General features: G+C 70.9%; 217 protein-coding genes, 4 tRNA genes and 1 pseudogene (1 of these 222 only partly in view). 96 read left to right on the top strand and 126 right to left on the bottom strand.

What is annotated here, in order from left to right:
• The 3 genes in view from HNO83_RS03895 to tkt are tightly spaced (at most 27 nt apart) and all read right to left on the bottom strand, a layout consistent with a single transcriptional unit that may run on beyond the window.
• Positions 1–502: the beginning of a phosphoglucose isomerase-related protein gene (locus HNO83_RS03895; protein ID WP_175336199.1), read on the bottom strand. It extends 1,109 nt beyond the left edge of the window; only the first 502 of its 1,611 coding nucleotides appear in the window; its start codon is at positions 500–502; the stop codon falls past the left edge of the window.
• A complete protein-coding gene (gene tal, locus HNO83_RS03890) occupies positions 499–1,629 on the bottom strand; it encodes a transaldolase (protein WP_175336198.1) in 1,131 nt (376 codons plus the stop codon). The genes HNO83_RS03895 and tal overlap by 4 nt, the downstream gene beginning before the upstream one ends.
• A gap of 27 nt (positions 1,630–1,656) precedes the next feature.
• Positions 1,657–3,747 carry a transketolase gene (gene tkt, locus HNO83_RS03885; protein ID WP_175336197.1) on the bottom strand — a complete coding sequence of 697 codons (2,091 nt, stop codon included), beginning with the start codon at positions 3,745–3,747 and terminating at the stop codon, positions 1,657–1,659.
• Between the two features lie 307 nt (positions 3,748–4,054).
• On the opposite strand from tkt, the gene HNO83_RS03880 reads away from it, so the two are divergent.
• Positions 4,055–4,987, top strand: a complete 933-nt coding sequence (locus HNO83_RS03880; protein WP_175336196.1) for a heme o synthase — start codon at positions 4,055–4,057, stop codon at positions 4,985–4,987.
• A 190-nt stretch (positions 4,988–5,177) separates the two neighbouring features.
• Complete coding sequence (locus HNO83_RS03875) at positions 5,178–5,738, top strand: GNAT family N-acetyltransferase (protein WP_175336195.1); 561 nt, start codon at positions 5,178–5,180, stop codon at positions 5,736–5,738.
• Here the strand turns inward: HNO83_RS03875 and HNO83_RS03870 are convergent.
• Positions 5,712–6,695, bottom strand: coding sequence for a COX15/CtaA family protein (locus tag HNO83_RS03870; protein ID WP_249776479.1), 984 nt, complete (start codon positions 6,693–6,695; stop codon positions 5,712–5,714). The two genes, HNO83_RS03875 and HNO83_RS03870, sit on opposite strands and share 27 nt — an antisense overlap.
• 290 nt (positions 6,696–6,985) lie before the next feature.
• Between HNO83_RS03870 and sufB the strand changes: the two genes are divergently transcribed.
• The 6 genes from sufB (at position 6,986) to abc-f (ending at position 12,798) form a co-directional block, all read left to right on the top strand.
• Positions 6,986–8,404 (top strand): Fe-S cluster assembly protein SufB, encoded by a 1,419-nt coding sequence (gene sufB / locus HNO83_RS03865; protein WP_175336194.1) that lies wholly within the window; start codon positions 6,986–6,988, stop codon positions 8,402–8,404.
• Positions 8,401–9,618, top strand: coding sequence for a Fe-S cluster assembly protein SufD (sufD, locus tag HNO83_RS03860; protein WP_175336193.1), 1,218 nt, complete (start codon positions 8,401–8,403; stop codon positions 9,616–9,618). The genes sufB and sufD overlap by 4 nt, the downstream gene beginning before the upstream one ends.
• Positions 9,618–9,947 carry a non-heme iron oxygenase ferredoxin subunit gene (locus HNO83_RS03855; RefSeq protein WP_175336192.1) on the top strand — a complete coding sequence of 110 codons (330 nt, stop codon included), beginning with the start codon at positions 9,618–9,620 and terminating at the stop codon, positions 9,945–9,947. The genes sufD and HNO83_RS03855 overlap by 1 nt, the downstream gene beginning before the upstream one ends.
• 2 nt (positions 9,948–9,949) lie before the next feature.
• On the top strand, positions 9,950–10,744 hold the full coding sequence (gene sufC / locus HNO83_RS03850; RefSeq protein WP_175336191.1) for a Fe-S cluster assembly ATPase SufC: 795 nt from the start codon (positions 9,950–9,952) through the stop codon (positions 10,742–10,744).
• Between the two features lie 23 nt (positions 10,745–10,767).
• Positions 10,768–11,097, top strand: a complete 330-nt coding sequence (locus HNO83_RS03845) for a metal-sulfur cluster assembly factor (protein WP_055893974.1) — start codon at positions 10,768–10,770, stop codon at positions 11,095–11,097.
• 102 nt (positions 11,098–11,199) lie between these two features.
• Positions 11,200–12,798, top strand: a complete 1,599-nt coding sequence (abc-f, locus tag HNO83_RS03840) for a ribosomal protection-like ABC-F family protein (protein ID WP_349627067.1) — start codon at positions 11,200–11,202, stop codon at positions 12,796–12,798.
• A gap of 78 nt (positions 12,799–12,876) precedes the next feature.
• Here the strand turns inward: abc-f and HNO83_RS03835 are convergent, their stop codons facing one another.
• From HNO83_RS03835 to HNO83_RS03820, 4 genes are all read right to left on the bottom strand, one after another.
• On the bottom strand, positions 12,877–13,752 hold the full coding sequence (locus HNO83_RS03835; protein ID WP_175336190.1) for a patatin-like phospholipase family protein: 876 nt from the start codon (positions 13,750–13,752) through the stop codon (positions 12,877–12,879).
• 152 nt (positions 13,753–13,904) lie between these two features.
• Positions 13,905–14,768, bottom strand: a complete 864-nt coding sequence (locus HNO83_RS03830) for an SURF1 family cytochrome oxidase biogenesis protein (protein ID WP_175336189.1) — start codon at positions 14,766–14,768, stop codon at positions 13,905–13,907.
• Positions 14,765–15,007: a hypothetical protein gene (locus HNO83_RS03825; protein WP_175336188.1), complete on the bottom strand. Its 243-nt coding sequence runs from the start codon at positions 15,005–15,007 to the stop codon at positions 14,765–14,767. Before HNO83_RS03825 ends, HNO83_RS03830 begins: the two co-directional genes overlap by 4 nt.
• Before the next feature lie 5 nt (positions 15,008–15,012).
• Entirely contained in the window at positions 15,013–15,324 is a 312-nt protein-coding gene (locus HNO83_RS03820; protein WP_175336187.1) for a DUF3099 domain-containing protein, read from the bottom strand.
• An 86-nt stretch (positions 15,325–15,410) separates the two neighbouring features.
• Here HNO83_RS03820 and fabG point away from each other — a divergent pair, with 86 nt between their 5' ends.
• Positions 15,411–16,121: a 3-oxoacyl-ACP reductase FabG gene (gene fabG / locus HNO83_RS03815; protein ID WP_175336186.1), complete on the top strand. Its 711-nt coding sequence runs from the start codon at positions 15,411–15,413 to the stop codon at positions 16,119–16,121.
• A gap of 96 nt (positions 16,122–16,217) precedes the next feature.
• Here fabG and serB read toward each other — a convergent pair whose 3' ends face one another.
• A complete protein-coding gene (serB, locus tag HNO83_RS03810; RefSeq protein ID WP_175336185.1) occupies positions 16,218–16,880 on the bottom strand; it encodes a phosphoserine phosphatase SerB in 663 nt (220 codons plus the stop codon).
• On the bottom strand, positions 16,877–18,121 hold the full coding sequence (locus tag HNO83_RS03805) for a glucose-1-phosphate adenylyltransferase (protein WP_175336184.1): 1,245 nt from the start codon (positions 18,119–18,121) through the stop codon (positions 16,877–16,879). Before HNO83_RS03805 ends, serB begins: the two co-directional genes overlap by 4 nt.
• A 47-nt stretch (positions 18,122–18,168) precedes the next feature.
• Between HNO83_RS03805 and glgA the strand changes: the two genes are divergently transcribed.
• The 3 genes from glgA to HNO83_RS03790 all read left to right on the top strand — a co-directional run bounded on the left by glgA (position 18,169) and on the right by HNO83_RS03790 (position 20,597).
• Positions 18,169–19,359, top strand: coding sequence for a glycogen synthase (glgA, locus tag HNO83_RS03800; RefSeq protein ID WP_175336183.1), 1,191 nt, complete (start codon positions 18,169–18,171; stop codon positions 19,357–19,359).
• Between the two features lie 30 nt (positions 19,360–19,389).
• Complete coding sequence (locus HNO83_RS03795; protein WP_175336182.1) at positions 19,390–20,190, top strand: ABC transporter ATP-binding protein; 801 nt, start codon at positions 19,390–19,392, stop codon at positions 20,188–20,190.
• Between the two features lie 155 nt (positions 20,191–20,345).
• Entirely contained in the window at positions 20,346–20,597 is a 252-nt protein-coding gene (locus tag HNO83_RS03790; protein ID WP_115696813.1) for a type B 50S ribosomal protein L31, read from the top strand.
• 175 nt (positions 20,598–20,772) lie between these two features.
• Here HNO83_RS03790 and HNO83_RS03785 read toward each other — a convergent pair whose 3' ends face one another.
• The 3 genes from HNO83_RS03785 to treS form a co-directional block, all read right to left on the bottom strand.
• Positions 20,773–21,090, bottom strand: coding sequence for a DUF4190 domain-containing protein (locus HNO83_RS03785; protein WP_175336181.1), 318 nt, complete (start codon positions 21,088–21,090; stop codon positions 20,773–20,775).
• A 66-nt stretch (positions 21,091–21,156) separates the two neighbouring features.
• Positions 21,157–21,843: a 3'-5' exonuclease gene (locus HNO83_RS03780; RefSeq protein WP_175336180.1), complete on the bottom strand. Its 687-nt coding sequence runs from the start codon at positions 21,841–21,843 to the stop codon at positions 21,157–21,159.
• Between the two features lie 108 nt (positions 21,844–21,951).
• A complete protein-coding gene (treS, locus tag HNO83_RS03775) occupies positions 21,952–23,661 on the bottom strand; it encodes a maltose alpha-D-glucosyltransferase (protein WP_175336179.1) in 1,710 nt (569 codons plus the stop codon).
• Positions 23,662–23,761: 100 nt separating this feature from the next.
• On the opposite strand from treS, the gene HNO83_RS03770 reads away from it, so the two are divergent.
• The gene (locus HNO83_RS03770; RefSeq protein ID WP_175336178.1) at positions 23,762–24,667 is read left to right on the top strand and encodes an alpha/beta fold hydrolase; all 906 of its coding nucleotides are present in this window, start codon (positions 23,762–23,764) and stop codon (positions 24,665–24,667) included.
• Positions 24,664–25,743, top strand: coding sequence for a glycosyltransferase family 4 protein (locus tag HNO83_RS03765; RefSeq protein WP_175336177.1), 1,080 nt, complete (start codon positions 24,664–24,666; stop codon positions 25,741–25,743). Before HNO83_RS03770 ends, HNO83_RS03765 begins: the two co-directional genes overlap by 4 nt.
• A gap of 22 nt (positions 25,744–25,765) precedes the next feature.
• On the opposite strand, the gene HNO83_RS03760 is transcribed toward HNO83_RS03765, so the two are convergent.
• Together HNO83_RS03760 and HNO83_RS03755 are read right to left on the bottom strand one after the other, a co-directional pair.
• Positions 25,766–27,022, bottom strand: coding sequence for a D-alanyl-D-alanine carboxypeptidase family protein (locus HNO83_RS03760; protein ID WP_175336176.1), 1,257 nt, complete (start codon positions 27,020–27,022; stop codon positions 25,766–25,768).
• 20 nt (positions 27,023–27,042) lie between these two features.
• Positions 27,043–27,867: a TrmH family RNA methyltransferase gene (locus HNO83_RS03755; RefSeq protein WP_175336175.1), complete on the bottom strand. Its 825-nt coding sequence runs from the start codon at positions 27,865–27,867 to the stop codon at positions 27,043–27,045.
• 76 nt (positions 27,868–27,943) lie between these two features.
• Between HNO83_RS03755 and HNO83_RS03750 the strand changes: the two genes are divergently transcribed.
• Both HNO83_RS03750 and HNO83_RS03745 read left to right on the top strand, forming a co-directional pair.
• Positions 27,944–28,789, top strand: coding sequence for a Sir2 family NAD-dependent protein deacetylase (locus HNO83_RS03750; RefSeq protein WP_175336353.1), 846 nt, complete (start codon positions 27,944–27,946; stop codon positions 28,787–28,789).
• Positions 28,790–28,829: 40 nt separating this feature from the next.
• On the top strand, positions 28,830–29,429 hold the full coding sequence (locus HNO83_RS03745) for a histidine phosphatase family protein (protein ID WP_175336174.1): 600 nt from the start codon (positions 28,830–28,832) through the stop codon (positions 29,427–29,429).
• A gap of 6 nt (positions 29,430–29,435) precedes the next feature.
• Here the strand turns inward: HNO83_RS03745 and HNO83_RS03740 are convergent, their stop codons facing one another.
• A complete protein-coding gene (locus HNO83_RS03740; protein WP_175336173.1) occupies positions 29,436–30,224 on the bottom strand; it encodes an SGNH/GDSL hydrolase family protein in 789 nt (262 codons plus the stop codon).
• 127 nt (positions 30,225–30,351) lie between these two features.
• Here HNO83_RS03740 and HNO83_RS03735 point away from each other — a divergent pair, with 127 nt between their 5' ends.
• The 3 genes from HNO83_RS03735 to HNO83_RS03725 all read left to right on the top strand — a co-directional run bounded on the left by HNO83_RS03735 (position 30,352) and on the right by HNO83_RS03725 (position 33,843).
• Entirely contained in the window at positions 30,352–32,127 is a 1,776-nt protein-coding gene (locus HNO83_RS03735; protein WP_175336352.1) for a DEAD/DEAH box helicase, read from the top strand.
• A gap of 72 nt (positions 32,128–32,199) precedes the next feature.
• The gene (locus tag HNO83_RS03730; protein WP_175336172.1) at positions 32,200–32,946 is read left to right on the top strand and encodes a VIT1/CCC1 transporter family protein; all 747 of its coding nucleotides are present in this window, start codon (positions 32,200–32,202) and stop codon (positions 32,944–32,946) included.
• Positions 32,947–32,964: 18 nt separating this feature from the next.
• Entirely contained in the window at positions 32,965–33,843 is an 879-nt protein-coding gene (locus HNO83_RS03725; RefSeq protein ID WP_249776478.1) for an AMP nucleosidase, read from the top strand.
• 14 nt (positions 33,844–33,857) lie between these two features.
• On the opposite strand, the gene HNO83_RS03720 is transcribed toward HNO83_RS03725, so the two are convergent.
• The 6 genes from HNO83_RS03720 to HNO83_RS03695 form a co-directional block, all read right to left on the bottom strand.
• Complete coding sequence (locus tag HNO83_RS03720; protein ID WP_175336171.1) at positions 33,858–37,262, bottom strand: error-prone DNA polymerase; 3,405 nt, start codon at positions 37,260–37,262, stop codon at positions 33,858–33,860.
• Positions 37,262–38,827 carry a DNA polymerase Y family protein gene (locus tag HNO83_RS03715; RefSeq protein WP_175336170.1) on the bottom strand — a complete coding sequence of 522 codons (1,566 nt, stop codon included), beginning with the start codon at positions 38,825–38,827 and terminating at the stop codon, positions 37,262–37,264. Before HNO83_RS03715 ends, HNO83_RS03720 begins: the two co-directional genes overlap by 1 nt.
• A complete protein-coding gene (gene imuA' / locus HNO83_RS03710; RefSeq protein WP_175336169.1) occupies positions 38,828–39,535 on the bottom strand; it encodes a DnaE2-dependent mutagenesis accessory factor ImuA' in 708 nt (235 codons plus the stop codon).
• A 235-nt stretch (positions 39,536–39,770) separates the two neighbouring features.
• Positions 39,771–40,613 (bottom strand): DUF3097 domain-containing protein, encoded by an 843-nt coding sequence (locus HNO83_RS03705; protein ID WP_175336350.1) that lies wholly within the window; start codon positions 40,611–40,613, stop codon positions 39,771–39,773.
• A 54-nt stretch (positions 40,614–40,667) separates the two neighbouring features.
• On the bottom strand, positions 40,668–40,958 hold the full coding sequence (locus HNO83_RS03700) for a DUF6504 family protein (RefSeq protein ID WP_175336168.1): 291 nt from the start codon (positions 40,956–40,958) through the stop codon (positions 40,668–40,670).
• 78 nt (positions 40,959–41,036) lie between these two features.
• Positions 41,037–44,048, bottom strand: a complete 3,012-nt coding sequence (locus HNO83_RS03695; protein WP_175336167.1) for a DUF7927 domain-containing protein — start codon at positions 44,046–44,048, stop codon at positions 41,037–41,039.
• Positions 44,049–44,210: 162 nt separating this feature from the next.
• Between HNO83_RS03695 and HNO83_RS03690 the strand changes: the two genes are divergently transcribed.
• Entirely contained in the window at positions 44,211–44,705 is a 495-nt protein-coding gene (locus HNO83_RS03690; RefSeq protein WP_175336166.1) for a DUF1707 SHOCT-like domain-containing protein, read from the top strand.
• Here HNO83_RS03690 and HNO83_RS03685 read toward each other — a convergent pair.
• The 4 genes from HNO83_RS03685 to HNO83_RS03670 form a co-directional block, all read right to left on the bottom strand.
• On the bottom strand, positions 44,702–45,790 hold the full coding sequence (locus HNO83_RS03685) for a VIT1/CCC1 transporter family protein (RefSeq protein WP_175336165.1): 1,089 nt from the start codon (positions 45,788–45,790) through the stop codon (positions 44,702–44,704). The two genes, HNO83_RS03690 and HNO83_RS03685, sit on opposite strands and share 4 nt — an antisense overlap.
• Entirely contained in the window at positions 45,787–46,800 is a 1,014-nt protein-coding gene (locus HNO83_RS03680; protein WP_175336164.1) for a helix-turn-helix transcriptional regulator, read from the bottom strand. Before HNO83_RS03680 ends, HNO83_RS03685 begins: the two co-directional genes overlap by 4 nt.
• 38 nt (positions 46,801–46,838) lie before the next feature.
• The gene (locus HNO83_RS03675) at positions 46,839–47,825 is read right to left on the bottom strand and encodes a cation diffusion facilitator family transporter (RefSeq protein ID WP_349627066.1); all 987 of its coding nucleotides are present in this window, start codon (positions 47,823–47,825) and stop codon (positions 46,839–46,841) included.
• A gap of 67 nt (positions 47,826–47,892) precedes the next feature.
• A tRNA-Leu gene (locus HNO83_RS03670) sits at positions 47,893–47,977 on the bottom strand.
• Between the two features lie 132 nt (positions 47,978–48,109).
• Here HNO83_RS03670 and HNO83_RS03665 point away from each other — a divergent pair.
• Both HNO83_RS03665 and HNO83_RS03660 read left to right on the top strand, forming a co-directional pair.
• Positions 48,110–49,429, top strand: a complete 1,320-nt coding sequence (locus HNO83_RS03665) for a M20/M25/M40 family metallo-hydrolase (protein WP_175336163.1) — start codon at positions 48,110–48,112, stop codon at positions 49,427–49,429.
• A 43-nt stretch (positions 49,430–49,472) separates the two neighbouring features.
• Complete coding sequence (locus HNO83_RS03660) at positions 49,473–50,336, top strand: undecaprenyl-diphosphate phosphatase (RefSeq protein ID WP_175336162.1); 864 nt, start codon at positions 49,473–49,475, stop codon at positions 50,334–50,336.
• A 155-nt stretch (positions 50,337–50,491) separates the two neighbouring features.
• On the opposite strand, the gene HNO83_RS03655 is transcribed toward HNO83_RS03660, so the two are convergent.
• Positions 50,492–51,427 (bottom strand): proteasome assembly chaperone family protein, encoded by a 936-nt coding sequence (locus HNO83_RS03655; RefSeq protein WP_175336161.1) that lies wholly within the window; start codon positions 51,425–51,427, stop codon positions 50,492–50,494.
• 88 nt (positions 51,428–51,515) lie between these two features.
• Between HNO83_RS03655 and HNO83_RS03650 the strand changes: the two genes are divergently transcribed.
• From HNO83_RS03650 to lnt, 10 genes are all read left to right on the top strand, one after another.
• On the top strand, positions 51,516–52,229 hold the full coding sequence (locus tag HNO83_RS03650) for an HAD family hydrolase (protein ID WP_175336160.1): 714 nt from the start codon (positions 51,516–51,518) through the stop codon (positions 52,227–52,229).
• On the top strand, positions 52,226–53,236 hold the full coding sequence (locus HNO83_RS03645; RefSeq protein ID WP_175336159.1) for a tRNA (adenine-N1)-methyltransferase: 1,011 nt from the start codon (positions 52,226–52,228) through the stop codon (positions 53,234–53,236). The genes HNO83_RS03650 and HNO83_RS03645 overlap by 4 nt, the downstream gene beginning before the upstream one ends.
• A gap of 73 nt (positions 53,237–53,309) precedes the next feature.
• Entirely contained in the window at positions 53,310–54,245 is a 936-nt protein-coding gene (locus tag HNO83_RS03640; protein ID WP_349627065.1) for an FKBP-type peptidyl-prolyl cis-trans isomerase, read from the top strand.
• A 19-nt stretch (positions 54,246–54,264) separates the two neighbouring features.
• Positions 54,265–55,335, top strand: a complete 1,071-nt coding sequence (locus tag HNO83_RS03635) for a helix-turn-helix transcriptional regulator (RefSeq protein WP_175336158.1) — start codon at positions 54,265–54,267, stop codon at positions 55,333–55,335.
• Positions 55,328–56,302 carry a helix-turn-helix transcriptional regulator gene (locus tag HNO83_RS03630; RefSeq protein WP_175336157.1) on the top strand — a complete coding sequence of 325 codons (975 nt, stop codon included), beginning with the start codon at positions 55,328–55,330 and terminating at the stop codon, positions 56,300–56,302. Before HNO83_RS03635 ends, HNO83_RS03630 begins: the two co-directional genes overlap by 8 nt.
• Positions 56,303–56,359: 57 nt before the next feature.
• Positions 56,360–56,719 (top strand): hypothetical protein, encoded by a 360-nt coding sequence (locus tag HNO83_RS03625; protein ID WP_175336156.1) that lies wholly within the window; start codon positions 56,360–56,362, stop codon positions 56,717–56,719.
• A gap of 4 nt (positions 56,720–56,723) precedes the next feature.
• Positions 56,724–56,990, top strand: a complete 267-nt coding sequence (tatA, locus tag HNO83_RS03620; RefSeq protein WP_175336155.1) for a Sec-independent protein translocase subunit TatA — start codon at positions 56,724–56,726, stop codon at positions 56,988–56,990.
• A gap of 43 nt (positions 56,991–57,033) precedes the next feature.
• Entirely contained in the window at positions 57,034–57,786 is a 753-nt protein-coding gene (gene tatC, locus HNO83_RS03615; RefSeq protein ID WP_175336347.1) for a twin-arginine translocase subunit TatC, read from the top strand.
• A 23-nt stretch (positions 57,787–57,809) separates the two neighbouring features.
• Positions 57,810–60,242, top strand: a complete 2,433-nt coding sequence (locus HNO83_RS03610; RefSeq protein WP_175336154.1) for a DEAD/DEAH box helicase — start codon at positions 57,810–57,812, stop codon at positions 60,240–60,242.
• A gap of 133 nt (positions 60,243–60,375) precedes the next feature.
• Positions 60,376–61,944, top strand: a complete 1,569-nt coding sequence (gene lnt, locus HNO83_RS03605; protein WP_175336153.1) for an apolipoprotein N-acyltransferase — start codon at positions 60,376–60,378, stop codon at positions 61,942–61,944.
• A 21-nt stretch (positions 61,945–61,965) separates the two neighbouring features.
• Here the strand turns inward: lnt and HNO83_RS03600 are convergent, their stop codons facing one another.
• From HNO83_RS03600 to HNO83_RS03585, 4 genes are all read right to left on the bottom strand, one after another.
• Complete coding sequence (locus tag HNO83_RS03600) at positions 61,966–62,337, bottom strand: RNA polymerase-binding protein RbpA (protein ID WP_175336152.1); 372 nt, start codon at positions 62,335–62,337, stop codon at positions 61,966–61,968.
• Between the two features lie 112 nt (positions 62,338–62,449).
• Positions 62,450–63,199 carry a glycerophosphodiester phosphodiesterase family protein gene (locus HNO83_RS03595; RefSeq protein ID WP_175336151.1) on the bottom strand — a complete coding sequence of 250 codons (750 nt, stop codon included), beginning with the start codon at positions 63,197–63,199 and terminating at the stop codon, positions 62,450–62,452.
• Positions 63,196–64,188, bottom strand: coding sequence for an SPFH domain-containing protein (locus HNO83_RS03590; protein ID WP_175336150.1), 993 nt, complete (start codon positions 64,186–64,188; stop codon positions 63,196–63,198). The genes HNO83_RS03595 and HNO83_RS03590 overlap by 4 nt, the downstream gene beginning before the upstream one ends.
• On the bottom strand, positions 64,185–64,685 hold the full coding sequence (locus HNO83_RS03585; RefSeq protein ID WP_175336149.1) for an NfeD family protein: 501 nt from the start codon (positions 64,683–64,685) through the stop codon (positions 64,185–64,187). Before HNO83_RS03585 ends, HNO83_RS03590 begins: the two co-directional genes overlap by 4 nt.
• A 107-nt stretch (positions 64,686–64,792) precedes the next feature.
• On the opposite strand from HNO83_RS03585, the gene HNO83_RS03580 reads away from it, so the two are divergent.
• The gene (locus HNO83_RS03580) at positions 64,793–65,578 is read left to right on the top strand and encodes an SDR family oxidoreductase (RefSeq protein WP_175336148.1); all 786 of its coding nucleotides are present in this window, start codon (positions 64,793–64,795) and stop codon (positions 65,576–65,578) included.
• Positions 65,575–67,569 (top strand): S9 family peptidase, encoded by a 1,995-nt coding sequence (locus tag HNO83_RS03575; RefSeq protein ID WP_175336147.1) that lies wholly within the window; start codon positions 65,575–65,577, stop codon positions 67,567–67,569. The genes HNO83_RS03580 and HNO83_RS03575 overlap by 4 nt, the downstream gene beginning before the upstream one ends.
• A gap of 75 nt (positions 67,570–67,644) precedes the next feature.
• On the opposite strand, the gene HNO83_RS03570 is transcribed toward HNO83_RS03575, so the two are convergent.
• Entirely contained in the window at positions 67,645–68,286 is a 642-nt protein-coding gene (locus HNO83_RS03570; RefSeq protein ID WP_175336146.1) for an HdeD family acid-resistance protein, read from the bottom strand.
• A 189-nt stretch (positions 68,287–68,475) separates the two neighbouring features.
• On the opposite strand from HNO83_RS03570, the gene HNO83_RS03565 reads away from it, so the two are divergent.
• The 3 genes from HNO83_RS03565 to HNO83_RS03555 are packed head-to-tail and all read left to right on the top strand — an operon-like array spanning position 68,476 to position 71,932.
• Entirely contained in the window at positions 68,476–70,161 is a 1,686-nt protein-coding gene (locus HNO83_RS03565) for a circularly permuted type 2 ATP-grasp protein (protein WP_175336145.1), read from the top strand.
• Positions 70,155–71,078, top strand: a complete 924-nt coding sequence (locus HNO83_RS03560; protein ID WP_175336144.1) for an alpha-E domain-containing protein — start codon at positions 70,155–70,157, stop codon at positions 71,076–71,078. The genes HNO83_RS03565 and HNO83_RS03560 overlap by 7 nt, the downstream gene beginning before the upstream one ends.
• Positions 71,075–71,932, top strand: a complete 858-nt coding sequence (locus HNO83_RS03555) for a transglutaminase family protein (protein WP_175336143.1) — start codon at positions 71,075–71,077, stop codon at positions 71,930–71,932. Before HNO83_RS03560 ends, HNO83_RS03555 begins: the two co-directional genes overlap by 4 nt.
• Before the next feature lie 4 nt (positions 71,933–71,936).
• Here HNO83_RS03555 and HNO83_RS03550 read toward each other — a convergent pair whose 3' ends face one another.
• Positions 71,937–72,374, bottom strand: coding sequence for a RidA family protein (locus HNO83_RS03550; protein WP_175336142.1), 438 nt, complete (start codon positions 72,372–72,374; stop codon positions 71,937–71,939).
• A 150-nt stretch (positions 72,375–72,524) separates the two neighbouring features.
• Here HNO83_RS03550 and HNO83_RS03545 point away from each other — a divergent pair, with 150 nt between their 5' ends.
• Positions 72,525–73,106, top strand: coding sequence for a DUF2202 domain-containing protein (locus HNO83_RS03545; RefSeq protein ID WP_175336141.1), 582 nt, complete (start codon positions 72,525–72,527; stop codon positions 73,104–73,106).
• A 17-nt stretch (positions 73,107–73,123) separates the two neighbouring features.
• On the opposite strand, the gene HNO83_RS03540 is transcribed toward HNO83_RS03545, so the two are convergent.
• Positions 73,124–75,805, bottom strand: coding sequence for a cation-translocating P-type ATPase (locus HNO83_RS03540; RefSeq protein ID WP_249776476.1), 2,682 nt, complete (start codon positions 75,803–75,805; stop codon positions 73,124–73,126).
• Positions 75,798–75,911 (bottom strand): universal stress protein, encoded by a 114-nt coding sequence (locus HNO83_RS20095; protein ID WP_349627073.1) that lies wholly within the window; start codon positions 75,909–75,911, stop codon positions 75,798–75,800. Before HNO83_RS20095 ends, HNO83_RS03540 begins: the two co-directional genes overlap by 8 nt.
• Positions 75,912–76,055: 144 nt before the next feature.
• Between HNO83_RS20095 and HNO83_RS03530 the strand changes: the two genes are divergently transcribed.
• Complete coding sequence (locus HNO83_RS03530; RefSeq protein WP_175336140.1) at positions 76,056–77,027, top strand: universal stress protein; 972 nt, start codon at positions 76,056–76,058, stop codon at positions 77,025–77,027.
• 362 nt (positions 77,028–77,389) lie between these two features.
• Here the strand turns inward: HNO83_RS03530 and HNO83_RS03525 are convergent, their stop codons facing one another.
• Positions 77,390–77,980 (bottom strand): TetR/AcrR family transcriptional regulator, encoded by a 591-nt coding sequence (locus HNO83_RS03525; protein ID WP_175336139.1) that lies wholly within the window; start codon positions 77,978–77,980, stop codon positions 77,390–77,392.
• Positions 77,981–78,075: 95 nt separating this feature from the next.
• Between HNO83_RS03525 and HNO83_RS03520 the strand changes: the two genes are divergently transcribed.
• The 5 genes from HNO83_RS03520 (at position 78,076) to HNO83_RS03500 (ending at position 80,750) form a co-directional block, all read left to right on the top strand.
• Positions 78,076–78,465, top strand: coding sequence for a carboxymuconolactone decarboxylase family protein (locus HNO83_RS03520; protein WP_175336138.1), 390 nt, complete (start codon positions 78,076–78,078; stop codon positions 78,463–78,465).
• A 198-nt stretch (positions 78,466–78,663) separates the two neighbouring features.
• A complete protein-coding gene (locus HNO83_RS03515; RefSeq protein WP_175336137.1) occupies positions 78,664–79,158 on the top strand; it encodes a hypothetical protein in 495 nt (164 codons plus the stop codon).
• 10 nt (positions 79,159–79,168) lie between these two features.
• Positions 79,169–79,408, top strand: coding sequence for a hypothetical protein (locus HNO83_RS03510; protein WP_175336136.1), 240 nt, complete (start codon positions 79,169–79,171; stop codon positions 79,406–79,408).
• A gap of 59 nt (positions 79,409–79,467) precedes the next feature.
• Positions 79,468–80,346 (top strand): G1 family glutamic endopeptidase, encoded by an 879-nt coding sequence (locus HNO83_RS03505; RefSeq protein WP_175336135.1) that lies wholly within the window; start codon positions 79,468–79,470, stop codon positions 80,344–80,346.
• The gene (locus tag HNO83_RS03500; RefSeq protein WP_175336134.1) at positions 80,343–80,750 is read left to right on the top strand and encodes a DUF6855 family protein; all 408 of its coding nucleotides are present in this window, start codon (positions 80,343–80,345) and stop codon (positions 80,748–80,750) included. Before HNO83_RS03505 ends, HNO83_RS03500 begins: the two co-directional genes overlap by 4 nt.
• A 22-nt stretch (positions 80,751–80,772) precedes the next feature.
• On the opposite strand, the gene manD is transcribed toward HNO83_RS03500, so the two are convergent.
• From manD to HNO83_RS03475, 5 genes are read right to left on the bottom strand one after another with little or no spacing between them, the layout of a single operon-like run.
• Positions 80,773–82,020 (bottom strand): D-mannonate dehydratase ManD, encoded by a 1,248-nt coding sequence (gene manD / locus HNO83_RS03495; protein WP_175336133.1) that lies wholly within the window; start codon positions 82,018–82,020, stop codon positions 80,773–80,775.
• The gene (locus tag HNO83_RS03490; protein WP_175336132.1) at positions 82,017–83,306 is read right to left on the bottom strand and encodes a mannitol dehydrogenase family protein; all 1,290 of its coding nucleotides are present in this window, start codon (positions 83,304–83,306) and stop codon (positions 82,017–82,019) included. The genes manD and HNO83_RS03490 overlap by 4 nt, the downstream gene beginning before the upstream one ends.
• Positions 83,303–84,166 (bottom strand): sugar phosphate isomerase/epimerase family protein, encoded by an 864-nt coding sequence (locus HNO83_RS03485; RefSeq protein ID WP_175336131.1) that lies wholly within the window; start codon positions 84,164–84,166, stop codon positions 83,303–83,305. The genes HNO83_RS03490 and HNO83_RS03485 overlap by 4 nt, the downstream gene beginning before the upstream one ends.
• The gene (locus HNO83_RS03480; protein ID WP_175336130.1) at positions 84,163–85,347 is read right to left on the bottom strand and encodes a Gfo/Idh/MocA family protein; all 1,185 of its coding nucleotides are present in this window, start codon (positions 85,345–85,347) and stop codon (positions 84,163–84,165) included. The genes HNO83_RS03485 and HNO83_RS03480 overlap by 4 nt, the downstream gene beginning before the upstream one ends.
• Entirely contained in the window at positions 85,344–86,186 is an 843-nt protein-coding gene (locus HNO83_RS03475) for a sugar phosphate isomerase/epimerase family protein (RefSeq protein ID WP_175336129.1), read from the bottom strand. Before HNO83_RS03475 ends, HNO83_RS03480 begins: the two co-directional genes overlap by 4 nt.
• 115 nt (positions 86,187–86,301) lie before the next feature.
• On the opposite strand from HNO83_RS03475, the gene HNO83_RS03470 reads away from it, so the two are divergent.
• Positions 86,302–87,342, top strand: a complete 1,041-nt coding sequence (locus HNO83_RS03470; RefSeq protein ID WP_175336128.1) for a LacI family DNA-binding transcriptional regulator — start codon at positions 86,302–86,304, stop codon at positions 87,340–87,342.
• Positions 87,339–88,754 carry a glucuronate isomerase gene (uxaC, locus tag HNO83_RS03465; RefSeq protein ID WP_175336127.1) on the top strand — a complete coding sequence of 472 codons (1,416 nt, stop codon included), beginning with the start codon at positions 87,339–87,341 and terminating at the stop codon, positions 88,752–88,754. The genes HNO83_RS03470 and uxaC overlap by 4 nt, the downstream gene beginning before the upstream one ends.
• A 22-nt stretch (positions 88,755–88,776) precedes the next feature.
• On the opposite strand, the gene HNO83_RS03460 is transcribed toward uxaC, so the two are convergent.
• The gene (locus HNO83_RS03460; protein ID WP_175336126.1) at positions 88,777–89,700 is read right to left on the bottom strand and encodes an AEC family transporter; all 924 of its coding nucleotides are present in this window, start codon (positions 89,698–89,700) and stop codon (positions 88,777–88,779) included.
• Positions 89,701–89,758: 58 nt separating this feature from the next.
• Between HNO83_RS03460 and HNO83_RS03455 the strand changes: the two genes are divergently transcribed.
• The 5 genes from HNO83_RS03455 (at position 89,759) to HNO83_RS03435 (ending at position 92,171) form a co-directional block, all read left to right on the top strand.
• On the top strand, positions 89,759–90,121 hold the full coding sequence (locus HNO83_RS03455) for a VOC family protein (RefSeq protein ID WP_175336125.1): 363 nt from the start codon (positions 89,759–89,761) through the stop codon (positions 90,119–90,121).
• Positions 90,122–90,287: 166 nt separating this feature from the next.
• Positions 90,288–90,410 carry a type B 50S ribosomal protein L36 gene (gene ykgO, locus HNO83_RS03450; protein ID WP_089907341.1) on the top strand — a complete coding sequence of 41 codons (123 nt, stop codon included), beginning with the start codon at positions 90,288–90,290 and terminating at the stop codon, positions 90,408–90,410.
• Positions 90,411–90,521: 111 nt separating this feature from the next.
• Complete coding sequence (locus HNO83_RS03445; protein ID WP_175336124.1) at positions 90,522–90,980, top strand: GyrI-like domain-containing protein; 459 nt, start codon at positions 90,522–90,524, stop codon at positions 90,978–90,980.
• Positions 90,981–91,048: 68 nt separating this feature from the next.
• Positions 91,049–91,852 (top strand): isocitrate lyase/PEP mutase family protein, encoded by an 804-nt coding sequence (locus tag HNO83_RS03440; RefSeq protein ID WP_349627064.1) that lies wholly within the window; start codon positions 91,049–91,051, stop codon positions 91,850–91,852.
• A 67-nt stretch (positions 91,853–91,919) separates the two neighbouring features.
• On the top strand, positions 91,920–92,171 hold the full coding sequence (locus tag HNO83_RS03435) for a hypothetical protein (protein WP_249776475.1): 252 nt from the start codon (positions 91,920–91,922) through the stop codon (positions 92,169–92,171).
• 21 nt (positions 92,172–92,192) lie between these two features.
• On the opposite strand, the gene HNO83_RS03430 is transcribed toward HNO83_RS03435, so the two are convergent.
• Positions 92,193–93,074: an alpha/beta fold hydrolase gene (locus tag HNO83_RS03430; RefSeq protein WP_175336123.1), complete on the bottom strand. Its 882-nt coding sequence runs from the start codon at positions 93,072–93,074 to the stop codon at positions 92,193–92,195.
• 171 nt (positions 93,075–93,245) lie between these two features.
• Between HNO83_RS03430 and HNO83_RS03425 the strand changes: the two genes are divergently transcribed.
• The 5 genes from HNO83_RS03425 to HNO83_RS03405 all read left to right on the top strand — a co-directional run bounded on the left by HNO83_RS03425 (position 93,246) and on the right by HNO83_RS03405 (position 95,836).
• Positions 93,246–93,578: a PadR family transcriptional regulator gene (locus tag HNO83_RS03425; protein WP_175336343.1), complete on the top strand. Its 333-nt coding sequence runs from the start codon at positions 93,246–93,248 to the stop codon at positions 93,576–93,578.
• Between the two features lie 2 nt (positions 93,579–93,580).
• Complete coding sequence (locus HNO83_RS03420) at positions 93,581–93,952, top strand: DUF1048 domain-containing protein (protein WP_175336122.1); 372 nt, start codon at positions 93,581–93,583, stop codon at positions 93,950–93,952.
• Positions 93,949–94,770: an ABC transporter ATP-binding protein gene (locus HNO83_RS03415; protein ID WP_175336121.1), complete on the top strand. Its 822-nt coding sequence runs from the start codon at positions 93,949–93,951 to the stop codon at positions 94,768–94,770. The genes HNO83_RS03420 and HNO83_RS03415 overlap by 4 nt, the downstream gene beginning before the upstream one ends.
• Positions 94,767–95,531 carry an ABC transporter permease gene (locus tag HNO83_RS03410; RefSeq protein WP_175336120.1) on the top strand — a complete coding sequence of 255 codons (765 nt, stop codon included), beginning with the start codon at positions 94,767–94,769 and terminating at the stop codon, positions 95,529–95,531. The genes HNO83_RS03415 and HNO83_RS03410 overlap by 4 nt, the downstream gene beginning before the upstream one ends.
• A 62-nt stretch (positions 95,532–95,593) precedes the next feature.
• Entirely contained in the window at positions 95,594–95,836 is a 243-nt protein-coding gene (locus HNO83_RS03405; protein ID WP_175336119.1) for a hypothetical protein, read from the top strand.
• 14 nt (positions 95,837–95,850) lie between these two features.
• Here the strand turns inward: HNO83_RS03405 and HNO83_RS03400 are convergent, their stop codons facing one another.
• The 4 genes from HNO83_RS03400 to HNO83_RS03385 form a co-directional block, all read right to left on the bottom strand.
• A complete protein-coding gene (locus tag HNO83_RS03400; RefSeq protein WP_175336118.1) occupies positions 95,851–96,405 on the bottom strand; it encodes a dihydrofolate reductase family protein in 555 nt (184 codons plus the stop codon).
• Between the two features lie 67 nt (positions 96,406–96,472).
• On the bottom strand, positions 96,473–97,411 hold the full coding sequence (locus tag HNO83_RS03395; RefSeq protein WP_175336117.1) for an RNA polymerase subunit sigma-70: 939 nt from the start codon (positions 97,409–97,411) through the stop codon (positions 96,473–96,475).
• A gap of 188 nt (positions 97,412–97,599) precedes the next feature.
• Positions 97,600–97,962, bottom strand: coding sequence for a YciI family protein (locus tag HNO83_RS03390; protein WP_175336116.1), 363 nt, complete (start codon positions 97,960–97,962; stop codon positions 97,600–97,602).
• Positions 97,963–98,121: 159 nt separating this feature from the next.
• Complete coding sequence (locus HNO83_RS03385; RefSeq protein ID WP_175336115.1) at positions 98,122–100,026, bottom strand: sensor domain-containing diguanylate cyclase; 1,905 nt, start codon at positions 100,024–100,026, stop codon at positions 98,122–98,124.
• 323 nt (positions 100,027–100,349) lie between these two features.
• Between HNO83_RS03385 and HNO83_RS03380 the strand changes: the two genes are divergently transcribed.
• Positions 100,350–100,838 carry an FBP domain-containing protein gene (locus HNO83_RS03380; RefSeq protein WP_175336114.1) on the top strand — a complete coding sequence of 163 codons (489 nt, stop codon included), beginning with the start codon at positions 100,350–100,352 and terminating at the stop codon, positions 100,836–100,838.
• Positions 100,839–100,924: 86 nt separating this feature from the next.
• Here the strand turns inward: HNO83_RS03380 and HNO83_RS03375 are convergent, their stop codons facing one another.
• Positions 100,925–101,785: a class II glutamine amidotransferase gene (locus tag HNO83_RS03375; RefSeq protein WP_175336113.1), complete on the bottom strand. Its 861-nt coding sequence runs from the start codon at positions 101,783–101,785 to the stop codon at positions 100,925–100,927.
• Positions 101,786–101,925: 140 nt separating this feature from the next.
• On the opposite strand from HNO83_RS03375, the gene HNO83_RS03370 reads away from it, so the two are divergent.
• Positions 101,926–102,150 carry a hypothetical protein gene (locus HNO83_RS03370; protein ID WP_249776474.1) on the top strand — a complete coding sequence of 75 codons (225 nt, stop codon included), beginning with the start codon at positions 101,926–101,928 and terminating at the stop codon, positions 102,148–102,150.
• Between the two features lie 16 nt (positions 102,151–102,166).
• Here the strand turns inward: HNO83_RS03370 and HNO83_RS03365 are convergent, their stop codons facing one another.
• From HNO83_RS03365 to HNO83_RS03340, 6 genes are all read right to left on the bottom strand, one after another.
• Positions 102,167–102,673 (bottom strand): universal stress protein, encoded by a 507-nt coding sequence (locus HNO83_RS03365; protein WP_175336112.1) that lies wholly within the window; start codon positions 102,671–102,673, stop codon positions 102,167–102,169.
• Between the two features lie 12 nt (positions 102,674–102,685).
• Positions 102,686–103,114, bottom strand: a complete 429-nt coding sequence (locus HNO83_RS03360; RefSeq protein WP_175336111.1) for a VOC family protein — start codon at positions 103,112–103,114, stop codon at positions 102,686–102,688.
• 103 nt (positions 103,115–103,217) lie between these two features.
• Positions 103,218–104,285: a zinc-ribbon domain-containing protein gene (locus HNO83_RS03355; RefSeq protein ID WP_175336110.1), complete on the bottom strand. Its 1,068-nt coding sequence runs from the start codon at positions 104,283–104,285 to the stop codon at positions 103,218–103,220.
• A gap of 129 nt (positions 104,286–104,414) precedes the next feature.
• Positions 104,415–105,167, bottom strand: a complete 753-nt coding sequence (locus tag HNO83_RS03350) for a phosphatidylethanolamine N-methyltransferase family domain-containing protein (protein WP_175336109.1) — start codon at positions 105,165–105,167, stop codon at positions 104,415–104,417.
• Positions 105,168–105,266: 99 nt separating this feature from the next.
• Positions 105,267–107,543, bottom strand: a complete 2,277-nt coding sequence (locus tag HNO83_RS03345; protein ID WP_175336108.1) for a glycoside hydrolase family 3 C-terminal domain-containing protein — start codon at positions 107,541–107,543, stop codon at positions 105,267–105,269.
• Between the two features lie 34 nt (positions 107,544–107,577).
• A complete protein-coding gene (locus HNO83_RS03340; protein WP_175336107.1) occupies positions 107,578–108,897 on the bottom strand; it encodes an MFS transporter in 1,320 nt (439 codons plus the stop codon).
• A gap of 128 nt (positions 108,898–109,025) precedes the next feature.
• Between HNO83_RS03340 and HNO83_RS03335 the strand changes: the two genes are divergently transcribed.
• Entirely contained in the window at positions 109,026–109,616 is a 591-nt protein-coding gene (locus HNO83_RS03335; protein WP_349627063.1) for a TetR/AcrR family transcriptional regulator, read from the top strand.
• A 99-nt stretch (positions 109,617–109,715) separates the two neighbouring features.
• On the opposite strand, the gene HNO83_RS03330 is transcribed toward HNO83_RS03335, so the two are convergent.
• Together HNO83_RS03330 and HNO83_RS03325 are read right to left on the bottom strand one after the other, a co-directional pair.
• Positions 109,716–109,788: transfer RNA gene (locus HNO83_RS03330), tRNA-Val, on the bottom strand.
• A 28-nt stretch (positions 109,789–109,816) separates the two neighbouring features.
• Complete coding sequence (locus HNO83_RS03325) at positions 109,817–110,287, bottom strand: peroxiredoxin (RefSeq protein ID WP_175336105.1); 471 nt, start codon at positions 110,285–110,287, stop codon at positions 109,817–109,819.
• A 156-nt stretch (positions 110,288–110,443) separates the two neighbouring features.
• On the opposite strand from HNO83_RS03325, the gene aceE reads away from it, so the two are divergent.
• The 6 genes from aceE to HNO83_RS03295 all read left to right on the top strand — a co-directional run bounded on the left by aceE (position 110,444) and on the right by HNO83_RS03295 (position 118,063).
• A complete protein-coding gene (gene aceE, locus HNO83_RS03320) occupies positions 110,444–113,170 on the top strand; it encodes a pyruvate dehydrogenase (acetyl-transferring), homodimeric type (RefSeq protein ID WP_175336104.1) in 2,727 nt (908 codons plus the stop codon).
• Between the two features lie 23 nt (positions 113,171–113,193).
• Positions 113,194–114,393, top strand: a complete 1,200-nt coding sequence (locus HNO83_RS03315) for a PucR family transcriptional regulator (RefSeq protein WP_175336103.1) — start codon at positions 113,194–113,196, stop codon at positions 114,391–114,393.
• Positions 114,394–114,478: 85 nt separating this feature from the next.
• Positions 114,479–115,399, top strand: a complete 921-nt coding sequence (locus HNO83_RS03310; RefSeq protein ID WP_175336102.1) for an ACP S-malonyltransferase — start codon at positions 114,479–114,481, stop codon at positions 115,397–115,399.
• Positions 115,400–115,420: 21 nt separating this feature from the next.
• Positions 115,421–116,425: a beta-ketoacyl-ACP synthase III gene (locus HNO83_RS03305; protein WP_175336101.1), complete on the top strand. Its 1,005-nt coding sequence runs from the start codon at positions 115,421–115,423 to the stop codon at positions 116,423–116,425.
• Between the two features lie 45 nt (positions 116,426–116,470).
• Positions 116,471–116,722, top strand: a complete 252-nt coding sequence (locus tag HNO83_RS03300; protein WP_021765217.1) for an acyl carrier protein — start codon at positions 116,471–116,473, stop codon at positions 116,720–116,722.
• 105 nt (positions 116,723–116,827) lie between these two features.
• The gene (locus HNO83_RS03295) at positions 116,828–118,063 is read left to right on the top strand and encodes a beta-ketoacyl-[acyl-carrier-protein] synthase family protein (protein ID WP_175336100.1); all 1,236 of its coding nucleotides are present in this window, start codon (positions 116,828–116,830) and stop codon (positions 118,061–118,063) included.
• Between the two features lie 142 nt (positions 118,064–118,205).
• Here HNO83_RS03295 and HNO83_RS03290 read toward each other — a convergent pair whose 3' ends face one another.
• Positions 118,206–118,709 (bottom strand): DUF3145 domain-containing protein, encoded by a 504-nt coding sequence (locus tag HNO83_RS03290; protein WP_175336099.1) that lies wholly within the window; start codon positions 118,707–118,709, stop codon positions 118,206–118,208.
• Between the two features lie 186 nt (positions 118,710–118,895).
• On the opposite strand from HNO83_RS03290, the gene HNO83_RS03285 reads away from it, so the two are divergent.
• Positions 118,896–119,477 (top strand): PadR family transcriptional regulator, encoded by a 582-nt coding sequence (locus tag HNO83_RS03285; RefSeq protein ID WP_175336098.1) that lies wholly within the window; start codon positions 118,896–118,898, stop codon positions 119,475–119,477.
• Between the two features lie 13 nt (positions 119,478–119,490).
• On the opposite strand, the gene HNO83_RS03280 is transcribed toward HNO83_RS03285, so the two are convergent.
• Both HNO83_RS03280 and HNO83_RS03275 read right to left on the bottom strand, forming a co-directional pair.
• Positions 119,491–120,330 (bottom strand): DUF1684 domain-containing protein, encoded by an 840-nt coding sequence (locus HNO83_RS03280; protein ID WP_175336097.1) that lies wholly within the window; start codon positions 120,328–120,330, stop codon positions 119,491–119,493.
• Between the two features lie 67 nt (positions 120,331–120,397).
• Positions 120,398–122,104: a bifunctional 3'-5' exonuclease/DNA polymerase gene (locus HNO83_RS03275; RefSeq protein ID WP_175336096.1), complete on the bottom strand. Its 1,707-nt coding sequence runs from the start codon at positions 122,102–122,104 to the stop codon at positions 120,398–120,400.
• 110 nt (positions 122,105–122,214) lie between these two features.
• Here HNO83_RS03275 and HNO83_RS03270 point away from each other — a divergent pair, with 110 nt between their 5' ends.
• Positions 122,215–122,553: a hypothetical protein gene (locus HNO83_RS03270; RefSeq protein WP_175336095.1), complete on the top strand. Its 339-nt coding sequence runs from the start codon at positions 122,215–122,217 to the stop codon at positions 122,551–122,553.
• A 36-nt stretch (positions 122,554–122,589) separates the two neighbouring features.
• Here the strand turns inward: HNO83_RS03270 and HNO83_RS03265 are convergent, their stop codons facing one another.
• Positions 122,590–123,048 (bottom strand): NUDIX domain-containing protein, encoded by a 459-nt coding sequence (locus HNO83_RS03265; RefSeq protein WP_175336094.1) that lies wholly within the window; start codon positions 123,046–123,048, stop codon positions 122,590–122,592.
• 75 nt (positions 123,049–123,123) lie between these two features.
• Here HNO83_RS03265 and HNO83_RS03260 point away from each other — a divergent pair, with 75 nt between their 5' ends.
• The 4 genes from HNO83_RS03260 to HNO83_RS03245 all read left to right on the top strand — a co-directional run bounded on the left by HNO83_RS03260 (position 123,124) and on the right by HNO83_RS03245 (position 129,335).
• Entirely contained in the window at positions 123,124–123,603 is a 480-nt protein-coding gene (locus tag HNO83_RS03260; RefSeq protein WP_175336093.1) for an NUDIX hydrolase, read from the top strand.
• A 63-nt stretch (positions 123,604–123,666) separates the two neighbouring features.
• Positions 123,667–124,029: a hypothetical protein gene (locus tag HNO83_RS03255; protein WP_175336092.1), complete on the top strand. Its 363-nt coding sequence runs from the start codon at positions 123,667–123,669 to the stop codon at positions 124,027–124,029.
• A gap of 60 nt (positions 124,030–124,089) precedes the next feature.
• A complete protein-coding gene (locus tag HNO83_RS03250; protein WP_349627062.1) occupies positions 124,090–128,034 on the top strand; it encodes a Pls/PosA family non-ribosomal peptide synthetase in 3,945 nt (1,314 codons plus the stop codon).
• Entirely contained in the window at positions 128,031–129,335 is a 1,305-nt protein-coding gene (locus HNO83_RS03245) for a M1 family metallopeptidase (protein WP_175336091.1), read from the top strand. Before HNO83_RS03250 ends, HNO83_RS03245 begins: the two co-directional genes overlap by 4 nt.
• Here the strand turns inward: HNO83_RS03245 and HNO83_RS03240 are convergent.
• Positions 129,325–129,918, bottom strand: a complete 594-nt coding sequence (locus HNO83_RS03240) for a 4'-phosphopantetheinyl transferase family protein (protein ID WP_175336090.1) — start codon at positions 129,916–129,918, stop codon at positions 129,325–129,327. The genes HNO83_RS03245 and HNO83_RS03240 overlap by 11 nt on opposite strands.
• Before the next feature lie 318 nt (positions 129,919–130,236).
• Between HNO83_RS03240 and HNO83_RS03235 the strand changes: the two genes are divergently transcribed.
• The gene (locus tag HNO83_RS03235) at positions 130,237–131,193 is read left to right on the top strand and encodes an IS481 family transposase (protein ID WP_175336089.1); all 957 of its coding nucleotides are present in this window, start codon (positions 130,237–130,239) and stop codon (positions 131,191–131,193) included.
• Here HNO83_RS03235 and HNO83_RS03230 read toward each other — a convergent pair.
• Positions 131,190–131,717 (bottom strand): hypothetical protein, encoded by a 528-nt coding sequence (locus HNO83_RS03230; RefSeq protein ID WP_175336088.1) that lies wholly within the window; start codon positions 131,715–131,717, stop codon positions 131,190–131,192. The two genes, HNO83_RS03235 and HNO83_RS03230, sit on opposite strands and share 4 nt — an antisense overlap.
• 407 nt (positions 131,718–132,124) lie before the next feature.
• On the opposite strand from HNO83_RS03230, the gene HNO83_RS03225 reads away from it, so the two are divergent.
• Positions 132,125–132,697 (top strand): hypothetical protein, encoded by a 573-nt coding sequence (locus HNO83_RS03225; protein WP_175336087.1) that lies wholly within the window; start codon positions 132,125–132,127, stop codon positions 132,695–132,697.
• Between the two features lie 29 nt (positions 132,698–132,726).
• Here HNO83_RS03225 and HNO83_RS03220 read toward each other — a convergent pair.
• The 3 genes from HNO83_RS03220 to HNO83_RS03210 form a co-directional block, all read right to left on the bottom strand.
• Positions 132,727–132,800: transfer RNA gene (locus tag HNO83_RS03220), tRNA-Ile, on the bottom strand.
• A gap of 19 nt (positions 132,801–132,819) precedes the next feature.
• The gene (locus tag HNO83_RS03215) at positions 132,820–134,073 is read right to left on the bottom strand and encodes a glycosyltransferase (RefSeq protein WP_349627061.1); all 1,254 of its coding nucleotides are present in this window, start codon (positions 134,071–134,073) and stop codon (positions 132,820–132,822) included.
• 95 nt (positions 134,074–134,168) lie between these two features.
• Positions 134,169–135,134 (bottom strand): DMT family transporter, encoded by a 966-nt coding sequence (locus HNO83_RS03210; protein ID WP_175336086.1) that lies wholly within the window; start codon positions 135,132–135,134, stop codon positions 134,169–134,171.
• A gap of 40 nt (positions 135,135–135,174) precedes the next feature.
• Between HNO83_RS03210 and def the strand changes: the two genes are divergently transcribed.
• Positions 135,175–135,741, top strand: a complete 567-nt coding sequence (gene def, locus HNO83_RS03205; RefSeq protein ID WP_175336085.1) for a peptide deformylase — start codon at positions 135,175–135,177, stop codon at positions 135,739–135,741.
• Between the two features lie 18 nt (positions 135,742–135,759).
• Here def and HNO83_RS03200 read toward each other — a convergent pair whose 3' ends face one another.
• Together HNO83_RS03200 and HNO83_RS03195 are read right to left on the bottom strand one after the other, a co-directional pair.
• Positions 135,760–136,638, bottom strand: a complete 879-nt coding sequence (locus HNO83_RS03200; protein WP_175336084.1) for a sensor histidine kinase — start codon at positions 136,636–136,638, stop codon at positions 135,760–135,762.
• A 145-nt stretch (positions 136,639–136,783) separates the two neighbouring features.
• Complete coding sequence (locus tag HNO83_RS03195; RefSeq protein WP_175336083.1) at positions 136,784–137,101, bottom strand: SHOCT domain-containing protein; 318 nt, start codon at positions 137,099–137,101, stop codon at positions 136,784–136,786.
• A gap of 170 nt (positions 137,102–137,271) precedes the next feature.
• On the opposite strand from HNO83_RS03195, the gene HNO83_RS03190 reads away from it, so the two are divergent.
• The 3 genes from HNO83_RS03190 to HNO83_RS03180 all read left to right on the top strand — a co-directional run bounded on the left by HNO83_RS03190 (position 137,272) and on the right by HNO83_RS03180 (position 139,454).
• A complete protein-coding gene (locus tag HNO83_RS03190) occupies positions 137,272–137,484 on the top strand; it encodes a hypothetical protein (protein ID WP_175336082.1) in 213 nt (70 codons plus the stop codon).
• Between the two features lie 105 nt (positions 137,485–137,589).
• A complete protein-coding gene (locus HNO83_RS03185; RefSeq protein WP_175336081.1) occupies positions 137,590–138,795 on the top strand; it encodes a sensor histidine kinase in 1,206 nt (401 codons plus the stop codon).
• Positions 138,792–139,454 carry a response regulator gene (locus HNO83_RS03180; RefSeq protein ID WP_175336080.1) on the top strand — a complete coding sequence of 221 codons (663 nt, stop codon included), beginning with the start codon at positions 138,792–138,794 and terminating at the stop codon, positions 139,452–139,454. The genes HNO83_RS03185 and HNO83_RS03180 overlap by 4 nt, the downstream gene beginning before the upstream one ends.
• A 136-nt stretch (positions 139,455–139,590) precedes the next feature.
• Here the strand turns inward: HNO83_RS03180 and HNO83_RS03175 are convergent.
• The 11 genes from HNO83_RS03175 to dusB all read right to left on the bottom strand — a co-directional run bounded on the left by HNO83_RS03175 (position 139,591) and on the right by dusB (position 153,167).
• Positions 139,591–139,663, bottom strand: a tRNA-Asn gene (locus HNO83_RS03175).
• Between the two features lie 79 nt (positions 139,664–139,742).
• Positions 139,743–140,711: a D-isomer specific 2-hydroxyacid dehydrogenase family protein gene (locus HNO83_RS03170; RefSeq protein ID WP_175336339.1), complete on the bottom strand. Its 969-nt coding sequence runs from the start codon at positions 140,709–140,711 to the stop codon at positions 139,743–139,745.
• 50 nt (positions 140,712–140,761) lie between these two features.
• Positions 140,762–141,643, bottom strand: coding sequence for an ATP-binding cassette domain-containing protein (locus HNO83_RS03165; RefSeq protein WP_175336079.1), 882 nt, complete (start codon positions 141,641–141,643; stop codon positions 140,762–140,764).
• Positions 141,644–141,653: 10 nt separating this feature from the next.
• Positions 141,654–143,342 (bottom strand): ABC transporter ATP-binding protein, encoded by a 1,689-nt coding sequence (locus HNO83_RS03160; protein ID WP_175336078.1) that lies wholly within the window; start codon positions 143,340–143,342, stop codon positions 141,654–141,656.
• Positions 143,339–144,409, bottom strand: a complete 1,071-nt coding sequence (locus tag HNO83_RS03155; RefSeq protein WP_175336077.1) for an ABC transporter permease — start codon at positions 144,407–144,409, stop codon at positions 143,339–143,341. Before HNO83_RS03155 ends, HNO83_RS03160 begins: the two co-directional genes overlap by 4 nt.
• A gap of 1 nt (position 144,410) precedes the next feature.
• Positions 144,411–145,508: an ABC transporter permease gene (locus tag HNO83_RS03150; protein ID WP_175336076.1), complete on the bottom strand. Its 1,098-nt coding sequence runs from the start codon at positions 145,506–145,508 to the stop codon at positions 144,411–144,413.
• Between the two features lie 94 nt (positions 145,509–145,602).
• Positions 145,603–147,231 (bottom strand): ABC transporter substrate-binding protein, encoded by a 1,629-nt coding sequence (locus HNO83_RS03145; RefSeq protein WP_175336075.1) that lies wholly within the window; start codon positions 147,229–147,231, stop codon positions 145,603–145,605.
• 199 nt (positions 147,232–147,430) lie between these two features.
• The gene (gene dnaG / locus HNO83_RS03140) at positions 147,431–149,320 is read right to left on the bottom strand and encodes a DNA primase (protein ID WP_175336074.1); all 1,890 of its coding nucleotides are present in this window, start codon (positions 149,318–149,320) and stop codon (positions 147,431–147,433) included.
• Positions 149,321–149,376: 56 nt separating this feature from the next.
• Complete coding sequence (locus HNO83_RS03135; RefSeq protein ID WP_175336073.1) at positions 149,377–150,591, bottom strand: DUF4282 domain-containing protein; 1,215 nt, start codon at positions 150,589–150,591, stop codon at positions 149,377–149,379.
• A gap of 73 nt (positions 150,592–150,664) precedes the next feature.
• Complete coding sequence (locus HNO83_RS03130) at positions 150,665–151,987, bottom strand: deoxyguanosinetriphosphate triphosphohydrolase (RefSeq protein ID WP_175336072.1); 1,323 nt, start codon at positions 151,985–151,987, stop codon at positions 150,665–150,667.
• A complete protein-coding gene (gene dusB, locus HNO83_RS03125; RefSeq protein WP_175336071.1) occupies positions 151,977–153,167 on the bottom strand; it encodes a tRNA dihydrouridine synthase DusB in 1,191 nt (396 codons plus the stop codon). The genes HNO83_RS03130 and dusB overlap by 11 nt, the downstream gene beginning before the upstream one ends.
• Positions 153,168–153,200: 33 nt before the next feature.
• On the opposite strand from dusB, the gene HNO83_RS03120 reads away from it, so the two are divergent.
• A complete protein-coding gene (locus HNO83_RS03120; RefSeq protein WP_175336070.1) occupies positions 153,201–153,719 on the top strand; it encodes an aminoacyl-tRNA deacylase in 519 nt (172 codons plus the stop codon).
• 120 nt (positions 153,720–153,839) lie between these two features.
• Positions 153,840–154,751, top strand: a complete 912-nt coding sequence (locus HNO83_RS03115; protein WP_175336069.1) for an endonuclease domain-containing protein — start codon at positions 153,840–153,842, stop codon at positions 154,749–154,751.
• A 32-nt stretch (positions 154,752–154,783) separates the two neighbouring features.
• Here the strand turns inward: HNO83_RS03115 and HNO83_RS20535 are convergent, their stop codons facing one another.
• The 4 genes from HNO83_RS20535 to recO are packed head-to-tail and all read right to left on the bottom strand — an operon-like array spanning position 154,784 to position 157,174.
• Positions 154,784–154,918, bottom strand: coding sequence for a hypothetical protein (locus HNO83_RS20535; RefSeq protein WP_283810055.1), 135 nt, complete (start codon positions 154,916–154,918; stop codon positions 154,784–154,786).
• Complete coding sequence (locus tag HNO83_RS03110) at positions 154,915–155,586, bottom strand: DsbA family oxidoreductase (protein WP_175336068.1); 672 nt, start codon at positions 155,584–155,586, stop codon at positions 154,915–154,917. Before HNO83_RS03110 ends, HNO83_RS20535 begins: the two co-directional genes overlap by 4 nt.
• Positions 155,587–155,615: 29 nt before the next feature.
• Positions 155,616–156,428, bottom strand: coding sequence for an isoprenyl transferase (locus HNO83_RS03105; RefSeq protein ID WP_175336067.1), 813 nt, complete (start codon positions 156,426–156,428; stop codon positions 155,616–155,618).
• Positions 156,425–157,174, bottom strand: coding sequence for a DNA repair protein RecO (recO, locus tag HNO83_RS03100; RefSeq protein WP_175336066.1), 750 nt, complete (start codon positions 157,172–157,174; stop codon positions 156,425–156,427). The genes HNO83_RS03105 and recO overlap by 4 nt, the downstream gene beginning before the upstream one ends.
• 70 nt (positions 157,175–157,244) lie before the next feature.
• On the opposite strand from recO, the gene HNO83_RS03095 reads away from it, so the two are divergent.
• Positions 157,245–157,994, top strand: coding sequence for a trimeric intracellular cation channel family protein (locus HNO83_RS03095; RefSeq protein ID WP_175336065.1), 750 nt, complete (start codon positions 157,245–157,247; stop codon positions 157,992–157,994).
• 73 nt (positions 157,995–158,067) lie between these two features.
• Here HNO83_RS03095 and leuA read toward each other — a convergent pair whose 3' ends face one another.
• The 20 genes from leuA to hrcA form a co-directional block, all read right to left on the bottom strand.
• Positions 158,068–159,840, bottom strand: a complete 1,773-nt coding sequence (leuA, locus tag HNO83_RS03090; protein ID WP_175336064.1) for a 2-isopropylmalate synthase — start codon at positions 159,838–159,840, stop codon at positions 158,068–158,070.
• A 141-nt stretch (positions 159,841–159,981) separates the two neighbouring features.
• Positions 159,982–161,052, bottom strand: coding sequence for a hypothetical protein (locus HNO83_RS03085; RefSeq protein ID WP_175336063.1), 1,071 nt, complete (start codon positions 161,050–161,052; stop codon positions 159,982–159,984).
• Positions 161,053–161,063: 11 nt separating this feature from the next.
• Positions 161,064–161,681 carry an ATP-binding cassette domain-containing protein gene (locus HNO83_RS03080; RefSeq protein ID WP_175336062.1) on the bottom strand — a complete coding sequence of 206 codons (618 nt, stop codon included), beginning with the start codon at positions 161,679–161,681 and terminating at the stop codon, positions 161,064–161,066.
• Complete coding sequence (locus HNO83_RS03075) at positions 161,672–162,718, bottom strand: peptidoglycan-binding domain-containing protein (protein WP_175336061.1); 1,047 nt, start codon at positions 162,716–162,718, stop codon at positions 161,672–161,674. The genes HNO83_RS03080 and HNO83_RS03075 overlap by 10 nt, the downstream gene beginning before the upstream one ends.
• A gap of 24 nt (positions 162,719–162,742) precedes the next feature.
• Positions 162,743–163,354 (bottom strand): hypothetical protein, encoded by a 612-nt coding sequence (locus HNO83_RS03070; RefSeq protein ID WP_175336060.1) that lies wholly within the window; start codon positions 163,352–163,354, stop codon positions 162,743–162,745.
• Between the two features lie 73 nt (positions 163,355–163,427).
• On the bottom strand, positions 163,428–163,718 hold the full coding sequence (locus HNO83_RS03065; RefSeq protein ID WP_175336059.1) for a hypothetical protein: 291 nt from the start codon (positions 163,716–163,718) through the stop codon (positions 163,428–163,430).
• A gap of 119 nt (positions 163,719–163,837) precedes the next feature.
• A complete protein-coding gene (locus tag HNO83_RS03060) occupies positions 163,838–166,324 on the bottom strand; it encodes a bifunctional lysylphosphatidylglycerol flippase/synthetase MprF (RefSeq protein WP_175336058.1) in 2,487 nt (828 codons plus the stop codon).
• On the bottom strand, positions 166,321–167,604 hold the full coding sequence (locus HNO83_RS03055) for an alpha/beta hydrolase (RefSeq protein WP_175336057.1): 1,284 nt from the start codon (positions 167,602–167,604) through the stop codon (positions 166,321–166,323). Before HNO83_RS03055 ends, HNO83_RS03060 begins: the two co-directional genes overlap by 4 nt.
• A 112-nt stretch (positions 167,605–167,716) precedes the next feature.
• Complete coding sequence (locus HNO83_RS03050) at positions 167,717–169,162, bottom strand: FtsX-like permease family protein (protein WP_175336056.1); 1,446 nt, start codon at positions 169,160–169,162, stop codon at positions 167,717–167,719.
• Positions 169,159–169,914 carry an ABC transporter ATP-binding protein gene (locus tag HNO83_RS03045; RefSeq protein ID WP_175336055.1) on the bottom strand — a complete coding sequence of 252 codons (756 nt, stop codon included), beginning with the start codon at positions 169,912–169,914 and terminating at the stop codon, positions 169,159–169,161. The genes HNO83_RS03050 and HNO83_RS03045 overlap by 4 nt, the downstream gene beginning before the upstream one ends.
• A gap of 93 nt (positions 169,915–170,007) precedes the next feature.
• A complete protein-coding gene (locus HNO83_RS03040) occupies positions 170,008–170,700 on the bottom strand; it encodes a response regulator (protein ID WP_175336054.1) in 693 nt (230 codons plus the stop codon).
• Positions 170,697–172,562, bottom strand: a complete 1,866-nt coding sequence (locus HNO83_RS03035) for a sensor histidine kinase (RefSeq protein ID WP_175336053.1) — start codon at positions 172,560–172,562, stop codon at positions 170,697–170,699. The genes HNO83_RS03040 and HNO83_RS03035 overlap by 4 nt, the downstream gene beginning before the upstream one ends.
• A gap of 96 nt (positions 172,563–172,658) precedes the next feature.
• Positions 172,659–173,552, bottom strand: a complete 894-nt coding sequence (gene era / locus HNO83_RS03030; protein ID WP_175336052.1) for a GTPase Era — start codon at positions 173,550–173,552, stop codon at positions 172,659–172,661.
• Positions 173,549–174,937, bottom strand: a complete 1,389-nt coding sequence (locus HNO83_RS03025; RefSeq protein ID WP_175336051.1) for a hemolysin family protein — start codon at positions 174,935–174,937, stop codon at positions 173,549–173,551. Before HNO83_RS03025 ends, era begins: the two co-directional genes overlap by 4 nt.
• A gap of 8 nt (positions 174,938–174,945) precedes the next feature.
• Positions 174,946–175,407 (bottom strand): rRNA maturation RNase YbeY, encoded by a 462-nt coding sequence (ybeY, locus tag HNO83_RS03020; protein ID WP_175336050.1) that lies wholly within the window; start codon positions 175,405–175,407, stop codon positions 174,946–174,948.
• 8 nt (positions 175,408–175,415) lie between these two features.
• Complete coding sequence (locus HNO83_RS03015; protein WP_175336049.1) at positions 175,416–176,507, bottom strand: PhoH family protein; 1,092 nt, start codon at positions 176,505–176,507, stop codon at positions 175,416–175,418.
• A complete protein-coding gene (locus tag HNO83_RS03010) occupies positions 176,494–176,865 on the bottom strand; it encodes a histidine triad nucleotide-binding protein (protein ID WP_175336048.1) in 372 nt (123 codons plus the stop codon). The genes HNO83_RS03015 and HNO83_RS03010 overlap by 14 nt, the downstream gene beginning before the upstream one ends.
• 72 nt (positions 176,866–176,937) lie before the next feature.
• Complete coding sequence (locus tag HNO83_RS03005) at positions 176,938–177,666, bottom strand: 16S rRNA (uracil(1498)-N(3))-methyltransferase (RefSeq protein WP_175336047.1); 729 nt, start codon at positions 177,664–177,666, stop codon at positions 176,938–176,940.
• Between the two features lie 6 nt (positions 177,667–177,672).
• Positions 177,673–178,785 carry a molecular chaperone DnaJ gene (gene dnaJ / locus HNO83_RS03000; RefSeq protein ID WP_175336046.1) on the bottom strand — a complete coding sequence of 371 codons (1,113 nt, stop codon included), beginning with the start codon at positions 178,783–178,785 and terminating at the stop codon, positions 177,673–177,675.
• Between the two features lie 49 nt (positions 178,786–178,834).
• A complete protein-coding gene (gene hrcA / locus HNO83_RS02995) occupies positions 178,835–179,857 on the bottom strand; it encodes a heat-inducible transcriptional repressor HrcA (protein ID WP_175336045.1) in 1,023 nt (340 codons plus the stop codon).
• Positions 179,858–180,015: 158 nt separating this feature from the next.
• On the opposite strand from hrcA, the gene HNO83_RS02990 reads away from it, so the two are divergent.
• Both HNO83_RS02990 and HNO83_RS02985 read left to right on the top strand, forming a co-directional pair.
• A complete protein-coding gene (locus tag HNO83_RS02990; protein WP_175336044.1) occupies positions 180,016–180,507 on the top strand; it encodes a magnetosome magnetite crystal formation protein family in 492 nt (163 codons plus the stop codon).
• Between the two features lie 95 nt (positions 180,508–180,602).
• Positions 180,603–180,986, top strand: a complete 384-nt coding sequence (locus HNO83_RS02985; protein ID WP_115696963.1) for a DUF4870 domain-containing protein — start codon at positions 180,603–180,605, stop codon at positions 180,984–180,986.
• A gap of 59 nt (positions 180,987–181,045) precedes the next feature.
• Here the strand turns inward: HNO83_RS02985 and hemW are convergent, their stop codons facing one another.
• The 4 genes from hemW to HNO83_RS02965 all read right to left on the bottom strand — a co-directional run bounded on the left by hemW (position 181,046) and on the right by HNO83_RS02965 (position 186,204).
• Positions 181,046–182,323, bottom strand: a complete 1,278-nt coding sequence (hemW, locus tag HNO83_RS02980) for a radical SAM family heme chaperone HemW (protein ID WP_175336043.1) — start codon at positions 182,321–182,323, stop codon at positions 181,046–181,048.
• On the bottom strand, positions 182,323–182,970 hold the full coding sequence (locus HNO83_RS02975) for a DUF1990 domain-containing protein (protein ID WP_175336042.1): 648 nt from the start codon (positions 182,968–182,970) through the stop codon (positions 182,323–182,325). Before HNO83_RS02975 ends, hemW begins: the two co-directional genes overlap by 1 nt.
• A 63-nt stretch (positions 182,971–183,033) precedes the next feature.
• The gene (lepA, locus tag HNO83_RS02970; protein WP_175336041.1) at positions 183,034–184,884 is read right to left on the bottom strand and encodes a translation elongation factor 4; all 1,851 of its coding nucleotides are present in this window, start codon (positions 184,882–184,884) and stop codon (positions 183,034–183,036) included.
• A 99-nt stretch (positions 184,885–184,983) separates the two neighbouring features.
• On the bottom strand, positions 184,984–186,204 hold the full coding sequence (locus HNO83_RS02965; RefSeq protein WP_175336040.1) for an amidohydrolase: 1,221 nt from the start codon (positions 186,202–186,204) through the stop codon (positions 184,984–184,986).
• 88 nt (positions 186,205–186,292) lie between these two features.
• On the opposite strand from HNO83_RS02965, the gene HNO83_RS02960 reads away from it, so the two are divergent.
• Both HNO83_RS02960 and rpsT read left to right on the top strand, forming a co-directional pair.
• Positions 186,293–187,174: an NAD-dependent epimerase/dehydratase family protein gene (locus tag HNO83_RS02960; protein WP_175336039.1), complete on the top strand. Its 882-nt coding sequence runs from the start codon at positions 186,293–186,295 to the stop codon at positions 187,172–187,174.
• A 166-nt stretch (positions 187,175–187,340) separates the two neighbouring features.
• Positions 187,341–187,601: a 30S ribosomal protein S20 gene (gene rpsT / locus HNO83_RS02955; protein ID WP_064109082.1), complete on the top strand. Its 261-nt coding sequence runs from the start codon at positions 187,341–187,343 to the stop codon at positions 187,599–187,601.
• Between the two features lie 286 nt (positions 187,602–187,887).
• Here the strand turns inward: rpsT and holA are convergent, their stop codons facing one another.
• From holA to pabB, 5 genes and pseudogenes are all read right to left on the bottom strand, one after another.
• Positions 187,888–188,928: a DNA polymerase III subunit delta gene (gene holA / locus HNO83_RS02950; RefSeq protein ID WP_349627059.1), complete on the bottom strand. Its 1,041-nt coding sequence runs from the start codon at positions 188,926–188,928 to the stop codon at positions 187,888–187,890.
• Positions 188,929–189,365: 437 nt separating this feature from the next.
• Positions 189,366–190,754, bottom strand: a pseudogene (locus HNO83_RS20230) (ComEC/Rec2 family competence protein); the annotation flags it as partial.
• A 533-nt stretch (positions 190,755–191,287) separates the two neighbouring features.
• A complete protein-coding gene (locus tag HNO83_RS02940) occupies positions 191,288–191,971 on the bottom strand; it encodes a ComEA family DNA-binding protein (RefSeq protein WP_175336037.1) in 684 nt (227 codons plus the stop codon).
• Between the two features lie 125 nt (positions 191,972–192,096).
• Positions 192,097–194,712, bottom strand: a complete 2,616-nt coding sequence (gene leuS, locus HNO83_RS02935) for a leucine--tRNA ligase (protein WP_175336036.1) — start codon at positions 194,710–194,712, stop codon at positions 192,097–192,099.
• A gap of 86 nt (positions 194,713–194,798) precedes the next feature.
• Positions 194,799–196,229, bottom strand: a complete 1,431-nt coding sequence (gene pabB / locus HNO83_RS02930; protein WP_175336035.1) for an aminodeoxychorismate synthase component I — start codon at positions 196,227–196,229, stop codon at positions 194,799–194,801.
• A 17-nt stretch (positions 196,230–196,246) separates the two neighbouring features.
• Between pabB and HNO83_RS02925 the strand changes: the two genes are divergently transcribed.
• Positions 196,247–197,056: an aminotransferase class IV gene (locus HNO83_RS02925; RefSeq protein WP_175336034.1), complete on the top strand. Its 810-nt coding sequence runs from the start codon at positions 196,247–196,249 to the stop codon at positions 197,054–197,056.
• A gap of 58 nt (positions 197,057–197,114) precedes the next feature.
• On the opposite strand, the gene cydC is transcribed toward HNO83_RS02925, so the two are convergent.
• From cydC to HNO83_RS02905, 4 genes are read right to left on the bottom strand one after another with little or no spacing between them, the layout of a single operon-like run.
• Entirely contained in the window at positions 197,115–198,809 is a 1,695-nt protein-coding gene (gene cydC / locus HNO83_RS02920; protein WP_175336033.1) for a thiol reductant ABC exporter subunit CydC, read from the bottom strand.
• Positions 198,799–200,433: a thiol reductant ABC exporter subunit CydD gene (cydD, locus tag HNO83_RS02915; RefSeq protein ID WP_175336032.1), complete on the bottom strand. Its 1,635-nt coding sequence runs from the start codon at positions 200,431–200,433 to the stop codon at positions 198,799–198,801. The genes cydC and cydD overlap by 11 nt, the downstream gene beginning before the upstream one ends.
• A gap of 1 nt (position 200,434) precedes the next feature.
• Entirely contained in the window at positions 200,435–201,475 is a 1,041-nt protein-coding gene (gene cydB / locus HNO83_RS02910) for a cytochrome d ubiquinol oxidase subunit II (protein WP_175336031.1), read from the bottom strand.
• 13 nt (positions 201,476–201,488) lie between these two features.
• On the bottom strand, positions 201,489–202,901 hold the full coding sequence (locus HNO83_RS02905) for a cytochrome ubiquinol oxidase subunit I (protein ID WP_175336030.1): 1,413 nt from the start codon (positions 202,899–202,901) through the stop codon (positions 201,489–201,491).
• Positions 202,902–202,992: 91 nt separating this feature from the next.
• On the opposite strand from HNO83_RS02905, the gene HNO83_RS02900 reads away from it, so the two are divergent.
• The 3 genes from HNO83_RS02900 to HNO83_RS02890 all read left to right on the top strand — a co-directional run bounded on the left by HNO83_RS02900 (position 202,993) and on the right by HNO83_RS02890 (position 205,135).
• Positions 202,993–203,361, top strand: a complete 369-nt coding sequence (locus tag HNO83_RS02900) for a BlaI/MecI/CopY family transcriptional regulator (RefSeq protein ID WP_175336029.1) — start codon at positions 202,993–202,995, stop codon at positions 203,359–203,361.
• On the top strand, positions 203,358–204,314 hold the full coding sequence (locus HNO83_RS02895) for a M56 family metallopeptidase (protein WP_175336028.1): 957 nt from the start codon (positions 203,358–203,360) through the stop codon (positions 204,312–204,314). The genes HNO83_RS02900 and HNO83_RS02895 overlap by 4 nt, the downstream gene beginning before the upstream one ends.
• 143 nt (positions 204,315–204,457) lie before the next feature.
• Complete coding sequence (locus tag HNO83_RS02890) at positions 204,458–205,135, top strand: DedA family protein (protein WP_175336027.1); 678 nt, start codon at positions 204,458–204,460, stop codon at positions 205,133–205,135.
• A gap of 4 nt (positions 205,136–205,139) precedes the next feature.
• Here the strand turns inward: HNO83_RS02890 and HNO83_RS02885 are convergent, their stop codons facing one another.
• From HNO83_RS02885 to HNO83_RS02865, 5 genes are all read right to left on the bottom strand, one after another.
• A complete protein-coding gene (locus HNO83_RS02885; protein WP_175336026.1) occupies positions 205,140–206,066 on the bottom strand; it encodes an ABC transporter substrate-binding protein in 927 nt (308 codons plus the stop codon).
• Between the two features lie 52 nt (positions 206,067–206,118).
• Entirely contained in the window at positions 206,119–206,859 is a 741-nt protein-coding gene (locus tag HNO83_RS02880; protein ID WP_175336025.1) for an ABC transporter permease, read from the bottom strand.
• Positions 206,856–207,545, bottom strand: coding sequence for an ABC transporter permease (locus tag HNO83_RS02875; RefSeq protein ID WP_175336024.1), 690 nt, complete (start codon positions 207,543–207,545; stop codon positions 206,856–206,858). The genes HNO83_RS02880 and HNO83_RS02875 overlap by 4 nt, the downstream gene beginning before the upstream one ends.
• On the bottom strand, positions 207,542–208,441 hold the full coding sequence (locus HNO83_RS02870) for an ABC transporter ATP-binding protein (protein WP_175336023.1): 900 nt from the start codon (positions 208,439–208,441) through the stop codon (positions 207,542–207,544). Before HNO83_RS02870 ends, HNO83_RS02875 begins: the two co-directional genes overlap by 4 nt.
• A gap of 292 nt (positions 208,442–208,733) precedes the next feature.
• Positions 208,734–209,390, bottom strand: a complete 657-nt coding sequence (locus HNO83_RS02865; protein WP_175336022.1) for a TetR/AcrR family transcriptional regulator — start codon at positions 209,388–209,390, stop codon at positions 208,734–208,736.
• A 201-nt stretch (positions 209,391–209,591) separates the two neighbouring features.
• On the opposite strand from HNO83_RS02865, the gene HNO83_RS02860 reads away from it, so the two are divergent.
• From HNO83_RS02860 to HNO83_RS02850, 3 genes are read left to right on the top strand one after another with little or no spacing between them, the layout of a single operon-like run.
• Positions 209,592–210,692: an App1 family protein phosphatidate phosphatase gene (locus HNO83_RS02860; protein ID WP_175336021.1), complete on the top strand. Its 1,101-nt coding sequence runs from the start codon at positions 209,592–209,594 to the stop codon at positions 210,690–210,692.
• 47 nt (positions 210,693–210,739) lie between these two features.
• On the top strand, positions 210,740–211,831 hold the full coding sequence (locus tag HNO83_RS02855) for a winged helix DNA-binding domain-containing protein (RefSeq protein WP_175336020.1): 1,092 nt from the start codon (positions 210,740–210,742) through the stop codon (positions 211,829–211,831).
• A 47-nt stretch (positions 211,832–211,878) separates the two neighbouring features.
• Entirely contained in the window at positions 211,879–212,973 is a 1,095-nt protein-coding gene (locus tag HNO83_RS02850) for an FUSC family protein (RefSeq protein ID WP_175336019.1), read from the top strand.
• A 46-nt stretch (positions 212,974–213,019) separates the two neighbouring features.
• On the opposite strand, the gene HNO83_RS02845 is transcribed toward HNO83_RS02850, so the two are convergent.
• The gene (locus HNO83_RS02845; protein WP_175336018.1) at positions 213,020–214,786 is read right to left on the bottom strand and encodes a proline--tRNA ligase; all 1,767 of its coding nucleotides are present in this window, start codon (positions 214,784–214,786) and stop codon (positions 213,020–213,022) included.
• A 120-nt stretch (positions 214,787–214,906) separates the two neighbouring features.
• Between HNO83_RS02845 and HNO83_RS02840 the strand changes: the two genes are divergently transcribed.
• Positions 214,907–216,340: an RNB domain-containing ribonuclease gene (locus tag HNO83_RS02840; RefSeq protein WP_175336017.1), complete on the top strand. Its 1,434-nt coding sequence runs from the start codon at positions 214,907–214,909 to the stop codon at positions 216,338–216,340.
• A gap of 75 nt (positions 216,341–216,415) precedes the next feature.
• Here HNO83_RS02840 and ispG read toward each other — a convergent pair whose 3' ends face one another.
• The 4 genes from ispG to HNO83_RS02820 all read right to left on the bottom strand — a co-directional run bounded on the left by ispG (position 216,416) and on the right by HNO83_RS02820 (position 221,123).
• Positions 216,416–217,549, bottom strand: coding sequence for a flavodoxin-dependent (E)-4-hydroxy-3-methylbut-2-enyl-diphosphate synthase (ispG, locus tag HNO83_RS02835; RefSeq protein WP_175336337.1), 1,134 nt, complete (start codon positions 217,547–217,549; stop codon positions 216,416–216,418).
• A gap of 61 nt (positions 217,550–217,610) precedes the next feature.
• On the bottom strand, positions 217,611–218,942 hold the full coding sequence (locus HNO83_RS02830; RefSeq protein ID WP_349627058.1) for a M50 family metallopeptidase: 1,332 nt from the start codon (positions 218,940–218,942) through the stop codon (positions 217,611–217,613).
• An 83-nt stretch (positions 218,943–219,025) separates the two neighbouring features.
• Entirely contained in the window at positions 219,026–220,108 is a 1,083-nt protein-coding gene (locus HNO83_RS02825) for a 1-deoxy-D-xylulose-5-phosphate reductoisomerase (RefSeq protein WP_175336016.1), read from the bottom strand.
• A 31-nt stretch (positions 220,109–220,139) separates the two neighbouring features.
• A complete protein-coding gene (locus HNO83_RS02820; RefSeq protein ID WP_175336015.1) occupies positions 220,140–221,123 on the bottom strand; it encodes an FKBP-type peptidyl-prolyl cis-trans isomerase in 984 nt (327 codons plus the stop codon).
• Positions 221,124–221,198: 75 nt separating this feature from the next.
• Here HNO83_RS02820 and HNO83_RS02815 point away from each other — a divergent pair, with 75 nt between their 5' ends.
• The 3 genes from HNO83_RS02815 (at position 221,199) to HNO83_RS02805 (ending at position 224,307) form a co-directional block, all read left to right on the top strand.
• The gene (locus HNO83_RS02815; protein WP_175336014.1) at positions 221,199–222,545 is read left to right on the top strand and encodes an aminotransferase class III-fold pyridoxal phosphate-dependent enzyme; all 1,347 of its coding nucleotides are present in this window, start codon (positions 221,199–221,201) and stop codon (positions 222,543–222,545) included.
• Between the two features lie 99 nt (positions 222,546–222,644).
• Positions 222,645–223,499 carry a LasA N-terminal domain-containing protein gene (locus HNO83_RS02810; RefSeq protein WP_175336013.1) on the top strand — a complete coding sequence of 285 codons (855 nt, stop codon included), beginning with the start codon at positions 222,645–222,647 and terminating at the stop codon, positions 223,497–223,499.
• A gap of 49 nt (positions 223,500–223,548) precedes the next feature.
• Complete coding sequence (locus HNO83_RS02805; protein ID WP_175336012.1) at positions 223,549–224,307, top strand: lysophospholipid acyltransferase family protein; 759 nt, start codon at positions 223,549–223,551, stop codon at positions 224,305–224,307.
• Between the two features lie 84 nt (positions 224,308–224,391).
• Here HNO83_RS02805 and HNO83_RS02800 read toward each other — a convergent pair whose 3' ends face one another.
• Positions 224,392–224,868, bottom strand: a complete 477-nt coding sequence (locus HNO83_RS02800; RefSeq protein ID WP_175336011.1) for a CGNR zinc finger domain-containing protein — start codon at positions 224,866–224,868, stop codon at positions 224,392–224,394.
• Between the two features lie 67 nt (positions 224,869–224,935).
• On the opposite strand from HNO83_RS02800, the gene HNO83_RS02795 reads away from it, so the two are divergent.
• A partial coding sequence (locus HNO83_RS02795; protein WP_175336010.1) for a hypothetical protein occupies positions 224,936–225,132 on the top strand: 197 nt, incomplete at its 3' end.

Raw genomic sequence — 225,132 nt, 5'->3', positions numbered from 1 at the left:
CGGTGACGATGACGATCCGCTCGAGCGGGTCGATCCCGGCGTCCTGGAACCACTTCTCGTAGACGCGCTTCTGGCTGTCGGTCTCGAGCGTCGAGCCGGACTTCGAGGAGATGACCACCGCGGTGGCCTCGAGCCGGTCGCGCAGCGCCGCGAGCACCTGTCCCGGGTCGGTCGAGTCGAGCACGGTGAGCTCGGCCTCGGCCGTCCGGGTGATGACCTCGGGCGCGAGCGACGAGCCGCCCATGCCGCCGAGGACGATGTGGTGCACGCCCTTGGCGCGGAGCTCGTCGCGCAGGGCGACGATCTCCGGCACGAGCGGCCGCGAGATGGCGACGGCCTCGGTCCAGCCGAGACGCTTGCTCGCCTCCGGCTCGGCCGCGGGACCCCAGAGGGCCGGATCCTGGGCGGTGATCCCGGACGCGACCTTGTCGGCGACGAGCTGCGGGACGACGGTCTTGACGGCCTCGGCGGCCGGCCCGGTGACGTGGATGCGGAACGTCACTTGGCAGCTCCCTCGAGCGCGTTCTTCACGGTGTCGACGAGCTCGCCCCAGGAGACGACGAACTTCTCGACGCCCTCGCGCTCGAGCAGCTCGGTGACCTCGTCGTACGAGATGCCGAGGTCGGCGAGCTTGTTGAGCACGTCGTTCGACTCGGCGTAGCTGCCGGTGACGGTGTCGCCGGTGATGCGGGCGTGGTCGAAGGTCGCGTCGAGTGTCTTCTCCGGCATGGTGTTGACGGTGTTCGGGGCGACGAGCTCCTCGACGTACAGCGTGTCGGGCAGGCTCGGGTCCTTGACGCCGGTGGAGGCCCACAGCGGGCGCTGCTCGTTGGCGCCGGCCGCGACGAGCTGCTTGGCGCGCTCGGTGGCGAACTCCTGCTCGTAGACCTCGTAGGCGAGGCGGGCGTTGGCGATGCCGGCCTTGCTCTTGAGGGCGAGGGCCTCGTCGGTGCCGATGGCGCTCAGGCGCTTGTCCACCTCGGTGTCGACGCGCGACACGAAGAAGGAGGCGACCGAGTGGATGCCGGACAGGTCGATGCCCGCCTCCTTGGCCTTCTCGAGGCCGGTGAGGTACGCGTCGATGACCTGGCGGTAGCGCTCGAGGCTGAAGATCAGGGTCACGTTGACGCTGATGCCGGCGGCGATGGTCTCGGTGATGGCCTCGAGACCCTCGACCGTCGCCGGGATCTTGATCATCACGTTCTGCTTCTGGATCTTGTCCGAGAGCTTCTTGGCGGCGAAGATCGTCGCCTGCGTGTCGTGGGCGAGGCCGGGGGCGACCTCGATGGACACGCGGCCGTCGACGCCGTTGGAGCGCTCGTAGACCTCGTGGAAGATGTCGCTCGCGTTGGCGACGTCGTCGGTCGTGATCTCGAAGATCGCGTCGTCGACGGAGATGCCGGTGGCGGCGAGCTCGCGGACCTGCTCGTCGTACGCCTCGCCCTTGGAGAGCGCGGCGGCGAAGATCGTCGGGTTCGTGGTCACGCCGACCACGTTCTTCTCGGCGATCAGCTTCTGCAGGCCGCCGGAGTTGATGCGCTCACGGGACAGGTCGTCCAGCCAGATGCTGACGCCCGCTGCCGACAGGGCGGCGGTGGGGGTCTCGGTGGTGGAGGTGGTGTCGGTCATTGTCTTCTATCTCCTCAGTGCCCGCGCTCAGAGCGACGCGAGCGATTCCTTCGCGGCGGACACGGCGTGCTCGGTGGTCATGCCGAACTCGCGGAAAAGGGTCTTGTAGTCGGCCGAGGCACCGAAGTGCTCGATCGACACGCTGCGGCCGTGGTCGCCGACGATCTTGTCCCAGGCGAGCGCGAGGCCGGCCTCGATCGAGACGCGGGCCTTGACGGCCGCCGGGAGCACCTTCTCGCGGTACTCGGCGGGCTGCTCGTCGAACCACTCCAGGCTCGGGGCCGACACGACACGGGCGTTGATGCCCTCGCCCTTCAGCACCTCGCGAGCCTCGAGCGCGATCTGGACCTCGGAGCCGGTCGCGATGAAGATCACGTCCGGCGTGCCGCCCGGCGCCTCGGCCAGGATGTACGCGCCCTTCGCGACGTTCTTCGCCGACGCGAGGGTGTCGCCCTCGGCGTCGCCCTCTCCTCGCTCGAACACGGGGATGTTCTGGCGGGTCAGCGCGATGCCGGCCGGTCCCTGGCGGCGCTCGAGCATGGTCTTCCACGCCCACGCGACCTCGTTCGCGTCGCCCGGGCGGACGACCGTGAAGTTCGGGATGGCGCGCAGGGTCGACAGCTGCTCGATCGGCTGGTGCGTCGGGCCGTCCTCGCCGAGGGCGACCGAGTCGTGCGTCCAGACGAAGATCGACGGGATGTCCATCAGGGCCGACAGGCGCAGCGACGGCCGCTGGTAGTCGCTGAAGATCAGGAACGTGCCGCCGAAGGGCCGGGTCGGGCCGTGCAGCACGATGCCGTTGATGATCGCGGCCATCGCGTGCTCGCGGATGCCGAAGTGCAGCACGCGGCCGTACGGGTTGCCGGTCCACTCGTGGGTCGAGCGCTCGCTCGGCACGAACGACGGCGCGCCCTCGATGGTGGTGTTGTTGGACTCGGCCAGGTCGGCCGAGCCGCCCCACAGCTCCGGCATTGCCGGTGCGATGGCGTTGATGACCTTGCCGGAGGCGGCGCGGGTCGAGACGTCTTTGCCGGGCTCGAAGACCGGGATCACGCTCTCCAGGTCCGGCGCCTCGCCGCGGAGCAGGCGGTCGAGCAGCTGCTTGCGCTCGGGGTTCGCCTCGGCCCAGGTGTCGAAGCCCTTCTGCCACTCGGCGCGCTGTTCGGCGCCGCGCTCGACCGCCTTGCGGGCGTGCTCGATGACCTCGTCGGCGACCTCGAAGGTCTGCTCCGGGTCGAAGCCGAGCACCTCCTTGACCGCGCGCAGCTCGTCGGCGCCCAGGGCGGAGCCGTGGATCTTGCCGGTGTTCTGCTTCTTCGGCGACGGCCAGCCGATGATCGTCTTCAGGATGATGAGCGACGGCTTGTCGGTGACGGCCTTCGCGTTCTCGATCGCCTGGAAGAGCTCCTCGACGTCCTCCTTGTAGACGCCGGTCTTCTTCCAGTCGACGACCTGCACATCCCAGTGGTACGCCTCGTACCGCTTCTGCACGTCCTCCGTGAAGGCGATGTCGGTGTCGTCCTCGATCGAGATCTGGTTGCTGTCGTAGATCGCGATCAGGTTGCCGAGCTCCTGGTGGCCGGCGAGCGACGACGCCTCGGAGCTGACGCCCTCCTCCAGGTCGCCGTCGGAGGCGATCACGTAGACGTGGTGGTCGAACGGGCTGGTGCCGGGGGCGGCGTCCGGATCGAACAGGCCGCGCTCGTACCGCTCCGCATAAGCGAAACCGACGGCGGAGGAGATGCCCTGGCCCAGGGGGCCGGTGGTGATCTCCACGCCGTCGGTGTGTCCGTACTCGGGGTGGCCGGGGGTGAGGGAGCCCCAGGTGCGGAGCGCCTTCAGGTCGTCGAGCTCGAGACCGTAGCCGCCGAGGTAGAGCTGGATGTACTGCGTCAGCGACGAGTGACCGGCGGAGAGGATGAAGCGGTCGCGGCCGAGCCAGTGCTGGTCGTGCGGGTCGCGGCGCATCACCTTCTGGAAGAGCAGGTAGGCGGCGGGGGCGAGGCTCATGGCGGTGCCGGGATGCCCGTTGCCCACCTTCTCCACCGCGTCGGCCGCGAGGATGCGAGCCGTGTCTACCGCCTTGTTGTCAATGGGATCCCACTGCAGTGCTGCCACGTTGAAAACTGACCCTTCGTAGAGATGGTGAGGGTCGTCGTGGAACCCGCACCGGTTGAGGTAGTGCGCGCCGTGGACGTCATCGGCGCCGGAGTCTCATCCGTCACGGTCCTACAAAAGAGGCGGGCGGTACAGGGGTTCCGGCTGGCGAGCATCTCCAAGTATAGGTAACACGCACGAAACGTGGGGTGTTCCCCCAGCCGGTTATGCCACAGGCGGACACACGGCGACCGCCCTGCGCCACCTCTACGTGACGTAGACTTGGCCGGGGCCCTTCCGCCCATCCGCCGACACCACACGAGGAGCAATGGACGTCGCTGTAGAGAGCCGTGTCGAATCCGACCGCATCGGCGTTGCCCGCAAGGTGAAGGCGTATTTCGCCCTCACGAAGCCCCGGGTCGTCGAACTGCTCCTGGTCACGACGGTTCCGACGATGATCCTCGCGGCCGGCGGCATCCCGAACCTGTGGCTGGTCGTCGCGACCGTGATCGGCGGCTATATGAGCGCCGGATCGGCCGGCGCGTTCAACTGCTACATCGACCGCGACATCGACCGCGTGATGCGGCGCACGAAGAACCGCCCGCTGGTGACGGGGGAGCTCTCCGACCGCGAGGCGCTCGTGTTCGCCTGGGCCCTCGGCATCGCGTCGGTGCTCGTGCTGGGCTTCTTCACCAACTGGCTCGCGGCGGGCCTCTCGGTCGCGGCCATCCTGCTCTACGTCGTCTTCTACACGCTCATCCTCAAGCGCCGCACCCCGCAGAACATCGTCTGGGGCGGCGTCGCGGGCTGCATGCCGGTGCTGATCGGCTGGGCGGCCGTGACCGGCTCGCTCGACTGGGCGCCGTTCATCCTGTTCGGCATCATCTTCCTCTGGACGCCGCCGCACTACTGGCCGCTCTCGATGAAGTACCGCGCCGACTACCAGGAGGCGGGCGTCCCGATGCTCGCCGTCGTCCGCGGCCGCGCGGTGGTCGGCCTCCAGGTCATCCTCTACGCCTGGGCGATGGTGGCGTGCTCGCTGCTGCTCATCCCGGTCGCGCACATGGGGCTGCTGTACACGGCCGTGTCGCTGGTGGCGGGCGGCTGGTTCATCTACGAGTCGCACCGGCTGTACAACCTGGCGATCCGGCACGAGACGGTGTCGCCCATGCGCGTCTTCCACGGCTCGATCGCCTACCTGACGCTGATCTTCCTCGCCGTGGCGATCGACCCGCTGCTCCCGTTCCTCCACTTCGCGTAACCGCGCGCGTCCCGGCCTGCGCGACGGCTGCTTGCGTCGGAGATTCGGTCGACATCTGTCCGGATCTCCTGCAGAGGGCGGCTCAGCAGGAGATCCGAGCGCGTTCGATCCGACGGAAGTCGGCGAGCGACATGTGAGCGGCGCTCGACTTTTCCTGCCGCGGGGTGCGTTCCGCGTCTAGCATGTGCGCATGACAGCACAGTTGCTGACGGCTCGCCTGGTGACCGAGCGCCTCGTGCTCGACGCCCCGGGCGAGACGGACGTCCTGGACGTGCTGGAGGCCTGCCTCGACGCAGAGACGCAGGCGTGGGTGCCGCTGCCGCAGCCGTACACCCGCGAGAGCGCGGAGTTCTTCGTCCGCTCGTACTGCCCGCACGGGCTGGCGAGCCACCGGTACACGGTGTGGGCGATCCACCCGCGCAACGGCGGTCGCCTGATCGGCGCGCTGGAGGTGCGCAGCGACGACCGGCCCGGCAGCGCCTCCCTCGGCTGCTGGTCGGCGCCCTGGGCGCGCGGGCAGGGCTACCTGCGCGAGGCGCTCCGTGCGGTCGCAGCCTTCGCGCTCGACCCGGAGCGCGGCGGCTTCGAGCAGCTCAACTGGGAGTACGTGCCCGAGAACGCGGCGAGCAGACGGCTCGCAGAGGCGGTCGGGTTCGACTTCGCCGGGAGCATTCGGACCATCGTGGAGCTGCACGGCCGGATGCGCGAGGCGCGCGTCGGGACGCTACGCCGCGACGACGTCCTGCGCTGAGTCCTGGGGGTCGCGCGGCGCGGTCACGGGTGAGTACAGGGAGAGCACGACCGCCGTCATGACGGCGGTGAGCAGTGCGGCGAGGGTCATGTGGACGCCGACGAGGACGCCGGGCAGGCCGGTGTTCGCCTGGATGAGCCCCACGACGATCTGCAGGAGTTCGACGGCGAGCAGGTACTGGGTGAAGCGACGGACGCCCGGGCCGGCGACACGGAAGGCTGCGACGACGAGCACCAGCGTGAGGGCGAAGGTCACATACGCGGGGATCGCGTGAACGTGCTGGAGGACCTCCGGGTTCAGCCCGTTGCGCGGGGTCTTCTGGTCGCCTGCGTGCGGTCCCGCTCCCGTCGTCAGGATGCCGACGAGGACGGTGATCAGGACGACCGCAGCGGTGACGTACGCGAGAGCCGCATACCAGCCGGGCACGGCGCGGTAGCGCGGCCCCGGGGTCGCATACACGCGCACCAGATACGACGTCGTGAGAGCGACCAGGACGATCGAGATGATGAGGTGGATGCCGACGACCCACCAGGTGAGCTGGGTGCGCACGCTGAGACCGCCGATGATCGCCTGCAGCGGCACGCCGAGACCGGCGATGAGGGTGAGCAGGAAGAGGTCGCGCCTGGTGCGATACAGCTTCACCACCTGGAGGAAAGCGATGATCGCCAGGAGCGCGAGGACGCCGCCGAGGGCCCTGTTGCCGAACTCGATCACACCATGGATGCCCATCTCCGGCGTGTTGACGAAGGAGTCCGCCGTGCAGGTCGGCCAGGTGGGGCAGCCCAGGCCGCTGCCCGTGAGACGAACGGCCCCTCCCGTGGCGACGAGCATCACCTGGGCGGCGAGGTAGATCCACGCGACGACGCGGGTCCGTCCGTCCACGCGGTCGGGCAGCCAGGCGATCATGCGCTTCATGGTGATGTCGGACTCCTGGGTCGGATGCGGATACTCGGGCAATGTGCAGGCGCGCCTCTACTAATACCGCGCCGCACCTGTAGAATTGGTGGGTTCGAGGAACGCGCCTCGGTGCGCGTGCGCGCAGACGGTTTCCTCCGTCCGCGCCGGGGCATCGAGGCCTGCCTCCACGGACAGTTTAGGTACGCGAAGTACTGATCGCACAGCTGTGCAAATACGCATCAAAGGCCACCCGCGCAATCAGGACGCTCGCACGACCGGCGTGAGCCGCGCGTCGCGAGGGGAATGAGCCGGACTGATATCCGGTTACGAGTGGAGGAAACGAGGTAGATATGTCAGACATCCTGATCGATCGGCCTGAGCTCGCCTCTCTGGGGCAGTACGAGTTCGGCTGGGCGGATTCCGACGCAGCGGGTGCCTCCGCACGTCGCGGGCTCTCTCCCGAGGTGGTGAAAGACATCTCCGGGCTCAAGAAGGAGCCCGAGTGGATGCTGCAGCGACGCCTGAAAGCCCTCCAGCTGTTCGAGCGCAAGCCGATGCCGACCTGGGGTGCCGACCTGTCGGACATCGACTTCGACAACATCAAGTACTTCGTCCGCTCCACGGAGAAGCAGGCGCAGAGCTGGGAAGACCTGCCGGAGGACATCCGGAACACGTACGAGAAGCTGGGCATCCCGGAGGCCGAGCGTCAGCGCCTCGTCGCCGGTGTCGCGGCGCAGTACGAGTCCGAGGTCGTCTACCACCAGATCCGCGAAGACCTCGAGGAGCAGGGCGTCATCTTCCTCGACACCGACACGGCGCTGCGCGAGCACCCGGAGATCTTCGAGGAGTACTTCGGCACGGTGATCCCGGCCGGCGACAACAAGTTCGCGGCGCTCAACACCGCCGTCTGGTCGGGCGGCTCGTTCGTCTACGTCCCGAAGGGCGTGCACGTCGAGATCCCGCTGCAGGCCTACTTCCGCATCAACACCGAGAACATGGGCCAGTTCGAGCGGACGCTGATCATCGCCGACGAGGGCTCGTACGTTCACTACATCGAGGGCTGCACGGCGCCGATCTACAAGTCCGACTCGCTGCACTCCGCGGTCGTCGAGATCATCGTGAAGAAGAACGCCCGTGTGCGCTACACGACCATCCAGAACTGGTCGAACAACGTCTACAACCTGGTCACCAAGCGGGCCACCGCGGCCGAGGGCGCGACCATGGAGTGGATCGACGGCAACATCGGCTCCAAGGTCACGATGAAGTACCCGTCGATCTACCTGATGGGGGAGCACGCCAAGGGCGAGACCCTGTCCGTCGCCTTCGCCGGCCCCGGCCAGCACCAGGACGCCGGCGCCAAGATGATCCACATGGCGCCGTACACGCAGTCGTCGATCGTCTCCAAGTCGATCGCGCGCGGCGGCGGCCGGGCAGGCTACCGCGGCGAGGTGCGGGTGGACGCGAGCGCGCACCACTCCGCCAACACGGTGCGCTGCGACGCGCTGCTGGTCGACACGATCTCCCGGTCGGACACCTACCCGGCGATCGACATCCGGGTCGACGACGTGCAGCTCGGCCACGAGGCGACGGTGTCGCGCGTGAGCGAGGAGCAGCTGTTCTACCTGATGTCGCGCGGGCTCCCGGAGGACGAGGCCATGGCCATGATCGTCCGCGGCTTCATCGAGCCGATCGCCCGCGAGCTCCCCATGGAGTACGCCCTGGAACTCAACAAGCTCATCGAGATGGGCATGGAAGGCTCTGTCGGATGACGCAGATCGAGACGACGACGACCCCGCAGGCCGCGCCGGCCCCGACGCACATGCGCGCTCCCGTCCCGGTGCAGACCCGCTCGGAGCGGTTCACCTCGACCGAGGTCTCCGACTTCCCGGCGGTCACCGGTCGCGAGCCGATGTGGAAGTACACCCCGGTCGCGCGCATCCAGGAGCTGACCACAGGAGAGCTCGACGGCTCACCGTACGTCTATGACGTCACGGCGGCGAAGGGCGTCTCGACGCTGTGGGTGGGCCGCGAGGACTCCCGCATCGGCCGCGCCGGGCAGCCGGAGGACCGCGCGTCCGCCAACGCCTGGACGGCGTTCGAGCAAGCGCTGCTGGTGAGCATCTCCGCCGATCTCAGCGGTGACCGCCGCGAGGTCACGCTGACCCGTTCGGCCCTGGGCTCCGCTCCGCGCGCCGCGCACACGGTGGTCGAGGTGGCCGAGGGCGCGACCGCGACCCTCATCCTCCAGAACACCGGCGCCGCGCACCTGACCGAGAACGTCGAGTTCCTGCTCGGGAAGGACGCCGACCTCACCGTCGTCTCCCTCCAGGAGTGGGACGACGACGCGCTGCACGTGGCCGCCCACTTCGCCGAGCTGGCGGAGGGCGCCCGGATCAAGCACGTCGCCATCACCCTCGGCGGCGGCGTCGTGCGGCTGAACCCCTCCGCGCACCTCGCCGGCGCCCGGTCGGACGCCGAGCTGCTCGGCGCCTACTTCGCCGACGCGACGCAGCACCTCGAGCAGCAGGTGTACGTCTACCACGACGGTCCGGAGACCCGCAGCCGCGTCACCTACAAGGGTGCGCTGCAGGGCGAGGGCGCACGCACGGTGTGGATCGGCGACGTCCTTATCGGGCCGAAGGCCGTCGGCACCGACACCTACGAGCAGAACCGCAACCTCGTGCTGACCGACGGCGCGCGCGCCGACTCCGTGCCGAACCTCGAGATCGAGACCGGCGACATCGTCGGAGCCGGCCACGCCAGCGCGACCGGTCGCTTCGACGACGAGCAGCTGTTCTACCTGCAGTCCCGCGGTATCCCGGAGGAGGAGGCGCGCCGCCTCGTCGTCCGTGGCTTCCTCGCCGAGATCGTGCAGCAGATCGGTTCGCCCGCGCTGCAGGAGCGCCTGCAGGCCAAGATCGAGGCGGAGCTCGAAACGACGTCGGTCACCGCGTCCGCCCCGTCCGCCGGGGCGGAGCACTGATGGCGGCCGAGCGCGTCGCCGCCGTCGCGGAGCTGGTCGAGAACCAGGCCACCCGCGTCGTGGTGAACGGCGTGCCGATCGCCCTCGTCAAGGACTCGGCCGGCGACATCCACGCCATCGGCGACACCTGCACGCACGGCGAGATCTCGCTGTCCGAGGGCTTCGTCGAGGACGAGACCCTGGAGTGCTGGGCGCACGGCTCGCAGTTCTCGCTCGTCACCGGCAAGCCCCTCAACCTCCCGGCCTACGAGCCGGTCCCCGTCTTCGCCGTCGAGATCATCGACGGAGACGTCTACATCGACTCAAGCGTCACGAAAGAGATCAACTGACCATGTCCACGCTGGAAATCCGCGACCTCCACGTCACCGTCGAGACGGACCAGGGCACCAAGCCCATCCTGAACGGCGTCGACCTGACCATCAACGAGGGTGAGATCCACGCGATCATGGGCCCGAACGGCTCGGGCAAGTCCACCCTCGCCTACACGATCGCCGGTCACCCCAAGTACACCGTCACCAGCGGCACGATCACGCTCGACGGCGAGGACGTCCTCGCGATGACCGTCGACGAGCGCGCCCGCGCCGGCCTGTTCCTCGCCATGCAGTACCCGGTCGAGATCCCCGGCGTCACCAACACCAACTTCCTGCGCACCGCCAAGACCGCGATCGAGGGCCAGGCGCCGTCCATCCGCACCTGGGTGAAGGACGTGCGGGAGTCGATGAACGCGCTGCGGATGGACTCGTCCTTCGCCGAGCGCAACGTCAACGAGGGCTTCTCGGGCGGCGAGAAGAAGCGCAACGAGATCCTCCAGCTGGAGCTGCTCAAGCCGAAGTTCGCCGTGCTCGACGAGACCGACTCGGGCCTCGACGTCGACGCGCTGAAGATCGTGTCGGAGGGCGTCAACCGCGCCAAGGCCAACACCGGGCTCGGCATCCTGCTGATCACCCACTACACGCGCATCCTCCGCTACATCAAGCCGGACTTCGTGCACGTCTTCGTGGCCGGCAAGGTGGCGGAGCAGGGCGGCCCCGAGCTCGCCGAGCGGCTGGAGGAGGAGGGCTACGACCGCTACGTCGACGCCCCCGAGCCCGCCGCGGTCGACGAGGCCGAGCTGGCCGGCGCCTGAGGCTCGAGAGGTAGAATCCGGGTATGCCCGCCACTTTGAGCCCCGCGCTCTTCGACCAGGTCGAGGAGGCGCTGAAGAACGTCATGGATCCCGAGCTCGGGATCAACGTCGTCGACCTCGGGCTGATCTACGACCTGGCCTGGGATGACGAGAACAACGCCCTCATCATCTCGATGACGCTCACGAGCGCCGGCTGCCCGCTGACCGACGTGCTGGAGGAGCAGACCGCCGAGTCGCTCGACGGCATCGTCGAGGCGTTCCGCATCAACTGGGTGTGGATGCCGCCGTGGGGCCCGGAGCGGATCACCGACGACGGGCGCGACATGATGCGCGCCCTCGGCTTCGCCATCTAGCTGTACCCAATCCATCAGTTCCGGACTTCTTCGACCGCGCTGCGGCGTGTCGGGTCGAAGAAGTCCGGAACTGTTTGCTGAGAACCGAAAGTAGGAACGACTGTGCTTGCCGTGCAGGGGCTTGAACTGCGCATGGGTGCGCGCCTCCTGATGGAGGACGTGAGCTTCCGTGTCGCCGACGGCGACAAGATCGGACTCGTCGGGCGCAACGGCGCCGGAAAGACGACGCTCACGAAGGTGCTCGCGGGCGACCTCCTGCCGACGGCGGGCAAAGTCGACCGGTCCGGCGACCTCGGCTACCTGCCGCAGGACCCGCGGTCGGGAAACCTCGACGACCTGGCGCGCACGCGCATCCTGGACGCCCGCGGGCTCGGCTCCATCGTGCTCGGGATGCAGAAGGCGACGGTCGACATGGCCAGCTCCGACACCGCGGTGTCGGAGGCGGCGATGAAGACGTACGGGCGGCTGGAGGAGCGCTTCCACCTGCTCGGCGGGTACGCGGCCGAGGCGGAGGCGGCGTCCATCGCGTCCAACCTCAACCTGCCCGACCGCATCCTGGAGCAGCCGCTCAAGACCCTCTCGGGTGGTCAGCGGCGCCGCATCGAGCTGGCGCGCATCCTGTTCTCCGATGCCCGCACGATGATCCTCGACGAGCCGACCAACCACCTGGACGCCGACTCGATCCTGTGGCTGCGCGAGTTCCTGAAGAATTACACCGGCGGCTTCATCGTCATCTCGCACGATGTGGACCTCGTCGGCGAGACGGTCAACCGCGTCTTCTACCTGGATGCGAACCGCCAGGTGATCGACATCTACAACATGGGCTGGAAGAACTACCAGCGCCAGCGTGCCGCCGACGAGGAGCGCCGCAAGAAGGAGCGCGCCAACGCCGAGAAGAAGGCCGGAGCGTTGCAGTTGCAGGCGGCGAAGTTCGGCGCGAAGGCGACGAAGGCCGCGGCCGCGCACCAGATGGTGGCGCGCGCCGAGAAGCTGCTCGCCGGGCTCGAGGACGTGCGCCAGGTCGACCGCGTGGCGAAGCTGCGCTTCCCGACCCCGGCGCCCTGCGGCCGGACGCCGCTGCAGGCGAGCGACCTGTCCAAGAGCTACGGGTCGCTGGAGATCTTCACCGCGGTGGACCTCGCGATCGACCGAGGATCGAAGGTCGTCGTGCTCGGCCTGAATGGTGCGGGCAAGACGACCCTGCTCCGGATGCTGGCCGGCGTGGACGCGCCGGACACCGGGCAGGTGGAGCCGGGACACGGCTTGCGCATCGGGTACTACGCGCAGGAGCACGAGACGATCGACGTCGAGCGCAGCGTCCTGCAGAACATGGTGTCGTCGTCGCCGAACCTCACCGAGACCGAGGCGCGCAAAGTGCTGGGCTCGTTCCTGTTCACCGGCGACGACGCGCACAAGCCCGCCGGGGTGCTGTCGGGCGGCGAGAAGACGCGGCTCGCGCTGGCGATGATCGTCGTCTCGGGCGCGAACGTGCTGCTGCTCGACGAGCCGACGAACAACCTCGACCCGGCGAGCCGCGAGGAGATCCTGGATGCGCTCGCCCACTACGAGGGCGCCGTCGTGCTGGTGAGCCACGACGAGGGCGCCGTCGAGGCGCTGAACCCGGAACGCGTCCTCATCATGCCCGACGGCACCGAGGACCACTGGAACCGCGACTACCTCGACCTCATCTCCCTCGCCTGACCCCACCATCGAGTCCGCACAGACTGCACGTTTTCCGCTCGAAAGCGTCGATTCTTCGCGGACTCGATGGGGGTGGGGTCAGCGCCAGAGAGCGGCGACGACGGGCGCGAGGGCGACGCCGCGGGCGTGGCCGGCGCGTGCGGCGGCGGGGCGGAGGGATGCATCCATCGCGTTGGCGCCGTGAAGGGCCTCCGACTCGGGGCCGATCACCTCGACGCGGCTGCCGGCGGCGCGCAGGGCGTCCACCTGCGCTGCCAGGTGCGTGCCCCATGAGGCCGGTGCGAGCGAGCGGCCGTTGAACGGCGACAGCACCAGCACGCGGTCGTAGCCGGCGGCGAGGTCGGCGTTCTCCGCGTTCACGCGGTACCCGCCGTCGAGGTAGCGCTCGTCGCCGATCCGGAGCGGCTGCGCGCTCGACGTGCTCGCGGCCACCGCCTCCGCGAGCCCGACCCCGCTGTCCCGGTCGAACACGACCGGCTCGGCGGTGCGGGCGTCCACGGCGGTGATCAGGATGCGGCGCTCCGGCCACTCCTGCACCGGCAGCCGCGCGGCGACGATCGACCGCCAGCGCTCCGACCAGGCGCCGTCGGAGGCGGCGTCGAGCTCGAGGGCCGCGGCGCTCATCCGTCGCCGCATGTCGTCCATGCCGGTGGAGGCGTCGATCACGGCCTGCACGCGCTGCACGCCGGTGGGGCGGCCGTCGGTCGCGGGAGGCGCGGGCGGCCGCGCCGGGACGGGCGTGAGCGCCTGCGCGTACAGTTCGGCCGGTGCCGCGCCGGCCACCTGTGCCGCCGCAGTCGCGCCGGCGGATGTGCCGACGAGGAGGTCGGCGCCGGTGACGTCGACACCGGCCTCGAACAGCCCGGCGATGACGCCGATCAGCCAGGCGTTGCCGGTGGAACCGCCGCCGCCGAGGACGAGCGCGCGGTCGTGAGAAGAGAAGGAAGTGTTCATGGGAGTCGCCTTTCGCGAAATGCTGGGCGGCGCTCCCGGCGGCGGCTACCTCAGCCGCGCGATCGTGGACTGCAGGAGCGCCCACTGGATGCTGCGTACATGGGTCTCACCTCCTGCCGTCGGAACACGATCGCCTCGACGATAGCAGAGACTCAGTGCGCGGCGTCCAGCAACTCGTCCTCGACGTCGGCGTCGGAGCGCTTCGCCCGGCGGCGGCGCTCCCGCTCGGCGGCGCGCGCCTTCTCGGCCGGATCCTCGGAGTTGCGCTTGCGGTACTCGGTGATCAGCGCGTAGCCGAGACCGAAGAAGCCGATCAGCGCGAAGATGATCCACTGGATCATGTACGACCAGTGGAGTCCCTCATCCTGTGTCGGGGGAGAGGTCACGGTCGGGGTGGGCGCCGTCGCGGGCGCCGGGTCCTCGCTGTCGAGCAGGCCGTAGGCGCCGGTGTAGACGTCGGCGCCGCCGAGCTTCTGCTTCACGACGGACAGCTGGATGGTGCCCACCTGGTCGCCCGCCGCCGTGCGTCCGGCGATGGCCGGCTCGCTCGCCTTCAGCCGCGCCACCACGGTGACGGTGCCGGCGGGTGCGGCGGGCACGTGGTCGGGCGAGTCCGTGTGGTTGCCGGTCGGCACCCAGCCGCGGTCGACGATGAACAGCGAGCCGTCCGCCGTGCGCAACGGGGTCAGCACCTCGAAGCCCGGGCTGCCGTTGAAGGGCCGGTTGCGCACCAGCAGCTGCTTGTCCCGCTCGTAGGTGCCGGTGACCGTGACGCGCGTCCACTCCTGCTTCGCGGAGTAGGAGCCGAGCGAGGGCAGCTCCTGCGTCAGCGGCCGCGGAGCCGAGTCGTAGTTGGCCGTGACCAGCGCGTTCGCGGCCGCGGCCTCCTTGCTGCGGGCGAGCTGCCAGTTGGAGAGGAAGCCGCACGCGATGGCGAACGCGATCGCGAACGCCAGGTAGCCGAACCAGCGGCGCGAGAAGGCGAACCGCCAGCCGCCCCCGGAGGTGCCGCTCACGCCGTCGACCTCTCGGCGTCCGAGCCGGCGTCGTCGTCGGCGTCGGCGACCGGGACGACCCGGAGCGGGAACTCGCGGGCCGCCAGGAACTCGCGGAGGAAGTCGACGTGGTCCGCGCACGCCAGCCAGACCTTCACGCGGTCCTCGGCATGGATGCGCGGGTTGCGCCACTCGATGCGCCACGACGCGGTCTCGCGGCAGCCGGCGCGCGAGCACGTCAGCGGCTCAGGCGCGTCCATCCCGATCACTGCGCGTCCTCCCGGCCGTCCTCGCGCCTCCTCTGCTGCGGAGGCGTCACTGGAACGATAGCGCCCGGACGCTGAACATCCACCCGGCCCTGCTCCACCGAGACGTTCGCGATGACCACGGCGATGTAGGGCAGGAAGATCGCGCCGATCAGCGGGACGGCAGCCCACCAGCCCGGGACGATCACGGCGACGATCAGGCAGACCACACGGATGCTCATGGCGACCGAATACTTGATCATCCGGTGCCGTCGCTCCTCATCGGGAGAGAGGGGGAGAGTCGTGATCGACGGAGCTGAGGGCTTCTTCATGTGCGTTGCCTCCAGCGTACGTCCATAAACTTGTCTTCGGCCCTTCCGGGGTCGAATCCGCAGCAAGCAGTCCTGAAGGGAAGCGCATGACCACGCCACGCACCGTCCTCGTCACCGGGGGCAACCGGGGGATCGGCTACGCCATCGCCGAGGAGTTCATCGCGCAGGGGCACCGCGTCGCGGTCACCGCGCGGTCCGGCGAGGGGCCGGAGGGCGCGCTCACCGTGCGGGCGGACGTGACCGACAGCGCCTCCGTCGACGCCGCGTTCACCGAGGTGGAGGAGAAGCTCGGCCCGGTGGAGGTCGTGGTCGCGAACGCGGGCATCACCAAGGACACGCTGCTCATGCGCATGACCGACGAGGAGTTCGACTCGGTCGTCGAGACGAACCTCGGCGGTGCGTTCCGGGTCGTCAAGCGCGCGAACAAGGGCATGCTGAAGGCGCGTTTCGGGCGCATCGTGCTCATCTCGAGCGTGGTCGGGCTGTTCGGCGGCGCCGGCCAGGTCAACTACGCCTCGTCGAAGGCCGCGCTGGTCGGCATGGCCCGGTCGATCACGCGCGAGCTCGGCGCGCGCGGCATCACCGCCAACGTCGTCGCGCCCGGCTTCATCGAGACCGACATGACGGCCGAGCTGCCCGAGGCGCAGCAGGCCGAGTACAAGAAGAGCATCCCGGCGGGCCGGTTCGCGGCTCCGTCCGAGGTCGCCAAGGCCGTCGCGTGGCTCGCCTCCGACGACGCCGCCTACATCTCGGGCGCCGTCATCCCCGTCGACGGCGGCCTCGGCATGGGCCACTGACACAGCCCCTGCCCCCAACCAAGAGCTCCTGAGTTCTTCGACCCGACACGCCGGTGGGGACTCGAAGAACTCAGGAGCTCTTGGCTTGGGCGGGGGTCAGCCGCGGAGGCCTAGGAGGGGGAGCACCTGGGCGAGGTCCGGGCGGTCGATGACGACGTCGGCCTCGGCGCGCACGCGGGGCTTGGCGTTGAAGGCAACGGCGAGGCCGGCCTCCGCCATCATCCTCAGGTCGTTGGCGCCGTCGCCGATCGCGACGGTCTGACGCAGGTGCACACCGGCGTCCGCGGCCCAGAACAGCAGGGCCTGCGCCTTCGCGGCCGCATCCACCACCGGTCCGTCGACCTCGCCGGTGAGCACGCCGTTCTGGACCACGAGCCGGTTGGCGCGCCAGTGGTCGAGTCCCAGCCGCTCGCCGATCGGGTCGAGCAGCTCGTGGAAGCCGCCGGACACGACGCCGACGACCCCGCCGGCCGCGTGCACGCCCGCGATCAGCTCCGGCACGCCGTCGGTCACCCGGATGCGCTCACCGACGTGCTGGAACACCTCCGCCGGCAGCCCTGCGAGGGTCCGCACGCGCTCCCGCAGACTCGCCTCGAAGTCGAGCTCGCCGCGCATGGCCCGCTCGGTGATGTCGGCGACCTCGGTGCGCGAGCCCGCCTCCTCGGCGAGCAGCTCGATCACCTCGTCCTGGAGCAGTGTGGAGTCCGCGTCGAGGACGACGAGCACGGATGCGCCTCTCTGGTGTTCCCCGCCGGTCATGGAACGACGTGCACACCCTTGCCGACCACGGTGATCCCGGAGTCGGTCACGGTGAAGCCGCGCGCCTTGTCCCGCGCCGGGTCGACGCCGATCTGGGCGCCCTCGGCGACCACCACGTCCTTGTCGAGGATGGCACGGCCGACGAACGCGTTCGGCTCGATCACCGCGCGCTCGAACACCACCGAGTCGACGACCTTCGCGCCCGAGTCCACCTTCGCCCACGGCCCGAGCACGCTGCGCTCCAGGTGCGCGCCCGAGATGACCGAGCCGAGCGACACGATGGAGTCGATGGTCGTGCCCAGCGCTCCGCGCCCGTCGCGCACGATCTTCGCCGGAGGGGAGTTCAGCACCTGGCTGAAGATCGGCCAGCTGTTGTTGTACAGGTTGAAGATCGGCAGTGCCGAGATGAGGTCCTGGTGGGCCTCGAAGAACGAGTCGATCGTCCCCACGTCGCGCCAGTAGTAGCGGTCGCGGTCGGTCGATCCGGGGACGTCGTTGTTGTTGAAGTCGTACACCGCCGCCTCGCCGCGCGCGACGAAGTCGGGGATGATGTCGCCGCCCATGTCGTGGTTGGAGTCCGGACGGTCGCCGTCGCGCACCACGGCGTCGATGAGGGCGTCGGCGTCGAAGACGTAGTTGCCCATCGACGCGAGCACCTCCTCCGGCGAGTCGGGGAGCCCGATCGGGTCGCGCGGCTTCTCGCGGAAGGCGCCGATGCGGTCGGGGCGCTCCGGCTCCACCTCGATCACGCCGAACTGGTCGGCGAGGGCGATGGGCTGCCGGATGGCCGCCACGGTGGCGGGGGCGCCCGAGGCGATGTGCGCCTCGATCATCTGGCCGAAGTCCATCCGGTAGACGTGGTCGGCGCCCACGACGACGACGATGTCGGGCTTCTCGTCGCGGAGCAGGTTGAGGCTCTGCAGGATGGCGTCCGCCGACCCGCTGAACCAGCGCTTCCCGAGGCGCTGCTGGGCCGGGACGGACGCGATGTAGGAGTTCGTGATGCCGTCGAGCCGCCAGGTCTGCGACACGTGACGGTCGAGGCTGTGCGACTTGTACTGGGTCAGCACGACGATCTGGCGCAGCTGCGAGTTGATCAGATTCGACAGGGCGAAGTCGATGAGGCGGTACTGCCCGCCGAACGGGACGGCGGGCTTCGCCCGGTCCGCCGTCAACGGCATCAGCCGCTTTCCCTCTCCGCCCGCGAGGACGATGCCGAAGATCTTCTTGCCTGGTGCCATGTCCATAACAGTAGAGGCGAAGTGTTGGCTGTACTAGCGTTTTGGTCATGCGCGTCGATCTTCTGACCCGGGAGTACCCGCCGGACATCTATGGCGGAGCCGGGGTTCACGTGACCGAGCTGGTCCGGGCCCTCCGGGCGGACACGGAGGTCGTCGTGCGCGCCTTCGGCGAGCCGCGCGAGGAGCCGGGAACCGCGTCGTACCGCGTCCCCGCCGAGCTGCGGGAGGCCAACGGCGCGATCGCCACGCTCGGAGTCGACCTGCAGATGGCGCAGGACTGCGGGGGAGCCGACATCGTCCACTCGCACACCTGGTATGCGAACGGCGCGGGCCACCTGGCGAAGCTGCTGCACGGTGTCCCGCACGTCCTCACCGCGCACAGCCTCGAGCCCCTCCGGCCGTGGAAGGCCGAGCAGCTGGGCGGCGGCTACCGCGTGTCCAGCTGGATCGAGAAGACCGCGTTCGAGGCCGCCGACACCGTCATCGCGGTGAGCGACGGGATGCGTCGCGACATCCTCGCGTCGTATCCCACGCTCGACCCGACGAAGGTCGTCACGATCTACAACGGCATCGACCTGGAGCGCTGGCAGCCGCTGCGCGACGACGACCGGGCCCGCGCGCTCGGCATCGACCCGGAGCGGCCCGCCGTCATCTTCGTCGGCCGCATCACCCGCCAGAAGGGCCTGCCGTACCTGCTGCGGGCCGCCAGGATGCTGCCGCCGGAGGTGCAGGTCATCCTCTGCGCCGGTGCGCCCGACACGCCGGAGATCCTCGCCGAGGTGACCGGGCTCGTCGAGCAGTTGCAGTCCGAGCGCGACGGCGTCGTCTGGATCGACCGGCTGCTGCCCAACGACGAGCTGCGGATCGCGCTCACCGCGTCCACCGTCTTCGTCTGCCCGTCGATCTACGAGCCGCTCGGGATCGTGAACCTGGAGGCCATGGCCTGCGGACTGCCCGTGGTCGGCACCGCGACCGGGGGCATCCCCGAGGTGATCGTGGACCGCGTCACGGGCCGGCTGGTGCCCATCCAGCAGCTGCAGGATGGCACGGGCACCCCGACCGACCCGGACGCCTTCGTGGCCGACCTCGCCGCCGCGCTCACCGAGGTCGTCTCGGACCCCGCCCGGGCCGCCGAGATGGGGCGTGCCGGCCGAGAGCGGGCGGAGACGTCGTTCAGCTGGGCGGCCATCGCCGAGCAGACGCTCGACGTGTACCGGTCGCTCGTGAGCCGTCACTGATCGCCGCCGCGCTTAGGTAGGCTGGAGGGCATGGCCGACAGCGTTCTCCGACTTTCCGACGTGTCCGTTGTGCGGGACGGCAACCCCGTCCTGAAGGGAATCGACTGGGCGGTCGAGCCGGACGAGCGGTGGGTCATCCTGGGCCGCAACGGCGCAGGCAAGACGACGCTGCTCCAGATCGCCGCCGCTGCGCTGCACCCCAGCTCGGGCGAGGCCGTCGTGCTCGGCGAATCGGTCGGCCACACCGACCTGGCCGAACTGCGCCCGCTGCTCGGGTTCGCCTCCAGCGCGCTCGCCCGCCGCATCCCGCGCAACGAGCGCGTGCTCGACGTGGTGATGACCGCCGCGTACGCCGTCACCGGCCGCTGGAACGAGCTCTACGAGGACATCGACGAGCGCCGCGCCCTCCGGGTCCTCTCGGAGTGGCACCTCGATCACCTGGCCGAGCGAAGCTTCGGCAGCCTCTCCGACGGCGAGCAGAAGCGCGTGCAGATCGCCCGCTCGGTGATGACCGACCCCGAGATCCTGCTGCTCGACGAGCCGGCCGCGAGCCTCGACCTCGGCGGCCGCGAGGAGTTGCTCCAGCTGCTCGGCGGCTACGCGAGCGACCCGAAGTCGCCCGCCATCGTCATGGTGACCCACCATGTGGAGGAGATCCCGCAGGCGTTCAACCGCGCGCTCCTGCTGAAAGACGGCGAGATCATCGCGAAGGGCCCGATCGCCGAGGTGCTGACGAGCGAGAACCTGAGCCGCACGTTCGACATCGAGGTGGAGATCGCCGAGACCGACGGCCGCTACACGGCCCGGGCGCGCCAGGCCGTCGCCGACTGAGTTCTCGCGGCCGATCTGCTAGACTCGATAGCTGGCCCCCGGAGTCCGGCGCGTCATCCCGACGCCGATCGCCTCCGCGGGTGCACGAGCTTCCCGTCCACGCGGTCTGCGCGGACACGACCGAACCGACTACTAGCTGCAACAAGGAAGTCCTGATGAAGACTGGCATCCACCCCGACTACGCCCCCGTGGTTTTCCGCGACCTGGCCTCGGGTGCGACGTTCCTCACCCGTTCCACCGTCTCGAGCGACAAGACGATCGAGTGGGAGGACGGCAACACCTACCCGGTGATCGACGTCGAGATCTCGTCCGAGTCGCACCCGTTCTACACGGGCAAGCAGCGCATCCTCGACTCGGCCGGCCGTGTCGAGAAGTTCAACTCGCGCTACAAGAACTTCGGCAAGTAAGCCGTACCGCGAAGGCCCCCGTCCGCTGGACGGGGGCCTTCGTCGTTCGTGGGAGCCGGCCAGCTCGGGTCGGAGAATCGGCGGCCCGCCCTTCGTAACTCCGACGGGATACGGCCCAGACGGAGATTCCGGGCGTGTCGTCCTGCGGGCCGCGAGGCAGGCCGATCCCGCCGCGTCAGGACGTCTGGTAGTGGATGCCGGAGGTCGCGATCGCGGCGAAGACCGCGATCGAGATGATGACGCCCAGCGCCAGGAAGATGAACCCGAGGATCACCGCCGCGAGAGCGAGTCCGCGGCCCTGCTCGCCGGTGCGCTTGATCTGCGACAGGGCGATGAAGCCGAGGATGATTCCGAGGATGCTGATGAAGAACGTGGCGATGAACGCCACGATCGCCAACACGTTCCACCCCGGCTGCGCGGGGGCGCCGGGCTGGGAGTACTGCGGCTGCTGCTGGGGCGGCAGGGGCTGCGGGTTCAGGTTCGAGTCGCTCATGCGGCAGACACTAGCGGCTGAGCGGACCCTCAGCTAGCCCCCAGCGGAGGGGGAGGCGCGGCAGCGTCACCGGATGGGCCAGTCGCCCGAGGTCGTGAACTGCGGGTCGCGCTCGCGCCGCATGTACTCCTGGAAGTCGGCCGCCTGCTCCCGGCACCAGTCGACCTGGCGGCGGTGCAGCTCGGCCGCCTCGAAGGCGAGGGCCTCCGCGTGGATGCGCGCGAGCGCCTGGGCGACCCGGCCGGCGGCGATCGCGTCGGCGCCGGCGTCGTGCGCGGCGATCAGATCGACGCCGTAGTGGGTCGCCGTCATGGTGAGCGTCCGCTTGCCGCGGCGGTACTTGTCCACGGCCTTGTCGATCACCAGCGGGTCGACGATCGGGCCGGGGGAGACCAGCGGGGCGACGCCGTGGCGGCGAGCCTCCCGGTCGAGCAGGGTGAAGTCGTACGGCGCGTTGTAGGCGACCACCGGGATGCCGCGGTCGAACAGGCTGCGCAGCTGCGCAACGATCGCGGCGACGGCGGGGCCCGGGTCCATCCCCAGCTCGCGAGCGCGCTCGGTCGTGATGCCGTGCACGGCCGTGGCCTCGGCCGGGATCTCGACGCCGGGGTCGATGATCCAGTCGCGCCGGTGCAGCACGGTGCCCTCCTCGTCGAGCAGTCCGACGTGGGCGGTCACGATGCGGGCCGACTCCACGTCGATGCCCGTCGTCTCCAGATCGAACACCCCGAGTCGCTGATGCCACGTGCCCATGCCCTCACGCTAACCAGCACCCCCGTCACGCGATCCGAAGCCACGCCGAGGTGCTCGCAGTTGCAACCCGGCACGGCGTGTCGCGAGCAACGACGAGCACCTCACGGCTCAGTCGCGGCGCGGCTCGATGTGCAGCCAGTAGAAGTTCTGGGTGCCGAGAGTGAGGGTGAAGCGGCCGTCCTCCGCGACGGTCGGGAACTCGGCGCCGCCGAACAGGTCGTAAAGGGCGCGGCCGGCGAACTCGGGGGCCTCGAGCGTGACCGACACGGGATTGTGCGCGAACGAGAACACGCACAGCACGTCCTCCGGCTGGTCGCCGAAGTGGGTGCCGCTGCCCTCGTACGACCGCACGAACGCCAGCACCGACTCGTGGTCGGTCGGCAGCACGCGGATGTCGCCGAGCCCGAAAACGGGGTGCGCCTTCCGCACGTGGATGACGTTGCGGACCCAGTGCAGCAGCGACCGGGACTGCGCGAGCTGCGCCTCCACGTTCACCTGGTTGTAGTGGAACACGAGCGACTGCACGATCGGGAGGAAGAGCTTGCCCGGGTCGGCGCTGGAGAAGCCCGCGTTGCGGTCCGGCGTCCACTGCATGGGCGTGCGCGAGCTGTCGCGGTCCGGGAGCCAGATGTTGTCGCCCATCCCGATCTCGTCGCCGTAGTAGAGGAACGGGCTGCCCGGCAGCGAGAAGAGCAGCGCGTGGGCCAGCTCCAGTTCGGCGCGGGAGTTGTCCAGCAGCGGCGCGAGCCGGCGGCGGATGCCGATGTTGGCGCGCATGCGCGGGTCGTAGGCGTACCAGCCGTACATGGCCTGCCGGTACTCCTCGCTCACCATCTCGAGCGTCAGCTCGTCGTGGTTGCGCAGGAACACGCCCCAGGCCGCGCCGTCCGGCACGTCGGTGGTCTCGGACAGCACCCGCACCAGCTCGCCGGCCTGCTGCGAGCGCAGCGCGTAGAAGATGCGCGGCATGACCGGGAAGTCGAAGGCCATGTGGCACTCCGGCTCCTCCTCGCTGCCGAAGAAGGCCGCGACCTCGCGGGGCCACTGGTTGGCCTCCGCGATCATGATGCGGCCGGGGTACTCGCGGTCGACCCACTCCCGCAGCTTGATGATGAATTCGTGGGTCTTCGGCTCGCCCTCGCCGTTGCCCTCGTCGGACTCGTAGAGGTAGGGGATGGCGTCCAGCCGGAAGCCGTCGACGCCCAGATCGAGCCAGAACCTGATCATGTCGTACATCGCCTCGTGCACGGCCGGGTTCTCGAAGTTGAGGTCGGGCTGGTGCGAGAAGAAGCGGTGGAAGTAGAACTGCCGGCGTGCCTCGTCGAAGGCCCAGTTGGAGTCCTCGGTGTCGACGAAGATGATGCGGATGTCGGGCCACTTGTCGTCGGTGTCGCTCCAGACGTAGAAGTCGCCGTACGGGCCGTCGGGGTCGGAGCGCGACTGCTGGAACCACTCGTGCTGGTCGGAGGTGTGGTTGATCGGCAGGTCGATGATGATGCGCATGTTGCGCTCGTGCGCCTTCGTGACGAGCTCGCGGAACTCGTCGATCGTCCCGAACTCGGGGAGGATCGCCTTGAAGTCGGCGACGTCGTACCCGCCGTCGCGCAGCGGCGACTGGAAGAACGGGGGCAGCCAGAGCGCGTCGATGCCGAGCCACTGCAGGTAGTCGAGCTTGGACGTGAGTCCCGCGATGTCGCCGGAGCCGTCGCCGTTGCTGTCGACGAACGACCGGACCATGACCTCGTAGAAGACCGACCGGCGGTACCACTGGGGGTCGAGGGCGAGCCCGGGCAGCGTGATGGGCGCGGTGAAACTCACGGTTCTCCTTGAGCGTCGGGGGGACTGCAAGCGATTGCAACCAGAGAAGTCTAGGGCGTGGGCACGGTGCGCTGTCCAGTCCCTGCCTAGACTGGTGAGGATGACTGTCAGCTCACCCTACGCCGCCGCTCTGGAGCGCGTGCCCGTACGCGAGGGGACGGTCGCGATCCTCGGTTCCTCCACCCGGTTCTGGGACTACGGAGACCGGGATGCGGACACCACCCTGGTGCTGGTTCACGGCTTCCGCGGCGACCACCACGGCCTGGAGCCGGTGGTCGCCCAATTGGACGGCGTGCGCATGGTCTCGCCCGATCTGCCGGGCTTCGGCGAGTCCACCCCGATGACCGAGGCGCACCACGACATCGACGGCTACGCGCGCTGGCTCGGCGCCTTCGTCGAAGGGCTCGGGCTGACCGGCCGCGTGGTGCTGCTCGGGCACTCGTTCGGCTCGATCGTGGTCGCCGGTGCGCTGGCCGGCCCGCACGGCACCGTGCCGCGTCCGGATGCGGTCGTGCTGGTGAACCCGATCGGCCAGCCCGCGCTGGAGGGCCCGCGCGGCATCCTGACCCGGCTCGCCATCTTCTACTACTGGCTCGCGGCGGTGCTGCCCGAGCGTCTCGGGTTCGGTCTGCTGCGCAACGCCGCGATCGTGCGCGTGATGAGCGTCGCTATGGCGAAGACGCGCGAGCCGGGTCTCCGGCGCTGGATCCACGACCAGCACGATCGCTATTTCTCGGCGTTCAGCGACCGCCGGGTGGTGCTCGAAGCCTTCCGCGCCTCGGTGTCGCACGACGTCAGCGAGTACGCGTCCCGCATCCCGGAGCGAACGCTGCTCGTGGCCGCCGAGAAGGACGACATCACGCCGATCGCGGCCGAGTACCGGCTGCAGACGCTCTTCCCCGACGCCCGGATCGTGGCGATCCCGGAGGTCGGGCACCTCATCCACTACGAGACCCCGGAGGCGGCGGCCGGCGCCGTGCGCGCCTTCCTGGCGGAGCTGTCGTGAAGGTCCTGTTCGACTGCCGGTACACGAGGATCGGCCGCCACGACGGCATCAGCCGCTACACCGCGGGCGTCGTCTCGGAGCTGGCGAAACTGCACCCGGTGACGATGCTGATCAGCGACCACCGCCAGCTGGAGCTGCTGCCCGACCTGCCGTGGGAGCTCATCCCGTCGCCGACCGCGGTGGGGGAGCCGTGGGTCGCGCGCACGGTGAACCGGCTGAACCCGGACGTGGTGTTCACGCCGATGCAGACCATGGGCGGCTTCGGTCGCAAGTACCGGCTGGTGCTGACGGTCCACGACCTCATCTACTACCGGCATCCCACCCCGCCGCGCGACCTGCCCGCGTTCGTGCGCGGCCTCTGGCGGCTGTACCACCTGGCCTGGTGGCCGCAGCGGATGCTGCTCAACCGGTCGGACGCCGTGGTGACCGTCTCGGAGACGACGAAGGGGCTCATCGCCGAGCACCACCTCACCAAGCGGCCGGTCTACGTCGTGCCCAACGCGGCCGACATGCCGGCGATCGCCCCCGGTCGCGCCGAGCGGACCGCGCCCGAGAGCAAGAGCCTGGTGTACATGGGCTCGTTCATGCCGTACAAGAACGTGGACACGCTGGTGCGTGCGGCCGCGCTGCTGCCGGAGTACACCCTCCACCTGATGAGCCGTGTCTCCGACGCCGAGCGGCGGCGGCTGAGCGAGCTGGCGCCGGGTGCCCGGCTGGTGTTCCACGACGGCGCGAGCGACGATGAGTACGCCGAGACGCTCGCGGCCGCGACGGCGCTGGTGACGGCGTCGCACGACGAGGGGTTCGGCATCCCGCTGGTGGAGGCCATGACGCTCGGGACGCCGGTGGTCGTGAGCGACATCCCGATCTTCCGCGAGATCGGCGGCCGGGCCGCGCTGTTCTTCGACGCCGACGAGCCGGAGCAGGTCGCGGCGCGCGTGCGGCACCTGGAGGAGGAGGGCGTCTGGGCGGCTCGCTCGGCCGCCTCGCGCGAGCGGGCGGAGCGTTACACCTGGGAGGGCTCGGCGCGGCACCTGCTGACCGTGCTCGAGGCGACGGCGCTGCGCTCGCGCTGAACGCGAGGACGCGGAGCGGTGCTCAGGCGCCGAAGCCGCCGGGGTGCGCGAGGCGCCAGCCGAAGCCGGGGTCGGGCACGTCGGTCGCAAGCGCGAGCGGCACGGTCTCGGTCTTGCCGTTGAGCGTGAACGTGCCCTGGCCGAGGATGTCGCCCTTGAAGCCGGAGGACAGCGGCCGGGTCTGCAGGTCGACCGCGATAGGGGTGTCCGACCACACCAGGAACGTCTTGGTCTCGGTCGCGATCAGCTTCGACGAGGCGCCCCAGGCGGTCTTGTAGGTGCCGAAGGTCTGGCCCTTCTCGACTGCCGTGACCTGGTGGAAGCCGGCCTTCACGCTGGTCAGCAGGCTCTTCACGCCCGCCCAGAGGTCGTCGTGGGTCGGTGCTCCGAGCACCACGCCGATCACACGGACCTTGGTGTCGCCGACCGGGACCTGTGCCGAGAACAGCAGGCAGTTGCCGGCCTCATCGGTGTTGCCGGTCTTGATGCCGTCCATCCCCTCGAAGCCGAGCAGCGTGTTGGTGTTGTCCTGCGAGCCGGCGCCCGGGAGGGTCACGTTCTTCTGCGCCACGATCGCGGAGAGCGCCGGGGAGGCGAGCACGAGCTTGCCGAGACCGATCAGGTCCTTCGTCGTGCTGACGTTGCGGGGGTCGAGGCCGTCCGGCGTGACGATCTTGGTGCCGGTGAAGCCGTGCTGCGCGAGCCAGGCGTTGGCGGCGTCCACATACGCGCTCGTCGAGCCGTACGCCCAGTTGGCGAGGGAGATCGCGTAGTTGTTGGCCGAGGGGAGCAGCATCGCCTCGAGCGCCTGCTTCTCGGTCAGGGAGGTGCCCGCGACGACCGGGGCCCACGAGCCGCCCTCGGCGACGACCTCGTTCCAGATGTCGACGTCGCGCTGGGTGAAGGCGATGTCGGGGCCGTCCTCCGTGCCGTTCAGGGGCTTCTTGTCGAGGATCACGAGCGCCGTGACCGTCTTCGTGACGCTGGCGATCGGGACGCTGGCGTCGCTGCCGGTGGAGGCGGACGCGCCGGGATAGTCGGGCGCCACGACGGCGGACGATCCGTAGCCGGGCCACGCGAGTTGCGCGGCGGGCTGCACGATCGTCCTGTCGTGCGCAGTGACGGCGGCGGTGGCGGGCACGGGGGCGACGAGCGAGGCCACGACGTAGGCGAAGGCTGCGAGGACGGCGATCAGGGTGCCGAAGACGACGACGCGGCGGCGACGGTAGACGGTGCGGCTGACACGGCGCGGCGGATCGACGAGAACTTGCTGGGGCACGCTCCGGATTTTAGCGGGGGCTACCGATGCGACGGCTGAGAACGCGCGCGCAAGGCCCAGAGTGCGACCGCGGACGCCGAGGCGACGTTGAGCGAGTCGACGCCGTGCAGCATCGGGATGGTGACAACGGTGTCGGCCGACGCCAGCGCCTTCCTGCTGAGGCCGTCGCCTTCCGCGCCGAACACCATCGCGACGCGCTCGGGTGGGTCGGCGGCGTAGTCGTCGAGGGTGACCGCGTCGTCCGCAAGGGCCAGCGCGGCGATGTCGAAGCCGGCGTCGTGCAGCAGCGGGACCGCCGCATCCCACTCGGGGAGGCGCGTCCACGGCACCTGCAGGACCGTGCCCATGCTCACGCGGACGCTGCGGCGGTACAGCGGGTCGGCGCAGCGGGGCGTCACGAGCACCGCGTCGGCTCCGAGTCCCGCGACCGCGCGGAAGATCGCACCGACGTTCGTGTGGTCCACGATGTCTTCGAGCACGACGACACGGCGGGCGTCGCGGAGCAGGTCGGCGGGGTCGGGGAGCTCCGGCCGGTGCATCGCCGCGAGGGCGCCCCGGTGCAGGTGGTAGCCGGTCAGCTGCTCCAGCACGGCGGGCTCGCCGACGAAGACCGGGACGTCGGGGTACGCGGCGAGGAGCGGCTCCACGTCCGGCAGCCACTGCTCCTGCAGCAGCACGGATCGTGGACGGTGCCCGGCCGCCAGCGCCCGTGTGATCACCTTTGTCGACTCGGCGATGTAGAGGCCGCCGGCCGGCTCGGTGACGCGACGGAGCGCGACGTCGGTGAGCCGGGAGTAGTCGGCGAGGCCGTCGGCCTCCAGGTCGTCGATGCGGTGCACGAGCATGGGTCCACATTGCCAGGCCGACGAAACAAATCGGAAAACTGGGGTGTTTAGACTCGGAGAGGATCTGGAGGTGCCTGTGACCACGCTGACGACCGAGCTCCCGCCGGAGCTGGCCCGCGGCATCGACCAGACCGTCGAGCTGTTGGCCGGTCGCCGCTTCGCCGTTCTGACCGGCGCCGGTGTGTCGACCGACTCCGGTATCCCGGACTACCGCGGCGAGGGCGCGCCGAAGCGCACGCCGATGACGTTCCAGCAGTTCCTCGCAGACGACAGGTTCCGCAAGCGCTACTGGGCGGGCAGTCATCTCGGCTACCGCCGGTTCGCCGCCGCCCGCCCGAACGACGGGCACCGTGCCCTCGCCCGGCTGGAGCTGGCGGGCGCGGCCAACGGCGTCATCACCCAGAACGTGGACGGGCTGCACAAGCAGGCGGGGTCGCGGCGCGTCGTCGACCTGCACGGCGCGATGGACCGGGTGCTCTGCCTGGTGTGCGGCCAGATCTTCGCGCGTGAGGCGATCACCGCCCGGATCGACGCCGTCAACCCCTGGCTCGACACCGAGGGCGCTGTCGAGATCGCACCCGACGGCGACGCCATCGTCACGGACATCGACTCGTTCGTCGTCCCGGACTGCACGGTGTGCGGCGGGAGGCTGAAGCCGGATGTCGTGTTCTTCGGGGAGTTCGTCCCGGCCGAGAAGTACCGCGAGGCGAGCGCGCTCGTGCGCTCGGCGGAGGCGCTCGTCATCGCCGGATCGTCTCTCGTGGTGAACTCGGGCATCCGCCTGCTGGAGGAGGCCCGGCGTCGCCGGCTCCCCATCGTCATCGTCAACAGGGGTCAGACGAAGGGCGACGGCCGGGCGACCGTTAAGCTGGACGGCGGGACGACGGAGACGCTCGTCGAGCTCGCCAAGCGCCTGGCCTGACCGGCCGACCAGCGCGCGTCCCGGCGACGAAAGGACGCGTGTGACCTTCATCTCGCTCGTGCGGCACGGCCAGACGGACTGGAATCTCGCCAAGCGCATCCAGGGGTCGAGCGACATCCCCCTCAACGACACCGGCCGGGCGCAGGCGGAGACGACGGGTCGCGCGCTGGCCGGCGGCCGGTTCGACGCGATCTACGCCAGCCCGCTGTCCCGCGCCCTCGACACTGCGCGCATCATCGCCGGGCACGTCGGACTGGGCGAGCCCGGGACGATCCCCGCGGTCGCCGAGCGGCAGTACGGCGAGGCCGAGGGGCTCACCGGCGAGCAGATCCTCGCGCGCTGGCCCGAGGGCGCGCCCGTGCCCGGCCGGGAGTCGCGTGAGCAGGTCGTCGCGCGCGCCCTGCCCGCCCTGCGCGAGCTCGGCGAGCAGCACCCCGGCGAGAACGTCATCGTGGTGAGCCACGGCGGCGTCATCTCCTCGCTGGTGCGTCACGTCACCGACCACGCCCTTCCCGGGCCCGGCGAGCTCATCCCGAACGGGTCCGTGCACCGCTTCCGCTACCTCGACGGCGAACTCACCCTCGACCGCTTCAATCTCGGCCCGGAGGACCGCGACCTGTTCACCGCGTCGGTGATGTGACCGGGTTCACTCCCTGCTGAGCCGGAACGGCCCCGCGTCCGGACGCTTCGCGGTGACGTGGTCGCCGGACGACTGGTGACGGATGCGGCGGATCACCCACGGCACGAGGTACTCGCGCGCCCAGGAGAGATCCTCCGACCGTGCCTGCCGCCAGGTGCGGGCCGGAAGCGGCTCCGGCCGGAGCGGCTGCAGCTCGTTCTCGACGTTCAGCGCGGCCAGGACCATCCGCGCCACCGTGTGGTGGCCCAGCGGCGCGAGGTGCAGGCGATCGGGCGCCCACATCCGCTGGTCCTGGATCTCGGTCAGCGCCCACTGGTCGGCCACGATGCAGTCGTAGCGCGCGGCGATCGCCCGGACGTTCTCGTTGTAGATCGCGACCTTTCCGCGGATCCCGCGGAACACCGGCGAGAACCCGACGTCCACTCCGGTGAACACGACGACGGTCGCGCCGTCGGCACGGAGCCGTGACACCGCCTCGTCGAACAGCAGGGCGATCTGGTCCGGGTCGGTCCCCGGGCGGATCACGTCGTTGCCGCCCGCCGAGATCGTGATGAGGTCGGGGCGGAGCGCGACCGCCGCATCTACCTGCTCGTCCAGGATCTGCTTGATGAGCTTCCCGCGTACCGCGAGGTTGGCGTAGGCGAAGTCGTCGGTCTGGCTGCTCAGCACCTCGGCCACCCGGTCGGCCCACCCACGGTGGCCGCCTGGGCTGCCCGGCTCCGGATCGCCGATGCCTTCGGTGAACGAATCTCCGAGGGCGACGTAGCGGGACCAGGGATGCCGTGCTTCTGCCATTGCTCCATTCTGCATCGGACGGTGCAGCGGACGGGACTGTCAGCGGGCTCGGGTAGATTTGGTCCAAGTGGAGACAGCAGCAGCACCCGTTCCGGACGACCCCGCCGAGGAGTCCGAGCGGCCCGGCGTGCACGCGGGCAGTTTCGCCGCAGAGCACCTGTCGCCCTCCTTCCCGGAGCGTGCGGCGTGGGGAACGGCGGGCAAACTCCGTGCGTGGCAGGCGGAGGCGCTCGACGCCTACTTCGTGCACGAGCCGCGCGATTTCCTCGCCGCCGCGACGCCCGGCGCAGGCAAGACGACCTTCGCGCTCCGGCTCGCGACCGAGCTCCTCTCTCGGCGCGTGATCGAGCGCGTGACCGTCGTCGCGCCGACCGAGCACCTCAAACGGCAGTGGGCGGAGGCGGCTTCGCGGGTCGGCCTGCACCTCGACCCCGACTTCAAGAACTCGGACGGGCGGTATGCCCGCCATTACCGTGGCGTCGCGGTCACCTACGCGCAGGTCGCCATGCGGCCCAGCTTGCACAAGGACATCACCGAAGCCCACAAGACGCTCGTCATCCTCGACGAGGTGCACCACGGCGGCGACGCGCTCAGCTGGGGAGACGGCATCAGGGACGCCTTCGAGCGCGCGACCCGACGGCTCTCGCTGACCGGAACCCCCTTCCGCTCGGACACCGCGCCCATCCCGTTCGTGACGTATCTGCCCGACCGCCAGGGCATCCGCACCTCGGTCACCGACTACAACTACGGGTACGGCCGTGCGCTGGAGGACGGCGTCGTCCGCCCCGTCATCTTCATGGTCTACGCGGGCCACATGCGCTGGAGGACCAAGACCGGCGACGAGATGGAGGCGCGGCTCGGCGAGGGCAACACGAAGGACATCACCTCGCAGGCGTGGCGCACCGCCCTCGACCCGCGCGGCGAGTGGATCCCGGCCGTGCTGTCGGCCGCCGACCGGCGGCTGACCGAAGTGCGCAACGCCATCCCCGACGCCGGCGGGCTCGTCATCGCCACCGACCACTACGCCGCGCGCGCCTATGCCGACATCCTGCAGCAGCTCTCCGGCGAGCCCGTGACCGTCGTGCTGTCGGACGAGAAGGAGGCGAGCGACAGGATCGAGGCGTTCTCGAAAGGCGACTCGCGCTGGATGGTCGCGGTGCGGATGGTCTCGGAGGGCGTCGACGTCCCGCGCCTCGCGGTCGGGGTGTACGCGACGAGCGCCTCCACCCCGCTGTTCTTCGCGCAGGCGATCGGCCGCTTCGTACGCGCCCGCCGTCGCGGCGAGACCGCGTCGGTGTTCCTGCCGAACGTTCCGGCGCTGATGGCGCTGGCGAATGCGCTCGAGTTGGAGCGCGATCACGCGCTGGACCGCGTCGCGGACCCGAATGCCGAGGGCGACCTGTGGAACCCCGAGGACGCGATGGTCGCGGAGGCGAACCGCGAGGAGCGCGCGTCGGAGGCGTTGACCGAGCAGTTCGCGTTCGAGGCGCTCGGCTCGGAGGCCAACTTCGACCGGGTGCTGTACGACGGCAAGGAGTTCGGCGGGTTCGCGGTGCCGGGTACGGATGAGGAGCTGGACTTCATCGGCCTCCCCGGCATCCTGGAGCCCGACCAGGTGCACGAGTTGCTGCTTCAGCGCCAGCAGCGTCAGGCGCGGCGGCACTCGTCCCGACCCGCTGCGGCAGAGGGTCACCCTCCCGCTCCACTGCACCGCACGCTCAAGGAGCAGCGCCAGCTGCTGAACAGCCTGGTGGGGCTGTACTCGAAGAACTCGGGGGAGCCACACGGTCTCATCCACGCCGAGCTGCGGCGGGTCTGCGGCGGTCCCGCGGTCGCGCAGGCGAGCGTGACGCAGTTGCAGGCGCGGATCGACTTCCTGCGCAAGCGGCTGGGCTCGCACTAGGTGCCTGAGCGACGGTCTTAGGCTCGCCGTACCTTCGTGGCGCTCGGCACGTGCACTTCCTAGGCTGAGCGCATGAGCGAGACGAGTGGAGAGGCCGGGCGGGAGCCCGGCGCCGCGCAGCACCCGGACGAACCGCATCGCGGTGGCCTGGCGCAGCGGCTGAACTGGCTGCGAGCCGGGGTGCTCGGCGCGAACGACGGCATCGTGTCGGTGGCGGCGGTCGTCGTCGGTGTCGCGGGAGCCACCCAGTCGATTCCGGCCATCGTGACGGCCGGGCTCGCCGCCCTGGTGGGTGGTGCGATCTCGATGGCGCTCGGCGAGTACGTCTCCGTCAGCAGTCAACGGGACAGCGAGCGAGCGCTCATCGCGAAGGAGCGCCGGGAGCTGGCGGAGATGCCGGAGGAGGAACTGGACGAGCTGACCGGCCTGTACGAGCAGCGTGGGCTCTCGCCGGCGACGGCGCGCCAGGTCGCGATCGAGCTCACCGAGCACGACGCCCTCGCGGCGCATCTCTCCGCCGAGCTCGGCATCGACCAGGACGACGTGGTGAGCCCGTGGCACGCCGCGCTCGCCTCTGCGGTGGCCTTCACCTGCGGTGCGATCCTTCCGATGCTGACCATCCTGCTCCCGCCCGCAATCCGCATCCCGGTCACCTTCGTCGCCGTGCTGCTGGCGCTCGCGATCACCGGCTACGTGGCCGCATGGATCGGCGGCAGCCCGCGCGGACGTGCGATGATCCGAGTGGTGATCGGTGGCGCCCTGGCCTTGGCGGCGACGTTCATCGTCGGTTCGCTGCTGGGGACGACGGTCGCCGGTTAGGGAGAGGAAGGCCGCCGGATGGTGGATGCGCAGAACACGGACGAGACGGCCGGAACGGTGACGCCGGGAGCGGCTTCGCCGACCGGGGGTGGCGCGGAGACCGTCGTCACGAAGTCGGGACTGAAGGACAAGGCCGAGATCGTCCGCGACTGGCTGCCGCGCTACACGGGCACGCCGGTGGAGGAGTTCGGCGAGTACATCCTGTTGACCAACTTCGGCGACTATGTGGAGCGTTTCGCCGAATGGTACGGCGCGGAGGTGCGGGGGCTCGACCGGTCGATGCCGAACGCGACCGCGGATGGCATCACGATGGTCGATTTCGGGATGGGCAGCCCGAACGCGGCGACGGTCATGGACCTGCTCAGCGCCGTGTGCCCGAAGGCGGCGCTCTTCCTCGGGAAGTGCGGCGGGGTGAAGCAGAAGAGCCGGCTCGGCGACCTGGTGCTGCCCATCGCGGCCATCCGGGGCGAGGGCACCTCCAACGACTACCTTCCGCCGGAGGTTCCTGCGCTGCCCGCGTTCCAGCTGCAGCGGGCCGTGTCGTCGACGATCCGGGACTTCCAGCAGGACTACTGGACGGGGACGGTCTACACGACGAACCGCCGGGTGTGGGAGCACGACGACACCTTCAAGCAGTACTTGAAGCGGACGCGCTGCATGGCCGTCGACATGGAGACGGCGACGGTGTTCGCGGCCGGTTTCGCGAACCGCATCCCGAGCGGCGCGCTGCTGCTGGTGTCGGACCAGCCGATGACGCCGGAGGGCGTGAAGACGGCGGAGAGCGACCGCGGGGTCACGCGCGATTTCGTCGAGCGGCACATCCGGATCGGGGTGGAGGCGCTTCGTCTGGTGCGTCGCAACGGCCGCAGCGTGCGCCACCTGCGCTTCGAGGAATAGCCAGGCGAGCGACGTCATCGGAAGTCCCGGGAGACGGTGCGGATACCGGTGTCGAGCGCCTCGAGCTTGTCGGCGACGATGTTGACGACGCCCTCCTCGCTGCGTTCGAGGATGCCGCGCACGATCATCGCCGGCGCCTGGCGGGCCACCCGGCGGTAGCGGTTCCAGACCCCGACCGGGCACACCACGTTGACCATGCCGGTCTCGTCCTCAATGTTGAGGAACGTCACGCCTGCGGCGGTGGCGGGCCGCTGCCGGTGGGTCACGACGCCGCCCACCTCGATGCGACGGCCGGATTCTCCGCCGGCGAGCCGGTCGGCCGGGTAGACGCCGCGCGCGGCGAGGGCCGGGCGCAGGAAGCGGATCGGATGGTCGTCGGTCGAGATGCCCGTGGACCACAGGTCGCTCGCGAGCTGCTCGGCGGGGGAGAGCATCGGCAGGAGGGGCGGCTGGACCGTGATCGCGGTGCCCGCGAGGTACTCCGGGCGCTCCTGCGCGGCGTTGCCGGCCTCCCAGATCGCCTGCCGCCTGCTCAGGTCGAAGCCCTCGAACGCCCCCGCCGCGGCGAGCGCCTCCAGCTGGGCGGTGTTGAGGCCGGTCCGGCGCGCGAGGTCGCCGAGGTCGCGGTAGGGTCCGGACGCCTCGCGCTCGGCGACGATGCGCTCGGCCAGCTTCTCGCCGATGGAGGTGACGCCCGCGAGACCCAGCCGGACGGCGTGCCCGGCGTCGCGGCGGTGCGCGGCGAAGTCGAGGGCGACCGCCGGGTCGAACGGGTCGATCGGCGGCTGGTCGGTCTCGAGGCACGGGTCGCTGCCGGTGGGGCCGGGCCGGCGGTCGTCGAGCGGTTCGAGCAGCGGGAAGACGCCGGACCGCTGGATGTCGGGCCGGTGGACCACGACGCCGTGCCGGCGGGCGTCGGCGGTGAGGGTGCGGGGCGAGTAGAACCCCATCGGCTGGGCGCGGAGCAGCGCGGCGAGGAACGCGCCGGGGTAGTGCAGCTTCATCCAGGAGCTGACGTAGACCAGCAGGGCGAAGCTGATGGCGTGGCTCTCGGCGAACCCGAAGTTCGCGAACGCCTCGATCTTCTCGTAGATGGCGTCGGCGTCGTCTCCGGTGATGCCGTTGTGCGCCATCCCGTCGTACAGCTTGGCCTTCAGCGCCCCGATCTTCTCGACGCCGCGTTTGGAGCCCATGGCACGGCGGAGGAGGTCGGCGTCCTCCGCCGTGCAGTCGCCGACCGCGACCGCCATCTGCATCAGCTGCTCCTGGAACAGAGGAACGCCCATCGTTCGCTCGAGCACGGGCACGAGCGACGGGTGCAGGTAGGTGACCGGCTCCTTGCCGAGCTTGCGGCGGATGTACGGGTGCACCGCGCCGCCCTGGATGGGACCGGGCCGGATGAGCGCGATCTCGATCACGAGGTCGTAGAAGCTGCGCGGCTGCAGCCGGGGGAGGGTGCCGATCTGGGCGCGGCTCTCCACCTGGAACACGCCGATGGAGTCGGCCCGGCAGAGCATGTCGTACACGCCCTGCTCTTCTTTCGGGATGCTGTCGAGCGTCCACCGCTCGCCGAGCGACGCCTCGATGGTGCGCATGGCGTAGTCGAGCGCGGACAGCATCCCGAGGCCCAGCAGGTCGAACTTCACCAGACCCATCCAGGCGCAGTCGTCTTTGTCCCACTGGAGCACCGTGCGGCCCTCCATCCGGGCGTGCTCGATCGGGCACACCTCGCCGACGGGCCGGTCGGTGAGCACCATGCCGCCCGAGTGGATGCCGAGGTGGCGGGGGAACTTCAGCACCTGCTGGGCGAGCCCGACCACATCGCCCGGGATGTCGTGGTCGTCGCTGGTCTGGACGGTGCCCCAGGAGTCGATCTGCTTGCTCCAGGCGTCCTGCTGGCCGGTGGAGTAGCCGAGCGCCTTGGCCATGTCGCGCACCGCGTTCTTCGGCCGGTAGGTGATGACGTTGGCGACCTGGGCCGCGTTGTGCCGGCCGTAGGTGCGGTAGACGTACTGGATGACCTCCTCGCGGCGGTCGGAGTCGAAGTCGACGTCGATGTCGGGCTCTTCTTCTCGCATGCTGGAGAGGAAGCGCTCGAACGGCAGGTCGTACTTGATCGAGTCGACCGCGGTGATGCCGAGCAGGTAGCAGACCGCCGAGTTGGCGGCGGAGCCGCGGCCCTGGCAGAGGATGCCCTGCCCGCGGGCGTACCGGACGATGTCGTAGACGATGAGGAAGTAGCCGGGAAAGTCCTTCGCCTCGATCACGTCGAGCTCGCGTTCGATGCGCTCCCGTTTCTGCGGTGTGCGGTCGAGGTCGGGGTAGCGCTCGGCGGCGCCGCGCCAGGTGAGCTCGCGGAGCCAGCTCATCGGCGTGTGCCCTTCCGGCACCGGCAGCTTCGGGAGCCTCGGGCGGGCGCTGCGAAGACGGAAGGAGAGGTCGTCCGCCACCTCGACCGTGCGCTCGACGGCGCCCGGGTAGCGGGCGAACCGCCGTGCCATCTCGGCACCGCTGCGCAGGTGGGCGGCGCCGGAGGCGGGCAGCCAGCCGTCGAGCTCGTCGAGGCTGCGCCGGGCGCGCACCGCCGCGACCGCCGTGGCGAGCGGGTACTGGGCCGGGCTCGCGTAGTGGACGTTGTTGGTGGCGACCGTGGGCAGCCCCAGCCGGCCGGCGATGCGTGTGAGGATGTCGTTGTCCGTCGAGTCGCGCGGGCCGCCCTGGTCGATCAGCTCGACGAGGACGTTGCCGGCCCCGAACAGGTCGACCAGCCTGGCGATCTCGCGTTCCGCGGCGCGCTCTCCGCGCTCTGCCCCTTCTGCGCTGCGGGAGAGGGCGCGGCGGACGTCGCCTTTGCGGCAGCCGGTCAGTACCATCCACTGGCCGCCGGACTGCTCGGCGAGCTCGTCGAGCCGGTAGGCCGGGCGCCCTTTCTCCTCTCCGGCGAGCTGGCCGGCCGTGATCGCCGAAGCGAGCCGGTGGTAGCCCTCCTGGCGGCGGGCGAGCACCACGAGATGACTGCCCTCCGGGTCGGGCTCTCCGTTCTGCGGCTTGCTGAGCGACAGCGACAGCTCGGCGCCGAACACCGTCTCGACCCTGTCGTAGGCCTCCGCCGCCTCGGCGAGGTGGACGGCGCCGTAGAGGCCGTCGTGGTCGGTGAGCGCCAGGGCGTGCAGGTCGAGCCGGGTGGCCTCCTCAAGCAGCTCCTCCGGCGAGGAGGCGCCGTCGAGGAAGCTGAAGTTGCTGTGCGCGTGCAGCTCGGCGTACGGGACGGCGCCTTCGGTGGCCTCCGGGATGGCCTGCGGAACGTACTTCTGCCGTTTGCGCGACGACGGCCGCTCGTCGGCCTGCTGCCCGGTACGACGGCCGGAGAGCCGTCGCTCGAATTCTGCCCACGGGATGGGCGGGTTGTTCCAGCCCATCAGTCGTACCGTGCTTCGGCGAACCAGCCGGATCCGGCCAGGGCGAGCAACCACGCCGTGCCGTCGGCGTCGACCAGCTGGAAGCGGTGCATCGCGCGGGACAGCGTGGCGTCCCACCACCGCTCGCGCACCGGCCACGGCCCCGCCCACGAGTCGACCGGCCGGGCGTCGGCCGCAGCGCCCGTGGGGGAGAAGCGGGCGATCGGTGCGGTGACGTCGCCCCGGTCGGTGACCTCGACCGATGCGCCCTCCTCGGTGAGCACGGCGACGGGACGCGGCACCTCGAACACCGTCGACGGCGCCGGAGCGGGCAGCGACCCGGGCCACGGCCGGTCGGCGCGCGCGACCCCAACCGGCCGGTCGCCCCACGGAACGAGCACCTGGCGCTCGGCGGGAGCCCGGCCTCCGCCGATCGTCGCCGTGACCACGGCCTCGTGCCCGAGCATGCTCTGCACGCGGGTGAGCCCGTGGTGGATGCGCTCGTCGGCTCCTCCACCCCAGAGGCCGTCTTCGTGGTGGCCGATGTCGTCGACCGCCACCGGTTCGAGCATCACCCGGGCGATCGGCGATGCCAGACCGCTGTCGACGGACCCCGCGCCCTGCAGCTGCCAGCGCACCCGGTCGACGACGTCGGGCGCGGAGAACAACCGGGGATGCAGCCAGGTGCGCTCGCTGACCCGGCCGGACTCGTCGGCCACCTCCACCCGCAGCGAGGTGCACACGAGACCTGCCTTGGTGAGGCCGGCGACGAACTGCTCCGCGGTGCCGCGGACGGCGAAGGTCACCTGGTCGACCCGGTCGAGCGGCGGCTCGAACTCGATGGCGCGGTCGAGCTGCTTCGGCGGTGTGCGGGGGACGACGGCCGTGGAGTCGAGCCCGCTGGCGAGGGTGTACGCCAGCTCGCCCCGCTCGCCGAACCGCTCCCGCAGGTCGACGCGGGGGAGGGCGGCGAGGTCTCCGAGGGTATGCAGGCCGAGCCGCCGGAGCAGCGGCGTCAGCTCGGCGAGGCCGAGCTGGGAGACCGGCAGCGGAGCGAGGAAGGCGGGGGAGCCGCCAGGAGGGATGACCCGCACGCGGGCGGACCCGGTGGAGCGTGCCGCCTGCTCCGCCGCGAACGGGCCGTCGGCGACGCCCACCCGCGCCGCCGGCAGCTCCAGCCCCTCCAGGCAGCGCAGCAGCTCGGCGGCCGCCTCCTCTTCTCCGCCGTAGTACCGCGCCGGACCGCGCGCCCGCAGCACGCAGGTGCCCGGCCGCACCGGCTGGACCCCCGGCGTGATCTCCTCGATCGCGGCGAGCACGGGCTCGAACGCGCGCGCGTCGAGCGCCGGGTCGTACGGCACCACCTCGAGCTGCGGGCAGCGCGACTGCGCCTCGCGCATCCGCAGCCCGCGCTTCACTCCGTCGGCTCTAGCCGCCGCGGAGCAGGCGAAGACGACGCCCTTCTCGACCAGCGCCACCGGCAGATCGTCGGGCAGCTCGAGCGCCTGTCTGGCCGCCACGATCGGCCAGTCGGGGTACCACAGCACGATCGCGCGGGTGACGGCCTGCTGGACACTGCCCGCCATCTACACCACCGCCTCGAGCCGCGTCGGGCCGGAGACGGCGGAGCGCTCGGCGAGGAACCGCTCGTCTGGTGCCGGCAGCCACAGCTCGGCGGTGCGCCGGGTCCCGGAGCCGCCGCGTGGAACGGATTCCACGGTCACCCGGCGCGACGACAGGTAGCCGTTGCCCGTGCCCAGCCCGTCCCACCCGCTGCGGGCAACCGTCAGCGTCGCCTCGACCTGCGGCCAGTCGCCCGCGACGATGAGGGTCGTCTCGCGCTGCCGCAGGCGGGCGCTCAGCCGCGCGATGTCGCCGTCTCGGGCGCGGGAGGGCGGAGCCACCACGACCACGCTGAGCACGTCGACGACCGCCGCCGTCACCGTCAGCCAGTCGTCGCCGGGATGCGGCACCAGCACCAGGCGCTCCAGGTCGATGCCGAACCGCCCTGCGGCCTCCGCCCCGAAGTCGGGCATGCCGATCACGCCGCACCATGCCCCGGCGGCGCTCGGCCCGGCCAGCATGGCCATCAGCAGGGTCGTCGACCCCCGCACCGAATAGGCGGCCCCGGCCTTGAGCGCGCCGCCCGGCAGCAGCGGCGAGAGCGCGGGATGCGTCTGCAGCGTGCGGCTCTCGAGCTTGGTGGCCTGCATCTGCCGGATGCGGGTCTGCAGCTCATGCACCTGCGCCCGGTCGGCGACCGGTTCGCGGAGGTGGGGAGCTGCCGATGTCATGCTCCCATTTTCGAACATATGTTCGAACCGCGCAAATAGAAATCTGCGGGTTGTGGAGAACTCCCCGTCGTGCCACGACAGCGTACGCCGGCCCGCTGACACAGGCGACCGCGAGCCCGCCTCTGCTGCACCAGCGCTCGAACGTTCGAATCTCCGTCTGGGCTGCCCGACGTCGGAGATACGAACGAACCGTGGCCGGATCTCCGACCGAAGCCTCAGGCGGCAAGGCCCCCGCTCAGCGCCCCTGCGGCTCCGTGACGAAGTCGATCAGCTGCTCCACGCGGCCGAGCAGCTCCGGCTCCAGGTCGGAGTACGACCGCACCTGTCCGAGGATGCGCTTCCAGGCGCGCGCGATGTCGGCCTGGCTCTCGTGCGGCAGGCCGAGGGCGGCGCAGATCCCGTGCTTCCACGGCACCGATCGCGGGATGCGCGGCCACTCCGCGAGCCCCACGCGCGCGGGCTTCACCGCCTGCCAGATGTCGATGTACGGATGCCCGACCACCAGCACGTGCTCGCCGTACGGCCCGCGGGCGACCTGCTCCGCGATCCTGCTCTCCTTGGAGCCGGCGACCAGGTGGTCGACGAGCACGCCGATGCGCCGGCCGCGGTCGGGCCGGAACTCCTTCACGATCGCGTCCAGGTCGTCCACGCCTTCGAGGTACTCCACGACGACGCCCTCGACGCGCAGGTCGTCGCCCCAGACGCGCTCGACCAGCTCGGCGTCGTGGCGGCCCTCCACGAAGATGCGGCTCGCCCGGGCGACGCGCGCCTTCTGGTCGCCGACGGCGAACGAGCCGGACGCGGTGCGTGTGCGGCCGTCCGGGGTCCGCCGCGGGGCGACGAGCCGGACGGGCGACCCGTCGATGAGGAATGAGCCGGTCAGGGGGAACACCCGTTTCTTGCCGAAGTAGTCCTCCAGCTCCACGGTCTGGGCCTCGAGACGCGTGATCGCGCCGCAGAATCCGCTCGCCGCCTCCTCGACCACGAGGTCGCGCACGGCCTCGACGTCGGGTACGGGCGTGCGTCCGGCGCTCCGCCAGTCGCCTGCCAGCACATCGGTTCCGTAGCGGTCGTCCATCACTCGATGGAGGCTATGCGCCCGGACGCGCCCCCGCGCGGTGCCACGCTGGGGTCAGTCGAAGACGCGCACCAGCCGCCAGGTGCGGTCGAGCGCGTCGTGACGGACGTCGAAGACGTGCGCGTCGCCGTCATCGCTCGTGCCCTGGAACCGCCAGCCCCCGATCTGCCGGGGCAGGCTGCCCACCGTGTAGCGGTGCTCGCCGAACGGGCGCCACCACGCGCACACCTCCGCCCACACGGTCGGGGTGTCCGACACGCGGTAGCGGGTGGATCGCCACACCAAGCGCGTGGGGACGCCGTCGTCGGTCGTCCACACGGCGACCGCCTCGTCGATCTCGGTCATGCTCGTTCACCTCGGCTATCGAACGTATGTTCGAATCAGTGTAGCCGCTTGCGCCGGAAGTCACACCGCCGAAGCCTTTCACTGCCGCAGGGTGGCGCGACGTCGCCGGACGAATCGGAGGAGCAGCAGGATCGCAGCCCCGCCGAGCAGGCCTGAGCCGCCCAGGGTCAGCGCGTCGCTGCTCAGCCCGCCGGTGAAGGGAAGCGGCGGAACGGGCATCTGCGTGTTCCGGATGTTGGAGAGAGTGACCGTTTTCGACGAGTCGGCGATCGTCAGCGTGATCGGGGCCGTGGCCAGCTGGAATCCGGCCGGGGCCTGCGTTTCGACCAGTCGATAGGTGCCCGGCCCGAGGCCGGTGATCCGGAAGGCCCCGCCCAGGGAGTCGATGTCGGCCCCGGCGCAGCCGGACGAGCCGGAGACCATGCAGTCCGCGATCGGCAGTGCCGGACCCGTCGGGTTGCCCTTGCTGTCGACGGGTGTGAGCGTCCACGCAGAACCCGCCAGGATGTTCGCCGCGGAAGTCGAATCCACCTTCCGCCAGACCAGATCGGACACCTCGACCGGGACCTTCACGGTACAGCGCGGATCGCCGGAGGCGGGTGAGCAGTTCGTGCGCGGGGAGGTGGAGACGACGGTGTTCAGGAGTTCCTGGTCGCCTGTCGCCGGGTTTCGAACCGTGACCGAATACGTGATCGTCGCGGCCGCCCCGCGTGCCAGCGCGCCGGTCCACGAGAGCATCGGTTGCGCGTACGTCACCGTGCCGGCGGTCGTGACCTGATCGTTGTTGTAGGAGGCGTCTTTCAGCAGGTCAATCAGGTCGTCCGAGAAGGATGCTTTCTCGTAGGCCTGGGAACCGGTGTTCTTGACGGTGATGGTGTAGTCGACTTTGTGCCCTGGCCTGGCCGACTGCTTTCCCGACGTCTTCGTGATCTCCAGCGAGCACTGCGACGCGTCGGCCTTCACGAGGAATTTGACGGCTCCGGTGGAATTGCCGCCGGGTGCGTCGGTGCCCGCCGAGGAGGTCGTGACGGCCTTCGCCGTGTTCGACAGGGTCAGGGGCGCCGCCGCATCGCATGCGACGGCCGGCGCGGTGGTTCGGAAGCACACCTGCACCGGGGCGCCGACCCAGGCGATGTCGACCTGCGCGCTGGGGAGGCTTCCGGGCGCGGTGACCCCTTGGAGCGTCACTGTTGCCGTGATGGAGGTCACGGTGGTGGGCACCGACGACAGATCCAGCGACCCGCCCGCCGTGACGGTCACCGCGTCGAACCCACGGATCGCGTTCCCGTTCTGGTCGCGGAGGGTCACGAGGGCGTTGCGGTACGCCGAGCTGGTGAGCCCGGTGATGCGCAGTGCGTCCCAACCGGTGAAAGCTGCGGCTCCCGACCCGCAATAGAACGACGAGGGTGTCACGGTCACTTCTTGCGGTTTGCTCGATGTCTGCGCGCACTTGCCGCCGGTCGACGCGTGGAAGAAGCTCACGATGCCCGCGTCCCCGGTCGCCACCAGGCAGTCGGGAGCGATGATCGACGCGGTCCGGGTGGTGTAGTTGTACGCGTTGGACACGGGGACGAAGCCGGCGCACGCCGCGACGGTCCCGGTGCCGGAGTATGCGGCGAAGTCCCGGCACATCACCTGGTTGCCCGCCGAGAGGTAGACCTTCGTGCCGATCACCAGCGCATCGCCGGCAGCGTGTCCGGTGATGGAGATGGAGGCGCCCGTGCCCGCGTACGGGTTCTGATTGGCGGCGAGTTTCGTCCCCGCGAGGTTCCAGCAGGTGGAGGACGTGCCGGTGCCGTTGGTGAAGGTGCAGACGCCGGTGACCGTCCCCGTCTTCGAGAGGATGGGCGCGAACGGGGTGCCGGTGAAGACGGCCGCCGGCGAGGAGGAGGCCGGCCAGACGTTCAACGATCCGTTGCAGATCCTCTTGAGTTTGAGGTCGTAGCAGAAGGTGGACCATGCGTCGGCCGTCGTCCGCTGGGCACTGGCGAACACGTAGTCGCCGTAGACGGCCGCGCTGTAGTAGCCGTGGCTCTTCCAGCCGGTGGCGCCCAGCGTGATGTCCGGGCACGACGCGCCGCTCGGAGTCGTGCACACCAGCACCAGGGCACCGTTGCTGCTGGCCGCGGCGTAGAGGTTGCCGTCGACGGCGGGAATCGCCGTGCCGCCGATCTGCGCGCCGAATCCGGACGCACGGGTCACGCTCCCCGTCCGCGCGGCGTAGCCGCAGCTCCGTGGGGTGGTCGTCGAGAGGTCGAGACAGGCGACGCCCTGACTCGAGCCGTCGGCCGTGCCGGCGTACCAGTAGAGCCGGTCTCCGGCGACCCAGGCGCCCGCCTGCATCGCCGTGAACCCCGTCCATTTCGTACCCGAGCCGATGGGAGTGCCGACGACGCTGGACCAGGCCTGCCAGTTGCTGGACGTCGGCCATCCGGGGCAGGTGGTGCCGTCATACCGTGAGCAGGACACGACGGCCCCCGTCTGATGATGACCGATCCCGTAGATCAGATCGCCGTGCAACGCGATGTTGTACGCATCGCCGCCGTTGAACGTGAGCGCGGCGGTCGGGGGAGCGACGAACTCGGACGACAGCTGTCGCGTTCCGGAGGGGACCAGGGTTCCGTCGAGACCCACGCCGTTCGCTTTCGCCGGCGGAGTGCCACTCGACCAGGCGCCACCGCCGTTTGTGGTGTACCGCGGGGTCGACGTGCCCTTCGGATTGGCCAGCGGTGGCACTTCCAGCGATCCGGGGACGTAGGCACCCGCGTTCGTCAGGATGTCGGTGAGGGTCACGGTGGCATTCGCGGAGGTCTTGTTGGCGTAGCTGACGACCCATTTCAGCGTGTCGCCCGGCTTGGCGGAGCCGATCTTCTCCCCGCCCGGGGCGTCCGACGATGCCGCGGCGGACGCGGCGGTCTCATTGGTCGCCGTCTTGTACGTGGTCGATGCCGTCGTCGTCGTGGCGTTGGAGAAGGCCATGGGGACGATCAGGGCCGCGGCGATCACGCCCGCCGCGATGCACGCGAGCAGGTAGGCCGCCGGCGGACGTCGGCGGTCGCGGGCGGACGGAGCCGGACGTGGCCACTTCATGACGAGAACGTTTCCTGTTTCAGTCGACATCGCTTCGGGCGGTCGAATGAACCGCTACTTAGGATGACGGGAGCGGCGCCGGGGCCGTGACGCCGGAGCGGCCGTAATGAATGCATTGCGTCGACGGGGCCATTCGGGACGGCCTGCTGCGATACTGACGTCATGGCAGACATCACCGATCCGTCCGAAGCGTCGCTGCGCCTCAGCAACGACGAGCGGGAGCGTGCCGTCGCGGCACTGCAATCCCACGCCGCCCAGGGGAGGCTCACCGACGTCGAGCTGCAGTCGCGGATCGCATCGGCGCGTTCCGCCGTCACGCGCGGCGATCTCGCGCCGCTGTTCGCCGACCTGCCCGGCGGTCTGCAGCTCGACGCGCACACACGTCCGGGCGCCCAGCCGGGCGCTGCCTACCCCGCACCGCAGTACGCCCAGCAGCCGTACCCGCAGCAGCCGTACGACGGCCGTTCGGGGTGGGGCGGCCGGGAGCCGTCCAGCCGGTGGGGTCTGCTCGCCGTGTCGATCATCCCGTTCGTGTCGGTGATCCTGTTCTTCATCACCGGCTACGCCTGGGGCTACCAGTACTCGTGGCTGTGGTTCCTGCTCATCCCTCTGGTCGGGGCGATCGCGTACGGCACCGACGGCGGCAGGAGGCGCTAGCCGACGGTGGCGCCGAAGAGCAGGCCGAGCACGTAGGTCGCCGCGGCGGCGCCGTAGCCGATCAGCAGCTGCCGCACGGCGCGCTTGAGCGGGGACGCCCCGGAGAGCAGGCCCACGACGGCGCCGGTTCCGAGCAGCACGATCCCGACGAGCACGGCCGAGACGACGATGGCGGCCGTGCCGGTCATCCCGAACAGGAACGGGATGATCGGGATGAGCGCACCGGAGGCGAAGAAGCAGAAGCTCGAGAGCGCGGCGCTCCAGCCGGTGCCGATCGCCTCGTGCTCGTCCCCGGTCTCCGCCGGCGCGATCGGGACGGGGGATGTGACCGGCTGCAGGCTCGACAGCACCTTCCTGGCGTGCTCCGCGGCCTCGTCCGGTGCCATCCCGCGGGCGCGGTAGACGAGCGTGAGCTCATTGGCGTCGACGTCGAGGTGGGGGAGCGCCGACCCGGTGGCCGGGTTGGGCGTGGACGCCTCGAGCAGTTCGCGCTGGGAGCGCACGGAGACGTACTCGCCCGCACCCATCGACAGTGCTCCGGCGAGGAGACCGGAGATGCCGGTCAGCAGCACGACGTGCGTCGGGACGCCGCTGGCGCTCACACCGAGCACGAGCGCCAGGTTGCTCACCAGGCCATCGTTCGCACCGAAGACGGCAGCGCGGAAGGTGCCGGAGAGCCGCTGCCTGCCGCGCGCGGCGAGCGCGCGCACCACCTCCTCGTGCACCTGCTCGTCCGCCGCCATCTGCGGCGTCGCGTCGACGTCGTCCGCGTAGGGGGAACGCGCCTCCGCCCGCTGGGCGAGCGCGAGCACGAAGACCGAGCCGAAGCGCCGGGCGAGCCAGCCGAGCATCCGGGTGCGCAGATCGCCGCGCAGCGGCTTCCCGGCCCGCTCGCCCAGGAGGGTGACCCAGTGCTGCTCGTGCCGGCGCTCGGCCTCGGCCAGGGCGAGGAGGATCTCGCGCTCTTCGCCCTGCCTGCGGCTGGCAAGGTCGCGGTACACCGCTGCCTCCGCCCGCTCGTCGGCGAGGTAACGGCGCCACCGCCGGATGTCGGCGGTGCTCGGGGTGCGGGCGGCGGTCGTCATCCCTTCGATCTTAGGGCGTCGTTCTCCGGGGCGGCCGCGGCGGCATCCATCCCGAGCGCCGCAGCGGAGCGGGTGAAGCGCTCGCCCCAGTCGGCCGCGGCCACGACCGCCTCCTCCGGCCCCACGATGCGGAACGGGCCGTCGACGGCCGCCAGCCCGAACAGCGCCCAGTCGGCGCTGTCCGCCGTGATGCGGACGAGGCAGGTGCCGTCCTCCCGCTCCTCGACGGTGGCCCAGCGGCCGAGCACGTCGAGCACGCGGTCGTGCGGGGCCTCGACGATCGCCTCCACCACCATCGGCTCGACGGCGGAGTGCAACGACTCGCGGACGTACTCGGCGGCGTCCTCGGCCGGGAGGGCGCGCGGCCGGAAGCGCGTGCCGGTCGGGCGCGGCTCGGCGATGCGGTCGAGGCGGAAGCTGCGCCAGTCGAAGCGCGTCAGGTCGTAGGCGACGAGGTACCAGCGACGCTCGATCGAGACCAGCCGGTGCGGTTCGACCGTACGCGTGGACGCCTGGCCGTCGCGGGCGACGTAGGCGAAGTCCAGCCGCTCCTCGTCGCGACAGGCCTGCGCGAGCACGGTGAGCACACCGGCGTCGGCGGTCGGGCCGGGCCCGAAGGTCGTGGAGAGCGTCGTGGTGCGCAGTGCGTCCACCCGGCGCCGGAGCTGCGGCGGCATCACCTGCACGACCTTGGCGAGCGCACGGACGGAGGCCTCGTCGACCCCGGCGATGCCGCTCTGCGCGGCGGTGCGCAAGCCGACGGCGAGGGCGACGGCCTCGTCGTCGTCGACCACGAGCGGGGGGAGCGAGGCGCCGGCGGCCAGCTGGTAGCCGCCGGCCACGCCCCGGGTGGCGTCGACGGGGTAGCCGAGGTCGCGCAGCCGCTCGACATCGCGCCGGAGCGTGCGCGGCGAGACGCCGAGCCGGTCGGCGAGTTCGTGTCCCGGCCAGTAGCGGTGGGTCTGGAGGAGGGAGAGGAGCTGGAGCGCTCGGGAGCCGGTACTTGCCATGCCTCCATTGTGCACAGCATGCGGTCGCATTCTGACCGCTATGGCCGCAATGCCCGGGTGTCCGCGTCGGAGTCCGCGTCGGGTGTGGGCAGTAGGGCCTCCGCGCCCGGCCGCGAGAGGGTGAGCACGGCCTCCGTGACCCATTCGGAGTGTTCGAGCTCCGCCTCCACGGACTGCAGATCGGCGGCGACATCAGACTCCCGGTCGTCGCCGACGAGGTCCACCGCGGCGACGAGGTAGAACCGCTCCGGCCCGACGTACTCGAGGTGCAGGTACGTCACCTTCTCGACCTCCGGATGCTGCAGCAGCGCGGTGAGCGCCAGCTGCCACGCACGGTCGGAGCCCTGCTTCCCGACCAGGAAGCTCCGGTTGCGCTCGATCAGGACGACCGCGACGATCGCCAGCAGCACGCCGACCAGGATCGAGCCGAGCGCATCCCAGAACGGGTCGCCCGTCAGCTCGTGAAGGAGGAGGCCGAGAAAGGCGATGACGAGTCCGACCAGAGCGGCCGAGTCCTCGGCGAACACCGCCCGCAGGGTCGGGTTGGAGGTGCGCAGGACGTGCTCGAACGTGCCGGTGCCGGAGGTCGCCGCCTTGGCGTGCGCCTGCCGGTACGACTGGATGAAGGAGATGCCCTCGAAGACGAAGGCGGCCGCGAGCACGAGGTAGCCGACCAGGTAGTCGGTGTCCTGCTCGTCAGAACCGAGGGCCGAGACACCGTGCATGATCGACACCACCGCGCCGGCCGTGAAGAGACCGACTGCGGCGAACAGGCTCCACACGTAGGCGTCGCGGCCGTAGCCGCCGGGATGGGCGTCGTCGCGCGGGCGCGCCGCGGAACGCTCGGCCTGGAGCAGGAACACCTCGTTGCCGGCGTCGGCCCACGAGTGGGCGGCCTCCGCCACGAGCGAGGCGGACCCGGTGATCGCGGCCGCGACGGTCTTCGCGATCGCCACCAGGATGTTGGCGCCGAAGGCGAGCAGCACAGTGAACAGGCTGGAGGAGGACCGCTTCTTGCCGGGCACAGCGACACCATAGTCCCGGGCGGAGAACGAGAAAGGCCCCGGTCGATTCGACCGGGGCCTTCAGTTGTGTCCGAGGGGGGACTTGAACCCCCACGCCCTATACGGGCACTAGCACCTCAAGCTAGCGCGTCTGCCATTTCCGCCACCCGGACTCAGGTGTCGGCCGCCGAACCTGTCCGGCTGCCGAAGAAAGACATTAGCACGGTTTCCCACAGTCGGATGACTTGTCCACACGCCCCGGGCGTGGCGGGACCACGGTCGGCCACGGCAGGTAGCGTTGGGGGATGACCGACGAACGCCGCGCGACCGAGCCCGCCCTCGACGAGACCGCCGTCATCGCCCGCGACCTGATCCGGTTCGACACCACGAACTACGGCGAGGGCCGGTCGAACGGGGAGGCGGAGGCCGCCGCGTACGTCGAGGCGAAGCTCGCCGAGCTGGGATTGAAGCCAAAGGTGTTCGAGTCCGATCCCGGCCGGGCGAGCGTCGTCGCACGCGTCGACGGCCGCGACCCGGGCAAGCCCGCCCTGGTGGTCCACGGTCACCTCGATGTCGTTCCCGCCGATCCCCGCAACTGGACGGTCGACCCGTTCGGCGGCGAGATCAGAGACGGCCTGCTCTGGGGCCGCGGCGCCGTCGACATGAAGAACATGGACGCGATGATCCTGACCGCGGTCGGCGACATCCTGCGGGCGGGGGAGCGGCCGGAGCGCGACCTCGTCGTCGCGTTCTTCGCCGACGAGGAGGACGGCGGCCGGCGCGGGTCGCACTTCCTGGTCGACACGCAGCCGGAGCTCTTCACGGGCGCCACCGAGGCGATCAGCGAGGTCGGCGGCTACTCCATCGATCTGGCCGGCCGGCGTGCCTACCTGCTGCAGACGGGGGAGAAGTCCCTGGTCTGGATCAAGCTCATCGCACGAGGGCGCGCGGCCCACGGTTCCCGTCTGGTCCGCGAGAACGCGATCACCCGGCTCGCCGAGGCCGTGGTCGCGCTCGGGCGCGAGGAGTGGCCCGTCCAATTGACCGCGACGACCGAGCGGCTGATCGGAGAGCTCGGCCGTCTGCTCGACGTCGACCCGCAGCGCGTCGGGCCGGACGAGGTCGTCATCCGCACGGGCACCGCTGCCGGCTTCATCCTGGCGACCCTGCGGGCGACCACCAATCCCACGCTGCTCGAGGCCGGGTACAAGCACAACGTCATCCCCGACACGGCGGAGGCGCTCATCGACATCCGCACCCTCCCTGGCGAGGAGGACGCCGTTCTCGCCCGCGTGCGGGAGCTCATCGGGGACGACATCGAGATCCAGGTGATGCACCGCGACATCGGACTCGAGGCGGAGTTCGGCGGCGGCCTGGTGGATGCGATCACCGGCACCCTCGAACGCCACGACCCCGGCGCGCCGGTGCTGCCGTACCTCCTCTCCGGAGGCACCGACAACAAGGCGCTGAGCCGGCTCGGCATCACCGGCTACGGGTTCGCGCCGCTGCGGCTCCCCGCCGACCTCGACTTCCCCGGCATGTTCCACGGCGTGGACGAGCGGGTTCCGCTCGACGCGCTAGTGTTCGGTAGGACCGTGCTCCGCGACCTGCTGCGCGCCTACTGAACGCGCGTCCTACCCACCTCACCACCGGGATCACACGCCACGCATGAACTTCCTCAACGCCCTCATCCTGGGCCTCGTCCAGGGACTGACCGAGTTCCTCCCGATCTCGTCGTCCGCGCACATCCGCATCGTGGGAGAGCTGCTCGGCACGGGGGCCGACCCGGGCGCGCGGTTCACCGCGATCATCCAGCTCGGCACCGAGGCCGCTGTCCTGCTGTACTTCTGGCGCGACATCACGCGGATCGTCGCGCAGTGGTTCCGGGCGCTGTTCGGCCGCATCCCGCGCAACGACCCCGACGCCAGGATGGGCTGGCTGGTGATCCTGGGCAGCATCCCGATCGTCGTGCTCGGGCTCTTCTTCCAGAACCAGATCGAGACGGTGTTCCGTTCGCTGTGGATCGTCGCGACGACGCTGATCGTGTTCGGCATCCTGCTCGGGATCGCGGACTGGGTGGGCGCCAAGACGAAGCGGCTGCGGGAGCTGACCTGGGTCGACGGCATCGTCTTCGGCCTGGCGCAGGCACTCGCGCTCATCCCCGGCGTCTCGCGCTCGGGCGGCACGATCACCGCCGGACTGTTCATGGGCTATCAGCGCAGGGCCGCCGCGCGGTACTCGTTCCTGCTTGCGCTGCCCGCGGTGTTCGGCAGCGGCTTCTACCAGCTCTACAAGGCGGTGAAGGAGCCGTGCACGGAGGCGCTGGCGAAGGCCGGCACCTGCACGGTCGAGGTGTTCGGCCCGGTCGAGACGGCTGCCGCCACGCTCGTCGCCTTCGTCGTCGGGCTGCTCGTGATCGCGCTCTTCATGGGGTACATCTCGCGCCGCAGCTTCCTGCCGTTCGTGATCTACCGCATCGCGCTCGGCGTGCTGCTGATGATCCTGCTCGGGACGGGCGTGCTGGCCGCCTGAGCCGCGACACGCCCGTCGGCACTCGTGACGAACGGGCGCGATTCGTCACGAATGGCGCGGGTGCCTGGAATGGTCAGGCGGCGACTCGTGACGAACGGGCGCTATTCGTGACGAATGGCGCGCATTCGTGACGAATAGCGCGAGGGCGCGGCGGGTCAGCCGCGGCGCGGGTCGTCGGGCGCGCGGCCCGCGGTGCCGCCGTCACGGCCGTCGCCGCGGCGGCGCAGGTAGCGCTCGAACTCCTGCGCGATCGCCTCGCCGCTGGCCTCCGGCGAGTCGACCGTGTCGCGCGCCTGCTCCAGCTGCTGGATGTACGACGCCATCTCCTCGTCGTCGGCCGCCAGCGCGTCGATGCCCGCCTCCCATGCCGCCGCCTCATCGACGAGGGTGCCGCGCGGGATCGTGACGTCGACGAGCTCCTCGAGCTTGTCGATCAGCGCGAGCACCGCCTTCGGGCTCGGCGCATTGTGCACGTAGTGCGGCACGGACGCCCAGATCATGATCGTCGGGATGCCCACGTCCTCCGCGCCCTCGGCGAGAGCGCTCAGGATGCCGACCGGTCCCTCGTACGTCGACCGCTCGACCCCGAGCTCGGCCCGCACGGCGGCGTTGTCGCTCGAGGCGAACACCGAGATCGGCCGTGTGTGCGGCACGTCGGCGAGCATGGCGCCGAGGAAGACGACGGCTCCGATGTCGGCGGCGAGCGCCACATCCATGATCTCGGCGGTAAAGCTGCGCCAGCTGCGCGACGGCTCCGTGCCCAGCAGCAGGAAGATGTTGCCGGCGTTGTCGCCGGTGACCGTCAGTTCGGCGTCGCCGGCGAGGTCCTCCCCGATGCGGCCGGGCAGCGAGGGCCCGTAGATGACCGCGGACGGCCAGATCAGCCTGCGCCGGCCGTCGTCGTCGGTCACCACGGGCCGGTTGAACTGGAAGTCGAAGTAGAGCTCAGGGTCGACCTCGGCCACCGGCACGACGTCGAGCTGCTCCTTCAGCGTCTTCACCGCACCGCTCGCGGCCTCGCCGGCGTCGTTCCAGCCTTCGAAGGCCACCACCAGGATGCGGCCGCCGAGGATGTTCTGTCCGTCTGTCACGAAGCTGTCCCCGTCCCTTCCCGGCGCCTGAGTCGGGACGCCATCCCTCAAGGATAGGCCCGACCCCCTCCCGATAGACTTGCCCGTTGTGACCGCGTCTTCCCCCCGCAGCGAACAACCGCCCGCCTCCGACCTGCCCGCCGCCGTGCTGTGGGACATGGACGGCACCCTCGTCGACACCGAGCCGTACTGGATGGCGTCGGAGCAGGAGCTCGTCGCGTCGTTCGGCGGCACCTGGACCCACGACGACGGCCTGCTGCTCGTCGGCCTCGGCCTCTGGAACTCGGCCGAGATCCTGCGCTCGCACGGCGTCGCGATGGAGGCGGACGAGATCGTGCAGTGGCTGACCGACCGGGTCCAGCGCAAGCTCGACGAGGAGGGCGTGCCGTGGCGCCCCGGAGCACGCGAGCTGCTGGAGGAGCTGCGCGCCCGCGGCATCCCCACCGCGCTCGTCACCATGTCGGTGCGGCGGATGGCGGAGCAGATCGTCGGCCACATCCCGTTCCCCGCGTTCGATGTCATCGTGAGCGGCGACGAGGTCGATGCGCCGAAGCCCGCCCCGGACCCCTATCTGAAGGCCGCCGCGCTGCTCGGCGTCGACGTGCGCGACGCGGTCGCGATCGAGGACTCGCTGGTCGGTCTCGCCTCTGCCGTGGAAGCGGGAGCGACGGCGATCGGCGTCCCGCACATCGTCCCGCTCCCGGAATCGGACGAACACACCCTCTGGCCGACGCTGGAGGGCCGGAGCGCAGAGGACGTCATCGCGGTGGCCCGGGCACGCAGGGAGGCGGCGGCCCGATGAACGAGACGCCACGCAGTTCCGGTCCCTTCCGCGCGGGCGACCGCGTGCAGCTCACCGGGCCGAAGGGCCGGATGAACACGATCACCCTCGAGCCGGGGAAGCTGTTCCACAGCCACCGCGGCGTTCTGGAGCACGACGCGATCATCGGCCTGCCGGACGGCTCGGTCGTCGCCAACAACGCCGGCGTCGAGCACCTCGCGCTCCGCCCGCTGCTGACGGACTTCGTCATGTCGATGCCGCGCGGCGCCGCGATCGTGTACCCGAAGGACGCGGCGCAGATCCTCGCCCTGGCCGACATCTTCCCCGGTGCGACGGTGGTGGAGGCCGGCGTCGGCTCCGGCGCGCTGTCGCTGTGGCTGCTGCGGGCGATCGGCCCGGAGGGACGGCTGCACTCGTTCGAACGCCGCGAGGAGTTCGCGGAGGTCGCCCGCGCCAACGCCGCCACCTTCCTCGGCGGCGACCCGGAGAACTGGACTGTGACCGTCGGCGACCTGCAGGACACCCTGCCGCAGGCGGTCGAGCCGGGGAGCGTCGACCGTGTCGTGCTCGACATGCTGGCGCCGTGGGAGACGCTCGGCGCGGTGACCGAGGCGCTCAAGCCCGGCGGCGTCGTGCTCTGCTACGTCGCGACCGTGACCCAGCTGTCGCGGGTCGCGGAGGCCATCCGGGCCTCCGGCGACTACACGCACCCGCAGTCGAGCGAGACGATGGTCCGCGGCTGGCACGTCGAGGGCCTCGCGGTGCGTCCCGACCACCGCATGATCGCGCACACCGGCTTCCTCATCACCGCGCGCCGGCTCGCCCCAGGGACGGTGCTTCCGGAGCTGAAGCGCCGCCCGTCCAAGTCCGACTACTCCGACGAGGACGTCGAGGCCTGGACGCCCGGCGCGCTCGGCGAGCGGCAGTCCAGCCCCAAGAGCCTGCGCAAGCGCATGCGGGAGGCGACGGCCAGCGCGGAGCTGGCAAAGGGGCGGGATGCGGACGAGGACGCTCCGGGCGTCGGCTAGCATGAGAAACCGGGACATCGTGCCGCGACAGCGGACAGCCCAGACCCCCGCCGTTCGGATCGAAAGAGGACCCGTGCCCAACGCAACCGGTCGCCGCGCACCCGCGCTCGGCAGAATCGCCGCCGTCATCGGAGCCGCCGGGCTGGTGGCCGTCGCGCTGACCGGCTGCTCCACGGACCCGAACACCGACTGCGGCACGGCCCTGCCGTCGGGGAAGGCCTCGCAGCTGGTCGAGGCCACGGGCAAGATCGGCTCGAAGCCGAAGATCACGATCCCGACGCCGCTCGACACCACGAAGTCGGAGCGGAGCATCCTCACCGAGGGCACCGGCGAGCAGGTGCACAAGGGCCAGGTCGTCGAGATCCAGTACACGATCCTCGACGGCAAGACCGGTCAGGTCCAGCAGACCTCGTACGGGAGCGGCGACACCTACCCGCTCGCGCTCGGCTCGGGCAACGCGGCGCTCAGCAAGGGTCTGCAGTGCGCGCCGGTCGGGTCACGCGTCGCCGTCGTGATCTCGCCCAAGGACGCGGGCGGTACCGGGGCGTCGAGCTCCGGCGTGCTCGTGGTCGACATCCTGAAGGCCTACCTGTCGAAGGCCGACGGCGCGGTCCGTCCGTCGGTGTCGGGCTTCCCGACCGTGGTGCTCGCGCCGACCGGCCAGCCGGGCATCACCATCCCGTCGTCCGGCGGGGCCCCGAAGAAGCTGCGCACCGAAGAGCTGAAGGCGGGCGACGGCGCGACGGTGAAGAAGGACTCGATCGCCATCCTGCAGTACACGGCGGTGGGCTGGGAGAACAAGAACGTGGTGTTCTCCAGCTGGCAGTCGGGCTCGCCCGACATCGTCTCGATCGGGACCGGCCAGAGCCAGCTGAACCAGGCGCTCCCGCAGAGCGTTCTCGGCCAGCTGGTCGGCAAGAAGGTCGGCTCGCAGGTGGTCGTCGAGGCGCCCGCGGAGGGCCAGGTTCCCGCCGCTGCGTGGGTCGTCGACATCCTCGGGGTGCGCTAGCGCGGACTAGGATGGACGGGTGTCCCGTTCTCCCGCCTCGCCCGCGCGCGTCCCGGTCGAGGAGCGCCTGTTCAGCCTCGTGCTGGCCTTGCTGGCGACCGAGAACGGCCTGACCAAGAGCGAGATCCTCTCCACGGTGCAGGGGTACCGGCAGCGGTACGAGCCGCACGGTGACAACAGCAGCCTCGAACGGCAGTTCGAGCGCGACAAGGACGACATCCGCGAGCTCGGTGTGCCGCTGGAGACGGTGGAGGCGCCCGAGGCGTCGGGCAACAACCAGCTGCTGCGCTATCGCATTCCGAAAGGGGCATACGACCTCCCGTCGGACGTGAGCTTCTCGCCGGAGGAGCTGGCGCTGCTCAGCCTCGCGGCCGCCGTGTGGCGTGAGGGGTCGTTGTCAGGGGAGTCGCGCCGCGCCCTGATGAAGCTGCGATCGCTCGGCGTGGAGGCCGACGACCCCGTCGTCGGGTACGCCCCGCGGCTGCGCGTCCGCGAGTCCGCGTTCGAGCCGCTCAGCCAGGCCCTCGAACGGCACGTCATGGTGCAGTTCCCGTACCTCAAGCCCGGCGAGAGCGCATCGCGCCAGCGGACCGTCGCGCCGCTCTCGCTCGTGCAGCACCAGGGCCGTTGGCACCTCCAGGGCATCGACCAGGAAGCGCACGGCTCGCGGACGTTCCTGCTCTCGCGGATCGTCGGAGCGGTGAAGCTCACGTCGCGCGTCTTCGACCCGGAGCAGTACAGGGTCGACGGCGAGCCCTTCGCCGAGCGCGCGCTGCTGGAGCTGGAGCGCATCTGGGAGTCGAACCTCGCGGAGATCGAGGTCACGGCCGGCACCGACGCGGCGACGCGGCTCGGCAAGCGCTACGGCGACGCCGTCCCGGTCGGGGCAGACGGGGAGCCGGTGCGGCTGACCGTCAACTTCTCTGACACCAACATCCTGGCCGACCAGCTCGCGTCCTTCGGCCCGGAAGTGCTGGTGCTCTCGCCGCCCGAACTGCGCGACCACGTGCTGCACCGGCTGGAGGCGACGCTCGCGGCGCACGACGACGCCGCGTTCTCCACCGCCGCGGGGGAGGGGCACGATGGCTGAGCGCAAGAGACCCATGCAGGCGCAGGACAAGCTCGCGTTCCTGCTCGCCCTCGTCCCGTACCTGATGGACCGCGACCGGGTGAGCGTGGCCGAAGCCGCGGAGCACTTCGGCGTCGACCAGGAGCAGCTGCGCGACGCCGTGCGGCTGATCGCCGTCTCCGGCATCCCGGGGGAGACGAACGCGTACCAGCCGGGCGACCTGTTCGACATCGCCTGGGACGACTTCGAGGAGAACGATCAGATCGTCCTCACCCACCAGGTCGCGATCGACGACTCGCCCCGGTTCTCCGCCCGCGAGGCGGCTGCGCTGATCGCCGGGCTGCAGTACCTGACGGCGCTGCCCGAGAACGCCGACCGGGATGCGATCGGCTCGCTCATGGCGAAGCTCGCGCGCGGAGCGTCGGCGGCGCCGAGCGAGGTCGCCGTGGCCCGATCGGAGACCGACGAGGCCCTCGCGACCATCCGCGACGCGGTCATCGCGGGCGTCCAGGTGGAGTTCGACTACCTCAGCTCGCGGGGCGAGCGGGAGCGCCGCCGGGTCGACCCGTTGCGGATCGAGTCGGTCGACCAGGATTGGTACCTGCGCGGCTGGGACCATCTGCGCACCGCCATCCGGACCTTCCGGCTCGACCGGATCGACGACCTGGTGGCGACCGAGGAGCCGATCACCTACCGTCCGGGCGATGTCAAGCTGCCCGAGACGCTGTTCACCGGCACGCCGGAGGATCTGCTCGTGACCGTCGAGCTCTCGGCGTCGGCGATCCCGCTGATCGAGGACTACATCCCCGAGGGCGCCGAGCGCGAGGCGCGCGACGGCGTCGTGCGCACGCGGCTGCGGGTGGCGCACTTCCACGGGCTGAAGCGGCTCGTCGCGGGGCTGTCGGGCGTGCTCACCGTGCTCGACCCGCCCGAGGCCCGTCAGGTCGTGGCCGGCTGGGCGCGCGCGGGCGTCGAGCGGTACCGCTGACCTCTCCGGCCGCAAAGCAGGCAGCAGCTCGACCAGGGCGACGGGTAGGCTGGGCGCATGCCCTGGTGGTCGTGGCTGGTGATCTGGACCGTGCTCGTGCTCGGTCTGCTCGGCATGCTCGCCTTCTTCGCCTGGTGGCTGTTCCGCAAGGTGGTCGCCGCCGGGCGCGAGGCCGCCGCCCTGATGGAGAAGGCGGATGTACTGTCCCGCCGCGCAGAGGAGCTGCAGGAGACGTTCGAGCCGGCCGTGCTGGCCGACGCGGCGGAGCTCTCCGCGAAGCGTCAGGAGCACCTGACCGAGCGCGCGTTCGCAAGGCAAGCTCGCAGGGATGCGCGGGTCAGGCGCGGTAGACTACTGGTCGATGTGGATCCGGCGACGGTTCCGGATCGCTTCGCCCACCTTTTGAGAAGGACCTGATCTCATGTTCGCAGGACTGACCGGATGGCACCTGCTCATCATCCTCGCCGTGATCCTGCTGCTCTTCGGTGCGCCGAAGCTGCCGGCCCTCGCCAAGAGCATCGGCCAGTCGATGCGGATCTTCAAGGGCGAGGTCGACGAGCTGAAGAAGGACGGCAAGGACGGCGCGGCCGACAAGCCGGCCGACGGCACCACCGGCACGGCGCAGAACACCGCCGCCCCGGCGCCCGCTCCCGTCGACCCCTCGACCGAGTCGAACCCGAAGTCCTAGTCCGGTGGCCTCCACGAAGCGAGGCAAGAACCGCGAAGGACGGATGACGCTCGCCGAGCACTTCATCGAGCTTCGCAAACGCCTCTTCCGTTCCGCGCTCGCCCTGCTGGTCGGCGCCGTCATCGGGTGGTTCCTCAGCGACTACGTGATGAACGCGCTGCGCGGACCGATCACCGACATCGCCAAGCAGCAGGGCCGCGAGGCCATGCTGAACTACGACAGCATCACGGGCGCGTTCGACCTGAAGATGCAGGTCGCGGTGACGATCGGTGCGATCATCTCCAGCCCGGTGTGGCTGTACCAGATCTGGGCGTTCTTCGTGCCGGCGATGACGCGCAAGGAGCTCAAGTACGGCTTCGGGTTCTTCTTCACCGCGGTGCCGCTGTTCATCGCGGGCGGAGTCACCGGCTGGCTGCTCGTCCCGCACATCGTCAGCCTGCTCACCAGCTTCGCTCCGGAACCGGACTCCGCGATCATCCAGGCGAAGACCTACTTCGACTTCATCCTCAAGCTCGTGATCGCCGTCGGCATCGCGTTCGTGCTGCCGGTCTTCCTCGTGCTGCTCAACTTCGTCGGTGTGATCAGCGCGAAGTCGATCATCGCGTCGTGGCGCTGGGCGCTCATCCTGATCGCCCTCTTCACCGCGATCGCCACGCCCGCGGCCGACGTGCTCTCGATGTTCCTGCTCGCGATCCCGATGGTGGCCCTGTACTTCGCGGCATACGGCGTCGCGTGGCTGCACGACCGGCGCGCGGCCAAGGCGGCCAGCCGCCTGGAGGCCGAGCTCGCCACCTGAGCGACCGGGCATAGGCTGGTCCCGTGACCGACCAGACGCTCTCGCCGGCGGAGCGGTACGCCGCCTCTCGTGACCGAGCCCGCCAGCCGCTGCTCGAGACCTTCCGCGAGGGGCTGCGGTTCGACCTCGACCCGTTCCAGCGGGAGGCGTGCGCGGCCCTCGAGCGCGGCCGCAGCGTGCTCGTCGCGGCGCCGACCGGCGCGGGCAAGACGATCGTCGCCGAGTTCGCCGTGTTCCTGGCGATGCGGGAGGCCAACGCCAAGGTCTTCTACACGACGCCGATGAAGGCGCTCAGCAACCAGAAGTTCCAGGAGTTCGTCGAGGCGTACGGGCCGGAGTCGGTGGGCCTCCTCACCGGCGACACCAACATCAACTCGCACGCGCGCATCGTCGTGATGACGACCGAGGTGCTGCGCAACATGCTCTACGCGGACTCCGACCTGCTCTCCGACCTCGCATACGTCGTGATGGACGAGGTGCACTACCTGGCCGACCGGTTCCGCGGCGCGGTGTGGGAGGAGGTCATCATCCACCTGCCGTCGGAGGTGCGGATGGTGTCGCTGAGCGCCACCGTGTCGAACGCGGAGGAGTTCGGCGACTGGCTGCAGGCGGTGCGCGGCGACACCGACGTCGTCGTGTCGGAGGAGCGTCCGGTGCCGCTGGAGCAGCACATCCTGATGCGCTCCAAGCTGATCGACCTGTTCGACTCGTCGGGGCTCGCCGCGACCAACCGGGTGAACCCCGAGCTGGTGCAGATGGCGCGCTACGGCGGCCGGGTGCTCAGCAGCCGGCAGATGCGGGATGTCGGGCGCTACCACTCGAAGGGCGGCCGCCCCGACGGGTTCCGGATGAACCGGGCCGACCTCGTCTCCCTGCTCGGCGACCGCAATCTGCTCCCGGCGATCTTCTTCATCTTCAGCCGCAACGGCTGCGACCAGGCGGTTCGCCAGGTGCTGCGTTCCGGCATCCGGTTGACCGAGAAGCACGAGCGCGACGAGATCCGCGAGATCGTGGAGGAGCGCTGCCGCACGCTGCTCGACGAAGACCTCGCAGTGCTCGGCTACTGGGAGTGGCTGGAGGGCCTGGAGCGCGGCGTCGCGGCCCATCACGCCGGTCTCCTCCCGGCGTTCAAGGAGGTCGTCGAGGAGCTGTTCCGGCGCAAGCTGGTCAAGGTCGTGTTCGCGACCGAGACGCTCGCGCTCGGCATCAACATGCCCGCCCGCACCGTGGTGCTGGAGAAGCTGGAGAAGTTCAACGGCGAGGCGCGCGTCCCGATCACGCCGGGGGAGTACACGCAGCTGACCGGCCGCGCGGGCCGGCGCGGCATCGACGTCGAGGGGCACTCGGTCATCCAGTGGGAGGACGGTCTCGACCCGCAGTCGGTGGCCTCGCTCGCCTCCCGCCGCAGCTACCCGCTCAACTCCAGCTTCCGGCCGACGTATAACATGGCCGTCAACCTGATCGACCAGTTCGGCCGGACGCGCACGCGCGAGATCCTGGAGTCGTCGTTCGCCCAGTTCCAGGCCGACCGCGCGGTGGTGGACCTCGCCCGCAAGGCGATGCAGCAGGAGCAGTCGCTCGCGGGGTACGAGGAGGCGATGACCTGCCACCTCGGCGACTTCAAGGAGTACTTCTCGATCCGCCGCGAGCTGACCGACCTGGAGCGCAAGGGCTCCCGGATCGAGTCGGCGTCGAACGGCGACCGGGAGAAGCGTCAGCACCAGCTGGCCGCCCTCCGCAAGCGTATGAAGGACCACCCGTGCCACCGCTGCACCGAGCGCGAGCAGCACGCCCGGTGGGCGGAGCGCTGGTGGAAGCTCAAGCGCGACACCGACCGGCTGCGTGCCCAGATCCAATCGCGCACCGGCGCTGTCGCGAAGGTGTTCGACCGGGTCTCGGACGTCCTGCTGGAGCTGGGCTACCTGGCGACGGAGGACGGCGAGACCGCCCTCACGGTGCACGGCCGCACGCTCAAGCGCATCTACGGCGAGCGGGACCTTCTGGTGGCGGAGTGCTTGCGACGCAACGTCTGGAAGGACCTCGACGCCCCCGGCCTCGCCGCCATGGCGTGCGCGCTGGTCTTCGAGCCGCGGCGCGACGAGGGCCTCGCCAACGAGCGCACGCTCCCGCGCGGCGCCTTCCGCCCGGCCCTGGAGCGCACGACCGAGCTGTGGAGCCGGCTCGACGATCTGGAGCAGGACAACCGCCTTCCGGGCAGCGAGCCGCCGTCGACGGCGATCTCGCTGGCGATGTGGATGTGGTCCCGCGGCCAGAGCCTCGACGCCGTGCTCAGCGAGGCCGACATGGCCGCGGGCGACTTCGTCCGCTGGACCAAGCAGACGATCGACCTGCTCGACCAGCTGTCGCTCGTCGCGCAGGGGAACGTCGGCCGCGTCGCGCGGCAGGCCCTCGAGTCCATCCGCCGCGGGATCGTCGCCTACTCGTCGGTCGCCTAGGGGCCGGCGCGAGCGACTGCGGCCCAGCGGAACGTGCGCGGCTGCGCGCACACCCGCACACGTGACGAAGCACAGCAGACGCGAGGGTGTTGCTGGGCGGCCGCCACAGCGGAATGGCTTAGGCTCTCCCTTCGTGCACACCGTTCCGCGAGCCCGCCTCCCGCTGTGGCTCGCGGTCCTCACCGCGATCGCAGCCGGCCCGGTGCTGGACGCCGGCTTCCCGGACAAGGACATCTGGCCGCTCACCTTCGTCGGCATCGCGATGGTGCTGCTGGCCCAGCACGGTCGCCGCGCCGGCTCCGCGTTCCTGGTCGGGTGGCTTGCGGGGGAGTCGTTCTACCTCGTGCATGTCTCCTGGACGGCCCTGTACCTCGGCCCGATCCCCTGGGTGGCGTTGTCGACGCTGGAGGCGTTGTTCTGGGGTGTCGGAGGCATCCTGATCACGTTGGCGTACCGGTGGGTGCCCCGCGCGTTCCCGACGCTGCTCGGGAGGCTGGGCCTGCTCCCCGTGATCGTGGCGGGGCTGTGGGTGCTGCGGGAGCTGGTGACGGGCACGTGGCCGTATGGCGGCTTCTCGTGGGGGCGCGTCGCAGAATCGCAGTCCACCAGCCCGCTCGCGCCACTCGTCGCGTGGCTCGGGATCTCCGGCGTCAGCTTCGTCATGGTGTGGCTCGTCCAGCTTCTCCTCGAGCTGCCGGGGGCGATCGACGTCCGGACGGTGCAACGTGCGCTGCTCGCCGCCACGGCTGTGGCTGTGGTGTTCGCGATCCCGGCGTGGCCCGCGACCACGCACGGCACCACGCGGATCGCCGCGGTGCAGGGCAACGGCCCGGCCGGCTACTTCGACGACGCCCCGCCCGGTGCGGTGTTCGACACCCAGGTGGCGGAGACGCTGCGCATCCCGTCCGCGCAGGCGACCGGTGCGAAGAAGGTCGACATGGTGGTCTGGCCGGAGGGCTCGGCGATGCCCGACCCGACCCGCGATCCGAGCAACGCCGCCATCCTCGATGCCCTGAGCCGGAAGTTCGGCGCCCCCTTCGTCGTCGGCTCCATCACCCAGCGCGACGGCCGGTTCTACAACTCCTCGCTGCAGTGGGAGGCCGGGAAGGGCGCGGTCGACTACTACGACAAGAAGCACCCGGTCCCGTTCGGCGAGTACGTGCCCGACCGCGCCTTCTGGCGGCCGTTCGCGCCGTCTCTCATCGATCTCATCGGACGCGACTACACGCCGGGGACGCGGGACAACGTCTTCGACATCAACGGCGTCCGCGCCGGGATCTCGATCTGCTTCGACATCGTCGACGACCAGCTCCTCACGGACATGATGCGCGGGGGAGCGCAGGTGATCCTCGCCCAGACGAACAACGCCGACTTCGGCGAGACCGACGAGAACCAGCAGCAGCTCGCCATCGCACGCCTGCGCGCGATCGAGGCGGGCCGGTCGCTCGTGAACATCTCGACCGTCGGCAGCAGCCAGATCATCGGGCCGGATGGACGGACTCTCAGCTCCATCCCGCCGTTCAAGCCCGGTCACATGGTCGCGGACGTGCCGCTCGGGACGACGACGACCCCGGCGGTCCTGCTCAGCCGTGGCATCGAGCTGCTGGTCGCGGGGCTGGGCCTGTTCGGGATGCTCACCGCGGCGATCGGCCGGCGCAACAGCCGCCCGCACATGAGAAGGCCGCTCCCACCGGTTCGGTGAGAGCGGCCTCCGTGGCGCCGCTCAGGCGCTGTGCTTGTGCTCGCTGGTGCCGCGGCGAGCCCGCAGGTACTGCAGGCGCTCCTCCAGGAGCTCCTCCAGCTCGGCGCGGGTGCGGCGCTCCAGCAGCATGTCCCAGTGGCTGCGGGGCGTCTTGACGTCCGAGTGGTCGACCTCGACGGGTGTGTCGCCGACGAGTCGCAGGGCCTCCTGGCCGCAGTGCTTGCACTCCCAGCTGTCGGGGGCCTCAGCCTCGGCCGAGAAGACGACCTCGGTCTCCTTGCCGCAGGTCGGGCAAAGGTAGGTGTAACGGGAACGCGGAGAGTAGACGACGCCTTCTTCGCTCTGTAAGCTCTGGGCGCCGAGTCTCATGCCGCGCAAGCTGCGATCTGCCATTGTGTGGTTCTCCTCTGTGCGCGCGAATCCTCACAGTTATAAACCGTCAAGCTGGGGATTCTCTTTCCGGGCGGCGCGTTCTCCCAGTGGCCTCACAGAGTCCGGAGGCGGATCAGCGGCGGCTCTTCACCAGGGCGGCGAGTAGATCGCACCGGTCGGTGACGATGCCGTCGACGCCGAGATCGAGCAGTCGCGTCATGTCCTTGGGGTCGTTCACCGTCCAGACGTGCACTTCGACGCCGGCGGCGTGGAAGCGCTCGACGGTGCGTCTCGTGACGATGCGCACCGGGCCTCGCCGCTCGGGGACTTGCACGGCGGCGAAGCCGCGCAGCGAGCGGCGCACGAGCGGAGCCACGCCGAGTTTTGCGCCGAGAAGCGCGGGCGCGAACTCCGGCACGGCGGGGGAGGAGGCGATGCCCGGGAAGGCGTCGGCGACGGCCCGGCGACGGTCGGTCGCGAACGAGGTGATGAGCACCCGGTCCTGCGCCGGTGCCGTGCGGATGACCTCGACGGCGGGCGCCGCGGCGCGCAGATCCTTGACGTCGATGTTGAACCGGGCCTCCGGGAACGCATCGAGCGCCTCCGCCAGCGAGCAGAAGCCCTGGCCGTGGCCGAGCTCGATCCGGCGCAGTTCGGGCATGGTGAGCTGCGAGACCTGCACTTCCCGCCCGGCGACGCGCCCGAGACCGGGGTCGTGCGCGATCACGGCCACGCCGTCGGCGGAGACGTGGATGTCCGTCTCCAGGTGGGTCGCCCCCGCCGACAGCGCCCGCAGGAACGCCAGTAGGGTGTTCTCCGGCGCGTCGAGGGCGAGGCCGCGGTGCGCGATGACGCGCGGCGGCCTGCCTGCGAGGAAGGTCACGGTGCGGACGGAGGTGTGCCCGGTGCGCTCGTCGCGGCAGCGTCGGCGACCGCATCCGGTGCGGCGGCGGCCGTACCGTCGCCCCGCGCCGCTCCCGACGGTCCGAAGGCCTGGCCGATGCCTTTCAGCGCCTCGGTGAGCTCGCTCGGGATGATCCAGAGCTTGTTCGAGGCGCCCTCCGCCAGCTTCGGCAGCGTCTGCAGGTACTGGTAGGCGAGCAGTAGGTTGTCCGGGTTGCCCTGGTGGATGGCGCCGAACACTGTGGTGATCGCCTGCGCCTCGCCCTCGGCGCGCAGCACCGCGGCCTTGGCGTCGCCCTCCGCGCGGAGGATGGCGGCCTGGCGGAGGCCCTCCGCGTTGAGGATCTCGGACTGCTTCGTGCCCTCGGCCGTCAGGATCAGCGCACGCCGGTCGCGCTCCGCGCGCATCTGCTTCTCCATCGAGTCCTGGATGGACGTGGGCGGATCGATGGCCTTGAGCTCGACCCGGGAGACGCGGATGCCCCACTTGCCGGTGGCTTCGTCGAGCACGAGGCGCAGCTGGCCGTTGATGTTGTCGCGGCTGGTGAGCGCCTCTTCGAGGTTGAGGCCGCCGACCACATTGCGGAGCGTGGTGGTCGTCAGCTGCTCGACGGCGCCGAGGTAGTTGGCGATCTCGTAGGTCGCGGCGCGGGCGTCGGTGACCTGGAAGTAGACGACCGTGTCGATCGAGACGACCAGGTTGTCCTCCGTGATGACCGGCTGCGGCGGGAAGGACACGACCTGCTCGCGCATGTCGATCAGCGGCCGCACCTTGTCGATGAACGGCACGACCACGTTCAGACCCGGCATCAGCGTCTTGTGGTACCGCCCCAGCCGCTCCACCACGCCGGCGCGGGCCTGCGGGATGATGCGGATCGCACGGAACAGCGTGACCAGGACGAAGATCGCGATGATCAGGATGATGATGCTGACCACGATGGTCACCACCAGCTGGGTGGCATCGGTCACGGGGCGGTCCTTCCGGTGAGGCCGTCGGTTCCGGCGGAGACGGGGGCGGGGGTGACGACGGCGGTGGCGCCGTCGATCGAGACGACGATGACGTGCTCTCCGGGCACGAGCTCCGCGGGCGAACCGTCGAGCGGGGCCAGGCGCGCGGTCCAGGTCTCGCCGACCTGCAGCTTCACGAGCCCGGCGGTGCGGGTGACCGTGGAGACGACCACGCCGCCCATCCCGATCAGGCGGTCGACGTTGCTCTTGGCGGGATCTCCGCCCTTCTTGAGGGCGTGGAGGAGCGGCGGCCGGATGAAGAAGATCAGCACGACCGAGAGCACCGCGGCGATGATCAGCTGCAGCCACCAGGGCGCTCCGAACAGGCCGGAGACCAGGCCGCCCACGCTGCCGACCGCGATCATCAGGAACACGAAGTCGAGCGTCAGCATCTCGATGATGATGAAGACCAGGATGAGGACGAGCCACACGATCCAGGCGAAGGACGTGATGTCCATGACGTCCCCCTTTCGCTGCTTGCTACGAACGTACCAGCACCCGCCGACGCCGCGTCGGACCCACTTGGTAGTCTCAGGTGCAAGACATCGACGCTTCAGGAGTATTCGTGGCAAACCCTCTCTCACCCGGCTCGCTGACAGGCAAGCGCGCTCTCGTCACCGGCTCGTCCCGGGGCATCGGCGCCGACACGGCCCAGTATCTCGCGGAGGCGGGCGCCCGAGTGGTGATCAACTACCGCAATAAGGAGGCGCGTGCGCAGAAGCTCGTCGACGGCATCGTCGCCGCGGGCGGCGAGGCCATCGCGGTCGGCGCCGACCTGACCGACGGCGACTCCGTCGCGGCCATGTTCCGGACGGTGCAGGACGCGTGGGGCGGGCTCGACATCCTCGTGCTCAACGCCTCGGGCGGCATGGAGTCCGGCATGGCCGAGGACTACGCCATGCAGCTCAACCGCGACGCACAGCTGAACACGCTCACGGCGGCGCTCCCGCTCCTGGGCGCAGGCTCGCGGGTCGTGTTCGTCACCAGTCACCAGGCGCACTACATCCGCACGACGCCGACCATGCCGGAGTACGAGGCCGTGGCGCTGAGCAAGCGGGCGGGGGAGGACGCGCTGCGCGCGCTCCTGCCGCAGCTCGCCGAGCAGGGCGTGGAGTTCGTGGTGGTCTCCGGCGACATGATCGAGGGCACCATCACCGCGACGCTGCTCAACCGCCTCAACCCGGGCGCGATCGATGCGCGCAAGGAGGCCGCCGGCCGCCTCTACAACGTCAGCGAGTTCGCGGCCGAGGTGGCCGCGGCGGTCGTGGACCCGGTCCCGGCCGACCACACGCGCCTCGTCGGCGACGTGTCCAGCTTCACGCCCGTCGTCGAGTCCGAGATCGCGGAATGAGGCCGGCCGACCTCGACCTGCTCGTCGGCGTCTCGGCGCCCACGGTCCACCCCGGCGGTGGTCGCGCTGTCGTGTCGATCACGCATCCGTCACTCTCGGCCGACGCCACCGTCGGCCAGCTGTGGACGATCCCGCTGACCGGCCACGCCGCCCCGAAGCTGCTCAGCCGCGGCTTCCGCGACACGGCGCCCGCGTTCTCGCCCGACGGCCGGCTGCTCGCCTTCCTCCGAGCCGAGCCGAAGCGTCCGCCGCAGCTCTATGTCGTCGACGCGGCCGGGGGAGAGCCGGTCGCCGTGACCGACCGGAAGCTCGGCGTGTCCGAGTTCGCGTGGTCGCCCGACGGCCGCACGCTCGCCTTCGTCAGCCGGGTGCCCGAGCAGGGCCGTTACGGGACGGTGGAGGGGATCGACCCGAACGGGGAGCCCGCCCGCCGTATCGACACGCTGAAATATCAGGCGAACGGCCTGGGCTACACCAACGACCGGCGCGCGCACGTGTTCACCGTCGCGGCGCCCGACGTCTGGTCGGCTCCGACGCCTGCTCCGGTGGCGCATCCCGACGGCACCACCGACCCGGCGCCCGCCGTGGCCGAGCCGCGGCAGCTGACCGACGGGCCGTTCGACGACGGCTCGATCTCGTTCTCGCCCGACGGCACGCGCATCGCTTTCGTGTCGGCCCGGCACGACGGCCGCGACCACGACCTGCGCTCGAACGTCTTCGTCGTGCCGGCCGAGGGCGGCGAGCCGCGCGATCTGACCGGCGCCCACGGCTCGTTCAGCATCGTGGAGGCCCGGTTCGGCGACGGCGGAGACCTGTTCTTCACCGCGCAGGACGTGGGGGAGAGCGGCCGCGACTTCGTCGCCCGCAATGCCGCGCTGTACGTGGTCGACGCCGAGGGCGCCGCGCCGCGCCGCCTGACCGATCCGGAGACCGTCGACTTCACCGAGTCCGCGATCACACCCTTCGGCGCCGACGCCGTGCTACTGCAGGACCGCAGCCGCGGTGCGCTTGTGCTCACGCGGGTCGACGCGGCGGGGGAGAGCCGGCGGCTCACCGACGCCACCACCGTCGTCGGCGGCGCCGGTGTCGCGGGCGAGACGGTCGTCGTGAGCTTCGCGGACGCCCGAACGGCGGGAGACGTCGCGCTGATCGACGGCGACGGCGTGCGCCGGCTGACCGACCTCTCGGCGCCGCTGCGCGCCCGCGGGATCGTGGAGCCGACCGAGCTGACCATCGCCGGACGCGACGGCTACCCGGTGCACGGCTGGGTGCTCGTGCCGGAGGGCGAGGGGCCGCATCCGGTGCTCCTCAACATCCACGGCGGCCCGTTCGCCTCGTACACCGGCGCGCTGTTCGACGAGGCGCAGGTGTACGTCGCGGCGGGGTACGCCGTCGTCATGTCCAACCCGCGCGGCGCCGCCGGGTACGGGCAGGAGCACGGGCGGATCATCCGGCAGCGGATGGGCATCGTCGACCTCACCGACGTGCTCGACTTCCTCGACGGCGCCGTCGCGCAGACGCCGGGGCTCGACGCCGACCGGGTCGGCATCATGGGCGGGTCGTACGGCGGTTACCTGACCGCGTGGACGATCGCGCACGACCACCGGTTCGCCGCGGCCATCGTCGAGCGCGGCTTCCTCGACCCCGACTATTTCGTGGGGACGAGCGACATCGGCAGCTTCTTCGGCGACGAGTACACCGGCACCGACCCGGAGTTGATGCGGTCGCAGAGCCCGCAGGCCGTGGTCGGCCAGGTGAGCACCCCGACGCTGGTGCTGCACTCGTCGGCCGACCTGCGCTGCCCACTCGGCCAGGCGGAGCGCTACTACGCAGCGCTCAAGCGCCGCGGCGTCGAGACCGAGCTGGTGATCTTCCCGGGGGAGGACCACGAACTGAGCCGCAGCGGCCGGCCGCGCCACCGCCAGGAGCGCTTCGACATCATCCTGGACTGGTGGGCCCGCCACCTGCCGAGCGCAGCGAACCACCGCTGAGTTCCCGCACGCACCAACGCGACGACGGCCCCGTTCGATCACTCGAACGGGGCCGTCGTCGTCGGCGGAGCGGCGTTACGCCACGCGCGGCTCCGCGGTCGTGGAGCCCATCTCCTTGAGCGCCTCGCGCCCGAACGTGAACGCGCGGACGATCCCGATGATGCCGAGCACGATCAGCGCGATCGCCGCGAACAGCAGCAGGAACGCCGCCGACGACACCGGCAGCACCAGCACGACGATGCCGGCCAGGATGCTCAGGATGCCGAAGGCGATCGACCAGCCGGCCGATCCGGAGCGCCCGGCCTCGGCGAGGGCCATGACGCCCTCGATGATCCAGCCGACGCCGATGAAGGCGACCGTGAAGATCACCAGGGCCAGCGCCGCGGTGGTCACGTTCTTCAGCGCCACGATGCCCACGAAGATGAGCAGGACTCCGAGGATGATGTTGAGCGCCCGGGCGCCGCCGCGCATCCCGCGGCTGAAGATGCCGACGCCGAGGCGGAGGACGCCGGCGACGAGGAAGTAGATCCCGAGGAAGATGGCCAGCACGGCGATGGTCTTCTCAGGCCACACCAGCAGGATGATCCCCAGGATGACGCCGATGGCGCCGCTGATGCCGAGTGCCGTGCGGATCGCGTTGATCGCGGATCGCGTCATCTGGCGGGCATCCATGGAGAACTCGTGGAACATCGGGTCGGTCGGATCGTTCAGGCTCATCGCTGCATCATCCCTTCGAGGTGCGCCCGCCGCTATGGCGTCGTCGAGGCCGACATTAGCGCCCCGGGGCAGGCGTTGTCAGGAGGTGATCCGGCGCGGCCCAGGCGGTGGCGCGCGCGTCCACGACCGGCGTCAGACCCGCAACAGGTTCGAAACGCGGGCGAAACGCGGCGTGGATAGCGTCGGCGCATGGGCGAGTTGTTCGATGGGTACGCCTACCCGGCGACGGCGAGGAGACGCGGCCGTGGCGCGCCCTTCGACGAGATGTTCGCCGTGGCCCCGGGAACCGCTCATGGCAGGTCGGCGTACCGGGAGCTGTTCGCGGCGCTGGCGTCGATGACGCAGAAGGAGCTGCGCGGCAGGATGGAGTCGCTCGCGAGCTCCTATCTGGCGCAGGGCGTCACGTTCGACTTCGCGGGGGAGGAGCGGCCCTTCCCGCTCGACGTGGTGCCGCGGGTGATCGAGCAGCCGGAGTGGTCGCGGCTGGAGCGGGGGATCCAGCAGCGCGTGCGCGTGCTGGAGGCCTTCCTGAGCGACGTGTACGGCGACCAGAACGCGGTCCGGGACGGCGTGGTGCCCGCCGGGCTCATCACGTCCTCCGCGCACTTCCACCGCGCGGCCGCGGGGATCACCAGCCCGAACGGGGTGCGCATCCAGGTCTCCGGCATCGACCTCATCCGCGACGGCAGCGGGGAGTGGCGGGTGCTGGAGGACAACGTCCGCGTGCCGAGCGGCGTCAGCTACGTCATCTCCAACCGCCGGGTGATGGCGCAGACCCTTCCCGAGCTGTTCGCGTCGATGCGGGTGCGGCCGGTGGGGGACTACCCGCACAAGCTGCTGCAGGCGCTGCGGGCGAGCGCCCCGGGCGGAATGAGCGACCCGAACGTCGTGGTGCTCACCCCGGGCATCTACAACTCGGCGTACTTCGAGCACACGCTGCTCGCCCGGCTCATGGGGCTGGAGCTCGTCGAGGGCCGCGACCTGTTCTGCACGGGCGGCTACGTCTACACCCGCACGACGTCGGGACCGCAGCGCGTCGATGTCATCTACCGGCGGATCGACGACGACTTCATCGATCCGCTCCAGTTCCGGGTCGACTCGATGCTCGGCACGCCGGGCCTCATGCTGGCGGCCCGGCTGGGCAACGTCACCATCGCCAACGCGGTCGGCAACGGCGTCGCCGACGACAAGCTGGTGTACACGTATATCCCGGAGCTCATCCGCTACTACCTGGCGGAGGAGCCGCTGCTGCCGAACGTGGACACGTGGCGGCTCGAGGATCCGGACGCCCTGGCCGAGGTGCTCGACCGCCTCGACGAGCTCGTGGTGAAGCCGGTCGATGGATCGGGCGGCAAGGGTCTGGTGATCGGCCCCGACGCCTCCCGCAAGCAGCTGAGCGAACTGCGTGCCCGGCTCATCGCCGACCCGCGCGGGTGGATCGCGCAGCCGGTGGTGCAGCTGTCGACCATCCCGACCCTGGTGGAGGACGGCATGCGGCCACGCCACGTGGACCTCCGGCCCTTCGCGGTCAACGACGGGCGCGACGTGTGGGTGCTGCCCGGCGGGCTGACGCGGGTGGCTCTCGGTGCCGGGCAGCTGGTCGTCAACAGCAGCCAGGGCGGCGGGTCGAAGGACACGTGGGTCATCGGAGCGGCCGATGCGCCGGATGCGCGCGTCGCCGGGTCGGACGCCGCGGACGGCCTGCCCGGTGTCGCACGCGTCGCCGGGATCGTCGCCGACCAGGCCGCTCCGCACGTCGGAAGCACCGTGGCGGCCCACCTGCAGGACCACTCCGCCGAGGACGCGCCGCGCAGCGACCAGCAGCAACAGCAGCAGCAGGCGGGTCCGGAGGGGGAGCGGGGGCCGACGTGCTGAGCCGCATCGCCTCCTCCCTGTTCTGGATCGGCCGCTACCTCGAGCGCAGCGTCGGCACCGCCCGCATCCTGGACGTGCACCTGCAGCTGCTCCTGGAGGATCCGTGGGTCGACGAGGACACGGCCTGCCGTTCCCTGCTGGGCGTCATGGGCAGCCCCGCGCCGGACCACTGCGCTCGCGAGGACGTGCTCCGGGTGCTCGCGGTCGACCGGACGGCGCCGGGCTCCATCGCCTACTCGCTGGGGGCGGCGCGGGAGAACGCGCGCCGGGCCCGGGAGATCATCTCGGCGGAGCTGTGGGAGTGCCTCAACACGACCGCGGCCCGCACGCCGCACCAGGTGACGAGCGACAAGGTGCACGGCTTCTTCAGTTGGGTACGGGAGCGGACGGCCCTCGCGGTCGGGCTGATGGAGTCGGGCGCGAGCCGGGACGAGGCGTGGCACTTCTTCACGCTCGGGCGCAGCCTGGAGCGCGCCGACATGACCGCACGGCTGCTGGCGACGCGCGCCCTGACCGAGGCGAGCGGGGCGAGCTGGACGACCATCCTGCGCTCCTGCGGCGCGTACGAGGCCTACCTGCGCACCTACCGCGGCATGCCGTCCGCACGGAACGCGGCCGAGTTCCTGCTGCACGACCGGCTCTTCCCGCGGTCCATCCTGTACTCGATCACACGCGGACTGGAGTCGCTGCGCGAGCTCGAGCCGCGGCTCCAGCGCGCCGGGGTCTCCGACGACGCGGTGCGCATGCTCGGGAAGGTGCGCGGCGAGCTGGAGTTCCGCCCGGTCGCCGACGTGCTCGTCGACCTCCCCGCCGCGATGGCGGGGATCCAGGATGCGACGAGCGCGGCGACGGAGGCGGTCGCGCTGCGGTACTTCCCGGAGAACGTCGCACTGAACTGGATGGGGGACAGGGCGTGAAGCGGCTGCGGGTCGTGCACACCACCGGGTACCGGTACGACGGCGACGTGAGCGCCTCGTACAACGAGGCCAGGATGCTTCCGATGTCGAGCGACGCGCAGTTGGTGCTTCACTCGTCCGTCGACGTGCGGCCGGTGTCGTCGCACCACCAGTACACGGACTACTGGGGCACGCGGGTGCTCGCCTTCGACATCCTGGACGCGCACCGCGAGCTGACCATCACCGCGAGCAGCCTGGTGGAGGTCGTGGAGGGCACGCACTCCGAGGCCGATGTCGGGTGGGACGAGCTCCGTGCTGCGATCCCGCGTTCGGCCGGGTGCGTGGAGCAGCCGGGGCAGACTCCGCTGACCGAGCCTCCCGCTTCTCTCGCCGAGCTCGCGGCGACGGTGGCCGCGGCCGTGGGCCCTGCGGTCGACAGCCCCTGCGCCGCCGCGCGCGCGATCGTCGCGTCGGTCTCGTCCGAGATGGCGTACATGAGCGGCGTGACCGGGGTCCGCACCACCGCGGCCGAGGCGTGGGAGGCGCGGAGCGGCGTCTGCCAGGACATCGCGCACGTGGCCATCGGCGCCCTCCGGTCGGTCGGCATCCCGGCCCGCTACGTCTCCGGCTACCTGCACCCGAAGACCGAGCCGGTGGTGGGGGAGACGGTCACGGGGGAGTCGCACGCCTGGGTGGAGTGGTACTGCGGCTCGTGGCACGGCTACGACCCGACGAACGGCGTTCCCATCGGCGACCGCCACATCCGCGTCGGGCACGGGCGCGACTACACCGACGTGACCCCACTGCGCGGCGTGTACGCGGGCAGCGGCAGCTCCGACCTGTTCGTGCAGGTGTCGATCACGCGGGAGGCGTGAGGGGTCACTCCGGGATCGTCGCGATGGCGTCGATCTCGACCAGCACGCCGGGTCGCGCCGGCGTGACCGCGACGACGGTGACCGCCGTGCGGTGGGCGCCCCAGACGGACGCTGCGGCGGCGTAGCCCTCGGTCGGGTCCTCGCCTGCGGCTAGGAAGATCGTCAGCTTGACGACGTGGTCGGCATCGGTCCCGGCGGCGTCGAGGACGGTGAGGACGTTGCGCAACGCCTGCTCGGTCTGCGCGCGCAGGCCGTCGAGCAGCGTCCCGGAGCCGTCGATGCCGTTCTGCCCGCCCACGTACAGTGTGCGCCCGGCCGGCGCGATCATCGCCTGCGCGAACGCCGGGCTGCGCAGCATCGTCGGCGGGTCGACAGGGATGGGCAGGCGGCCGGGATTCGGAGCGTCCGGATGGAGACCAGCCGGGTCGGTGCTGGACGTCATAGCGTGCTCCTTCGCGATCATCGTGGCGCCTGGGAGCATTGTCCGGGAGGCCGCCGACGCTCGGCAAGCTCGCGAAGGGACGTTCGACCCGACCGCGAGAGGATCGCTGGACGTAGCCTTCGGGCTACACCGTCTTACCAGGAGCTCCCCGTGCGAAGAACGGCCACGGCATTCGTCTCGGTGCTCGGCATCGCCCTGCTCACGGCGACGACCGGTTGCAGCATCACCGGTCCCGGCGGCACCGGCACCGGTCCCACCGCGTCGCCGTCGGCGTCGGCGTCCGCACCAGCTTCCGCCGACCCCGGTCCGAGGGACGAGGCGGCGCGCCTGCAGTATCTGATCGAGGAGGAGAAGCTCGCGCACGATGTGTATCAGCGGTTCGCGCAGCTCTGGGGCGAGCAGGTCTTCAGCAACATCATGGCCAGCGAGGTGACGCATCAGCAACTCCTGGTGCCGTTGCTCGCCTCGAAGGGCATCCCCGACCCGCGCTCGACGTCGGCCGGCGTGTTCTCGGATCCGGAGATCCAGGGCCTCTACGACCAGCTCGTGCAGCAGGGGAGTGCAAGCGTGATCGAGGCGTACAAGGCCGGGGTCACGATCGAGCAGAAGGACATCGCCGACCTGAGCGCGGATCTGAAGACGACCACCGACGCAGCCACGACCACGGTCATGGAGCGGTTGCTCGCCGGCTCCCAGAATCACCTCCAGGCGTTCGAGTCGCACCTGACCTAGCGAGAGTCGCACCTGAGCTAGCGCAGAGCGCGGGTCCTCGGCCGACGGTCAAGAGCTGCCCAGATGAGCTTGTCGGCTTCGACGATGGCGAGGATGGTGAGGGCGAGCGCCCCCATCATCCCCCATTCCGCGAGAGTGAGCGGAGCGAGCCCGAGCAGAGCCGCCGCGGCCGGCCAGGCGAGCAGCGCTGCGACGACCAGGACGGAACCGAACGCCGTGGCGAACAGCAGCGGGTTACTCAACGGGTTCAGGCGCAGCAGTGACACCGTCTCGGCGCGGGCGTTTCCCACCTGAAAGACGTTGAAGATGACGAACAGCACGAGCGCGAGTGTCCGGGCATGCTCGACGGTGTCTCCGAGGTGGAGGGCCCAGCCGAAGACGAGGAGCACGATCAGTCCCATCCACGCGCCGGTGACGAAGGTGCGGTACCACAGGCGTCGCGACAGGATGCCTTCCTGGGGTGAGCGCGGCGGCCGGGAGAGTTCGTCGCCGCGGGCCGGTTCGAAGGCGAGGGCGATGTCCTGGATGCTGCTGGTGACGACATTGATGAACAGGATCTGCACCGGCAGGAACAGCAGCGGCTGATCGAGCAGGACATTGATCGAGAGCGCCAGCACCGCAGCCACGGCTGTGGAGAGCAGGAAGAACGTCGCGTTCCTGATCGCGGCGAACGTGACCCGCCCCTGTTCGACCGCGTGGACGATGGTGACGAAGTCATCGTCGGTCAGCACCAGACCGGCCGCTTCGCGGGCGACATCGGTGCCGGAGCGGCCCATCGCCACGCCGATCTGTGCAGCTCTGAGCGCTGGGGCGTCGTTCACGCCGTCGCCGGTGACGGCGACGACTTCGCCGCGGCTCTGCAACGCCCGCACGATGCGGAGTTTGTCCTGCGGGACCATCCGGGCGGCGACGCTGGTCTCCTCGAGCCGGGCGGCGAGCATGTTGTCGTCGAGCGCGGCGATCTCGGCCCCGGTCAGGGGTGGTCCTTCGGAAACCAGGCCGAGGCGGGCGGCGATGGCTTCGGCGGTGGCCGGCTGGTCGCCGGTGACCATCTTCACGGCGATGCCGGCGGCCGCGCACGCCGCTATGGCGTCCGAGACGCCCTCGCGCGGGGGATCGGTCATCCCCTCCAGCCCGAGGAACTCCAGTCGTTCGGGCGGCGGCAGCGGGTCGGTGGTGAGTTCGTCCGGTCCCAGCCGGCGGGATGCAGTGGCCACCACGCGCAGCCCTTCCCGTGCGAGCACAGCGTTGGCCTCGCTGACGACGCCGGCCTTCATCGGCCGGGGCCCGTGCGGTGTCTGCAGCGTGGTGCTCGCTGCGAGCAAGGTCTCCGGCGCGCCCTTGACGTAGAGGACGCGTTGCCCGTCGGGGTGCACCCGGACGGACTGTGAGTAGCCGAGGGCCGGCTCGTAAGGGGTGTGACGTTCCGGTGCCGTTGTGGTCTCGGCCGCCGAGACGGCGGATGCGTCCAGGGCGACCCTGCTCATCGCCACATCGACGGGGTCGCCGTGGAGCTCGCCCGTACCCGTGCGCGAGGACTCGTTCGTGAGGGCGCCGGCCCGGAGCACGGCGACGGTGTGGGCGTCCGCAGGTATGCCCGGCTCCCAGTACCCTCCGACAGTCCAGACCTGCTCCACAGTCAATCGGTTCTGCGTGAGAGTCCCCGTCTTGTCGGAGGCGATCACGGTGGTCGATCCGAGGGTCTCCACAGCGGGGAGCCTGCGCACGATCGCGTTCCGGCGGGCCATCCGCGAGATTCCTACGCTGAGCGCGATGGTGAGGATGACGGGCATCGATTCCGGGATGGCCGCTACCGTCAAGGCGACCGCGGTCTGGAACATGTCGCTGACGGTGAACCCGCTGACCAGCCCGGCGACGAACAGGAACAGGACGGCCACGAGGATGGCGCCGCCGATCCGCCATTCCAGCGTCCGGGTCATCACCTGCAGCGGGGTGGGCGGCGGCGGTGCCGTCATCAGCTTCTCGATCGCGCCCAGCTCGGTGTCCTGGCCGGTGGCCACGACCACCCCGAGGCCACGGCCGCTGGTGACCAGAGCACCGCTGAAGGCCATGTCGTGGCGTTCCGCGACCGGCGCGGTCTGGTGCACGGGCGCGGTGGTCTTGGCCACGGGGAGGGATTCGCCGGTCAGCATCGACTCGTCCACCCGGAGCCGATTCGCCTCCACGATCCGCAGATCGGCGGGAACCCGTTCACCTCCGACCACGGCCACGATGTCTCCCGGCACCACCTCGGTAGCCGGGATGACCCGGATCGTCCCGTCGCGGCGCACGTGGGCGACGGACGAGGAGAGGGAACGGAGGGCGTGGACTTCCCGTTCCGCTTTGCGCTCCTGCCAGTAGCCGAGCGTCACGGTGAGCACGAGCACGACGCCGATCGCGGCGGCATCCACCCAGTGCTGCTGGACGATCGTGATCAGGTTGGCGACGACCATGATGCCGATCAGCGGGCTGACGAATTGTCGCAACAGCACCACCCACCACCGGGTGGGAGGTGCGAGAGGCAGCGAATTGGATCCGTACCGTCGTTGCCGAGTCGTCACCTCCGTCAACGCCAGCCCCAACGGCGACGTGCCCAGCTGCCGGAGCACGACGTCGACGCCCATGGAATGCCAGAGCGGAGTCTCCTCGGGCTCCGCTCCTATGGACTCGGACGGCCGCGGCGGTCGCGTATCAGTCATGCGCCGTCGGCTTCGCCTCCTCGGGGCGGACGATGAGCACGGGACAGTGCGCGTGGGCTGCGCACTGCGAGCTCACCGAGCCGAGCCCACGGAAGCCGACCGGGATGGGAACGATCCGTGCCTCGAGTGTCAGTCATGTCCTTCAGCGTTGTGGCCCAGTGCGCGACAGGGGAGAGGCGAAGGTCCTCCTCCCACCACCTGGGCTTGAGTCGATATGCTCCGGACTACTCGCGGAAGGCAGGTGGTCCTCATGGCTCAGCCGAGCACAGCGGCGAGCGGAGCCGTGGTGGTCGGCCACGACGGCTCCCGCCATGCCGACCTGGCCCTGGCAAGAGCAATCGAGTTCGCCGAACTCTTCACGGCCCCGCTCGTGATCGTGCGGGCTTGGCACCTCGACTCGGATGTCCCCGCCTACACCCGCATCCTCGCAACCGACCCGACCCTGCCAGACATCGCCGACGACATCCGCCGATCGCTCCTTGACGACTGCGCGCCCCGGCTGAGCGAGCACCCCGACCTTCCGGTGGACTACCGCGTCGAGCTCGGCGGCGCAGCCAACGTTCTCAGCGACCTCTCGACCGGAGCCCGGATGCTCGTCGTGGGCTCACGGGGCCTCGGAGGGCTTAGCGGGCTGCTCCTCGGGTCGGTGACCGCCCGCTGTCTGCACCAGGCGACCTGCCCTGTGCTCATCGTGCGCAACGGCGGGACAGAACACAGTGCGACGCAGGATGACCCATTCTCGACTCGGGCCGGCATGCGTCAGCTGGCCGACATGCGCCCAGGGTCGATCGTGATCGGCTACGACGGTTCGAAGGACAGCGACCGCGCCCTGGAGATCGCCCTCCAGTTCGCGACCGCGCTCGCGGCCCCGATCGATGTGATCCGCTGCTGGACCATCGACGACCACCCCCCAGGACTGCTCTGGCGCGATGGCTACGTCCCGTCCTTCGATGAGGCCTCCGAGACGGTGAGGACCCAACTGGAGGCGGCCGTCGCGGCGATCGCGGAACGACACCCGGAGGCCGACCTGCAGTGCATCGGCGCTCTGGGGGACCCCGGCCAGACTCTGGTGCGCGCAACTGCCGCGGCTGCCCTGCTCGTGGTCGGCAGTCGAGGCCGAGGAGGCTTCCGCAGTCTTCTCCTCGGCTCGGTGAGTACGCACAGCGCACAGCGGGCGACCTGCCCGACGCTGGTCATTCCGCACATTCATCGTCCGCTTTGACGCTGCGGGGTGCGGCCGGCTGCTGGAGCAATACGTGTGGGCCAGCTGGCAGGAGCGGGCGTCAGCGAGGAGTGCGAGGATGCCGCCCAGCATCAAGAGTGCGGCGAGGATGGTCGCGTTCGCGCCGATGATGAGGTGAAGAGAAGGATCGCGGCGACTGCCGGGGCGAAGGCCGTCGTCGCGAGCGACCGATTCGACGGTGCCGGCACCAGGACATTCACGCGCGCGACGACCGGATCGCGTCGCTCGTGATCAACTGAACCTTCGGGTGGCGCGAGACTGCGATGGATTTTCCGGGAATGCGGGGTGAAGCGGGGGAGCGGAAGCCGTGCGCGAGCGGCGACGGCAAGCTGCCCTTCAGCTCAGGTCCGGTCCGATCGGCGCTTCGGCACGTCGACGAGCCGGCTTACGGCGTCCCTCACCGCGGTGCGTCGGCGTTCTGTAGGCACGGGCGTCGGACTGCCGAGTTGCGGGGCGAGGTTGTCCCAGGCCATCGCGATGCCCCGCACGAGCGCTAACAGTTCGACGGGGCTGTAGTGGTCGGGCACCGTTCCGGCGGCTTGGGCGTCGGCAATGGCGCTGAGCTTGACGCGGTGGGACTCGACGATGGCGCGAAGCGGCACGCCGTCGGGGCGCTCGAGCTGATACCAGTGGGTGAGGCGGAGGGTGCGCGGGTTGTCTTGGTAGGAGTCGAAGAGCTGGGTTGCGTACCCGGGGAGGTCAGTGGGGTCGAAGTGGATGCGCTCGACGAAGGCGACGACGTGGGCGGTGAACACGGCGTCGAACAGCTCGTCCTTGGTGCCGAAGTACCGGTAGATCATGGCCTTGTTCGCGTCTGCGTTCTCGGCGATCCGGTCGACACGGGCACCGGCGATGCCCAGGGCCCCGAACTCCTCAGCGGCCGCCTCCAGGATGCGCGCGCGGGTGGCGTCCGCGTCTCGTAACCGTGTCATCTGCCTACTCTACTGGCAAGTAACCGGTTAGTTGCATTTCGTGTGCGCGGCGCGTATGGTCGTATGTAACCAATTAGTTACTTAGAGAGGTCGACATGACGGAAGACACCCGCGATTACGACGCGGCGCTCGATGAGGCGGAGCGGCTGCTCGGTTTCCGGCTCGAGCGGTTCCTCGGCACTGCGCCGACCGAACCGGAGAACGCCGACGACTTCAAACGCATCGCGACCATCCAGGCGTTCGGCGATGCGTGGCCGCGCACCGACAGGCTGGACACCCGGACCCGTGCGATCGTCTCTGTGACCATCGCAGCGACGCTCGGGGTGCTCGAACCACTGCGTGGCCAACTCCGGATCGCGCTCAACAACGGCGTGACGAAAGAAGAGATCGTCGAGGTCTTCATCCAGCTCGCCGCATACGCCGGTGTCGCTAGGGCATTCGAAGGCTACGGCGTCGCGACGGAAGTGTTCGCGGAGAACGGCTAGCGCTTGCGGACGTTCTCCACACAGTGTCGGGCGACGCAACTCCCCGACGGTTGGGCACTGATAATGCACATTATGTCAGGTTGAGTAGCTGTCGCCACCCTTCGACGTCTCGCCAACACGCGGTCTCCCCAAAGCGACTGAGTTTGCCTCATAATGACCGCACCTCACCGGTACGGATGAATGCGAGGTCCGGTCGCCATGGATTGGAAGGACTACTCCGAGCAGGAGTTGCAGCCGCTGACGTCCCAACTGGATCTGGTCGCCGCCGAGGCGGACGCGGCGTTGACCAACCAGGACGCGCGCGCTGCCTCGGTGGAGTCACGCGCAGGACTGCTCACCGGCGCGGCCGCGATCCTCGGCAGCGTCCAGGCGACGACCCACTCGACGATCTGGGTGTACGTGCTGCTGGGCCTGTCGTTCCTCGCCGCGGCCTGCGGACTCTACGTGGTGAAGCCGCGCTGGCAGAAGATCCTGTTCCCCCAGAAGATCATGCCCGCCGTTCTCGGGTGGACGCCGCTGGTGGCGAAGTACCGCGTCGCCAGCGAGAAGGTCTACATCTTCATCGAGCGGGAACCCGGCCTGAACCGACGCGCGATCGTGGTGTCGGTCGGCTACGCGATCCTGGCGGCCAGCATCGTCGTGTCGGTGATCATCGCCGCGACGCCGGTGGCGCCTCCGACGACAAGTGGATAGGACGACGACGATGAACGACGAGCACCTCCCCGATGGGTCACCGAGCGCTGGAAAGCCCGAGTGGAACCCCGGATCGCTCAGCGTCGACGGCGCCGCCGAGGTGATCGGTCTCGACGCGGCCGCCGCGCAGGCGGCTCCGCGCAACGAGGGCGACGGGTACACCCCGGGCAAGCTGTCGGGCAACGGCGCGACCGTGGCCCCACCGCACACCGGAGACCGGCCCGAACCCTCCGAGGGCGAACAGCCGTAGTCCCTGCCCTCCCGGCGAGCGAAGCGGGATGCCCGCGGGCGGGTCCGCAGGAGTACCTTGTGGCCGACCGGAGAGCGGGGCGCGACATGGACGACGAGACGAAGCAGCAGGCGGGGCGGGTTCGGCTGCGCCCTCCGGCGCCGACGGGGTTCGACCCGTTCGACGCGACGCCGCAGGAACTGGCGAGGCACGGGCTCCCCCGGCGCCCGGACGCCGCGACCGAGGGCGGGCTCGCGGCGCTCTGGGAGCAGAAGGCTGCGCGCTACCGGCACTTCGAGCACCTGAACCCGGTCGTTCTGGACCCCTCTCCCCTGCCGGCGGCGACGCCGTCCGCGCTCGGGCCGGACCCGGTCGATTCCGCCGGCTATTCGCTCATCAGCGGCAGCGGCCCCTTCACGTCGCTCTTCCTCACCTGGACCGTGCCGGACCTCCAGTTCGACCCCGACCCGTTCGGGATCAACAGCCTCCACACCTTCGCCGGGCTCGGTTTCCTCGACGTGCACACGCAGCTGACCGTGACGGCGACGCAGACCATCACCTGCTCGCTCTGGGCGCAGGGAATCGGGACGATCGCGCTCGCGGTCCGCCCGGGCGACGTGATCAGCGCGTCCCTCTGCCTCAACACCAATGCGGCCGGGACGGCCGCCTACTTCTTCGCGAACGAGACCACCGCGCGCACAATGAGCTTCAGTGTCGACACCGGCTTCCCTCCGGCGATTACGGTGGATGCCGGCGTGACGCGCGACGGCGTGCTGCGCCCGGGTCAGTCGCTCGCCCGCTTCGGGACGGTGTACTTCGACGAGATCAGCGCCTACAACGCCGCCGGCCACCAGTCCCTGCTCTCGGGCCAGGCGATCACGATGGCGGACGGCGCGACGGTGCTCGCCACCCCATCAGAACTCACCGACTACGCGTTCAAGGTGGTGAGCGCGCGGTGAGCGCGGAGGGAACGGAGGATGACCCCTGGGTCCTGAAGACCGCCCCGGGCTCGAGCGAGTACAGGATGTGGCGCGACGAGACCGCGGACCCGCCAGCGCTGGTGTGCCAGGTGGGCTCCACGACGCTGCGCTACCACCTCAGCGCCATCGACGACCTGACCGCCTGGCTGCGCGAGCAGGACGGGTGGGTGGCGCTGGGTGCCGCCGATGAGCAGAAGCCCGCGCCCGACGGATCGGTCGAGGCGTGGGGGCGCTCGGAATCCAATCCGGTCGGTGGCTGGTACGGACTGCGGAAGGGTTACCGCGGGCGCTTCGGGATGTACCTCCCGCCGCTCCTGGAAGCCCTCGGCCTGGCCGAGCTCACCCACGAGGCGCGCAACAACCGGGTGCGGGCGCGCGCCTGACCGCCCGGCACCGCCTCCCCGCTCACCAGTCGTGCATCGAGCCGTCGAGCAGACGGTTCACCGGCAGGTACGCCGACCGGTACGGGAAGGACTCCGCCACGACCTCGTCGTACGAGACGCCGAGCCCGGGCTCCTCCCCCGGCTGCAGCATCCCGTCGCCGAAGGTGTACGTCGGCCGGAACACCTCGTCGGTCGGCGCGCTGTGCCGCATGTACTCCTGGATGCCGAAGTTCGGGATGGCGACGCCCAGGTGTACCGCCGCCGCGAGCCCCACCGGGGAGATGTCGGTCGGACCGTGCACGCCCGACTTGATCTGGTACACCGCGGCGTAGTCGAAGATCCGCCGGAGGCCCGTGATGCCCCCGGCGTGGGTGACGGGCGACCGGACATAGTCGATCAGCTGCTCCTCGAACAGCTCGCGGTAGTCCCAGATGGTGTTGAACACCTCCCCGATCGCCAGCGGGGTGGTGGTGTGCTCGCGCACCCGGCGGAGCACCGCCTGGTTCTCGGCCGGCGTGACGTCCTCCAGCCAGAACAGGTCGTACGGCTCCAGCGATTTGCCGAGCTTCGCCGCCTGGATGGGCGTGAGCCGATGGTGCGCGTCGTGCAGCAGCGGCAGCTCCGGCCCGAATTCGTTGCGCACCGCCTCGAAGACGCCCGTGATGTGACGCAGGTAGGCGCGCGTGTCCCACTGCTCCTCGACCGGAACCGCGCTGCGGCGGGCGGGCTCGTGGTCGTAGCGGGCCGTCATCCCGTCGGCGCCGGCGGCCGCGTTGGCCGAGGACGCGACGCCGTACACCGACCCGAGGCCCGGCACGCCGGTCTGGATGCGGATGGCGCGGAAGCCCTGCTCCAGGTGCGCGCGGACGGAGTCGAAGAGCTCGGGGAGGTCGGCGCCGGACGCGTGCCCGTAGGTCAGGCAGCCGGCGCGGCTGCGGCCGCCGAGCAGTTGGTAGAGCGGGAGGCCCGCGACCTTCGCCTTGATGTCCCAGAGTGCCGTGTCGACCGCGGCGATGGAGGCCATCGTCACCGGTCCGCGCCGCCAGTACGCGCCGCGGTAGAGGTACTGCCAGGTGTCCTCGATCAGGTGGGCGTCGCGGCCGATCAGCAGCGGGACGACATGCTCGCTCAGGTAGGCCGCGACGGCCAGCTCGCGGCCGTTCAGGGTGGCGTCGCCGAGGCCCGTGACGCCGTCCTCCGTGGTGATCCGGAGGGTGACGAAGTTGCGGCCGGGACTCGAGACCAGGACGTCGGCGGCGGTGATTCTCATGCGTTGGCTCCTTGCAGGGATGCGGTGCTCTCGGCGAGCGGGCGGGCGAGGTCGGCGAGGTCGGGGGCGAGGACGTCGAGCACGAGGGACGCGCGGCTCAGCGGGTCGCGGGCGTCACGCAGGCGCGCCACGAGCGCCTCCGCGTGCGGGTTTCGCGCGTCGCCGGTGAGCAGGTGGAGGGTCCAGGCCGCGAGGACGCCCAGCTGCGCCTCCCCCGGCCCGAGGCCGGCGCCGAGGCGTTCGCGCAGCGGGTCGACGATGCGCGGCACCAGCTTCTGCGAGCCGTCGGTGGCGACCTGGGCGAGCCGGTGCTCGATGCGGGCGTTCGCGAAGCGCTCGCGCAGCGCGTCTTCGGCGGCGGCGACCGCGGCGTCGTCGAACGGGAGGCCCGGACGCTGCTCCGCCCAGAGCTGCTCCAGTTCGGCGGCGACCACGGGGTCGGCCGCGGCCTCCGCGACCGTCCGGTGCCCGCGCAGCAGCCCGCGGTACGCCAGCAGGGAGTGCCCGGCGTTGAGAAGGCGCAGCTTCCTCCGCTCGAACGGCTCGACATCGTCGACGAAGCGGGCGCCCGCCGCCTCCCACGGCGGCCGTCCGGCGGGGAACGCGCCCGCGAGCACCCACTCGCTGAACGGTTCGGCGACGACCGGCGCCGCGTCGTCCCAGCCTGCGAGCCGGCGGACGGTCGCGATGTCCTGCTCGGTGGTGGCCGGGGTGATGCGGTCGACCATGGTCGAGACGAAGGACACCTCCTCACGCACCCAGGCGTCGAGGTCGGCGTCGCCGGCGGTGAGCGCGAGCACAGCATCCCGCAGCACCCGGCCGTTTCCGGCCAGGTTGTCGCAGCTGACGACGGCGATGCCGCCGGCGCCGGCGCGCTGCCGGGCGGCGAGTCCGTCGCGGATCCGGGCGGGCGCCGACGCGCCGGGAAGGTATCCCGCCTCGGTCACCGTCAGCGTCAGCACGGCGACGTCGGGGTCAGCGAGCGTGGCGGTCCAGGCGGCGGTGTCGGCGCCGTCGTGGACGCGGCTGAGCGCCTCCACCGTTGCGACCTCGTCGGCCGCCGGGCCGTGGGTGAGGAGGGAGTAGACGGAGTCCTGCGCGGAGAGCACGCGGGCGGCGTCGGGACGGCGGCCGGTGAACGCGGCGATCCCCCAGCCGTCGGCGGGCCCCGCGGCCTCGGCGTCGTTGGCGACCTGCGTGTACCAGGCCTGGTGCGCGCGGTGGAAGGCGCCGAGCCCGAGATGCGCGACCCGCACCGGGTGCCCGGCCGAGCGCGGCGGTGTCATGCGGCCGCCGCGGGGCGCGTGCGGGCCTCCACGGCGCGCAGGTACTCCAGGTTGCCGCGCGTACGCGCCTCGAGCGGGGGCTCGGTGGAGAAGTCCTCGCAGGTCACCCATCCGTCGTACCCGAAGGCGTGCAGTGCGCGGAAGTACCCGTCTACATCCCCCGCCCCGGCCTTGAGCGGGGCCCACTCGGCGCGCCAGGGGACGGTGCCGTCGTCCGCAGGCGCCCCTGCGACCCAGACGGCGTTCTTCACGTGCACGTGTGCGAGGTACGGGCCGAGCAGTTGCAGCGACGCCAGGGTCTCCTCCCGGCCCTCGATCACGAGGTTCCCGAGGTCGTGGATCACACCGACGTGCCGCGGGTCGAGCCCGTCGACGAGCCGGAAGGCGGCGGACGCGGAGGGGGTGATCGTCTCGTGGTGCAGCTCGACCAGCGCCTTCACCCCGTGCTCGGCGGCGCGGGATGCGACCCACTCCAGGTCGCGGCGGGCGGCCGCGAAGAGGGCGCGGTACTCCCCCGCGTCGGTGCGCGGCATGGTGACGCGCACCTGCCGGGCGCCGAGGCGGGCGGTCGCGGCGAGCATCCGCTCGACGCCGTCGTGGTCGTCGCAGCGCGCGTAGCCGCCGAGGCCGGAGTACTCGAGGCCGCTCTCGCGGGTCAGCCGCTCGATCTCGTCCAGGTGCTCCTCGAGGCCGGTGAGCGGCCAGGTCGCGCGGTTGCCGGCCCAGAAGCCGGGCGTCTCGGTCTCCTGCTGGTCGGTGATGCGCCACTCGATGCCGTCCCAGCCCTGGCCGGCGAGGATCCGCACGGCCTCTGCGGGCGTCCACTCGGGGGTGGATGCGGTGAACACGGCGAACCTCATGCGTTCGCTCCCGTCGTGACAGCGCCAGCGACCGGGCCGGTGGTGACGACCACGTCGTCTAGCTCGCCGGCGAGCACCGCGTCGAAACGCACCGGGCAGCCGAGCGTCGCCGACAGGTACACGGCTCGGACGACGCACAGCGACTGGAACGCGTCCTCCACCCGGACCCCCGGCGGGCGGCCGGTGTCGATGGCGTACACGATGTCCTCGTACTGTCGCAGGTGGCCGAGCACGAAGGCGTCCGGTCCACGGTCGCCGCCGCGCAGTTCGCCCGCGGGCACGACTTCGGCCGCACGGTCGCGGGTGTCGCCGTCGGCGGAGAACGACTCGAGCTGGTCGTCGTGGATGACGGCGGAGCCGGCGTCGCCGTGCACCTGGAGCCGGACGGCGAGGCCCGGGAACGCGGCCGTCGTCGCGTGCAGCACCGCCAGCGCACCGGACTCGAAGCGGATCGTCGCGACCGCGATGTCCTCCACCTCCACCCGCTCGTGGGCGAGCAGCGCGGTCTGGGCGAAGACCTCGACCGGGCGGCCGAGCATCCAGATCAGCAGGTCGACGGTGTGGACGCCCTGGTTCATCACCGCGCCGCCGCCGTCGAGATCCCAGGTGCCGCGCCACTGGCCGGAGTCGTAGTACTCCTGGCCGCGCCACCAGGCGACCGAGGCGACGCCGCTGGTGAGCCGCCCGAACCGTCCCGTGCGCGCGGCATCGGCGACGGCGACCGACGAGGGATCGAAGCGGTGCTGGCTGATGACAGAGACGACGAGGCCGTCCGCCTCCGCCCGCTGGGCCAGCGCACGCAGCTCGCGGGCGCGGCCCATGTCGGTGTCGAGCGGTTTCTCGACCACGACGTGGGTGCCGCCGGCGATGGCCTCCTCCGCGACGCTGACGTGCAGCCCGCTCGGCGTGCAGATGACGACGACCTCGGGACGTACAGCCGCGTCGGCGGCGAGGGCGTCGGAGACGGAGGCGAAGACTGCGGGACGCCCGCCGGTCGCGGCCGCGACCTGGTCCGCCAGCGCTTCGGCCGCCTCCGGGACCGCATCGACCAGTGCCGAGATCGCGAGCCGCGGGTGCCGGGCGATCGCTCTGGCGTGGTTCACGCCGATGATGCCGCAGCCGACGATCGCGACGCGGAGCGGCGGCGCTTCGGGCGTCGCGGTGGTGGGCTGGTCCGTCATGCGAGGGTGACTCCGATCCGGTCGGTGAGCGTGCGGAACGCGCGGGCGGCGCGGCCGAAGGCGTCCGGTCCGGAGAAGCCGCCGAGCGCGCTCGCGTCGGTCAGGTGCGGTTCGAGGGACGCGAAGCCGCTGTACCCGTCGTCGCGCAGAGCGGTGAGGGTCTGCAGGACCTGGCCGTCGCCCTCCCCAGCCGGGACGACCTCGCCCGTGGCGGTCAGCGCGTCCTTGACCTGCAGGTACTCCAGATGCGGACGCAGCGCAGCGTACCCGTCGTCGAACGGGTGCGCGACGCCGACCTGGACGAAGTTCGCGCTGTCCCAGGCGAGGCGCAGCGCGGGCGATCCGACCGACTCCACGAGGTCGAGGCAGCGCTCCGGGGTGTCGCCGTAGATGTCCTTCTCGTTCTCGTGCAGCAGCACGAGGTCCTCCGCCTCGGCGACGTCGGCCAGGGCGCGCATCCGTACGAGCACGTCGTCGCGGATGCTCTCCACGGCGACGCCGTCGCCGCGGAAGAACGAGAACAAGCGGATGTAGCGCGTCCCGAGCCGGTGCGCCGCGGCGGCCGCCCGGCGCAGGCGCTCCACCTCGTGATCGACGGGGAGCGACACATCCACCTTGCCGACCGGCGACGCAATTGCAGAGACGCCCATGCCCCGCTCAGTCAGCACTCCCGCGAGCCGGTCGAGCCGCTCGTCGACGAGGTCGACGATGTTGACACCCCAGGCGCTGCGCACCTCGATCGCGTGCGCGCCGAGCGCCTGCAGCGCGGCGGTCTGGATCGCCGGATCCGGATCGATCTCGTCGCCGAAGCCGGACAGCGTCCAGGTGACGGTCGTCATTTCACTCCTCCGCCCGTCGCCCATCGGCAGCGACGGCGGTCCGTCGAGCCTAAGGAGGCCGCACGGCGGGTGCAAGCGATTGCCAGATCTTGCCATCGTCTGGTCTGATGGTCGGATGAACGGCAAGGACCGCCCGGCGACGCTGGCCGACGTCGCCGCCGCCAGCGGGGTGGCCACCTCGACGGTGTCCCGCGCGCTGTCCAATCCGGGGCGGGTGAACGCGGTCACCCGCGCGCGGATCGAGCGCGCCGCGCGGGAGCTCGACTACATCCCGAACTCGCAGGCCAGGGCGCTCACCAGCGGGCGGACGCGGTGCATCGCCGTCGTCGTGTCCGACATCACGAACCCCTTCTACTTCGGCATCATCCGCGGCACGCAGCAGCAGCTCAAGGCGGCGGGCTACACCCAGCTCCTGGTCGACACCGAGGAGTCGGACGAGCTCGAGGACGGGATGCTGCACAAGCTGCGCCGGTCGTTCGACGGCGTGATCCTCGCCGCCTCCCGGCTGACCGACCGCCGGCTCACCGCCGTCGCCGCCGAGATCCCGCTCGTCGCGATCAACCGGCAGCCGCGCGGGGTGCCCAACGTCTTCATCGACACGCCCGACGGGATCGCGCAGGCGGTCGGTCACCTGGTCTCGCTGGGGCATCGGCGGATCGTCTACGCGGCGGGGCCCGAGACCTCGTGGTCGAACGAGCGCCGCTGGCGGGCCCTGGTCACGGCCGCCGACTCCCACGGCGTGACATCGTCGCGGGTCGGCCCGTTCGCCCCGCGGCAGTACGCCGGGGCGGCAGCCGCCGACGCCGTGATCAACACCGGGTCGACCGCCTGCATCGCGTTCAACGACCTGCTGGCGATCGGGATGCTCGCCCGGTTCGGTGAACGCGGCGTGGACGTCCCCGGCGACCTCTCCCTGGTCGGCTGCGACGACATCTTCGGCGCCGACTTCTGCAACCCTCCCCTGACCACGCTCACCGCGCCCGTCGAGCAGGCGGGACGGACCGCCGTCGCGATGCTGCTCGCGCGGCTCGACGGCGGCGCGGCGCCGGTCGGCCGGCAGGCCGCGACGCTCCCCACCCACCTGACGGTCCGCGCGTCCACCGGCCCCGCGCCGGTCGCCGCGGCCGAATCGCCTGCGCCGAGAGGACGAGGATGACCGCGCTCGCCCCGCATCCCGACCGCCTGTTCCCCGCCGACCCCGCAGAGCGCGACCTCGCCCGCCGCCTGCACGCGGCCGTCGCCGACGCGCCGATCGTCTCGCCGCACGGGCATGTGCCCGCGGCGATGCTGGCCGACGACCACCCGTTCCCCGACCCTGCCGCGCTCCTCATCACGCCCGATCACTACGTCACCCGGATGCTGCACGCGGTCGGCGTGCCGCTCGGCGACCTCGGCCTCGCACGCGACGGCGTTCCCTCCCCCGCCTCCGGCCGCTCGATCTGGCGCAGGCTGTGCGAGCACTGGGACGCCTTTCTCGGCACCCCGGTCCGGTTCTGGTTCGAGTCGGAGTTCAGCGACGTCTTCGGGCTCACCGAGCAGCCGTCGGCCGGCAACGCCGACGCGCTCTACGACCAGCTGGAGGCGACGCTCGCCTCCCCGGAGTTCCGGCCGCGCGCGCTGTTCGACCGCTTCCGCATCGCCGTGCTATCCACGACGGACGACCCCGCCGACGACCTGGAGGCGCACGCCCGCCTGGCAGCCGATCCCGCTTTCACCGGCCGCGTCGTCCCGACCTTCCGCGCCGACCGCTACCTGAACCCCGACGAGCCGGGCTGGGCCGGCCGGCTGCGGGCGCTGGCCGAGCGCGCCGACGTCGACACCGACGGCTACCGCGGCCTGCTGAAGGCGCTGCGGTCCCGCCGCGCGGCCTTCGCGGCTGCGGGCGGCACCGCGACCGACACCGGCGTGATCGACGCGGGCTGCGAGCCGTTGGACGAGGCCGAGGCGTCCCGCATCCACCGTGCCGCCCTCGACGGCTCGGTCACCGCGGCGGAGGCGGTCGCCTACCGCCGCAACCTGCTGTACCGGCTCGCGGAGATGTCGGCGGACGACGGTCTCGTGATGCAGCTGCACGCGGGCGTGCACCGCAACCACCACCGGCCGACCTTCGACGCGTTCGGGCCCGACACCGGCCACGACCTCCCGGCGGTCGGCGCGTTCACGGTGCCGCTGACGCCCATCCTGCGCGACTTCGGCACGAACCCGGCGTTCCGGATGGTGCTGTTCACCGTGGACGAGACCGCCTTCTCGCGCGAGATCGGGCCGCTCGCGGGCTTCTATCCGTCGGTCTACGCCGGGGCGCCCTGGTGGTTCCTCGACACCCCGGACGCGATCCTCCGTTACCGTCGCGCGATCACCGACAGCGCCGGCTTCACCAAGACCAGCGGGTTCATCGACGACACCCGCGCCTTCTGCTCCATCCCGGCCCGCCACGACATGTCGCGCCGGGTGGATGCGTCCTTCCTCGCCTCGCTCGTGGTCACCCACCAGCTCTCCGAGGAGGACGCGTTCGTCATCGCGCAGCGGCTGGTGGATGACATCCCCCGGTCCACCTTCCGCCTCGGGTGACTCGGGGTCGGCGCAGGCCCGCTCAGGGCGCCAGCAGCGCCGCGACGACCAGCAGCACCGGCACGGAGAACAGCGTGGTGAGCAGCACCACATCCCTCGCCTGGGCGATCCCGCGCTCGTAGCGGGCCGCGAAGTTGAAGACGTTCTGCGCGGTCGGCAGCGCGGCAAGCGCCACGGCCGCGAACAACGCCTGTCCCTCGAGCCCGAACGCAAACCGGGCGGCCAGGAAGGCGACCAGCGGCATGACCACCGACTTCAGCACCACCGAGGCCACGATCGGCGCGCGGCCGTTCCCCGGCCTCAGCGGCCGGGAGCCGACCAGCGACATCCCGAACGCCATCAGCACGAGCGGCACGGCGGCACCCCCGAGCAGCTCGAACGGCTGGTACACCGCGTCCGGGAGGCGTACCCCGGACACGTCGACGAGGATGCCGAGCACCGACGCGATGATCATCGGGTTGCGGATCGGCTGGGTGAGGATCGACCGCACCGACACCGCCCCGCGGCTGGTGACGTCGAGCACGGTCAGGGCCACCGGGGCGAACACGATCAGCTGCAGCAGCAACACTGGGGCGACGTAGGAGGCGCTGCCGAGCACGTAGACGGCGACCGGGAGGCCGATGTTGTTCGCGTTGACGTAGCCCGCGCCGAGCGCGCCGATCGTCGTCTCAGGCGCGGGCTGCCGGAAGAAGGCGCGCGAGAGTGCGAGGAAGAGGCCTGCGGAGACGAGCGCGGCCGCCGTGGCCACGAGCAGCTGCGTCGAGAACACCACCCGCAGGTCCGCGCGCGCCAGCGTCACGAACAGCAGCGCCGGGTTCGTCACGAAGAAGGCGATGCGGTTGAGCACGTACGGCGCAGTCGGGCCGCCGATGCCGAGCCGCCGGGCGACGTAGCCGACGAGGATGACGAACGCGATGATCCCGAACCCGGTCAGCACCCCGTCCACCCACCCAGCCTATGGGACGCCGGGGCGATACCCTGGGTCGCGACGAGAGGGGAAGCTGATGCCGGTGACGGGGATCGGTGGACTGTTCCTGCGCAGCCGCGACCCTCAGGCGCGCGCTGCGTGGTACCGCGAGCATCTGGGCATCGACGCGGGCCAGACCGCGGTCTGGCGGCAATCCGCCGGCGACACGGTGTTTGCGCCGCTGCCGCTCGGCGACGACTACTTCGCCGCGGATCAGCCCGTGATGCTCAACCTGCGCGTGGACGGCATCGACGACCTGATCGCGTCCCTCATGGCGGCGGGCATCCCGGTGGAGACCCGCGCCGAGTGGGACGGCGAGTACGGCCGGTTCGCACGCATCCACGACCCGGAGGGTCTCCCGATCGAGCTGTGGCAACCGCCGGGCACGACGGCTCCCTGACCCGCCGCGCGCTCCGTCGGAGATCCGGGCGATCGGCCCCCAGATCTCCGACGGGTGTCAGTCCGCCAGGAGATTCGACCGTTCGATCGCTCGCCTGGCCCCTGCCTCGAATAAAACCGGGTCCTCCGCTGTTGTTGAGAACAGGTTTCAACAAGGGAGGTTCGCCGTGAAGGTACGCAACTCGCTGAGCTCGCTCAAGGCCATGCCGGGCGCCCAGGTGGTCCGCCGCCGGGGCCGCACGTTCATCATCAACAAGAAGAACCCGCGGATGAAGGCCCGCCAGGGCTGAGCAGCAGGCAGAACGAAGGGCGCAGGGTCGTCGACCCTGCGCCCTTCGCCGTCCGCGGCCACGGGACGTTCGACTCTCCTCTCTCCCGCCGCGCCGACGCATGATGCCGGCATGAACGAGATCGCCATCGCCGAGCACACCGAGCAGCCGACCGCCGTAGTGCGCGAGCGCGTCCGGCTCGACCAGCTCTCCGGGTTCTTCGCCCGGGCGTTCGGGGAGGCCGCGGCCGCGCTACAGGCGCAGGGTCGCCATCCGGCCGGGCCGCCGTTCGGGAAGTACACCGGCATGCCGACCGACGCCGTCGACGTCGAGGCCGGCTTCCCCGTCTCCGAGCCCATCGCGCCGGCGGGCGAGGTCGTTCCCGGCGTCCTGCCGGGCGGGCGGGTCGTGGAGGCGACGCACGTCGGCCCGTACGACACCATCCAGGACACCTACGCCGAGGTGCGACGGTACATCACCGAGCACGGCCTGACGCCCGGCGAGGTGATGTGGGAGGTGTACCTGAGCGACCCGCAGCGCCAGCCCGACCCGGCCACCTGGCGCACCGGGATCTGCTGGCCCGTGGGCTGACCGCGGCGGCTATCGACGTGACGAAAGGGCCCTGTCCGCGGCCGTCTCCCCGGCGGTAGCCTCCCCTCGTGGACGACGCGACGATGATCTTCCGGGGGCTGCACGACCAGGAGCACCCCTTCCTGCTACCCAACGCGTGGGACGTCGGCTCGGCGATCGCCTTCGCCGCGGCCGGGTTCCCCGCCATCGGCACGACCAGCTTCGGGGTGAGCGCGTCCGGCGGTCGCCCGGACGCCGGCGGCGCGAGCAAGGAGGCGACCGTGGCGCTCGTGCGGCGGCTGCGCGCACTCCCCGTCCCGATCAGCGCCGACATCGAGGACGGCTACAGCGACGACCCGGAGGAGGTCGGCGCCCTCGTGGCCGGGCTGGGCGTCGCCGGTGTCAACCTGGAGGACTCCGCCGCCGGCCACCTGGTGGACCCGTCCATCCCGGCCGCCAAGATCGCGGCCATCAAACGCGCCGCACCGGACGTGTTCGTCAACGCACGCGTCGACTCGTACTGGTTCCAGGAGGACACCGCGCTCTCCGCCGTCGTCGCGCGCGCGCGGCGCTACCTCGAGGCGGGAGCCGACGGGGTGTTCTTCCCCGGAGAGATCGAGGCGGCGGCGCTCGAGCAGCTCACCGCGTCCCTCCCCGTCCCGGTCAACGTGCTCGCCTCCCCGGGGGTCACGCTCGACGACTTCGCGGCGCTCGGCGTGCGCCGCGTGAGCACCGGGTCGCTCGCTTATCGGGCCGCGATCGACGCCGCGGTCGCGGTCGCCGAGGCGGTGCGTGACGGCGGCGACCTGCCGATCGCGACCTCCTACGCCGTGGCCCAGCAGCGGCTGCTCGACTTCGAGGCCCGCGAGCGGGCTGCGGAGGCCGACGCCTGAGCGCCGCCCCCGCGCGTCGCAAGCGCTGGCTTTCGAGCCCCCGCGCACGCGCCCTAGGGTGCCGACCATGGGTGAGAACGGGACCTTCGAGGCGCTGATGCGGCGGCCCGGGATGGTGGACGCCGCCATCCGCGTGACCGCGACCGCGGACGAGCCGCCCGCGGCGCTCCGGGGCCGTGCGCGCTACCACGAGCGGGAGGTCTGGGAGGTCTTCGTCATCGAGGACAGCAGCGACTGGCCGACGCGGGTCGTCTACCGCCTGGTGGACCGGATGGACGACCACGGCGACCCGCTCGACCCGATCGACGACGAGCTCTGACCGCGGCGGCGCCCGCCGCGGTCACCCCGCGGGCGGTGGCAGGTTCGGGCTGCGGTGGATCTCGTACAGCCGCGCGTGCCCGGGAGAGTCCGGGTCGTCGACGATCGGACGGTCGGCCATGAACAACCGGATCAGGTGGGCGAGCTCCCCCGAGTGGCTGAAGTTGATCGCGTGCGCCGCCCCCTCGATCTGCACCGCGAGCACGTGGTTGTCCGTCGCGTTCGCCACCTCCTGGACGCGCGCGGCGTGCGGCATGAGCGGGTCGCGGTCGCCGATCACGACGAGGGTCGGGATGCTCAGCTCCAGCAGCCGCTGCAGCGACGGGTACTGCGTGAGCGCGCGGAACATCCGGACCGTGCTGGGCACGCCGAACCGCAGGTAGTCGGGCACGGCCACCCCGACCATCCCGGTCGGCTCCCTCCCGCCGTCGATGCTCAGCTGGCCGACCGCCCGGCGCAGCGGCCGGTTGTACGCTCCGCCGGCCGGCGAGACGAGCACGGCGCGATCGATGCGCTCCGGGTAGTGGTGCGCGAACTCGAGGATCACCGGGCATCCCATGGAGTTGCCCACCAGGGTCGCGCGCTCGATGCCGCGATCGTCGAGGAACCGTGCTGTCGCGTGCGCGAGGTCCGGCACATCGAGCCCGTTCGGCGCCTTCCCGCTGCGGCCGAAGCCGGGCAGGTCCGGCACGAGGGTGTGGAAGTCGTCCTGCAGCCGCTCCGCCGTCGGAAGCAGGTAGCGGCCGGAGAGGCCGAAGCCGTGGACGTGCACCATCGCCGGCGCGTCCGGCGGCACCACCGACTCCCGGTAGAACACGTCGATGCCGTCGACGCTCGTCCAGCGCTCCGCCAAGCTCGACGCCGGTCGTCTCGGGACGCGCCGGCGGCTTCCACTGCTGCCCATGCCGCCGATCCTGCTCGCCCGCACCCGGGTCTGGCTATGCACCGATCGGCGGCTGCTCCCCCGCCGCAGACGCGTCCGCGAATTCTTTGTATTCAGTCTTGCTAAGTACCGGTACTCAGTGTTACTTTCTACTGGTAGTCAGCAAGACAGAGTAGATGGATGGAGGGTCCGATGGGCAACCAGATGACCGAGATGCTCAAGGGCACCCTCGAGGGCATGGTGCTGGCGATCCTCGCCGACCGGCCCGCGTACGGCTACGAGATCACCGCGCGGCTGCGCGACCAGGGCTTCACCGACCTCGTCGAGGGGACGGTGTACGCGCTCCTGGTGCGCATCGAGCAGCGGGGCTTCGTGGACGTCGAGAAGGTGCCGTCCGAGAAGGGGCCGCCGCGCAAGGTGTTCACCCTCAACGCGGCGGGCCGCGCACAGCTCGAAGAGTTCTGGAGGACGTGGAGCTTCCTCTCGGAACGGATCGAACAGCTCCACACAGAAGGGGACGACTGATCATGGCAGCGAAGTGGATCGAGGCCCTCACGGGCTCGCTCGAGCAGAAGAAGCAGTACCGGCAGGCGGTCGCGCGCATCGACGCGCTCCCCCAGCCGTACCGGGACACGGCGAAAGCCATCCACCGGTACCTCCTGATCCAGGGCGGCATCGTCGACGGCGACACGCTCACCACGATGTTCGGCGACTTCGTCGACCTCTGGGAGCGCGCGGCGGCCGACGGAACGCCCATCCGCGACATCGTCGGCGACGACCCGGTCGGGTTCGCGGACGAGTTCGCCGCCGCCTACGGCGGCAAGCGCTGGGTGGACAAGGAGCGCGAGCGCCTGACCGCGGCCGTCGAGAAGGCGGAGAAGGAGGAGGAGAAGCCATGACCCCCGCAGCGACCCTGGAGCCCGCGATCCGGGTGCAGGGCGTCACCAAGTCGTTCAAAGACCTGGCGGTGCTCCGCGGCGTCGACTTCGACGTCGCACCCGGCACGATCTTCGCCCTGCTCGGCTCGAACGGGGCCGGCAAGACGACGCTGGTCCGCATCCTGGCCACCCTGCTGAAGGCCGACGGCGGCACCGCCAGCGTCCTCGGCCACGAGGTCGCGAGCGAGCCGGCGGCGGTGCGCGGCTCGCTCAGCCTCACCGGCCAGTTCGCGGCGGTGGACGAGGTGCTCACCGGCAAGGAGAACCTCGTGCTGGTGGCGCGGCTGCGTCACCTGAAGAACCCCGCGGCCGTGGCGGACGACCTGCTCACCCGCTTCTCGCTGACCGACGCCGCCGACCGCAAGGCCGGCACCTACTCCGGCGGCATGCGCCGGCGGCTCGACATCGCGATGAGCCTGGTCGGCGATCCGCCGGTCATCTTCCTCGACGAGCCGACCACCGGTCTCGACCCGCAGGCCCGCAACGAGGTGTGGGACACCGTGAAGAACCTCGCCAGCAGCGGCACCACGGTGCTGCTCACCACGCAGTACCTGGATGAGGCCGAGCAGCTGGCCGACCGCATCGCGATCCTGCACAAGGGCACCATCATCCAGAACGGCACCCTCGCCGAACTCAAGCGGCTGCTCCCCGCGGCCACCGTCGAGTACGTCGAGAAGCAGCCGAGCCTCGAGGAGGTCTTCCTCGCCCTCGTCGGCGACGACGGGCCCGAACAACCGGAGCCCGCAGCCGACGCCGACACCGGAAGGAGCGCACGATGACCACGTACGCCCTCAGCGACACCCGGGTGCTCACCGGCCGGTCGCTCCGTCACATCCTCCGCAGCCCGGACACCATCATCACGACCGCGATCACCCCGATCGCCCTCATGCTGCTGTTCGTCTACGTGCTCGGCGGCGCCATCCGCACCGGGAGCGGCCAGTCGTACATCGACTACATGCTCCCCGGCATCCTGCTCATCACCATCGCCTCCGGCATCGCCTACACGGCGTACCGGCTGTTCCTGGACCTGCAGGGCGGCATCTTCGAGCGGTTCCAGTCCATGCCGATCGCGCGGTCGTCGGTGCTGTGGGCGCATGTGCTCACCTCGCTCGTCGCCAACGTGGTGTCGGTCGCGATCGTGATCGGGGTCGCCCTGATCCTCGGGTTCCGCACCGGGGCCTCAGTGGGCGCCTGGCTCGCCGTCGCGGGCGTCCTTGTCCTGTTTACCCTCGCGCTGACCTGGATCGCGGTGCTGGCGGGGCTCTCGGCGAAGACGGTGGACGGCGCGAGCGCGTTCAGCTACCCGCTGATCTTCCTGCCGTTCATCAGCTCGGCCTTCGTGCCGACCGACTCGATGCCGGGGCCGGTGGCGTGGTTCGCCGAGAACCAGCCGGTCACCTCCATCGTCGACACCCTGCGGGCGCTGTTCGCGCAGCAGCCGGTCGGGACCGACATCTGGGTGGCCCTGGCGTGGCTGGTGGGCATCCTGCTCGTCGCCTACGGGTTCGCGATCGCCAAGTACCGCCGGAAGTTCAATTGACCGGAAGAACCCACGAACCGACGCCCGGGGCCCCTGTCCCGGGCATCGGTATGCTCGCCGACATGACCCAGTACCGCGCCGTGTTCGACGCCGAAGTGACCTTCTCCAACGGCGGCGGGCTGCAGGCCCAGGGATTCCGCGTCGACCTGCCGGGGCCGGACGTCGACGACGACGAGCTCGGCCGCCTCTTCCTCACCTCGCTCGACCTGCTGCTCGCCGACAGCGTCACCGTGCACGACGTGCGGATCGTCGAGGAGCCGCACAAGGGCACGCGCGGCGGCCCGAGCGACCCGCGCAACGGCTGACCGCAGCCTCGTCGTCAGCCGCGCGCGTCGTACACCGCCAGCACCGCCGGCCCGACCCGCTCGGCCGACCGCAGCGCGAGCGTCTCTCCGCTCCGGAACAGCCTCCTACCCTCGCCGACGGCGACCGGGAAGGTGAGCAGCCGGTACTCGTCGACGAGCCCGGCGGCCGCCAGCGCGTCGGCCACGGATCCGCTGCCGATCACCACCACGTCGCGCGACGGGACGGTGCGCTGCACCCAGTCGACCAGGTAGCCGTCGACGCGCTCGGAGTTCGACCAGGTCCCCTCGGGTAGCGGACGACCGGTCGCCACCGCCTTGCTCGCCCGGTTCATGGCGCGCGAGAAGTCGTCGTCGCGTGCCGGCCACAGGCGCGCGAAGTGCTCCCAGGTGCGCCGGCCGAACAGGAGCGTGCCGGAGGCGAGGATGCCGCCGAGGCGGAACTTGTCGCCCGCCACGCCCTCCGGACCGAATCGCATCGCCCAGCCGCCGAACGGCGTCCCGTCGCTGCCGTCCGGGTCGGCGACCACGCCGTCCAGAGTGATGAACTGCACCACGATCAGTCGTCCCATGTCCTTGCTCCGTTCCTGGGCCCCGCGTGGAGCCCTCGGAAGTGGATACGCACGAGAAGCGCCGAACTCATCGCACCCCGGCCGCGACCTCCTCGAACAGCCGGAAGAGCCGTGGATCCTGGTACACCAGCACGTGACCGATGCCTCCCGAGGCGTCCCCGTCGAACAGCTGCACCGTATGCGGCTCGGGGGCGCCCTCGGTGACGCGGTAGAGAAGCAGGCCGTGCTGCCCGTTCGCCTGGACGCTCCTCGTGGTCCAGTCGCGCCCGCGCCAGTCGAACAGGTGTGCCATGAACGCCGTGTACGGCTCGCGGCCGATCGACCACTGCGGCACGGGCGGCATCTCGAAGACGACGTCGTCGGACACCAGAGCCGCAAGCGCCGCGACATCCGCGCCCTCGATCGCCCGCGCGTACCGTTCGACCGCGTCGGCGGCGAGCGGATGCGAGCGCCGCGTCCCCTCCCGTATCGCGGCCCGCGCCCGCTGCAGCGCCGAGTTCGCCGAGGCGACGGAGACCGACAGCGCCGCGGCGGTCTCCCCCGCGGACAGGCCGAGCAGCTCGCGGAGCACGAACGCCCCGCGCTGCACCGGCGACAGCGACTGCAGCATCGCCGTGACGGCGAACCGCACCTCCTCGGCTCGCTCCGCCGCACCCTCCGGATCGGATCCGCCGAGCCAGCCGGACGGCGCGGGCTGCAGCCACGGCACGTCGAGTGCCGGGACGAGCGGCGCGCCGGCCTCCAGTCCCGGCTCGCGCAGGTCGCGCGGGAGCGGGCGTCGCGGCACCCGGCGCAACCGGTCGATGCAGACGTTCCTGGCGATGCCGTAGGCCCAGCCGGCGAAGCCCCCGCGCGCCGGGTCGAACGCGTCGCGGGCGCGCCAGATCCGCTCCAGCGCATCCTGGGCCGCGTCCTCGGCGTCGAACGGCGACCCGAGCAGCTGGTAGCAGAACACGACCAGGCCCCGACGGATCCCCGCGAGTTCGCCCTCACCGATGACCGCCATGCGGCGATCCTAGTGACCGCCCACGAGAAGCCCGTCAACTCTTGACGGTTTCTGTCCTCAGAATGGAGGACACCGCCCTCCGCCGGATAGCGTTGGTTCCACCCGGGGATGCCGGACCGACGCGGAAACGAATTCCTCTAGCGAAGACGTCTCAACCCGACGCGGAGGGGTCGGCATCCCGGGAAGCCTCAGCTCGCGCTGTGGTCGACCAGCGGCTGCACCTGGACCCCGCTGTGGTCGTGCCGCGCCTCCGCCAGGAGCGACGCGAGCTCCACGGCCTCCGCCCTGGTCGGCACGTCGATGACGTAGAAGCCGCCGACGACCTCCTTCGCCTCGGTGAACGGGCCGTCGACCGCGCGCGGCTCGCCATCCGGCCCGCGGCGCAGCGTCACGGCCGTCTCGGTCCCCTGCAGCTCACCCGACGCCTGGATGGCATCCCCGGCACGCCGGGAGAACTCGCGGTGGGCCGCGTCGATCTCCGCGCGCTCCTCCGCGCTCAGCTGCTGCCACCGCTGCTCGTCGCCCTGGATCAGGATCACGTATCCGCTCATCGGTTCCTCCTCCTGTCGTGGATCATCTCCTGACCAGACGTCGAACGGAACCCGCCGGAATCGACACTCAGGCGACTGCGGCCTCCCGTGACGCTTGCGGCCGGTCGCGCACCCGCGGATGTCCCGGGAGGCCGCAGTCGCGGAGGGAGGGCGCGAGAGCTAGAGCGAGACGCGGTTGCGGCCGGCGTTCTTCGCGCGGTACATCGCGGCGTCGGCCGCGTCGAGCAACTGCTTGCCGGTCGCCGCCGGGTCGATCACGATCACGCCGCAGGAGGCCGTCACCGTCATCGGCCCGCGGGCCGTGCGGATCGGCGCCGCGATCTCGCGGACCAGCCGCGCGGCGAAGCGCTCGCCATCCTCCGCCGACGTCGCGGGACTCAGCACGACGAACTCGTCGCCCGCGAGACGCGAAGCCACATCGGTCGCCCGGCTGCCCTCGGTCAGACGGTCGGCGATCACACGCAGCACCGTGTCTCCGGTCTCGTGCCCGTGCCGGTCGTTGGTCGCCTTGAAACCGTCCAGGTCGAGGAACAGCAGCACACCGCCCTCGCCCGACTGCAGCACGGACTCGAGCCGGCGCTCCAGCGAGCGGCGGTTGTGCAGCCCGGTGAGGTGATCGACCAGGGCGAGCTGGGCGAGGCGCGCCTCGTGACGGCGGTCCAGAGCCCGCGCCAGCTCCCGTCCGAGCTCACGAGCCTCCTCCGCGGTCCCGCCCCAGGGCAGCGACGACCCCTCGACGCTCTGCCGCCACTCGGAGAAGGAGTTGCGCGGCGACAGCGCGGTGTCGCGGTTGGCGGCGGTCTGGTCGCCGAGCCAGCGGATGACCTGTGTGACCTCGCGCCGGAAGAACAGCAGGACGCCGTGCGACCCGACCGGCACCACCAGCAGCCCGGCGAATCCCGGCATGAGCGTCGCGAGCGCGGGATGCGTCCGTTCCAGCTCCGACGACTGGAACGGTTCGGTGCCCGCTGCCGCCAGGAGCAGATCCCGCTCGGCGGTCGGGACGTCGCCGACGCTGCGGCTCAGACCGTCCAGGGCGAGGACGGCGCCGTCCGCACCCACCAGCCGGCACAGTTCCTCGCCTCCGTCGACGAGCGCGAGCAGCGCGTCGTCGGACGACGGGACGGCCGCCAGCACGGCGGCCCGCTGTTCCCGGATTGTCAGGTCGTGGCGCAGTTGCGCGATCGACTCGAGCGCGGCCAGCTGCAGCGTGAGCTGGGTGGCGAGAACCTCCAGCGCCCGGCGGAGCAGGATCGGCATCCGCCGCTCCGTGCGGTGCGCGCAGGTGATCATCCCGACCAGGCGGTCGTCGTGGATGAGCGAGAACGAGACGGTGGATGCCTGCCCCATGTTGCGCATGAACTGCAGGTGGTGCGGCGACACGGCGCGCAGCTCGGCGCTGCTCAGGTCGAGCGCGGGGGCGTCGGCGTCGACCGACGACAGCGGCGTCCCTTCGTCGACCGTGCTCACGATCTGCCGCGAGAGCTTGGTGAGGTACAGCGACCGGGCCTGCTGCGGGATGTCGGAGGCCGGGAAACGCAGCCCGCGGTACGACTCCATGTCGGGCTCGGAGGCCTCGCCCGCCACCTCGCCGTGCCCGTCCTCGAAGAAGCGGTACACCATCACGCGGTCGAAGCCGCTGATGCGCTTGACCTCCTCGGCGGCCGCCTGGCGCAGCTCCTCGGCGCTCGCCACGAGCCCGAGAGTGCGGATGGCGCCCACCACGGAGGCGGACGGCAGGTCGGGGGTGCCGTCGGTCGGTTCGAGCTCGATGACGACGCGGTCGGCGAGCGGATGCGTCACCGCGTCGTAGGCCTTGCCCTGGAGGTCGATCCGGATCGGGTCGCCGTGGGTCTCGGCGGTGACGCTCCACTCGAGCGTCGGACTGCCCAGCTCGGACACCGAGCGGCCGAGCCAGCGGGAGGCGTCGTCGCTCGCCGTGACGATCTCGTACGTCGCGACGTCGACGACGAGCAGCGTCCCGAAGGACTGGATGCGGCCCGGTGTCCGGATCGGCTCCTTGACGCATTCCTCGAGCCTGCGTCGTTCCGATTCATCGGACACGGTTCCACCATTCACCACTCGACCCTAGTCCACCGCCGGGCGCGAGCCCGACGGCCGGCGGCGAGCACGTACACTGGAGGGGTGAACCCGCTCGTCTCGCAGCCCACCGCCGCCCTCGTGGCCGCCGGGCGTCTGGAGGTCGTCGGCGCGCTCTGCGCCGGCGCGAGATAGCGCTGCCCCTCGTCACCGATCCCCGCGAGAGCGGGTGCGATCGCCGTCGCGCGCCTTCCGGCCTCGACGGTTCCTCCCGGAGTCCCGGGTCCTTCTGCGACCCGTGTGCGACGTCCGGCACCCTAAGAATCACGACAGACAGGCGTTCCTCCATGCTTCCCCTCACGGACCAGCAGATCCGTTCCTCCTTCGTCAACGCGTCGCAGCGCGAACGCAAGGAGCTCTCCCTCCCCGACCTCGCCCAAGTGCGCTGGTCGGACATCGATTTCCTCGGCTGGCGCGACCGCAAGCTGCCGACGGTCGGCTACGTCGTCGCCGAGATCGACGGCGCCCCCGTCGGCGTGCTCCTGCGCCAGGCGGACGGGCGCGCGCGCTCGCGGCCGCAGTGCTCCTGGTGCGAGGACGTGCACCTTCCCAACGAGGTGGTCTTCTTCATCGCCAAGCGCGGCGGGGCGGCCGGCCGCAACGGCAACACGCTCGGGACGCTGGTGTGCGCCGAGTTCCAGTGCTCGGCCAACGTGCGCAAGCGCCCGCCGACCGCCTACGTCGGGTTCGACGTTGAGGCCGCGCGGCAGCAGCGGATCGACGCACTGCGCGAGCACGTCACCACGTTCGTGCGCCGGATCGCCGAGGGCGACTGACGCGTGCGGCTCCGTCGAGTGGCGACATCATGTCGCCACTCGACGCGAGTCGCGACATGATGTCGCCACTCGACGGGCGCGGGCGGTCAGGCCGGCGTGAGCACGGCCTCCGCGTCCGCGAGGAACGGTTCGTGGTGGTACCCGCTCTCGTCGAGTACCGCGACCGTCGACTCGGGAACCGTGATGAACGCTCCGGGGGTGTCGTTCAGCGGCTCCGAGACGACCACCTTGGCGTGCTCTCCGAACACCTCGAGGCGCTCGACGTCCGGGAACATCTCCCGCAGCTCCGGGATCGCGGCCGAGTGGAACAGTGTGCGGCTGTGATGCGACGTGGAGTAGCGGAACGCCCAGAGCGTCTTCCCGTCGGCGACCGCGTAGGTTCCCTGCACGGGAGCGGTGACACCGTACTTCTGTCCGGTCTCCTCCACGAAGCGCAGCGCCCGGCCGAGAGCCGCGATCGGGTCGTCCTGCAGGCCGAACGTGAGGGCGAGGTAGAACAGCGTCTCCGAGTCCGTCGTCCCGACGATTGATGGATAGAGCGAGGGATCGACCGCGAACCGCAGGTCGCGCTGCATCAGGTGGAAGCCCTCCAGGAAGCCGTTGTGCATGAACAGCCAGTTCTGGTGGCGGAACGGGTGGCAGTTCGTCTGCTGGATGGGCGGCCCGGCCGCCGCGCGCACGTGCGCCAGGAACATCGGGCTCGTGATCGTGTTCGTGAGGTCCCGCAGGTTCTCGTTGTGCCAGGCCGGCTCGATGCTGTGGAAGACGCCCGGGACGGCATCCGGCGACGGGTCGGTCGGGTACCAGCCGAAGCCGAAGCCGTCTCCGTTGACCGTCTCCGCGCCGAGCGGCGAGTTGAGGGACTGGGCCACCAGCGAATGCTGCGTGTCCAGGATCAGCTCGGCGGGCCGGAGCGGCTCCCCCGAGTATGCGAGCCAACGGCACATGACGACCTCCTCGACCCGGCCGGTGCCGGACGGCTCGACCTTAGCCCCGGCCCCCCGCCTGCGGGAATACACGGCTCATACCCATCTCGTGGAGGTGTCAAGGGCTGTCCGCGGTGCTGCGCGTCCACTTGACTTGGGCCATGAAGACGCACCCGGTGTTCCTCCGGCAGGGCTTGGAGGTGGCGGAGATCTCAGACCATGAGTGGCGGGTCAGCGACGCCCGGGTCGCCGAGGTGGGCGCACCGCCGGTCGTCGGCTTCGTGCTTCAGCTGGACGGGATGTTCGAGGTCACGCAGATCGGCCGCCCGGGGCGCCGGACCTACTTCCGCTCCTTCGATGCGGCGCTGGGCGAACTCCGCAGCTGATAGGGCGCGCGGCCGGTCAGGCGAGCGTGGGGGTCGCACGCTCCTTCGCCGTGACGGGCACGACCACCACCGGACACTGCTGGTCGTGCGTGAGGCGGGCTCCCACGGAGCCGGCGAGCCAGTTCTCCAGCGTGTTCGAGAAGCCGCGCCGGTGCGTGCCGACCACGATCAGCCGCGCGTCGACCTCGGCCGCGACACGGCCGAGCGCTTTGGCGGCGTCGCCGGCGAGAAGCCGGAGGGTCCACGTCGGCGGCTGCTCCCCGAGCTCGTGCAGCGCGGCCGTGATGGCCTCGGAGAGCGCGAGGACCGCATCCCCCTCCCCCGCGCCCACTTCGGTCGGGTGGAGCGACTCCTCCGCCACGTCGTCCGGACGGTCCCACTCGGTCAGATAGCTGTCTTCTGCGACGTAGCCGCACAGCAGCGGACGCCCTAGCTCGGTCGCGAGCCGCGCGGCCTCGTCGAGCACGGCACGCGCCTGCCCGCGGTGGATGCCGACGACCACCGGGCCGGCCCCTGCGGCCATCCCGTGGCCGCCCTACTGGCCCTGCGCCTGGGGGCTGCCCGCGATGTTGACCAGCCACTGCACTCCGAAGCGGTCGATCGCCATGCCGAAGCTGTCGCCCCACGGCGCCTTCGAGAGCGGCTCGATCACCGTTCCGCGCTCGACGAGCTTCTGCCAGTACCCGGTGAGCTCGGCCTCGTCGTCGCCGCTCAGCGAGATGGAGACGGCGGAGCCCGGGTTGAACTCCATGTGCGCGGGCACGTCTGCGGCCATGAGCGTGAAGCCGCCGGGCGACGTGAGCTGCGAGTGCATGACGAGGTCGTTGTCGGCGGGGTCTTGCGCCATCTGGTAGTCGGCGAAGGTGCTGCGCTGCACCTCACCGCCGAACACGGACTGGTAGAAGTCCATGGCCTCGCGCGCGGTGCCGCGGAAGTTGAGGTAGGGGTTCAGGATGGACGGCATGGCTTCCTCCTCGTGAGAGCGTGTTACTGCCGGTTCGCCGCCCAGCGTAGCGAGGGCCGACGCCGCGGGGCCAGAGCCTTCGCGCGTGGAAATGCCGGCATGCTCAGCGCAGGTACGCGGCGACGAACAGATCGCCGCGGATCTCCCCCAGCCGCGCCAGGATGCGCTCCACCAGCGCGTCGCCGATCGACCCTCCCGGTACGTCATAGGGCCCGATCGGCTGCAGCTTCCCGCAGCGCACCCGGACGACCTCCCAGCCGACGGCGCGCAGCAGACGGTCCTTCCGCCGGTCGGACTCCTCGCGCGGCCCGACGTGCTCCAGCCCGTGGCGGCCGGTGGTGTCGTACTCGATCGCGACCGTGAGCTCGGGCAGCAGGATGTCGGGCCAGACCTCCAGGTGCGAGTGGAACGGCTTCGCCACCCGCACGGCGTTCATCCCCAGGTCGATGTCGAGCCGGTCGGCGAGACGCTTCTTCAGCGCCGGCTCGGCGGCCGAGGCCGGCACCGGGGCCCAGCGGCTGACGAACGCCTCCCCCACCGCGACCGCGTCGGCGCCGGCCCGGGCGTGGCGGCAGATCGGGCACCTCCGGCCGCCCAGGATGCGCTCGATGCTCGCGCGGTAGCTCGGGTGCCCCGCGTCGCACTGCCAGGTGTGCGTCGCCGTCGTGCCGTTCTCGGCCGAGACCGCGACGCGCGAACCGGGCGCCGCGAGGGTGACGAGCTGCTCACGGGTGAGCGACTCGCGGTCGAGCCGGCGGCACAGATAACAGCGGTCGTCGTCCGGGTCGGCTTCGATGCGGCGCGGGTCGCGGGCGTGCCCGCAGAGGTGGACGCCCGCCTCCGGCACCGGCGTGCGCACCGGACGGGGAGCTGCCTCCTCCGCGCAGCGCGGGCACCACGCCGACCGTCGCCGCGTGCCGCCCGGGCGCGAGCGCTGCTCCTCGGGCGTCGCCACGAACCGGTGGCCGGAGTCGCACTCCCACACCAGGTAGACGTCGGCCGCCGGCGGAACCTGCGTCAGCGTGATCCCGTGGTTGAGGTCGGGATGGTACTGCCGGACGAGCACCGGGTACCGCTCCCAGTCGGTGCGGTAGCGGCCGATCGGGTACGGCACAGCGGCGCCCTTCGACCACTGGCGGCGCGCCCACCACTGCTCCACGTTCTCCGGCACCGCCCGTCCCTTCCCGTCTCTCGCCGTCGGCGGCAGCGTAACCCGCACCGCCGACATGCGCCCGCCATCCATGGGACGCAACACGCCGTCGCGCGCCGGCGTGTACGGCGTGTTGCGACCCACCGATGCTCAGAGCACGAACGGCAGCAGTGCGCGGCGCCCGCGCGGGTAGTCCGGGAAGTTCTCGCGGTACCAGCGGTGGTTCGCCACCGCGCGCGGGGCGAGGTTCGCGATCGTGTACAGCGCGAAGGAGGCGCCGGCGAGCGACCAGGTGGCGACGGCCCAGCCCGTCCACTCCACGATCTCGCCCAGGTAGTTGGGGCTGGAGACGTAGCGGAACCCGCCGCCGTGCGGCACGCGGTATCCGCCGCCGTCCGCGCGGAGCCGGCGCAGCGTCCGGTCCGAGCGCGCGTTGAGCGTCAGACCCCCCGCGAACAGCAGCAGCCCGATCCAGAACCGCGGGTCGGCGAGCCAGGCGACGGGATACGTCCCGTACTCGGACACCCACCGCGCGTTCACCCAGGCGTTCAGCGTGTTGAACCCGATCGCGAGGAGCATCACCAGCACCGGCATCCGGGATCCCGACCGCATGAGGAACGGGTACACGAACGCGCGGTACACGTAGTGCGCCAGCCAGAGCGCGAGGAAGAGCAGCGGCACCGGCTCGAAGCGGTGCGAGCCGAGCAGATAGAACCCGAGGAAGAGCAGAGCGGCCGGCGCCTCCATCACCACCCAGCCGACCCGCGCGGGGACGGTCGGCCCCCAGCCGGAGCGCCCGTGCCGGCCGCCGTACGGCGCGACGACGAAGAGCAGGGCGACGAACGTCACCGCTGCGAGCAGCAGCTCGGCGTACACGAACCAGCGGTACGGTCCCTGGGGCATGCCGCCAGGCTAGCGAGTGGTCACGACACGCCGTCGCGTCGCGTACGGCGACGGCGTGTCGTGACCAATGGATGCGGGATGTGGGATGCGGGGATGCGGTCAGCCGCGGGGCGCGTTTGCCGCAGCGAGCAGGCCGTCGATCATCTCGTCGGTGACCTGTCCACCGGCCATCATGCCGATCCGGCCGATGGGGAACGACGCCATCATCCGCTCCATCGACACGCCCTCCGGCATGATCGACGCAGCGCCCTCCATCATCTCGGACATCCCGGCGAGGGCCTGCTGCACCAGGCGACCCGCGACCGGATGCGCGAGCACTTCGCCGAGCGACGACTCCCGCGTGAGCGGCAGCAGCACCTCGTCGCCTGCGATCGAGACGATCGCCGTCGCGCGGACGTCGCGGCTCGACGCGCCGACCTCGACGACGTAGTCGCCGCCCTCGACCACCCAGCGCCCGGCGCGCACGTGCCAGTACGCCAGGTCCTCCCGGCGGATCGTCACCGTGACCTCGCGCGACTCGCCCGGCGCCAGCTCCACCGAGGCGAAGCCCTTCAGCTCGCGCGGCGCACGCTGCACGCCGGACCCCGGCAGCGACGTGTACGCCTGCACGACCTCGCGCCCGGCCCGGTCGCCCGTGTTGGTCACGGTGACCCCGACCCGAATGTCGCCCTCCGCCGTGACCGCAGCCGTCGCATCCCCGTACCCGAAGCTCGTGTACGAGAGCCCGTGGCCGAACGGGTACGCCACCTCCAGTTGCCGCGCGTCGTACCAGCGGTACCCGACGAAGATGCCCTCGCCGTACCGGACGTGCCCCTCCTCGCCGGGGAAGTTGAGGAACGCCGGGGTGTCCTCGATGCGCAGCGGCACGGTCTCGGTGAGCTTGCCCGACGGGTTCACCGCGCCGAAGAGCACGTCGGCGGTCGCGGTCCCGCCCGCCTGGCCGAGCAGCCAGCCCTCCACGATCGCCGGGACGGCCCCAGCGAACGGCAGCCGCACGACCCCGCCGTTGGAGAGCACCACGACCGTGCGCGGGTTGGCGGCGACGACCGCCTCCACCAGCGCGAGCTGATCGGTCGGGAGCTCGATGTCGTCGCGGTCGTAGCCCTCCGACTCGAGCCGGGCGGGCAGCCCGGCGAACACGACCGCGACCTCCGCCGCCGCGGCGGCCGCGACGGCCTCCAGCCGCAGGCGCTCCGTCTCCGCCGGATCGGCGTCGGCCGCGACCGAGAAGCCGGGCGCGTACGCCGCCTGCGGAGCGATCGCACGGATCGCGGTGAGCGCGTCGTCCAGGCGGGTCGGGTGGATCATCGACGACCCGGCGCCCTGATAGCGCGGCTTCTCGGCGAACGCGCCGATCACCGCGAGCGAATGGTCGTCGCGCAGCGGGAGCAGCGGAGCGCCGTCGACCTCGTCGTTCTTCAGCAGCACGATGGAGCGGGAGGCCGCCTCCCGCGCCAGCGCGTGGTGCGCCTCCACATCCAGCGGGCCCTCGACCCGGTGCGCCTGCGCCCATCCGGCGGCGAGGCGGGCGACCCGGACGGCCGACACGTCGAGCTCGTCCTCGTCGAGGGATCCGTCGGCGACCGCCGCGACCAGCGACCTGTCGCTCTGCCCGCCGTTGCCGGGCATCTCCAGGTCGAGCCCGGCGTGGAGCGCCGCGACCCGGTCGTTCACCGCGCCCCAGTCGGAGACGACCAGCCCCTCGAAGCCCCACTCGCCGCGCAGCACGTCGGTGAGCAGCCAGCGGTTCTCGGACGCGTAGACGCCGTTGATGCGGTTGTACGAGCACATGACGGTCTTCGGCTGGGCGTCTTCGACCACGCGCTGGAAACCGCGCAGGTAGATCTCGCGCAGCGGCCTCGGGTCGACGTCGGATGAGGACCGCATCCGGTCGTCCTCCTGGTTGTTCGCCGCGAAGTGCTTGAGCGAGGCTCCCACACCCTGCGACTGGATGCCGCGCACCAGCGCCGCGCCGAGCACGCCGGAGACGATCGGGTCCTCGCTGAGGTACTCGAAGTTGCGCCCGCACAGCGGAGAGCGCTTGATGTTGATGCCGGGGCCGAGGATGACGGCGACGTCCTCGATGGACGACTCGACCCCGAGCGCGGTGCCGACGCGCTCGACGAGCTCCACATCCCACGAGGAGCCGAGCGCCACCGCGGGCGGGAAGCAGGTCGCCGGCACACTGTCGCCGATCCCCAGGTGGTCGCCGCCCTCGCGCTGCTTGCGCAGGCCGTGCGGTCCGTCCGTGAGCATGACGGACGGGACGTCGCCCACCGCCTTCGTGCGCCAGAAGCTCTCGCCGCTGGTCAGCGCGGCCTTCTGCTCGACGGTGAGGCCGGAGAGGTCCGGCGTCGTCGTGGTGGTGTCGGTCATGGTTTCCTTTCGAGTGGTGCGGTGGAGGGCAAGATCAGCGGGTCGCCTTGATCGGCCAGACGGCGAGTGCCCCCAGGATGCCGAGCACGATCGCGATCGGGAAGAGCGCGGCGTAGCCGAAGGCGAGGACGATGGCGCCCGCGATTCCCGGGGCCAGGGTCTGCGGGAGGGTGGCGGCGATGTTCACGACGCCGAGATCCTTCGCGAAGGACTTCGCGGACGGAAGCACCTCGCTCATGAGCGCGGTATCCACCGCCTGGAACATCCCGAACCCGAAGCCGGCGATGATCGTCATGACGATCCATGCGGTGACGTCCTGCCACAGCCAGGGCAGAAGGAAGCCGAGGCTGACGACGATCGCCGAGGCGAACACGAACCGCTTACGGCGTCCGACCCGATCCGAAAGCGGCCCGGCGATCACGGTCGACACGATGATGCCGACGAGGCTGAGCAGCCCGAGGATCGGGATGAGCTGCTCCGGATGGGCGATGCGGAAGTAGTCGGTGAGCAGAAAGAGCTGGAAGCCCGTCACGGCGAAGTACCCCGTGTAGAGCAGCAGACGTCCGGTGAAGGCCCAGAAGAAGTCGGGGTGGCGAAGCGGGTTGACCCAGAAGGTCTTCACGAAGTCGAGGAACGTGAACGGTTCCCGCTGCATCCGTCGGCTCGAGTAGTCCGGGTTGGCGAGCACGAAGAGGGTGAGCACCGCCACGGAGAAGACGGCGAAGAAGACGTAGCCGACCGCGATGCTGTGGAAGAACAGCGACCCGACGATCGACCCGCCCAGCGCGCCGACCATCAGCCCGATCCCCGATAGGGCCGCGAAGGTGCCGCGGCGCTTCAATGGCACGCGGTCCGGCATCACAGCGGTCAGCGGCCCCTGAGCGAAGTTGAAGCAGATCTGGACCAGCGTCCAGGCGACGATCACACCGACGAGCGTGTTGGCAAAGGCCAGCCCGACGAGGGAGAGGCCGCCGGCGAGAGCGCCGATCACGATCCACGGCGCCCTCCTGCCGAAGCGGGACCGCGTGCGGTCGGAGACCTGTCCGGCGATCGGCTGCGCCACCATGGCGGCGAACGCGCCGATGGTGGCGACGATGGTGAGGTTCGCGACCTTGTCCTGCTCTCCGAAGAGCAGCGTGATCTGCTGCGGGAGCAGGATCCCGGGGAGCGCTCCCCAGATCAGGTAGATGCCGAGGTTGGCGGGGATGATCCACACCATCAGACGGCGAAGGCCTTTGATCGGTGCGGGCGGATCGTCGTTGCCGGCTGCGGTGCCGACGAAGGTGTTGGTGGTGATGGGGGCGGGCTGTCCGGCGGCGGAGTCCGCGGCCGGGATGGAGGTGTCTGACGTCATCGTCGTGGGGGTCCTCTCGCCATCCACCGTGGATGGTGGCAAAACCTTACGTCACTCGGTTTTCAGAAATCAAGCGCCGCTCGGTTTATCCTCGGTGCATGGCAAGCAGAGGCGCATACGCGAAAGGCGTGGCCAAGCGCGACGAGATCCTGGAGAGCGCCCTCGAGGTAATCGCGCGCGAGGGCTACCGCGGCGCGTCGGTGAAGGAGCTGGCCGAGGCGGTCGGGCTCTCGCAGGCCGGCCTCCTGCACTACTTCGACAGCAAGGACGAGCTGTTCACCGCCATCCTCCGGAAGCGCGACGAGGTCGACTCGCGCCGCTTCGGCGACCTCGACCAGAAGCCCTCGCTGGATCGCATGCGCGAGGGCTTCGTCGGCATCGTGCGCCACAACGCCGAGGTCCCCGGGCTCGTGCAGCTGTTCTCCCGGCTGGCCGTCGAGGCGGGCGATCCGGAGCATCCCGCCCACGACTACTTCGTCGAGCGGAGTGCCGCCCTCCGCGGCACGGTCGCCGAGGCGATCGCCCGCCGCCAGGAGGAGGGCGGCATCAGCGACGCGGTCGACGCGGAGACGATCGCGCGCGTCATCCAGGCGGTCGCCGACGGCCTCCAACTGCAGTGGCTCCAGGACCCGACCGTCGACATGGCCGCCACCGTCGACGCCGTCTTCGACCTGCTCGCGGCGCCCGCTGCGCAATCGAGTGGACGCGACACGCCGTGACGACGGTCGCGCTCACGGCGTGTTGCGTCACATAGATGCAGAAACGGTGGGCCCTGGCACGCGGCACTGCATCGAACCGACGACCGCGTGCAGAAACGGTGGGCCCTGCCGGGATCGAACCGACGACATCCACGGTGTAAACGTGGCGCTCTACCAGCTGAGCTAAAGGCCCGGGATCGCGACCAGCCTACTGGACCCGCTCAGACGTGGGCGGGCAGTCGGTCGAGCGCGGCGCGGTACGCGTCGATCGAGCGCGCCTCGCCGGGGGCGGTGATGAACGACTGGCGGATGATGCCGCGCTCGTCGACGAGGAAGGTGGCGCGGTTCGCGAAACCCTTCTCGGGCAGGAAGACGCCGTACTCCTTGGCGATCTCGCCGTGCGGCCAGAAGTCGGCGAGCAGCGAGAACGAGTAGTCCTCCTGCTCCGCCCACGCGCGCAGCGTGTACTTGGAGTCGACCGAGATCCCCAGCAGCTCGACACGGTGGTCCTCGAACAGAGCCAGGTTGTCGCGCAGCGCGCACAGCTCCCCGGTGCAGGTGCCGGAGAACGCCAAGGGGAAGAAGACGAGCGCCACCGCCTTGCGTCCGCGGAAGTCGCTCAGCCGCACGCTCTCCCCGTACTGGTTGGAGAGCTCGAAGTCGGGAGCCTGGGTGTCGTTCTCGAGAGCCACGAGCAGACAGCATAGACCGGCGCGCGCCGACCACCAAGCGACGGTCAACACTGGCCACGGAGTGCGGCTAGGCTGAAGGATGGTGTCCGCACTTGTCGAGAACCGACAGCGCATGGGCATGTCCACGATCCATCCGACACAAGAAAGAGGTCGAGGGTGACTGTAAACGACCAGGACCCGTACTCGGTGAACAACATCGATTCGGACCCGGAGGAGACCGCCGAATGGCGCGAATCCCTCGACCAACTGGTTGCGGCCCATGGCCATGAGCGCGCTCGCGAGATCATGCTCAGCCTGCTGAAGCGCTCCTCCGAGCTGCACCTGGGCGTCCCGATGGTGCCGACGACGGACTACATCAACACCATCTCCGCCGAGGACGAAGCCGAGTTCCCCGGCGACGAGGAGATCGAGCGCCGCTACCGCGCGTGGATCCGGTGGAACGCCGCCGTCATGGTGCACCGCGCGCAGCGCCCCGGCATCGCCGTCGGCGGGCACCTGTCGAGCTACGCCTCCAGCGCGACCCTCTTCGAGGTCGGCTTCAACCACTTCTTCCGCGGCCAGGACCACCCGGGCGGCGGAGACCAGGTCTTCTTCCAGGGCCACGCCTCCCCCGGCGTCTACGCCCGCGCGTTCCTCGAGGGCCGGCTCAGCGCCGACCAGCTCGACGGCTTCCGCCAGGAGAAGTCGCACGCCGGCGGCGGCCTGTCCAGCTACCCGCACCCGCGGCTCATGCCCGAGTTCTGGCAGTTCCCGACGGTGTCGATGGGTCTCGGCCCGATCAACGCGATCTACCAGGCGCAGCTCAACAAGTACCTGACCAACCGTGGCATCAAGGACGCCTCCGACCAGCACGTCTGGGCGTTCCTGGGCGACGGCGAGATGGACGAGGTGGAGTCGCGCGGCCAGCTCCAGGTCGCGGCGAACGAGAAGCTCGACAACCTGACCTTCGTCATCAACGCGAACCTGCAGCGCCTCGACGGCCCGGTGCGCGGCAACGGCAAGATCATCCAGGAACTGGAGAGCTACTTCCGCGGCGCCGGCTGGAACGTCATCAAGGTGATCTGGGGCCGGGAGTGGGACGACCTGCTCTCCCGCGACACGGACGGCGCCCTGGTCAACCTGATGAACCAGACGCCCGACGGCGACTACCAGACCTACAAGACCGAGAATGGCGCCTACGTGCGCGAGAACTTCTTCGGCCGCGACCCGCGCACGCTGGAGCTCGTCAAGGACTACACCGACGACCAGGTGTGGGGCCTGAAGCGCGGCGGCCACGACTACCGCAAGGTCTACGCGGCCTTCAAGGCGGCCGCCGAGCACAAGGGCCAGCCGACCGTCATCATCGCCAAGACCATCAAGGGCTACGGGCTCGGCCCGTCGTTCGAGGGCCGCAACGCGACCCACCAGATGAAGAAGATGACCCTCGACAACCTGAAGGCGTTCCGCGACGCCATGCGCATCCCGGTGTCGGACGCGCAGCTCGAGGAGAACCCGTACCTCCCGCCGTACTACAACCCGGGTGCAGAGGATGCGACCATCCAGTACCTGCACGAGCGCCGTCGCGACCTCGGCGGCTACGTGCCGGAGCGCCGCGCGAAGTACACGCAGCTGAACCTCCCGGAGGACTCGGCGTACGCGATCTCGAAGAAGGGCTCCGGCACGCAGGAGATCGCCACCACGATGGCGTTCGTCCGCCTGCTGAAGGACCTGCTCCGCTCGAAGGACTTCGGCCACCGCATCGTCCCGATCATCCCGGACGAGGCGCGCACCTTCGGCATGGACGCGTTCTTCCCGAACGCGAAGATCTACAACCCGAACGGCCAGCACTACACGTCGGTCGACCGCGAGCTGCTCCTGGCCTACAAGGAGAGCCCGCAGGGCCAGATCATCCACGTCGGCATCAACGAGGCCGGCGCGGTCGCCGCGTTCACGAACGTCGGCACCTCGTACTCGACGCAGGGCGAGCCGCTCATCCCGGTCTACGTCTTCTACTCGATGTTCGGCTTCCAGCGCACGGGCGACGCCCTGTGGGCGGCGGGCGACCAGATGGCGCGCGGCTTCCTCATCGGCGCCACCGCCGGCCGCACCACGCTGACCGGTGAGGGCCTGCAGCACGCCGACGGCCACTCCCCGCTGCTCGCCTCCACCAACCCCGCGGTCGTCTCGTACGACCCGGCGTACGGCTACGAGATCGGCCACATCGTGCGCGCCGGCCTGGAGCGGATGTACGGCGGCAACCACCCGGACCCGAACGTCATGTACTACCTCACGGTGTACAACGAGCCGATCGTGCAGCCGGCAGAGCCGGAGGGCGTGGATGTGGACGGCATCGTCCGCGGCATCCACCTGCTCCACGGCGGCCAGGAGCAGGGCCCCAAGGCCCAGCTGCTCGCCTCCGGCGTCTCGGTGCCGTGGGCGCTCGAGGCCCAGCACCTGCTCGCGCAGGACTGGGGCGTGTCGGCCGATGTGTGGAGCGTCACCTCGTGGGGCGAGCTGCGCCGCGACGGCCTGAAGGCGGAGGAGCACAACTTCCTCTACCCGCAGCAGGAGAAGCAGGTCCCGTACGTGACCCGCAAGCTGCAGGACGCCCAGGGCCCGTTCGTCGCCGTCAGCGACTACGAGCACGCCGTCCCGGACCAGATCCGGCAGTTCGTGCCCGGCGAGTACGCCACGCTCGGCGCCGACGGCTTCGGCTTCTCCGACACCCGCCCGGCGGCGCGCCGGTTCTTCAAGATCGACGGCCCGTCGATCGTGGTCCGCACCCTCGAGCTGCTCGCGGCCCGCGGCCAGGTGGACCCGAACGCTCCGGCGTGGGCGATCGAGAAGTACCTGCTGCACGACGTCAACGCCGGCACCACCGGCTCGGCGGGCGGCGAGGCGTAACGACCCCCGTGGCTAAGAGCTCCGTGGAGAGGACGAAGCCCGAGACGCTCGCGTGGCTGCGCAAGATCTCGGGCGAGTTGGCCACGACCACGCTCAAGCGGCTCGAGGACACCCTCCCCTGGTACCGCGACATGCCACCGGGCCGGCGCAGCGCCGTCGGCCTGGTGGCCCAGGCGGGCATCTCGTCGTTCATCTCCTGGTACGACGACCCGCGGTCGACGCCGTGGATCGCCGCGGACGTGTTCGGCGCGGCCCCACGCGAGCTGCTGCGCAGCGTGAGCCTGCAGCAGACCCTCCAGCTCATCAAGATCACCGTCGAGGTGGTCGAGGAGCGCGTGAAGAGCGCGGGCGGCGAGGACCTGCGGGAGGCGATCCTGCTGTACTCGCGCGAGATCGCGTTCGCGGCGGCCGACGTGTACGCGCGCGCCGCCGAGGCCCGCGGGCTGTGGGACGCGCGCCTGGAGGCCCTGGTCGTCGACAGCATCCTGACGGGCGAGTACGACGACGAGCTGCCCAGCCGCATCGCTGCGCTCGGCTGGCACGGGCACGGCGAGGTCAGCGTCCTGGTCGGCACCGCCCCGAAGATGCTCGACGTCGACCAGCTGCGCCGCACGGCCCGGCACATGTCGGCGGACGTGCTGATCGGGGTGCAGGGCAGCCGCCTGGTCCTCGTCATCGGCCGCGCGTGGCCCAGCGACAGCACCCCGGAGGACGCGATCGGGGCGACACCCGCCGTGTCCTTCCTGGAGATCGCCCAGCAGCTGGAGCCCGGCTTCGGCGCCGGGCACCTCGTGCTCGGCCACGAGGTCCCGAGCCTGGTGGACGCGTCCAAGAGCGCGAAGGCGGCGCTGGCAGGCTTCGCGGTGGCCAAGGCGTGGCGCAACTGCCCGCGCCCGGTGCACGCCGACGACCTGCTGCCGGAGCGCGCACTCGCGGGCGACGGGCTGGCCCGCGCGACGCTGATCAGCCGTATCTACCGGCCGCTGCAGGGGTACTCCTCCGAGCTGCTGACCACGCTCTGGTGCTACCTCGACAACGGCCGCTCCCTGGAGGCCACCGCCCGCGAGCTCTTCGTGCACCCGAACACGGTGCGGTACCGGCTCAAGCGCGTCTCCGAGGTGATCGGCTGGGACGCGACGGGAGCCCGGGAGGCCCTCATCTTGCAGGCGGCGCTCATCGTCGGTTCGATCAACGAGCCGGATCAGCCGCGCCGCGGCGCATGACCTTGTAGACAACCACAAGCATTCCTCGAATACTTCGTATCCATCCGACACATCCGCTCCGCGGAAGATTGGCAGACTGGAAACCGTGATCGTCATCGTGTGCCCGGGTCAGGGATCCCAGACCCCCGGCTTCCTGGACCCCTGGCTCTCCGAGTCCTCGTTCCGCGATCAGCTGACCGGCATCTCCGACGCCGTCGGCATCGACCTGGTCGCGCACGGCACCGTGAGCGACGCGGACACCATCCGCGACACCGCCGTGGCCCAGCCGCTGATCGTCTCCGCCGGGCTGCTGACGCTGTCCGCCCTGTTCGCCGACGGGCGCCGTGAGCGCGTCGGCGGCATCGCCGGGCACTCCGTCGGCGAGCTGACCGCCGCGGCCGGCGCCGGCGTGCTGAGCGAGACCGACGCGGTCGCGTTCGTGCGCGAGCGCGGCGCGGCGATGGCCCGCGCGGCCGCCGAGGTGCAGACCGGCATGAGCGCGGTCATCGGCGCCGACGAGACGGAGCTGCTGGCCCGCCTCGACGAGCTGGGCCTCTCCCCCGCCAACTACAACGGCGGCGGTCAGATCGTCGTCGCAGGAGCTTTGGACGCGCTGGCCCGGCTCACGGAGAACCCGCCGGCCCGCGCCCGCGTCATCCCGCTGCAGGTCGCCGGCGCCTTCCACACGCGCTACATGGCTCCGGCGGTCCCCGCGCTCGAGGCGTTCGCCGCGACGCTGGGCACGAACGACCCGACGCTGCGGCTCTGGACGAACAAGGACGGCTCCGAGGTCACCGACGGCGCCGAATTCCTGCGCCTGCTCGTCGGCCAGGTCTCCTCGCCGGTGCGCTGGGATCTCGACATGAAGACGTTCGAGGCGGCCGGCGTGACCGGCCTCATCGAGGTCGCACCGGCCGGCGCCCTCGTCGGACTCGCCAAGCGCGGACTCAAGGGCGTCCCGACCGTCGCCATCAAGACCCCGGACGACCTGCCCGCCGCCTTCGACCTCATCGACCAGGCCGCGTAAGGCCGCAAGGAGCTCCCGACGATGACCCACCCCACCCTGCAGCAGTCGCACGGCCCGCAGTACACGCGCATCCTGTCCATCGGGGCCGCGCGCGGCGACCTCGTGGTGCCCAACGACGACCTGGTCGGTCCGATCAACTCCTCCGACGAGTGGATCCGTCAGCGCACCGGCATCGTGACGCGCACGCGCGCCAGCCACGACATCCTCGCGCTCGACCTCGCCACCGAGGCCTCGAAGGAGGCCATCGCGAAGTCGGGCGTCGACCCGTCCCTCATCGACGCGGTCATCGTCGCCACCATCTCCAACGTGCAGCAGACGCCGTCGCTCGCCGCTGTGCTCGCCGACCGCGTCGGCTCCAACCCGGCCGCCGCGTACGACATGAACGCCGCCTGCGCCGGCTACACCTACGGCATCGCCCAGGCCGACGCGCTCATCCGCACCGGCGTCGCCCACTACGCGCTCGTCGTCGGAGCCGAGAAGCTGTCGGACGTCGTCGACCCGACCGACCGCACCATCTCGTTCCTCCTCGGCGACGGCGCGGGAGCTGTCGTCATCGGCCCGAGCGAGTACCCCGGCATCTCGAAGACCGTCTGGGGCTCCGACGGCTCCAAAGCCGACGCGGTCGGGATGGACGGAACGCTCACGCAGTTCCGCGACGGCGAGAAGTCCTGGCCGACCTTGCGCCAGGAGGGCCAGACGGTCTTCCGCTGGGCCGTCTGGGAGATGGCGAAGGTCGCGAAGCGCGCGCTCGACGAGGCCGGGGTCGCCCCGGACCAGCTGGCCGCGTTCATCCCGCACCAGGCCAACATGCGCATCGTCGACGAGTTCGCCAAGCAGCTCAAGCTGCCGGACACCGTGGCGATCGCCCGCGACATCGAGACGACGGGCAACACGTCCGCCGCCTCGATCCCCCTCGCGACCCACCGACTGCTCCAGGAACACCCGGAGCTGAGCGGCGGACTGGCGCTGCAGATCGGCTTCGGCGCTGGTCTGGTCTTCGGCGCCCAGGTCGTCGTGCTGCCCTAGACTGTTTCCCGGTCACAACGACACCCCCCTCAAGGAGAGAAAACCATGGCATTGTCCACCGAAGAAGTTCTTGCCGGCCTGGCCGAGCTCATCAACGACGAGACCGGCATCGCGACCGACACGGTTGAGCTGGACAAGTCGTTCACCGACGACCTCGACATCGACTCCATCTCGATGATGACCATCGTGGTCAACGCCGAGGACAAGTTCGACGTCAAGATCCCGGACGAGGAGGTCAAGAACCTCAAGACCGTCGGAGACGCGGTCGAGTTCATCGTCAAGGCGCAGGACGCGTAAGGCCTCAGGCCGATTTCTTCCGCGCGGGCGGCGCACGTTGTGGCGCCGCCCGCGCGTGCGGAAGCGCTGTGACTTCCGCTTCTCGACACACAGAGAGTTGCCGTTATGACCAAGAAGATCGTCGTCACCGGCGTGGGCGCGTCGTCGCCTCTCGGTGGCACCGCCCCTGAGAGCTGGACCGCGCTGCTCGCCGGCGTCTCCGGCGCGCGCACGCTCGAGCACGACTGGGTGAAGCAGTACGAGCTGCCGGTGACCTTCGCCGCCGAGGCGAAGGTGCGTCCGGAGGAGGTGCTGGAGCGCCCCGTCGCCAAGCGCCTCGACCCGTCCAGCCAGTTCGCGCTGATCTCCGCCATGGAGGCGTGGGAGGACGCGGGCCGTCCCGACGTCGCCCCCGAGCGCCTCGGCGTCGACTACGCCACCGGCATCGGCGGCGTCTGGACGCTGCTCGACGCCTGGGACACCCTGCGCGAGCGCGGACCCCGCCGCGTGCTGCCGATGACCGTTCCGATGCTCATGCCGAACGCGGCCTCTGCGGCCGTGTCGATGCACTTCGAGGCGCGGGCGTTCGCGCGCACCGTCGCCTCCGCGTGCGCGTCGAGCACCGAGTCCCTCGTCAACGCGTACGAGCACCTGCAGGCGGGCCTCGCCGACGTCGTGATCGCGGGCGGGACCGAGTCGGCGATCCACCCGATCACCGTCGCCTCGTTCTCGTCGATGCAGGCGCTGTCGCGCCGCAACGACGACCCCGCGCACGCCTCGCGTCCCTACAGCGTCGACCGCGACGGCTTCGTCATGGGCGAGGGCGCGGCCAGCCTGGTGCTCGAGACCGAGGAGCACGCGCTCGCCCGCGGCGCCCGCATCTACGCGGAGCTCGCCGGCGGCGGCGTCACCGCCGACTCGTACCACATCACCGCCAACGACCCGGAGGGCCGCGGCGCCAGCCGCGCCGTGCACATCGCTCTGGAGCGTGCGGGCGCGTCGGCCGACGACGTCACCCACATCAACGCCCACGCGACGAGCACGCCGGTCGGAGACCCGTCGGAGTACGTCGCGCTGCGCGAGGTGTTCGGCGACCGGGTGCACACCATCCCGGTGTCGGCCACCAAGGCGTCGACCGGCCACCTGCTCGGTGGCACGGGAGCACTGGAGGCCGTGTTCACCATCTTCGCGATCCGCGACCGCCAGGCGCCGCCGACGATCAACATCACCGAGATGGACCCGGCCATCCCGCTGCAGGTGAAGGGCGAGGCCCAGCCGCTCGGCGACGGCCCGCAGCTGGCGATCAGCAACTCCTTCGGCTTCGGCGGGCACAACGCCGTCGCCGCGTTCCGCAGCTACTGACCCCGTACGGAACGTCTGCGCCTGCTCGCGCGGCCGCACACGTTCCGTGGGACAGCAAAAGGCCCCGGTCGAGTGACCGGGGCCTTCTGCGTGTCACCGCGTGCGGGCGGCATCTGCCGGGCCCGCCGCGGGAAGCACGGCGTCAGCCGACGTTGTGCAGCCAGATGACGGAGGTGTCGTCGTGGGCGTGGCGGAACGGCTCCAGCTCGTCGTCCCAGGCCTGCCCGAGCGCCAGCCGCAGCTCGCGGTGCAGCTCGAGCGCGTTGGCGCCGGCGATCTCCATGGCGTACCGGATGCGGTCCTCCGGGACCACCATGTTGCCGGCGGTGTCGACCTGGGCGAAGAAGATGCCGAGGTCGGGGGTGTGCATCCAGCGGCCGCCGTCGGTCCCGTGGCCCGCGTCCTCCGTCACCTCGTAGCGGAGGTGCTCCCAGCCACGGAGGGCCGACGCGAGGCGCGCGCCGGTGCCGGCGGGGCCGTCCCAGAAGAACTCGGTGCGCTGGGCACCCTTGAGGACCGGCTGCCTCTCCCAGGTGAAGTTGACAGCGCGGCCGAGAGCGCGACCCGCCGCCCACTCGATGTGGGGGCAGAGCGCGCTGGGAGAGGAGTGCACGTAGAGCACCCCTCGAGCTGCGTGTGCCGACATGGTTCTCCTCCGTTCGTTGGTGCGTCTTCCCCTACGACCAGGAACGGGATGGAGTGCTTCGGCGTATGAAATTGGCGGCGCTCACGCGCGTTGAGTTGATTATGCCCGAGAATCGCGGGGAGTTACAAGATTGTGATTCGGCGATTCGGTCGCGTGGCTTAGCGTGCGCGGAATAGCATACCGAGTATGTCGGTCCAGAACGGTTTCCTGGCGCTGCTCACGCAGGGTCCCGCCTACGGCTCGCAGTTGCAGAGCGAGTTCCTGTGCCGCGCGGCGCACCGCCGGCAGCTCAATCCCGGCCAGGTCTACTCCACCCTCGACCGGATGATGGACCAGGGCCTGGTCGCCTCGGCGGGCGCGACGGACGACGGCCTCCCGCTCTACGAGCTCACGCCGGCCGGCCGCGAGGCAGCGGCCGCCTGGCTCTCCGCCGGCCCTGCCGACGGCCGGCCCGACTGGGACGAGATGCAGGACCAGGTGCTCATCGCCGCCTCCCTCGACGGCGGTGCTGCCCTCGCGATCGCGGACGGTTACCGCGCCGCGTACGCCGAGCGCATCCGCTACCTGACCCACGAGGCGGACTCGCGGGCCCTGCTCGCCGCCAACCGCGCGGCCGAACTGGGGGCGAAAGCGGCCATTGAGTGGCTGGACGAGGTGGTCGCCGCGCTGCGCACCCACCCCGACGCCCTGGTGCAGCCGCGCTCCCCCGAGCGCCCGCGCCGCGGCCGCCGCCCCGCGGCGGAGTCGGCGGCGTCCGCGGAGGCCTGATCCGCCCCTTCGGTCAGTGCAGCAGCTCGCCCTGCTTGTCGAGGACGTTCTTCTCGCCCGCCTCGATCGGCACCGCGAAGCGGTTCTGCGCCGGCGGCAGCGGGCAGTTGAAGTTGTAGCTGAAGGCGCACGGCGGCAGCACCGCGAGGTTGAAGTCGAGGGTCACCGTGCCGTCCTCGTTGGGGACGACGAACAGGAAGCGCCCGACCGAGTAGGTGCTGTCGCCGTTGGTGGTGTCCGCGAACACGAGCTGGAGGGCGCGGCCGGCCTTGAACGCGGCCAGGTTGTAGTCGACGCCGTCCTTGGTGAAGGTGATCTCACCCGGGATGACCATGTCGCGCGTCGCGCCGTCGTCCTTGAGGTGCTCGAAGCCGACCGTCTTACCGCCTTCGATCGGCGTGAAGGCGGCTTGGATGATCCACTCGGGGTTGAACGGGAACGCGTCGATGGAGCCGAAGTTCTGGATGTCCTCGGAGTTCGCGTCCCACACCCGGAGCGCGTAGTCGCCCGCCTCGCTGGCGATGACGAATCCGGTCTGCGTGTCGCTGAACCTGATCGTGCCCGGGTTCGGGTCGTCCTTGCCGCGCACGATCGCGCTGCCGTCGACCAGCACCTCGTCGACGAAGATGTTGTCGGTCGCCGTCGCGGTCACGCGCAGCCCCGACTCGCCCTTCGGCAGCGGAGACCACAGGCCGGGGACGCCCCAGACCGGCTGCTCGCTGTCCGGTTCGCCGGTGATCCACTGCGTGTTGACGAGGGCCAGGTTGCCCTGCGGAGCGGTCACGGCCTGCTCGCGGCGGGCGCGGTAGCGGGCGAGGACGGCGTTCGGGTCGGTCGCGGTGGTGTCGGTCATGGTCTCCATCCTCGGTCAGGTCGTAGGTCGCAACCAACTCCGACACTCGGGCATTCCGTGCTCGGGCTCATTTCGCCTCCGCGTAGCTGTCGGCGACGACCGCCGTGACCGGGAACTCGACCGGGAACACCCCGAACAGCAGCCGGCCGGCCTGCTCGGCCGAAGCTCGGACGGCTGACGCGACCTCGTCTGCCAGGGCCTCCGGCGTGTGGACGATGACCTCGTCGTGCAGGAAGTACACCAGGTGGGGCGAAGCCGTGAGCGGCTCCCCCGGGGCCAGGGCGGTCAGCCGGTTGCGCAGCTCGGCCATCCAGCACAGTGCCCACTCGGCCGCGCTCGCCTGCACCACGAAGTTGCGGGTGAACCGGCCCCAGTCCCGCGCCTGCGATCGTGCCCGGCGCTCGTCGGCCTCGGTGGATTCGGGCCCTGCGGCCGCCGCCTGGGTCGCCGCCCAGCTGCCGCCGGGCCGAGGCGAGCTCCGCCCGAGCCGCGACGTCACCTTCTCGCCGCGCTCCCCGGCCCGCGCCGCCTCCTCCACCAGCCGCACCGCGCGCGGGAACGCCCGGCTCAGCCGGGGCATCAGCCGGCCGCTCTCCCCCGTCGTCGCACCGTACATCGCGCCGAGCATGGCGACCTTCGCCTGCGCCCGCTCCTCAACGGCCCCCGAGGCGACGATGCCCTCGTAGAGGTCTTTTCCGCGCCCGGCGGCCGCCATCGCCTGGTCGCCGGCGAGCCCGGTGAGGATGCGCGGTTCCAGCTGGGCCGCATCGGCCACGACCAGCTTCCAGCCCGGGTCGGCGACGACGGCGCCGCGCACCTGCTTGGGCAGCTGCAGCGCGCCCCCGCCGCGGGTGGCCCAGCGGCCGGTCACGACTCCGCCCGGAACGTAGTCGGGCCGGAACCGTCCGTCGCGCACCCACGCGTCGAGCCAGGTCCAGCCGTTCGCGGTGAGCAGCCGCGACAGCTTCTTGTACCGCAGCAGCGGGTCGATCACGGGATGCTGCAGCTGCCGCAGCTCCCAGGAGCGCGTGGAGGTGGCCATCACGCCGGCGCGCTGGAGGGCGCGCAGCAGGTCGGGCGGGCTGTCCGGATTGAGGTCGGGCGAATCCAGCCGTTCCCGGATGTCGTGCACGAGCGCCTCGAGCACCGCCGGGCGTCCGTAGGCGGGGCGCGGGCCGAGCAGCTCGGTGAGCAGCTCGTCGTGCCGGTCGGCGCGGTACGGGAGTCCCGCGTGCTGCAGCTCGACGCCGATCAGCGCACCGGCGGACTCCGCGGCCAGCAACAGCCGCAGACGGCGCGGGTCGGTGCTCGCCGCGACCGCGGCCTCCTGTGCGGCGAACTCGTCCGGAACCGAACGCCGGCCGCCCGCAGGCTGCGGCTCGGGCGCGTCGAGTTCGAACAACGCCGTGTGCGCAGGGGCGGCCTCGGCCTCCGGCTCGGCCACCGCATCCCACTCCCCTGCCGGGGCGGTCGCGAGCGGCGTGGCCGCGGTGAGCGTCGATCCGCGCAGGATGGCGTGGCAGAGCCGCAGGTCGACGCAGCGCTCGACGCGGACCCCCGCGGCCAGCAGCGCCGGGTACCAGGCGCGCGTATCGTCCCACACCCAGCGCGGCCGCTCCTCCCGGGCCTCGCACTCGCGCACGAACGCGGCGAGGGCGTCGGCGCGCAGCTCCTCCGACCGCGCGCCGTCCGATTCCCCGCTCGTCCCGGCCGCGACCGGCACCCACGTCGCCCGGACCATGTCGCGGCCGGAGCGTTCGAGGAGGATGTGCACCCTCCCATTCTCGACGCGGCCGCCGACACCGGCGCGCCGCTTGCGGCACGACCAGGCAATGAGGATAATTCACGGAACGACGAATGCCGACCCGAAAGGCATGATCGACGATGACCGTCTACCTGCACGACAGCCAGGGGGTGTGGATCGCCTACCGGTCCGATCTGCGCTCCCGCGACCTCTTCAACCCCGACGGGGACTGGATCGGCTGGTTCCCCTGGTCCGACGACGTGGCCGTCACCCCCGACGGGGTGTACCTGGGCAGCGTCCGTGGCGACCGGCTGTTCGCCGACACGGGGCATCCGTACCGCGGGACGCCCGGCTACCCCGGCGCGCCCGCGTACCCCGGCCCCGCGCCGTATCCGGGCGCCGGGAGCTATTCCGGCCTGCCCGACGGCTGCGACGACGTCGCGTCGGCGCTGCTCTGGCCGACACGGCACGCCGTCTAGCCCCGAGTTCCGCCGCTGCCCTGCCGCGTCCGGTCGTCAGCCCGACAGGGCGGTGAGGCGCGCCCGCAGTTGCGGCCAGGCCTCGGCGAAGCCGGGGTGCAACGGCAGCGCGGTCACCTCGTGGACGGGCACCCAGCGCAGCTCGATGCTCTCCACGTCGGCCATGTGCGCCTCGAACGGCCGGACCGCCTGCGCCACGACGGTGGTGTACGACCAGAAGCCGAGATCGAGCACGCTCTCGAACAGCACCTCGAGGGCGTCCGGCGGCACCGCGGCCTCCTCCGCCGCCTCCCGCAGCGCGCCCTCCACGGCCGTCTCGTCGGCGTGACGCGCGCCGCCCGGCAGTCCCCAGGTGCCGCCGAAGTGGCTCCAGTCCGCCCGGTGCTGCAGCAGGATGCCGCGCCGGAGGTCGTGCACGAGCAGCCCGGCCGCGCCGAACCGGCCCCAGAACCGCCGGCCGTCCGGCCCCTCCACCCACGCGTCTCCCGAGTCCACGGTTCCACGTTAGTCGCCGCCGCTGCGGCGGACGCACCGCTCGTCTCACGGCGTCACGGGTGGCAGGCTGAGGGGATGACCGTTCGCAGCGCCGCCGTCCTCCTGTACCGCCGCCGGGACGGGCTGGAGGTGTGGATCGCGCACATGGGCGGCCCGTTCTGGGCGAGGAAGGACGAGGGAGCGTGGTCGCTGCCGAAGGGCATCGTCGAGTCCGGCGACCTCGGCGACGAGCTGTCCGCCGCCCGGCGCGAGTTCGCGGAGGAGATCGGGACGCCCGCACCGGACGCCGACTACGTCCCGCTCGGCGAGTTCCGCGGCTCGGGCAAGACGATCGTCGTGTTCGCGGCCGAGTCCGAGTTCGAGCCGGATGCGATCGTCAGCAACACGTTCGAGCTGGAATGGCCGCCGCGGTCGGGGCGGCGGCAGGAGTTCCCGGAGGTCGACGACGCCCGCTGGTTCGCCCTGGACGAGGCGCGCCTCAAGCTCACGAAGGCGCAGCGGCCCATTCTGGACGCGCTCCTCGCGCTCCTGGGAGAGGACGCGGAAACCCGCTAGCGCCACACGGGCTCTGTACCCGTATGGTTAGCGCCACGAGGGGGTGCGAACCGAGGAGGCACTGTGGCGAAGACCAAGACCGAGAAGGCCGCCGAGCGGGCGCTCGACGCGGCCCGCGTCGCCGTCGGCGAGGCGGAGCAGGCCGTGAAGAAGCTCGACAAGAAGACCCGCCGGGAGGCGGAGGACCTGGCCGACCGGCTGGCGCAGGCGGCGAAGGACGCGAAGAAGGCGGTCCACCGGGCGAAGAAGACGGCGGAGCAGGCGCGCACGTCGGCGAAGTCGGTGGCGGAGCACGTCGGTCCGCCGGCGTCCAGCACCGGCATCCCGACCTTCCGCGAGCTGCGCGATCGCGCGAAGGCCCGCGGCATACAGGGCTACTCCCGGATGAACAAGGCCCAGCTGCTGCACGCTCTCGGCGAGGGCTGAGAGACGCGAGCTGCCCGGCTCGTTCACCGGCGCGTTACCCGCCGGCCGTAGCGTGCCGCCGTGACCGACGCTCCCCTGACCTCGGCCCCCGGGCTGCTGCTACGCGCAGCCGAAGCGCCGCCCGCCCGGACGCTCGTCGACGTGCTCACGGAGACCGCCGCCCGCCATCCGGACGCCTCGGCGCTCGAGGACGCCGCGGGGGCCCTCAGCTATCGCGAACTGCTCGCGCAGGTGTTCGCCGGTGCTGCGCGCCTGAGGGAGCACGGCGTCGGCCGCGGCGACCGGGTCGGCGTGCGGATGAGCTCGGGCACCCGGGAGCTGTACCTGGCGATTCTGAGCGTGCTCGCGGCCGGAGCGGCGTACGTGCCGGTCGATGCCGACGACCCGGAGGAGCGCGCCGAGCTGGTGTTCGGCGAGGCGGCCGTGCGCGCCGTGCTGACCGACGCCGGGATCGCCGTCGGCGACGCGTCCCCGGTGGCGGTCTTCGACGGCTCGGCGCCGCACCCCAGCACCGCGGCCGTGCCCGTGGTCTCGCCGCCCGAGCCGGAAGACGACGCCTGGATCATCTTCACCTCCGGATCGACGGGCACGCCGAAGGGCGTGGCCGTCCGGCACCGCTCCGCCGCGGCGTTCGTCGACGCCGAGGCGCGCCTGTTCCTGCGGGCGGACCCGATCGGGCCGCAGGACCGCGTGCTCGCCGGGCTCTCGGTCGCGTTCGACGCCTCCTGCGAGGAGATGTGGCTGGCGTGGGGTCACGGGGCGTGCCTGGTACCCGCACCGCGTTCGCTCGTGCGTACCGGGATGGACCTCGGGCCGTGGCTGTCGGCGCGGCGCATCACGGTGGTCTCCACAGTGCCGACGCTGGCGGCGCTCTGGCCCGTGGATGCGCTGGACAGCGTCCGCCTGCTCATCTTCGGCGGCGAGGCCTGCCCGCCCGAGCTCGTGTCGCGCCTCGCGGTGCCCGGCCGCGAGGTCTGGAACACCTACGGACCGACCGAGGCGACCGTCGTCGCCTGCGCCGCGCCGCTGGTGGCCGGCGAGCCGGTCCGCATCGGACTCCCGCTCGACGGCTGGGACCTCGCCGTGGTGGACGCGGAAGGCCGGCCGGTGGAGGACGGCGGCTCCGGCGAGCTCGTCATCGGCGGCGCCGGCCTCGCCCGCTACCTCGACCCGGCCAAGGACGCCGAGAAGTACGCGCCGCTGCCGACGCTCGGCTGGGTGCGCGCCTACCGCAGCGGCGACCTCGTGCGGTTCGATCCGGCCGGGCTGTTCTACCTCGGACGCGCCGACGACCAGGTCAAGGTCGGTGGCCGCCGCATCGAGCTCGGCGAGGTGGAGGCCGCGCTGCAGCGACTGCCGGGCGTGTCCGGCGCCGCGGCCGCGGTACGCCGCTCCGCCGCGGGCAACGACGTGCTGGTCGGCTATCTCGCGGTGCCCGACGAGGACGCGTTCGACCGGGCTGCGTCGATCGCCCACCTCCGCGAGACGCTCCCCGCCGCTCTGGTGCCGCTGCTCGCGGTCGTCGACGAGCTGCCCGTACGAACCTCCGGCAAGGTCGACCGGGCCGCGCTGCCATGGCCGCTGGAGGAGCCGGAGGGCGAGGGGGCGGTCAGCGACGACCCGGTCGCCGCGGCGCTCGCCGCGGACTGGCGCAGCGTGCTCGGGCTGCCGGTGACCGGCCCGGACGAGAACTTCTTCGACCTGGGCGGCGGCTCGCTGGCGGCGGCGCAGCTCGTGTCGCTCATCCGGCGACGGCATCCCGACATCACCGTCGCCGACGTCTACGCGACGCCGCGGTTCGGGGCGATGGTGCAGGCGCTCGCCGAGAGCTCGCCGTCGTCGACCGCGGCCTCCACCCACGTCGTGCCGCCGACCCCGTTCCGGATGCGGGCGCTGCAGACCATGCTGGGCATCCCGCTGTTCATCCTCGGCGGGGTGCGGTGGCTGCTGTACCTGCTCACGGCGTCCGCCATCCTGCGCCCGATCGGCGGCTTCGACGTGCTCCCGGCGGTCGACCTGGGCTGGCTGATCGTCGGGCTGCTCGTCTTCGTCACTCCCTGGGGCCGCATGGCGATCTCGGTGGTCGCCGCCCGGCTGCTGCTGCTCGGCGTGCGGCCGGGCGACCACCCCCGCGGCGGCGGCGTGCACCTGCGGCTGTGGCTGGCGGAGCAGGTTGCGCACCAGATCGGCGCCGCGAGCCTCGCCGGGGCCCCGTGGATCCTGTACTACGCCCGCGCGCTCGGAGCGACGATCGACCGCGGCGTCGACCTGCACACCCTTCCGCCGGTGACCGGGATGCTGCGCATCGGCGCCGGAGCCTCCGTCGAGCCGGAGGTCGACCTCGCCGGGTACTGGATCGACGGCGACGTCGTGCGCATCGGCGAGATCCGCATCGGCGCCGGCAGCTCGGTCGGCGCCCGCAGCTCGCTGATGCCGGGCACGAAGATCGGCCGGAACGCGACCGTCGCGCCCGGCTCCGCCGTGTTCGGCCGCGTGCCGGCCGGCCAGAACTGGTCCGGCTCCCCCGCCGTCCGAGTCGGCCGTGCCCGCGATTGGTGGCCCGAGGAGCGCCCGGCGCGCCGGACCCGGTGGGTCGCCGCGTACGCCGCAGCCTCCCTCGGGGTCTCCCTGGTGCCGGTGATCGCCTTCGCGGCGGGAGCCGCGGTCGTTGCGGCGTTCGTGCGCGGCGCGGGCGACTGGGCCGAGGTCGCCGGGCGCACGGCCGCCGCCCTGGTGCCCGGCACCCTGGTCTCCGGGCTGGTGCTCGCGGCGCTGGTCGTCGTCCTGGTGCGGCTGCTCGGTGTCGGGATGCGGGAGGGCGTCTACCCGGTGCGCAGCCGGACCGGCTGGCAGGCGTGGTCGACCGAGCGCCTGCTCGACCTGGCCAGGACCGTCCTCTTCCCGCTCTACTCGAGCCTGTTCACGCCGATCTGGCTGCGGATGCTGGGAGCGCGGGTCGGCCGCGACGTCGAGGCGTCGACCGTGCTGCTCCTCCCCCGGATGACGCGCATCCGGGACGGCGCGTTCCTGGCCGACGACACGCTCGTCGCCTCCTACGAGCTCGGCGGCGGCTACATCCGCATCGCGCCGGTCGACATCGGCGCCCGCGCGTTCCTCGGGAACTCCGGCATGGCCGGCGCGGGCAACCGGGTGCCGCGCGACGGGCTGGTCGCGGTGCTGTCGTTCGCCCCGCGCAAGGCGAAGGCCGGCTCGTCGTGGCTGGGCTCGCCGCCCGTCCGGCTGCGCCGGCACGCCCAGGAGGGCGACCTGTCCCGCACCTTCCGGCCCGCACCCTGGCTGCGGGTCGCGCGCAGCGGCTGGGAGCTGCTGCGCATCGTCCCCGTGTTCGTCACCTACGGGATCGGCCTGGCCGTGGTGGTCGCGCTCGGCGCGATCGATGCCGCCTGGGGCGCGGTGTGGGCCGTCGTGCTCGGCGGACCCGTCCTGATGCTGACCGGCGCGGTCGCCGCCGCCGTCAGCACCGCGGCGAAGTGGGTGCTGCTCGGGAGACTGCGCGCGGGCGAGCATCCCCTGTGGTCGTCGTTCATCTGGCGCAGCGAGGTCTCCGACACGTTCACCGAGATGGTGGCGGCGCCGTGGTTCGCGTGGGCCGCCTCCGGGACGCCGGCTCTGGTGTGGTGGCTCCGGAGCCTCGGCGCGCGCATCGGCTCCGGCGTCTGGATCGACAGCTACTGGCTGCCGGAGGCCGATCTGGTCTCGCTCGGCGACGCATCCACGGTCAATCGGGGCTGCGTCGTGCAGACGCACCTGTTCCATGATCGAATCATGAGCATGGACCAGGTCACGATCGAACGCGGCGGCACGCTCGGCCCGCACAGCGTCATCCTGCCCGCCGCCGACATCGGCGCCGACGCGACGGTCGGCCCGGCGTCGCTCGTCATGCGCGGCGAGACGGTGCCGGCCGGCAGCCGGTGGAGCGGCAACCCGATCGGGCCGTGGCGCGAGGTGGTCGTGCGCGAGTACCGGGCGCGGGTCGAGGGATGACGGACGCTCCGCCGCACTCCTACCTGCCGCGATCCGGCACCGGCGACTACGCGGTGCGGGAGTACGACCTCGACCTGAGCTACCGCGTCGCCACCAACCGGCTGGACGCGACCGCCGTCATCCGTGGGCGGGCGCGTGTCCCGCTGCCGGCGATCGTGCTCGACCTGGTGCACCTGAAGGCCAAGCGCGTGCGGCTCGACGGGGACAAGCGCGTCCGGTTCACCCAGTCGCCGACGCACCTGCGGATCACGCCGTCGACGCCGCTCCCGGCCGGTGCGGAGTTCACGGTCGAGATCGCCTACGACGGGTCGCCCGTGCCCCGACGCACCCTCTGGGGGGCGCTGGGCTGGGAGGAGCTGACCGACGGCGTGATCGTCGCCGCGCAGCCCTCCGGCGCGCCGTCCTGGTTCCCCTGCAACGACCATCCCGCCGACCGTGCCGCGTACCGCATCCGGATCGCCACGGAGCAGGCCTACACTGTGCTCGCGACCGGCGAGCCGACCGGGCACAGCGTGAGCTCCGGCCGCGGCGTCTGGACGTTCGAGCGGCCGGAGCCGACGCCGACCTACCTCGCCACCGTCCAGATCGGCCGCTACACCCTGGAGCCGCGACGCACCGCAGGGGTGGAGTGGGTCGTCGCCTATCCCCCGGCCCTCGCCCGCCGGGTGCTGCACGACTTCGCTCCCGTCGGGACGATGCTGGAGCGGTTCCAGGAGCTGTTCGGGCCGTACCCGTTCCCGTCGTACACCGTCGTCGTCACCGAGGATCCGCTGGAGATCCCGCTGGAATCGCAGGCCATGGCGACCTTCGGCTCGTCGCACGCCGACGGCCGGGGCGGGTCGGAACGACTGATCGCCCACGAGCTCGCCCACCAGTGGTTCGGCAACAGCGTGGGGCTCGCATCCTGGCGCGATATCTGGCTCAACGAGGGTTTCGCGTGCTACGCCGAGTGGCTGTGGTCGGAGGCGTCGGGCTCGCACTCGGCGGGGATGCTGGCACGGACGCATCACACCGGCCTCCGGCTGGCCCCGAAGGACCTCCTGCTCGGCGACCCGGGGCCGGACCTGATGTTCGACGACCGGGTCTACAAGCGCGGCGCCTGCCTGCTGCACGCGCTGCGGCTGCGGCTCGGCGACGACGGGTTCTTCGCACTGCTGCGGGAGTGGACGGCTCGGCACCGCTTCGACGTCGTCACGAGCGCCGACTTCGAGGCTCTGGCGCAGGAGCACTCGCCGGAACCGCTCGCCGGGTTTTTCGACGCCTGGCTGCGTCAGACGGCGCTGCCCTCGCTCACGCGCTGAGCGCGACCGTGACCCGGCAGCCGTCGGTCTGGGCGCTGCGGAGCCGGTAGCTCCGGCCGTCGAGCGCCGCGCGCCACCGGCCGACGCGGACGGCGTCCGGCGACACCCGGAGGCCGCGGCCGTCGGCTTTGAGCACCGCCTCGATCGCCGTCCAGCGACGGAGCGCGTCGCCGTGGCCCGGGGCGAGGTCGTCGATCGCGGCGCGGCGTCCCGGTGGCGTGTCGAGCGGCTCCGCGTCGATGCCGACGGCGACGCGCGCCGCCGTCGCGTAGGCGGCCCCATCTGCGTGGGCGAGGGCGAGGAACAGCGGTCCGGACGCGCCCAGGGCCCGAGGGCGGCCGTGGGCGGCCCCGCAGTCGGGGCAGGTCGCGTCGACGGTGATGGCCGGCTCCCCTTCCGCAGCCGCGGCGCGAAGCAGCGCGGTGCGTCCGGAGAGGAACCGCGCGCGATCGGCGGTGCCGGCCAGGCCGGCGAGTCGCACGCTGTCGCCCGGAGAGAGGTGCGGGATGACCCCCTCGGCGCCGGAATCGTCGTAGCGGACGACCACGAAACCTCTCACATCCGTCCCTCCGCGCGCCGACATCCCGATGCTAACGCGCTCTGCCGCTCCACCGTGTGCGCCGGAGAATCGCACCCGCTCGGTGCGAATCTCCGACGATAGGCAGCCCAGCAGGAGAATCGAACGTCTGCCTCCTCAGTTCGACCGTGGGACCAGCGGCCGGCTGCACAGAGGCCTGCTGCTGGCCGCCGGGTGATCCGGCGGCCGGCAGAACTGGGCCGCGATCGAGTTGCTGCCCGACGGCTAGCTGTAGTTCCCTGGGACGTTGTGAACGCGTGACTTAGGCGAAGACCTCCGGGACGATGTGGGTTACCACACACCACAAGTCACACGGAGGTCTTCGTGACTCACGCTAATGCATCCTTGACGCCGGAGGGGCGTCGCCGGCTGGTCGAGTTGATCCTGGATCGTGGTTGGTCGCTGCGGCGGGCAGCGGAACGGTTCCAGTGCTCGCCGGCGACGGCGAAACGGTGGGTCGATCGCGCTCGTTCGGGTCTGCCGATGACGGACCAGTCATCGCGTCCGCGCTCGTCTCCGAATCGGTGCCCGGCCCGGTTGGAACGTCGGATCGTAGCGTTGCGGTTCACCCGCCGGTGGGGTCCGCACCGGATCGGCTATCACTTGGGTGTTCCCCGTTCGACGGTCGGGCGGGTACTGGCCCGGTATCGGATGCCGTTGCTGCATCATCTGGATCAGGGCACCGGGTTGCCGGTTCGCAGGCCGAAGCCGGTCCGCTACGAGAAAGCTCTGCCCGGTCAGCTGGTCCATGTCAATATCAAGAAGCTCGGCCGCATCCCGGACGGTGGTGGGCACCGCGTTCTCGGTCGCGCCGCAGCACCGTCCCGGCATCGCGGGCGGGGCTACTCGTTCCTGCATCACGCCGTCGATGACCATTCCCGGTTGGCTTACTTGGAGATCCTCGACGACGAGCGCAAAGAGACCGCAGCGGGGTTCTGGTTGCGAGCCAATGCGTTCTTCGCCGCTGCCGGGATCACCGTCACCGCCGTCATGACCGACAACGGCTCCTGCTACCGGTCAACACTGTTCGCAGCCGCGCTCGGCACCATCCAACATCGATGGACACGCCCTTACCGCCCGCAGACCAACGGCAAGGTCGAACGCTTCAACCGCACCCTGGCCACCGAATGGGCCTACGCCACCGCCTACCTCAGCGATGAAGCCAGGGCCGCAACCTACGACGCCTGGCTCCATCACTACAATCACCACCGACCCCACACCGGCATCGGCGGACTCGTCCCCTCAGCCCGCGTTCACAACCTCACGGGGAACTACAGCTAGCGGGCGGTGCCGGTGCCGTCGTCGAAGCGCGGGGCCTCGTGCCGGGCGTGACGGGCAGGATCGTCGACGGGGGCTGCGGCTTCGTCGGCGGGTGCAGGCGACGCCGCGGGCGCCGCGGGCGCACTGGCGGGTGCCGTCGTCTGCGCGTCCGCGCGTCGGGCGTCCTCGATGCGGTTGCCGTTCTTGTCGGTCTTGACGTCCGGGTCGACATGGTCGGCACGGCGCATGGCCTCCTCCGAGTGCGAGCGGGCCTCCGCCGCGGCGGACTCGCGCTCCTCCGCCTCGCGCCGCAGGCGCTCGGCGTCGACCTCGGCCTGCTTGGCGTCCGCTGCGGCGCGGGCGGCTTTCGCCTCACGCTCCCGTGCCTCGAGCTCGGACTGCGCAGCCGACTGCCGCATCTCCTCGGCGCGACGGCGGTCCGCCTCGCGCTTCCGGTTGCGGCCGACGGTGGCGGCGATGATGGCGATCACAGCGATCACGACCACCACGACGACGATCAGGATGATCCATCCGGTTGTGTTCATGACGCGTCACGGTACGCCGACGGCGAAGAATGGCTAGGGGATTGAACAATCGCCGTCTCGTGCCCTCGGCGGTGTCGACTTGACCGTGTGCCTGCCATCGGGGACCTCCTCCGGCGGCGCCCACTGGACTTGGCCGCAATTCTGTTGCATACTCACAACACCGGTGCATACGGTGAGCCCATGGTCAGCAAGGGTCGGCACCCGAAGAACCCCGTGGCGGGGGCGCTCGCGGTGTTACCGCGTGACGCTTTCGACGTGATCGAGGTCCACAGGGGCCATCGTTGGGGACAGATCGTGTGCCGCCGGTGCGGAGCGACCCAAGGCGTCTGGAGCACACCGAAAGACTCCGACGACCATGCACGACAGATCGAGCGATTCGCCTCGAAGCACCAGCGGGAGGGACACGAATGAGTACCCACACCTTCACGGTTCTGCTCGATCGGACTCCGACCGACGACGAGCAGGATCGGCTCTACGAGGCGGGACTGGACGACGCCGCTTTGGAGATCGACCACGGCGCGGCATTGCTCCACGTCGACCGCGCGTCCTCGTCTCTCGATCAGGCCATCCTCAGCGTGGTGCGAGATGTCCACTCCGCCGGCTTCCGGGTATCCGGCCTGCAGCAGGACGATCTCGTCTCCCTGAAGACCATCGCGCAGCGCGCCGGTCGTACCTACGAGAGCATGCGCCTCCTCGCCACCGGTCAGCGTGGCCCGGGCGGCTTTCCCGCTCCGCTCTCCGGCGACGGCTGGTCACTCCATTCGTGGTCGCTGGTCGCCGGGTGGCTCCGCGAGCACTACGGCCTCAGCGACGCGGCGGACGACTACTCGCGAACGATCGCGGTCGCGGACCTCATGGCGCGCGCACAGCTGATCGCCCAGAGTGGCCCTCGCCGCATCGACTTGGAGAGCCTGATGCTCGGACTCCAGCTGATCGAGGACGAGCTGCAGAACGATACCGACCGTCGCCGACAGCCGTAGCGACGCGATGGGCCTGCGGCTCAGGAAAGTAGGGCGGACGGGACTTGAACCCGTGACCGAGGAATTATGAGTTCCCTGCTCTGACCGGCTGAGCTACCGCCCCGGACGTGCGCGCGCCCCGGTCACTCCGGGGCGGCCACGCGGGAGGCCGCTTCCGTCTCCGGGTCGGCCACCGGCTCACCACGATACAGGCTTTCGAAGGTGCTGATCGTGGACTGGATGTCGTGTGCGGCGACGATGCGCAGCGACGCGCGCTTGAGCACGTCGAGCTCGTCCTGCGGCAGGGTGAGGACGCTCTCCAGCTTGTCCGCGAGGTCCTGCGCGTCGCCTGGGCGGAACAGGTGGCCGTTCTCGCCGTCGTGCACCAGGTGCGGCAGCGCCATCGCGTTCGCGGCGACGACCGGCAGGCCGGAGGCCATCGCCTCCATGGTCGCGATCGACTGCAGCTCGGCGATCGACGGCATCGCGAAAACGGTGGCCCTGGTGTACGCCTGGCGCAGCTCCTCGTCGCTGACGTAGCCGAGGAACTCGACCCGGTCGGCGATCCCGAGGGTCTCCGCCATCGTCTGCAGGTTCTTCAGCTGGTCGCCGCCGCCGACGATCTGCAGGCGTGCATCCAGGCTCGACGGGAGGAGCTTGACCGCGTTGAGGAGCACGTCGATCTGCTTCTCCCCCGTGACCCGGCCGACGAACAGGATGCGGTTCCCGGTGCGCGGCGAGAAGTCGGGGGTGTAATTGCCCGCGTCGATCCCGCAGGAGATCGCGTGGACGCCGCGGAGGCCGGTGGCCTTCTCGAGGAAGTCGGCCGCCCGGCGTGTCGGCGTGGTGACGGCCTCGGCGCGGTCGAAGCTGCGGCGCGCGTCCCTCCACTCGACAGCGATCAGCACCTTCTGGAGGAACTTGGGGATGACCGTGAACTCCATGATGTTCTCGGGCATCACGTGGTTCGTCGCGACGATGCGGATGCCGCGCTTCTGCGCCTCGTAGGCGAGTCCCCGGCCGACCACGATGTGCGACTGGAAGTGCACCACGTCGGGCTTGACCTCATCCAGGATGCGGCGGGCGTTGGCCTTGCTCGTCCAGGGCAGCGCGAACCGCAGCCAGTCGTGCGGGTACCAGCGCCAGCTGCGCAGGCGGTGGACCGTCATCTTCTGGCCCTCGTGCTCCTCGGTCCAGGTGCCGTGCTTCCGGCTGGCGGCGGGGGCGACGACGTGGACGTCGTGGCCGCGCTCGACGAGTCCGGCGGCGAGGCGCTCGGCGAAGCGAGCGGCGCCGTTGACATCGGGCGCGAACGTGTCGCAGCCCATCACGATGGTCATCGGCTTCTTGGCTGCCGGGGCGGGCGGGGTCGGATGCGGTCCGCTCGAATCAGGCACGTGGTTCTTATCCCTCGGTCGTGGGCTTCGGAAAGCGAATCCGGCGACGGCGTTCGCGAGTCGGGCAGTGGGTGCGCCCGGGTCGATTCAACGGCCTAGTCTAGGCTGCTTTCCTTCGCGACGCCCGCAATGCGCTCGGCCACCGGCGCGTCCGCCGACGTCTGGGGGTGATGCTTCGCCAGCTGGAAGACCCCGAAGATGGCCACGGCGCCGGTCGCCGCGAAGCCGAGCATGGCCCACCAGGGCGCCCCGGCGGCCTCGTTGAGAACCACGATGCCGATGGTCACGGCGACGAGCGGATCGATCACGGTGAGGCCGGCGATGACCAGGTCCGGCGGTCCGGACGAGTACGCGTTCTGCACGAAGTAGGCGCCGAGCACGGCCGCGAGCAGCAGCGCCACGATGCAGGCGACGAGCAGCCAGTCCCACTCCTGGTTGGAGATGCGGTCGATCGCCACCTTCGCCAGCGTCGCGACGAAGCCGTACAGCACGCCGGCGCCGACCACGTAGATGATCGCCTTGAAGCGGTGGCGCAGGAACCAGAAGAGCGTGCCGAACACGATCAGCACGACGGCGAGGACGATCAGGATGACCACCAACGCACGGCTGGTGACCGGCTCGTCCCGTGCGAACACGGCCGCGAGCAGCACGAACGCGCCGACGCCGCTGACGCAGAGGATCACCGCCACCACCGACTGGTGGTTGAGCTTCACGCCGCTCACCCGGGCGTTCAGGATACTCGTGATGACGAGCCCGACGACGCCGAGCGGCTGCACCAGGATGATCGGCGACAGCTTCAGGCTGACCAGCTGGAAGACGATGGCGAGACCGAGCAGCAGCGTCCCGATCACCCACGACGGGCGTGCCAGCAGCAGACCCAGGTTGCGCAGGCTCATGCCGCCGTCGCCGTGTCCGGCGTTCGCCTCCACCTTGGCGACGCCGTGGTGCTGCAGCTGCGCGCCGACCGAGAGGAAGCAGGCGCCGACGAGGGCGACCGGGATGCCCAGGAGCTGGCTGGGCTGATAGCTCAGGTCCAACGCATCCATCAGTTCCGTACCCACCCCACGACCCTACAAGGAATGATCCGGATAGTCTTGCTGAATGGCCGTCCTCCCGATCATGATCACCGGTGACCCCGTCCTCCACTCCCCCGCACGACCGGTCGAGGGGATCGACGACGAGGTCCGCACCCTGGTCGCGGACATGTTCGAGACGATGGACGAGGCGCCCGGTGTCGGGCTCGCCGCACCGCAGGTGGGCGTGCCGCTCCGCCTCTTCGTCTACGGCTGGACGGACGACGACGACGTCCTGCACCGCGGTGTCGCGATCAACCCCACGCTGTGGCTGAGCCCTCTGCCCGTGGGCGAGCTCGACGAGGACACCGAGTCGGAAGGGTGCCTGTCCTTCCCCGGCGAGCGGTTCCCGCTCCGGCGCGCCGAGCGGGCCATCCTGCAGGCGACCGACCTCGACGGCCAGGAGTACGAGGTGCGTGCAGAGGGCTGGCTGGCCCGCATCTTCCAGCACGAGTACGACCACCTTGACGGCCTTCTCTACGTGGACCGGCTCGGCCACCCCTACGGCAAAGCCGCCGCCAAGGCGCAGCGCAAGAACAGCTGGGGGGTACCCGGCCTCAGCTGGCTGCCCGGGCGCGACCACCTCGAGGACTGACCGCCCCGGCCTCCGGCCTCAGCGGCGCAGGTCGACCCCGTGCACGCCGTTGTGGTGCCGAAGTGCGGGGAACACCGCCGACAGCGTGAACCCGACACCCGGGACCGTCTGCGCATTCAGCGTGCCGCCGAACAGTGCGGCGCGCTCCCGCATCTCGATGATGCCCGCGCCCTCGTAGTGCTCGGTCAGAGCGCGCACGTCGTCGGCGATGCTGTACGCCGTCGCCTGGTCGACGCCCTCGCGATCCAGGCCGAGGCGACGGGCGGCGGCGCGGATGCCGTCGTCCTCCACGCTGACCTGGAGCCCGTCGGCCGTCCACGAGAAGCCGACGACCGCGTTCGTGCCCGCACCGCCGTGCTTGAGGGCGTTCTCCAGGCTCGTCTGCAGGATGCGGAACACCGCGAGCTCCGCGCCCGGCCGGAGCTCGAACCGCTCGCCGGTCTCGGTGAACGTCACGGCGAGCCCGGCTTCGCGCAGCACCCGGAACAGGTCGCGGGCGGAGTGCAGGCTGGGCTGAGGCAGCGCCGCGTCCTGCGCCTCCCTCGCCACCGCCTGCAGCCGCCGGAGGTCGGCGAGGGCGTCGCGTGCCGAGGTCTCCAGCATCCCGACCGAGCGCACCGCCGCGGCCGCGTCGCCCTCGGCGGCGTAGCGCACGCCTTCCGCCTGCGAGACGAGCCGGGAGACGGACTGGATGGCGACGTCGCCGAGGTCGCCGATGATGCGGAACCGGCCGGCCTGCTCGGCGAGGTCGAGCTCGCGGTCGATGCGATCCCACTCCGACTCCTGACGCGCGTCGCGCAGCCGGATGCGACGCCGTCGTTCCCAGAGCCAGAGGACCAGGAGGACGAGCGCGATCGCGGCCGCCAGGAGCGCGGCGACGAGCGTGACGGTGTCCATCCCGGTCCTCTCCTGCCCACGGTTGTGCGGCCCGGTCGATATTACCGGCCCGCTCCGGGCGCGCAGACGGGCGCCGTCCTGAGTTGTGGAGAACTGGGACGACGCCCGCCTGCGTGCACCTCGGCGTGGAGATCAGACGCCGCGGTCAGGAACCGTCACGATTCGCGCGGAGCACCTCCAGCCGGGCCCGGTACTCCTGCTCGTCGATGTCGCCGTTCGCGTAACGCTGAGCCAGGGTCGACTCGGCCGAGCGGGTCCCGCCGCGGGGGCCCCAGCCGCCGGGGCCGTAGCCGCCGCGCTCCACGGCGGCACGCCGCCAGCGCCGGCCGGCGAACGCGAAGATGAGGACGAAGACGAGGATCCAGAAGATCGGGATGAAGATCCACCACCAGACGAAGAAGTGCGGGCCGTACGCGACGACGCACGGCGCAGAGGCGACCGCGGTGGCCAGTGAGCTGAGCATGATGTGTCCAATCGGTGGGTGGTCCACGCCGTTCGCGGACCGTCACCGACAGCCTCCCGCCGCTCCCGCCGCCGCGAATCCGCCGACGGGAGCGATTCCGCCTACTCCGCAGGGAGCAGGAGTGCCCCTGCCTCTGTCGCCGTCGCGCCCCTCCGACGTACGATGCGCGCATGAGCGAACACGACGGGCGTCACGGCAGGCGCGGCCGGGACGAAGGCGAGCCGGACGACGCGCTCTCCGAGTACGAGAACGACGAAGCGCAGGATCGCGAATCCCTGGAGCGGGAGGCCGGCCTGACCGCGTTCGGCGGCCCGAGCTTCGGGCACCTCTTCGATCAGGCCCCCAAGGACGACGGGGGCTTCGACGCCGAGCACAACCCGTGAGCCGCCCGGGCGCCTCCCGCATGCTCCCCGCATACTCCCCGCGGAGTAGCCGCGAGACACCCCCGGACGGACGCCGGCCGCAGTCGGCGTGATTAGCATGAGGGGATGCCGTGGAACGCGCCCCCCGATCCGGGCTCCGGCGCGCCCTGGCAGCGCGCACCGTGGGCTCGCGGCGAGGGCCCCCGCGGCGCCCGCTGGTTCGCGGTGCTCGTCGCGGCCCTGCTGCAGCTGCCCGGCCTCGCCATCGCCGCCTCCGGCGCCTCGCACGACCCGCTGGCGCTCGGCCTCGCGCTGCTCGCCTTCGCGGCGTCGTTCGTCCTCCTGGCCGGCCGGTCGTATCCGGGCATCACCGTCGTCGCGACCGCCGTCCTCTGCGCCCCTGCGATCGCGGTGACGACCGGGCCTCCCTTCTCCGCGGTCCCGCTCGCTTTCGCCGTGGTCGGCGCCGTGGTCCGCGGCGCGCGGGTGTGGGCGTGGTGGACGCTCGCCGGCTTCGCGGTCGCCGGTCCCGCCGCCGCCTATCTGCTGCGCGGCGACGCGGCCGCCATGATCCGGCCGCTCATCGTCGCCCTCGTGCTCATGCTCCTGATCGGCGTCGGCGAGGCGCTGCGCAACCGGCGGGAGCGCTACCGCGAGATCGCCCGCACGGTCGCCGCCCGGCGCGAGGCGGCCGCGGAGGCCGAGCGGCTGCGCATCGCGCGCGAACTGCACGACGTGCTCGCCCACTCGCTGTCGCAGATCAGCGTGCAGGCCGGGGTCGGCCTCCACCTGTTCGACACCCGGCCGGAGAAGGCACGCGAGAGTCTGGAGGCGATCAAGACCACGAGCGGCCAGGCCCTGGAGGAGGTCCGCGGGGTCCTGGGCTTCCTCCGCGGTCCCGGCGGCTACGCGGCGCGCTCGCCCGAACCCGACCTCGCCCGCATCCTGGTCCTCGTCGACACGTACCGCTCGGCCGGCCTGACCGTCACCTACGACGTCGACCTGCACTCGACCCCGTCGGCGGCCGCGCAGCTCGCGCTCTACCGGATCGTGCAGGAGTCGCTTACGAACGTCGGACGCCACGCGCAGGCGACGACCGTGCGCATCCACCTGGTCGAGGAGGACGGCTGGCTCGTCCTCACCGTGCAGGACGACGGCCGCGGTCTGCCCGGCGACGTGGCACGACGCGCGGGCGGCCGCGGGATGCTCGGGATGCGCGAGCGCGCCGAGCTGCTCGGCGGCCGGTTCGACGTGCGGACGCCCGAGGGCGGAGGGCTGATCGTCGAGGCCCGGCTGCCGCTCGCGGCCGCGGGCGAGGGGGTCGCACGATGATCCGTGTGCTGCTGGCCGACGACCAACTCCTGGTCAGGGCCGGTTTCCGTGCGCTGCTGGAAGCCGAGCCCGATGTGGCGATCGTCGGCGAGGCGGGCACAGGGCGCGAGGCCGTCGACCTCACCAGGGCGACCCGGCCGGACGTGGTGCTCATGGACATCCGGATGCCCGACGGCGACGGCCTGTGGGCGACCGGCGAGATCGTCGCCGACCCGGCGCTCGCCGGCACGCGCATCGTCATCGTGACGACGTTCGAGCTCGACGAGTACGTCGCCCAGGCGATCGTGGCCGGCGCGAGCGGCTTCCTGGTGAAGGACACGGAACCGGTCGAGCTGATCCGCGCGGTCCGTGTGGTGGCGGCCGGGGATGCGCTCCTCTCCCCCGGCGTCACGCGCCGCCTGCTGGAGCGCGTCTCGGGCGGCCTGCGTCCCGCGCCGGACACCGCGCGGCTGGAGCAGCTGACCGAGCGCGAGCGCGAGGTGCTCGAGCTCGTGGCGCACGGCCTCACCAACACGGAGATCGGCGAGCGGCTGTTCCTCAGCCCGCTCACCGCGAAGACGCACGTCTCGCGCATCATGACGAAACTCGGCGCACGCGACCGCGTCCACCTCGTCGTGCTCGCCTACGAGACCGGCCTGGTGCAGCCCGGCTGGCAGTAGCGCCCGCGCTCCGAGCCGACCACTCGTGACGAATCGCCCCGGTTCGTCACGAATCACCGCGATTCGTCACGAATGCCGTGCCTCGACCACCCGGAACACGCAGAAGGCCCCCACCGCGAACGGTGGGGGCCAGGAGCTCCCCGACTTGGACTCGAACCAAGAACCTGCCGGTTAACAGCCGGCTGCTCTGCCAATTGAGCTATCGAGGAATGCTTGATCAGCGAAGCTACTCTAGCAAGATTCGCCGCCGCTCCGGAAATCGGCCCGGCATCCCGGGTGCGTCGCCGATCAGTACCCCGCATCGGGGTCGACGACGCCGACGAAGCGGCCATCGTCGAGGAACGCGCGGACGTTCAGCCGGATGCGCTCGGCCAGCAGCGGAGCGGTCATCTCGGGCGTGTCGGCCTGATGCGGCGTGATGATGACGCCCGGCTCGTCCCACAGCGGGTGGCCCTCCGGCAGCGGCTCCGGGTCGGTGACGTCAAGACCTGCTCCCGCGATCGCCCCGGTGCGCAGCGCCTCCAGCAGGGCGTCCGAATCGACCAGGCCGCCGCGGGCGATGTTCACGAGATACGCCGTCGGCTTCATGGCGGCGAACTCCGGGGCGCCGAACAGGTGCCGCGTGCCGCCGGTGAGCGCCGCGGCCACCACGACGAGGTCGGCGGAGGGCAGCACCTCGCCCAGCCGGTCGGTGGTGACCGTGCGCGCCGCGCCCTCGACGGGCGACGACGACCGGCGGACGACCGTGATCCTGGTCCCGAACGGCTCGAGCAGCCGGATCAGCTCCAGCGCGATCCCGCCGGCGCCGACGATGACCACGTCCAGCCCGTAGAGCGAGCGTCCCTCGGGTTCGGTCGCCCACGAGCGTGCCCGCAGCCGCTTCGGCAGCACGCGCAACAGCGCGAGGCTCAGCACGAGGGCGTGCTCGGCGACCGGCTGTGCGTACGCTCCCTTGGCGCTCGTCCAGACGAGCCCCGGCCGGTCCTCGCCCGCGAGCACCTCCGCGAACGCGTCGACGCCCGCGAACGGCAGCTGCACCCAGCCGATCCCGGGATGCGCCTCCAGCACGGGCGGGAAGGCGGCGGCGTCCCGGTTCGACAGCCAGACCACACCCCGGGTGCGGTCGGACAGCGGCTCGACGGTCCCGCCCGCCGCCTCCACCGCGTCCACGAACTGCTGCTCCGGCTCCGGCAGGACCGCGATCGGCCCGGGTTCCGGCCGCTTCTCCGGCGGCAGTGCCGTCACGTCGTCGGCCATCACCGCGCGGTGCCGCGGGGCGGCGGCCTGCTGTGCGTCGTTCTCGGTGCTCACGCCCGGTCTCCTGTCACTTCTTCTGCGCCGCGGCGGGTGGCGCGCTGCGGTCGGCGCTCCGTCCGCTGCTGCGGGGGTTTCAGCGCCCGCGCCAGCCCGGCGACGAAGGGATGTGACGGATCCGCCAGCACCTCCTCGATCGGCCCGTAGCCGACGGGGTGACCGGCCTGCAGCACGAGCGAGACGTCCGTGGCGCGGCGCAGCACGGCGAGGTCGTGGCTGACCACGACCGCCGAGAAGTCGGGATGCTCGCGCAGCTGCCCGAGCAGATCGATCACGGCGTCGCGGACCGTCGCGTCGATGCCCGCGGTCGGTTCGTCGGCGACCAGGATGGTCGGCCCGAGAACCAGTGCGCGTGCCAGCGCCACGCGCTGCCGCTGACCGGAGCTCAACTCGTACGGGTACTTGTTCAGCACGCTGAGCGGCAGGTGCACCGTGTCGAGCATCGTGGCCGCGCGCTCCCCCGCCGCCCGCCGCGGGTACCGCTCGTCGCGCTCGAAGATCGGCAGCGTCACGTTGTCCTGCACGCTCATGGTCGGCTCCAGCGTGGTGGCGGCATCCTGCGGCAGGTAGCCGACGTGGAAGGTCACCTCGGCGAGGTCGCGCTTGCGCGCCTTCCGCAGCGGGTGACCGAGCACCGACGCCTCTCCTCCGCTGATGCGCGGCCCCGCCTCCGAGGCACGAGCCGGCAGCACGCGGCCGGAGAGCACCTGCGCGAGCGTGCTCTTGCCAGAGCCCGTCTCGCCGAGCACCCCCAGCACCTGCCCCTGCTCCAGCCGGAAGCTCACCCCGCGCAGGGCGACGCAGGAGGCGCTGGGGCCCCGCGCGGGGTACTCGACGGACAGGTCGCTGACGACGATGGCGGGGTCGGAACTCACACCATCGACACTAGGCGCTCTGCGACGACAAGCGTTGCAGCGCCTCCCGCCGGTCGGCCTGTTCGATCGGGTCCGGCACCGGGAGGGACGCCAGCAGCCGCTGCGTGTACGCCTCGCGCGGGTTGCCGAGCACCTCCTCGCCGGTCCCCTCCTCGACGAGCCGTCCGCGGTGCAGCACCGCGATCCGGTCGGCGAGCAGGTCGACGACGGCGAGATCGTGGCTGATGAACAGCGACGCGAAGCCGAACTCCTTCTGCAGGTCGGCGAACAGCTCCAGCACGCGGGCCTGCACCGACACGTCGAGCGCGGAGGTCGGCTCGTCGGCGATCAGGAGGGTCGGCTCCAGTGCGAGGGCGCGGGCGAGGCTCGCCCGCTGGCGCTGGCCGCCCGACAGCTCGTGCGGGAAGCGGTCGCCGTATGCGCGGGGCAGCTGCACGGCCTCCAGGAGTTCGTCGACGCGCTTGCGGGCGTCCGCGGCCGACGACGCGCGGCCGTGGACGACCAGCGGCTCGGCCACGCACTCCGCGATGGTGAGCAGCGGGTTGAAGCTCGAGGCCGGGTCCTGGAACACGAACCCGATGTCGCTGCGCACCTTGCGGAACTGCCGCTCGCGCACACCGTTCATCTCGAGCCCGAGCACCTGGAGCGAGCCGCCGGTGACCTTGTTCAGGCCGGCGATGGCGCGCCCGATCGTGGTCTTGCCCGAGCCGGACTCCCCCACCAGCCCCAGCACCTCGCCGGGCCGGATGTCGAACGACACCCCGTCCACGGCCACGAAGCCGGGGCGGCCGAGGCGGCCGGGGTACTGGATGCGCAGGTCGCGCGCCCGCACGACCGGCGCCTGCTCCGGGCGCTCGGCGCGGGCGATCGCGCGGTCCTGGGTCGCCACGGTGCCCTGGCCGATCTTCGGCACGGCCGCGAGCAGCGCCTTGGTGTACTCGGCCTGCGGGGCGGAGAACAGCGTGCGCACGTCCGCCTGCTCGACGAGCTTGCCCTGGTACATCACCGCGACGCGGTCGGCGAGATCGGCGACGACGCCCATGTTGTGCGTGATCAGCACGATGGCGGCGCCGAACTCGTCGCGGCAGCGGCGCAGCAGGTCGAGGATCTCGGCCTGCACCGTCACATCCAGCGCGGTGGTCGGCTCGTCGGCGACGATCAGACCGGGGTTCAGCACGAGCGCCATCGCGATCACGATGCGCTGCTTCTGGCCGCCCGAGAACTGGTGCGGGTAGTACTTGACCCGCTTCTCCGGCTCCGGGATGCCGACCCGCTCGAGGATCTCGACCGCCTTGGCCTGAGCCTCCTTCTTCGACAGCCTGCTGTGGGCGCGCAGGCCCTCCGCGATCTGCCAGCCGACCGGGTAGACCGGGTTGAGGGCTGTGGACGGCTCCTGGAACACCATCGCGACGTCGGTGCCGCGCACCTCGCGCAGCCGGCGCTTGTCGATGGAGACGACATCCGCCTCCGTCTTGCCGTCGCGGCTGCGCAGGATGACGGCGCCCGACGCGGTCGCCGTCTCCGGCAGCAGGCCCAGGATGGTCTTCGCGGTGACGGTCTTGCCGGAGCCGGACTCCCCCACGATCGCCAGCACCTCGCCGGCGGCGACGGTCAGGCTCACGTCGTCGACGGCCTTCACGGCGCCGGCGTCGGTCGAGAAGGTGACAGACAGGTCGTTGATCTGGACGACGTCGCTCATGGACGCACCTCGATTCCATGCTCGTCGAACGATTCGCCGCCCTCGAGACCGTCGACCCCTCCGGGGCCCGCGGTCAGGGTGCCGCCGGGGACCACCGAGGTCTCCGCCACCTCGCCGGACGCGGCGGCCGCGCGGCGGCGACCGCGCAGGCGCGGGTCGGCCAGGTCGTTGAGGCTCTCGCCCACCAGCGTGATGCCGAGCACCGAGAGCACGATCGCGAGGCCGGGGTAGATCGCGGTCCACCAGATGCCGCTGGTCACGTCGTCGGTGGCCTTGTTCAGGTCGAAGCCCCACTCGGCCGCAGCGGTCGGCTCGATGCCGAAGCCGAGGAAGCCGAGGCCCGCCAGCGTCAGGATGGCCTCCGACGAGTTCAGCGTGAAGATCAGCGGCAGGGTGCGGGTGGAGTTGCGGAGAACGTGGCGGAACATGATGCGCCAGTTGCTCGCACCGACGACCTTCGCGGCCTCCACGTAGGCCTCGGACTTGATCCGGACGACCTCCGAGCGGATCACCCGGAAGTACTGCGGGATGTAGACGACCGTGATCGAGATCGCGGCCGCCAGGATGCCACCCCACAGGCTCGACTGGCCGCCGCTGATCGCGATGGCCATGACGATCGCGAGCAGCAGCGACGGGAACGCGTAGATCGCGTCGCAGATCACGACGAGCACGCGGTCGAGCCAGCCGCCGAAGTAGCCGGACACGAGGCCGAGCAGCACGCCGATGAAGATCGACAGGATGACCGCGACGATGATCACGAGGATCGCCGTCTGCGCTCCCCAGATGACGCGGGAGTAGACGTCGAACCCGCCGGAGGTGGTGCCCCAGATGTGGGCGGCGCTCGGCGGCTGCTGCGCTCCGAACGACGTGCCGTCCGACCGAGTCTGGGCGAAGCCGTAGGGCGCGATGAGTGGCGCGAAGATCGCCACGACCACGAACACGAACGTGAGCACCAGGCCGATGACGAGCATCGCCCGCTGCAGGCCGACGCTCTGACGGAGCTGGTGGACGATGGGCAGACGGTCCCAGAGGGAGCGCTTGCGCGGGGTGAGTGCGGTTGCCGACACCTCAGTACCTCACTCTCGGGTCGATCAGGGCCGCGATGACGTCGACCACGAAGTTGGTGAGCGTGACGATCACCGCGAGGAGGACGACCATGCCCTGCACCGCCACGAAGTCGCGCGCCTGCAGGTAGTGCACCAGCTGGAAGCCGAGGCCCTTCCACTCGAACGTGCTCTCGGTCAGCACCGCGCCGCCGAGGAGCAGCGCGATCTGCAGGCCGATGACGGTGATGATCGGGATGAGCGCCGGGCGGTAGGCGTGCTTGCGCAGCAGCCGCGACTCCTTCACCCCGCGGGAGCGGGCGGCGTCGACGTAGTCGGTCGACAGCGTCCCGATGACGTTCGTGCGCACCAGGCGCAGGAAGATACCGGCGGTGAGGAGGCCGAGGGCGACGCCGGGCAGGATGGCGTGCAGCAGCACGTCGCCGACGACGGCGGGGTCGCCGGTCTGGAACGCGTCGATCAGGTAGATGCCGGTCTTGTTGTCGAGCGTCTGCATCTCCAGCTCCGAGCCGGTGGATGCGCGGCCTGCGACGGGCAGCCAGCCGAGCCAGATCGAGAACACCAGCTTGAGCACCAGGCCGACGAAGAAGACGGGCGTCGCGTAGAACAGGATCGCCATGATCCGGAGCGTCGCATCCTGCGCCTTGTCGCGGTAGTACGCGGCGACGAGGCCGAGGGGGATGCCGACGATGAACGCGACGATGAGCGCGTAGAACGCGAGCTCGAGCGTCGCCGCGCCGTACGTGAGCAGCACCTGCGTCACGGGCTGGTTGTCGGTGAACGTCGTCCCGAAGTCGCCGCGCAGCAGCTGCCCGAGGTACTCGAAGTACTGGACGATGATCGGCCGGTCGTAGCCGGCCTCGTGCACGCGCTGGGCGAGCTGCGCGGGAGGCAGCTTGCCGCCGAGGGCGGCGGTGATGGGGTCACCGGTCGACCGCATCAGGATGAAGACGACGGTGACGAGGATGAAGATGGTGGGGATGATGAGGAGGGCGCGGACCAGGATGTAGCGGCCGAGGCCGCCTCCCGATCGTCGCCGTGCCTTCGTGCGCTCGGGGCCGGGGGCGGTGCCCGCATCCGGCGCGCTGACAGTCGCTGTCATGGAAGCCAATCGTGCTGGTTCGTGGAAGGGGGTGGCTCGCTGATCCAGCGAGCCACCCCCCGGTTCGGCTCAGAGCTCGCGCTCGGGAACCGTCTTACTTCGAGAGCGCCGCGTAGCGGAACTTGAAGGAGGCGTCGAGCGTCTTGTCGGCGCCCTTCACGTCCTTGCCGACGATCGCGATCTGCGAGCCCTGCAGCAGCGGCAGGGTGCTCAGGTCGGCGCCGACCTTGGCCTGGATCTCCTCGATCAGCTTGGTGCGCTCGGCCTTGTCGGTCGTGCCCGCCTGCTTCGCGATGAGGTCCTGGACCTCGGCGTTGTCGTAGTGGTTCGCCAGGAAGTTGTCCTTGATGAAGAACGGCGACAGGTAGTTGTCGGCGTCGGAGTAGTCCGGGAACCAGCCCAGCTGATAGGCCGGGTAGACATCCTTGGTGCGGTCCTTGGAGTACTGCACCCACTCGGTGGACTGCAGGTTCACCTTGAACAGGCCGCCGTTCTCCAGCTGCTCCTTCACGAGCGCGTACTCGTCACCGGAGGACGGGCCGTAGTGGTCCGGGTTGTACTGGAGGTTGAGCGAGACCGGCGTGGTGACGCCCGCCGCCTGAAGGGTCTGCTTCGCCTTGTCGAGGCTCGGGCCGCCGTTCCCGTCGCCGTACAGGTCCTTCAGGACCGTGGTGGCACCGGTGAGGCCGTCCGGGACGAACGAGTACAGCGGGGTGTAGGTGCCCTTGTAGACCTGGTCGGCGATGGCGGCGCGGTCGACGAGGTCGGCAGCGGCCTGGCGCACGGCGAGGGCCTTCTTGGCGTCGGCCTCCGGCGTGGTGGCGCCGTACGGCTGGGTGTTGAAGTTGAACACGATGTAGCGGGTCTCGCCACCCGGTCCCTTCACGACCTTGACCTTGTTGTTGTTCTCGAGGCTCGAGATGTCGGTCGCCGAGAGGCTGCGGTAGGCGACGTCGATCGCGTTCTTCTGGATGTCGAGCTTCAGGTTCGACGACTCCGCGTAGTACTTGACGTTGACCTTGGCGGTGGCCGGCTTGCCGAGGATGCCCTTGTAGCCGTCGAACGCCTTGTACGCGATCAGGTTGTTGAAGTCGTAGCTCGAGATGTCGTACTGGCCGGCGAACGGGTGACCGGCGACGATGGTCTTGTCGTCGGTGACCTTGTCGGCCTTGAAGACCTGCTCGTCGACGATCGGACCGGCGGGGCTGGAGAGCACCTGCGGGAAGGTCTGGTCGTTCGGCACCTTGAGCTTGAATACCACGGTGGTCTTGTCCGGGGTGGACACGCTGTCGAGGTTCGCGAGCAGCGACGCGGGGCCGTTCGGGTCGTTGATCTTGATCTGACGGTCGAACGTGAACTTCACGTCGGAGGACGTCAGGTCGTGGCCGTTGGCGAACTTCAGACCCGGCTTGAGCTTGACCGTGTACTCGGTCGGCGACGTGAAGTCGGCGCTCTCGGCGATGTCCGGCTTGACGTCCGGGCTGCCGTACGGGGTGTTCAGCAGGAACGGGTAGACCTGGTTCATGACGGCGAACGAGCCGTTGTCGTACGAGCCGGCGGGGTCGATCGACGTGATCTTGTCGGTGGTGCCGACGGTGATGGCGCCGCCGCCACCGCCTCCGCCGTTGTTGCTTCCGGAGCAGCCGGCGAGCACCAGTGCCGCGGCCGCGAAAGCGGCGGACACGGCGAGCAGGCGCCGTCCGCCGTTGTGTGCGGATGTCATATCCGATTACCTCTTCCTGGTGTGGGATGCGCGTCGGACGTCACAGCAGGCGTGCGGGATCGCCGTTCGCGTGAGAACTTTCCTAGCACGGAATGGTCATATCGCATGCATTCGGATGCGGATCCGGGCGCGATCTTTACACGGACGCAACAAAAGAGCGCTCATCGCGGGCTCAGGCAGCGGAATCCGCAGCGTCGGGCTATTCGCCGCGGAGGCGGCGGCGCTCGGTCTCGATGGCGACCATGGCGAGCGAGATCTGGCGGCGCAGCTCGGGTTCCTCCGTGCGGCCGAGCCGCGAGGTCAACTCGGCCTTCTCGCGCAGCAGGTCGCGGTCGATCAGCCCGTCGACGATCGAGCGGGCGTACCGGCCCGGATCGCCGCCCTGCGGCAAAGCGGCCACGGCGAGGGCGTTCACCGTCGGGACGTACGCCTGCGGGACCTCGGCGAGCACCCGATCCACCCACCCCGGCTGCGTCATCGTCGGGAGCTGGCTCGCGATCGCGTCGCGGACGACCGCGTGGGTCGGGTTCACGAACGGCACCTGCACCGCGCGGGCGGCGCGCTCGGCGCCCACCTCGCCGGGGAGCTGCAGGAGCACCATGAGGCTCTCGCGCTCGGTGCGCTGCGTCGGGTCGGCGAGGTCGGCCTGCGCGAGCGGGCGCGGCTGCTCGGCGCTTCCGTCGGGCGCCCCGGCACCGGGCCGCTGGTCGGACGGTGCCCGTCCGGTGTCGCGCTGGTCCCCGCCCCGACCGCCACCGCGCGCACCGCTGTGCTGCGCCGAGCGGACCGCACGCGCCGCGTCCTGCAGCTCGGCACCGGAGAGCCGCGCAAGCTCACGGGTGTAGCCGTTCTGCGAGGCGGGGTCGCGGATGGTCGCCACGATCGGGGCGCCGGCCCGCAGGGCGGCGGCCCGCCCCTCGACCGAGTCGAGGTCGAAGCGCTCCACCACCTGCCGGATCATGAACTCGAACATCGGCTTGCGGGCGTCGATCATGCGGCGCACCGCGTCGTCGCCCTTCGCGAGCCGCAGGTCGCACGGGTCGAGACCCTCCGGCCCGACGGCGACGTACGTCTGCGCCGAGAACCGCTGCTCCTCGCCGAAGGCGCGGGCCGCGGCCTTCTGGCCCGCCGCATCCGGATCGAAGGTGAAGATGACGGATCCCTGGCTGTTGTCGTCGCCCATGACGCGCCGGATCACCTTGATGTGGTCGACGCCGAACGAGGTGCCGCACGTCGCGACCGCGGTGGTGATACCGGCGAGGTGGCACGCCATCACGTCGGTGTAGCCCTCGACGACCACCACCTGGTCCTGGCGGGAGATGTCGCGCTTCGCCAGGTCGAGCCCGTAGAGCACCTGGGCCTTCTTGTAGACGGCGGTCTCGGGGGTGTTGAGGTACTTCGGGCCCTTGTCGTCGTCGAGCAGACGCCGGGCGCCGAAGCCGATGGTCTGCCCGGTGACGTCGCGGATGGGCCAGATCAGCCGGCCGCGGAAACGGTCGTACACCCCGCGGTCACCCTGCGAGACGAGTCCGGCGGCGACGAGCTCGTCCTGCGTGAACCCCTTGCTGCGCAGGTGCTTGGTCAGCTCGTCCCAGCTCTTGGGGGCGAAGCCGACGCCGAAATGCGAGGCCGCGGCCGCGTCGAAACCCCGCTCGCCCAGGAAGCGGCGGCCGGGCTCGGCGTCGGGGGCGGAGAGGCGATCGCGGAAGAACTCCTCCGCCGCGGCGTTCGCCGCGAGCAGGCGCGCCCGGTTGCCCGAGCTCTCGGACGGGCCCCCGCCGCCCTCCTCGTAGTGCAACTGGTAGCCGATCCGCGCCGCGAGCCGTTCCACCGCGTCGGTGAAGGAGACGTGATCCATCTTGAGCAGGAACTCGTAGACGTCACCGCCCTCGCCGCAGCCGAAGCAGTGGTAGCGCCCGACGCCCGGACGGACGTAGAAGCTGGGGCTCTTCTCGTCGTGGAACGGGCACAGGCCTTTCAGCGCGCCGACACCGCCCGTCTTGAGACTGACGTAGTCGCCGATCACATCGCCGATGTTGGTGCGGGCCTTGACCTCTTCGATGTCGCTCTGTCGAATCCGGCCGGCCATGCTTCGATTCTAGTGAGCCGCAGCGACGGTCCGGCCGGGTCGGCCGAATCTGTGGACTACTCCCCCGGCGGACGACGCCGTCGCGTGTTCTGCGCGATCTCGATGATGGCGCAGAACACCTCGATGCCGACGCGGAGCAGCAGCACCGCCAGCATCGCGCCGACCAGCGTGATCAGCACGCCGAACAGGAACACGAACGCACCGATCGGAGCGTGCGTCGCGATGGCCGAGGTGAGCGCGTTGGCGAAGCCGACGACGACCCCGAGCGCGATCAGGACGAGACCGACGACGTACACCGGCCCTGCCAGCTTGCGCGTGACGTAGTTGGTGAACGTGAAGTCGAACAGCGACGAGAAGAAACGGGAGTCGTCGAGGCGGTCGGCGAGGTCGTGGACGGTACGCCCGGACGGCGCGTGCGGGCCCGCGGCGGCGTCCGTCGGCTCGGAGGTGGCGGCGTGGGCATCGGGTCCGGGAACAGAACCGGCCGTGTCAGCGCCCGGTGCGGCCGCCGGGACGGCGGTGTCGGCCTCGGTATCGGCGGTGTCGGCTGCGTCGAGGCGCTCGGTCGGCGCGGTCGCGCTGTCGGAGGCGGTCGGTGCGACCGGGGTCGGGGTCGCGTCCGTCGCCGAGGGCTCGCCCACGGTGCTCGCCGTGTCGGCGGCTTCTGTCATGTCCACCGCGGTCTCCTGGCTCGTGTCGGACACTCGGGCGGTCGCGGTGGTCGGGGCAGGTGCCGCGTAGACCTCCTCCGCCGTCGGAAGACGCTTGGTGGTCGCCTCGGTCTCGGGCCCGGGCGCCGATTCGGACTCGGCGAGCGGCTCGGCGGGCGAGCTCGACGTGTCGCTCTCGCCCGATTCGGACGCGGGGCTCGTCGCCACCGGATTGCGAGCGCCGAGCGTCGCGTCCATGATCGAGGGCGCCTCGCCCTCGGGAGCGATCGGGGTCGGCTTCGCAGTCGTGCGTCGAGTCCGCGTGGCGGGCTTCTTCGCGGCCGGTGCCGCGGTGCCGTCCGCCGGGGCCGTACCGGCTGCCGGCGTCTTCGTGCCTGCGGCCGGCTTGGCCGTGCGGGTGGTCCTCGCGGCCGGCTTGGCCGCTCCGGAAGACGTGGTGGCGTCCGTCTTGGCGGTGCTCGCGCGGGAGGACGTTCGCGCCGCTCCCGTGCCGCCGGATGCGCGCGACGCGGGGCGGGCGGCCTTCGGTGCGGCCGGGGTCGCCGCCGATTCGCCCTCAGTGGGGCGGTCGCCGTCCGACGGTGGTGGTGCGGTGCTCATTCGTCTCCTCCCGAAGGCTTGCTCTCCAGCATTCTGCACACGGCGGCGGGATTCAACCCCGCATGGCCGTCGCTCAGTGCTGCACGAGTCGCTCGTACCAGCTCAGCGCCGACTGGTCGGTCAGGCTGGCGACCTGGTCGACCACCACGCGCCTGCGCTGCTCGTCGCTGCCGGCGGTTCGCCAGTCCTCGGCGAAACCCGGGTCGAGCTCCGCCGGGCCCCGCTGGTACAGGATGTCGGCGAGCGTCGTCAGGATCTGCCGCTGCTGCGCGTAGATCGGCTGGCGGGTGTTCCGTGACATGACGAACGTCGCCACGATGCCCTTGAGCACCGCGATCTCGGCTCGGATGCCGGCCGGGACCACGACATCGGCGCCGAAGCGGATGAGATCGGTGCGCCCCGCCGACTCCTTGGTCGCGTGCACGGCCGCGTGGGCGAACCGTCCGATCAGCTGGCTGGTCAGGTTCTTCAGGCGCGCCTGCGAGCGGCGGGAGCCGTCCCACCCGTCGAGCCAGATGTCCATGCTGTCGAGGCGGTCGAAGGCCTCGATGAGCTCCTGATGGCTCACCTCGCCGCCGACCCACTCGTGCATCGACTCGACGAGGTCTTCATGGTCGACGCGGCTGCCGAGGGCCGCGACATCGATGTAGCCGTTCACCACCGCGTCCTCGAAGTCGTGGACGGAGTAGGCGATGTCGTCGGAGAGGTCCATCACCTGGGCCTCGATGCAGCGCTGGCGGTCGGGAGCGCCTGCCCGCATCCACTCGAAGACGGCGTGATCGTCGGCGTAGAAGCCGAACTTGGCGCGGCCGCTCGGATCGGCCACCGAGGACGACGCCGGCCACGGGTACTTGCAGCTCGCATCGAGGCTGGCGCGGGTCAGGTTGAGACCGTAGAGCCGGCCGTCGCGGCCGAACACCTTCGGCTCGAGACGCGTCAGCAGGCGCAGCGTCTGGGCGTTGCCCTCGAAGCCGCCGATCTCCTCCGCCCAGGCGCTGAGGGCGCGCTCGCCGTTGTGGCCGAACGGCGGGTGCCCGATGTCGTGCGCGAGGCACGCCGTGTCGACGATGTCGGGGTCGAGCCCGAGGCTGTTGGCGAGCTCACGGCCCACCTGCGCGACCTCGAGCGAGTGCGTCAGCCGGTTGCGTGCGAAGTCGAGGCCGGCCGTCGGGCTGAGCACCTGGGTCTTCGCGGCGAGCCGCCGCAGCGCGCTCGAGTGCAGTAGTCGGGCGCGGTCGCGGGCGAAGTCGCTCCGGCGGTTCGAGTGCTGCTCGGGAAGCCAGCGCTCGCGGTCGTGATCGGTGTACCCGGAGCCGGACTCGGCCGCAGGCGCAGCCGACCCGGCGGACGCCGAAGGAGCCGCCGTGCGCGTCGTCGCCGCCACGTCATCCACCACTGTTGTGCACCTCCGCGTCGGCGACCTCGGCACGCTGAGCGCCGTCGAGGTCGCGGCTCTCCAGCCAGCCGTCGGGCAGGGCCGGACGCTTCGGCGAACCGGCGCGGCCCCGCTGGCCCTCCGCGGCCTCGCCGGGGTACTCCTGCTCCCAGTCGAGGGTCGCCAGGAGCTCGTCGAGGTGCTCGAGCGTGTCGACCGTCGCCAGGCTGGCCCGCAGGTCGCCGCCGACCGGGTAGCCCTTGAAGTACCAGGCGACGTGCTTGCGGATGTCGCGGCAGCCGCGCTCCTCGCTGTCGAAGAACTCGACCAGCAGCTCGGCGTGCCGACGGAAGGTCTGGGCGACCTGGCCGAGCGTCGGATGCGCCTGGGCGGCGGACGCCTCCTCTGCCGTGATCTCGCCGGCTCTCGCGCGGAACGCCGCCGCCAGGTCGCCGAAGAGCCACGGGCGCCCGAGGCAGCCGCGCCCGACGACCACGCCGTCGCAGCCGGTCTCCTCGACCATGCGGATCGCGTCGGCCGCCGACCAGATGTCGCCGTTGCCCAGCACCGGGGTGGAGGTCACGGTCTCCTTGAGCTTCGCGATGGCGGACCAGTCGGCGTGGCCGGAGTAGAACTCTGCGGCCGTGCGCGCGTGCAGCGCCATCGAGGCGACGCCCGCCCCTTCGGCGATGCGGCCGGCCTCAAGGTAGGTGAGGTGATCGCCGTCGATGCCCTTGCGCATCTTGATGGTCAGCGGGATGTCGCCGGCCGCCTTCACGGCGCCCTCGACGATCTCGCGGAAGAGCCCGAGCTTCCAGGGCAGCGCTGCTCCGCCTCCCTTGCGCGTCACCTTGGGCACAGGGCAGCCGAAGTTGAGGTCGATGTGATCGGCGCGGTCCTCCGCCACGAGCATCGTCACGGCCTCGCGCACGGTCACCGGGTCGACCCCGTAGAGCTGGATGGAGCGCGGCGTCTCGGACTCGTGGTGAGTGATGAGGCGCAGGGACTCGGGCGTGCGCTCCACCAGTGCCCGCGAGGTGATCATCTCGCTGACGTAGAGGCCCGCGCCGAACTCGCGGCACAGCCGGCGGAACGCCGTGTTGGTGATCCCCGCCATGGGCGCGAGGACCACGGGCACGTCGAGCGCCAGCGGACCGATGGTCAGCTGGGGAGCGTGGCTTAGGGTGGCGGTGGTAGACATCTCATCCGATTCTCCCAGAAAGCGTGCTGAGCTATGGCCGAGAGCCCGGAATCCGTGGATAACTCCCCCGCCGACGCGCCTGTGGACACCGGACGCGCCCGCGTCGCGGCGGACGCCGGGGCCCGCGGGGTCGACATCCGCATCGTCGAGCGTCCCGCTGCGCGGAGCCTGGAGGAGGCGGCCGGGCTGCTGGGCATCCAGCCGTCCGACATCGTGAAGACGCTCGTGGTGAAGCGCAGCGACGACACCTTCGTCTTCGCTCTCGTCCCCGGCGGCCGCAAGATCGCGTGGGCGAAGCTGCGCGGCGTCCTCCAGGTGAACAAACTGCAGCTGCCGGACGCCTCCGTCGCCCTCGCCGCCACCGGCTACGAGCGCGGCACCATCACGCCGTTCGGCAGCACGACCGCGTGGCCGGTCGTCGCCGACGCGACCATCCCGGGCCGGACGGTCTCGATGGGCGCCGGCGAGCACGGCTACTCCCTCTTCGTCGAGGCGGACGACCTCATCCGCGCCTTCGGCGCCACCGTCGCCGACATCACCGACCCCGAGTAGCCCATCCATGGGTCGCAACACGCCGCATGCGATCACGCCTTGCGGCGTGTTGCGTCCCATGGATACCGAAGCTGTGGATAACCAGCACGGCGAGGGGACGGGTTTGCCAGGGTAGTCGGCATGCCACGCCCCGCAGACCTTCCCCCGATCGCCCGTTCGTCGTCCTTCTCCACCCTCGCCGCGCAAGGCGCGGGCGTCTCGCGGTCGCGGCTGCGGCGCAAGGACCTGACGGCGCCGTATCGCGGCGTCCGGCGGGCGTCGACCGCCCCCATGTCGCTCGACGAGCGCTGCCGGGCCTACTCACGGGTCATGCCGGACGGCATGTTCTTCAGCCACTCGACCGCCGCTGCGCTGTACGGTCTGCCGTTGCCCCCCACCGACCACGAGATGCTGCACGTCGGCGCAGCTCGTCCGCGCCGGGCGCCGCGCGCCGCCGGGATCGTCGGCCATCGCGTCTCCCTCGACGAAGGGCGAATCGTCGGACTCCGCGGCCTTCCCGTTCCTGCGCCGGTCGAAGTGCTCCTCGAACTCGCCGGGATGTTGGGGCACGATGACCTCGTGCGCGCCGGGGATGCGCTCGTCCGCCGCACGGATCCGCTGTCGTCGCTGGAGGAGCTCCGCGCGGCGATCGCCCAAGGGCACGGCAGACCGGGCATCCGGACACTGCGCACAGCCGCCGAGTGGATGCGCCCACGCACCGACTCTCCGATGGAGACCACTCTTCGCCTGGCCCTGGTGCGTGCAGGTCTGCCCGAGCCGAACATCAACCACGTCATCGACATCGGCGATGGCCGGAGCGCGCATCTCGACCTCGCCTACCCGAGCCACCGGCTAGCGATCGAATACGACGGAGACCATCACCGGACCAACGACCGGCAGTATCACCTCGACGGGGACAGGCTCTGGCGGATCGAGAAGCGGGGGTGGCGGATCGTGCGCCTCAACCGCTCCCACATGGCCCGTGCAGGAGAGGAAGCCGTCCGCCGCGTGCGGGACGCCCTGGCATCCATGGGCCGCAACACGCCGCTATGAAGAATGCGGAACGGCGTGTTGCGTCCCATGGATCACGACGGGAGGGCGCAGGTGTCGCCGCCGCAGACGGCGGCGGGGGCGCCCAGCGGGACGAGCGCCGGGCGCGGCGAGGGCGCAGCGGGCGCCGCCGCCGCCTCCTGCGGAGCTGCGGCGGCCTCGCCGCTCACGCGGTCACCGCCGCGCGCTCGGACCAGACCTGCTCCAGGACCTGGGCGAACGTCTGCGCGTCCTGGGCGCCGGACACCCCGTACTTGCCCTCGATGACGAAGAAGGGGACGCCGTTGATGCCGTACTCGATGGCGGTCGACTGGTCGGCGCGCACGTCGGTGAGGTACTGGTTCGACTGGAGAGCGGCCACCGCCTCCGCGCGGTCCAGTCCGACCTCGGCGGCGAGGTCGGCGAGGTCCTCGATGCGGCCGACGTGGCGGCCCTCCACGAAGTACGCGCGGAAGAGGCGCTCCGCCAGCTCCAGCTGCTTGCCGTTGGCCTTCGCGAAGTGCAGCAGCTCGTGAGCCTTCACGGTGTTGGTGTGCTTCAGGTGCTCGAAGTCGTAGTCGAGGCCGACGGAGGAGGCGATGCCGGTCACGCGCTCCAGCATCTGCTGCACCTGGCCGGCGGGAAGGCCCTTGTGGCCGGCGAGGAAGTCGACCTCGCTGCCGTCGAAGTCGACAGGAGTGTCCGGCGACAACTCGAAAGAGTGGTACTCGACCTCGACGGCGCGGCCCTCGCCGGCTCCCGAGAAGAGGCCGCTGCCGGCCTCGAACTTGCGCTTGCCGATGTAGCACCACGGGCACGCGATGTCGGACCAGACGTCGATCTTGATGGGTTCGCTCACGAAAGGGGCAACATCGTGCAGGACTGCAGTTATTCCGACGCCGCGCTGGGCGTGTCCACCGCTCCCCCGAACCGCCGGTTCCGCTGCTGGTACAGCGTCACGGCCTCCCACAGGTCGGTGCGGCTGAAGTCTGGCCACAGCGTGTCGAGGAACACCATCTCGGCGTACGCGCTCTGCCAGAGCAGGAAGTTGCTGGTGCGCTGCTCCCCCGAGCTGCGCACGAACAGGTCGACGTCGGGCATGTCGGGCAGATACAGGTGGCGCTGGATGGTCTTCTCGCTCACCGCGGACGGCCGCAGCCGCCCCGCCGCCACCTCGTCCGCGATGGCGCGAACGGCGTCCGCGATCTCCGTGCGGCCGCCGTAGTTGACGCACATGGTCAGAGTCAGCACATCGTTCCCGGCGGTGAGCCGTTCGGCGTACTGCAGCTCCTTGATCACGGACGACCACAGCCTCGGCTTCCGGCCGGCCCACCGCACGCGCACGCCCCACTCGTTCAGCTGGTCGCGCCGCCGGTGCAGGACCTCGCGGTTGAAGCCCATCAGGAAGCGGACCTCGTCGGGCGAGCGCTTCCAGTTCTCGGTCGAGAAGGCGTAGACGCTGAGGTGCTTGACCCCGGCCTGGATGGCTCCCGCGACCACGTCGAGCAGTGCGGCCTCCCCTGCCCGGTGGCCCTCGATCCGGGTCAGGCCCTGACGGTTCGCCCAGCGGCCGTTGCCGTCCATGACGATGGCGACGTGCGATGGGACGCTGCCCGCGGGGAATGCGGGAGGGTACACCCCGGTCCAGTCGAGCGGGCGGTACTCCACCGCGTCCTTGTGCGTGTACGGCTTCGGACTCATCCACTCGCCTTCTGGTCGTCGCTGTCGTGCGCCACGTGCTGGAGCGAGCGCAGCCCGCGCTCCAGGTGCCACTGGGTATACGCCGCCACCACGCCGTTGGCGCGGCCGCGGGTGGTCTCGGTCGCGGCCTCCGCAGCCTCCCAGTCGCCGGTCAGCAGCGCGCCGAGGAGGGCGATGGTGTCCGCGTCGACCCGGGGTGCGCCCTGCGGCGCGCAGTCGTCGCACACCACGCCGCCGAGCTGCACGACGATGTGGGTGTGCGGGCCCGGGGTGCCGCAGCGCGAGCAGTCCTGGAAGCTGGGCGCCCAGCCCGCGAGCGACAGCGCACGCAGCAGGTAGGAGTCGAGCGTGAGCCCGGCGCCGTGCTCCCGGCGCGAGAGCGAGCGCAGCGCGCCGACCAGCAGGAGGTACTGCTGCAGGGACGCCTCGGCGTCGGTCAGCCGGTCGGCCGCCTCCACCATCGCGTTCGCGGCCGTGTAGCTGGCGTAGTCCTCGGCGATCAGAGCGCCGTACGCGCCCAGCGTTTCGGCCTGCGTGATCACGTCGAGGCTGCGTCCCTCGTAGAGCTGCACGTCGGCGACCATGAACGGCTCGAGCCGCGACCCGAACCGGGACGCCGTCCGCCGTACGCCCTTCGCGACCGCGCGGATCTTGCCGTGCTGCCGGCTGAGCATGGTGACGATGCGGTCGGCTTCCCCCAGCTTGTGGGTGCGGAGCACGACGGCTTCATCACGGTAGACAGGCACACTCCAGTATCGCGCGCGCGCCTGACAACAGACGGCGAGGCGCGGCCGCCGGAGATGGTACATATGGTGGGTGAGCACCACCGCCCTCTCCATCCCGCTCTGGGGCGACCTCATCGCCGTCGGCGTCGGCAGCCTCCAGGGCGCCATGTTCGCGGCGGGGTTCCGCGACCGCCGGCTGGACCTCCTCGGCGTGGCCATCATCGGCGTGGCGACGGGCATCGGCGGCGGTCTGCTGCGCGACATCCTGCTCAACGTCACCCCGGTGGCGCTGCAGTCGAACTGGTACCTCCCCGCCACCGTCGTCTCGGCCCTGCTCGGGATGCTGCTGATCCGCCTATTCCGCCGGCTCGACCCCGTCATCACCTTCCTCGACGCGCTCACCATCGGGCTCTTCGGCGCGATCGGCGCGAGCAAGGCACTGGCGCTCGGTCTGCCGGAGGTCCCCGCGGTGTTCGTCGGGGTCGTCGCCGCCGTCGGCGGGTCGATCCTCCGCGACGTGCTGCTCAACCTCCCGATCGCGCTGATGCACGTCGGCTCGCTCTATGCGGTCGCCGCGGGCGCGGGGACGATCGTGCTCGTCGGGATGATCGACCTCGGCGTGCCGCTGACGGTCGCCGCGATCGTCTGCGTGGTCGTGACGCTGGTCATCCGGCTGCTCGCGGTGCGGTTCGGGTGGAGCCTGCCGGAGCAGCGCGAGCTGGGCCGCATCCGCACACCCCGCTGGATGGTGTTCGGCCGCCGCCCGAGCGCCTCCCGCACCGCGGAGCGCACGGACACCGGCGCCATCCCGCGCTACCGGATCGACAAGCCCGGCGACTGAGCCGCTACGAAACGATGGGGCGCAACACGCCGCCCCGCGGGAGCGGGAACGGCGTGTTGCGCCCCATGGATCGCTACGCGGAGACGAGCTCCGCGGCTTCGCGGCCCGCGGCCGAGCGGACGGCGCGGTTGACCGCCGAGACCACGGCCTTGAACGACGCCGTGGTGGTGTCCCCGTCGATGCCCACGCCCCAGCGGCGCTGGCCGTCGACGTCCAGCTCCACGTAGGCCGCCGCCTGCGCTGACTCGCTCGCCGACAGCGTGTGCTGCGAGTAGTCGTACAGGTGGGCGTCCACACCGTGCTGGTGCAGGATGTCGAAGAAGGCCGCAATCGGGCCGTTGCCCTCGCCGGTGGCCTTGGAGACGGTGTCCCCGTCGCGCAGCGTCACCGTGAGCACGACGTGCTCGCCCGTCTCGTTGGTCGTCGTGGTGCTGCCCAGTTCGAACCGGCCCCACTTGGCGTCCGGGTCGCTCGACGGCGCGGGCAGGTACTCGTCCTGGAAGATGTCCCAGATCTGGTCGCTCGTGACCTCGCCGCCCTCGGCGTCGGTCTTCGCCTGCACGACGCCGGAGAACTCGATCTGCAGCTTCCGCGGCAGGTCGAGCGCGTGGTCCGTCTTCAGCAGGTAGGCGACACCGCCCTTGCCGGACTGCGAGTTGACCCGGATGACCGCCTCGTACGAGCGGCCCAGGTCCTTCGGGTCGATGGGCAGGTACGGTACGGCCCAGACCAGGTCGTCGACGGAGACGCCCTGCTCGGCGGCCCGCGCCTCCATCGCCTCGAAGCCCTTCTTGATGGCGTCCTGGTGGGAGCCGCTGAACGCGGTGAACACCAGGTCGCCGCCCCACGGGCTGCGCTCCCCGACCGGCAGCTGGTTGCAGTGCTCGACCGTGCGCTTGATCTGGTCGATGTCGCTGAAGTCGATCTGCGGGTCGATGCCCTGCGTGAACAGGTTCACGCCCAGTGTCACCAGGTCGACGTTGCCGGTGCGCTCGCCGTTGCCGAACAGACACCCCTCGATGCGGTCGGCGCCGGCCATGTAGCCGAGCTCCGCGGCGGCCACGGCCGTGCCGCGGTCGTTGTGCGGGTGCAGCGACAGGATGACGTTCTCGCGGTGGTTCAGGTGGCGCGACATCCACTCGATCGAGTCGGCGTAGACGTTCGGCGTCGCCATCTCGACGGTCGCGGGCAGGTTGATGATGACCTTGCGCTCCGCCGTCGGCTCGAACACCTCCAGCACCTGGTTGCAGATGTCGGCGGCGAACTCCAGCTCCGTGCCGGTGTACGACTCGGGCGAGTACTCGTAGTAGATCGTGGTGCCCGGCACCAGCGACTCGTACTGGCGGCACAGGCGGGCGCCGTTCAGCGCGATGTCGACGATGCCCTGCTGGTCGGTGCGGAAGACGACCTCCCGCTGCAGGATGCTGGTCGAGTTGTACAGGTGGACGATGGCCTGCTTGGCGCCGACCAGCGACTCGTACGTGCGCTTGATCAGGTGGTCGCGCGACTGGGTCAGGACCTGGATGGTGACGTCGTCCGGGATGGCGTCCTCTTCGATCAGGCTGCGGACGAAGTCGAAGTCGGTCTGGCTCGCCGACGGGAAGCCGACCTCGATCTCCTTGTAGCCCATCCGGACCAGCAGGTCGAACATGATGCGCTTACGCTCGGGGCTCATCGGGTCGATGAGGGCCTGGTTGCCGTCGCGCAGGTCGACCGCGCACCAGCGCGGCGCCTGGTTGATGCGGTTCGACGGCCACGTGCGGTCCGGCAGGTCGACGCGGATCTGCTCGTGGAACGGTCGGTACTTGTGGATCGGCATGGCGCTCGGCGCCTGCGTGTTCTTCATGGTCTGCTTCCTCTTCGCGGGATGTGGTGGAGAGCCGACGACGAACTCCGCGACGAGTGAGGCCCGGAACTAGGACTCGTCGCGGCAGCTAAGGAGGAGCAGACCGTACACAGCACCGAGGGTACCACGGCCGGTCGGACGTCAGCGGTCCTTGAAGTAGCGGAAGAGGTCTCGCTCACGGGACATCGCCGCGCCGAGAACCGTCCCGGCGAGCCCACCCAGGGCGGCGGTGACGGGAAATCGCAGTTCGGCGGCGGCGACGGCCGCGAAGTCGCGACCCTCGGCGGCGGCGAGGATCAGGGCGACGCAGGCGCCGACGCACGCCGCCGGAACAATCCAGCTCGCCGCCTCCAGGAGCTGCACCGCGATGAGGTCGCGCTTGCACATCCGGCAGTGCAGGGAGGACGCCAACTGGATTCTGCGAAGGCGGAGCGCACCGAGGCCCACCGCGCAGGAGACGATCCCGACCAGCAGAGGAAGGTGGCGCGTGATGCGCGCCTCGAACCGTGCGTGCCCGTCGAAGGACACACCCAGCGAACTGTTGAGTTGAGCAAGCTCAGGGCCGTCGCCGTCGGCGCTCCCGTCGCCGCTCACCGTAGAGAAGAGAAGGGACCTCAGATTCGGGATCTGGGGCCACGCGTCGACCCAGCATTCGTCGAAGAGCGTGTTCGCGGCAGTGACGATGAGGGCGCGATACCCGAAACCGGGACGGCGGCCGTCGTCAGGATACGCGTAGTGACCTGCGATCCGAGCGGTTCCCTCGACCGCATCGAAGCTCGCACCCGTGCCGAGGTGCAGAAGGTCGGCCGCCTCGTCCGACAGCACGACCCCTTCTCCCGGGTCGAGGTCACCCGTGAGGAGGCGAGGAAAGTGCGGCGTCACCTCGCTGACGGGGATGGGAGCGTCGGGAAGGACGACAGAGGTGAGCTTGTCGTCGGTCGCGCGCACTGCGCCCGAGGCGCGGACGCCCGGAATCCGCCCAAGCGCCTCGCAGCGCGCCCCGTCGATCCGGCCTGGCGCGTCGACCGTCAGAACAGAGGCCGCGGACCTCTGGAACCGATCCGCCTCCGCGATGATCTGGCGGATCGTCAGGCCATCGACGAAGATCGCTGCGACCACAACGGAACCCAAGAGCATGGCGAGCAGGACGGTGCGCGTCGTTCCCGTGCCGACGTTTCGATACGCCTCGTAAAAGAGCGCGCGGACCGTCATCCGGCTCCTTGTCACGGTGACGCGTCCGGTCGACAGCGGCTCAGGTCGACGTGGTCGGTGCAGACCTCGCGCGTTCGATGGTCGTGGGTGGCCACGACGACGATGGTCTGGGCGGATGCGGTCACTGCCAGCGCCTCGTTGACCCTGTCGGCCGTGAGTGGGTCGAGCTGCGCGGTCGGCTCGTCCACCAGCAGAAGGTGCGGGGCTGCGGCGAGGCCTCGGGCCAGCATCAGCCGCTGCGCCTCTCCGCCGGACAGTCGGCGGAAGTCACGCTCCGCCACGTCGCTCAACCGGAAGCGATCGAGGAGCGTCCGCGCCTTCTCGTCGGCGTCTCGTGGAGAGAGCCCCTGTGCGAGGAAAGCGAAGCTCACGTGGTCCACGGCCGAGCGGCGGGGACTCCCGTGTGGATTCTGGAAGACCCAGCCGACCCTTTCGACATCCTGGCGATCGATGGTGCCCTCCACGGGCCTCGTCCAACCCGAGAGGATCGCGAGCAGCGTGCTCTTTCCCGATCCGGAGGGCCCGGTCACCGCGTAGACCCTGCCGGGGACGAGGCGTAGGCTCAGCCCGCGAAAGAGCCACGGACTTCCGGCGAAACGATGCCCCAGGCTGTCGGCGATCACCGGCATGGCGGCTGCCTCTTCGGCGCGATCTCGACGGTGGACGGTGGAGTCGAGCGGTCGACGAGAACGAAGGTCTCACCGAGCTGCGAGCCGACGACCGTGACCGGGATGCTGACCTTTCCGCTTCGGATGCACCCTTTCTGGTCGCCGACCGCGAACACCGCCGTCGGCGGCACCGCTGTCACCCTGATCGGCGTCGCGAGCCGATACTGCGCGGTGATGGTCGAGGACTCCGTGCTCTTCCTTGCCAGCTGGACGGTTGCCGTCTTCGTGAGGCTTTCCAGGGCGGCCGGATCGGTGACGGCGCCGTCCTCCCCCACCGGAACGGTCTGCCCGTCGAGAGCGAGCAGGCGCTCGCCGGGAAGCGGTGCCTCCGGCAGCCGGGTGATCCTCAGAGCGGTGATCGCTCCGGGGACGGTCGCCAGGGTGCCTCCGGCCTCTACCGTGCTGCCGACGCTCTGATCGCACGATTCCGGCGCCGTCGTCGGCGCGGGGATCCACAGGATCCGCGAGGCGGGCACCGTCTGCGATCGGTAGGCGGTGTCCCCGATACTCCGCATGAGTTTCGTCATCGCCGCGAGCGTGCCGCCTCCGATGGTGCCGTCGGCGGCAACGGGGTACCCTAACCGCGCCAGCTCGCTCTGCAGTGCGGTGACGTCCTCGCCCGTGTCGCCGAGGGCGAGGTCACGCCAGAGCGGAACCGCCGTTGCGAGGCTGACGACCGCCACGCTGTTCACCGCCAGGGAAGAGGCCCCCGACTCGAAGGGCTGCACGCCGCACCGCGACCGGGTGATGCGGCCGGCGATCGGGCTGGTGATCGGTATCTCCGGACCTTGCGCGACCGTGAGCTCGACGCGGCGCTCGTCCCGGAACTCCGACGACGTGACCGGAACACTCGTGGCCGGTCCGGCAGTGCTGAGGGTCGTCGGGGTCGCGGGCGCCAGGAAGAGCACCGCCCCACTCGCGCCGAGCGCGGCGGCGGTGATCGCCCCGATCGCGTACAGGCCGATGCGGGGAACCGAGATCCTCCGTGCTGCGCTCACCGGGCGTCTTTCGGAGCAGGTGCTTCAGTCGGCATTCATGAGCCCCAGCGGATCGTAGCTGCACTCCTGCATCACCTTCGCTCCCTCTCCGTCGTGCGTCGAGAACGGAAAGGAGTCGTTCTGGGAGTCCCTGGTGTAGTCCTTCGCGCTGTACCCCGGGGGAACCACCTTCTTCTTGACGAAGCAGGCGGCGATGATCGTCGGCCCATCCAGGTTTCGCGGGTTGCTCTTCACCCAGTAGTAGAAGGTGCCGATGGGATACTGTCCCGATTCGTCCGTGCACCGGTCGGTCGCGGCCTGGTTTTCGCTGGTGCTGATCCCATTGAGGTTCTCGGTCGAATAGCTTCCGCCCGGCCCGAAGCCGTCGAATCCGACGGAGGCATCCGCGAGACAGGAACGGAACTTCTGTTCCATCTCTGCGAACTCCTGATCGCTGATCTTGCCGTCTCTCAGCGCGGCCTTCACAAATGGGGAGGTCGCTTTGCGATAGGCGTCGGAGAACTCCTTCGCCCACGGCCCGGTGAAGTCGACGTCCCCGACAGCGATCGTGGTGCCGGGGGCTTCAGTGGCGGCGCACCCGGTGAGGAGCGCCAGGACGATTGCCGACAGCGTGACGGATTCTCTCAGTGCTCGCACAATGCTGTGTTCCTAACGAGGCATCGATGAGGCGACGATGGGTCGAGAAGACCTCGACCCATCGCCTGTCACCTCAGCGGACGGCCGGCTGATAAGTGAACGGTCCGTACACAGTGCCGGTGACGTTGACGGCCACGGTGATCCCCGGGGTGACCCACCCGCTCTTGAAGGTGCCACGAGACGTGCCGACACCGATCAGGTGCGACTTGGAGCCGTGGTAATAGCTCGCCGAGGGCCCGCCACTATGTGTCACAGTCCCCCCGAGTGCGGAGTAGCTGTACGCCTGGGCCGGGGCGGCCAGCAACACCGTCGCCGCCACCGCAGCGACCAGGGCGATGCCCGAACCGATGGTGATCTTCTTCACGCGATCCTCCGTTTCGCCCTCTCGCCCGCACTGTGGGCCAGGTTCTCGAGAGAGTGTCTTGGAAGACTATTGAGTTTCGCGACGGGGGCAGACAGATCTGTCCGCAATTAGTACGTGCATTAGCCCCGTCCCCGGACGAACGTCGCCGCCTGCGCGACGGACAGCTCCGGCAGGTACGCGCGGACGAGCGCGATGCCGATCGCCGGCAGCGCCACCGGGTCGGGGTAGGCCATGATCAGCGGGTGCAACTCGGGCTGGAACTTCTGCTTGAACTTGAGCAGGGAGCGGAATCCGTACACCGGCTCCAGCGAGGAGCTGAGGAAGCCGAGGAGGCGGTCCATGGTGTCCTTGTCGCCCTCGGGCGTGGCCGCGGTGTGTGCCAGGGGCGCGGCCGAGAGGGACATGAACTCGATGCCGTCCTCCTTCATCCGGGTCGCCGCCTCGGCGATGAGGAACTCCATGACGCCGTTGATACTGTCGGGGCGGCGGCGCATGAAGTCGAGCGTCCAGCCGATCACGATGCCGTCGCGGAACGTCGGCAGCCAGCTGGTCACGGCCTCGACCCGGCCGTTCTCGTCGACCGCGAGCATGAGCCGCACCTCCGGGTCGCGCAGCTCGTCGAGGCCGCCGAGGGTGAAGCCCATCTCGGGCAGGTCCTTCTCGGCCACCCACTGCTCGGAGATGTCGGAGAGCTGGACGGTCGTGGTGAGCGGCAGCGCGGCGAAGCTGGTCCACTCCGAGCGGATGCCGGCGCGCTGGGCGCGGTTGATGGACGAGCGCACGTCCTGCCACTTCTTGCCCGTCGTGGCCCAGAGCTGGGGGCGGATGACCGTCTCCTCCGCGACCGTCATCGTCGACCAGCCGAGCCGCTCGAACAGCGGGGTGTAGTGCGCGTCCACGCTGTAGAAGACCGGGATCCAGCCGTTGTCGTCGCAGAAGCGCGCGAAGCCCTGGATGGCGCCGTCGTGCGGTCCCGGCACACCGAACGGGCCGCCCGTGGTGAGCGCGACGCGCCCCTCGACGCGGTACGCGATCGCGCCGCCCGAGACGGGGTCGAACCAGTAGGAGTTGCCCGGCCAGGTGGCCATGTACGAGATCGCGTCGCCGCCGCCGCGGTGCAGCAGGTCGCGCACGTGCGCGGCGTCGCCGCTCGGCTTGCGCCGCAGGCCGCGGCCGAGCACGGCGGGGATGGCGCCGAGGATCGCGACGATCCAGAACACCGTACCGATGTTGTGGTAGACGATCGTGGCGAGCGGGGTGGTCGGTAGGTACTCGACCGGCTCGCGGCGCAGGAAGCTGACCGGCACGAAGCGCTCCAGCACGTCGGCGAGCAGGTCGCCGACATCCACCGGCCGGGTGAACCCGGTGTCCTTCTGCAGCCAGCCGACGAGCACGTACAACCCGACGAGCCCGACGCCGGTGCCGATCAGCAGCAGCACGTACCGGCGGACGGCGCGCATCGACGGCATCACGGTGAAGTGCCGCCGGTAGACCACCAGCAGCACCGCCATCGCGAGCGGCACCAGGGTGGAGAGGCCCAGGATGATCGTGACCTCCCAGTACCGCGGCGAGACGGCGGGGCGGGTCGAGGCGATAGGGAGGATGCCGAAGTACAGCGCCGACAGCAGGGCCAGGAGCCCGTTCACGGCGACCGCGAGCCAGACCGCGAAGCGGCGGCCGCGCAGCAGGCCGTAGGCGGCGACGAGGAGCAGGAGGAGCGGCAGCACCGACAGCAGGACCGGCCCGAGGCCGTTGATGCGCTCCAGGGTGAGGTCGCGGAAGCAGGCGCGCGTCACCGCGAACGCCTGGCAGCGTTCCACGACAGTGGTGGCACTCGGCGCCTCGTTGCTGAACAGCAGGCCGATCGGCGACAGCATCCCGTAGCGGGTGGAGCCGAGCAGGCCGATGACGGGACCGAGAGCCGTGATGGTCAGCGCGGAGGCGAGCAGCACCCGGACCTCGTGGTGGGAGCTGCGCAGCCAGCCTCCGGTCACCCGCGTCTGCCGCAGCAGCGGTCCGAGCCCCAGTCCCGTCAGGACGGCGAGCAGCCGGTAGAGGTCGGACGGCAGTCCCGAGTACAGCAGGTACATGATCGCGACGAGGAGGGTGATCACGCGGATGCGGCGCCGCCACAGCGTCCCGGCGAACGCGCTCGCGGTCATGATCGTGCCGCCGATCGCCGTGAAGACGTCGAGCACGAGGAGTCCGTGCACGTTGCGCGCCCACAGCTCGCCGACGTTGTTCGCCACCACCTGCACGACAGCGCCGACCACGATCCCGACCGCCGCGGTGCCGAAGAACGCCAGCGCCGTGCGCCAGGTGCCCATCAGTCGCTCGGACACTCCGACGAGCGCGACAGTCAGGATGAGCACGACGATCAGCTCGAAGAGGTCGTCCGTGAACAGCACGGCCGTGAACGGCGACCACCAGTGCCCGTCGATCAGTTGGATGGCGCCGGCGCCGACCCAGCCGCGGAGCGGCCGATGCGGCCCGCGCAGCGGACCGGTGGCCAGCGCGAGCACGAGGATCAGGAGCGTCACCCCGGTGGTGAAGGGATGCTGGACGATGAGCCTGCCCGTGCGGGCGAGCACAGCGCGAGGTTTCACGAACCCAGCCCCATCTGCCGCGCGATCGCCGGGAAGCCGTGCGCCAGCACGTAGCGCACCGTCTTCCAGTCGTGGGCGGTTCCGGGCGAGATCAGCAGCTGAGCCTTCACACCCGCGGCCGTCGCATCGTCGTAGAGCTTGTGGGCGAAGGCGGTGTACTTGGCGTCGTTCTGACCGGCGCCGAACACCATCGTCGAGTCGCGGTACGGCGCGTGGGCGGCCAGCGCCGCGGCAGGCTGCGCCTTCTCGTACGCGGCCTTCGACCCGTCGAATCCGGTCTGGATGGTCAGCTCCTCGTTCCCCAGTGTCGGCCCGAGCTCGCTCGACGAGGCCAGCGCCGAACCGAAGAGGTCGGGCCGCCCTGTCGCGAACTGCACGGCGCACGTCGCGCCCTGCGAGTAGCCGAACACCCCCCATCCTGCCGGATCGCTGCTCACCCGCAGGTGCGAACGCACCCAGTCGCGCACATCCGTCAGCAGGTAGGTGGCCGAGTTCCCGAAGGTGCGGGAGTCGACGCACATCGGGTTCCGCCCGGGGCCGCCCAGCTGGTCGGCGGCGACCACGATCGGCGCGTAGCCGCCGTGCTTGGCGGCGAACGCGTCCATCGACGCCGCGATGCCGCCCGCGGTGAACATGTCGGCCGGGGCGCCCGGCTGGCCGGAGAGCGCGTACAGCACGGGAAGCGCGGGCGGATCGGCGGTCAGCGCCACCGGCGGGAGGTAGACGACCGCCTCGCGCGCCGGGAAGCGCGACTGCGTCGCCGCGATGCGGACGGTCCCGACCTCCCCCTTCGCCGGCACGGTCGCGCTCCCCGACGTGGTCGCGCGCCAGTTCGTCCCGCTCACGACCTCACCGTGCTCGCTGTGCAGCTGAAGGCCGCGGTACGGCACGACGCCGAGCGCGTCGTTCAGGTTGCGGTAGGCGCCGAAGTCCACGTTGATGCCGCAGAACGCGGACGCGAGGAACACCGGGATGCTGACGGCGGCGATCAGCTTGCGCCACCACCGCGACCGGAAGAGGTTCGCGATCGCGAGGCTCACCCCGCCGAAACCGAGGGCCGTCCACAGCGTCGTCACGGGTGTGAGGGCGACACCGAACACGTCCATCACGTCGTCGACCAGCCACACCACGAACCAGCCGACGAATCCGCCGGCGACCGCGGCGATGAGCCCGGCGAGCGTCCGCCGCCAGGTGGGGCGGATGAGCAGGTAGAGCGCGAGTGCCGCGGCGACGAGGTAGAGCGGGATGAGGAACGACAGTCTGTCGATCCTCAGCGTCATCAGCGGGTCCAGGGCGGGTCCTCTCACGCGGAACGGGCGAACGACTCATTATTCAGCGCTCAGATCACGAGTAGCTGAGGCTCTGTGAGAGTTCAGCCAACTGTCAGCGCGCTCACTCGACCGCCAGGGCCTCCACCGGCGAGACGCGCGTCGCCCGGCGCGTCGGCGCGAGGGCCGCGACGACGGCCAGGACGGCCGCCGCGAAGGCGATCGCCGCGAGGAACGGCCACGGGAGCGCGGGAGCGAGCAGGCCTCCGCCCGGGATCATCCCCAGCAGCGACTGCGCGCCGATCCAGCCGTAGGCGGTGCCGAGCACCAGCCCGGTGACCACCGAGGCGACGACCAGCTGCGCGCTCTCGGCGAGGATCATCCGCCGGATCTGCGCGGCGCTGAAGCCGAGCGCGCGCAGCAACCCGAGCTCGCGCCTGCGCTGCAGCACGCTGACCGAGAGGGTGTTGACCACACCGCACGCGGCGATCACGGCCGAGAAGCCGACCAGCACGGTGAACACCGCGAGGGTGCCGCCGATGACGCCGTCGGCGCCCTCGTACATCCCGGGCTCCTTCGCCGCGGCCTCCCGGATCTGCTGCAGCCATGACGACGCCGCGACGACGAACATGGTGATCAGGGTCACGCCGATCACGAGACCGATCGCGGTGCGCGAGCTGCGCTCCGGGTTCCGCACGGCGTTCGCCGCGGCCAGTCGTCCGGCGGCGCCGCGGCCGAACGCGAGCCCGACCAGACGGAGGACGCCGGGCAGGAAGAACGGCGCGGCCAGCACGATGCCCGTGAACGACAGGATGCCTCCCGCCATCGCGACGAGGACCCCGTAGGAGGACAGGTCGGCCAGCGGGCCGCCGAGGCGGACGAACATGCCGAGGCCGAGCAGCAGTCCGAGCACGAGCAGGGCGACGCCCGGGACGAGCAGGACGAGCGAGCCCGCCAGGCGGCCACGGGTGCGAAGCGCCTGGGCGGGCCGCTCCTGTGCAGCACCGAGCGCCTCGATCGGGGTCACCGTCAGCACGCGCCGGCTGCCCACCCAGGACGCCAGCCAGGTGGTGAGCACCACGACGATCACGGGCGGGACCATCGAGGCGCTGAGCACCGGGTAGGCCGCCTCGGGAAGCGCGCCGACGGCGACGAGCACCCGCACGGCGAGCAGCGACAGCACGGCGGCGGCGGCACCGCCGGCGACTCCGCCGAGCAGCCCGACGGCCAGGCCCTCCCCGGCGACGGAGCGGCGCTGGGCGCGGGAGCTGGAGCCGATCAGTCGCAGCAGCGCGATCGTGCGCGTCCGGCCGGCGATCACCGTGGCGAACGTGTTGGTGGTGACGATCGCGCCGACGTAGACGGCCACCGCGAAGAAGATCCCGGCCACGACCGCGAGGGCGATCCGCACCGAGCCGTGCTCCCCCATCTGCGAGGCGCCGATGTAGGCGCCCAGCACGTTGACACCGCCGACCAGCGCGACGCCGAAGGCCGAACTGAGCGCGGCGACCAGGATGCCGGCGCGGTGGTCACGCGCATTGGCCCGGAAGGCGGAGAGCGGGCGGCTCACGCGCGCGCCTCCATCCCGAGCATGAACGTGGAGATCTCCTCGGCCGAGGACGGGCTGCGCTCCGCTGCGACGCGCCCATCGGCGAGGAACACGATGTGGTCGGCGAAGCTCGCGGCGACCGGGTCATGCGTCACCATGGCGATGCTCTGGCCGAAGGTGCGGGCCGCCTCCTGCAGCACCCCCAGCACCTCCCGGCCGGTGCGCGAGTCCAGGTTGCCGGTGGGCTCATCGGCGAAGACGAGATCGGGACGCGTCGCCAGCGCCCGCACGATCGCGGCGCGCTGCTGCTGGCCTCCGGAGAGCTCGTGCGGCCGGTGGGTCAGACGCCCGGTGAGGCCGAGCGTCTCGACGAGGTGGTCGATCCACTCGGACTGCTCGCGGGTGGGCCGGCGGCCGTCGAGCTCGAACGGGAGCAGGATGTTGCCGCGCACATCCAGCGTCGGCACCAGGTTGAAGGACTGGAAGACGAAGCCGATCCGGCGGCGGCGCAGCAGGGTCAGCTCCGCGTCGCCGAGGTGGGTGATCTCGGTGTCGCCGAGGAACACGCGTCCGTCGGTGACGGAGTCGAGGCCGGCCATCACGTGCATCAGCGTCGACTTGCCGGACCCGCTCGGGCCCATGACGGCCGTGAACCGGCCGGCCGGGATGCCGAGGGTGACCCCGTCGAGCGCGTTCACGCGTCCGGCCCCGGTGCCGTAGGTCTTCGTGGCCGCGTCGACGCGCGCCACCGTTTCGGTGAGAGTCAGCTCCATGCATCCAACGCTACGGAGCGGCGTCGCGCGGCGGATCGGGCCGCGGGGCGATCCTGTGTCCTCCCTGAGGATGATGCCGAGGCGGACGCCGGGCTACTCGCCGCCGGTCAGACCGTGCTCGAACGCGTAGACGACCATCTGCACGCGGTCGCGGAGCCCGAGCTTGGCGAGGATGCGCGAGATGTGCGTCTTCACCGTCGCCTCCGAGAGGAACTCCCCTCCGGCGATCTCCGCGTTGCTCAGCCCGCGGGCGGCGAGCACGAAGATCTCCCGCTCGCGCGAGGTCAGCGACGCGAACTCCGGCGGCTCCTGCCGGCTCGGCTGCGCCGCCGAGAAGTACTCGAACAGCTCGCGCGTCGCCCCTGCCGCGATCACCGCGCTGCCCGCGTGCACCGTGCGGATGGCGGCGAGCAGGAACTCGGGCTCCGCGTCCTTCAGCACGAACCCGGAGGCGCCCCCGCGGATCGCTCGCGCGGCCGCCTCGTCGAGGTCGAAGGTGGTCAGCACCACGATCCGCGGCGGCGTGCGCCCGGCGCGCTCGGCGTCCGCGATGATCGTGCTCGTCGCCGCGATGCCGTCCATCACGGGCATCCGGATGTCCATCAGCACCACGTCCGGGCGGGTCTCCGCGGCCACCCGCACCCCCTCCTCGCCGTTGCCGGCCTCGCCGGCGAACTCGAGGTCCGGTTGCGAGCCCAGCAGCATCCGGACGCCGGCGCGGAACAGCGGCTGGTCGTCCACCAGAAGCACGCGGATGGGCGGCGCCACGACCGCGGCGCCGCTCACGCCGCCGCCCCCGGCAGGAACGCGGTGACGACGAACTCGCCGTCGCGCCCCTCGGCGGTCAGCCAGCCGCCGGCGAGGGACGCGCGCTCGCGCATCCCCGGCAGGCCGTGGCCGATCCGCAGCAGCGAGCCGGAGGTCGTCGGTTCGGGGGTGGTGTTCCTCATGGTGTTCCTCACGGTGATGACGAGGCCGGGGCCGCGGTCGGCGGGCGCCTCGGCGAGCACGACGCCGGCCGGGCGGCTGGTGTCGCCGTGGCGCAGTGCATTGGTGAGCGCCTCCTGCACGATGCGGAAGGCGGCGAGCTGCTGCGCGGAGCCGAGCCCCGCGATGTCCCCCTCGCGCTCCAGCGTGACGGGGAGGCCGGCCGAGCGGATGTGCTCGACCGTCTGGTCCAGGTCGGCCAGCGACGGCTGCGGGCCGTCGTGCGCACCGGCCGGGCGCCCCGGCTCGGGCTGCGACTGGCGCAGTTCCGCCAGCAGCACCCGCACGTCGCCGAGGGCGGATCGCGCGGTGGACGCGATGGTCGCGAGCGCCTCGTCCACCGCCTCCGGGTCGGTCTGGCGGGCGTACCTGGCGCCGTCCGCCTGCGCGATCACGACGGCGAGCGAGTGGGCCACGACGTCGTGCATGTCGCGGGCGATGCGGGTGCGCTCCTGCTCGACCACCACATCCTGGACGGCGCGGTTGCGGTCGAGCTCCGCCTCCACCCTGGCGCGGCGCGCGACCCGGGCGTTGCGCCACGTGCGCACGAGCAGGCCGAGCACCCACGACAGCCCGAGGACGGTCACGCTGACCACGAAGAGGAAGGCGAACTGCAGCGCCACGCCGGCGATTTGACTGGACAGCAGGTCGTAGTACCCCTGGGCGACGGCCGCGGTGACCGTCAGGTACAGCGCGGCGACGAGCGCGCCGACACCCGCCGAGATGAGACCGGCGCCGCGGACGATTCGGTCGCCGTACGCGGCCGTCGCGTAGAGCACGATCAGCACCGCGATGTCGCTGACCAGGATGCTGTGCCCGGTCGTCATCTGCAGCACGGCCCCGAGCCAGGCGAGCGACAGGGATACCGCGGGCGACATCCGCCGCAGCGCGATCGCCACGGCGAACGCCGTCGTGACGAGGAAGCCCGCCCGATCCCAGACGCCGCCGACGAGAAGGCAGAACGCGGTGAAGGCGACGGCGCCCGCGATGTCGAACGTGAGCTGGGCGCGCGTCAGTCTGCGCACGAGCTCGGGGCGGGACGGGTCGTCCTCCGTCTGCTCGGCCCCGCCGCTCGACGCCAGCCAGACCAGCACGGAGGTCGCCGTGCCGTGCTGCGCCGTCTGCGCCGCACGCTGCCGGGCGACCAGGAAGCCGAGCAGCCAGGCAGCGACGAAGATGACGGCGAGCAGGAGGCTCATCAGCAGCACGCCGATGCCCTGGCTGGTGTAGTACCCGGCGATCACCGGACCGAACTGCGGGAACTTCAGGTCGCCGCGCACGGTGAACAGGTAGGCCACGGCCGGTCCGAGCAGGATGGCGGAGGCGAAGTCGAGCCAGCGCAGCACCCGCCCGCCGTGGGCTGCGACCCCCACGAGCACGGCGACCACCGCCACGGCGGCGATCACCCGGTACGGGGCCTCCAGCGATTCCTGCTCGGTCAGCTCCAGCAGCACGCCCACCCAGAGCAGCCCGAGCGCGACCCCGGGAAGGATGCGCGACAGCGCGATCGCGGCGGTGTAGAAGACGAGGGCGAGCGTGGCCGCCATGTCGTACGGCAGCCCGGTCAGGAACCACGCCGCGAACAGCGCGAGCGCCAGCGCCGGCTCGAGCACCCAGCGGTAGGGCGCGAGCGCGGCGAGCGGTCGGCGGAGGTCGGGCATGCCTCTACGGTACGGTGCGGGCGCACAGCGGCCGGCATCCGGAGGGCGGAATCATCCTCGGGATGTACGCACCGCCGGACGCGCCGGCCCGGCCGCTCAGAAGCCCAGGCGGCCGAGCTGCTTCGGGTCGCGCTGCCAGTCCTTCGCGACCTTCACGCGGATCGACAGGAACACGTGCCGGCCGAGCAGTTTCTCGATCGGCCCGCGGGCCGCCGCCCCGACGTCGCGGATGCGGCTACCGCCCTTTCCGATGACGATCGCCTTCTGGCTGTCCCGCTCGACGAAGAGGTTGGCGTAGACCTCGACCAGGTCTTTGTCGTCGCGCTCCACGATGTCGTCGATGGTGACGGCGAGCGAGTGCGGCAGCTCGTCCTCCACCCCTTCGAGCACGGCCTCGCGGATGTACTCGGCGATGCGGTCCTCCAGACCCTCGTCGGTGATCGCCTCGTCGGGGTAGAGCGGCGCCTCCGAGAGCGGCAGCAGCTTCATCAGTTCGGAGCTGAGCGTCTCCAGCTGGATGTGGCTCGCCGCCGAGACGGGCACGATCGCCTCCCACTCGCGCAGCGCGGAGACGGCGAGCAGCTGTTCGGCCACCTGAGCCTTGCCCGCGGCGTCGACCTTGGTCACGATCGCGACCTTCTTCGCCCGCGGGTACGCGTCCAGCTGCTCGTTGATGAAGCGGTCGCCCGGCCCGATCTTCTCGTCGGCCGGCACGCAGAAGCCGATCACGTCCACGTCGCCGAGCGTCGACTGCACCAGCGTGTTGAGCCGCTCGCCGAGCAGGGTGCGCGGGCGGTGGATGCCCGGCGTGTCCACGAGGATCAGCTGGCCGTCCTTCTGGTGCACGATGCCGCGGATGGCCCTGCGGGTCGTCTGCGGCTTCGAGCTGGTGATGGCGACCTTCTCGCCCACGAGCGCGTTGGTGAGGGTCGACTTGCCGACATTCGGTCGGCCGACGAATGAGACGAATCCGGCGTGGTAGTCGGTCACGATCTGGTCTCCTGGGTGGTGTGGCGGTGGTCGGCGTGGCGGTCGGCACGGCGGTCGCCGTGGCGGTCGGGCTGGCGGTCGCCGGCATGCGGCACCGGCCCGGTCGCGGCGTCGCCCTCGGGCAGCAGGGCGACATCCCGTTCGACGAGCACCGTGGCGACGTGCTTGTGCCGGCCCTCGATCCGGTCGACGGTGAAGCGCAGCCCGTGCACGGTGACGGTCGAGCCGACCTCGGGCAGCCGGCCGAGCGCCTTGGTGACGAGCCCGCCGACGCTGTCGACGTCCTCGTCCTCGATCTCCAGGTCGAACAGCTCGCCCAGATCGTCGATGGGAAGCCTGGTGGCGATGCGGTACACGCCCTCGGCGAGCGGCTGGATGAGCGCGACCTCGTGGTCGTACTCGTCCGAGATGTCGCCGACCAGCTCCTCGATGAGGTCCTCGAGCGTGACCAGCCCGGCGATGCCGCCGTACTCGTCGACGACCATGGCCAGGTGGTTGGACTCGCGCTGCATCTGCGCGAGCAGCGCGTCGGCCTTCTGCGACTCCGGCACGAACAGGGCGGGCCGCGCGAGCTCGCGCACGGTGAGCTCGTCGGCGCCGAGAGGTCGCTCGTAGCTGAGCTTCGCGGCGTCGCGCAGGTACAGGATGCCGACCACCTCGTCCGGGTCTCCCCCGTCGATCACCGGCATGCGCGAGACGCCGGTGGAGAAGAACAGACCCATCGCCGTGCCGAGCCCCGCCGTCGAGTCCACCGTCTTCATGTCGGTGCGCGGGATCATCACCTCGCGCACGACCGTCGCGTTGAACTCGAAGATCGAGTGGATGAGCTCGCGGTCGTCCTCCTCCAGCACGTCGAACTCGGTGGCCTCGTCGACGATGGAGAGCAGCTGCTCCTCGCTCGTCACCGGCGCCGACCGGGCCCGCGACGGCGTCACCCGGTTGCCGAGGGCCACGAGTCCGCCGGGGATCGGCCCGAGCACCACCCGGACGAACCGGACGATCGGCGCGGCGAGCCGCAGCAGCACGGTCGAGTTGGCCCGGCCGACGCTGCGCGGGCTCACCCCGACCAGCACGAACGACACGGCCGTCATGATCAGGGCGGCGAGGATGAGGGACACCCACCACTGCTCGAAGATCTGCTCGAACGCGAGCGTCACCAGCACGGCCGCGGTGGTCTCGGCGAGGAGGCGAGTGAATCCGACGGCGTTCTGGTACGCGCCCGGGTCCTGCGAGATCGCCAGCAGCGACTTCTTCGCCCGGGAGGTCTCGGCCAGGTCGGAGAGGTCGCCGCGCGACTGCACGCCGAGGGCCGCGTCCACCGCGGCCATGAGGCCGCCGAAGGCCACCAGCAGGAACGCGACGATGAAGAACAGCGCCTGCAGCATCTCAGGCCCTAGCGCTGTCGGTCGTAGCGCCCGAAGCCGACGAGGATGTCGCGCTGGATGGCGAACATCTCGCGCTCCTCGGCCGGCTCGGCGTGGTCGAACCCGAGCAGGTGCAGGATGCCGTGCGTGGTCAGCAGCAGCAGCTCGTCCTGCAGGGTGTGGCCGGCGGTCTCGGCCTGCACCTGGGCGACCTGCGGGCACAGCACCACGTCGCCGAGCAGGCCCGCGGGCGACGGCTCCTCCTCGGTGCCGGGGCGGAGCTCGTCCATCGGGAAGCTGAGCACGTCGGTCGGGCCGGGCTCGTCCATCCACTGCACGTGCAGCTGCTCCATGGCGGCCTCGTCGACGAGCACGATGGCGAGCTCGGCGTCCGGGTGCACGTGGAGGATGTCGAACGCGTACGCGGCGAGCCGCTGCAGGGCGGACTCGTCCACCTCGATGGTCGACTCGTTGTTGATCTCGATGCTCACGGCGGCCCTTATCGTCGCTTCGGGAGGTGGTCTCGCATGCCGCTGCGGCGCTCGGCGCGGTTGGCGAACTCGGCCGCCTGCTCGCGCTCGTAGTGCCGCGCCTGCTGGCGTGCGTCGTACTCGGTATAGGCGTCGACGATCCGGCCGACGAGGCTGTGCCGCACGACGTCTTCGCTGGTCAGCCGGGCGAAGTGGATGTCGTCGATGCCGTTCAGCACGCGCGTCACCAGCCGCAGGCCGCTGGCCGCATTGGGCAGGTCGACCTGGGTGATGTCGCCGGTGACGACCATCTTGGAGTTGAAGCCGAGACGCGTCAGGAACATCTTCATCTGCTCCGGCGTCGTGTTCTGCGCCTCGTCGAGGATGATGAACGAGTCGTTGAGCGTGCGGCCGCGCATGTACGCCAGCGGCGCCACCTCGATCGTCCCGGCCGCGAGCAGCTTCGGCACGAGGTCCGGGTCCAACATCTCGTTGAGCGCGTCGTAGAGCGGCCGCAGGTAGGGGTCGATCTTGTCGGTCAGCGTGCCGGGCAGGTAGCCCAGCCGCTCCCCCGCCTCGACGGCCGGGCGCGTCAGGATGATGCGGGTGACCTCCTTGCGCTGCAGCGCCTGCACGGCCTTGGCCATGGCGAGGTAGGTCTTGCCTGTTCCGGCCGGACCGATCCCGAACACGATGGTGTTGTGGTCGATCGCGTCGACGTACTGGCTCTGGCCGAGCGTCTTCGGGCGGATGCTCTTGCCGCGCGCGGTCAGGATGGCCTGCCCGAGCACGTCGGACGGGCTCAGGTTGAGGTCGGTGCCGAGCATGCGGGCGGAGCTCGTGACCTCGGCGGGCGAGAGCTCCTGGCCGTTCCGCACCATCTGCAGCAGCTCCTCGACGAGGCGCTGCGCCGCGCCCACCTGGGTCGCGTCGCCGGTGAGCGTGATCTCGTTGCCGCGCACGTGCACGTTCACGAGCGGGTACTGCCGCTCGAGCGTGGTGAGCAGGCGGTCCTGCGGGCCGAGCAGGCGGACCATCTGCACGCCGTCGACGCTCAGGCGCGCCTCGGCGCCGTGCTCCCCCGCGTTCGACGGGCCCTGGGTGGCTTCAGAGTTGGCCAAGTGATCCTTCCTGGAGGCTGTGTCCTCTGTCGTTGGCGCTGAGGACATGCGCGTGGACGTGGAACACGGTCTGTCCCGCGCCCGCGCCGGTGTTGAAGACGAGACGGAAGTCGCCGTCGGAGTGCTCGTCGGCCAGCCGCTTCGCGGTGGCGACGAGCTCGGCGAGCAGCGCGGGGTCGCCCGCCGCGAGCTCGGTGACGTCGCGGTACAGCTCCGTCTTGGGCACGACGAGCAGGTGCACCGGCGCCTGCGGCGCGATGTCGCGGAACGCGATGATGCGCTCCGAGTCGTACACCACGTCGGCCGGGATCTCGCCCGCGATGATCCGCGAGAAGATCGAAGGTTCCGTCTCTGCCATGTCCTCCATCCTATTCGCGCGGGCTGACAACGGCCCGGGCTGTCCGCTCTCGGCGTGAAGCTCGCCCCGGCCCTACCAGAGGCCGAGGGCGGCGTTCAGCACGGCGAGGGCGGCAGGGCCGGCGGTGGAGGTGCGGAGCACCGTCGCGCCGAGGCGCACCAGCTCCGCGCCGGCCGCGCGGAACGCGTCCAGCTCCTGCGGCGCGATGCCGCCCTCCGGGCCGACGACGAGCACCAGGTCGCGGCCGTCCGGCGCGATCGCGGTCAGCGGGCGCTCTGCGTCCGGCTCGAGCACGAGCACCCGGGCGCCCGCGGTCAGCGCGGCGACCTGCTTGGTCGTCGCGAGCTCGCGCACCTCCGGCGTCCACGCGCGGATGGACTGCTTGGCGGCCTCGCGCACGATCGCCGCCCAGCGCTCGCGGCCCTTCGCCACCTTCGCGCCCTCCCAGCGGGAGACCGAGCGGGAGGCCGCCCACGGCACCACCGCGTCCACGCCGAGCTCCGTGGCCGCCTGCACCGCGAGCTCGTCGCGGTCGCCCTTCGCCAGCGCCTGCACGAGCGTGATCGTCGGGGCAGGGCGCTCGACGCGCGAGACGGCCTCCACGTCGATCGTCAGCTCGGCGTTCGTCGCCTCGATGACCTCGCCGGAGGCGACGAGGCCGCGGCCGTTGCCGATCAGCACCGACTCCCCCGGCCGCGTGCGGTTCACCGTCGCCGCGTGCTTGGCCTCGGCTCCGGTGAGCGACAGGCGGGCGCCGACCTCGACATCCTCGAGGTCCTCGCGCAGGTAGAGGGACGCCATCGCCGGCTACAGGTGGAGGAAGCGGTCGCGCAGCTTCGCGAACAGACCCTGCTGGAACCGCGCGAGCGACGGCTCCTGCGGCTTGTGGGTCGCCGCGAACTTCTTGATCAGCTCCTTCTCCTTGTGGTCGAGCTTCGTGGGGGTGACCACCTGGATGCCGACCCGCAGGTCGCCCCGGCCGGAGCCGCGCAGGTGCGTGATGCCGCGGTCCTTCACCGTGACGATGTCGGCGGACTGCGTCCCGGGCTTCAGCTCCAGACGGATGTCGCCGTCGAGCGCCTTCACCGTCGCGGTGGTGCCCAGGATCGCATCCGTCATCGACAGCTCCAGCGTGCAGAGCAGGTCGTCGCCGTCGCGGCTGAACACCTCGTGGTGCTTGACCTTGATCTCGAGGTACAGGTCGCCGTTCGGACCGCCCGCGGGGCCGGCCTCGCCGCTGCCCGGCATCTGGAGGCGGAGGCCCGTGTCGACACCGGCGGGGATGTCGACCGGCACGGTGCGGCGCGCCCGCACGCGGCCCTGGCCCTGGCACGTGACGCACGGAGTCGCGATGACGGTGCCGTAGCCGCGGCAGGTGCCGCAGGGGCTCGAGGTCATCACGTTGCCGAGCAGCGAACGCACCGAGCGCTGGATGCTGCCGGTGCCGTGGCAGATGTCGCACGTCACCGGGTGGGTGCCCGGCTGGCAGCAGGAGCCGTTGCAGGTCTCGCAGACGACCGCCGTGTCGACCTCCAGGTCGCGGTGGGTGCCGAAGACGACCTCGTCGAGGTCGACCTCCACCCGAAGCAGGGCGTCCTGGCCCCGCTCGCGCCGGGAGCGCGGGCCGCGGCCCTGGCCGCCACCCCCGCCGAAGAACGTCTCGAAGATGTCGCTGAAGCCGGCGAAGTCGGCGCTCCCGCCCCCGCCGAACCCGCCGGAGCCCCCGAGGTCGTACTGCTGGCGCTGCTGCGGGTCGCTGAGCACGTCGTAGGCGTGCGTCACCAGCTTGAACCGCTCCTGCGCCTCGGCGCTCGGGTTCACGTCCGGGTGCAGCTCGCGCGCGAGCCGGCGGTACGCCTTCTTGATCTCGTCGGGGCTGGCGTCGCGCTCGACGCCGAGGACTTCATAGTGGTCGGCCACGTGGGCTGTTCCTTACCTTGATCGTTCGCTGTTCTGGGCTTCCGGCGGCCTACTGGTCGCCGAGCAGCCGGGAGAGGTAGCGGGCGACGGCCCGGACGGCCGCCATGTTGCCCGAGTAGTCCATGCGGAGCGGGCCGAGCAGGCCCACGCGGGCGACATCCGACCCCGCGGCACTGTAACCGCTGGAGAGGACGGATGCTTCCGTCAGCCCGAAGCCGGCGTTCTCGCGCCCGATGCTGACGGCGACGCCGTGCTGGTCGGTCGCCATCTCGTCGAACAGGCGCAGGAGCACCACCTGCTCCTCGATCGCCTCCAGCACCGGGGTGATGGTGCCGGGGAAGTCGAGCTCGGTTCGCACCAGGTTGGCCGCGCCCGCCATCACCAGCTTCTCCTGCCGGTTGGCGGCGATCTGGTCGAGGAGGGCGCTGGCGACCGGCTCCACGAGCGCGCGCGTGCGCTCGGTCAGGGCATCCGGCAGCTCCTTGAGCCGCGCGGTCGCCTCGCCGAGCGTCAGGCCCGCCGCGGCGCCGTTGATCGCTCCGCGGATCTCGGCCACATCCTCATCGGTCAGCTCGGTCGCCGGCTCGATCACGCGCTGCTCGACGGCGCCCGAGTCGGTGATCATGACGCTGAGCAGCCGCCGCGGGGCCAAGGACACGAGCTCGATGTGCCGGATGCGCGAGCGCGCCACCGACGGGTACTGCACCAGCGCGACCTGGTTGGTCAGCTGCGACAGCAGCCGGACCGTGCGCGACAGCACGTCGTCGAAGTCGGCGGACGCTCCGAGGAAGGTCTCGATCGCCGTCCGCTGCGCGGAGCTGAGCGGCCGCACCTCGGCCAGGTGGTCGACGAAGAGCCGGTAGCCCTTGTCGGTGGGAACGCGGCCGGACGAGGTGTGCGGAGCCGCGATCAGCTCCTCCTCCTCCAGCAGCGCCATGTCGTTGCGGATGGTCGCCGCCGACACCCCGAAGGAGTGCCGCTCGACGATGCTCTTGGAGCCGACCGGCTCCCGCGACGCGACGTAGTCCTGCACGATGACGCGCAGCACCTCCAGGCTGCGTTCCGAGACCATCTCCGCCTCCCGTCGACCGATTTAGCACTCGTGGTTCCTGAGTGCCAATCCTACCGCGCAGAAACGCGCGCCGGATGATTGCTGGCTGTGACACGGCCGCAGTACCGTATGTGCACCGGCTCGGCAGCGCCGCAGCCGATCATGAAAGGGTTCCGCAGATGTCAGACCCGAACCAGCCGAACGACCCCGACGCCGGGGTCCCGCCGCAGCCGGGAGCCGTGCCCCCGCAGCAGCCCTACGCCCAGCCCGCCGGCGGCCCCCAGCAGCCCTACGCCCCCTCCGCCGCCGGCGCCCCGCTCGACGCCGCGCAGGACAAGCAGTGGGCGGCCTTCGCCCACCTCGGCGGCATCCTGTGGTTCCTCCCCTCCCTCATCATCTGGCTCGTGTTCAAGGACCGCGGCCGGCTGACCGACCAGGAGGCCAAGGAGGCCCTCAACTGGCAGATCACCTGGATCCTCGCGTGGGTTGCGTCGCAGGTGATCGGGATCATCATCGGGAGCTTCACCTACGGTGTCGGCTACCTGCTGTTCGGCCTGCTCATCCCATGGGCGCTGTACATCGTCAACCTCGTGTTCTCGATCCTCGGCTTCGTGCGGGTGAACGGCGGAGGCACCTACCGCTACCCGGTGAACTTCCGGTTCATCAAGTAGCCGCCGCACTCAGGCTCTTTTCAGTTTCGGGGCCGGAGCCCTAGGCTGGGGTCGACCACGTCCACCCCTGCCATTGCACAGAGGAGAACAGAACGATGTCCGCGACACCCCCGCCCCCGCCGCCGCAGCAGCCCTACGGTGGCGGAGCGCAGCAGCTGAGCCCCGCCGACGAGAAGCTCTGGGCCACCCTGATCCAGATCGGGGGCATCCTGTTCAACTGGATCCCCGCCCTCATCGGGTACCTGGTGCTGAAGGACCGCGGTCCGTTCGTGCGCGCCCACTCGGCGACCGCGCTGAACTTCCAGATCACGATCTTCATCGCCTACGTCGTCGGCGGCATCCTGTCGATCGTCGTCGTCGGCATCTTCATCATCCTGGCCGCCTGGGTGCTGAACATCGTGTTCAGCATCATCGCCGCCGTGAAGGCCAACCAGGGCGAGTTCTACACCTACCCGATCGCGATCAAGTTCGTCAGCTGATCCGACGCGTTCGGCCTGAACCGCCCCCGGGGATCGACGAGATCCGCGGGGGCGGTTTCTTACGTCCGCCGGGCGATCTCGACCGGCGCCGAGCCTGCGGGCTGGGCGATGTCCTCGGCCAGCAGCCGCCGCACCACCGCATCGGCGAGCAGCCGGCCGCGCTGTGTCAGCACGATCGAGCCGCGCAGGGCGGCGCGCCCGTCCACCAGCCCGTCGGCGATCAGGCCGGGAACCTCGCGGCGGCCGGCGTCCCCGAGCTCGTCGACCCGGAGTCCGTCGCGGATGCGGCTGAGCAGCAGCACGCGCTCCACACGGCGCGTCTCGGCGTCGAGCGTCTCCCGCCCGGCAGCGGGCGACTCCCCCGCCAGCACGCGCTGCGCGTAGGCGGCGGGATGCTTCACGTTCCACCAGCGCACGCCGCCGACGTGGCTGTGCGCGCCGGGGCCGACGCCCCACCAGTCGTGGCCGAGCCAGTACGCGAGGTTGTGGCGCGAGCGGTGGGCGGTGTCGGTCGCCCAGTTGCTCACCTCGTACCAGTCGTAGCCGGCCTCGGCGAGCCGGGCGTCCGCCAGCTCGTACATGTCGGCCTCAAGGTCGTCGTCGGGCTCGGGCACCTGACCGGACCGGATCTGCCGGGCGAGCTTGGTACCGGGCTCGACGATGAGCGCGTACGCCGACAGGTGGTCCGGTCGGCACGCAAGGGCCGTGTCGAGGCTGCGGGACCAGTCGTCGAGCGACTCCCCCGGCGTCCCGTAGATCAGGTCGAGGCTCACCTGCAGCCCCGCGTCGCGCGCCCATCCGACGACCAGGGGGATGCGCGCGGGGTCGTGCGTGCGTTCCAGCGTCTCGAGCACGTGCGGGACGGCCGACTGCATCCCGAAGGAGACCCGGGTGAAGCCCGCGTCCGCGAGCCGCCGCAGGTCGTCGGCATCGACCGAGTCGGGGTTCGCCTCGGTCGTCACCTCGGCGCCGTCGGCCAGCCCCCAGGCGTCGCGGACCGCCCCGAGCATCGCCGCCAGGTCGCCGGGCGGGAGCAGCGTCGGAGTGCCTCCCCCGAAGAACACGGTCGACACGGGACGCGCCGGCAGTCCGCTGCGGTCGAGCGCCGCCGCCGCGACCCCGACCTCGCGGACCGCATGCCCGGCGTAGTCGGACTGGGAGACGCCCCGCAGCTCGGTGGCCGTGTACGTGTTGAAGTCGCAGTAGCCGCACCGCACCCGGCAGAACGGCACGTGCAGGTAGACGCCGAAGTCGCGCTCGGCGGCGCCCTCGGCCGCGGTCGCGGGCAGCAGCCCGTCGGCCGGGGCCGGGTCGCCGACAGGCAGGATGCTCGGCATCAGGCGGAGCTCGCGGGGTGGAGCGCGCGCAGGTAGCGGGCCGTGTAGCGGCGCTGCACCATCGACAGGACCGGGGAGACGATCCGGTAGAACGCGTTCGACGGTCGCGAGAGGGCGCGCAGGACGAACCAGACCGTCCCGTCGTCGCGCTGCTCGACCAGGAACAGCTCCTCGCCGCTCTCCGGGTGCCCGTGCAGCGTCCCGTACGCGAACCCGCGGCGGTGCGGCTCGTCGACCACGTAGACCACGCGGATCGGCGCGGACACCTTGAACGGCCCGAACGGGATCTTCAGCACGGCGGTCATCCCGTTGCGAACGAACGGCGTGCCGTCGTCGGCGAAGACGTCCTCCTCCGGACGGTTGGCGCGCATCCGCACCGGCGTGCCGTCGGGCCCGAACTCGACGCCCTCGTACTGGACGCCGGTGCCCTCCCGCACGTCGGTGACCAGGATGCCGCTCCCCTTCTGCACGCCCCAGGCCATGAGCGCGGTCGCCGCGGCTTCGAAGCGCTCGTCGCCGCTGCCGAGCCGGACCTTGCGCTCGAGCGGCTTGTAGCCCTTCGGCGGGTAGTACAGCAGGTCGGCCGCCTGGGTGCCGCCGACCGCCCCGTAGGTGACGGGTTGGTCGGTGAAGGTCGAGCGACGCATGTATTCATCTTCCGTCATGGGCGACGGGTTCGCGAAACGCCGGTTCCGGATGCCGGCGTGGGACTACTTCTTGTCTTTCTTCTCGGTGTCGCCGGAGAGCGCGGCGATGAAGGCCTCCTGGGGGACCTCGACGCGGCCGACCATCTTCATGCGCTTCTTGCCCTCCTTCTGCTTCTCGAGGAGCTTGCGCTTGCGGGTGATGTCGCCGCCGTAGCACTTGGCGAGGACGTCCTTGCGCATGGCGCGGATGTTCTCGCGGGCGATGATGCGGGCGCCGATGGCGGCCTGGATCGGGACCTCGAACTGCTGGCGCGGGATGAGCTCGCGCAGGCGCGACGCCATCATCGTGCCGTAGGCGTAGGCCTTGTCGCGGTGCACGATCGCGCTGAACGCGTCCACCGTCTCGCCCTGCAGCAGGATGTCGACCTTCACCAGGTCGGACTCCTGCTCGCCGAACGGCTCGTAGTCGAGGGAGGCGTACCCGGCGGTCTTCGACTTGAGCTGGTCGAAGAAGTCGAAGACGATCTCGCCGAGCGGCATGGTGTAGCGGATCTCGACGCGGTCCTCGCCGAGGTACTCCATGCCGAGGAGCGAGCCGCGGCGGCTCTGGCAGAGCTCCATGATGACGCCGACGTAGTCCTTGGGCGCGAGGATGGCGGCCTTGACGATCGGCTCCTCGACCTTCTCGATCTTGCCGCCGGGGAACTCGCTGGGGTTGGTGACGGTGACGGTCTTCTTGTCCTCCGTCGTGACCTCGTAGATCACGCTCGGCGCGGTGGTGATGAGGTCGAGGTCGAACTCGCGGGACAGCCGCTCGGTGATGATCTCGAGGTGCAGCAGGCCGAGGAAGCCGCAGCGGAAGCCGAACCCGAGGGCGACGGAGGTCTCCGGCTCGTACACGAGGGCCGCATCCGACAGCTTGAGCTTGTCGAGCGCCTCGCGCAGCTCCGGGTAGTCGCTTCCGTCGATCGGGTAGAGCCCGGAGAAGACCATCGGCTTCGGCTCGGTGTAGCCGGGGAGGGCCTCGGTGGCCGGCTTGGCGGCCGTGGTGATCGTGTCGCCGACCTTCGACTGGCGGACGTCCTTCACGCCGGTGATGAGGTAGCCGACCTCGCCGACGCCGAGACCCTTCGACGGGGTGGGCTCGGGCGAGGAGACGCCGATCTCGAGGATCTCGTGGGTGGCGCGCGTCGACATCATCTGGATGCGCTCGCGTGGCTGCAGCTTGCCGTCCACCATGCGGACGTAGGTCACGACGCCGCGGTAGCTGTCGTAGACGGAGTCGAAGATCATGGCGCGCGCGGGCGCGTCGGCGACGCCCACCGGAGCCGGAATCTCGGCGACGACCCGGTCGAGCAGCGCCTCGACGCCCATGCCGGTCTTGCCGGACACCCGCAGCACGTCCTCGGGGCGGCCGCCGATAAGGCTCGCCAGCTCTTCCGCGTACTTGTCGGGGTCGGCCGCGGGCAGGTCGATCTTGTTGAGGACCGGGATGATGGTGAGGTCGTTCTCGAGCGCCAGGTAGAGGTTGGCGAGCGTCTGCGCCTCGATACCCTGGGCCGCGTCCACCAGCAGGATGGCGCCCTCGCACGCCGCGAGCGACCGCGAGACCTCGTAGGTGAAGTCGACGTGGCCGGGGGTGTCGATCATGTTGAGCGCGAACGTCTGACCGTCGACCTGCCACGGCATGCGGACCGCCTGGCTCTTGATGGTGATGCCGCGCTCGCGCTCGATGTCCATGCGGTCGAGGTACTGCGCCCGCATGTCGCGATCGGAGACCACGCCGGTGATCTGCAGCATGCGGTCGGCCAGCGTGGACTTGCCGTGGTCGATGTGCGCGATGATGCAGAAGTTGCGGAGGAAGGCCGGGTCGGTCGCGGCGGGCTCGAGGGCCTGAAGAGCTCGTGGTGACATCGTCCGGCCATTCTCCCATGAACGCTCGTCGCCCGGGCGCACCCTGCCCCGGCCGCCCTCGGCTCAGTCGAAGCCCTCGGCTCAGTCGAAGCGCTCGGCTCAGGCGAAGCGCTCGGACCGCTCGACGATGCGCGCGGCCCCGTCCTCCCAGCGGTAGACCTCCGAACCCCCGATGAACACGCGCTCGGCGCGCGAGTTCACATCGAGCGGGTCTCCGGACCAGACGACGACGTCGCCGTCGAGCCCGGCGGTCAGCGAGCCCACGCGGTCGTCGAGGCGGAGGAAGGCCGCCGGGTTCACGGTGAGCGCCTCCAACGCGGTCTGCCGGGGCAGGCCGTCTTTCACGGCGAGGGCGGCCTGGTAGACGAGAAAGTTGATCGGCACGACGGGGTGGTCCGTCGTGATGGCGACCCGGACTCCCGCTGCCGCGAGGGTGGCGAGGTTGGCGATCGCGCGGTCGCGGAGCTCGACCTTCGACCGGGAGGTGAACATCGGGCCGAAGATCACCGGGATGTCGCGCTCGGCGAGCACGTCGGCGATCTTGTGCGCCTCGGTGCCGTGGTTGACGACCAGGCGGTAGCCGAACTCGTCGGCCAGCCGGAGCGCGGTGGCGATGTCGTCGTGGCGGTGGGTGTGCTGGTCCCAGGCGAGCTCGCCCTCGAGCACCCGGACCAGCGTCTCCTTCGCCAGGTCTCGGTCGAACGGCTTGCCCTCCACCTGGGCGTGATGCCGCTGGGTGCGGTAGTTCTGGGCGGCGACGAAGGCCTCCCGGATGATCATCGCGACGCCGAGACGCGTGCTGGGCGTCTGGTTCTTGCCGCCGTAGACCCGCTTCGGGTTCTCGCCGAGAGCCGACTTCACGCTGACGGCCTCGCGGATGACCTGCTCGTCGATGGTGCGGCCGCCCCAGGTCTTGATGGCGACGGTCTGCCCGCCGATCGGGTTGCCCGACCCCGGCTTGACGACGACGGAGGTCACGCCCCCGGAGAGCGCGTCGCGGAAGCCCTCGTCGTCGATGTTGATGGCGTCGATCGCGCGGACTGCCGCCGTGTTCGGCGTCGTCATCTCGTTGGTGTCGTCGCCCGCGGGGCCGTTCGCCTCCTCGTGGATGCCGACGTGGCCGTGCGACTCGATGAAGCCGGGCAGCACCCACTTGCCGGCGGCGTCGACGACCGTGACATCGCCGGGCACCTGCACGTCGTCGATGCCGCCCACCGCCTCGATGACGCCGTCCCGGACGAGGACGACGCCGTTCTCGATGGGCTCCTGGGAGACCGGGACGACATAACCGTTGACGATGGCGAAGCTGGTGGAAGTCATGGCTCGAGCCTACGCGCGGCTGTTCGGCCGGCAACGGAGCGGAACAGATCTGTGGAATGCTCGGCGGGCCGGCGCGTTGTGGAGAAGTATGAACATCCTCCTGACCGGCGCGACCGGCTTCATCGGATCCTCCGTCCTCCCCCGCCTCCTCGCCGAGGGACACACCGTGACCGCGCTGGTGCGCGACGACGAGAAGGCCGCCGCCGTGCGGTCGGCCGGCGCCACGGCCCTCGTGGGCGACGCGGCCGACGCCGCCCTGGTGGAGCGGGCGGCGCGCGAGAGCGACGGCGTCATCCACCTCGCCTCGTCGAAGGACGTCGACGCAGTGCTCGTGCCCGCCGTGCTGGCGGGGCTCGCCGGGTCGGGCGCGCCGTTCGTCCACACCGGCGGCATCTGGACCTACGGCAGCGGCGACGACCTCACCGAGGAGTCGCCCGTCGCCCCGCCGGCGCTCACCGCCTGGCGCGGGACGGGCGAGGCGCTCGTGCTGGGCGCGGACGGCGTGCGCGGGACCGTCGTCGTGCCGTCGATCGTCTACGGACACGGCAAGGGTCTGCCGAACCTGATCGTGGAGGCGCCGCGCACCGAGGGCGCCGCCCCCGCGCTCCGCCTCATCGGCGACGGCTCGCAGCACTGGGCGACAGTCCACGTCGACGACCTCGCCGCCCTCTACGTTCTGGCCCTCGAGCACGGAGCCGCCGGCTCGGTCTACATCGGCGCCAGCGGGCACAACCCGACCGTGCGGGAGCTCGGCGAGGTCGCCGCGGAGGCGGCGGGTCTCGCCGGCGGCGTGGTCGCGGAGTCGGCCGAGGAGACGGCCGCGCGGATCGGGGAGGGTCTCACCGAGGCGCTGCGGCTCGACCAGCAGGCCGGTGGGGCCAAGGCGCGGATCGACCTCGGCTGGGAGCCGAACGGCCCGGCTCTGACGGAGGAGCTGCTCGTCGGTTCCTACGCTCCCGCGCGGGTCTGACCTGCGCCGGCGGACCCGGTCGGATGCCGGTTTTGCTGGGACACGGCCACCGCTGGTAAAGTGGTTTGTTGGCTTGCGTGTGGATGTGTCCGCACGAAACGCCGCAAGGCGCCCTCTCCGCTGAGCGGCACATCCCTAACTCATCACGAAACGAAAGTGACCACTCGTGGCAAACATCAAGTCGCAGATCAAGCGCAACCGCACCAACAAGAAGGCGCAGGAGCGCAACAAGGCCGTCAAGAGCGAGCTCAAGACCGCCATCCGCGCCACCCGTGAGGCCGTCGTCGCCGGCGACAAGGAGAAGGCGACCGCGGCGCTGCGTCTCGCCGCGAAGAAGATCGACAAGGCGGCCAGCAAGGGCGTCATCCACAAGAACCAGGCGGCGAACCGCAAGTCGGCTATCGCCAAGCAGGTCGCCGCGCTCTGAGCGACGACCGTCCGCGGGCCCTGTCCCGCGCCGCGAGCGAGCCCCCGTCCGGACCGAGTCCGGGTGGGGGCTCGCTGCGTCTGCGGTGGGTTCGGCGTGGGCGCGGCGTGCGTGACTGCGGTGCGGCGGAACGAATGCGGCGGGGCGAGCAGACGCAGACGTTCCGTTGCACCGCAGACGTTCCGGATCAAGACGCGACTGCGGCAGCGCGGAACGAATGCGGCGGGGCGAGCAGGGGCGGACGTTCCGAACGGCACCAGTCGCGCCGACGGAGGCGCGGGGCGGCTCAGTCGCGGCCGCGGGCGCTGACGATGCGGATCATGCGCTCGAGGGCGAACACCGGGTCGCGGCCGCCGCCCTTCACGTTGGCGTCGGTCTCCGCGAGGAGCTCGATGCAGCGGCCGAGGCCGTCCTCCGTCCAGCCCTGGAGGTCGCGGCGCGCACGGTCGACCTGCCAGGGGGCGAGGCCGAACTGCTGCGCCAGCTGGCCGGAGCCGCCGCGTGCGCCGGAGATCTTCGCCATGGTGCGAATCTTGCTGGCGAAGGCGGCGACCATCGGCACGGGGTCCGCACCGGACGCCAGAGCGTGACGCATGGTGACGAGGGCCTCGCCGTGCCGCCCGGCGATGGCGGCGTCGGCCACCTGGAACGCGTTCGTCTCGACCCGGCCGCCGTAGTACTTGTCGACCGTCGCCTCGGTGATCTGCTCGGCCGAATCGGAGAGCAGTTGCTGGCACGCCGCCGCGAGCTCCGCGAGATCGTCGGAGAAGGCCGAGGTGATCGCCCGGAGCGCGCCGGGGGTCACCTTCCGGCCGGCCGCGGCGAACTCCGCCTGTGCGAAGTCGTACTTCTCGGCGTCCTTCTTCAGCTCGGCGCAGACCACCTCGATGGCGCCGCCCTTGCCGGAGCGGATGGCGTCGAGCAGCTTCTTGCCGCGCACACCTCCCGCATGGCGGAGGGTCACCACCGTCCCGTCGGCGGGGGCTTCGAGGTAGTCGAGCATGTCGGCGAGGAACGCCTCGTTGCACTTCTCCACCGCCTCGACCCGGATGAGCCGCGGCTCGCCGAACAGGGAGGGGCTCGCGAGGGTGAGCAGCTCGCCCGGCGCGTAGTCTCCCGCGTGCAGGTCGCTGATCTCGAGGCTCGGATCGTCGGCCTTGAGCGCGTCGCGCAGGGTGCGGACCGCGCGGTCGGCGAGGAACCCCTCCGACCCGGTGACGAGGACCACGGGAGCGGACCGCACCTGGTTCCACGGAACCTGCGGGATCGCGCTGGCGGCGGTGCGCGCCTTGCTCGCTCCGCCTCTGCTGTTGCCTCGGGTCGCCACGTTCCTCCTCGTCCGTATCCAGGATACGGGCGACCACCGACACTGGTCGCCGCGGGTCGTTCGCTCCACACCGAGACGCCGTGTTCCCCCGGGGAGACGAGGAGGAGGCCCTGCTGGTCCGTCCGTGCAACGGCAGTGCCCGCCTGCGACAGCATCCGGAGCGCCGAGCGGGTCGGGTGGCCGTAACCGTTCCTCTCCCCCACCGACACCAGCCCTACCTGGGCGGACAGAGCGGCGTAGAGCGCGGGACTCTGATCGGCCGAGCCATGGTGCCCGACCTTCACCACATCGACCCGGTGGACTGTCCGCGTCGCGAGCAGCGCATCCTGTGCCGTCTCGTCGAGGTCGCCCAGGAAGAGGGCGCGGACCCCGCGGCCTTCGACCTCCAGTGTCAGACTGCCGCAGTTGCCCACGTCGTCGTCCGGCATGCCTGCAGGCGTGGGCTCCGGAGGCCAGAGAAGACGCCAGCGCAGTCGTCCCAGCTGCCCCTCCAGCCCTGCATGAGCCTGCTCGGCGGGGACGCCCGCGTCCCGGAGGAGGCCGAGCGTCCGGTGGTCGGCGTCGCGGACCGCCCGCTGCACCAGCGCCGTCTCCGCCCGGGACACGACACCGGACAGGCCGCCCACATGGTCGGCGTCGAAATGGGTGAGCACCAGGAGCCGCAGCCGGCCGATCCCGAGACGCTCCAGACAGGCCGAGGCCGGCTCCGGACGGCGACCGGCATCGATCATCGCGACCGCGTCTCCGTCGCGAACCAGAAGCGCATCTCCCTGACCGACATCGCAGGCGGCCACCATCCAGTCGTGCGGGATGGCGGCGACGCGAGCGATATAGCCTCCCGCGAGCACACCGCCGTAGACGACGGCTCCGATCACGAGCACGCCCGCGGCAACCGCCGCCGCCGCAGGCGGGGAGCGCCGCGCCGACACGAGGACGGCGACCGCGACGAGGGTCAGGGCGCACAGCACGACGCCCACGGCGCCGGGCGCCCACGGGAGGGCGGCCGCGGGCAGGCCGCTCGCGAACGTCGCGACCTGCGCGATCCACGCGGAGGGCACCCAGGCGAGCCGCACCAGCACCTCGCCCAGCCAGGGCGCCCACGGGAGCACGGCGCAGGCGACGCAGCCGAGCACGGTGGCGACGGGAGCGGCGGGCTCGGCCAGCAGGTTGGCCGGGACGCCGTAGAGCGGCAGGCTCGGCGCCAAGAGGATGAGGACGGGCTGGCACGCCAGTTGTGCGGCTGTCGGAACTGCGAGAGCGAGCGCGAGCGATGCCGGCATCCACCTGCTGAGCGCACGGGCCAGTGGTGCGGCGAGGATGAGCAGCCCGGCAGTCGCGAGGACCGAGAGGGCGAACCCGTAGTCGCGGGCGAGCCAGGGGTCGTGCACGAGCAACGCGATCACCGCGAGGGCGAGCGCGGGGACGCCGTCCGCCGGACGGCCTCGCGCCAGTCCCACAAGCATCACGGTCGCCATGGCCGCTGCCCGGATGACGCTGGCCCCCGGCCCGACCAGCACCACGAAACCGAGCAGCGCGGCGCCCGCGACGACGACCCGCGCGCGACGCGGCAGACCGACCAGGCGGGCGGCCAGGAAGACGAGGCCGATCACCAGAGCGCAGTTCGCGCCGGACACCGCGGTGAGGTGGCTGAGGGACGAGGCCTTCATCGCCGCGTCGAGGCTCGGGGTCACCGCGGTCTCGTCGCCGATCGCGAGCCCGGGCAGCAGGGTGCCGCCGTCGCCCGGCAATACGGTGGCCGCCTGCGCGAACCCCGCACGCGGCTCGGCGGCCCAGGCGAGCCAGGGCGGAGGACGCTCCTCGACCATCAGCCGGTCGCGCGCCGCCCGGATGAGGAACGTGGTCGCGTCTCCGGGGTCCTCCCGGACCACCGCGCCGCTGACGCGTACGACCGCTCCGAGCGCGATGGTGCGCGCCTCCGCCTCCGTCGCATCGAACTGCACCGACACCGGCACGCCTGGCCGCTCACCCGCCGTTCTCCCGCGCAGAGTCCAGCGCGGATCGTCCCCGAACCCTCCGGAGAGCCGATGCGGGGGCCGGTCGACCGCGACCACGAGGTCGACCGACGCGCTGCTCCCAGCGGCCGCAGCGAGCTCCTCCGACTCACGCGAGGGCGCCTGGACCGCGACGATCGCCGCACCGATCGCGATCGCCCCGAGCGCGACGGCCGACACCGGAAGCGCCCTGGTCCGTGAGCGACGCACCGCGGCGAACCCCACGCACGCCACCGCTGCACAGGCGCTCACGATGACGACGGGCCATGACGCCTCCGGGAGCCCGATCAGCAGTGCGCAGGTCGCCCACAGCGCAACGGCGGGCACGGCGAGGCGGAGGTCCGGCATCAGACCACCACGCCGTCCTTGAGCCCGTCGAACAGCTTCTGACCGATGCCCGACACCTTCAGCAGGTCGGACGGCTGAGCGAACCGGCCATTGGCCTGCCGCCAGTCGAGGATGCGCTGGGCAAGAGCCGGGCCGATGCGGGGCAGGGTCTCCAGCTCCGCCTGGGTCGCCGTGTTGAGGTTGACGGGAGCACCACCGGCCGCCGCGCCGGACGCGGCACCGGGACCCGCGCCGACCGCCGCACCGCCCTGCGGAGGGTCCCCGACCCGCGGAACCGCGAGCTGCTCACCATCGGCCACCGGCCGAGCGAGGTTCACCGCGGCGACGTCCGCATCGTCGGCCGCACCGCCCGCCGCGGCGACGGCATCGACCACCCGCGACCCGGCCGGCAGCGACACGAGTCCGGGAGTGCGTACGGCACCGGTCACGTGCACGAGCACGCCGCCGGCCGGCGACGCGTCGACGGGACGCGGGGAGAGGCTCGGCGCCGCAGACGGCGTCACCACCGAGCCACCGCCCTGCGCCGACGCCGACGCCAGGACCGCGATGACCGCCGCGACGATCAGCAGCACCACCGCGCCGCCGATGCCCGCGCGCACCCGTCGTGACCGGCGCGCAGGCTCCAGCCCGGGCACTCCCGGCAACTCCGGCTCAGCCGGTGCAGTCTCAGCGCGGTGTCGCATGCCCCAACGCTAGGAACACCGCGAGCCGCACTCGGGCCCGCCCGCCGGATCGGTGGAGAACGCAGCGAGGGCGCCGGGTTGTGGAGAACCCGGCGCCCTCAGCTCACGAACGAGCCGCTCGGACCTCAGCCGCGCGGCTTGGTGGCGATGTTCACGAGGCGCGGCGCCCGCACGATCACGTTGACGATCTCCCGGTCGCCCACCGACCGCGTGACGGCCTCCGAGCCGCGGGCCAGGGCCTCCAGCTCGTCGGCCGAGATCTTCGGGGAGACCTCGAGCCGGTCGCGCACCTTGCCGTCCACCTGCACGACGGCCGTGACCGACTCCTCGATCAGCAGCGTGGGGTCGGGCTTGCGCCACTGCGCCAGTGCGACCGACGGCCCGTAGCCGAGCTTCTGCCACATGTCCTCGGCGGTGTACGGCGAGAACAGGTTCAGCGCCATCGCGACGACCTCCGCCGCCTCACGCACGGCCGCATCGGCCGGGCCCGCGCCGGTGTCGATGGTCTTTCGGGTGGCGTTCACCAGCTCCATCAGACGTGCGACGACGACGTTAAACTTGAACGACTCCACCAGCCCCGGCGCGTCGGCCAGGAAGCGGTGCGTGACGCGGCGCAGCGCCGCATCCCCCGTCTTCCAGACCACGTCCGGAGCGCTGGTCACGTCGTCCGCGATCCGCCAGGCGCGCGCCAGGAACTTCGCGGAACCGGACGGCGACACGTCGGCCCAGTCGATGTCGTCCTCCGGCGGCCCTGCGAACGCCATGGTCAGGCGCACCGCATCGACGCCGTGCTCGTCGAGCTGCTCCGACAGCTTCACCAGGTTGCCGCGCGACTTGGACATGGCCGAGCCGTCCATCAGCACCAGGCCCTGGTTCAGCAGCGCGGTGAACGGCTCCGTGAAGCTGATGTAGCCGAGGTCGAACAGCACCTTGGTGACGAACCGGGCGTACAGGAGGTGCAGGATGGCGTGCGTCACGCCGCCCACGTACTGGTCGACCGGCGCCCACTTCTCCGCCTCGCGCGGGTCGAAGGCCTGCGTGTCGTCCTTCGGGTTCAGGAAGCGCAGGAAATACCACGAGCTGTCCACGAACGTGTCCATCGTGTCCGTGTCGCGGGTGGCAGGGCCTCCGCACGACGGGCACGCGACGTTCAGCCACTCGGTCGCTCCCCCCAGCGGGCTGGTGCCCTTGGGCTGCAGGTCGAGTCCCTCGGCCGGCGGGAGCAGCACCGGCAGCTCGGACTCGGGCACCGGCACCTCGCCGCACTGCTCGCAGTGGATGATCGGGATGGGCGTGCCCCAGTACCGCTGGCGCGAGATCAGCCAGTCGCGCAGCCGGAAGTTCTTCGCCGGAGCGCCCAGGTGCGACGCCTGCAGCGCCTCGGTGACGCGGCGGATCGCGTTCGACTTGCTCAGCCCGTCGAAGGGCCCCGAATTGATCAGGCGGCCCTCTCCGGTCAGCGCGACCCCGGTCTCGGCCGGGCTCTCCAGCGCGGCCTCCTCCGGCAGGATCGGCTCGCCGGTCTCCGGGTCGGTGTGGATGACCGGGATGGCGCCGGTCACCGGCTGCGTGGTGTCGACGACGACGCGCACCGGCAGGTCGAACGCCCGCGCGAAGTCCAGGTCGCGCTGGTCGTGCGCCGGCACGGCCATGATCGCGCCGTGGCCGTAGTCGCTCAGCACGTAGTCGGCCGCCCAGATCGGCAGCTTCTCCCCCGTCAGCGGGTTGATCGCGTGGCGCTCCAGGAACACGCCGGTCTTCTCGCGCTCGGTGCTCAGCCGGTCCATCTCGGTCGTGCCGCGCACGGCCTCCAGGTACTCGTCGAAGCGCTGCTTGACCTCGGGACGCGCGCCCTCGACCAGCTCGGCGGCCAGGTCGGAGTCCGGGGCGACGACCATGAAGGTGACGCCGTACAGCGTGTCAGGACGGGTCGTGTAGACGGTGACCGGCTCCTCGCGGCCCTCGATCTGGAACGTCACGTCCGCACCCGTCGAGCGCCCGATCCAGTTGCGCTGCATCGAGATGACCTTGGACGGCCACGCGCCCTCCAGCTGGTTCAGGTCGTCCAGCAGGCGGTCGGCGTAGTCGGTGATGCGGAAGTACCACTGGGTCAGCTTCTTCTTGGTGACCAGGTTGTCGCAGCGCTCGCAGCGGCCGTTCACGACCTGCTCGTTCGCCAGCACCGTCTGGTCGAAGGGGCACCAGTTGACCTGGCTGGCCTTGCGGTACGCCAGGCCCTTCTCGTACAGCTTCAGGAACAGCCACTGGTTCCAGCGGTAGTAGGAGGGGTCGCTCGTCTGCAGCACGCGGTCCCAGTCGAAGCTGGGCGCGTAGCGGCGCATCGACGCCTTCTGCTGCGCGATGTTGTCGTTGGTCCAGCCGGCCGGGTCGAGGCCGCGCTTGATGGCCGCGTTCTCGGCGGGCAGGCCGAAGGAGTCCCAGCCGATCGGGTGCAGCACGTTGAAGCCCTGCTGCCGCCAGTAGCGCGCGATGACGTCGCCCAGCGCGTACGCCTCGGCGTGACCCATGTGCAGGTCGCCGGACGGGTACGGGAACATGTCGAGGATGTACTTGCGCGGCCGCGAGTCGGCGGGGTCGTCGGTCGCGAACGGACGCAGCTCCTCCCAGACCGGGAGCCACTTGTCCTGGATCGCGGCGAAGTCGTACTGCGCGCGCTCGGTCTGCGCGTCCTGCGGGGTGCTCGCGGCCGTGGTGCCGGCTGCGTCGTGCTCGTGTGCCACGTGACTCTCAATCTCGGATCCGTCGTGCCGCGGGTGGGTTCGGCGGCACGGAAGAGGTCCGGACGGCGCGCGTCCGGGTCTCCAGCTTACTGAACGTCGGAGTCGTCCAGTCCGTTCCCAGCGGGCTCCCGGTTCGCCGAGGGCGTGACGGGGACGGCGAGACCCGCCGCGCCGAGCAGAGCGGCGGCCTTCACCCGCACCTCCTCCAGCTCCTCGCGCGGCACCGAGAGCGCGGTGATGCCGCCGCCTGCGCCGATCGTCGCCATGCCGCCGGCGAAGTGGATGCTGCGGATCACCATCGCGAGCTCCGCCGTGCCGTCGAACGCGAGGTAGCCGAAGCATCCGGCGAACGCCCCGCGCGGCCCCTGCTCGAGCCGGTGCAGGATGCGCATCGCGCTCAGCTTGGGCGCGCCGGTCATCGAGCCGGCCGGGAAGCACGCGGCCACCGCGTCCACCGCGCCGAGCCCGGTCCGCAGGCGGCCCTCGACGGTGGAGACCAGCTGGTGCACCTGGGCGTAACTCTCCACGGCGAGCAGATTCCGCACCTCGACGGAGCCGACCTCGCTCATCCGGCCCAGGTCGTTGCGCATGAGGTCGACGATCATCACGTTCTCTGCGCGTTCCTTCTCGCTCGCCTCGAGGTCGGCGCGCAACTCGAGGTCGGCGGCGACAGTGGCGCCGCGGGGACGCGTCCCCTTGATCGGGCGGGTGCGGACGCGGCCGTCGGCCTCGACGCGCAGGAACTGCTCCGGCGACGAGCTGACCAGGACGTCGCCCCCGACCCGGACGAACCCGGCGTGCGGCGCGGGGCTGAGCTCGCGCAGCCGCAGGTGCACGGCCAGCGGGTCGGCCTCCGTCCGCGCCTCCGCGCGGTTGGTGAGGCACAGCTGGTAGGCGTCGCCGGCGCGGATGGCGTCCTGGCAGGCGGCGATCGCGGCGAGGTACGCGTCGTCGTCGTGCCGCCAGCGCGCGGTGGCCGCGGGGATGGGGTGCGCGGCGCGGTAGGCGGCTGCGGCGCCCTCGGAGGTCGAGAGGGCCGCAGCCGTCGAGGCGAGCCACGCGCGACCGTCCGGGGTGTCCGGTGCCACGAGATCGGCGGTTCCGGCGGCATGGTCGACGCAGAGGAGGCGGTCGACGAGCAGCAGGGCGGCATCCGGCGTCCCGGAACCGGTGTCGGAGACGGGGACGCCCGTCGCGGCCGCACCCGCCTCGTAGCCCAGCCGGCCCCACCAGCCGACCGGATAGCCGCCGGGCTCGGGATCCGGACGAGCCGCCAGGTCGTCCCGGAGCGCGTCGAGGATCCCGCCCGGGGTCGTGACACCGTCGATCGTCACCGTGCCGTCGGCGACGGACGCGGCCGCAGTCACCGACCCCGTCCCGAGCAGGGACAGCCCCTCCGACGCGTCCGGTCCGCTGTCCAGCCACACGGCGTCGCCGTCGGCGCCGAACAGGGTCACGAACGCGTCCGCCGGGTCGACCCGGGTGTCGAGCCGGTGCACGCGGAGCGGGAAGGCCACCGGACTAGCCTAGGCGAGTGGATCCACAGCGCACCGGACCGATGACCGCGCTCGCCGACTGGGCGGGCGGCGAACTGCGGTTCCGCGACGACTGCGACGTGGTGGAGACCGAACTGCTCGCCGCCGACTCCTTCCTGGTCGAGGAGGGACGCGTCCTCGCCCTCGGCCTGCACCGGTCCCGGTTCGCCGAGACCGCGCGTGAGCAGGGCTTCGGCGACCGCGGCGAGCTGGAGACGTTCTGGGACGCCGGGATCGCCGCCCTGCCGCGCGACGGCGCGTGGTTCCCGCGGTTCGAGCTGGTGCGTGCCCGGGACGCGCTGCGGCTGCGGTTCCGGCAGCGCGCGGCGCCGGAGCGGACGTCGTCGCTCGTCGTCGCGACCGCCGACGCCGACCCGCGCCGGGTCCCGCACCTCAAGGGTCCGGACATCGACAGGCTGAGCGCACTCCGGCAGAAGGCGCAGCGGCGCGGCGCGCAGGAGGCCGTGATCCTGGATGCCGGCCGCGTCTCGGACGGCGCGACGACCGCTCTGCTGTGGTGGCGCGGCGGGACGCTGTTCGCTCCCCCGTTCGAGCTGCCTCGCGTCGACAGTGTCGCCGCGCGGACGGTGCGCGGCGTCGCGGCGGCGCTCGGCGTCCCGGTCGAGGAGGAGGCGGTGCGCCCGTCGGAGCTCGACGGCGCGGTGCTGTGGGCGGTCAACGCGCTGCACGGCATCCGGGCGGTCACCTCCTGGGTCGACGGGCCCGCCCTCGCCGCGGACCCGGCGCGCACGGACGCCTGGCGCGCCCGGTTCGCGGCCCTCGCCCGGCCACTCCCCTCGCCTAGTTGACACGACACGCCGTCCGGCCGGCGGGCTAAGCGGCGTGTTGCGTCAATCAGGCAAGAGGCTAGGCGATGAGCCGGCCGCCCTCCAGTCGGAGGGTGCGGTCGACGAGGTCTGCCGGGACATCGGTGTGCGAGATCAGCAGCACCGTGCGGCCGTCCTCCGCGGCCGTGGTGAGGACGTCGCGGACGATCGCGCCGGCGGCCGCCGCATCCACGTTCGCCGTGGGCTCGTCGACGACCAGCACCGGGAAGTCGGCGAGCAGCGCCCGAGCCAGGGCGATCCGCTGCGCCTGACCGCCGGAGACCAGCGCGCCACGCTCGCCCACGCGAGCGTCGAGCCCGCCGCGCTCGGCCGTCCACTCGGCGAGCCCGACCCGGTCGAGCGCCGCGAGCAGTTCGTCGTCGGTGGCCGTGTCGCGGGCGAAGAGGAGGTTCTGCCGCAGGTCGGCGTCGAACAGGTACGGTCGCTGCTCCACGAGCCCGACCGCGCGCCGCACGTCGTCCTGCCGGAGCCCGCGTGTCTCGACCCCGTCGAGCGCGTAGCAGCCGGTGTGGTCGAGCAGGCGGGTGAGGACGTGCGCGAGGGCGGTCTTGCCGGCCCCGGTCGGCCCGGTGAGCACGACGCGCTCCCCCGGCCGCAGCCGCAGCGACACGTCGCTGAGTACGTCGCCTTCCGCATCCGGCCAATGCGCCGTCACACCGTCGAGCCGCACCTCCGGCACGCCGCCGAGCGCGAGCGGTGACGCGTCCGGGGTGTCCACCGGGATGCCGTCGGGCACGGTCGCGGGAGCGACGTCCGCGATCCGCTCGGCGCTCGCGCGCACCCGACGCCAGGCGCCGAACGCGAGCGGGACCATCCCGAACACCTCGAACACCGCCAACGGGAGGAGGGCGAGCACCGCGAGTCCCGGCGCGCTGAGCGCGCCGTCGCGGAGAGCGGGGACCCCGGCGGCCAGCGCCCACACGGTCGCGGCGCCCGCGAGCACGGACACGACGCCGGCCGTCACGCCCAGCCCCGCGGCACGCGACCGCGCGGCCGCCGTCAGCCGGTCGCTCGCCAGCCGCACCCGCCCCTGCGCGGCGGGCAGCGCGTCGTACGCGGTGAGGACGTCGAGGTTCGCGACCAGGTCGTGCAGTGCGTCGTTCAGGGCGGCGCGCAGCGGGGCGATCCGCCGCTCCGACGAGGCGGTCGCCCACCGGTTCACGAGCACGCCGGCGACGAGGGCCACCAGCAGGGTCGCCAGCAGCGCGACCCCCGCGGCCGGGAGGATGAGGAAGGCGACGACGGCGCTCCCCGTCACGACGACGGCCGCGGTGACCAGGGGCTGCACGACCCGCAGGGCGAGATTCTGCAGCTCGTCGACGTCGTCGGCCACCCGCGTCAGCAGGTCTCCCGAGCGGACGCCGCGGAGGCCGTCGGGGGCCAGCGGCTCGAGCCGCCGGTACAGCCGCGAGCGGACGGTGCCGAGCTGACGGAACGCGGCGTCGTGCCCGGCGAGGCGCTCCAGATAGCGGAAGAACGCCCGGCCGAGAGCGAACGCGCGAACACCCACGACCGCCATCGACAGGTACAGCATCGCCGGCTGCTCCGACGCCCGCGTGATCAGCCACGCGGACACCCCGAGCAGCGCCACCGCGCTCGCCCCGCTCAGCACGCCGAAGGCGATCGCGGTGCCCAGCCGGCCCGCGGGCGGCACGGCGAGCCGCAGGATGCGACGCACCTCGGGAGTTGGCGCGGTGAGCGTCTCAGCGGACACGGGACGCCTCCTCCGACTCGACGGCGATCACCCGGTCGGCGGCCTCCGCGGCCGCATTCCGGTGGCTGACCACGAGCACCGCCGCGCCCTGTTCCGCCACGCGCCGCAGCGACGCCAGCAGCCGGCGCTCGGTCGCGGCGTCCAGCGCCGAGGTCGGCTCGTCGAGGATGAGCACCCGGCACCCGCGGGTCCGCAGCCGGTAGAGCGCCCGCGCGACGGCGACGCGCTGCGCTTGGCCTCCGGAGAGCCCGGTGCCGCCGGCGCCGAGCTCCGTCCCCGGATCGAGTTCGCCGGCCGCCGCATCGCGCAGCGCCTCGGTGACGGCGGCTTCGTCCGGCGCCGGGTTGCCGAGCGCCACGTTGTCGGCGATGGTGCCCGCGACGAGCCCCGGGCGCTGTCCGGCCCACGCGATCGCGCCCCGGCGGCCCTCGGCGTCCGCCCGGCCGCCGGCGAGGATGCGACCCTCCGCGGGCACGAACCCGAGCGCCGCGCCGACAAGGGACGACTTGCCCGCTCCGCTCGGCGCCCGCAGCACCGCCAGCTCGCCCGGCGGCACCTCGGCGGTGAAGCCGTCGACCACCGTCCGCCCGTCGTACCCGACGGTCACCTCGTCGAACACCAGCCCGTCGCCGGGCGTCGCACCGGGCGCGACGGCCGGTTCTCCGACGCCGTCCGCCGCTTCGATGACCGCGAACGCCCGATCCGCCGCCTCCATGCCCTCGGCCGCCGCGTGGTAGCTCGCGCCGACGTTCCGGAGCGGCAGGAACGCCTCCGGCGCGAGCAGCAGCACGAACAGGCCGACCGACAGATCCAGCGAGCCGCCCAGCAGCCGGAGCCCGATCGTGACCGCGATCACTGCGACCGACAGGCTCGCCACCAGCTCGAGCACGAAGCCGGAGAGGAACGACATCCGCAGCACCTTCATCGTGTGCATCCGGTACTGGTCGCTGACCTCGCGGATGCGCGCCTCCTGCCGGTGTTGCCTGCCGAACAGCTTCAGCGTGGAGAGCCCGGCGACGACATCCAGGAAGCCGCTCGACAGCGTCGACAGCGCGCGCCACTGCCGCTTCTGCGCCGCCTGGGTCGCCCAGCCGACGAGCACCATGAAGACGGGGATGAGCGGGAGCGTGACGAGCAGCACGATCCCGCTGGTCAGGTCCGCCCAGCCGATGGTCAGCACGAGGAGCGGCGTGGCCACCGCGGTGGCGACCAGCTGCGGCAGGTAGCCGGCGAAGTAGCCCTCCAGCGCCTCCATGCCGTGTCCGGCGACCAGGGTCACGTCGCCGGAGCTGCGCCGGGCGACCCACCCGGGGCCCAGCCTCCCGATCGCCGCGGTCAGCCGCTCACGAAGCTGGCCGACGGCCCGGGCGCCTCCTCGGGCCGCCACCGCGTCCGTCGCCCACAGCAGCAGACCGCGCGCGGCGACGACCCCGGCGAGCAGCAGCAGCGTCCCGCCCAGCGAGCCCAGCTCCTCCCCCGCGATCGCGCGGACGATCACGTCGGTGACCAGCCACGAGAAGGCGACGACGCACGCCGTCCGCAGTACGGCGAGCAGGGCGCCGGCCGCGAGCGTGCCGCGGGTCGCGGAGGCGTACTTCAGGAGGCGCGGGTCGAGCGGGCGCATGTCAGGCGGTCACCGGCTGCTGCGGCTCCCCCGCGTCGTCGGCACGCTCCTGCGGGATGTGGTCGCGGGTCACGCGCTTGCGGAAGATCCAGTACGTCCAGCCCTGGTAGACCAAAATGAGCGGCAGGAAGATCGCCGCGACCCAGGTCATGATCGACAGCGTCGTGTCGGAGCTCGACGCGTTCGCGATCGTCAGGCTGTTCTCCGGGTTCGGCGACGACGGCATGACGTTCGGGAACAGCGCCGCGAACAGCGAGACCACGGCCAGCGCGATCGTCGCGGCCATGAAGCCGAACGACCAGCCCTCGGCCCCGCGCAGGTTCGCGATCCAGGAGGCGATCAGGGCCACGGCGGCGAAGATCGCGAGGGCCAGGAACACCGGCGAGAAGTGGTTCAGCGCCGTCCAGCCGAGGAAGACGGCGGCCACCACGATCGCCGCGGCGCCCGAGCGGGTGGCCAGCTTCCGCGCCCGCACCCGGAGATCGCCGTCCGTCTTCAGCGAGACGAACACCACGCCGTGGGTGAAGAACAGCAGCAGGGTGGTCAGTCCGCCGAGCAGCGCGTAGCCGTTCAGCAGGTCGAACAGGGTGCCGGTGTAGTCGTGGTGCGCGTTCAGCGCGACGCCCTGCACGATGTTGGCGAACGCCACGCCCCAGAGGAACGCGGGCAGCGCGGAGCCGACTACGATCATCCCGTCGAACCAGCGCTTCCACCGCGCGTCGGGACGCTGGTGCCGGTACTCGAACGACACGCCGCGCGCGATGAGCGCGAGCAGGATGAGCAGCAGCGCCAGGTAGAAGCCGCTGAACAGGGTCGCGTACCACTCCGGGAAGGCCGCGAACAGCGCGGCGCCTCCGACGATCACCCACGTCTCGTTGAGGTCCCAGACCGGACCGATCGTGTTGATCATCACGCGCCGGTCGGTGTCGTCGCGGCCGAGGAACGGCAGCGCCATACCGACCCCGAAGTCGAACCCGTCGAGCACGAAGTAGCCGACGAAGAAGAAGGCGACGATGCCGAACCAGAGAACTGCCAGATCCATTTTCGTGCTCCTTCTAGTAGACCGTCGTGACCGGGACGGGCTCGCCGGCCTCGTCGAGGTGCTTCTCGACCGGCTCCGGGCCCTTCTGGGCGGCGCGTTTGATCAGCTTGAACTCGACGACGGCGAGGGTGCCGTAGATGGCGGTGAAGGCGATCAGCGAGATCAGCACCTCGAGGCCGGTCGTGCCGGGCGAGACGCCGTCGGCCGTCTTCATGAGGCTGAACACGATCCACGGCTGCCGGCCCATCTCGGTGAAGATCCAGCCGACGATCATGGCCAGCAGCGAGAGCGGCATGGCCCAGATGGCGATCTTCCACATCCAGGGCCGGGCCGGGCTGCGGCCCTTGCGGGTCAGCCACAGGCCGACGACCGCGATCAGGACGTGCAGCATGCCGAGCCCGATCATCCAGCGGAACGCCCAGTAGGTGACCCAGATGATCGGCGTGTAGTCGCCGGGGCCGTACAGCTGCGTGTACTGCGCCTGCAGGTCGTTGATGCCCTCGACCGTGCCGTTCAGGGTGTGCGTGGAGAGGAACGACAGCAGGTACGGGATGCGGATTGAGAACAGCTCGTGGACGCCGTCCGGCGTTCCGAGGGTGAAGATCGAGAACGACGCATCCGCTCCGGTCGAGGTCTTGTACAGGGCTTCGGCCGCGGCCATCTTCATCGGCTGGGTCGAGACCATGGCGAGTCCCAGCTGGTCGCCGCTGAGCACCGTCCCGACCCCGGCACCGACCATCAGCCACAGGCCGAACTTGAGCGCCGGCCGCATGGTCTCCAGGTTCCGGTTGCGTGACAGGTGCCAGGCGGCGACGGCGATGATGAGCCCCGCCGAGACCATGAAGCAGCCGAAGATCGTGTGCGGGAAGGCTGCGAGGGCGACCTTGTTGGTGAGCACGGCCCAGAGGTCGGTCAGCTCGGCGCGGCCCTTCGCAGCGTTGATGTGGTAGCCGACCGGGTTCTGCATGAACGCGTTGGCGGCGAGGATGAAGTAGGCCGACAGGATGGTGCCGATGGACGTGATCCAGATGGTCGCGAGGTGCAGGCCCTTGGGGAGCTTGTCCCAGCCGAAGATCCAGAGGCCGATGAAGGTGGCCTCCAAGAAGAAGGCGAGCAGGCCCTCAAGTGCCAGCGGGGCGCCGAAGATGTCGCCCACGAAGCGCGAGTAGTCGGACCAGTTCATGCCGAACTGGAACTCCTGCACGATGCCGGTGACGACGCCCATCGCGAAGTTGATGAGGAAGATCTTCCCGAAGAAGTGCGTCAGCTGCAGGTAGTGCGGCTTACCGGTGCGGTACCAGGCGGTCTGGAAGATCGCGGTGCAGGTGACCAGGCCGATGGTGAGCGGTACGAACAAGAAGTGGTAGATCGTCGTGAGTCCGAACTGCCAGCGTGCCAGCAGGAGCGGATCCAGCAGCTCGTTCACATGCCATCCCTCCGTTACTTCTACGTTCTGTAGAAGTCCAACTTCTACAAAGTGTAGAACATTCTCAGGCGGATCGCGCTACCCTGGGGATGTGGCCAATCTCGGAGAACTCGAACGGGCCGTCATGGACGCCCTGTGGGACGGCGAAGCCCCCGTCACCGCCGGGGAGCTACGCGACAAGCTAGCGGCGGCGCGCCAGGGCGGCAAGGCACCGGCGCTCACCACCATCCTCACCGTCCTCTCCCGCCTGGAGTCGAAGGGATTCGTCGCCCGCGACCGCGACGCCCGGCCCCACCTCTACACCGCCGCGCTCACCCGGGCCGGCCACGTCGCCGACCTGATGCGCGAAGTGCTCGAGTCGTCGTCCGACCGCACCCAGGCACTCGCCTACTTCGTCGGGTCTGTCGACGAGTCGGAGGCCGAGGTGCTCCGGCGCCTCCTCGACGCCCGCAGCGTGTGAGCGCCTCCCCCGTGACGGGGCTCTGGGCCGCGGTCTTCCTGGGCGCCCTCGCGGTGGCCCTCGCCTGGCCGGTGCCGCTCCTGCTCGCCCGGGCGAAGTGGCCGTCCGCTGCCCCCGTGCTCGCCGTCGCCCTGTGGCAGTCGATCGCGCTCGCGGGAGGCATCTCGATGATCGGGTCGCTGCTCGTCGCGGGGCTGCAGCCGTTCGGCGACGACCTGTGGAGCCGGATCGCGGGGGCCGCGTCCTCGGTCTTCCACGGACCCCTGCCGCCGGACGTCACGCTGCTGAACGCCTTCCTTCTGAGCGCCGCGGTCCTGCTCACGGCGCACCTGCTGCTCAACCTTGCGCTCACCTCCGTGCGCAGCCGCAACCAGCGGCACCGGCACATGGAGCTGCTACGGCTGCTGTCGTCGCCGCTGCCCGACACCCCGAGCACGCGGGTGATCGACCATCCCGCGCCGGCCGCCTACTGCCTGCCCGGGGCCCGCAGCGTCACCGTGCTGTCGGAGGGGATGATCGAGCTGCTCTCCCCCGCCGAGCTCGACGCCGTCGTCGCCCACGAGCGCGCCCACCTGCGGCAGAAGCACCACCTGCTGCTCGACGCGTTCCGCTCCTGGAAGCGCTCGCTGCCGTGGTTCCCGATCGCGACCCGGGCGCAGGACGCCGTGGCGCTGCTGCTGGAGATGCTCGCCGACGACACCGCGCGGCGCACCTCGGGGGATGCGGTGCTCGCGGAAGCGATCCGGCTGGTCGACGAGACCGGCCAGGCGGGCGCCGTGCTCGGCGCGCCGAAGGACCGGCGCACCCCCGAGCAGCGGCGCGCGGCGCTGGCCGCGCGCGAGGATCGGCTGACCGACGGCCGCCGCACGGTCGGGCCGCTGCTCCGCGCCTCTGTCGTCGTCGCGACCGTCCTCCTCGTCGTCGTGCCGCCCGTCGTCGTCCTCCTCTCCTGACAGGCCACTCCCACGCCATCGCCTCCTGAGTTCTTCGCCCCGACACGCGGTGCTCGCTCGAGAAACTCAGGAGCTGATGGCTTGGGGCGAGGGCTCAGGGGACGACGCTAGGGTTCGGGTATGCCGCGACGGGAGCCGACGACATGAACGACGCACTGACCTGGGTGCTCGACCTGGTGCAGAGCGTCGATCCGGCGCTCCGGACGCTGCTCGCAGGGGTTGGCATCATGCTGGAGACCTCGATCCTGGTCGGCCTCATCGTGCCGGGCGACACGATCGTCCTCGTCGCCAGCACCGCGGTGGAGGGACCGGTCGAGTACCTCGCGCTCGTCGTCGCCGTGATCGTGGGGGCGCTGTGCGGCGAGTCGATCGGGTTCGCGCTCGGCCGCTGGTTCGGCCCGCGCATCCGCGCCAGCCGGCTCGGCGCCCGCATCGGCACGCGCAACTTCGACCGCGCGGAGGCCTATCTGGCGCGGCGCGGCGGCATCGCGGTCTTCCTGTCGCGCTTCCTGCCGGTGCTGCACTCCCTCATCCCGCTCACCGTCGGCATGAGCCCGATGCGGTACCGCACCTTCATGGCCTGGACGGCGCCCGCCTGCGTGCTCTGGACGCTCGCCTATGTCAGTGTCGGCTCGGCCGCCGCGGGCGGGTACCGCGAGCTCTCTCGCGAGCTGCACTGGGCCGGCTACGTGTTCGTCGCGGTGATCGCCCTGTTCGTGCTCGCCGTGTTCGTGGTCAAGAAGGTGCTCGGCAAGCGGGAGGCCCGGCACATGGAAGCGGCGGCCCGGGAGTCCGAGCCGCCGCTTCACGAAGCCGAGTGACCGGCTACTTGATCGGGTGGTCCTGAAGCCACTTCTTGGCGACCGCGTCGGGCTGGGTCTTGCTCGAGCCCTGGTTCTCGGCGTTCATGTCGATGAGGTCCGATGTGGTGAGCTCCTTGGAGACCTTGTTCAGGACCTCCTTCACCTTGTCCGACGCCTTCTTCGAGTTGATCAGCGGAACGATGTTCTGCGCCGCGATCAGGCTCTTCGGGTCCTTGAGGGTCACGAAGCCGTTGTCCTTGATGGCCGGGGTCGTCGTGTAGATGTCGGCCAGCTGCACGTCGCCGTTCTTCAGCGCCGCGACGGTCAGCGGACCGCCCGAGTCACTGATCGGCTTGAGCGTCGCGGTGACGCCGTAGGCCGACTTGAGGCCCGGGATGCCGTAGGGTCGGGTCTCGAACTCCGGGTTGGCGCCGACCGTGAGCGGCACGGTGACCTTCTTCAGGTCGTCGAGGCTCGTCACGCCGTACTTGTCGGAGAACTCCTTGGTGACGTTGTACGAGTCGGCGTCCTGCGCCTCCGACTGGTCGAGCACCTCGTAGCCCTTCGGCAGCGCCTTGCCGAGCGCGCTGTAGACGTCGTCGCTGGAGGTCGCGGTGCTGTTCTTGTCGTAGAACTGGAGCAGGTTGCCGCTGTACTCCGGGATGAGGTCGATCGAGCCGTCCTGCAGCGCCTTCAGGTAGACGTCGCGCTGGCCGATGCTCGGCTTGTAGGAGACCTTGATGCCGTTGGCCGCGAGGGCCTGGCCGTAGATCTGCATCAGGATCTCGGACTCGCCGAAGGCGGCCGAACCGACCGTCACGGTGTCGCCGGACGAGGAGCTGGAACCGGTGTTGAACGCTCCGCCGCCGGACGAGCAGGCGCTCAGGGCGAGCAGCGCCCCGGCAGCGAGCACGCCTGCTGCCAGGCGGCTCTTCTTCGATGCGAACATGATCTCTCTTCTCTCGGTGTGTTTCGGTGTTCTCTGTGTGCGGGCAGGAAGGTCAGGAGGACGTGGCGCCCTCGGGCGTGGCGGTCCGGGTCCGCCCGCGCCCGCCCTCCGCGGTGTCGCGGACGCGGCCGGCGAGGACGCCGCGCGGGACGACGAGCCGCTGGACGATCGCGAAGAGGCCGTCGGAGACGAGCGCGAGCGCGATGACGATGATGGAGCCGCCAAGCATCTCGGGGTAGTTCTGCACGGCAATGCCGTCGAAGAGGAACCGGCCGAGCCCGCCGACGGGCAGGATGGCCGCGACCGTCCACGTCGCGATGACCTGCAGCGCCCCCGAGCGGATGCCGCCGATGACGAGCGGGAGGGCCAGCGGCAGCTCCACCTTGGCGAAGACCTGCCAGCCGGTCATGCCGATCGCCCTGGCCGCGTCGATGGGCGCCCGGTCGACCGATTCGAGGCCCGAGTACGCGCCCGCGAGCAGGGGCGGGATCGCCAGGATGGTTAGGGCGATCAAGGGCGGCACGATCGAGACGTTCGCGGTGATCAATGCGAGGTAGATCACGAGTCCCAGGGTGGGGAGCGCCCGGAGCGCGCCTGAGACGCCGACCGCGAGGCCGCGCAGCCTGCCGGTGTGTCCGATCGCGAACCCGATCGGGAGCGCGATGGCGGCCGCGAGCAGGAGCGTCATCAGCGAGTACAGGATGTGCTCGAGCGTCCGCGCCGGGATGCCGCCGGCGCCGACCCAGTTGGCCGGGTCGAAGATCCACCCGAAGGCGGCGACGATGTCGGTCATGCTCCGGTCACCGCCTTCATGGCAGCGCCGCGCTCCCGCTTACGGGCGCGCCGGTCGGCCCGCGTCCACGGCATGAACAGCCTGCCCAGGCCGACCAGGATCAGGTCGAAGACGAGGGCCAGGATCATGATGAGGACGATGCCCGTCAGGGCCTCCTCAGGGTAGTTCCGGTTGATGCTGTCCGTGAACAGGACGCCGAGGTTGGGGACGCCGAGCAGTGCCCCGACGCTCACCAGACTCACCGTGCTCACCGAGACGACCCGCACTCCGGCGAGCAGCACGGGTCCGGCGAGCGGGAGCTCCACGGACCAGAACCGCCGCCAACCGGAGAAGCCCACAGCGGTCGCCGACTGCTTCACCTCTCCGGGGACCGCAGCGAGGGCGTCCGCCGCGGTGCGCACCATCAGCGCAAGCGCGTACACGCTCAGCGCGACCACCACGTTCACCGGCGACAGGATCTGCGTGCCGATCAGTGCGGGCATCGCGAAGAAGAACGGCAGCGACGGGATGGCGTAGAGGATGCCGCACACCGTGAGCAGCACGCCGCGGCTCCAGCGGTAGCGGTTCGCCACCCACCCGATGGGCACCGCGACCACGAACCCGATGACGATCGGCAGCGCCGCCAGCCACACGTGGGAGACCGTGAGATTCCAGACCTGGCCGAGATTCGACCACAAGAAGCTCACGACGCGTCCTCACCCTGCGCCGGAGCACCCGCGACCGGAACGGTCGCGGCCTTTGCCTCGAAGGGGACGGCGCCGCCGGTCGGCGCGCCGGACAGGACGCCCGCGGGGCGCCCGTCGTCGTCGACGAGCACGGAGCCCGTCGGCGTCTGCTCCACGTGGAGGACGCGCCGGCCGCGCTCCGCGCCGATGAACGACGCGACGAAGTCGTCGGCCGGGTCGGCGAGGATTTCGGACGGAGTGCCCTTCTGCGCGACGATCCCGCCCTTGCGGAAGATCACGACCTGGTCGCCGAGCTTGAACGCCTCGTCGATGTCGTGCGTCACGAAGACGACGGTCTTGCCGAGATCGCGCTGCAGCCGGAGCAGCTCGTTCTGCAGGTCGTCGCGCACGATGGGGTCGACCGCGCCGAACGGCTCGTCCATCAGCAGGATGTTGGGGTCGACCGCGAGGCCGCGTGCGACGCCGACGCGCTGCTGCTGGCCGCCGGACAGCTGGCTCGGATAGCGGTCGGCCAGCGACCGCTCGAGGCCGACCGTGTCCATCAGTTCGAGCGCCCGCTGCCGCGCCTCCTTCTTCTTGACGCCCTTGAGCAGCGGCACCGTCGCGATGTTGTCGACGACCTTTCGGTGCGGGAGGAGGCCGGAGTTCTGCATCACGTACCCGATCGAGCGACGGAGCGCGACGGGCTCGAGGGAGAGCACATCCTCTCCGTCGATCTCGATCGCGCCGGAGGTCGGGTCGACCATGCGGTTGATCATCCGGAGGATGGTCGTCTTGCCGCTGCCGGAGGAGCCCACCAGCACGGTGATCTTGCGCGAAGGGATCACCAGCGAGAAGTCGTCGACCGCCAGCGTCCCGTCGGGGAAGCGCTTCGTCACGTCGCGGAACTCGATCACGACAGCCCTCCACTGGGGAGTGCTGCGCGCTCGGAGTCGCTCGGGTGTGCGGGGACTGAGTCGGCCATCGTCTTCAGCCAAACAGGGTCGAGCCGATTACGCAACGGAATGCGTCGAATTGTGGCACTCAGGGTCGGTCGCATGCCGGCCCCCCTTCGGTGTCGTGGCGTTCGGTGCGGAGGGCCTTGAGGCCCGCCTACGCCCTCTGTTCGGAGCGCTCGCCCGTGTGGATGCCAACCTGCCACCGACCACCGACATTCCCGCGTCCCACGAGAGGACGCGGGCACACCGGTCAGGCGTTGTCGCCGAAGCGCCGCTCCAAGTACTCGCGGGCCACGGTGCGGGCCTCGGAGATGAAACGCTCGTCGCCCTCCGGGTCCTCCACGAAGGCTCGATTGATCAGGGAGTCCATGATCTCGACGACGACCTCGAGGCGGAAGGACAGCTCCTCGCCCGAGGGAAGGCCGTACTCGTCGGACAGGATCTCGGCGAACTGCTGCGCGAAGCCGACCGGGCGGACCACCTCGTCCTCCGGCACCCCGGCGCGCTCGACGTCGGAGAAGCGGATGATACGGAAGCCCGGCTCGGTGCGGAACATGCCGACGAAGGCGTCGATGGCGCACTCGACGGCGTTCCACCAGTGCGCAGGCGACTCGGCGTCGATCGCCGCGACGACCGAGCGGCGGTAGCGCAGCAGTGCGCGGTCGCGCAGGGCCTGGAGCAGGACGATGCGGTCGGGGAAGTAGCGGTAGACCGTTCCGATGGACGCTCCGGCGCGCTCGGCGACCATCGCGGTCGTGAGGCGGTCGAACCCGATCTCGTCGACGACGGCCGCGGCCGCGTCGAGCAGGGCGTCGATCCGGGCGGCGCTGCGCTCCTGGATGGGTTCCGTGCGGACGAGCGGAGCTCCGACGGTGCTCTGCCCGGCGACCAGATCATTGATGGGCACGAGGGCGACTCCTTCTCTAGTCGTACAAGTGGTGGTGCGGGTCCCCAGCCCGGCGACGTCGTGAGCGTCGCGCTTCCCGTGAATCATATTCGGGGAAACCTCACTTCCGCTGGGCATTAGCCTTCGACGCGCCGCAGAAAAGTCCCCCAGATCTGGGGGATGCATTCGTGCCCGCCTCCACTCCATGAGAAAATACATCAGATGCCCTCCCCCGAATCGCGCCACGAGCCCGTCTCCGGCGACTCCCCCTCCCGCCGCGGCGCAGCGGTCGAGCCGATCATGCATCGGGCCGCGCGCATCGAGGACGCCTTCCACGAATTCCGTGCGAGGCGGGCTCGGAAACGTGGCTTCCTGGCGACGGTCGTGCCCTACACCGGCTACGGGTCGCCCAGCTGGGTGCGCATCCTCGGGCGCGTCGTGCTGGCGAAGGACCCGCGGCCCGGTTCGCGGGCGGAGCGGCTGCACCGCAAGCGCGAGGAGTCGATCCGCGGCTGGCGCTCGTTCGTCAGCGTCCCGCTGGCCCAGACGACGGTGACCGTGGAGGTGGAGGGCGAGCGGCACGAGGTGGTGACCGACCGCGGCGGTGTCATCGACACGGTCATCCCGGTCCAGCTCACGCCGGGGTGGCACACCGCGCGGCTGTCGACCGCCGAGTCGACCCGCGTCTTCGAGGCGCCCGTCTTCGTGGTCGACCCGAAAGCGACCTTCGGAGTGATCTCCGATGTGGACGACACCGTCATGGTGACGGCCCTGCCGCGTCCCCTGCTCGCAGCCTGGAACACGTTCGTTCTCGACGAGCATGCCCGCGTTCCGACGCCGGGCATGGCCGTGCTGCTCGAGCGGCTGGCCTCCGCGCATCCGGGCACCCCGGTGATCTACCTGTCGACCGGAGCCTGGAACGTCGCACCGACGCTCAGCCGGTTCCTCTCGCGCAACCTGTTCCCCGCCGGCCCGCTGCTTCTGACGGACTGGGGGCCCACGCACGACCGCTGGTTCCGCAGCGGACGCGAGCACAAGCGCACCAGCCTCGAGCGGCTCTCCCAGGAGTTCCCCGGCCTCAAGTGGCTGCTGATCGGGGACGACGGGCAGCACGACGAGGACCTCTACGGCGAGTTCACCGTCGCGCACCCGGAGAACGTGTCGGCCGTGGCCATCCGCCAGCTCTCCAGCGGCGAGGCCGTGCTCGCGGGCGGGCGCTCGAAGGCGGAGAAGCACAGCGAGCTGTCGGGAGCGCCGTGGGTCTATGCGCCCGACGGCGCCGGGCTGAGCGAGCAGCTCGGGGAGCTGGGCCTGCTCCCGTAGCGCCGGCGCCGCACCGCGGTGTCGGTGGGGCCTGCCAGGATGGCGTCATGCGAGCCAGCCGCGCCGACCTGCTCCGGATGCGCCGTGTCGCGCAGGCGATCGACAGCCCGCGCGAGCCGGCCCCTGCGGCTGTGACGCGCCGCATGCTGGCCGTCCAGGGGCAGGACTTCGCCGCCGGCTGCTGGGCGCTGGCCCTGCGCTCCGAGGCGTCGGGTCGGTCCGACGTTCTCGCCGCCCTCGATGCCGGCAGCGTCATCCGTTCCTGGCCCATGCGCGGCACCCTGCACTTCGTGCCGCCGGAGGACCTGCGCTGGATGCTCTCGGTCACCATGGACCGGATGGTGGCCGGTCTGGGGCGCCGCCAGGAGCAGCTGGGGCTGACGTCGGCCGACTTCGCTCACGCCGCCGAGGTGGTGACGGGCGTGCTCTCCGGCGGCCGCAGCATCGGCCGCGCCGACCTGATGGGGGTGTGGGAGCGCGCGGGCATCGCGACGACCGGCCAGCGCGGCTACCACCTGATCTACTACCTCGCACAGACGGGACTGCTGTGCTGGGGTCCGGTCGTGCGCGCGGGCAACGGCAACCCGTCGCAGGCGCTGGTGCTGCTCGACGAGTGGGCTCCCGCTCCGCCTCCGCTGGAGCCGGACGAGGCGATCGCCCGGTACCTCCTGCGCTACCTCGCCGGCCACGGACCGGCCACAGTGCGCGACTTCGTCTGGTGGATCAAGGGGACCGTCGGCGGCGCGAAGACGGCCCGTGCCCTCCTCGGCGACGCGCTCACCACGCTCGATGTCGACGGCGTCGAGTATCTGGTGACCGCCGAGCTCGCGGATCGTGCGGCGGCCAGGCCTGCCAAGCGCGCGGAACGCGAGGCGGTGCACCTGCTGCCGGCGTTCGACGAGTATCTGCTCGGCTACCGGGACCGCTCCCTTATCCTCGACGAGGACCACGTCGAGCTCATCGTGCCCGGCGGCAACGGCGTCTTCCAGCCGATCATCGTCGCCGGAGGCCGCGTGGTCGGCACGTGGCGCCGCGAGAACGGCCGTGCTGTGCCACAGCCGTTCGGCGACCTCAGTGGCGTGCGCCGGGCACGGCTCGACCGCGCGGCGGCCGAGTACGCCCACTTCGCGGCCAGCTGATGGTGGCGACACACCTCCGGCCTGACGTCGCCGGGTAGCGTTGGGGGGTGGCACGCAACAGCTCGACGGCCCGCCGGCTCCCCGCGGCGATAGCCCTCCCGACGACCATCCGGGCGACGTCGCGCGCGCCGTTCCTGCAGGTCGTGAAGACGGCGGTCGCGATGATCCTCGCCTGGGCGGCGGCCAGCCTGTTCGTGCACGGCGAGCTGCCGGTGTTCGCGACGATCGCGGCGCTGCTCGTGGTGCAGCCGAGTGTGAACCAGTCCGTCGGGCGCGCCATCGAGCGTTCGATCGGGGTGATCGTCGGTGTGGTGGTCGCGTACCTGATCGGGCTGGCGTTCGGGACGAACAGCTGGATCGTGCTGCTGGCGGTCGTGGTGTCGGTGCTGCTCGCCTGGGCGCTGAAGCTGACGCCCGGCACCGCGAATCAGGTGCCGATCACGGCGATGCTGGTGCTCGCGATCGGCGCTTCCGACCCGCAGTACGCGCTCGCACGCATTGTGGAGACGGTGATCGGCGCTGCGATCGGGGTGGTCGTGAACGTCGCGATCGTCCCCCCGGTGCTGACCGCGCCGGCCCGGCAGGCCGTGCTGGCGCTGGGGACGGAGATCGCGTCCACCCTCGACCGTCTCGGGTCGGCTCTCACGACCGAGCACACCCGGGCCGACCTGGATGCGCTGCTCATCGAGGCGCGCCTGCTGCGGCCGATGGAGACCAAGGCGCAGAGTGCGATCACCGCGGCGGACGAGAGCCTGTCGCTGAATCCGCGGCAGCGCAAGCACCGGGTGTACCTCGACCACGACCAGCAGCTGTTCGACCGGCTGCGTCCGCTGATCAACCGCACGCTCGGGATGACTCGCGCGTATCACGACCATTACGATGACAGCCTGGCGGCGGAGCCGACCATCCATGCGATCGCCGACGAGCTCCATCGGGCGGCGCACGACCTGCGGCTGCTGGCGCGCGACCCCGACGAGCCTGTCGTCGAGCCCGGAACGGAGACGGCAGGCGTGCCGGTGCTCACCGCCCCGCTCACCATCGCCACCCCGGACCCGCGCCACTGGGTGCTGATCGGTTCCCTGGTGGAGGACCTCCGTCGCATCCACGTCGAGATCGCCGGCGACGACGCCTCCACAGCATGACCCGGCCGTCGAGTGGTGACATCTCGTCGCCACTCGACGCGATGCGCTATGCGGTGAGCTCGGCGACCGCCTCCGCGACCGGCAGCGTGCGCCGGTCGCCGGTGCGGCGGTTCCAGAGCTCGACCTCGCCCTGCGCCGCGCCGCGGCCCACCACGAGCACGCGCGGGACCCCGATGAGCTCCGCATCGCCGAACTTGACGCCCGGAGACACCTTGGGGCGGTCGTCGTAGAGGACGTCGAGACGGGCGTCCTCCAGCTGGGCGATGACCTCCTCGGCCAGCTCGTAGGCGGCCTCGTCGCGTCCGGTCGCCACCACGTGCACGTCGAACGGCGCGACGGACTCCGGCCAGACCAGGCCGCGGTCGTCGTTGTTCTCCTCGGCGAGGATCGCGAGGATGCGGGTCACGCCGATGCCGTAGGACCCCATGGTCACCGTGACGAGCTTGCCGTTCTCGTCCAGCACCTTGAGCCCCAGGGCGTCTGCGTACTTGCGGCCGAGCTGGAAGACGTGCCCGATCTCCATGCCGCGCGCCAGCTCCACCGGACCGGACCCGTCGGGCGCGGGGTCGCCGGGCTTCACCTCGGCGACCTCGACGACGCCGTCCCAGCCGAAGTCGCGGCCGGCGACGAGGCCGAAGACATGCTTGCCCTCGATGTTCGCGCCCGTGATCCAACCGGAGCCGTCGACCACGCGCGGGTCGACGACGTAGCGGATGCCCGTCGCCGACTTCTCGCCGAGCACGGCGCCCTCGGCCGACCAGGGACCGATGTAGCCCTTCACCAGGCCGGGGTGCTTCGCGAAGTCCTCGTCCGTGGCCGCGTCGACCTCCGCAGGGGCGAAGGCGACCTCGGCACGCTTGAGGTCGACCTCGCGATCGCCGGGCAGGCCCACGACGACGAGCTCGCGCGTGCCGTCGAGGTTGGTCAGGGCGAGCACCACGTTCTTGAGCGTGTCCGCCGCCGTCCAGGAGCGGCCGTCGGGACGCGGGTGCTTCTCGTTCGCCAGCTCGACAAGCGTGGCGATGGTCGGCGTTCCCGGCGTGTCGAGCACCTCCTGCGGGGTGAGCTTCTCGTAGGAGCGCGCGGGAGGCGCGAGGGTCGTGAAGGCCTCGACGTTGGCTGCGTACCCGCCGGGCGAGCGCACGAACGTGTCTTCGCCGACCGGGGTCGGGTGCAGGAACTCCTCCGAGCGCGATCCGCCCATGGCGCCCGCGTCGGCCTGCACGATCACGTACGACAGCCCGAGCCGCGTGAAGATGCGCTCGTACGCGTCGCGCTGCGCCAGATAGCTCGTATCGAGCCCCTCGTCCGTGTAGTCGAACGAGTAGGCGTCCTTCATCGTGAACTCGCGGCCGCGCAGCAGGCCGGCGCGCGGACGCGCCTCGTCGCGGTACTTGTCCTGGATCTGGAAGATCGTCAGGGGCAGGTCTTTATAGGACGAGTAGAGGTCTTTGACGAGGAGCGTGAAGACCTCCTCGTGCGTCGGCGCCAGGAGGTAGTCGGCGCCCTTGCGGTCCTGCAGGCGGAACAGCGCGTCGCCGTACTCGTCCCACCGGCCGGTGGCCTCGTAGGGCTCCCGCGGCAGCAGGGCGGGGAAGTGCACCTCGTGCGCACCGGCGGCCGTCATCTCCTCGCGGATGATGCGCTCGATCTTCTCCTTCACCCGCAACCCGAGCGGCAGCCAGGCGAAGACGCCCGGCGCCTGGCGCCGGATGTAGCCGGCGCGGACGAGCAGCCGGTGGCTGGTCACCTCGGCGTCGGAGGGGTCTTCACGGAGGGTGCGGAGGAAGTAGTTGGTCAAGCGTGTAGGCACCGTCCCAGTTTATGGGGCGGAGGAGCCGCGTCCACGCGCGGGCCGGATCGGTGGATACGTCGGCGGCGGACCCGGCTGTGGACGGAAAGGGCGGTCGGAGCACCGGGCTAGGGTGGCGGCATGCCCGACCGCCGCACCCGCGTCGCCCCCTCCCCCGCCTCGGCGCCCCTCGCCGCCTCCCTCGCCGCGCTCCGCCGCGAGCTGCGGCTCCCGGACGCCTTCCCGCCCGAGGTCGAGGCCGAAGCCGCTGCGGCCGCGGCACGGCGCCCGCTGCCGGAGACCGACCTCACCGGCGTGCCGTTCCTGACCGTCGACCCGGCCGGATCGACCGACCTCGACCAGGCGCTGCACCTGGAGCGCACGGCCGACGGTCACCGCGTGCGGTACGCGATCGCCGACGTCCCCGCCTTCGTGACGCCCACCGGCGCCGTGGACACGGAGGCCCGCCGCCGCGGTCAGACCGTCTACGCGCCCGACGGCCGCGTCCCCCTCCACCCCGACGTGATCGGCGAGGACGCCGCCTCCCTCCTCCCGGACGTCGAGCGCTCCGCCTTCGTCTGGGACATCCGCCTCGGCGCCGACGGCCATACGACCGGCGCCACCGTGTCGCGGGCGCGCATCCGCTCCCGCCGGCAGTGGGACTACGCCGAGGCGCAGGCCGCGATCGACGACGGCAGCGCGCCCGAGGAGCTGCGTCTGCTGCGCGAGGTCGGCGAGGCGCGCATCGCGTACGAGCGGGAGCGCGGCGGCGCCAGCCTCAACGCCCCGGAGGAGGAGGTCGTGGTGCGCGACGGCGTCTACACGCTGGAGCGTCGCACCGTCCTCCCGGTGGAGTCCTGGAACGCCCAGCTCTCGCTCCTCACCGGCATGGTGGCGGCACAGATGATGCTCGACGCGCGCATCGGCATCCTGCGCACCATGCCGGCGCCGGATGAGGAGGCGTTCCGCGCCTTCCGCATCCAGACCGTCGCCCTCGGTCTCCCGTGGCTCGAGGGCGTGCCGTACGGGGAGTACCTGCGGACGCTGGACGCCGACCATCCGCGGGCCGCAGCGGTGCTCCAGGCGGCGACGGCGCTGTTCCGCGGCGCGGGCTACGTGGCCATGGACGGCGAGGCGCCGGCCGACCCGCAGCAGTCGGCGATCGCCGCGCCGTACGCGCACGTCACCGCTCCCCTGCGCCGCCTCGTGGATCGCTGGGGCCTGGTGATCTGCGAGGCCCTGTGCTCCGGGACGCCGGTCCCGGACTGGGCACGCGCGTCGCTCGGTGAGCTTCCGGCGATCATGGGGAATTCGTCCCGGCTGGCGTCGCAGGTCGTCACAGGCGCGCTCGACCGCGTCGAGGCCGCGCTGCTGAGCTCCCGGATCGGGTCGGTGGTCGACGCGACCGTGCTCGCGGTGCGCAACGGCGGCGTGCTCGTGCAACTGGACGACCCGGCGGTCAGCGCCTCGGCGCCGCGCCCCGACGGCGTGCAGCCCGGGGACCGCATCCGCCTCACCGTGACGGCGGCGGATATCGCGACCGGACGCGTCGCGTTCCACCCCGTCGCGGGCTGACTGCGCCCGCGGCAGCGGTCCTCCGGCTCAGCTCACGCTCGCCTCAGCGCGCATTGACCTCAGTGCGCGTGGACCTCAGTGCGCGCCCACGCTGACCGTGGGCTCGCCCGAGGGGCGGTCGCCCATCTCGTCGGCGATGCGGTTCGCCTCGGCGATCAGGGTCGCGACGATCTCCGACTCGGGGACGGTCTTGATGACCTCGCCCTTGACGAAGATCTGGCCCTTGCCGTTGCCGCTCGCGACGCCGAGGTCGGCTTCGCGCGCCTCGCCCGGGCCGTTGACGACGCAGCCCATGACTGCGACGCGCAGGGGCACGCTCATGCCCTGCAGTCCCTCGGTGACGCTGTCAGCCAGCGAGTAGACGTCGACCTGGGCGCGGCCGCAGCTGGGGCAGGAGACGATCTCGAGCTTGCGCTCGCGCAGGTTCAGCGACTGCAGGATCTGCAGGCCGACCTTGACCTCCTCCGCGGGCGGCGCGGACAGCGAGACGCGGATGGTGTCGCCGATGCCCTCGCCCAGCAGGATGCCGAACGCGGTCGCCGACTTGATGGTGCCCTGGAACGCCGGCCCGGCCTCGGTGACGCCGAGGTGGAGGGGCCAGTCACCGCGCTCCGCCAGCTGGCGGTAGGCCTTGACCATGACGATCGGGTCGTTGTGCTTGACCGAGATCTTGAAGTCGTGGAAGTCGTGCTCCTCGAACAGGCTCGCCTCCCAGACGGCCGACTCGACGAGCGCCTCCGCGGTCGGCTTGCCGTACTTCTGGAGCAGGCTCGGCTCGAGCGAGCCCGCGTTGACGCCGATGCGCAGGGACACGCCCGCCGCTTTGGCGTAGGCGGCGATCTTGCCGACCTGGTCGTCGAACTTGCGGATGTTGCCCGGGTTCACGCGGACCGCCGCGCAGCCCGCGTCGATCGCCGCGTAGACGTAGTTGGGCTGGAAGTGGATGTCGGCGATCACCGGGATCTGGCTCTTCTTGGCGATGATCGGCAGCGCCTCGGCGTCGTCGCGGCTGGGTACGGCGACGCGGACGATGTCGCAGCCGGAGGCCGTCAGCTCGGCGATCTGCTGGAGGGTGGCGTTGATGTTGGTGGTCGGCGTCGTGGTCATCGACTGGACGCTGACGGGGGCGTCGCCGCCGACGAGGACTTTGCCCACCTTGATCTGGCGGGACTTGCGACGGGGTGCGAGTGTTTCGGGGACCTTTGGCATCCCCAGGTTGATTGCTGCCACGGGCTCAATCCTACGCGGCAGGGTGGGAGCGGGCTGGACGTCAGCCGAACAGGTTGACCGGCTTCACGATGTCCGCGTACATGAGCAGCACGCTCATCCCGCCGAAGATGATCACGACCGCGAAGGTGAGCGGCATGAGCTTCGCCATGTCGACAGGGCCCGGGTCGCGGCGGCGGAAGATCTTCGCGAACGTGCGCCGCAGCCCCTCCCACAGCGCGCCCGCGATGTGGCCGCCATCGAGCGGCAGCAGCGGGATGAGGTTGAAGACGAACAGCGCGATGTTGAGCGACGCCAGCATGCCGATCATGGTGTAGACCTTGTCGACCACCGGGACGCCGTCGAGCGCGGTCAGTTCCCCCGCCGCCCGGCCGATCCCGACCACGCTGATCGGCCCGTTCGGGTCGCGCTCCGCGGAGCCGAAAGCGGCGTTCCAGACATCGACCATGCGCTGCGGCAGGTGCAGGAAGACGTTGAAGACGGCGCCCGTCTGCGCGCCGACCGCCGGGAGCACTGCGGTGACGGGCTGCGGCACCAGCTCCGTGAGCGGACCGATGCCGACGAACCCGACCGTCAGGGTCTCGATCCCGCCCGCGGCGTTCTTCACGACGGTGCCGCTGGCGTTCGTCTTGGCCACCTTGTTGACGACCGGGGTGAGCTGGACGGTGCGCTCCGCACCGTCGCGGCTGAGCACGACCGTGAGCGTCGTGCCGGCCGACTGGCGGATGATCGCGGTGGACTGGGCCCAGCTGCTGATCTTCTGCCCGTCGATGCTGACGATGGTGTCGCCGGGCTTGAGGCCGGCCGCCGCCGCCGGTCCCTGCTTCGCGTCGCTCGGGCAGGTCTGGCTGGTGCTCCCGGCCGGCAGAACGCACTGGCTGACGGACGCGATCGTGGTGGAGCTCTGCGGCGCCCCGAAGCCCATCAGGAGCACGCCGAACAGCACGACGCCGATGACCAGGTTCATGAACGGGCCGCCGAACATGATGACGATGCGCTTCCACACCGGCAGCCTGTAGAAGGTGCGGTTCTCCTCGCCCACCGCGACCGTCTCGGCGCTGGCGGTCCTGGCGTCCTGCGCCATCTGCTGCATGAAACCGGTCGTGGCGTTGCGGCCACGGCCGCCCTCTTTGCCGGGCGGGAACATCCCGATCATGGAGATGTAGCCGCCGAGCGGGATCGCCTTGACCCCGTACTCGGTCTCGCCGCGGCGGAACGAGAACAGCGTCTTGCCGAAGCCGATCATGTACTGGGTGACCTTGACCCCGAACAGCTTTGCGGGCACGAGGTGCCCGATCTCGTGCAGCGCGATCGACAGAGCGACGCCGATCAGGATGATGACGACGCCGAGGACGAACAGGAGCACGGAATCCACGGTCTCAGGCTAGCGGCGGCTGCCTTGGAGCAGGCCGCGAAGCGCATGGGTGGCCGCTATGCGAGCGCTGTCAGGCTCCGGGATCAGCGCGCCGCGATGAGGGCGTCTGCCTTGCGGCGTGCCCACTCCTCGGCGTGTACGAGAGAGTCGCGTGTCAGCTCCCCCGACGGCACGTGCGCGTCCACGACGCGCTCCACCGTCTCCAGGATGTCGAGGTACCCGATCGCTCCGGCGTGGAAGGCCGCGACGGCCTGTTCGTTCGCAGCGTTGAACACGGCCGGATAGGTGCCGGACGCCATGCCCACCTTCTTGGCCAGGCGCACGGCCGGGAACGCCTCGTCGTCGAGCGGCTCGAACGTCCAGGTGTGCGCCATGGACCAGTCCAGCGGCACGCCGACGCCGGCGACGCGGTCGGGCCAGCCGAGGCCGAGCGAGATCGGCAGCCGCATGTCCGGTGGCGACGCCTGGGCGATGGTCGAGCCGTCCACGAACTCCACCATCGAGTGGATGACGGACTGCGGGTGCACGGTGACGTCGATCCGGTCGTAGGGCACGTCGAAGAGGAGGTGCGCCTCGATCACCTCGAGCCCCTTGTTCACCAGCGTCGAGGAGTTGGTGGTGACGACGAGGCCCATGTCCCACGTGGGGTGGGCGAGCGCCTGCTGCGGGGTGACGTCGCGCAGCGAGTCGCGCGACCGGCCGCGGAACGGACCGCCCGACGCGGTGAGCACGAGTCGGCGGACCTCCTCCGGCGCACCCGCGCGGAGGGCCTGGGCGATCGCCGAGTGCTCGGAGTCGACGGGCACGATCTGGCCGGGCGCCGCCGCCTTCTTGACCAGGCCGCCGCCGACGATGAGCGACTCCTTGTTCGCGAGCGCGAGCAGGGCGCCGGTCTCGAGCGCGGCGAGGGTCGGGCCCAGTCCCACGGAACCGGTGATGCCGTTGAGGACGACGTCCGCCTCCACCGACCGCACCAGCAGTTCGGAGTCGTCGGCCCCGAGCGCCGTGTCGACGACGCCGAGCCGCTCCGCCTGCGCCGCCAGCTCCGTCGCGTTGCGCCCGGCGCTCAGCCCGACGACGCGGAACCGGTCGGGGTTCGCCGCAACGACGTCGAGCGCCTGCGTCCCGATCGAACCGGTGGACCCGAGGATGATGACTCTGCGCACGAGGCCATCGTACGCAGGGCCGGGGCAGGAACTATCTGGTCGTCTTCAGGATGTCGATGACGAACACCATGGTGTCGGTGGCCTTGATGTCGCCGGAGCCCTTGTCGCCGTAGCCGTCCGCCGGCGGAACGATGGCGATGACCTGGGAGCCGACCTTCTGACCCTCCAGCGCCTGCTGGAAGCCCTTCACGACGCCCGTGGTCTGGAAGGAGGCCGGTGTGCCCCGGCTCCAGCTGGAGTCGAACATCTGACCGTTGCGCCAGAGGACGCCCTTGTACTGCACGGTCACCGTGTCACCGGACTGCACCGTCTCGCCGTCGCCCTGCTTCAGAACGGCGATCTTGGTCTCCTTCGGCGGGTCGGCCTTCGGGATCGTGATGTTCGGCTCGCCGGTCTTCGCGTCGAGCGTGACCTTCGGGAAGCCGGCCGGCGGCGTCACGGACTTGCCGTTCGCCCGCGTCTGGGGCAGATCGACGAGGTCGGCGACGAAAACGATGCTGTCCTTGTCGGTCAGGTTCAGCTGCGAGAGGTTCTGCTCGCCGACGGCACTGCCCGCAGGACCGGTGAGAACCACCCGCGAGCCGAGGGGCAGACACTCCACGGCGCGCACGAGGCCCGGGACGAAGGCCTTGTCGTCGACCTTGAGCATGGCGGTGGCGGACCCGTCGAACCCTTGCGCCGACAGCTCCTTGCCGGTGGTCCCGTTGTACGCAGCGAGTGCGATGTCCACATTCGACCCGGCCTTCACCACCGCGCCCTTGCCTTTGACGACCACGGTGCGTTCCAGGTCCTTCGCCTTCAGCGGACTGCCGAAGGTCACGGTCGGCGTCTTGCCGAAATCGCCCGCCACCTTCACGGAGTCGGACGTCGCCCCGGACTTCACGTTCTGGCACGTCGCGGCCGCGGCGGTGGGCGTCGAGGACGCGGTCGGCTCGCCGGAGCTGCACGCGGCGAGCCCGGAGACGAGGAGGGCCGCGCTCGCGGTCGCGGTCAGGGCCTTGAGAGAGGTACGCACGGTCGACCATCCTGCCCTATCCGTCTCCGCCCAACCTGACAGCGGGGAATGGGTCGGCTGAATCCGCCGCCTACGATGGAAGACATGACCCGCGAATTCTCCGTGCCCCAGTCCCGTCACCTCGTCACCGAGCTGCCCGGCCCGCGGTCGGTGGAGCTGCAGCAGCGCCGCGTCGCGTCGGTCAGCCGCGGCGCGGGCACGCTCGCGAACATCTACATGGAGTCCGGGTCGGGCGCCATCCTGGTCGACGTCGACGGCAACCGCCTGATCGACCTGGGCTGCGGGATCGGCGTCACCACCATCGGCCACGCACACCCGGCCGTCGCCGCGGCCGCCGCCGAGCAGGCCGCCAAGCTCACCCACACGCTGTTCACCGTCACGCCGTACGAAAACTATGTCGCCGTCGCGGAGAAGCTGGCGGAGATCACCCCCGGCGACTTCGAGAAGCACAGCATCCTGGTCAACTCCGGCGCCGAAGCGGTCGAGAACGCGGTCAAGATCGCCCGCAAGTACACCGGTCGCCGCGCGATCGCGACGCTCGACCACGCCTTCCACGGTCGCACCAACCTGACCATGGCGATGACCTACCGCCCCTGGCCCGAGCGCGCCGGGATGGGGCCGTTCCCCGGCGAGATCTACAGCCTCCCGATCAGCTACCCGTTCCGCGACCCCGAAGAGATGACCGGCGAGGAGGCCGCGGAGCGCACGATCGACTACATCCGCACCCACATCGGGGCCACCGAGCTGGCGGCGCTGTTCGTGGAGCCCATCCAGGGCGACGGCGGCATCATCATCCCGGCGCCCGGCTACTTCGCGCGGCTCGCCGAGTTCTGCGCCGAGAACGGGATCGTGTTCGTCGCCGACGAGATCCAGGCCGGCATCGGCCGCACCGGCACGTGGTACTCGATCGAGCACCACGGCGTCGTGCCCGACCTCGTCACCAGCGCCAAGGGCATCGCGGGCGGCTTCCCGCTCGCCGCGGTCACCGGTCGCGCCGAGATCATGGATGCGGTGCAGCCCGGCGGCATCGGCGGCACGTTCGGCGGCAACCCGGTGTCCACCGCTGCCGCCCTCGCCGTGTTCCAGGCGTTCGAGGACGAGGACCTGCTGGCGGAGGCCCGCCGCGTCGAGAAGGCGCTCTGGGCGCGGATCGGCGACTGGGCCGAGCGCTTCCCCGTCGTCGGCGAAGTGCGCGGCAAGGGGGCGATGTTCGGGATCGAGCTGGTCCAGCCCGGCACGAAGACGCCCAACCCGGAGGCGCTGCAGGCCGTGCTCGGCCACGCCACGCGCAACGGCGTCATCCCGCTCGACGCCGGCAGCTGGGACAGCGTCCTGCGCCTGCTGCCGTCCGTCGTCATCAGCGAGGAGCTCATCGACGACGCGGCGACCGTGCTCGAGGAGGCGCTGGGGCGGCTGGGCTGACGGACTGTCAGGCTATTCCGGCCACCGCACAGCCGGTCTTCCAGATCGGCGCGCTAGCGTCCCTCCCGACCGTCCCGGCCACATGAGGAAGGCACACCGATGCGGCTCCCCCGCCTGCGCTTGATCGCCGCGGCCACCGCCGCCGCGGGCGCGCTCGCCCTGCTTCCCGCGGCCGCCGTGGCGGAGCCTGCGACGCCGTTCTACCCCGGGTACATCATCAGCGACGACAGCTTCTTCAATCCGGACGCGATGACCGCCGGGCAGATCCAGCACTTCCTGGAGGACAGGTCCTGCCACCCGAAGGACGGCGTGCCGTGCCTGGCCGACTTCCGCATGAACTCGCCTGCGCAGCCCGCGTCGGCGGACCGCTGCGCGGCGATGCCCGCACGGAAGAAGGAGGCGGCGAGCAGCATCATCGCGCGGGTCGCCGAGGCGTGCACGGTCAGCCCGCGCGTGCTGCTCGTGCTGCTGCAGAAGGAGCAGTCGCTGCTGACCGCGCCGAGCGCGAAGGGCTACGAACGCGCGACCGGGTACGCGTGCCCCGACACGGCCGAGTGCGACAAGCGCTACTTCGGGTTCTTCAACCAGGTGTATCGGGCCGCGTGGCAGTTCCGGGAGTACACCGTCCACCCCGGCGACTGGCGCTACAAGGTGGGGCTCAACCGCATCCAGTACCACCCGGATGCGACCTGCGGATCGAGCGAGGTCACGATCCTCAACCAGGCGACGGCGAACCTCTACAACTACACGCCGTACCAGCCGAACGACGCGACCCTGAAGGCGCCGAAAGGGCCGGCCGGCGACTGCTCGGCGTACGGCAACCTGAACTTCTCGCGGCTCTACACGGACTGGTTCGGGTCGCCGCTGTCGGTCCGCTACACCGGTCTGGTCGACGGCTGCCTCGTGTACCGCGACGGCTTCGGCTGCGATCAGGGCAGCCCGCTGCGGTCGTGATGACGGCGCATGCCGCGACCGGAATACGATCTCGCCTACTGTCGGAAGCGTGAGCATCGACCAGCCCGACGATGACGTCGCCGCGCTGCAGCGCCCCGGCGCGCTGTACTACGCAGGCCGCATCCTCATGGCACCGCTGCTGAAGCTCGTCTACCGGCCGCGTGTGATCGGCCGCAAGAACGTGCCGAAGCACGGCAAGGTCATCCTGGCCAGCAACCATCTGTCGTTCATCGACTCCGTCGTCATCCCGATGACCGCGCCTCGGCGCGTGCAGTTCCTGGCGAAGTCGAGCTACTTCGAGGGGACCGGGTTCGCGGGACGCGTCTCCCGCGCCATCTTCACCTCGATCGGTGCCGTCGGGGTCAAGCGTGGCGCGGGTGCCGCGGCGCAGGAGGCACTCGACCAGTCGCGCCGGATCATCGACACGGGAGCCGCGTTCGCGCTGTACCCGGAGGGCACGCGCTCGCTCGACGGCCGCCTGTACAAGGGCCGGACCGGGATCGGCTGGCTCGCGCTGACGACCGGCGCGGTCGTGGTGCCGGTCGGACTGATCGGGACCGATCAGATGCAGCCCGTCGGCGCGAAGTTCCCGAGGCCCCACAGGATCACCGTCGTGTTCGGCGAGCCGCTCGACCTCTCGCACTACGGATCGGCGGAGTCGGGGCGTGCACGCCGTCAGGCGACGGACGCGATCATGTCGGCCATCCACGGCCTCACCGGGCAGGAACTGGCGGGCGTGTACAACGAGGCGCCGCCCGCGAGCGCGGTCGAGCGCGTCAAGCGCGCCCTGCGGCCCGAGCGTCTCTGACGCGCCGCACGTCACGGTTCGTGACGAACGCGTGCCGTTCGTGACGAATCGCGGCGATTCGCCACGAAACGCCGCGGGCGCAGGTCAGGCCTCGGGAGCCTGCGACTTGGCGCGATAGGTACGCGCCTTCTGACGGTTGCCGCAGACGCCCATGCTGCACCACTGGCGGGAGCCGTTGCGGGACTCGTCGTAGAAGGCCCAGCGGCAGTCCTCTCCCCCGCACAGACGGACGCGACCGAGCTTCCCCTGGATCTGCAGCACCACGGCGCTCGCCAGCGCCGCCTCCGCCGCGGTCCGGGCGGTGAGACCGACCGTTCCGGGCGCGGAGGCGACCGGAAGGGCAAGGTCGGGCAACGGCGCCTCCGCTCCGTCGACGATCTCGCGCAGAGCATCCCGGAGCTCGCGCGTGCGTGCCCGGTCCCCCGGAGCGACGCCGTGGTCGCCGGCCCAGCGGCCGAGGCCGGCGTCGTCGGCGAGCTGGTCGGTGTCATCCTCGACATCGAGCGTGTTCAGGAAGTCGACCAGCAGATCGGGGCCGAACTCGGGCGCATTCGTACGCATATAACCATTGTAACTCGTTAGCGGGTTACACTATCCTGTAACCTGTCAACGCAGATAGGTGGTTATCATGCATCCGCTGTTCTTCTGGTCCCTGTCCACGTCCGAGCTCGCCGAGCGCGAGCACGAGGCGGCCGTGCTGCGGGCGCAGCGCGACTCCGGCATCGAGCAGCCGGCGCCGCTCACGCGCGACGACCGCTGGCGCGCCGCCATCCAGCGCTGGGCGGCGGCCGAGCCGCCCCAGCTCCCCGCCCCCGCGGCACCCTC

This window comes from Leifsonia sp. C5G2 (assembly GCF_013359685.1).
Lineage (GTDB): Bacteria > Actinomycetota > Actinomycetes > Actinomycetales > Microbacteriaceae > Leifsonia.
The sequence above is the reverse complement of the archived record's forward strand: the minus strand, read 5'-3'. Positions and strand labels throughout refer to the sequence as shown.

Excerpts from the sequence above, each read along its gene's own strand:
- HNO83_RS03115 (WP_175336069.1), top strand. The coding sequence starts at position 153,840 with ATGCCACGCCCCGCAGACCTTCCCCCGATCGCCCGTTCGTCGTCCTTC.
- HNO83_RS02810 (WP_175336013.1), top strand. The coding sequence starts at position 222,645 with ATGCGGCTCCCCCGCCTGCGCTTGATCGCCGCGGCCACCGCCGCCGCG.
- HNO83_RS03370 (WP_249776474.1), top strand. The coding sequence starts at position 101,926 with ATGAAGACGCACCCGGTGTTCCTCCGGCAGGGCTTGGAGGTGGCGGAG.
- sufB (WP_175336194.1), top strand. The coding sequence starts at position 6,986 with ATGTCAGACATCCTGATCGATCGGCCTGAGCTCGCCTCTCTGGGGCAG.
- HNO83_RS03375 (WP_175336113.1), bottom strand. The coding sequence starts at position 101,785 with ATGTGCCGTTGGCTCGCATACTCGGGGGAGCCGCTCCGGCCCGCCGAG.
- HNO83_RS03105 (WP_175336067.1), bottom strand. The coding sequence starts at position 156,428 with ATGAGTCCGAAGCCGTACACGCACAAGGACGCGGTGGAGTACCGCCCG.
- HNO83_RS03680 (WP_175336164.1), bottom strand. The coding sequence starts at position 46,800 with ATGGCAAGTACCGGCTCCCGAGCGCTCCAGCTCCTCTCCCTCCTCCAG.
- cydD (WP_175336032.1), bottom strand. The coding sequence starts at position 200,433 with ATGCGCCCGCTCGACCCGCGCCTCCTGAAGTACGCCTCCGCGACCCGC.
- HNO83_RS03295 (WP_175336100.1), top strand. The coding sequence starts at position 116,828 with ATGACCAAGAAGATCGTCGTCACCGGCGTGGGCGCGTCGTCGCCTCTC.
- HNO83_RS03365 (WP_175336112.1), bottom strand. The coding sequence starts at position 102,673 with ATGGCCGCAGGGGCCGGCCCGGTGGTCGTCGGCATCCACCGCGGGCAG.
- HNO83_RS03645 (WP_175336159.1), top strand. The coding sequence starts at position 52,226 with ATGAACGAGACGCCACGCAGTTCCGGTCCCTTCCGCGCGGGCGACCGC.
- HNO83_RS03170 (WP_175336339.1), bottom strand. The coding sequence starts at position 140,711 with ATGGCCGACGACGTGACGGCACTGCCGCCGGAGAAGCGGCCGGAACCC.
- HNO83_RS03195 (WP_175336083.1), bottom strand. The coding sequence starts at position 137,101 with ATGCTCAGCTCACTGGCCACCGCGGTCGCCTCTGCGCCGTGCGTCGTC.
- HNO83_RS03540 (WP_249776476.1), bottom strand. The coding sequence starts at position 75,805 with ATGACTGATACGCGACCGCCGCGGCCGTCCGAGTCCATAGGAGCGGAG.
- HNO83_RS03520 (WP_175336138.1), top strand. The coding sequence starts at position 78,076 with ATGACGGAAGACACCCGCGATTACGACGCGGCGCTCGATGAGGCGGAG.
- HNO83_RS02985 (WP_115696963.1), top strand. The coding sequence starts at position 180,603 with ATGTCCGCGACACCCCCGCCCCCGCCGCCGCAGCAGCCCTACGGTGGC.
- HNO83_RS03435 (WP_249776475.1), top strand. The coding sequence starts at position 91,920 with ATGGGTGAGAACGGGACCTTCGAGGCGCTGATGCGGCGGCCCGGGATG.
- HNO83_RS02855 (WP_175336020.1), top strand. The coding sequence starts at position 210,740 with ATGCGAGCCAGCCGCGCCGACCTGCTCCGGATGCGCCGTGTCGCGCAG.
- HNO83_RS03685 (WP_175336165.1), bottom strand. The coding sequence starts at position 45,790 with ATGACGACCGCCGCCCGCACCCCGAGCACCGCCGACATCCGGCGGTGG.
- HNO83_RS03525 (WP_175336139.1), bottom strand. The coding sequence starts at position 77,980 with ATGACACGGTTACGAGACGCGGACGCCACCCGCGCGCGCATCCTGGAG.
- HNO83_RS02965 (WP_175336040.1), bottom strand. The coding sequence starts at position 186,204 with ATGACTTCCACCAGCTTCGCCATCGTCAACGGTTATGTCGTCCCGGTC.
- HNO83_RS03625 (WP_175336156.1), top strand. The coding sequence starts at position 56,360 with ATGCCCTGGTGGTCGTGGCTGGTGATCTGGACCGTGCTCGTGCTCGGT.
- glgA (WP_175336183.1), top strand. The coding sequence starts at position 18,169 with ATGCGCGTCGATCTTCTGACCCGGGAGTACCCGCCGGACATCTATGGC.
- HNO83_RS03780 (WP_175336180.1), bottom strand. The coding sequence starts at position 21,843 with ATGGGCACGTGGCATCAGCGACTCGGGGTGTTCGATCTGGAGACGACG.
- HNO83_RS03025 (WP_175336051.1), bottom strand. The coding sequence starts at position 174,937 with ATGCTGCAGGCGCTGTTCTTCATCGTCGCGTTCCTGCTGGTGGCCTTC.
- HNO83_RS02815 (WP_175336014.1), top strand. The coding sequence starts at position 221,199 with ATGGAAGACATGACCCGCGAATTCTCCGTGCCCCAGTCCCGTCACCTC.
- HNO83_RS03475 (WP_175336129.1), bottom strand. The coding sequence starts at position 86,186 with ATGACGACCGTCACCTGGACGCTGTCCGGCTTCGGCGACGAGATCGAT.
- HNO83_RS03290 (WP_175336099.1), bottom strand. The coding sequence starts at position 118,709 with ATGTCGGCACACGCAGCTCGAGGGGTGCTCTACGTGCACTCCTCTCCC.
- HNO83_RS03705 (WP_175336350.1), bottom strand. The coding sequence starts at position 40,613 with ATGGACGACCGCTACGGAACCGATGTGCTGGCAGGCGACTGGCGGAGC.
- HNO83_RS02975 (WP_175336042.1), bottom strand. The coding sequence starts at position 182,970 with ATGCGTCGCTCGACCTTCACCGACCAACCCGTCACCTACGGGGCGGTC.
- HNO83_RS03755 (WP_175336175.1), bottom strand. The coding sequence starts at position 27,867 with ATGCTCGTGCACCGCATCGACGACCTGGAGGCCGACGGCCTCGCCGAC.
- HNO83_RS03160 (WP_175336078.1), bottom strand. The coding sequence starts at position 143,342 with ATGAGCGACGTCGTCCAGATCAACGACCTGTCTGTCACCTTCTCGACC.
- dusB (WP_175336071.1), bottom strand. The coding sequence starts at position 153,167 with ATGTCTACCACCGCCACCCTAAGCCACGCTCCCCAGCTGACCATCGGT.
- HNO83_RS03305 (WP_175336101.1), top strand. The coding sequence starts at position 115,421 with ATGACCCACCCCACCCTGCAGCAGTCGCACGGCCCGCAGTACACGCGC.
- HNO83_RS03285 (WP_175336098.1), top strand. The coding sequence starts at position 118,896 with ATGTCGGTCCAGAACGGTTTCCTGGCGCTGCTCACGCAGGGTCCCGCC.
- HNO83_RS03260 (WP_175336093.1), top strand. The coding sequence starts at position 123,124 with ATGACCGTTCGCAGCGCCGCCGTCCTCCTGTACCGCCGCCGGGACGGG.
- HNO83_RS02885 (WP_175336026.1), bottom strand. The coding sequence starts at position 206,066 with ATGTTCGCATCGAAGAAGAGCCGCCTGGCAGCAGGCGTGCTCGCTGCC.
- HNO83_RS03695 (WP_175336167.1), bottom strand. The coding sequence starts at position 44,048 with ATGAAGTGGCCACGTCCGGCTCCGTCCGCCCGCGACCGCCGACGTCCG.
- HNO83_RS02800 (WP_175336011.1), bottom strand. The coding sequence starts at position 224,868 with ATGCGTACGAATGCGCCCGAGTTCGGCCCCGATCTGCTGGTCGACTTC.
- HNO83_RS03720 (WP_175336171.1), bottom strand. The coding sequence starts at position 37,262 with ATGGGCTGGAACAACCCGCCCATCCCGTGGGCAGAATTCGAGCGACGG.
- HNO83_RS03770 (WP_175336178.1), top strand. The coding sequence starts at position 23,762 with ATGACTGTCAGCTCACCCTACGCCGCCGCTCTGGAGCGCGTGCCCGTA.
- HNO83_RS03445 (WP_175336124.1), top strand. The coding sequence starts at position 90,522 with ATGAACGAGATCGCCATCGCCGAGCACACCGAGCAGCCGACCGCCGTA.
- HNO83_RS03400 (WP_175336118.1), bottom strand. The coding sequence starts at position 96,405 with ATGGGACGACTGATCGTGGTGCAGTTCATCACTCTGGACGGCGTGGTC.
- HNO83_RS03280 (WP_175336097.1), bottom strand. The coding sequence starts at position 120,330 with ATGACCGACACCACCGCGACCGACCCGAACGCCGTCCTCGCCCGCTAC.
- HNO83_RS03345 (WP_175336108.1), bottom strand. The coding sequence starts at position 107,543 with ATGACCGACACCACCACGACGACGCCGGACCTCTCCGGCCTCACCGTC.
- HNO83_RS03390 (WP_175336116.1), bottom strand. The coding sequence starts at position 97,962 with ATGAGCGGATACGTGATCCTGATCCAGGGCGACGAGCAGCGGTGGCAG.
- tatA (WP_175336155.1), top strand. The coding sequence starts at position 56,724 with ATGTTCGCAGGACTGACCGGATGGCACCTGCTCATCATCCTCGCCGTG.
- HNO83_RS03080 (WP_175336062.1), bottom strand. The coding sequence starts at position 161,681 with ATGCCGGTGATCGCCGACAGCCTGGGGCATCGTTTCGCCGGAAGTCCG.
- HNO83_RS03490 (WP_175336132.1), bottom strand. The coding sequence starts at position 83,306 with ATGACACCGCCGCGCTCGGCCGGGCACCCGGTGCGGGTCGCGCATCTC.
- HNO83_RS03055 (WP_175336057.1), bottom strand. The coding sequence starts at position 167,604 with ATGACGCTGAGGATCGACAGACTGTCGTTCCTCATCCCGCTCTACCTC.
- HNO83_RS02880 (WP_175336025.1), bottom strand. The coding sequence starts at position 206,859 with ATGACCGACATCGTCGCCGCCTTCGGGTGGATCTTCGACCCGGCCAAC.
- HNO83_RS03690 (WP_175336166.1), top strand. The coding sequence starts at position 44,211 with ATGGCAGACATCACCGATCCGTCCGAAGCGTCGCTGCGCCTCAGCAAC.
- HNO83_RS02860 (WP_175336021.1), top strand. The coding sequence starts at position 209,592 with ATGCCCTCCCCCGAATCGCGCCACGAGCCCGTCTCCGGCGACTCCCCC.
- HNO83_RS03835 (WP_175336190.1), bottom strand. The coding sequence starts at position 13,752 with ATGAACACTTCCTTCTCTTCTCACGACCGCGCGCTCGTCCTCGGCGGC.
- dnaG (WP_175336074.1), bottom strand. The coding sequence starts at position 149,320 with ATGGCCGGCCGGATTCGACAGAGCGACATCGAAGAGGTCAAGGCCCGC.
- HNO83_RS03340 (WP_175336107.1), bottom strand. The coding sequence starts at position 108,897 with ATGACGTCAGACACCTCCATCCCGGCCGCGGACTCCGCCGCCGGACAG.
- HNO83_RS03230 (WP_175336088.1), bottom strand. The coding sequence starts at position 131,717 with ATGAACACAACCGGATGGATCATCCTGATCGTCGTCGTGGTGGTCGTG.
- HNO83_RS03795 (WP_175336182.1), top strand. The coding sequence starts at position 19,390 with ATGGCCGACAGCGTTCTCCGACTTTCCGACGTGTCCGTTGTGCGGGAC.
- HNO83_RS03200 (WP_175336084.1), bottom strand. The coding sequence starts at position 136,638 with ATGGACACCGTCACGCTCGTCGCCGCGCTCCTGGCGGCCGCGATCGCG.
- lepA (WP_175336041.1), bottom strand. The coding sequence starts at position 184,884 with ATGTCACCACGAGCTCTTCAGGCCCTCGAGCCCGCCGCGACCGACCCG.
- HNO83_RS03185 (WP_175336081.1), top strand. The coding sequence starts at position 137,590 with ATGCCGTGGAACGCGCCCCCCGATCCGGGCTCCGGCGCGCCCTGGCAG.
- HNO83_RS03630 (WP_175336157.1), top strand. The coding sequence starts at position 55,328 with ATGGCTGAGCGCAAGAGACCCATGCAGGCGCAGGACAAGCTCGCGTTC.
- HNO83_RS03845 (WP_055893974.1), top strand. The coding sequence starts at position 10,768 with ATGCCCGCCACTTTGAGCCCCGCGCTCTTCGACCAGGTCGAGGAGGCG.
- fabG (WP_175336186.1), top strand. The coding sequence starts at position 15,411 with ATGACCACGCCACGCACCGTCCTCGTCACCGGGGGCAACCGGGGGATC.
- def (WP_175336085.1), top strand. The coding sequence starts at position 135,175 with ATGGCCGTCCTCCCGATCATGATCACCGGTGACCCCGTCCTCCACTCC.
- HNO83_RS03010 (WP_175336048.1), bottom strand. The coding sequence starts at position 176,865 with ATGGCAGAGACGGAACCTTCGATCTTCTCGCGGATCATCGCGGGCGAG.
- HNO83_RS03575 (WP_175336147.1), top strand. The coding sequence starts at position 65,575 with ATGAGGCCGGCCGACCTCGACCTGCTCGTCGGCGTCTCGGCGCCCACG.
- HNO83_RS03820 (WP_175336187.1), bottom strand. The coding sequence starts at position 15,324 with ATGAAGAAGCCCTCAGCTCCGTCGATCACGACTCTCCCCCTCTCTCCC.
- HNO83_RS03855 (WP_175336192.1), top strand. The coding sequence starts at position 9,618 with ATGGCGGCCGAGCGCGTCGCCGCCGTCGCGGAGCTGGTCGAGAACCAG.
- imuA' (WP_175336169.1), bottom strand. The coding sequence starts at position 39,535 with ATGACATCGGCAGCTCCCCACCTCCGCGAACCGGTCGCCGACCGGGCG.
- HNO83_RS03825 (WP_175336188.1), bottom strand. The coding sequence starts at position 15,007 with ATGGACGCGCCTGAGCCGCTGACGTGCTCGCGCGCCGGCTGCCGCGAG.
- HNO83_RS03190 (WP_175336082.1), top strand. The coding sequence starts at position 137,272 with ATGAGCGAACACGACGGGCGTCACGGCAGGCGCGGCCGGGACGAAGGC.
- HNO83_RS03875 (WP_175336195.1), top strand. The coding sequence starts at position 5,178 with ATGACAGCACAGTTGCTGACGGCTCGCCTGGTGACCGAGCGCCTCGTG.
- HNO83_RS03035 (WP_175336053.1), bottom strand. The coding sequence starts at position 172,562 with ATGCCCGACCTCCGCCGACCGCTCGCCGCGCTCGCGCCCTACCGCTGG.
- HNO83_RS03415 (WP_175336121.1), top strand. The coding sequence starts at position 93,949 with ATGACCCCCGCAGCGACCCTGGAGCCCGCGATCCGGGTGCAGGGCGTC.
- HNO83_RS03135 (WP_175336073.1), bottom strand. The coding sequence starts at position 150,591 with ATGAGCACCGCACCACCACCGTCGGACGGCGACCGCCCCACTGAGGGC.
- HNO83_RS03790 (WP_115696813.1), top strand. The coding sequence starts at position 20,346 with ATGAAGACTGGCATCCACCCCGACTACGCCCCCGTGGTTTTCCGCGAC.
- HNO83_RS03420 (WP_175336122.1), top strand. The coding sequence starts at position 93,581 with ATGGCAGCGAAGTGGATCGAGGCCCTCACGGGCTCGCTCGAGCAGAAG.
- HNO83_RS02960 (WP_175336039.1), top strand. The coding sequence starts at position 186,293 with ATGAACATCCTCCTGACCGGCGCGACCGGCTTCATCGGATCCTCCGTC.
- HNO83_RS03405 (WP_175336119.1), top strand. The coding sequence starts at position 95,594 with ATGACCCAGTACCGCGCCGTGTTCGACGCCGAAGTGACCTTCTCCAAC.
- HNO83_RS03045 (WP_175336055.1), bottom strand. The coding sequence starts at position 169,914 with ATGGAGCTGACTCTCACCGAAACGGTGGCGCGCGTCGACGCGGCCACG.
- HNO83_RS03145 (WP_175336075.1), bottom strand. The coding sequence starts at position 147,231 with ATGACATCCGCACACAACGGCGGACGGCGCCTGCTCGCCGTGTCCGCC.
- tal (WP_175336198.1), bottom strand. The coding sequence starts at position 1,629 with ATGACCGACACCACCTCCACCACCGAGACCCCCACCGCCGCCCTGTCG.
- HNO83_RS03510 (WP_175336136.1), top strand. The coding sequence starts at position 79,169 with ATGAACGACGAGCACCTCCCCGATGGGTCACCGAGCGCTGGAAAGCCC.
- serB (WP_175336185.1), bottom strand. The coding sequence starts at position 16,880 with ATGACCGGCGGGGAACACCAGAGAGGCGCATCCGTGCTCGTCGTCCTC.
- HNO83_RS03120 (WP_175336070.1), top strand. The coding sequence starts at position 153,201 with ATGGCCGAGAGCCCGGAATCCGTGGATAACTCCCCCGCCGACGCGCCT.
- ispG (WP_175336337.1), bottom strand. The coding sequence starts at position 217,549 with ATGCCAAAGGTCCCCGAAACACTCGCACCCCGTCGCAAGTCCCGCCAG.
- tatC (WP_175336347.1), top strand. The coding sequence starts at position 57,034 with ATGACGCTCGCCGAGCACTTCATCGAGCTTCGCAAACGCCTCTTCCGT.
- HNO83_RS02890 (WP_175336027.1), top strand. The coding sequence starts at position 204,458 with ATGAACGACGCACTGACCTGGGTGCTCGACCTGGTGCAGAGCGTCGAT.
- HNO83_RS02990 (WP_175336044.1), top strand. The coding sequence starts at position 180,016 with ATGTCAGACCCGAACCAGCCGAACGACCCCGACGCCGGGGTCCCGCCG.
- HNO83_RS03395 (WP_175336117.1), bottom strand. The coding sequence starts at position 97,411 with ATGGCGGTCATCGGTGAGGGCGAACTCGCGGGGATCCGTCGGGGCCTG.
- HNO83_RS03225 (WP_175336087.1), top strand. The coding sequence starts at position 132,125 with ATGAGTACCCACACCTTCACGGTTCTGCTCGATCGGACTCCGACCGAC.
- HNO83_RS03380 (WP_175336114.1), top strand. The coding sequence starts at position 100,350 with ATGCTTCCCCTCACGGACCAGCAGATCCGTTCCTCCTTCGTCAACGCG.
- HNO83_RS03600 (WP_175336152.1), bottom strand. The coding sequence starts at position 62,337 with ATGGCAGATCGCAGCTTGCGCGGCATGAGACTCGGCGCCCAGAGCTTA.
- HNO83_RS03550 (WP_175336142.1), bottom strand. The coding sequence starts at position 72,374 with ATGACGTCCAGCACCGACCCGGCTGGTCTCCATCCGGACGCTCCGAAT.
- HNO83_RS03880 (WP_175336196.1), top strand. The coding sequence starts at position 4,055 with ATGGACGTCGCTGTAGAGAGCCGTGTCGAATCCGACCGCATCGGCGTT.
- HNO83_RS03410 (WP_175336120.1), top strand. The coding sequence starts at position 94,767 with ATGACCACGTACGCCCTCAGCGACACCCGGGTGCTCACCGGCCGGTCG.
- HNO83_RS03425 (WP_175336343.1), top strand. The coding sequence starts at position 93,246 with ATGGGCAACCAGATGACCGAGATGCTCAAGGGCACCCTCGAGGGCATG.
- HNO83_RS03005 (WP_175336047.1), bottom strand. The coding sequence starts at position 177,666 with ATGGCGTCCCTCTACCTGCGCGAGGACCTCGAGGATGTCGAGGTCGGC.
- sufD (WP_175336193.1), top strand. The coding sequence starts at position 8,401 with ATGACGCAGATCGAGACGACGACGACCCCGCAGGCCGCGCCGGCCCCG.
- HNO83_RS03150 (WP_175336076.1), bottom strand. The coding sequence starts at position 145,508 with ATGACAGCGACTGTCAGCGCGCCGGATGCGGGCACCGCCCCCGGCCCC.
- HNO83_RS03085 (WP_175336063.1), bottom strand. The coding sequence starts at position 161,052 with ATGACGGTCCGCGCGCTCTTTTACGAGGCGTATCGAAACGTCGGCACG.
- HNO83_RS03805 (WP_175336184.1), bottom strand. The coding sequence starts at position 18,121 with ATGGCACCAGGCAAGAAGATCTTCGGCATCGTCCTCGCGGGCGGAGAG.
- HNO83_RS03660 (WP_175336162.1), top strand. The coding sequence starts at position 49,473 with ATGAACTTCCTCAACGCCCTCATCCTGGGCCTCGTCCAGGGACTGACC.
- HNO83_RS02840 (WP_175336017.1), top strand. The coding sequence starts at position 214,907 with ATGCCCGACCGCCGCACCCGCGTCGCCCCCTCCCCCGCCTCGGCGCCC.
- manD (WP_175336133.1), bottom strand. The coding sequence starts at position 82,020 with ATGAGAATCACCGCCGCCGACGTCCTGGTCTCGAGTCCCGGCCGCAAC.
- HNO83_RS03730 (WP_175336172.1), top strand. The coding sequence starts at position 32,200 with ATGAGCGAGACGAGTGGAGAGGCCGGGCGGGAGCCCGGCGCCGCGCAG.
- HNO83_RS03570 (WP_175336146.1), bottom strand. The coding sequence starts at position 68,286 with ATGAGCCTGAACGATCCGACCGACCCGATGTTCCACGAGTTCTCCATG.
- HNO83_RS03665 (WP_175336163.1), top strand. The coding sequence starts at position 48,110 with ATGACCGACGAACGCCGCGCGACCGAGCCCGCCCTCGACGAGACCGCC.
- HNO83_RS03350 (WP_175336109.1), bottom strand. The coding sequence starts at position 105,167 with ATGCCCCAGGGACCGTACCGCTGGTTCGTGTACGCCGAGCTGCTGCTC.
- HNO83_RS03585 (WP_175336149.1), bottom strand. The coding sequence starts at position 64,685 with ATGGACATCACGTCCTTCGCCTGGATCGTGTGGCTCGTCCTCATCCTG.
- HNO83_RS03485 (WP_175336131.1), bottom strand. The coding sequence starts at position 84,166 with ATGAGGTTCGCCGTGTTCACCGCATCCACCCCCGAGTGGACGCCCGCA.
- sufC (WP_175336191.1), top strand. The coding sequence starts at position 9,950 with ATGTCCACGCTGGAAATCCGCGACCTCCACGTCACCGTCGAGACGGAC.
- leuA (WP_175336064.1), bottom strand. The coding sequence starts at position 159,840 with ATGAAGAACACGCAGGCGCCGAGCGCCATGCCGATCCACAAGTACCGA.
- HNO83_RS02940 (WP_175336037.1), bottom strand. The coding sequence starts at position 191,971 with ATGCGACACCGCGCTGAGACTGCACCGGCTGAGCCGGAGTTGCCGGGA.
- HNO83_RS03240 (WP_175336090.1), bottom strand. The coding sequence starts at position 129,918 with ATGTCGGCGCGCGGAGGGACGGATGTGAGAGGTTTCGTGGTCGTCCGC.
- HNO83_RS03360 (WP_175336111.1), bottom strand. The coding sequence starts at position 103,114 with ATGCCGTCCATCCTGAACCCCTACCTCAACTTCCGCGGCACCGCGCGC.
- HNO83_RS03270 (WP_175336095.1), top strand. The coding sequence starts at position 122,215 with ATGACCGTCTACCTGCACGACAGCCAGGGGGTGTGGATCGCCTACCGG.
- hemW (WP_175336043.1), bottom strand. The coding sequence starts at position 182,323 with ATGCCGAGCATCCTGCCTGTCGGCGACCCGGCCCCGGCCGACGGGCTG.
- HNO83_RS03300 (WP_021765217.1), top strand. The coding sequence starts at position 116,471 with ATGGCATTGTCCACCGAAGAAGTTCTTGCCGGCCTGGCCGAGCTCATC.
- HNO83_RS03430 (WP_175336123.1), bottom strand. The coding sequence starts at position 93,074 with ATGGGCAGCAGTGGAAGCCGCCGGCGCGTCCCGAGACGACCGGCGTCG.
- HNO83_RS03455 (WP_175336125.1), top strand. The coding sequence starts at position 89,759 with ATGCCGGTGACGGGGATCGGTGGACTGTTCCTGCGCAGCCGCGACCCT.
- HNO83_RS03725 (WP_249776478.1), top strand. The coding sequence starts at position 32,965 with ATGGTGGATGCGCAGAACACGGACGAGACGGCCGGAACGGTGACGCCG.
- HNO83_RS03515 (WP_175336137.1), top strand. The coding sequence starts at position 78,664 with ATGGATTGGAAGGACTACTCCGAGCAGGAGTTGCAGCCGCTGACGTCC.
- HNO83_RS03700 (WP_175336168.1), bottom strand. The coding sequence starts at position 40,958 with ATGACCGAGATCGACGAGGCGGTCGCCGTGTGGACGACCGACGACGGC.
- HNO83_RS03480 (WP_175336130.1), bottom strand. The coding sequence starts at position 85,347 with ATGACGGACCAGCCCACCACCGCGACGCCCGAAGCGCCGCCGCTCCGC.
- HNO83_RS03470 (WP_175336128.1), top strand. The coding sequence starts at position 86,302 with ATGAACGGCAAGGACCGCCCGGCGACGCTGGCCGACGTCGCCGCCGCC.
- HNO83_RS03785 (WP_175336181.1), bottom strand. The coding sequence starts at position 21,090 with ATGAGCGACTCGAACCTGAACCCGCAGCCCCTGCCGCCCCAGCAGCAG.
- HNO83_RS03740 (WP_175336173.1), bottom strand. The coding sequence starts at position 30,224 with ATGGCAGAAGCACGGCATCCCTGGTCCCGCTACGTCGCCCTCGGAGAT.
- HNO83_RS03180 (WP_175336080.1), top strand. The coding sequence starts at position 138,792 with ATGATCCGTGTGCTGCTGGCCGACGACCAACTCCTGGTCAGGGCCGGT.
- hrcA (WP_175336045.1), bottom strand. The coding sequence starts at position 179,857 with ATGGTCTCGGAACGCAGCCTGGAGGTGCTGCGCGTCATCGTGCAGGAC.
- cydB (WP_175336031.1), bottom strand. The coding sequence starts at position 201,475 with ATGGATCTGGCAGTTCTCTGGTTCGGCATCGTCGCCTTCTTCTTCGTC.
- HNO83_RS03715 (WP_175336170.1), bottom strand. The coding sequence starts at position 38,827 with ATGGCGGGCAGTGTCCAGCAGGCCGTCACCCGCGCGATCGTGCTGTGG.
- HNO83_RS03530 (WP_175336140.1), top strand. The coding sequence starts at position 76,056 with ATGGCTCAGCCGAGCACAGCGGCGAGCGGAGCCGTGGTGGTCGGCCAC.
- HNO83_RS03565 (WP_175336145.1), top strand. The coding sequence starts at position 68,476 with ATGGGCGAGTTGTTCGATGGGTACGCCTACCCGGCGACGGCGAGGAGA.
- uxaC (WP_175336127.1), top strand. The coding sequence starts at position 87,339 with ATGACCGCGCTCGCCCCGCATCCCGACCGCCTGTTCCCCGCCGACCCC.
- HNO83_RS03245 (WP_175336091.1), top strand. The coding sequence starts at position 128,031 with ATGACGGACGCTCCGCCGCACTCCTACCTGCCGCGATCCGGCACCGGC.